This is a genomic window from Paenibacillus sp. FSL R5-0486, from assembly GCF_037975155.1.
Taxonomy (GTDB): Bacteria; Bacillota; Bacilli; order Paenibacillales; family Paenibacillaceae; genus Paenibacillus; species Paenibacillus amylolyticus.
On the sequence record NZ_CP150237.1, the window covers coordinates 5,075,082 to 5,305,767 of the forward strand.

The following is a 230,686-nucleotide window of genomic DNA, read 5'->3' on the forward strand; positions in this document are numbered from 1 at the left end:
GTAGTAAATGCACTTGTATATTCCGGCCAGGCAATACTGGCTCCTAATGTCGTTAATGAAGTTTCTTTTCCATCTACACGGTTCTTACCTTGATCCTGTAACACGGTAGACATCGAAGAGCGAATGCCCATATTCGCCATTGAAACTGAAGGTTGTCCCCTCACAAGAGGAGCCGTCTCTTCCTCAACAAACGCTGTTTCTTGCTGCTCACCATTGCCACGATGCAACAGATAGAGTAAGGCATACAACACAGCATAATATGCGGCAATCCATAACAAGGGCGGTGTTGCCCAGATCAACACAAAACCTGGCAGGCTGTTCATCCACTCCACGCTTATAAATGTCAGTTGATTCAGTTGCATCGCAATCCATGCGAGAGGTTTCGCCAAGGGAACCCATATGAATGACAGTAACATGGCGACCGTCCCCAGAGGTAATACAATGGCACTAATCAAAGAAACCAGCAGAAAGTTGGCCACAAATGAGAGTAATGAGAACTGATTGAAATACAGAATGGTTACTGGGAACGAAATCAACTGAGCGGTCACGGTCACGGATGCCGTTGCAGCCAGAGATTTCGGCCAGCCGCTGAACAGCCGGTTAATCAATGGCATATAGATCATCAAACCTGCGGTCACTAGAAAGGATAACTGGAAGCTCACGCTTAGCAAAAAGTACGGGTCCCACCACATCATCAGCAACGCTGCTGCACTGATCATCTGAAGACCGTCTCTGGCGAGACCACGACGTGCCATATACAACCCAATCATGGACATCATTCCTGCCCGAATCACTGAAGGTGAACCTCCGGATAACAGTACATAAGCTGGCACCAGGATCAGAACAATCGTGAGTGCCGTCTCTCTGGTAAGCCTTAGCCAAGATAGAATGAGAAGCAACGAAGCAACATATACAGCGACATGGGTTCCGGAGATTGCCAGGATATGCGTTAGACCGAGTTGTGAAAACTGACCATAGGTACCTGGATCGATATCAGTAGCCATCCCGATAATAAGACCCTTCATATATCCAGCATGAGGCTCTGGAAATAACTGCTCAACCGCCGAGCCCAACTTATGCCTAGTCCAATCCGTCCACCTTAGTATGTTATATTGTCCAAGTCCCTCAGGAGCAACTGCTGTTACCGAACTGGCTCCTTTCACTTTGAACAACCAGTGGATATGCAGGGTACGCAAGTAACTGCGATAATCAAATCCGCCAAAGTTCCTAGCTTCACCAGGAAGGACAAAAGAACCATTAAGCGTAATCAAATCGCCCCTCTTCCAGCCCGCTGCTATCTGTTGTTCTTCTTCCTCCAACAGTCTGACTTGTACCATCAATTGTTCATCTATGTTGAATGCAGATAATACTGTTGCCAGATCTGTATCTGCTAACGAATCCAATGTTGGCAATATTGAAGACATCTGTATCTTAAAGTCAGCCCGATCTCCATCAATACGTACATCTGACACCAGCTCACCCTGAATTTCAGCTGACCATCCGTCCAACTCATGAGTAGCGATATGCATGGTCTCCGGCAGACTACTATGATTGCGTGCGTCATTCCACTCCCAATGTGCAACACCTCCAATAAAGGCAGCAAGTAAAAATAAAACAGACCATCCACGCACATCCATAAAACGAAGTAAAAGTGGTAAACATGCCAGAGCTCCAATTAACCCCCAGATTAACGCCCAGCCTGTTAACGCACATGCTATCCCGCTCCCGCACAACCAACAAATCGTAAAACTTAATAACGGTCTGCCTTTCATTTCTCCCCCTCCTTCATTTCACCCGTTGAACGCAGAAAAACCCCCGGAAAGCCAATTCAGGCTTTCCGGAGGTTCTCCCTCACATATTCGATCATATTCACATTAATTGCTCACAGTCATCATCGTTTCCCGCGGGGGCTGGTAATTCTCCAGCCTACGGAACGTTATGCCCTTCTGTTCCATCATATTGGTAACCTTGCCGGTATCTTTAGGATAAGAACGATGAAACACGATTTCTGTAATCCCGCTATTCGCCAGCATATTGGCACATGTCCAGCACGGTTCGTCGGTCACATACACGGACGAGCCTTCGCGGTCGATTCGATCTGTGAATAAAAGCAAATTTTGCTCCGCATGAATTGTGCGAATGCATCTTTGCTTTTTCACCATTTCTTCTTGCCCATCGGTCACGACCAACTCATACTCTTCCGATATCATGCAACCTGCTTCAGAACAATCCGGGACGCCGGTGGGTGCACCATTATAGGCTGTTCCCAGCAGTTTCTTTCCCTGAACAAGAACGGCACCCACATGACGACGCGAACAGCGGGAACGGGTGGAAACCATATACGCGATGTCCATAAAATACGTATCCCAGTCCTTGCGTACCTCAGTACTCATGTTGCATTCCTCCCGCTCAACACATTTTTCATTCTAATATTACCGGATCTGCACATACGGCGCCATCTTCTCCAGCATCTTCATCCCAATTCCTTTGACCTTTGTCAGATCACTGACTTTTGCAAAAGGACCATGTGCATTCCGATAGTCCACAATAGCTTGAGCTTTCTTCTCTCCGATTCCGGGAAGCTCTATAAGCTTGGAGACAGGAGCGGTATTCACATCAATCTTGCCATTGTCGCTAGCTTCCTCACGAACTACAGGTGGATTACTGTTCGAGCCCGTCTCGGAGGTAACCGAAGGATTCGATTTCGTACTTTGCGTAACTGGTTCAATCGAATTTGAGGTGTCAGGTGGATTATCATTCGTCTGACTTATAGTTTGAACAACTGATTCACCTTCAACCCCAATGCTCGCAAGCTCTTTAGACTCTTCTGCCTTTGTCTCATTCCCAGTCTGCATCCCACTTGCATCCGCTCCCGAAGATGCTCCTCTATTGCCCTGAACCGAAGTAGCCGACTGTACAACAGGGAGTACCTGCTCTATCGTCGGCTTCTCGGTGCCGAGCTGCAAGGGTTCCCAGCCACTAGGTGGTTGTTCACTTTTGCCCGACCATAATATAAGTATACTTCCAACCACCGCAGCAGCAATAGTCATCCCTTTGTTCCATCTCATTCTTCCACACCTCTCCCTGAATTCAAAATCATTCATTTCGAACACGGGCGGTGCTTCCGAACCGTTGAACTTTCCTGATGAAACAAGTTGTGCATTTTTCATGTCATGTGAAACAGGTCCTCACGCATAGAATAGAGGGAATGAACTGCGCCAGTACCGTAAAGCATGAAAGGAGGCCTGAAACAATGAAGGTTGGATTTATCGGAACCGGCAGCATGGGCAGCCTGCTAATCTATGCCCTGATCCAATCGGGTGCACTTGAGCCCCGGCAGATCGCGGCCAGCAATCGAACCCCGTCCAAAGTACGTCAGTTATCCCTCCGTTACCCCGGTCTGCATGAATCCCAGAGCAATCGGGAAACGGTGATCCGAAGTAATATCATCTTCCTGTGCGTGAAGCCGCTTGAATTCAAACATGTTATTGACGACATCCTGCCTGTCGTGAATCCCAATCATATAATTGTCTCGATCACCAGTCCCGTGCAGCTGCGACATCTGGAATCTTCACTTCCTTGCAAAGTCTCCAAGGTAATTCCCAGTGTCACACACCAAGTCGGGAGTGGAGCATCCCTCTGCATACATGGCGAACGAATGACCAGTGAAGACCGCGCTGTGTTGGAAAGTCTGCTCAGTCATATAGGCAGGCCGTACCAAGTGGATGAAGCCTGTACACGAATCACATCCGACTTCTCCAGCTGCGGACCTGCATTCATATCGTTCTTTTTGGAACAGTGGATCGAAAGTGCAGTGAAGCTGACAGGCATTAAAAGGGCAGATGCCTGCGCTCTGGCTGGCGAAATGCTCCTGGGAACAGGCAAGCTTCTCACCGAAGGAGGATACACCCCGCAAGAGCTTCAGGCTCGTGTCGCTGTACCTGGCGGTATTACCGCTCAGGCACTTGCACTGCTGAAGGTTAGTCTTGACGGCGTTTTCGACAGCCTGATCCACACGACACATGACAAATATGATGAAGATTTGTTAAAGCTGGATGAACTATTCCGAGCCGGTGAGATTAACCGGCAACAATATTAACGAGTTTGCCTGGAACGGCAATGACCTTGCGAATGGTCTTGCCTTCCAGCGCCTGCTTAACAGGTGCCAGCTCCATCGTAAAGTCCTGCATACCCTGTGCATCCAGATCCTTCGCGATCGTAGCACGAGTTACAATTTTACCATTTACCTGAACAACGATTTCTACTTCCGCATCCACTGTCATGGACTCATCATATTCAGGCCAAGCCACGTAAGAGATCCCACCTTCGTGACCCAAACGGCTCCACAGTTCCTCTGCCATATGTGGTGCCAGTGGTGACAACAGCTGCACAAATTTCTCCATCGCTTCACGAGGCAGTGTGTCCGCTTTGTATGCATCGTTGATGAAAATCATCAGCTGGCTGATGGATGTGTTGAAGCGCAGATGTTCCAGATCTTCCGTAACTTTTTTGATCGTTTTGTGAGCAGTCCGTTTGAACTCATCCGTTCCACCGTCCACCGTAATCTTGTCATTGATGGCTCCTGTGTCTTCGTTAATGAAGAGACGCCATACACGTGACAGGAAGCGGTGCATGCCTTCAACCCCGTTTGCATTCCACGGTTTTGTCGCTTCCAATGGTCCCATGAACATCTCGTACAGACGCAATGTATCTGCACCGAATTCATTGACGATTTCATCCGGATTAATGACATTACCACGTGATTTACTCATTTTCTCATTATTGGTACCCAGGATCATACCTTGGTTCACCAGTTTGTGGAAAGGCTCTTTAGTCTCCACAACACCCAGATCATACAGCACTTTGTGCCAGAAACGAGCGTACAGCAAGTGAAGTACAGCGTGCTCTGCTCCGCCAATGTACAGATCAACTGGCAGCCACTGCTGCTGTTTCTCCTTGGAGATCAGTTCCTTGTCATTGCGCGGATCGATAAAGCGCAGGTAATACCAGCAGCTACCCGCCCATTGTGGCATGGTGTTGGTCTCACGACGTGCCTTCATTCCCGTTTCCGGATCTACCGTATTCACCCACTCCGTAACATTCGCCAGTGGTGATTCTCCTGTACCCGAAGGTTTGATCTGGTCGATATCAGGCAGCAGCAGTGGAAGTTGATCCTCCGGTACGGTCTTCATCGTTCCGTCTTCCAAATGCAGAATCGGGATTGGCTCACCCCAGTAACGCTGACGGCTGAACAACCAATCGCGCAGACGATAGGTCACTTTCCCTTGTCCTTTACCGTTCTCTTCCAGCCAAGCAATCATCTTGGCAACCGCTTCTTCATTGTTCAGTCCGTTCAAGAAATCGGAATTCACATGCGCGCCATCACCCGAATATGCCTCTTGTGTAACGTCTCCACCTTGAATAACCTCGATGATATCCAGACCGAACTGCTTCGCAAATTCCCAGTCGCGTGCATCATGACCCGGAACTGCCATAACCGCACCTGTACCGTAACCTGCAAGAACGTAATCAGCAATCCAGATCGGCAGTTTTGCACCATTAACAGGGTTGATTGCATAAGCGCCAGTGAATACACCTGTTTTGTCTTTGGCCAAATCTGTACGTTCCAGATCACTCTTACGAGAAGCCTGCTCCTGATAAGCCTGAATAGCTTCACGTTGGTCATCGGTTGTAATTGCTTCTACCAACTCATGTTCCGGAGCCAGTACTGCAAAGCTCGCACCGAACAATGTGTCCGCACGGGTAGTGAACACCTTGATAACTTCCTCGCGACCCTCAATGGCAAATACAACTTCCGCCCCTGTCGATTTACCGATCCAGTTGCGCTGCATATCCTTGATGCTTTCAGACCAATCTAGCTCTTCCAGGTCTTCCAACAGACGCTCTGCATACTCGGTAATTCTCAGAACCCATTGACGCATCGGTTTGCGTACAACCGGATGTCCTCCGCGTTCACTCTTGCCATCAATAACCTCTTCATTAGCAAGTACCGTTCCAAGGGCTTCACACCAGTTAACTGCAACTTCATCTACATAAGCCAGACCTTTGTTGTACAGCTGAATAAAGATCCATTGCGTCCATTTATAGTATTCAGGGTCCGTTGTGCTGATCTCACGATCCCAGTCATAGGAGAAACCAAGCGATTTGATCTGGCGACGGAAATTGTCAATATTACGGAATGTAATATCTCGTGGATGTTCACCTGTATCCAGTGCATGTTGCTCAGCAGGCAGACCGAAAGCATCCCAACCCATTGGGTGCAATACGTTGTAACCGCGCATACGTTTGTAACGGGAAACGATATCCGTTGCCGTATATCCTTCCGGGTGACCTACGTGCAGACCTGAACCGGATGGATAAGGGAACATATCCAGTGCATAAAATTTCGGTTTAGCAGGGTCCTCACCCGTTTTAAACGTTTTATTTGCATCCCAATATTGCTGCCAACTTTTTTCCATGACTTGTGGCTGATAGCCGTGTTTCGGCTGGTTATTCTCACTCATCTATTGTTCCTCCTTCAGGTTATTCACTTTAGCTTTAATTGCAACAAAAAAACCTCAGCATCCCGTAGCGTTTGCAGCGCTAGGGACGAGAGGTTGAATTCCCGTGGTACCACCCTAGTTAGTGGACGAACGTGCTTCGTCATCCACTCCCTTTGGACCTGTAACGGCGGTTAACCGATGCGGATTTCCATTCCTGAACCCAAGCTTTATACAAGCAGGTTAAACAGAATGGTGTAATCACCGCATTTCTCCAAGGCGAGTTCGCAAATCACTGTCAACCGGCTTGCACCAACCGCCGGCTCTCTGTTATGTACAGGAATTACTACTGATCCTTATCATCGAAATATGTATACAATATCGGGACCATTATATAAAAAAGCAAGCCCAAAGTCAATATTACACGTTATAATGACCCTTTTAAGTCACACGGTTCGTACCGTTCAATAATACTCATTGCTGTTCAGGATAACCGAAAACGCTCAATGCCTTCCTCCAGATTATGAATGGTCCAATTCACATGTTCCTGATTATCATATTGACGATAAGCGCACTCAATGCGCAGCACCAGATCAAAGTACAAGTCATAGAGACTTCTTCTTTTCAGCTCACTTTCAGTCGTAATCGCATACCCATACCCTTTCACAAAACCAGGCGTATAGTTAAAATGACTGAAATAATGCTCCATCAGAGGATCTGCCCACAGTGAACGTTCAAAATCAATAATCGCTGTGATTCGACCCGCGTCCACTAGTACATTGCCATCCCACAGATCCCAACTGATAAGCACAGGTTCTTTGACATCGTCCAGCACATCCGATTTTTCTTCAATCAGGCGTCTCAATTCAGGGTAATCGATCGAAAATGTAATCCCGGCTTCTTCCCCGTCGGTAAGAATGTCATCCATCAGATTCATAAATGCTTCTTTCCATGTGGAATATCGCTGTTTTTGCTCCGAGAAATATCCAAACTTCTCACCCTTGATTTCATTAATTCGACGATTGTACCGACCCAGCTGGTGTTCAATGACTTCCTGCTCTTCCGCAGAATATTGATCCTTGACCTGATTATAGGGCGCTCCAGACATGTACTCCATGATAAAATAACGCGCTGAAGCCATAGTTAACGAATCATCATAAGCCAACACTTGGGGTACGGGAACATCCTGTAGCTCCGTAATGAGGCGTAGTGCCTCAACTTCGGCAATCATGAGATCCTGTTCACAGCGCATCAGATTTGTCGAAGCTGACGGTGCAATTTTGAGTACCACTCGCTGTGCGTCACTCAGTTTAATGAGATATGCATGATTGGCCCAGCCATCCACCATTTCCTTGTAGTCCTGTATACTTGCAGAGAAATGCTGCTCTATTATGGCATTCAACTGTTCTGACGAAAGTCTTGTTTTATATGTACTTTCCATTTTTACACCTCACATTGACAATTGATTTATCTTCTCAGAAAACGCTTTCTATCCAACTATTATCGCCTCCTTTACTTTAACTGGCAATACTTTTTGTCACGTGATTATGTCTTTTCTTGCATTCCTTTATCCTATTTAAGACTATTGCTATTCATTCTCCATAAAAAATCAAACAAAAAACTGCCCTTATGCACCATAAGGACAGTTCTCATTATTCGCTCTTACTTCACAGCCACGTAGAACAAGCGCTGTGCGCTGTCTCCGGCCTCTTTCCATTCAAAATCCGCATATACCTTCACGTCTCTAAAACCTGCCTTGGACAATTCCAGCTTCATCCAGTCCGGATTATATGCACGCTGGACATGAACTTCTTCAAACCGCTGATACATATCCTTATTACCATCATCCACACGCGAAAAAATACTGAGATGATGCTCAATCTCACAGCGATCCTGGTCCAGATCACAAGTCCAAATATAAGATACGGAGCGCTCATCCAGTACAAAAGGCTGCTCCTCATCATAACGAATAAGGGTACTCGGATGATGCACATCAAACAGGAACGTTCCACCAGGCTTCAGCATTTCGTATGTCCGCTGGAAAGTACGAACGACATCTTCTTGTTCAAGCAGGTAATTGACGCAATCACAGAAAGATATCACCGAATCCACAGGTTCCGGAACTCGCCATTCCCGCATATCCTGCTGCACCCAACGGACACTGCCCTCGCGATACAAGCGATGACCCTGAGGCGTAGCCTCCATCTTGCTGCGTGCAACCGACAGCATATCTGATGAGAGGTCAATGCCTGTAACTTCGAAACCGGAGTTCACGAGCGGGATCGTAATGGAGCCCGTTCCACAGCCAAGTTCAGCGACACTTTTGGGCATTCCATGCTTTTCCCATGCTGTTCTTGCAAACCTTATCCAGTCCGGATAAGGCATATCTTCCATTAATTCATCATACACATAGGCAAATTTCCGGTAAGACATGTCAGGCACCGCACTTTCAATTTCATTTTCCAATCCTGTTAACAAAAGAAAAAGCAGGGGCATCCGGTGTTTACCCAGCCTATCCCTGCCTTATCCGAGTTCCATATTACAACTATTTAATCAGGAAGATTACTTGTTTTCACTTTGATCCGCAGGAGCAGATTCGGACAGATACGTCCAGCTTTCCTTTTGGACCACCAGTCCGTCCTTCATCAATTTGCCCAAGGCACGCTTGAAGGCAGACTTACTGATGCCAAAGCGCTGCTTGATGATATCCGGCGGAGTTGCATCCGAGTAAGGCATGCCGCCCATAGGACGCTCTTTCATAAAGGCGAGTAGCTTGTCTGCATCTTCGTTACGTCCAACTTGTTTGAGTTGAGTCATGGCCAGATTCACACGTCCGTCTTCACGTACCAGTGTCACCCGACATTTCACTTTCTCACCAAGACGCAGCATATGACTGCGTTCAGATGAATGAATCATACCAATCGCGCCAAAGCCCAGTACACCACCCTCTACAAGTACAAAAGTACCCATCTGCAGTGGCTTGTATACCGTCGCTTCAACCCACTCGTTTAACCATGAAGTTGGAGCATGGAAAGACAATGGTGAAAGCTCACGTTCCCCGGCCAATTTGGCACGCAGACGTCCCTGCTTATCATGTTCCATGATTACAAAGACTTCATCCCCCACTTGAGGACGCAATTCTTCCAGTTCAGGCAATTCACGAATAGGAAGTAGCAATTGCCGTCCAAGGCCCATTTCCAGGAAACAGCCCAGTCGTGGGTGAACATCAGCCACAACCAGTCGTGCCATTTCGCCAAGCATGAGATAAGGCTTTTTCATCGTTACGGCCAGACGATCTTCTGTATCAAAGAATACAAATACCTCAAGCGTCTCACCAATTTTAATATCCCGTGTTAACTCGGTGTAGTGAAGCAGTACATCTTCCGATCCTGTCGTCAAAAAGAAGCCAAACGGAGACACTTCACGTGAAACCGGCAAAGAGACGACTGTTCCAGCAATCAAACTCATACAGTTTCCACCACTTTGGCATCAGACCATAGTCGTTCAATGTTGTAGTATTCACGCTCGTCGCGGTGGAAGATATGAACAACAACATCGCCCATGTCCATCAATACCCAACGTGCGGAATCCATACCTTCGATACCTTTGATCGTCGCTCCGGCTGCATGAGCCTGTTTGCGAATTTCAGTGGCAATGGCTTGTACCTGTGTATCGGAATTCCCGTGACAAATAACAAAATAATCTGCCACCAGGGAAACATTAATCAGATCCAACGCTACAATGTTGGATGCCTTTTTGTCGTCAGCGGCAGCAACCGCCATATTCATAAGTTCTTTCGATGATACTGTCATGAACCAACCTCCATAATCTATAATTGTGCAATTAAGTCATTCCGCGACAGCATGGTCAAAGGATAAATGACACGCCGTTGCGAAATCAGCAAGCTGATCGTCGAATCGAATCCGGCAATTAAACCTTCCTCCAGACTACGTTCAGCCTGTTCGCGAATGTGATCCACTCCCGGGAAATCTCGTCCCGGTTCAATGTAATCGGCAAGACATACCACTTTGTCCAGCAAGCTCATGCCTACCCGACCCGAGGTATGCCACCGGATGGCATTAATAACTTCGGAATCTTCCACACCGTAATCACGCTTGGCTACAAAAGCACCGACTTCGGAATGCCAGAGCTGCTTGTCATGCTGCAGAAGTTCCTGGTTTAACCCGTTATCACGGATGACCGCTTCCATCTCCGCTACGGGCCAGTACTTCGCCACATCATGCAATATCGCTGCCAGATCTGCTTTCACAGGATCAGCACCGTATTTTTCAGCCAACATCACTGACGATTCCATTACACCCAGTGTATGCTTCCAGCGTTTTTCCGGCATTTGTCCGGATACGGCTTGAATCAGTTCATCACGGCTTAGCGCCATATAAACCGCTCCTTACAATGTATTGGTGCACTTCATCAGGAATCATGAAGCGTACCGAATGACCTTTGGCCAGACGTCTGCGTACGGCTGTCGATGAAATATCGACCAAGGGCATCTCGGCCAGCAGGACCCGATCCTGTAACTCGTCTGGTAAATCATCCAGATGTAACTGGAAGCCCGGCCGACCAACTCCGATAAAGGTTAAGCGTTCTGCAAGCTCTTCAATCTGCTCCCATTTGGGGAGATAGTTCACCATATCCGCCCCGATAATGAAATAAAATTCATGTTCAGGATAGCGACGCCACAGTTCCTTCATCGTATCGATGGTATAAGACACTCCGCCCAATTCCATCTCGATACCCAGCACCTCATATTGCTGCACACCCTTCACAGCCGCTTCCGTCATATCGAGACGTTGCTGTCCCGAAGCTCCGGCTCCGCGTTTGTGAGGTGGAACATGGGAAGGCATGAACCAGATCTCATCCAGTGCATGTGAATCCCTTGCCGCTTCAGCTGCCAGGAGGTGTCCCATGTGGATCGGATCAAACGTACCACCCATGATGCCGATCTTCACCTGCGTCACGCTCCCTTATCTAGGTAGTTCGATTTGTTTGTTATCGCGAGATTCTTTGTACAGGATGATTGTGTTACCGATGAGTTGTACAAGCTCACTTCCCGTTTCACGGGCAACTTCTTCTGCCATCTCTTTTCTGTCCTCGTCATTGTTGTTCAACACTTGCACTTTCATCAATTCGCGCTTCTCAATCGCATCTTCGATGTGACGGAACAGGTGCTCGTTGGTTCCACCTTTACCAATCTGAAATACAGGGGTCAGGTGATGTGCCTGTGACCGCAAAAAGCGCTTTTGTTTACCGTTTAACATGAATACTCCATACTCCTTATGTTGAGCAGGCCCTGATCGACAGCGCAAAAACTGTCCGGACCTGACCATTCAATTATTATTTTCACACTTCAAAACTGTTTAGTACAGCACGTCTCATCGTTTCCACAGGAGCGGGAATGCCGAGCCAATGTTCAAAGGCCACTGCGCCCTGATATACAAACATACCCAGACCACCGTGCACCGTGCATCCTCGTATCCGCGATTCTCGAAGCAGACGGGTCTCCTGCGGATTGTAGATCAGATCACTCACCGCTGCGCCTTCACGGATCAGTGCAGGATCAACCGGTACGTCATCCACATGAGGATGCATTCCAGCAGCCGTTGTGTTAATCACGATATCAGCCGTAGCCAGTACCGTTGCAGCGTCTTCCATGCCACTGCCCGAGATTTCTCCCAAGCCATGGCCCCGTAAATCCGAAGCAAGTGCAATAGCCCTGTCCACTGTACGGTTCAGAATGTGGATGCGTTCAGGCTTCTCCAATGCAAGTGCATATATGACACCTCTCGCTGCTCCACCTGCGCCCAGTACAGCAATACGTTTACCCGCAAGCTCAGGCACAGCCTCTTCCTTCAACGATCGGACATAACCAATACCATCCGTATTGTACCCTGTCAGTGTTCCACCTTCATTAACGATGGTATTCACCGCACCAATCAGGCGAGCACTTTCATCGATCACATCGAGATACTGCATCACCTGCTCTTTGTGCGGGATGGTCACATTAACACCACGATAGCCCAGTGCCACAATTCCGCGAACTGCCGCTTCCAGTTGATCCGGATGAACATGCAGTGGCATATACATTCCATTCACTCCTGCAGCCTGCAGAGCCGCATTGTGCATTGCCGGAGACTTGGAGTGAGCAATAGGATCACCCATAACACCAAGCAACACGGGAAGTGAAGAGTTGAATTTGTTCTGCTCAGACATAGGTCCGCCTCCGATCCATCTGATGTACAGCTTCTGAGATTACTAGATCAAGGATGGGCGGATCTGTACACGAATGCCTTTTGGAGCATGAACAGCAACAAGCGCTCCAATATCGCCATTAACCTTAATCCAGCCCAGACCCGAGATGAATACATCCGATTGACTGCCGCGTTTGATGCGGAATTCATGTCTGGTCCATTCAGCCATCTCTGCTGCATCCTCACGGGTTGGCGGAGACAACAATTCTCCCAGATGGTCGCGGTACAGATCATCTGCACGCTCCAGCTTCGTCCGGTGAATATCAAGCGCAGTGCTGATAAAACAAGTGAACGACTGGCGATCACCTTCCACAAAGTCAAATCGAGCCATGCCGCCAAAGAACAGCGTCTGACCGGAATTCAACTGATACACAGCCGGTTTAAGCGGTTTTTCCGGCATGATGGCAGCGAGATCCTTACGTGAGACAATCTCGCTGAAACGCCATGGATACACAATTCCAGGCGTATCAATGATATATTTTCCATCATCCAATGGAATGTTCACCATATCCAGCGTTGTTCCCGGATAACGGGATGTGGTCAGTTCCTGCTCCAGATCGCTGTAATCACGGATCAGACGGTTAATCAGTGTGGATTTACCCACATTGGTACCGCCAACCACGTACACGTCACGATCTTCGCGATACGTTCCTACAAGCTCAAGCAGTCGGTCGAAGCCCTGGTTTTGCTTTGCACTGCACAAGACTACATCGACGGTACGCAAACCCTGTTCTTTGGCTTGCTTCTGTACCCAGTTGCGAACCTTGTTCCAGTTGGTTACTTTCGGAAGCAAGTCCGTTTTGTTCACAGCAAGCAACACCGGGTTGTTGCCTACAAAACGTTGCAGACCGGAGATAATACTGCCATCAAAGTCAAACAAATCAACGATATGGATGACAAGTGCATCCTTATCCCCGATTTTGCTAAGCAGCGCCAGGAATTCGTCCTGATCCACCGTAACGGATGATGACTCATTGTAGTTTTTGATGCGGAAACAGCGCTGGCATATAACCGGTTCACGATCCAGTGCCTTCTCTGGGATAAACCCTGGTAATTCCGAATTTTCTGTTTGCAGATGCACGCCGCATCCGCTGCACCTTACGGCAAGATTGCCGTTATGCGGTTCTGTCATTTCTTCTTTTCCTCCTCAAGCCATAAGCCTTTCCTGCGTAAACTCGTTAGAGCAATCCGTTCCACGCGTCGATTGAAGCGGGTCATAAAACCTTCGTCCCCAATGGAGATTGGCAGTACCAGAACGGTATATAACCCCATTCGGTTCCCTCCATAAACGTCCGTAAGCATCTGATCGCCTACTACAATCGTGTTTTCAGGAGATAACTCCATCATTTTCATTGCTCTACGAAACGGTACATTCGATGGTTTGCGTGCACTATGCACAAACTGGATATCCAGCGGGGTCGCAAACAGGGATACACGATTCAAATTGTTATTGGACACAATCATCAGCTTGAAACCTGCCTCTTTCACACGTGCAAACCATTCAATCAGTTCGGGCGTAGCGTCAGGGGCTTTGGCTCCAACGAGTGTGTTATCCAGATCAGTTATAATTCCACGGTAGCCTTGAGCGTACAGCTCTTCCAGATTAATGTCAAAAACCGTGTCTACACGCAGCTTGGGCATTAACATTTTAAACAAAGAAGTCACCTCAGTTTCATACGACACACTATATCACAAATCCGTCTTTCCTGAAAATGCATACAGCGCCTGATGGCATAGGAAAAAAGGAAAAACGGGACGGGCAACAACTATGCCCGTTCCGCTTTCAGTTCCTTCCGCAGCTTCAAGGCGGTCTGATAGACGCCCTTCCAGTCGTCGGCAGTTACGGACGCCGGACTGTAACGAGTCTGTTCAAACTTCGTGAGAAGCTCATACAATGTTGCTTCTGCAGCAGGTTTTGCCTGGCTCCAGCGGGCTACCGATTCCCGAAGTGTCTCGTCTCCGCTCCGGGTCAACCCTTTGCGTTTCACATACTGAATCCAACGCTCGGTCTCTGCCACTACCTTCTGTTCAGGGGTGAGCGGTCCACCTGTCCGTAAACGAAGCAGGAAGAATCGCATAGAGAAACGATTACGCCAGAACATATATGCTACCCATAATACAATAATGGCTCCTGCAGCCCAGATAACAAAAGTCGGGATGGCAGACGATGTCTGCTCAGGTGCAGGGGTCTGCTCTTCCTCTTGTACCGGCTCCTCTTCTGGCTCTTCTTCAGGCTCATCTACAGGTTGTACATCAGGCTGTTCCGTCAGCAGCGGCATATCAAAGCCCGGCGTTGCTTCAACAGGAATCCAGCCATACTCACCAAAATAAACCTCTGCCCAGGAGTGTGCATCTGCATTGGTAACGGTGTAGGTCGTCTCAATCTCCGCACCAGGTTGACGTGGGGCCTGCATGTCCGAATTCAGGGACAATTGTCCAGGCGCATAACCTTTAACCCACCTTGCAGGAATGCCCTCCGAGCGCGCCATCATCACCAGCGCAGTGGAGAAGTAGTCACAGTAGCCTTCCATAATATCGAACAGGAAACCTTCCACAAAGTCGCTGCTTACTTTTCGAGATAAATCCGGATTGTTTGTGTATTCAAAATTAGTTTGTAAATAGTTTTGCAGTAATGCCACTTTTTCATACGGAGTATTCGCAGATGCCGTTATCTCGGCTGCCAGATTCGACACCCGGTCAGGGAAACGGGATGGTAACTGCAAGTACATATCATCTGCCGGATTACTGTTATACAGATCTTCAAATGACTTCGTACGAAGCTCATCTTCCACAATCACAGGCGCTTCCGATACGATAGTATACGTCTTGGGATACTGTGGTTGCTGACGGTCTGTCACCACATGCAGTTCAGCCTGTTCAGCATTCCACAACATCCGTTCCGTTCTGTCCTCACCATTAATTGAGCTCACTTCCGAGATCGAATAAGCACCAAAGAGAATCGGATAGACATTATCATTCAGCATCGTTACATTCTGAGTCACTTGTTTGGTATTCACATTACCCGATTCCTGGTTCTCCAGAGGCTGTCCGGCTTGAACATTCTCTGTCGTACCCCGTCCACGGTCATCCCAACCTGTGCCTGTATACTCTGCACGTGTCTCACCGCGCCAGTAACTACGCTCATTGGTCGTGACAGACATGACAGGGGTATAGTCGAAGTTGAATCCTCCACCAAGCTGATTGTCTTCCCTGCTGTATCCCGATTCGGTAGCCGCGGGAATATCAAGGTTTCCGTTACCAGCCTGACTTGTGGAAGTTCCGGTATAGTTACGCCATGCCGTATATGGGTCCGTCAAGGTGGGTGGAATCTCAGGCATATTAACGCTGGCTACAATAATCAAAGAAAAGATAATGGCAATATTGGCCAGGACTTTATAAGGATACCGGATGATTCGTTTCCAACCTTGTGGATACTGTAGCTGATAGTTACGGAAATGCTGACATACGAGCCATCCCATCCCCGCAAACATCACCCACGCGATTTCAATCCAGAGTGGAATCTGAGTGAAAGAATCGAGAATCCCCATCGAAATGATGTTAACACCCAAAAAAACAAGAATGCGACGTGTGGTGGTCACGAGTCGAAGCGCAGCTTCAAGCATCACCCATGCACACAGGGAGAACCAGATGTACGGCGTCATGTGTAATATGAATTGCTCCGCTCGGTCCGTTAAAGAGCCATAAGGGATGTATACCGTATAATCAATTAGCGTTTTATGCAAAATGTAACCAACAACGACCGCCTTGATGATCGCCCGATAGATCGTTTTGAAGGGCAGAATGACCTCCAGTACACTGACCGCTGCAAGTGTCCATAACACCAGAGAAGTTGTCTCCGTGTACCACGATTCCTGCGTAAATGAAATCCACTGCATTCCAATCAGGAAAATCCAGAGCAATGACGCTGCATGATACCAGGATCGTTTGCCTGTAACACTTTCATTTCCTTTTGTACTCATACAGAACCTCCCCCCATCACCGTTGGAAGCTCCTGCAAGTGAGAAACAGTGAATGACCTCGTGCCTCTTCCACGCAACATGGCATTCCACTCGGCACTCCGGCGAGATTCACTGGTATCGATCAGAATATGACATGGCGTCATGCCCCGCGTATCGGCCCAGCGCAACAGTTCCATTATTTTTTCATCCTTCTGGGGAGAAATCACGACAAAGTAAGCTCCCTGAGGCAGTTGACGTGCGATTCTTTCCACGCCGGGTAACAGATGGGTATCCTGACCGTTATATTGAATATCCACCAGATGATGCATCATCTTCTGTCGTTCCATCAGACTTTCACTAGGGGCCATGAAGGATGTCTGGTCTGACAATGTCAACAATCCCATCCCCATTCGTTCCCTGACACCATACTCCAGCAGAGAGGCAGCCGTGGAAACGGCAATTTCAAATGCATCCCCATGTTCATAACTTGATGCCAGCGCATCCAGAACCAGAATGGTTTTGGGCACAGACTCATGTTCAAACTCCTTGGACTTCCAGTTCCCTGTCTTTGCCGTTGCATTCCAGTGAATGCGGGAAAGTCGATCTCCGTATACGTAGTCACGTACACCATTGATCTGAGTGGTCTCTCTCCGTGAGCGGGTTAACGCCGTCTGAGGACCGGATAACCGTGATTTGCGGTCGTAAAGTTGCCAATATGGAATAAATACCGTTCTTGGCAGTACGCGAAACTCACCTTTGGCCTTAAACTTTCCTCGATGTTCAATCAGTCCAAATATGTCCTCGCTGGCACATTCCGTTTCTGAAAAGACATACTTTCCCCGCTCAAGTGGCGGTGTCTGGAATGACAGCTGGCCATTACCTCGCATATTGGGAATCAAACTTTCCTTGAACGACCACGATTCTCCGTTATGCCGATGCAGCATTTCACGCACAACAACATAGGGAAGCGGGAGGAATCCCGGAATCGTCAGACTCAGCTGTACTTGAACCTGGTCACCCGCATGCAGCAATTCTTCGTGGTCTGGACCAGAAGATAACCTACGAACTCCTTGAGCACGTCTTACCCCGCTAAATCCAGCAATGGCAAGGTACACACAGAGCAGGGTCACCATCGACAGCAGCATAAGGGATGTCTTCCCGCCCTGAAACAAAACATAAGCCAGACAGCACATCCACACCATTGCGATGCTCCATACGCGTGGGTGGCGTAACCCTCTATTCACTGTTCTCAAAAGCGGCTTCATGAACTATTGCCCCATGGAGACGGGCACGCGTACTTGCTGGAGTACGGCATTCAAAACGGCCTCGGAACTCATACTGTCCAGTCTCGATTCGGGACGAAGCACAATACGATGAGAGATCACATAAGGGGCCATCGTTTTCACATCATCCGGAAGCACATAATCACGTTCCTGCAAGAAAGCAAAGGCTTTTACGGCCATCATGAACGATATGGCTGCCCGTGGGCTGGCACCCAGCAAAACAGATGGGTGGGAGCGAGTTTGACGAACAACATCAAGCAAATAGTCCATAACCGGATCACCGATAAAGACCTCTTTAATCTCCTGCTGAATTGCCGAGATCTGGTCCATATGAGTCACGGATTCAAGGCGATCTACAGGCTGACCGAGCTGATGCTGTTTCAATAGGATTTTCTCAATTTCCTTATCGGGATAACCTAGACTTATTTTCAACATAAACCGGTCGAGTTGTGCTTCCGGCAACGTATACGTACCTTCAAAATCAATCGGATTCTGAGTTGCACAGAGCATGAATGGATGTGGCAGATCATACGTATCGCCATCAACGGTTACGCTGCGCTCCTCCATCACTTCGAGCAGAGCCGATTGGGTTTTTGTTGTGGCCCGGTTAATCTCATCAGCTAGCAAAATGTTGGTCATCACAGGACCTGGCCGGAAATAAAAACGCTCATCCTTCGGATGGAACACAGATACGCCCGTAATATCACTAGGTAAAATATCAGGATTACATTGAATACGCCGGTACTCACCACGCATGGATTTCGATAATGCCTTGATTAACTGCGTTTTGCCAGTTCCCGGTACGTCTTCAATCAGAACGTGCCCGCCTGCAAGCAAAGCTGTAAGTAAAAGTTGAATTTCAAAGGATTTCCCCATAATGCAGGATTCCAGATTAGAACGAACTGCGGATATGATTTGGATCGACTCTTTGCGCACAGGCATGTGGTCTAACCTCCTAAAAAAGCATACAGATTTCCTTTTATTGTACATGATCCAGAGTCACGAGTACACTCGAAGGAACTCACAATTTGTTTCCAGCCCGTCAGATTCACCGCAGTTCACGCATGAATACGACAAAAAAGGCCCGGATAAAAGTTATCCGAAGCCTCTGTTGAATCGCAATATGTTCAAGGAGATTTCTCATTCTATGTTAGCCTTTTGGTCTAACCACCAATGCCGCGAGAAAAGAAAAGATGATCGCTGACGATATTCCCGCCGCAGTCAGGTCAAAAATCCCTGTAATCACACCCAGCCATCCCTCTTTTTCCAGCTCCGTCAATGCCCCGTGCACCAAGGAATTACCGAAACTTGTGATGGGGATGGTAGCACCCGCACCTGCAAATTTAACCAAGGGGTCATACACGCCAAATGCATCCGCAAGCGCACCCGTCACAACAAGTGTACTCATGGTATGAGCTGGCGTCAGTTTAACCCCATCCATTAGAAGCTGTCCGACAACACAGATCAAACCGCCAACAATAAATGCCCACAAGAACTGCATTACCTTTATCCCTCCATTTCTATGGCTACGGCATGTGCAATACAAGGAATACTTTCACCCTGCTGGTACGAAATTGGAGACAACAGCGCCCCGGTAGCAACAACGAGCACCCGTTTAAGATCACCCTTCTGCATCCGGTTCAAAATATGACCATAGGTGACGGTGGCAGAACATCCGCAGCCACTTCCCCCGGCAACCACATAAGGCTGTTTCTCCCGATCATAGATCATCAGGCCGCAGTCATTAAAAACCGTCTGTTCCATAGGAATGCCTTCTTTTTGCAAAAGCTCTTTCGTAATTGGCAGACCGACGGAAGCCAGATCCCCGGTCACAATGAGATCATAATAGCCGGGTTCCAATCCCGTATCCCTGAAATGAGAGATTATAGTGTCGGCTGCTGCTGGCGCCATGGCTGAACCCATATTAAAGGGATCTTTGATACCCAAATCCATAATGCGTCCAATGGTGGCTTTGGTAACAACGGGACCATCACCCGTACGGGAGACCACACCACACCCTGCTCCTGTGACGGTATATTGCGCATAAGGCGGCTTTTGGGAGCCATACTCCGTCGGATACCGAAATTGTTTCTCCACCGTACAGTTGTGGCTCACCGTTCCTGCAAGAACATAATCGCCAGCTCCGGAGTCAACAATCATGGACGCTAACGCTAACGTTTCCATGGAAGTAGAACAGGCTCCAAAGACACCCAAGTAAGGCACACCCAGTTTTCGCGCTGAAAAGGAACTGCTGATAATCTGGTTCATCAGATCTCCACCCACAAAAAATTGAAGCTCTTCCTTGGTGATATTTGCATTTATCAAAGCCAGTTGGGAGGCCTGTTCGAGCAGTTTACGTTCTCCCTTTTCCCACGTTTTCTCGCCGATCTCGAGGTTGTCGTAGACATAATCGAAATCAGATGACAGTGGGCCCTCGCCTTCTTCTGGTCCTACAACTGCGGATTTACCGATGATCCGCGGACGATTTTCAAACTGCCATGTCTGGCGACCCAATCGTTTCACAGGTGCCCACCTCCAAATCCCAAAAAGGCATAAACGATCCCTACGACAAATGCCGCCACGACACCAAACACAATAACGGAACCAGCAAGTTTAAACATGTTGGCCCCTACACCGAGCACCAGTCCTTCAGCACGATGTTCCAGTGCAGCAGAACACATGGAATTGGCAAATCCGGTAACCGGTACAGCCGTTCCCGCTCCTGCCCATTGAGCCATTTTATCGTAAACGCCGAGACACGTTAGAATAACCGATATGAGGATCATGACCGCCACCGTAGGACTGGAAGCTTCCTTCGATGTCATGTCGAAACCGGCCATAAAAGCCTCTTGAATGGCCTGTCCAATCAAACAGACGGTACCCCCAACCAGAAATGCTTTGAGGCAATTTTTCAGGATTGGACGAGGCGGCTCATGTTTTTTTGCGACTTTTTTGTACTCCTTTTCATCCATGGACAGGGACGATGATTTTTTTTCGCTTCCGGATGTAGATTGAGCTGGCAAGTTACAAGACCTCCTCTATGTGAAAATGGTTCAAAGCTACGGCTGAATGCCAATGTGTGTAATCCTATATTCATTGTTTGTTAATAATCGGAAGGTTATGTATCCGGCGACAGACAGCATATGTTTCCAACAAGATTATGTTGTGAAAGCAAGATGGGAATACGCCGGATCTGAGGACTTTTAGATACGTCTATAAATAAAGAAGAACAATCACGAGCAAGATAAAAAGAACGATAAATAGTACTTTTTCCGTGCCCTCTTCTGGAGGCTTCATTGGATATTTAGCTCCTTCCTGTAGACAGACAAACAAATATTGAACATATGACTTCACAAAATGATGACATCTCCTCCATATATTCATATTCATTGAAGTGGCATCAGGACTGCGACTACAGCGGATAGAGTCATGAAACTTGGACACGGTAAGCGCCCAAAATATGCCTTAAATACGTGACATAAACATGGACAATCACTTGCGCAAGGTTCATACTGTAATGTGACCAGTGGTTAAATAACAAGTCCTCAGCATATTAAAGTGCATGTTCAAAAAGATAAAAGACTTTTTGAATTACATTTAAAGGACAACAGGCGGGTAGCCGTTCTACTGTGACCTGAAATACATACCAACAGAGGAGTTGTTGACACATGAATGAAAAAACGATGGATATGTTCCGTACGTTGACGGAATTTCCTTCCGCATCCGGTTTTGAACGTGAGCTTCGCGGCTGGATGAAAGATAAGCTTTCCGCTTATACCGATGAGTTCGTCCAGGATCGCCTGGGGAGTCTATTTGGTGTATTACGCGGGGAGGAATCCGGTCCTAAAGTTATGGTAGCCGGACACTTTGATGAAGTAGGTTTCATGACTACTGGCATTACCGAAACAGGTATGATCAAGTTCCGTCCACTGGGTGGATGGTGGAGTCAGGCTGTACTGTCTCAACGATTGGAAATCATCACACCTGATCGTCGGATTACCGGAGTTGTAGGTTCTACACCTGCACACTTGCTGGACGAGTCCCAGCGGAATAAACCTGTGGATCTGAATTCCATGTATCTCGATATTGGAGCAGACAACCGTGCGGAAGCAGAATCCTGGGGCATTCATCCAGGGATGCAGATCGTACCGATCTGTGAATTTACGCCTATGGCGAACCCGAAAAAAATTATGGCCAAAGCGTGGGATAATCGTTACGGCGTAGGACTTGCACTTGAACTGGTTGAAGCGCTGCACAAGGAAAAACTTCCTAACACGCTTTACGCTGGTGCAACGGTTCAGGAAGAACTGGGGCTTCGCGGTGCACGTACGGCGGCCAATCTGATTCAGCCTGATATCTTCTTTGCACTTGACTGTAGCGCGGCAAATGATATGACAGGTGACAAACAGTCATTTGGACATATCGGAGAAGGCGCATTGCTTCGTATTTTTGACCCGGGTATGTTCACCCATCGCGGAATGGTTGAATATGTTCAAGATACGGCTTCATCCAATCAGATCAAAATGCAGTATTTCATCTCACCAGGGGGTACAGATGCAGGTCAAGTTCACCTGAGTGGCATTGGTGTACCATCAATAGTTGTTGGTATCTGCGCACGTTATATCCATACCTCATCTTCCATCATTCATACGGATGACTACGATGCAGCCAAAGAACTGATCGTGAAGCTGGTCAAAGGTCTGGATCGGACAACGATGAATACCATAATTAATAACGCGTAACAGTTGACAAGAGACCTCCTAACCATCGGGAGGTCTCTTTTTTATATTCACAACGATATCAGTTAGACACGTAGATTAATAGGCCGAACATTATAGGGAATTACACATAAGATACAATAACGGAAGATGAATTAAACACCAAACAGCGGGGGACCTGTTATGGCAGTGAGAAGGAATGGAAAATCGAATAAAGGTTCCAAAAAAACAAATGCCGCAAACACCCTTCTCAATGGCAACCTTAAAGGAAGAAATCTGGAACTTATCGTTGCAGCATTACTGGTAAGTGGGAAGTTAAGAGTGGATGCGGTCACGTTGTTTCGAGAAGCTACACTGGTCGTTGAACTGGTCGGGCAGTATAAATCGCTACAAAATATTACACCATCGAATCAAGACAAACTGGTGCAATTCCTCGATGAGATCGGTGGTGATATGACGTTGAATGACGTTATACGGGCTTTCCAACAGAGAATCAATTCCTAAACACCAAGAAATGAGGTTGAAGTGATGTCTGACTTTGACGGAAATGGGTTCGCTGAACTACTGATCATTGTCATTCTTGTTGTTTTATTTGTATTTGGTTCTTCCGATATTGACGACCTGACTGATTCTCCTTCTCAATCCTGAATTGGCTAGGTTATTACGATCCACGATCCAATCATTATGAAATGCATTCCTGTAAACGCCAGCCCACAATATGTGGGCTGGCGTTTTTGGATGGCTATAGAAATAGCGGTGAGAATGCAATCCAGGCCAAAATAAGAGTAAGCACAATGCAGACATTCTCTACAACGGCCCCACGCTTGGTCCCTGTACTCATCAGATTCACCCGTATGCGCCACTTGAGCGGTGGTAACGGACGAATACCCCGATTGGTTAGTGAATCGGCCAACAGATGCATCGCATATGCCGTGCCTCCCGCTACCCAGATCTCCGGTCCCTGCTGCTGGGTCGTGCTGTACAACAAGCCCGCCCATATTGCGGTTCCGTACAGGGTATGTGTCAGTCCCCTATGAGTCAGTGTGGTGCAGAGCATTAACAAACTGCCTGCAATCAAGTTCCACGGTGCGAACGCGTGACCATAGAAAACCAGTCCAAGTCCAATCGCAAACATCAACACTTTGCGAAGCGAACGCGAAGGCAGGAATGACACAAGCGCAATGAGGATCGCAAGCAACAGGTTCCATGGTTTGGCATGAACATAGAAGTACACAAATACAGCTGTGGGCAACAGAATCGTCTGTAACAACCTGATCAGACTGTTAGGCAAGGCTCTGGATACCAGCAGCGAATTTGGCTCATCAATGTCAGGCAATAACGAACCAATCAGAGCAACCGTAACTGCCGGCGCAGTCACCGGCATACCGGCCAACTGCAGAACAGAAAGCGACACGCCGGTCCCGATAATAAGGTGAGATCTTCCCATCATGATGCAAAAACGTCCTTTCGAAGAAATCGGGAACAATACGGCCCAGTTTCGATTTTACAACGAAAACAAAATAAGAACAATAGTTCGCATTTCTTATTTGTATGAAAATAAATATAACTTTCTGTGATGGGGCTCACATTATTATATTTATGACTCTTTTATCTTTATTAGTGAATTAAATCACATAAACTGTCGTCAACTACTTGTATAATTTCAAATATAAACCACTAAAATTTTGAGTAATGTACAGCGTCTATTCAAGGAGGCATACACACATGAACGGAAAAAAAGAGAACCTCATTATCATTGGTAACGGTATGGCAGGAATCAGTACCGTTGAGCAAATTTTAAAATTAACTACGCGATTTGATATTACCGTTTTTGGCACAGAGCCCTATCCTAACTACAACCGCATTATGTTGTCTTATGTACTGGAAGGAAGCAAAACTCTGGACGATATCGTACTGAACGACCTTCACTGGTATGAAGATTACGGCATTACGCTGCACACAGGCACAACGGTTACACGAATCGATGCCGAGACGCACGAAGTTGTGACTGAAGATGGAACTCGCGTTCCTTATGACAAAATCATCATTGCGACTGGCTCCAACTCCTTCATTCTCCCTGTACCAGGACATGACAAAGAAGGTGTTGTCGGTTTCCGCGATATCGCCGATTGCAATGTCATGCTGGAAGCTGCTAAACAGTATAAACGAGCGGCCGTTATCGGGGGCGGACTGCTAGGCCTTGAAGCTGCCAAAGGATTGGTACAACTTGGTATGGAAGTTACCGTAGTGCATCTGATGGAAGATCTGATGGAGCGTCAGCTTGATCCACAAGCTTCAGCCATGTTGAAAGCTGAATTGGAACGTCAGGGTATCCGGTTCAAGATGGGTGCGCAGACTTCCGAACTGCTGGGCGGCGAACGCGTTGAAGGGATTCGTTTTGCAGATAATACGGTTCTGAATGTTGATTTTGTGGTCATGGCTGTAGGGATTAAACCTAATACGGTCGTAGCTCGTGAAAGCGGTATGGAAGTGAATCGGGGCATTGTCGTGAATGACTATATGCAGACTTCACTTGAGAATGTGTACTCGGTTGGGGAATGTACAGAGCACCGCGGGGTATGTTACGGCCTCGTTGCCCCATTGTTCGAGCAAGGTATGATTCTGGCGAAACATATCTGCGGTGTGGAGACCGCTCCTTATGAAGGTTCAGTTGTATCCACGAAATTGAAAATTTCGGGTGTGGACGTGTTTTCAACCGGTGAATTCATCGACAGCCCAGAGCACACCGTCATTTCGCACAAAGATGACTGGAAACGGACCTACAAAAAAATTCTGCTTCGTGATAATAAAATGGTCGGCGCTGTTCTCTTCGGTGACATTACGGATTCTGCCGAATTGCAGAAACTGATTAAAAATCAAACCGAAATGACCGAGGAATTGTATGGTTCACTCATGGGTACAGGCTGCGGCGGTCATAAGAAAGCAACCTCTGTTGAAACGATGCCCGAGGACGAGATCGTCTGTGGATGTAACGGGGTAACCAAAGGAGCCATTGTTGATGTCATTACAAACCAGGGCCTTACCACTGTTGATGAAATCAAAGCCTGTACCGGTGCAACACGCTCTTGCGGTGGGTGTAAACCGGTTGTGGAACAGATTCTGCAATATGTACTTGGAGACAGTTTCAGTACTGGAGCCAAACAGGGCATCTGCGGATGTACTTCCATGGGTCGAGATGAAATCGTAGCCGAGATTCGTGAAAAAGGATTACAAACGACCAAAGAGGTCATGAATGTACTGGGTTGGAGTCAACCTGAAGGTTGTTCCAAATGTCGTCCAGCGATCAACTACTACCTTGGCATGATTGCACCAGACACACACGAAGATGAGAAAGAATCCCGTTTTGTTAACGAACGGATGAACGCGAATATTCAAAAAGATGGAACGTATACGGTTGTACCTCGGATGTATGGCGGGGTAACTACACCGGCAGATCTCAAACGCATCGCTGACGTTTCGGTCAAATATGATGTGAAAGCAGTCAAAGTGACTGGCGGTCAGCGCCTCGACTTGATTGGTGTCAAAAAAGAAGATCTGACTAAAGTCTGGGCAGAACTGGATATGCCTTCAGGTTATGCATACGCCAAATCGCTGCGTACAGTCAAAACATGTGTCGGCTCCCAATTCTGCCGATTCGGTACACAGGATTCCATGGCCATGGGTGCTCGCATCGAACGTAAATTCGAACGTCTGGATCTGCCAGCCAAGTTTAAATATGCCGTCAACGGTTGTCCGCGGAACTGTGCAGAGGCATGTACAAAAGATATTGGTATCGTAGGTAACGACGGCGGCTGGGAGATCTTTATCGGTGGTAACGGCGGTATTAAAGCAAGACTTGCTGATTCCCTGTGCAAAGTGAAAACGGATGAAGAGTTGATTGAACTGTGCGGAGCCATCATGCAATATTACCGCGAGACAGGTAACTATCTGGAACGGACTTCCGAGTGGGTGGAACGCATGGGTCTGGAGCATATTCGTTCGGTTGTTGTGGATAACCTTGAGGAACGTAAAGCGTTGATGCAGCGGATTGAATTTGCACTTGAGCATGTTGAAGAACCTTGGCAAAAAGCGATTCGCAATGAAGAAGGCCAAAGTAAAATGTTCCATGGAATTGAAGTATCGGCTCGTCCATAAGTAAGCTCGCAAGATAATACTGCCGGAATGTTAAATATAGATAAGGAGTGGTTTAAGATGACGACAAAACAATCAGGCACCTACTTCCCTGCCGGAGTAGTTGAAGAATTCCTGCCACGAATCGGAAGAGTAGTTGAGATTAAGGACCATCAGCTTGCTGTCTTTCGTGCATCGGATGGTACCATCTTCGCTGCGGATAATCACACCCCCCACCCTAAGGGTGGGCCACTGGCTGAAGGGATCGTGTCCGGGCATTATCTGTACGATCCGCTGTATGATTGGAAAATTGACCTGACTACCGGTCTTGTGCAAGCACCGGACAACGGTCAAGTACAGATGTATCCGGTTAAGGTAGAGAACGGCCAGGTCTGGATTGAAATATAACTCCATTGAAACGTTCAAAGATTGATGCAAAATAATGGTTGGGGGAAACCGTGATGTATACACCAAGTGTTGAGGCAATTATTGAAGCTGCGGTTAAAAAACGGGATCAAATGAACGCAAGCCTGTCACGATATATGGTTGCTGCCTTGATGGCTGGTGCCTATGTAGGGCTTGGCATCGTTCTGATCTTCAGTATTGGTGCTCCGCTCCTTGCGGCACAGTCACCACTGCAAACCATGTTGATGGGCATGTCCTTCGGACTCGCGCTCACGCTGGTTATCTTTGCCGGATCGGAACTGTTTACAGGTAACAATATGTTCTTTACCATGAGTACACTGGCAGGCCGAACCACAGTGAATGAAACGCTGAAGAACTGGGGGCTCGTCTTTGTTGGTAACCTGCTCGGCGCAATTCTATTAAGTCTACTTATAGTCGGTAGCGGCCTGTTCAAAACGGCTACGCCGGAACATCTGTTATTCGTTGTGTCTGCCAAAAAGATGGCGGCACCCATGTCTGAGTTGTTCTTCCGAGGCATTCTCTGTAACTGGCTCGTCTGTCTGGCGATCTGGATGGCAGCTCGCTCCAAAGAAGATATCGCCAAACTTGTTCTGATCTGGTGGTGTCTGTACGCATTTATCGCAAGTGGTTATGAGCACAGTGTTGCCAATATGACTTTGCTGTCTTTATCCTGGTTGCTTCCAAACCACCCGGATACAATTACGATGGCAGGCTGGTTCCATAACATGATTCCGGTAACGCTTGGTAATATTATCGGCGGTGCCCTCTTTGTTGGAATGGCGTACTGGTATACTTCTCCGGTACGAAAAAAAGCATAATTCTTGATTCAACTACACTTATGTAGCCTAGAGCACAACATCTACACACACTGAAGCCACGATGGATGCCGAACTCACGTTCAGTCACACATCGTGGCTTTTTATTGTTTGTCGATAAGCTGCTACTCTCTCGTACGTTTCCCTTTCATCCTCTCGTCCTTCTATAGAGAATTAAAACTTCATTTTACCTTCGTCGCTATCCGCGTTAATCCACAGTTGACATAACTGGCGTATAGTCGATGGATACTCACACTTATACTCAACCAGCAAAGGATGAACGCTTATATGGGGATTCACACATACTTCAGGTCACTGAATGATCTTGAACGTATTATTCGTACACCTGGCAAATTCAAATTCGAAGAACACAGCGTATCCGCTCATTCCTGGAAAGTGGTACAGTACGCCAAAACGCTCGCAGATATTGAGGAGCAACATGGAACCACCATCGATTGGAAGAAGTTATACGAAATTACGAGCAGTCATGATTATGGCGAAATCTTCATCGGTGATATCAAAACACCCGTCAAACATTATTCACTGGAGCTACGTTCGATGCTACAAAAGGTGGAAGAAGGCATGGTTGAACATTTTATTAATGAAAATATTCCTGAAGAGTTCCAGCCCATTTTCCGCAGACAGCTACGTGAGGGCAAAGACCAATCGGTTGAAGGACTGATTCTCGAAGTCGCAGACAAGATGGATCAGGTATATGAAGCCTTTGCTGAGCTCCAACGTGGCAATACGGAGAAAGAATTTATCGTTATGTACCGTTATGCCTTGGTCAAAATCAAAAATATCGACCTCCACTGTGTGCAGTATTTCCTGGAACAGATTCTCCCCGACATGATCGAAGAAGGTATCCGCTCCCCGTTTGATATTCGCAAAATAACCGAAGAAGCTCTGGCCCAGTAATCAGCTCAAGTCAACATGGTGCTCATCATCCATGGACAGGGCTTTTTTTCGTTCCTGAAGTTGCAGTCGGTACTCGCTAGGGTACATGCCCGTTTTGTTTTTGAAGATCCGGCTGAAATAGTGGGAATCACTATACCCTACCGCTCCACCAATGGTCTTGATATCCATATTCTCGTGCGTGACGAGCATGCGTTTTGCTTCATTAATCCGCAGACCTGTCATATATTTCAGCGGAGTCTCACCCGTTACTTTCTTAAAACACTTTCCCAGATAGTCCACACTAAAATGCATCTGTCCCGCCATGTCTTGGAGTGTAATCTCATGCATGTAATTCTGCTTCAAATACAACTTAACGGCCTCTGCGATATCCTCCGGCTTCACCTGCTCATCCAGTACGGCACTGACATGCGCAAGCGAATCCACAGCGCTCCCAAGCTTCAATTCCATCGCATCCAGCAGTGTACGAAGCTGTTCTTCCGATAATGGTTTGAGCAGATAATCCTCCACCTTGTAACTGATTGCCTGCCGTGCATATTCGAATTCATGATAACCACTCAGGATCACAATTTTCACATGCGGATAGGCAAAATACAGATGTTTGGCGAGCTCCAATCCATTCATCACCGGCATCTGTATATCAGTTACAACCAGATCAGGTACGGAATGTTCAATGAGCTGTAACGCTTCCTGACCGTTCCGCGCTTCACCAATCACCTCGAACCGGGTGTCCAGCTCTCTGAATTTGCGCGAGACATTCCGGCGGATCAGGGCTTCATCTTCCACAATAATCGTTCTGTATTTGATTGTCATGGGTTCAGTCATGCTCCTTTCGAATGGAACCACCTATGGTAATCTGGACACCGCCGGAAAGCTTGTTCGTAATCTGCATGTGGGCTGCTGTGCCATACCATAATTTCAATCGGACCCATATATTCTTGAGTCCCATGCCGTTAATTTCGAGATCAGGCATACGCTCCCACTCCTGTGACTGTTCGATGTAATGCATGATCTTGGCAAGTGCTTCGGGTTCCATGCCAGGCCCGTTGTCTTCTACGTGGATCATCCAAGTCTCCTGTACCGCATCCATAGCTCCAGTAATATTCAGTTTCCATGGAGGGGTATCACCCAGTCCATATTTCATGGCATTTTCGAGTAGTGGTTGTACCATCAGCATCGGAACCTGGATAGGCTGCATCTCTTCCGGAATATGAAACTCGTAGTGTAGATCATCCTCAAACCTAATCTTCATACACTCCAGATATCGCTCACAATAATCCAATTCTTGGGACAGGGGAACCCCATTCTTTCTCGGAGTAGAAATATAACGCAGCATAGACGCAATATTGCCGCAGAACGCGACAATCTGCTCATTCATACCTTCTTCCGCCATAATGCTAATATTTGTGATGTTGTTATAGAGAAAATGCGGGTTCATCTGGGATTGCAGCGCCAGTAATCTCGCTTCTGTCTCCTGAGATTTCATCGCCAGCCTGTCCTGAAACGATTGCACAAGCTGTTGATTCAACCGGATAAACGTATCATTCAGCTCATCCATCTCCCGAATAGAACCGGGATGCTCCAGCTTGAACAACTGACCGGAATCCTGACCCGATACCAGATCATTCACACCCGTTTTCTGAATAATGCGCTGCAAACGATGTAGCGGCAAAGTAACCCGTTTGGAGATCAGATACGAGAGAACCAGAATCAGCATGAGAGTAGCAAACGTCGCACCGATAAACATCACAGCCATCCGGTTGAGACTCGCGAAAAGGGACTGTTTGGACTGCATGACAATAACGGTCCATCCCGTCTCCTGTGACGTCATGTACGTCATCATCTGTTTGGACTGACTCAAAGGATCGCTAATCTCCTGCATGGTATCAGGCGGAAATGAAAGATTTTGAATCAAGTCCACATCATCGAAATGGCCTGCTTGAGAAGCATCGGCAGCCGAAGAAAGTGGAAACAACCTTGTATTTTGTTCATCCACTACATAGATCCGAAGATCGTCGTTATTTGTCTGCAATTCATTCAAATGCTGAAACAGGGTTCCGGCATCCTGCAAAATCTCAACGACACCCTGGCTGACATAGTTGCCATCTTTGTACACCCGGGTAAGGGAAATGTAGGATTGATCTGATTTCCCCTCACCTGTTGGCATGGGCAAAGCTCCCCCCTCTAACAGTTGAATCACCCGCCAGCCGCTCCGCTCCCAGGTTTCCTTGTACCACGGTCGCTGAGTCAGGTCTACCGACAGTTGACCGTTGAATGCACCCGCTCCCAGCATCTTGCCATTCACATCATAGATATTGGCCTGTTTGGCTGTATTGGAGCTGCTGATGATCGCGAGAATGACATCAATTAGTGTGGTTGTATCCTTATACAATGCCGGATCACTCGTCATTGTCTGCTCACTGTCTTCTGCTGGTGCCAAGTAGTGACTGAAGTGTTCTTTGACCAGATTGGAGTACACAATATTCATGGAAAAGTTGTTCATTTTCACCACTTCCTGATCCAGGTTACTGACGATTGATACCCCCAGTTGTCTCTGCTGTTCTTCACTTCGCTGACGAATGTCACTTGCGAGAAAAACATACAGAAGCCCCGCCACAATCAGCGAAAAGATAATAAATACCGCAGAGTAATAGGCAAACAGACTTTGCTGAAGCGTTCCAAATCGATATCGCAATCCTCACACACCTCGTCCTATGATGATATCTGTCACACCATTCGAAAATGTCCACCCAACAGAACGCTTTTGTCTATTGAGCACATCCGCTGTTCACAGTAAAGTTATCCACATAAGAATACGCTTACATTAAGCGTTTCGGCAAGTGACAATTTTCTTTATATTCCGGGAGGTTCAATGATGAGAAAACGATTTCTATTTTCGCTTGCAAGTGTGCTCCTGCTCTCCACTCTGCTGCTTGCCGGGTGCAACTCAGGTAAAAGTACGGAAGGTTCGGGTAAGGTGACTCTCACGTTTGGAACAAGTCAATCCGGTATTCCGCGTACAGGCATCATGCAGACGATGGCCAAGGAATATGAGCAGGAGACGGGTGTCAAAATTGACTTCCAGGTCGTACCTGACGCACAGTGGCGTGACCTGATCAAGGTGAAGCTGGCCTCTGGCGAAGCACCTGACATTTTCAATGTCGATGTGGACCCATTGAGCATGCCGGCTAACGTAAGACCGGAGGAAAATGCCATTGACTTGACCAATGAGGAATTCACAGGTCGGATGTCTGAAGAGATTTTGCCAACCGTCAGTCACACTGACAAGGTGTACGGGGTTTCTTTTGCGCCAACAAAAATCTGGTATGTGTACTATAACAAACGTATCTTCCAAGAGCTCGGCATAGAGCCTCCTACATCCTATGCAGAATTCAAGGCGATCAGCCAGAAAATAAAGGATAAAGACATTATTCCATTCTTTCAAGCACCTGCCAGCGGGTGGTATCAGGTTCTGCCTTTGTTCGAAACAGGGCCTAACTATGAGCAAACAACAGCGGGAACCTACGAGAAATTAAACAACAATGAGATGAAAGTCGCAGATATGACGCAACTCAAGACGGTCATTGAACAGTTGAAAGAATTTGCGGATCTCGGTTATTTCGGCAAAGACTTCTTGTCCAATACGGTAGAAGCGGGCATTGAAGCGTTTGGTCAGGAGAAAGCGGCTATGCTGCTGCGGGTTCCAGGGACGGAAAAGGAAGTGTCCGAAGCGTATCCGGAAATGGAAGACAATATGGGATTCTTCGTCATGCCATGGGGAGATAATCAGACGATTGGTGTGAATCCGGGCGGATCGGCTGCGATGTTTGGTAACAAAAACAGTAAACATCCCGAAGAAGTGCTGAAATTCTTCCGCTGGATTACCGAGCATGATCATCTGCAACGTGTGTTCGATGAAGGTGAAGGTAACCTGACGATCTGCTGGCCGGAAATCGAACCGAAGCTGACACAGGACTATATTGATTATGAGAAAAATCATGAAAAAGGTACGGTTATGCAGGCCGCTGTAAAATACATTGATCCACAATGGATGGATATTGGCAAGGACTTATCAGGTATGTTCGCCGGAGCCATGACACCGGATCAGATTCTGCAAAATATTGATAAACGCCGGGCTGAACAAGCCAAAGTGTTGAAGGATGAAGCGTGGCAATAATAGCGCATATTTCAGATAAATATAAACGCTGAACAGCGTTACATGCAGCGGGCGTTTGCCCGCTCATGTATTTTGGCAGGAAGGAAAGGTGTTACGGATTATGAATGCAAACAAAATCTATCCCTGGTATTTCTCATCTGGAGCAATTGTGTTATATCTGCTGTTCATCGTTGCTCCCGCCCTGCTGGGCATCTATTATTCCTTCACTGACTGGAACAGTTATAGTTCGGAGAAGAACTTTATCGGTCTGGAGCATTTCCGTACCATTCTCGCGGGTGATCCGACCTATCTGCTTTTTATCAAAAACACAGTCTTGTTCACCCTCGTTACATCCATCGCCAAGACGGTTCTGGGCTTGTTCCTGGCTCTACTGTTGGTCAGCGGTGTAAAGGCCGCCAATCTGCACCGGATGATCATTTTCTCCCCGCAGGTGCTGTCGTTCCTGATTGTTGGGCTTGTGTTCAAAAGTCTGCTTGACCCCAACAACGGGTTCGTTAACGTAACCCTGCGTTCCATGGGACTGGACGTTCTCGCACAGAATTGGCTGGGCTCCCTGACCTGGGCCATGCCATCCATTATGGCAGTGGATACGTGGAAAGGCATGGGATACATCATGGTGCTGTTCATCGCCGGACTGCTCGCGATTCCACGTGATTATTACGAAGCGGCATCCATTGATGGCGCCGGATTCGGGCAGAAGTTGTTCCGTATCACCATTCCGATGCTGATGCCTACCATTACCATCGCCACGGTACTTAATATTACATACGGGCTGAGAGTATTCGATGCCGTATACGTGTTAACCAATGGTGGCCCCGGTAACGCGACAGATGTCATTAACACGGCGGTCTATTCCTCTTTTGCCAAAGGATATTGGGGACTCGGAAGTGCACTATCCACCATCCTGTTTGTCATCATGGCGATCATCTCCTTTTTCATCATTCGTTTGATGAACCGAAAGGTGGAATACTGACATGCGATTGAGAAAAAGATTGGCTTCGATCGGGTTAAATGCTCTCGCCTGGCTGCTTAGCCTGGTGGTCTTGATTCCTTTTGTCGTCATTGTACTGAATTCATTCAAGTCGGACGCCGAGGCCAAAGTGCTTAAACTGACGCTGCCCGAGAAGTTTATTTTCGAAAATTACAAAATTGTCTATGAACAGGGACATTTGGGCGGTTCCTTTTTCAACAGTCTGCTACATTCTGGGGCTTCTTCTCTGCTACTGGTGTTTGTTGTGGCCTTCTCGGCCTTCACGTTATCCCGCAACCATTCGAGGCTCAGCAAGTTTCTGTACTTCTTCCTGATTCTTGGTATCACCCTACCGCTCAACTACATTCCGCTGATGGAAGTCATGAAGTCGATGGGTATGATTAATTCACATGTCGGCATGATTCTGCTCTATACGGCTATGGGTATTCCAATCTCGCTGTTCATTACATATGCGTTTGTGTCTAACATCCCGAAGGAGCTGGATGAAGCCGCGATCATGGACGGATGTAATGGGATCAAACTGTTTCTGAGAATCATTGTACCTTTGTTAACCTCGGTGCTGGTAACGGTATTTGTTCTTAATTTCCTGAGTGTCTGGAATGAGTTTACTGCCCCACTCTATATGCTGAATACAGTGGAGATGTGGCCGATGACGCTGGCTGTATATAACTTCTTTGGACAATTCAGTGCCCAGTGGAATCTGGTCAGTGCCGATATCGTGCTCACGTCATTGCCTGTGTTGATTGTGTTCCTCATTGGGCAAAAGTATATTGTAGGAGGACTAACTTCAGGGGCGGTTAAAGGGTAAGCTCCACCGACAATCCAAATACACAAACACTCTTGTCTAAGTACATCTTCTGACTCCTCAGCACAAAAAAGCCCTTGTCTGCTCATCGTGTGAATAACTTCTTCGTACAGAAGAAGTATCACACGCTGCTGCGGACAAGGGCTTACGCTGTTGGATTCGAATTAATCGTGCGCCAACCCGCCAACATCGGATGGAGCCGCTATATCTGGGCTCTGCTCCAGAGATTTGATCATTTTCAAACGGGATGTGATTATTGCGATCAGAATAACAAACAGACCCGCGATGATAAACAGAAAGGCAATACCTCTGCCTGGCCCAGTTCCAATAATTTGACCAACAGACGAAGCCAGTGCTCCCCCCTCCATCAGTAACGGATTAAACACATGGTCGGCCAGAAAACCAGCCAAACTGTACGCGATAATAAACCCGAGTTGTGACAGAATACCAATGATTCCCCATACCCTGCCCTGCTTATCGTTGGCGATATTGTTTCGCACCAGTACATCTGCGCTCATATTGACAAACGGCAGTGATGACAGGAACAGAAAACCTGCGAAGATAATAAAATAAATGTTGGTGGATATGCCCAGAAGTGAAAAGGACAAACCGCACAAAATCAGACCCATCACAAGCACACTTGCGTATCTCTTTGTTATTGTAAATATGCCGATGCACAAGCTGCTAATCAGCATGCCGATGGCACTAACAGACTGAAACGTTCCAAGTGTCTTGGCATCCGTGAATGACAGAAGCATCGGACCAATGAGTGTCTCCAGGAATCCCAGATAAAAGGTGACAAGTGAAATAATCACCACCAGCAACAGTACTCCCTTGTTGGTTACAACTTCTCTCCAGCCCTCTTGAATATCGGTGATCCAGTTTTTTCCTTCTCGATCCTCTCGCTCCACCTTCATGCTCTTCCGAATAACCAGCACAGCCAGAATGGCAACCAGGAATGTCAGAATATTAATGACCAGAATGACTTCAATGGTTGTTATACTAAGCAGAATGCCCGCAATGATCGGTGAAAACAGAAACTTCGAGGATTCAGCCAGTTGTACAAGACCGCTTCCTTTCGAGAATTGTTCCTTATCCAGCAGGTCCGTAGCAGAGGCCTTATATGCCGGGCTCTGCAACGCGGAGAACACGGAACTAAAGGCTACTCCCACGTAGATATGCCATAATTGGATATCACCTGTGAGCATAATGGACAGAATGAAAATCAAACCGGCTGCCGACCCCAGGTCGCCGATAATCATCATCGTTCGACGGTCGAATCGGTCTGCCAGTACCCCTCCAATAGGTCGAAGCAGGATATTCGGCAGAAACGTGAATAAGGTAATCAATGCAACACTTGTTGCCGTATTCGTTTTTTCGAAGGCATACACCCCCAGGGAGAAGGCAGTAAGTCCAATCCCAATCATGGAGATGAGCTGACCGAACCATACGACCAGAAACTTTTTAAATGATTTTTGAACGGTATGTTCCATGGATGATACTCCTTTCTCGGCTAACCTTGATTCGGAAAATAGAGACGAGTGACGTAGGCGAAGCTTCCTTGTTCTGCTCCCAGCACACGTTCCATAATATGTGTGAATGCTTCAACCTTTTTTTGGAGTTCTTCCTCCTCCCATTGAAAGATGCCTCGATCCAGCAAAAATTGTGACGATACGAGCAGGAATTCGATGGATTCCTTTGGGTTAGGTGTATGAAATACCCCCTCCTGAATGCCCTGCTCTACCACCTCGGCCAAGATGGGACTTAATCGAATTACCGTCTCAACAAGACTCTTTTGGTGCATCTCCACATTATGAACACTGTGCAATTGCTCGATGAGATCATGTTTTCTGCCGTCAGGCTGATTCTGCGCCATCATGATGCGAAAAATTTTGTCATGGGCATTCAGTTTGGGATCGGACACCACGTGCCTGGCCGATGCCTCCCCGCTCAGAATAAAACGCATGACGATGGCGTTCATGACCTCTTCCTTGGACTGAAAATAATAATAAAATGTACCCTTGGCAATGTTGCACGCCTGAAGGATATCCATGACCGTAGCTTTGGTGTACCCTTTTGTTATGAACAGAATCTCGGCGGCATCCAAAATCTCGTTCCTGCGTTCTTCCGGGTTTTTTATCAGTCTCATATCCTGGCCTCCGATACGTTCGACCGACTGTCGGTCTATTGTAGTCATGGAGTTCTTTTTTTAGAACCCCATTTCAGTCAACCATTGCGCCAAATGGCTTTCCCTTGTTTTCAGATCCTGACGCTCTCTTGCATATTTTCCAATATTTCTGTCTGCAACCAGCTTACCGTCCATCATAAACAGTACACGTTCCGATCTGGCAGCGACTTTCACATCATGGGTCACCAGCAGAATGGTTGTTCCCGTTGCATTAATATCGCCCAGAATGTCCATGATCTCATACGTTGATTTGGAATTCAGCGCCCCCGTTGGTTCATCGCCGAATAAAATATCTGGATTATTGATCAGCGCACGGCAGATGGCAATCCGTTGAAGCTGTCCGCCTGAGGCTTGGGTGATGTTATGCCCAGCCAACTCATCAATCCCCATTTTTTTCATTAATGACATTGCCCGTGTATTAATCGTTTCTCTGCTGCTATTCTTGGCCAGATACGCGGAAAGTACGATATTGTCTAATAGATTCAGATTCTTGAGCAGATGAATATTTTGAAAGATGAATCCCATCTTGGTCAAACGTAGACTTGCCAGATCCCTCTCCTCAAATGCCGATATTTTTTTGCCATTAAAATAGACACTTCCAGCACTAATCTGATCCATACCACTTATGTTGTACAGTAAGGTAGACTTGCCTGAGCCAGATGGCCCCATGATGGAAACAAATTCTCCCTTTTTTAATTGAAGGTTGATATCTTTTAAGATGTTATGTTCTTCATTCTCGCCGATCGCTACGGATTTATTCACGTCTTTAGCCTCAAGTATAGTTGTCATCGTTGATCCTCCCTATTCGACAATCATTTTGGATATGCTTGTTTCCTTGATCGATTGGATGCTAATCCATGCTGTTAGTACAATCGTGCCTGCAAGTAACAATGGACACAAAATATATGCCTGTAACGGGTTAACAACAAAGACAATATTGGAAGCACCAAACGTCGACATAATGGCACTAACCAGCAACGGACCCAACGTATTGGACAATATCGTTCCAGTAACAACCCCTAAGATTAATATGACAAGTGACATCACGACATACTTGAACTTGATTTTAGACAAGGCAAACCCAAGGCTTCTTAGTACAGCAATGTCGTTGTTGTCCTTGGCTACTAACATCTGAAGGAACAGTGCTGTAATTAAAATAGATATGAAGACACCGATGACCAAGGCCAGCATCGTCACCATTTTCAATTGTTGGATGGTTCCGCCTAACGTCTGATCCAGATAACCTTGAAGATCGGTTACTTTGGCTGGCGAGAAAGCCGTCTCATATTCAGCAATTTTGGTAGCCATGTCCCCGCGATTATTCAGATCCAAACTGACCACATACCACAACACACTATCCTTGTTGTAAGGTAATAAGGCCTTCGCCGTTTTCCCACCATTCGTAACGTCCTGGTATATTCCGCTGACCGTCATTATCTGGTCCTTGCCATTAACCAGCAAGGTAAGTTGCTCACCAGTCTTCAGGCGCAGCTCGCTACTGTTGGCATCAGATAACGCAATTTCATTCTCGGTTGTTGGCGCATTACCGCTAACATAAGACAATGGGAAAATACTGAAATCTCCAGTTTCTACACTCAGATTGTCGTAACTTCCTTCCGCATTTTTAATCTTGAACTGGCTTGTTACCAATGGGGAATACGTTTTGATGTCTTTATCATTTTGGATCTGGGTAACCAGATTGTCATAACGCTGCTCTACATCGTCTGTGTGCCTCAAGTCAATGCGAATATCACTTTGTCCAACACCCATATAAGAAATAAAACTTGGCGCCTGCAAAGTGTTCAGGAAGTTGACCGGCACAATCATGATAAATGAACTGACTACAAAGACAAATAACAATAATCGGAACATCTTGATTCGCTGTATCACTTCCTTCAGACCAAGAAAGACAGGTACGGAAGACCAGCGATTGCGGGACAAACTAAGCCGGTTTCGAATGATCTGTGTATCTCCCAGGCTCCCGGTACGGAGAGCATCCACCGCGGAGATGGAACGAAAACGCCGCAGTACTGTTCGACAAAACAGAACAACCATGGCAAATATTATTCCAGCGGCTAATAACGGAATCGCGAAATGCAACAGGGTTGCAGGTGCTTTTCCCATATACAACATGATGTTAGAAACAAATAATCTGTTAACGCCAAGTGATGCAATGTAACCAAGCACGGATGCAAATCCCGCCATAAATACATACTTCATCAGATACAGTCTCTTAATATCCTTCTCTGCAATCCCTATCGCTTTCATGACACTAATCTCACGATAATCCTCTTCGATGGTCGCAAGCATCGTGAATCGGATGCAAAGCATTGCAATCAGAATCAGCACAAGACTGACCAGAATAATAACGGCTGCAATAACTCCGTCGGTCATCGCATTCAGTACCTGGAACAGCCCATAGGTTACGACTGGACCCGCGTTAGGAAGTCCGGCATTTTGGTAAGCCTGGGTAAATTCACTTGTCAGTCCGGGATCCGTCAACCGGAATTCAATGAGGTACTCCATCTCTCCGATGCTCTGCTTCAGTTCCTGCAAATTCCCTGCACTCACAATAAAACGTTTGGAGTGCACAACCGATGGATTCATCTGAGCATCACGGACAAAATCAACGATGGTATAAGAACGCTCAAATTGACCATTATCGATCCGAACCTGGTCGCCCACGCTCAATTTTTTTTGTTGCATGTAATATACCGGAACCGCGATCTCGCCATCGTTCACCTGAATAATCTCACTGTCCAGATTCAACAAATAGTCGAAACCCTGATTCTGTGTAACAAAGTCAATGTCCATAACGCTGTTCTTTTCGGACTCTGCTCCGAGAAACAGATTAGAGCCGTCAATGTTGACCATTTCCACAATCTGATGCTGCTGGACCATAGCATTTTCTTCAGCCCATGTGTTCACTTTGACCTGATCGAGTTCTCCGGCATGCATTTGCACAAAGTGTGGTGTTTTGGATTCAGAAAATAGATATTGGATGGAACTCGTCAGTTCCATAATCATTCGTGACCCCGAAGATACCAGCAAGGCGGCCAGCAGTACAAAAATAAACAACGCAGCCGTAATCCCTTTTTTTCTCGTTATATCGTTTCTCAGCATTCGTAGCAGCATAAACGAACATGGCTCCTCTCATCTACAAGTTGTTCCTATTTATCTGGAGTCATAAAGCTTGTCAGACAATGCGCCACCGTTGAAGGTTGATGCATCATGAACATGTGAGCACCCTCTTTGATGGTTTGAAGCTTCATGGATGTGCCAAAATATCGGCCCCATCTCAACGCTGATTGAAGGGTAACAGTACGATCCCGTTCTCCCCACAGATACAATACCGGCAATGAGAGCGGCTCATATTCAAGCGTTGCTGCAGATTCCAGCATCTTGAAATCCGCCCGGATGACGGGCAGAAAATAATTCAATAATTCTTTTTCATGTATCAGTTCTTGCGGGAGAGCTTCATAGGAAAACAGATGATTAATCAGATTTTCGTCTGACATCCGATCATAATTCTGCATCCCGCATTCGTCAGGCGTGTTGCAGGCAGATAACACAAGCCGTAACGTTTTAGCTACATCTGGACGTTCCTGACATAAGCGTTGCGCAACGAAGTAGGCTGTAATCCCTCCCAGACTATGTCCAAATAACAGACTGCCGGGCTGTATAACATCCAGCAGCTTGCTGGTATACAGTTCTACGAGTTGCTGCATATGCTCCAGGGGTGTTTCGGTGTTCAGACCATGACCCGGGGGCGTAAACGCCCAAATTTCCGTGTCAGGAAGGTACGGCACTAGGGGCTGAAAACTGTTGGAGGTGCCACCGAGATAAGGAAAACAGACCATTTGTCTGTTTCCCTCCCCCTTTTGTAGTTGCTCCAAATAGATCGGTTCCATCACTTATCCACCACCATAACCAGGCTTACTTTCTTTCCAGAACATATGCAGGGAATGTCTGAAGTGAAGTATCCACATTTTTACGCTTGAAGATGACATGTATGACAATAGCCGATATTGCAAAAAAGAAAAATTGCATAATTTGAACTTGCGGATTAAAGTAGTACAAATCAATTTGACTTCCTGTAGCTACAAGCCAGAATGCAAGCAGATAAAACAGAAGTGTACCTTTGGTTGCATTGAAGATATAACTTTGGAACACGATAAATGCCATAAGCTGAACAACGTAGTATATGTAAGTGGTTGAGGTGCCAAAAGAGGAAATCAAGTATCCCGGAAGCACCCATAATCCGAACAACAGGCCGGTAATCAGACCACTTGTTATATTATTTTTTAACTTCCCTTGCAAGAATGGAAGCAAAAATCCGATCCAGCCAAACAGCCCACCAATCAGCCCCGTCTCCTTGATCAGATTCACAATTCCCAACCAGATCATTTCAGGTACACTATATGTCAGCTCAGGGACCGGTATGCCGAATAACAAGGAACCAAAGTGCATTGTTGATGCAAAGATGATGGAAATTCCAATAATGAGCGGTATCCAGAACAGGTCCTGTCTGCGCGGAACCAGCTTCATAAACATTCCTTTTAATGCTTCCTTTCCGCCCATCACATAACATGTAATTAATCCGGCAATGGAAGGTGAATACAGAGCAACGATCGCAAGTGGATGCATCAAGGTTAACTCACCTGTTATGGGTACAATAAAATCCGCAAAGAACATGAACAAACTTGCGATTCCATAACATGTGCCAAAGGAAATTCCCAAAAACAAATACATATATTTGTTGGACGGGCTGGTTGCCGGACTTGTGACTGGACGAATGGATGCCTGATTAGCTGTAATCATAGTGCCGCCTCCTTCTCAGTCAACTTTCTCTCAATAAGATCATGCAAACGGTTAATCGTGCAGAAATTAGCCAAATCCAGATCTTCATTTGCTATCTCAATCTGGAATCTACGCTCTACAAAGTCCACCAAACGCATCGCAAAGAGCGAATTGACGAACCGTTGCTCAAAATAATTGTCATTATCATTAATTTGAGTGTCCTCATGATCCATGGTGAGGTTGTTCCCGATAAACTCCCGAATTTCCTGACGATAATCCACTGCCCTTCCCCCTTGTTATTGATGTTGCCCCTCGGGCACTAAAACCTCAATGTAGTCTGGAAACTCTACAGCCTGCTGTAAATCATGATAAAACAGTACTCTTCCTTCCTGATCTGCAGATTGCTGCTTGAAACCGGCAAAGCGATAGCTGATATTCATCATCCGGTTCCTTCCGGTATCCCTGAAGTCCGCAAGCATCTGTTTGCCCTGCTTCTGAGCTTCACGCATGATATACGTTAGCAGTACACTCCCTGCTCCTCTGGACATCACTCTGCAAGACATCAGAAGCATGTTTAGCCGCCATACTTTCTGCTGCATGTGAATAAGTGCAAGCCCAATTTTGCCATACGTCCCGTATTTGTCTTCGAGTTCACACACCAATAACATATGGTCCTGCGAGGTCATCAGTTGATGCAGCTCCTCGTAACTGTAGGTAATTCCCGTTGCATTTAGTTGATTGGTGCGAACGGTAAGTTCCTCTGCACGTTGAAGATCATCCTCAGTAGCCTCGTAGATGGAAAATTTCATGCCGAGCGTAGCCAGAAATTGTTCTGAAGGTCCTTCATACTGTTCTTCAGCCTGTTTACGGAGCGTATCCGCCTGATACATCTGCCTTCTGCACGCAGAGTCGGCTGTAATGAATCGGGGCATCAGCCTTGGGTCATCAAGCATGGTTTCATATTGATCCGCATGAAGTACCTGGATGTCAGCATGTACACTTTGCACTTCTTCCAGTTCAAAAGGTTGATCATCCACAAACAGAATGGCATCCATGCCGATATTAATGTTCTGCTGAATCCGCTGAACAGAGACGGACTTCGCATCCCAATGGATTTCGGGATACAGAAAATATTCGGCGATGCCCAGTTCGTTTAGTTTCGCCCAAGCTAGCTCTGCATCATTTTTACTGGCAACAGAGTGCAAAATACCTCGCTGGTCCAGTTTTTCAATCACCTCCTTTAAGCCCAGCTTCAGTTGCACATCTGCAGATTCAAGCAAAACCCCATCCCATATGGTGTGGTCCAGATCCCAAACAATACACTTGATATCCTTGAGCTTTTCCATGGTCATGCCACCCTTCATCTTAGTAGGCATAGAATCCTTGACCCGTCTTCCGCCCCCACTGTCCTGCATCAACCATTTTCTGCAACATCGGACAGCATCGGAATTTGGGGTCCTGATAGCTGTCGTACAATACTTTCAATGAAAGCACGACCGTATCCAGACCAATCAGATCCGCCGTCTCCAGCGGCCCCATCTGATAATTGAAGCCCTTCTTCATAATGGCGTCCACCTGCTCGGGTGTAGCGATTCCATCCTGTACAATGTACGCCGCTTCATTCATTAACAAGTGCGAGAGGCGATTAGAGACAAACCCGGGCAGATCCTCTATGACAACTGGACTTTTATCAAGAGTTTCCAAAAACGCTACCATCTCATGTTCCGTACCCTGTGTTGTATGATGTCCTTTGATCACCTCCACCATGGATTTAACGGGAACCGGATTCATCAGATGCACCCCAATGACTCGACCTGGGTCAGGCAAAAATGAAGCGAGCTTTGTCACGGAAATACAGCTTGTATTTAGCGCAAATAAAGCATCCGGACGAACCTTGTGGTATAGTCGTGCGTAAACTTCCTTTTTCAACTCCAGGTTTTCGGTTACATTTTCAATAATGATACTTGCCTCTTCCACCCCTTCATCTTGTGTCTGGAACGAGATTCGTTCCATGATCTGATCCAGGGGCACCTGACCGTACCCTTGCTTCAGAAAGCAAGCTGAACGATATTCACGACGTATAACATCAGGGGCGTGTTCGATGACCGACGCCGAAATATCCTGCAAAATTACACGATAACCAGCCCTCGCGACATCCAGTGCTGTGGCGCATCCCATCACCCCTGCGCCAATGATTGCAATGAGTCGATTATGCATACCTAATCACCTCCTTATTGAGCTACCATCAGATCAGCTCGTCGTAGATCTCTTTCATTTCTGCAAGTGCTGCAGGGACACGCTCACGGAACCAGGCAACATCTTGCATATCAAGCAGGATATTCGGATACATCCGCGAGAGCGTAGATACCAGAACACCGTGCTCAGCAAGCTTGCTATTTAACAAAATATCAAAAGACATCAATTCAAACGTATAATCAGCCGTATCCGTAAGCGGCTCCGTGCAGCAGTGATAAGAAGCACAGCCAGACGGCCCTTGAACAATTAAAGGCAGACCTACCTTCACTGCTTCCTGGCAGAGTATGTCATGCATCATCTCAGCGTGGCGGTTCATGCTGTGCATCGCCTGTCCTCCATTGCGTCCCAACATTTCCAGCGTAGCTTTTACAGCAGCTGTACCTAATGGATAGCCATTAAACGTACCCGCATGAATTACTTTTTTGTCTACAAGCAACTTCATGATATCCGCTCGGCCAACCAGGGCTGACACTGGAACTCCGCCACCCGCGATTGCCTTCCCAAGTGTAGTCAGATCAGGCGTTACACCGAATAACTGTTGGGCACCACCGAGACCCATACGGAATCCTGTTATAATCTCATCAAAAATGAGCACGACCTGGTACTGATCACATAACTGTCTGACTTTTTGCAGATAACCCGGAGCAGGCATGACTCCGCCTCCATTTACACAAACCGGCTCCATGATTACTGCTGCAATGTCGTCTCCATGCTGGCGAAATAGTTCCTCCAGACGGGGTGCGTCATTCCATGGCAAGAGGTAGGATTGAGATTCCATGGCATCCCTTGCCCTTCCCTTTGTTCCTTTCATGTCACCAGGATAGTCTGAAGGTACAGGCAGACCTGTACGTGCAGTCTTGCCACCCATAATATTGTCCGCATTGCCATGATAATGGCCTTCAAAACGTACAAAGCGATTTTTACCTGTCCACGCCCGGGCAAGACGAAGTGCATTCTGGACAATCTCCGTGCCTGATAACCCAAAACGAATCATCTCTGCTGAAGGTACATATTGATGGATCAGTTCCAGAGCCTCTGCATCCAGATCGCAATGACTTACGGAAAGAACACGGTCAATGGTATCCTTCAGACACTCGTTATACTCCTCGTTGCCGTGGCCAACGATGAGGGCACCAAAGCGTGCATATAGATCCAAATACTCGTTGCCGTTCATGTCCGTCACTCTGCTTCGGGAAGCATGCTTGAAATGGAGCGGTGTCTCTTCCCAAGGAAGGTGGAAATTATAGTGCACACCTCCAGGCAGCCATTGTTTCACCCGCTGATTGTACTGCATCATCTCCGTGATCATCCCTTATCGCCTCCCCCATTTGTCTGGTTTACTGCTTCATATCGCTCCAGTAATCTGGACCGATCTTGCGGATCATCCAGCGAATAGGCTGCAGGCAAGGTCTTATTCTCAGCCAGCATATTTCTTACGCTCTGGCCTGGACCGATATCGATCCATACCGTCGCTCCCAGATTTTGAATGCGTGCCAATGCCTGATTCCAACGAATGGGTTGCAAAAGCTGGCTGCTCAGCAGCTTAGGAATGTCCTCGGCTCCGCGAATGAACTCACCATGTACTGTTGAGCAGATGGGAAACACCGGTGCAGAGAAGGAAATCCCTGCAAGCATCTCTTCAAGCTCAGGCTGAATGAACTGCATCAACTCGCTATGATAAGGTGCATCTGCCTTCATTGGCATCATGCGAAAAGGAATGAATTCCCCACCGTAGCCATCCACCTGATCATCCAGCAGTTGAAGACCCTTCGCAGTACCTGCGACGACAAACTGTCCCGGTGAATTATAACCGGAGATCGTCACATACTCGTTCTGACGAATATTCTCGACTAATTCTTCAAGCGCTGCTTGGGTTACATCAACGACAATACCCGCTCTTCCTTTTTGCTCCTGAATGGAGCGATGCATCAACGCACCACGCTGAGCTGTAAAACGAATTCCATCAGCAAATCGCAATGCTCCCGCCGCTACTAAAGCCGAAATCTCCCCCAAACTGTGACCTACTGCATAATCTGGAGTCATTCCAGTCCGCCGAACAAATGAGTCAAATAAAACGTAGCTTGCCGTCAGTACAGCAGGCTGAGCATATTCAGAGACCGTCAATTGATCCAGGGTCCCTTCCATAACCAGTGCCTTCAAATCAAATCCGATCACCTCGCTCGCTTCTGCAAAAATCTGATTCGCCTCCGGCTCACTGCCCAACAACTCGCTGCACATTCCGATATACTGGCTTCCCTGGCCGGGAAATAGCGCACAGAACGTCATACGCTACCGCCACGCTTGTAATAGGCTTTTAATCCGTAATGCGAGATCATCTCCTGCTGCATCTGAGAGGAACCTTCAATAATCTCCAGAATTTTGGCTTCCTTATACAGCCTGGCAACAGGATAATGGTTACTAATTCCGTTCGCACCATGAACCTGTAGCGCATCACTTGCAACTTCAACAGCAACTTTGGACGTAAAATATTTGGCAATCGTTGTCTCCATAGCGGCCTGCGGGTCCTTGGCTTCTCTCAGCTCGGCTGCACGTAAACATAATGCTCGTGCTGCATGGACTTTTGTCACCGCATCTCCAATCATGCCGCGAATCAGCTGAAAATGACTCAGCTTCTGATCAAATTGCTTCCGCTTCCTTGAGTAAGTCACCATGGCATCCAGCGCTTCCTGCGCAATCGCCAGCCCTGCCCAGGCAATGCTATATCTGCCCTGGTCCAGCGCCCCGGTTACGATGTACTCAAAACCTTCATTCAGACGTCCAATAATGTGATTCTTTGGTACACGCACCTCATGGAGATCAATCTCAGCTATACCTGTCTCTCCCGCAACCATGACACCTTCAATAGGTTGGGTCTGTACACCCTCAAACTGGCGTTCGACCCAAAAAGCAGTGCTTCGTCCCTGATTCGAGGCAATAATGATAAATACATCTGCCAGATGTCCAAACGTGATCCACTTCTTTTTTCCATTCAAAACATAACAGTCCGATTCTTCTCTCCACTCGGTCTTTACACTTTTGGCATCCGAACCAACTTCCGGTTCAGTCAGGCCAAAGGCAGCAATCCATTCTCCCTTCACCAACTTGGGCAGCCAGGACGATTTTTGCTCAGGCGTTCCGAAACGTACCAAAGTTTCACTTACAAGTGAAGTATGTACCGTTAACAAGCTGCGAACGGCTGGAAGAGCCTTGCCAAATACTTCAGTCAACAGCCCGTACGCCTTAGGGCCGAGACCCATGCCGCCATATTCAGCCGGGATCGAGGCAGCCAAGTAACCTTTTTCAGCCATGGCACGGATCAATGTTCTGGGAATGGCTTGCTGCTCTTGAATCTGTTGAGCATAAGGACGAATTTCACGGGCAGCAAACAATTCAGCTTCATGAATGATCTCTTGCTCTATATCCGCTTCAATCATTCGGCAACCCCCTCTTGAAGAAGAGATTCATTGAGATAAGCGGCGAATTCGGCAATTGTTTTGTATTCAAACAACGCAACCGGACTGATGTCAACTTGAAGATGCTTACGTGCACGATTAATGATCTTGAGCGCCTGCACAGATGAGACACCAATTTTCAAAAAATTCATCTCTTCATCGATGTCCTCTGGCTCCTGATTCAACGCTACAGCAATCTCGCTTTTGAGAAAAAGCTCAATTTCTTCTTTTGTCATATCATGACCTCCGTTCCCTGATTCACATCTATCCAATGTACATACGGCTCGAATGGGTGTGCTGGCAGATGTACAATCTGGCCAGAGCCATTCGGATGTAACTGTTCCCAATCCAGCGCAGCACCACGTACATAAAGCTGTCCCAGCAATAAAGCAAGCTGATCCTCCATGGTAAGTGTCGGCTCGGCAGACAGGCGGATGAAGCTCTCCTTGCCACTGTATTCAAGCTGCTGCTCTGTCTGATCTGCAGCAATCATAATTACAATGTCGGCGTTTGCCATCTTGCCAGGTGTGTCTTGCAGACTGTCTAACGTCACTCTGTTGTTCACTGGAATGGATTGGCTTGCATGAGCGCTGTGATGTTCCTCGCCATCCAGATGTAAACTGGATACAAGTTCCTCTCCTGCAGCTATTCCTCGAATCTCTTGAATGGAAGGGACCAGACGTACAAGTGTCTCAAGCAAGGTCACCCAGTAGTTCAAGGTTGATACCGTATCTTCATTAGAATCGTCTGGCCTGAGTACCTTACGAGCTTGAGCTTCATCTTCTCCGCGAATCTCATGCCCCCCAACCACAATATTGACACGAGCAGCTCGGTTTCTAGGCTTGAAGCCAAATTCCATTTCTTCGATGTTCCACTCTCCGGTTGAGCTGACAGCTACTGCTGCACGATACCGATAATGTTTTCTATATCTGTTCCGGGTAAAACAAAGATCCTCTAGTGCCAGGTCCGCATGTTTCTTCACATATTGCTCCGTGTTATCAATCAGCTTTTTTAAAGCCTGCTCTGATTTCGCAGAGAACGTTAACAACTGGCCGCGTGCCGGGGCATCTGCACGGACAGGGGCTTTCCATTCTTCCAGCACAATGTGGGCATTCGTACCTCCCAGGCCAAATGAACTGATGCCTGCCTTCCGTGTTTTTCCTTCAGGTACATCCCACGTTTTATGCTCGCTAACGATATGGAACGGCGATTGCTCCAGTCGGAGGGCCGGATTCGGATTATCCATATGCAGACTTGGTGCCAGTTCCCCATGCTGCATACTGAGAAGAACCTTGGCAAGACTGGCTCCACTGGAGGCTGCAAATAAATGACCAATATTGGTTTTGACTGAACCTAATCCAATCGAATTATCGCTTGTATCTCCCTTTTCCCGGAACAGTCGGAGCAAGGCATTCACCTCAATTGGATCTCCAATCCTTGTCCCCGATCCATGTGCTTCAATATAAGAAATCTCGCTGGGGTTTAGGTTGGCGTCGCGATAAGCGGCACGGAGTACCTCATATTGCCCCTGAGGGTTGGGTGCCATAATGCCCAGGGAATATCCGTCGTTATTCACCGCTGTCCCGCGAATCACACCATAAACATGTTTATTGTTGCGAATTGCCTCTGTTAGCGGCTCCAGATATACAACAACAGCACCTTCTCCCAAGACTGAACCATCTGCTTCCCGGTCAAATACCTTCGTATGTTGAGTGGAAGAACAGATTCCAGCATTGCGTGATAGTTGATGAACATGCGGTGTAGCCAAAATGTTCGCTCCACCTACAACTGCCCCAGAGATACGCTTGTCCTGAATGGCCGCCACAGCTTGTGTCAGTGCCACCAGAAAAGAAGAACATGCTGTATCTATGGACAGTGCCGGCCCTGTAAAATTGTACATGTGTGAAATGGAGGCCGCTGCAATATTGGACATATTGCCTACCATAGCGTGAGAATGAACAGCCTTTCCAAGACTCCGGTTCATATAATCAATAACCAGATCGAAGTATGTGCTTGGGTTAATCCCTACATACACACCCACATCACGCTTATCCTCATGGTCCACGAGCATACCCGCATCCTCCAGCGCCTCATGAGCAACTTCCAGCAGCTTGCGATGTTGCGGATCCATAAATGCAGCTTGTTCAGACGGGATTTCAAAGAACTCATGATCAAACGTATCCGGTTGCTTCAGTTCCCCAATCCAGTCATCCCAACCGGGTTGCTTGGAACGTGTTGCACGCTCTAAACTAACCCGGTCAACACTATCTAACCCGTTAACCAGATTGCCCCAGAACTGCTCTTGGGTGTCGGCATCAGGCAGACGCAGAGACAGTCCGGTAATAGCAATAGCACGATGTACATTCAGGTGATTATCTGTTGTTTCAACTTGTTCAAAGTCCTTCGTTTCTGCTGGAAGTTCCTGCAGATATTCCACCATCTCACGTACTGTACTGCAAAAAACAAGTAGTTCTTGTCCTAATTCACGTCCCATATGTGCAGACAGCTTGTCAAGTAATTGATAAGAGAGAATGGAATTGCCTCCAAGTGCGAGAAAAGAAGTATCCATCTCAATCTTTCCTGCGGGCAATTGAAGAATTTCGGCCCAGGCTTTACGTACGGTATATTCCAAAGACGATGCGGAAACCGTCTCGTGTCCTTGCTGTTGTGAGTTTTCGCGAATCAGCTCTTCAATGGCCGCGATGTCCTTGGTAAATACTCCACGCTCATATTCGTTTCTCAGTATGAAGCGCTGGACCTTGCCACTCGTCGTTTTGGGGATAACTTTGATTGGGAGAACATGGGTGATCTCAATACCCAATCCAGCCCTCATACGTTGGATCAGATCCTGTCGCACCTCCAGAAACTGTGGAGCGCCCGATTTGTATTTAACAAATACAAGCAGTTCCTCTACTTGTTTGAGGCTGTTAAAGTGCCCGACTACCGTCAGATTCCCTCTCGGAATGCTGCTATTCTGGTACAAAATTTCTTCAAGATCATGCGCATAATGGTTCTGTCCCCGAATAAACACAATGTCCTTGATTCGTCCGCTTACAACAAGGGAGCCATCAGCCATATAACCCAAGTCTCCAGTGCGAAGCCACCCATCCATATACATTTCACGATTGATCTCTGGAAGACTGTAATATCCGGAGGTTACCGATTCCCCACGGATCTGGATTTCGCCAACAACCCGCTCATCCAGCACTTCACCCTGTTTATCCGCAATCCGGATCTGAATCCCTGTCATGGGATATCCTTCATGGACAAATTCGATCACATCCGAAGTATGGCTATCACTGCTAGGCAGCTGTACTGGCACAGCCAGTCCTTCCTGCACCAGCCGCGAACGCGAAATACGTTCAATTCGCGGCTCTTCCCCCAGTCTGGAGGTACATACACCTACTGTCGCTTCTGCCATGCCATACGCAGGAAACATCATATTGGAACGATAGCCACAAGAGCTGAATTTTTTGACAAATCGCTCGATAACAGACGTTGATATAGGCTCTGCACCATTCAAGGTCATACGTAATGAAGACAGATCAAGCGTTGAGAGCTTGGAATCCGGGATCTTCTGAACCATCCATTCGAAACCAAAATTGGTACAGCAAAACCATTTCCCCTGATGCTCCGTAATCTTGCGCAAGAACAGATAAGGCGACCGTACGAAGGTATAAGGTGACATCACCATGATGTTGGCTCCACTCAGGACGGGTGTCAGATGCTGTCCAAATATCCCCATATCATGCGTATGCGGCAACCAGGTAAACACATTATCTCCTTCTTCAGCTCCAAGAAAAGTCTTGCATGCAATACTGTTGGCGATAATATTGTGATTTGTTAACTGCACACCTTTGGGAATTCCCGTGCTTCCTGATGAGAATTGCAGGAACACAATGTCATCAGGAGAGGTTGGGCATAGATCAGCCATCTGCTGGCCTGCTTGAAGCTGGTTCACGCTAATCAACATAAGACCTTTGAATACCGGACTTTCCGCAAGCTGTTTATACTTGGGCATGTAGGCTTCCTCGACGATAACGACTGGACGCCCGAGTACCTCCCACACTTTCGTGAATTTCTCCAGACCGGCTGAGCCTGGTTCCCAGGCAGCCGGAGGACTAACCGGGGCGACAATAATGCCCCCCAGCATACAAGCCCAAAAGGTACGGTAAAATTCCTGTGACTGGTCAATTTCCAAAATAACAACCTGTCCTTGTTGAATGCCTTGCTCCTGAAGAGACTGCAGGTACTTGCGCGCCTGCATCAGTAATTCAGGATATGATTCAAACTGTTCGTCACCTGAAGAGCTGATATAGGTCATTCCCTTTTCTGGATGAGTATCTGCAATGTAGATTAGCATCTCAGCCACTGTTGAATAATGTTCTGGCACAATCAGCTCGGGTCCTCGCTGTATGGATTTACTGGACATGTTGCACCTCCATTGCCTCATTGTGAACTACCACTCTCACATCGCTACCAAGCTTGTCATCAATCAGCTGTTTCATACGTTTGATGTCCAGACCAGCCTGACAGGCCAGATGTACGTACAGACACTCTTCGTCGTAGCGAATAACCCATTCGAATTGGGCGAGTCCCGAATTCGAATCTTGGTCATCCGACGACTGAGACGACATTGGGATCGCTTCGCTACTGGAGATGAAGCCTTGATAATTAAACAGAATCATCTGACGCGTCTCCTGTTCTGCTTGCCTGTAGGCAGTTCCCAATTGTTCCTGTATGCCATCATATTGTGCCGAGAGGGAAGAATCATGTGTAAGTGCCATAAAGTTAATGCTGTGTTGCTTCGTAAATTCCAGACGTTCCAACAGATCTTCCTGTGTGAATTCACTGTCTACCAGCACTGGAATCAGATCTAGGAATTCTCCCACATAATCATAGTAGGATTCTTCGCCATACTCCCTTCCGTAATGCACCAGGGCTATTGGCAATTGGCTTATGTTCAGATAAGCCGCAATGATGTTGGAAAAAGTTTTAAAGCATGTCCACCAAACATCTGCAGGCTCCTTCCCTGCAAGGGACAACTCGACAGTCATCGCTGAAGGCGACAATGTTTCTGTTTCCTTCAACTTGTTCATGACGATGGCGTTACATCTATTCCATGCCTGAAGCAAAAATTGTTTCTCCATTTCATCTTCTGATACCCCTATGGGGCCTTGAGACAGAAAATTTACATAATCCTCATAATTTCGTACTTGGTACAGAAGATCACTCTCGATCTCTATACCTTGCGGTCTATATAATGCCTTCGACTCAAGTTGCTGCTTGATGATCTGGGCACTCATACCATCAAACGCAAGGTGATCAAAACTCCAAATCAGCTTATGCTCTGTTGCTCCTGTACGCAAAATACACAGACGCCAAGGTAGTTCCTTCAACGTATACGTTTTGTGTAACAGAGACTGAACCAGTTTGTACTCCAACTGCTCAATCGTAGCCGAAGCATAATGACGAATATCAAGATATGGGATAAGCTGTTGCAGCATGTCCGCCGCTAACGATATATCACATGGATGCCAATACAATTGTTCTTCCTCATATATCATGCTGTGCAGCAACTGATGCCGGGATATAACCCCAAGAATCAGGTGTTTTACAGCTTGTTCATTCAATTCGCCTTCCAGCGTTGTTGTAAATCCGCTTGCTCGTGAAGTCGTAGAAGCATGTGCTTGTTGAATTGGAGATAGTGGGAATTGACCCATAGGGGTCATGCCCGCCATAAAAGATGAAACCTGATTGCAGCTGTTTAAGACATGCAGGACCAGGCTGTCCAGTTGTTTCTCATGAAGTGTTATGTCCTGTGGTATGACTATCGGGGACTGAATATGCAGGCTATCTTCGGACCAAACTGACGCCGGAGGATTAATATCTACCAATTTGGCAAGTCCTCTAACTGTCGGATATTGGAATAATTCGTTCACATTGATGGCAATTCCTTCTTTTGCCAAAATTTGAGTGAATGCAATCGCTTTGAGCGAATGCCCCCCATTTTGAAAGAAGTGATCTTCCACACCAATGCCTGGATTACCCAGGATCTGTCGCATGGCGGCAAGAATGACACGCTCTGTTTTTGCCCGAGGTGAACTCACCTCCAGAGACCTTTGCTGCTCTTCAACCAAATGCTCGGACAATGCCCTTCGGTCCACTTTGCCATTGGCATTAATCGGAAGATGATCCATTCGAATAATTCGTGCAGGCACCATGTACTCTGGCAGCTGCTGGTGAAGTTCTCTTCGAATATACTCAGCATCTGCTCCAGTATCGGTTGTATAAAAAGCGGCAATATATAGACTTCCTGATGGTTCTGTAACTGTCATGACAAAGGCATCACGAACTCCCGAAAGACGCTCCATGCAATTGCCTATCTCCGATAACTCAATGCGGAAACCTCTGATTTTGACCTGGAAATCCGAACGTTCAATAAAAATCAGACTGCCATCAGCTAGACGTTTGACGATGTCACCTGTCCGATACATTCGTTCTCCCTTGCGGAAGGGATCATCAAGAAAGTGTTTTCGCGTAAGATCCTCACGGTTAAGATATCCAATACCCACCGCATCCCCACTGATATACAGTTCACCTGGAACGTTCGGTGGCACAGGCTTCAGCTCATCATCCAGAACATACAAGGCTGTGTTAGACAGGGGCTGACCTATGGGCAGTGAGCCAGTATAAGGCTCTGTTTGCTGTAATAAGTGGTAGGAGGCAAAAAAGGTTGCTTCCGTTGGCCCATATCCATTTAACAGCCTGCCCGGCCCCACGCATGCAAGCGCTTTGTTGGCATGACTCACCGATGCAGCTTCACCACCAAACATCACTCTACGCACATTCTTCAAGCAATCAGCATCCCAATCCACCAGCATATTAAACAAGGATGTTGGAATATAAAATACTGAAATCCGTTGCTGTTGGATGACATCCGCCAAACGAGCCATATCCAAAATGGTCTCTTTTGAGATTAATACAAGAGTAGCGCCATTTATTAATGAAGCAAAAATATCGAAAATGGAACCGTCAAACGCATAGTTAGAAATTTGCAGGATACGATCCTCTGGCACAACGGTGACAAAATTGCTATTTTTCATAACTTTGGTCACATTGCGATGACTCATCACAGTCCCTTTTGGGGTTCCTGTTGACCCTGATGTATAAATGATATAAGCCGGGTCAAGAGCGGTCTTGTTCATATGTTCAACAGGCTCCTGGATGTCTCCTGAATCAAATGCTGCCAGTTCATCTGCCGGCACGATACAAGGAACTACAGATTGCCACGTGGAGGCATACGCCGCTTCAGTCAATAACACAGCCGCATCGCAATCTTGCAAAATAAATTCAATTCTCGATGGAGGCGAAGCCGGGTCAATCGGAACATAACTGCAACCCACTTGGAGTGTAGCAAGAATACTGATCATCTGGATCGGTCCGCGGTCCAGAATAAGAGCAATACTGGAGCCTGATTTTACCCCTTGTCCAAGCAACCTGAACGCCAGCCACTGAACACGTTCATACAGATCCGCATAGCTCCATTCACCGTCTTCCCAGACCAATGCTGTCTTCTGTGCATGCACATGAACTTGTTCCTCGAATAATTGGGAAATGGTCGCATCTCGCGGATACTGAGCGGCATTATCGTTGACTCCGTACAGCAGCCATTCCTCTTCCTCCGGTGTAGTGAGCTTAATCTGAGCAATTCGTTCATTATGCCCTGTTGTGATCTGAGACAGGATATACCGGAATTTATCCAGCATCAGTTCCATGGACTCCGCTTTAAACAAATCTGAGCGATAGTCAAGTTCAACCGTGTAACATTGTTTATGCTCGACCAGTGTCCAAGTCAGATCAAATTTGGCATCCACCTTACCTTCGACCCATGGTTCAAGTATCAGTTCCCCGGCTTCAGGATCATCGGTTCCCATGTTAATGTAATTTAACACCACATCAAATAGGGGGTTGCGGCTTAAATCACCGAATAGACCAAGTTGTTCCACCAGTGCTTCATAAGGATAATGCTGATGTTCATAACAGGATAACAGCTTGCCACGCATCTCATTCAAATACGTCTCTGTGGACCATTCTCTGTCCATGCTGGTGCAAATGGCAAGCATGTTCACGAACATCCCCATAACGTTATTGAGTTCTGGCTTCTCACGCCCCGCAACCGCTGTACCTACGACCAAATCGTCTTGACCCGTATACTTCCAGATTAATAGATTCAAAGTTGCCATAAACAACATATAGGGTGTAAGCCCTTGTTGAGTACAGAAATCATTGACCTGTGTGCTTAACGACTCACCAAGTTCAATGGAAAGTCTGTCTCCGCTGTAGGATGACGCGCCATGTCTTGGGAAGTCTGTAAGCAATTCAACCGGTGCAGGCTTGTCCTTGAATTCCTGTATCCAAAACTTGGCGTCTTCAACAGATTGTGCATGTGACGCAGCTTCATCACGCCATTCCGCATAATCCTTATACTGAATGTCAAGAGATTGCAATGTTTCTCCTCTGTACATGCGAGCAAAATCCTGCATCAGGATCGCAATGGAACTCTGATCCGAAATGATATGATGCATGTCGATGAATAAGATGTGTTCCTCTTGAGAAAGGTGAATGAGCTTAACACGAACCAATGGTGCGCTGGTCAGATCAAAAGGCTTGATCCATTCCATGACCTGCTCTAACCCTGCTGTTTCTAATTCCAGCAACTCCACCACGCTTGGAACCTGATCCTCCACAATTTGGAAAATCTCACCGTCAATCATTTCAAATCTGGTACGGAATGCTTCATGTCTCTCTACCAGTGCATCCATTATTACTCTGAATTGCGTAGGGTCAAGTTTTCCCCTTACCCTATAGGAACTGGCGAGATTGTACGCCGTACTCTCACCTTTCATCCACTCATGCACCACATACATTCTTCGCTGTGCAGAAGTGGTCTTGTATTTCTCTTTCTTAGTTACAGGTAAGATTGGGTTCACTGAATCAGAGTCACTTGTAACCTGATGTTCAGCAATCCATTGAACCATGTGTTCAAACACAGAATGATCAAAAACCTCTTCCAGCCCCAAATTTAATCCAAACATTTCTTTAATCCTCGACGCCAAGGAAATCGCTTTTAAAGAATGACCTCCAAGCTCAAAGAAATCATCTTCAAGGCCGACTTCTCCATTACCAAGCAACTCCTGCCACAATTGCGATAATACATGCCTTATCTCATCATCAGTCCGTTGAACCCTGACTTTCCCAGATGGAGATTGGTCTAATGCTGCGATAGAACCCGCTGCAACCTGCGACATACCTGCAAGCTGATACAACGCAACATCATGTTGATGAACAATGGGGTCAAAGGAATACGTCGGCAGGGAGATTTTTTGCCTAGGCCCCGTTCCGTTTAACTGTTCCCAATCCAATTCCATGCCAGAGCACCAGCAAAAAGCAAGTACTTTCATTAAATACACGTCTGCCTCAAGCAGGCTCTGACGATCTCCAGTAAGAGCAATGATGTTTGGCTCTGAAAATGAATCCGGAGCTATTGGTTCTGTATCCTGCTGCTGATTCGAAACGATCCACAGCGTATGCCCAGCAGATTCAGAAAGCGTCTTGCGATTTAGCAGCGTAAACAGGAAATTTGGAGATAACAGTGGTGCAATACTCGACGCATGGTCTGTTACAGTTGCATCTGTCATCCTTCCTGTCAAAGCATCTGACAATGCTCCTTCTTCTAGTGACCAATGCTCCAGATTGTATAAAAGCCCCACGGCATGTACTGGATCAAGTGCATCACTAATAACCAACCCCACCAGTTCGCCAACGCCTTGTCCACAGACAGCATCCGGCTTGATACCAAGCTGCATCACGGTTTTATAAAGAGCATATTGCACAACAAAGCACTGCATGCGCTCAAGCCTTGAATCGATTAACGATCGCCCTATGCCTTGGCGGATGGCATACTGTTCCTTGGACTCAAAGAGGTTCAGTATCTCTTCAAAGTGCTGTTTGAATATCTCTGAGACCTGGCTGCGATACACAGAAGCATATAGTTCCCGAATCTTGCGCGCTTCCCAACTTGCATTTCCGCTGAGATAAAACATGACCTTAGGCTTCCCATTCATCACACTTGCCTGTGTCTCAAACTCTACAGACTGCTCGCTTGGCGGAATATAACCGTCTACAACGATTAGCGCTTTACGATGAACGAATCTGCTTCTTCCCTTCTGTAGCGTCCACGCAGCATTGGGCAACTGCTCCGGCAATGCATGGATTGCCTGTAGAACCGAATCATACGTGCGTTCCAGCGCAGATTCACTTTTGGCCGAGAAGGGCAGCAGAAGCAATGATTCATAATTGGCTTGGCTCTCTTGGACGGGCGGCTGCTCCAGAATGACGTGAGCATTGGTCCCCCCGATCCCAAACGAACTGACACCCGCTCGCAGGATACGCTTCGCGTCTTCTAATGGCTGTGGCTCCCTGTTGATATAGAAGGGACTATGCTCCAGCTCCAACATCGGATTCGTCCGATTCATGTGAATCTGTGGCGGAACCACCCGGTGATAAAGCGTCAGTACGGTTTTAATAAAACCGGCGACACCTGCTGCCGCATCAAGATGCCCAATATTGGCTTTCACAGAACCTAGAGCACAATAATTTCTACGATCTGTTCCCCATGACTGCCTGAGCGCTTCGATTTCAATCGGGTCCCCCAGTTTGGTTCCTGTTCCATGCGCCTCCAGATAGGAGATCTCTTTTGGAGACACTCCCGAACGATGCAGGGCTGATTGAATAACCTTGACCTGCCCGGCCACACTCGGTGCCGTATATCCAATTTTGTCCATGCCATCATTATTAATCGCTGAACCTTTAATGACTGCATAGATATGATCTCCATCTCTCTGCGCGTCGCGGAGTGACTTGAGCACAACCATTCCGCATCCATTACCAGACACAGTACCAGATGCCTGCTCATCAAACGGTCTGCAATGACCATCCTTTGAATAAATCATGCCTTCATGCCAGTGATAACCTTCTTTGAGCGGATAGGAGATAGAGACACCTCCCGCAAGTGCCACATCACACTCTCCCCGAATCAAAGATTCAGCAGCTTGGTGGATAGCGACCAAAGAAGTCGAACATGCGGTCTGGACTGCCATACTCGGCCCTCTCAGATTTAATTTGTGAGATACTCGGGTTGTAATATAGTCCTTTTCATTTAAAGTCATGGCTTCAAAAGCCTGTAACAAATTACCGGAGCGACCGAGAAATTGCACCATCCATGGTAAGCTCAGTCCACTTCCGGCAAACAATCCTATAGATCCCTCATAACTGTAAGGATCACACCCGGCATGCTCAAGCGCCTCCCATGAGCACTGATGCAGCAGCCGGATTTGCGGATCCATCATGTTGGATTCCTGATGCGGATATTCGAAAAATCCGGAGTCAAAATACTCAGTGTCTTGCAGTACACCTTTGGCCCGTACATAATCGGGATGTTTGAAGTCTTCCGGTCGTACACCCGAAGCGGTTAGATCCTCCTCATTCAGACGGGTAATACCGTCCTTACCTGCCATTAGGTTATCCCAGAACTCCTCAATATTTCTTGAGCCGGGAAAATGCCCTGCCATGCCAATAACTGCGATATCCGACGAAGAAGAAATTCTGCTACTGTGTTCTGAAGCAGACGGGATACTCTGTTCCGGTCTGCTCTGCTCCACTTTGCTGTGTTCAACTGTGCTCCTCACATACTCTTTTGGAGCTGTTGTCGGGTCCGGGTTCGTAACAGGATATCCAACCGAAGCGATATGCCCGCTCTCCTCTTGCACCTGTTGTGTAACTGTCGGCAGCATCTGCTCCGCCACCAGATGATTAACCAGTGATGCAATGGAGGAATGCTCAAACAATTGCACCAGCGGAACGCTTTTATCCAGATAGGCATTCAGCCGATTATTGATCAGAATAAGCCCCAGCGAGTTGCCTCCGATGTCAAAAAAGTGATCATGGATATTAACCGTATCCAGATTCAATATTTCCTTCCACGTTGCAATGAGCATCTGCTCCAGGTCAACTTTTGCCCGCTCCATTCCTTGAATCGATGAGCCATAAACCAGAGCCGGGTTATCCCTCTCTCCCGGCTCAAAATCAGCCAGACGAAGGGCATTGCGATTCAGTTTGCCATTAGGCAGCACAGGCAGATTTTCCAGACGAATCAAGCGATAAGGCATCATGTACTGTGGAAGCCGCTGCTTTAACCAGGTCCGAAGCTGTACGTCTTCATCTTCCATAACGGAAGGCCCACTCCCAGGCTTCAGACTGTAGAAAAGGATTAATTGCAATGAATGTGAATCGGCCCCTTCTACCTTAACGACAGCTTCTCTTACACGTTCATAATTCATCGCTGCCTGCTCAATCTCATTCAGTTCAATCCGGTAGCCACGAATCTTCACCTGCTGATCTAACCGTCCCATTAACTCAACATCCCCATCCGACAGTATACGGGCCAGATCGCCAGTTCGGTACAAACGGCCTCCCAAAACATTGGGGTTTGCAATGAATCGGGCATCGGTCTCAGCAGCGTTGTGCAGATAACCGCGGGATAATCCTTTTCCTGCAATGCACAGCTCTCCATAACTTCCAGGTGGCAGTATTTCACCTTCATCATTCAGAATATAAATCTCTGTATTGGTAATGGGCTTGCCAATGGTAATCGCGGCTGTGTCATTCAATTCTTTGGTCGTTGACCAGATCGTAGTTTCCGTTGGTCCATACATGTTAAAGACTCGAGCGGGCGTAAGCCGCTTCAGATCGGTGAGGAGTCCCACAGGGACATTTTCCCCTCCGGTAAGAACACACCGCAGATTGCCCAGCGCCTGAGCGAATTCTGGATTTTCGACAAATGCCTTAATGCGTGAGACCGTGCTAAGAATGTGTGTAACACCATGTTCACGTATTCGACGTGAAGCAAGAGCCGGGTCAAGCTGCTCCTGCTCATTGGCCAGATACAGCGAATATCCGGTGCATAATGGTGTCCACACTTCAAATCCGAAAATATCAAAAGATATGGTCGTTACACTGATGATGCGATCTGTCTCATGCGCAAAAATATGTCGGTGCCTGACGTCCTCAACAAAATTGACCATCGCCTCATGAGTAATCATGACCCCTTTGGGACGCCCCGTCGATCCTGAGGTGAAAATCACACAGGACAGATCCGAAGACAGGAGGCTTACGTCCGGGTTAACGGATGAGCGCACATCCTGGGCAGTTGGATCATACACAAATCGCTCTCCGCTAAAAGTCACTGTGCCTTCTTCATCAGGCGTACACAGCAATACGTTCATTCGGCTGTCTTCAATCATATTCACGATGCGCTGCGGCGGAAAAGCAGGGTCCAGAGGCACATAAGCCGCCCCAGCTTTCAGCACCGCCAATAGCATAATAATCAACGATTCATCTCGTCTGGATAATATGCCTATAGGTTCATCCCGGCGCACACCTTGATCAATCAGCTTCCAAGCCAGCGTATTAGCTTTTTCATTAAGCTCCCTGTAGGTAAAAGAAGCTCCAGATGATACAAGGAGAGCTTTCTTGTCTGGTGTGTGTTCTGCCTGCAGCTCGAACAGCCGATGCAGACCCACCGCAGGAGTGTAATCCAGACGTGGACCAGCAAGACGATGGACTGGGTGCTCATGAGAAATGTTTCTCTCAAACAGTTCGCTCAGAGACAGATTAGGCTGTTGTACAACCTCTTGGCAGAGTCCGATAAACTCCTGCATCATACCTTCAACTGTGTCCCGGCGGAACAGATCCAGCGAGTATTCGATATATCCTTCAATCACCTGCTTCTCCCTGTTTTCTTGACAGGTCATTAACAGATCATAAGTAGACGTACCCGTCTCCACCGGAAAAGAACTAAATTGCAAACCATGAAGTTCAAGTCCATGCAAGTCCATGTTCTGATAATCAAAACAAACATCAAATACCGGATTTCGGTTCAGCTCACGTGTCACGCCCAGTTGTGCCACAAGCTCATTAAACGGATATTCCTGATATGCAAAAGCATCCAGTGTATGTTGTTTGAGTTCGCGTAAAAAATCAGTGTACGTACGATCAAACGTTGGAAAATTCCGCATCGCAATCATATTGACAAACATGCCTACCGTCTCTTTCCACTCCTCTTGCATCCTTCCTGCAACAGGCGTTCCTACCACAATGTCCTGCTGACCTGAGCGGTGTGCAAGAAGAAGATTCCACACACTTAGCATTACCATATACATGGATGCTTCCGATGAGGAAGCCAGCTCATGCAAGTGTTGTGTTAACGAACGATTCAACGTGAAATGAAGACGTCCCCCTTGCATGGATCGCTGTGATGGACGCTCATGGTCAAGTGGAAGCCCCAGCACAGGTAAAGAAGGGCCAAGATGGTCCAGCCAGTACGTTTGATGTGAAATGTATTCCTGTGAAGCGAGACGTTGCTGCTGCCATACCGCGTAATCTTTGTACTGCAATCGGACTGCATGCTCTTTGCCAAAATATAAATCATTGAAGTCACGAGTAATGATTTCGACAGATGTACCATCCGCGATAATATGGTGAATATCAAAGAATAACAGATGCCTGCGCTCGCCTATCTTAATCAGTTCAACCCGCATAAGCGGAGCTCTCCCCAGATCAAAAGGACGAATCAATGTCTCGATCATCGCAGGCAACTCTTGGTCATCTGCCACATGCTGCTCTGCGTAGCCCATACTTAAGCGAACCGAAGGTTGGATGATCTGAACGATCTGACTACCCCGTATCTCAAACGATGTTCTGAGCGCCTCATGATGTTGCATCAACTTCTGCAAAGCAGCCTCAACTCTTATACGGTCCAATTCACCTTCAATAATGGTTGCAGACGGTAGGTTGTATGCCGTATTGCCTGGATCAAGCATCGCTTGTGTGAACATACGCATCTGTGCAGAAGAGATTGGATAAGCATCCATAGTGGGTGCAGATTGAATTATCTGTTGGTCCACTTTTGGTTTCGCCATGACATAGAGATGCTCCGCCAGTTGAATAGGCGTTGAATGATTGAAAACATCAGCTACCTCAGGCTGAATTCCTAAATGAGACCGGATCCATGCAGACAAGCTGACTGCTTTGAGAGAATCTCCTCCAACCGCAAAGAAATTAACCTCTTCATCTAGATCATCGATGCCAAAAATCGTTCGATATGCGTCCAGGACAATCTGTTTCAGTTGGTCTGAACCACCAGTATAAACGGTCCCTTTTACTAGAGTAGGGCCACTTCCCTTACCCTGCTCTGCATGCTGCCTATCATCCCCGGTACCCATTCCTTGCACTGCTGATGAGCCAGAAAGAGAAACACTGACAGGATAGGATTGTTTGTTGAAAACATAAGTAGGCAGAGAGCATTTTCGTCGTACCGTCTGCCCTTTGAGCACCTTCCAGTCCGGTTCAATGCCTTCGCACCATAACTCCGCAAGTCTGCGGTTCACATAGATACTGTCCTGCTCCGTCTCCCTTACGTGACGTAGCATATTCAGTACCGTCTGGGAATCTCTTGATAGACTGTGCTGTCTGGCAAAGGAGCTTAGCGTTCGTCCTGCACCTACTTCAATTAATACAGCCCGCTCATCCTTCAACACTTCAGCCAGGTTTGATTCAAACAACACCGGCTGTAAAATATGACGGGACCAATAGTCAGGTTGTGTGATTTCATCGCCAAGCGCCCATGTTCCACTGGTATTGGACAGTAATGGGATCTGTGGCGTATGAAGTGAATGCTCTGCTAGATAACGTCTAAATTCCTCGGCGGCCTGATTCATCATTGGCGTATGGAATGCATGGGAAGTCTTCACACGAATGCACTTCCAGCCCAGTCCTTCAGCCTTGGCTTCCATCCGTGAAATGGCTTCAGCTGTCCCACCAATCACACTGGAACCTGTAGTATTCACCAGGGCAAGCCACATGTCTTCCTCCAGTTGTGACTTCACCTGCTGCGCATCCGCCATAACGGCAAGCATGACCCCGGGTTGTTGTTGCTGCATCAGACGTCCGCGAAGTCGAACTAACTTGACAGCATCTCCGAGTTCGAACACACCCGCTACCGTTGCGGCAGCCAGTTCACCAATGCTGTGCCCGATCATGCCATCTGGCTTGATGCCCAGATCCAGTAGAGACTTGGCGAGCGCATAACTTGTCATGAACAGTGCGAATTGGCTGTACTCTGTCTGGTTTATTCGCTCAGGCTGCTGATCTCCGTATACAACGGACAGCATATCTTCTCGTTCTTCCGCAGGCAGAAGGTCCAATATTTCCTGAATATAACTTCTGAAGATTGGAGCTAGGCCTGCTTGCTCTGTAGATCTGTATAGTTCTGCACCCATTCCCTGATACTGACTGCCCTGTCCGGGGAACATAAAGTATACGGGAGGACCTTGAGCCGAATGGTATACCCGTGCTTTCCCCAGCTGCTGTATCAGCTTGTCCGGATTATCCTTCCATGTCTTATCCAGAATGAGTGCCTTACGATACGCAAAAACAGATCTACCTGATTGCAAGGTCCACGCTGCGTTTGATACAGATTGATCCGGCTGCTGAGTCAGATGTTCCATAATCCGTTCAGCGGTGCGGTTCAGCGAGTACTCCGTTTTGGCGGAAAAAAGCAATATATTTACGTCATCATCCGGACTGCACTTCTCCATCTCGGGAGCCTCCTCCAATACCATGTGAGCATTCGTGCCCCCCACACCAAATGAATTGATTCCTGCGCGCATGACTCCAACATTGCCCTGTTTCCAGTCCACCCCTTGTGCATTAACTTTAAAAGGCGTATTCAAAAAATCAATTTTGGGATTAGGTTGCTCATAATTCGCTGTTCCAGGGATATAACCTTGTCCAAGACTGAGCGCTACCTTGATTAAACCAACCACACCTGCGGCTGTATCCATATGTCCCACATTGCCTTTGACAGAACCCAGATAGCAAAATTGCTTTTGGTCGGAAGCAAAGGCCCGAGTTAACGAGTTTACTTCAATTGGATCACCAAGCAACGTTCCCGTACCATGTGCTTCGATATAACTCACCGTTTCCGGGTCTACTCCGGCTACCTTATAAGCATCCTGAATGACTTCAGCCTGTCCGCTTACGCTTGGAGCAAGAAAACTGAGTTTCTCTTGTCCGTCATTGTTAATTGCTGAGCCTTTGATGACCCCGTAGATATGATCTTCATCCCGCAGAGCATCGGTTACCCGCTTCAACACCACAATTCCCATACCATTGGAGAAGACGGTTCCACTGGCTGCCGCATCAAATGGACGACAGTGTCCATCTGTGGAGAACATCATGCCATCCTCAAATATGTAACCCCCTTCATTGGGCAACTCCACGGTGATCCCACCAGCCACGGCCACATCACATTCTCCAACGATCAAAGATTGACATGCCAGATGAGGTGTAACCAGTGAAGTAGAACATCCCGTCAGAGCGGTATAGGCCGGCCCTTTTAAGTTCAGCTTATAAGCCATTCGGGTAGCGAGAAAATGATTGGTGCTGAGGGTGAATGCTTCGTATTTACTGCTATAGTTAGCATCGTTAAAAAGCACTTGACGGTACCATTCGAAGTCATCGGACCCGCCAAGGAACACACCCACCTTACCCGCTTCATCCGGTCTGCAGCCTGCATCCTCCAGCGCTTCCCATATTCCCTGATACAGAAGTCTGAATTGGGGAGACATCATTTTGGCTTCACCGGGAGTATAGTCAAAGAACCCTGCATCAAACTCATGGATGCCGTTGGCACGTCCTTTTGCCTTGACATAACGAGGTGAACGCAGCAGTGCTTCCTCCACGCCAAGCTCCCTCAATTCATCATCACTATAAAAGTGAATGCTTTCCCGCCGTTCAACAAGGTTACTCCAGAACTCCCTTATATCCTCAGCACCCGGCACATTCACCGCCATGCCCACAATTGCAATGTCCTCACGCATAATGCCATCTTTTCGTTGAAACAATTGTTCCCTTTCAGTCGGTATCCGAACTCCCTCATCTTTCGGACCCAGTGCGGCAAATTGACGCAATGTCGGGCATTCGAAAAAACGAGGCACAGGGAACTCCACATCGGTATAATGCTTAAGTTTATTGTGAGCCTGAATGACAGAAAATGAATTTCCGCCCAATTCAAAGAAATGGTCATCGCGCCCTACTCTCTCAACACCGAGCACTTCGGCCCACACTTCGGCTATAACCTTCTCAAGCTCAGAAGACGGGGCGGTATAGAACGTACTGGAAGCGTGAGCATGCGTGATATCTGCCATGAGTGCCTTCCGGTCAATCTTCCCACTGCTATTCAATGGAAATTCGGATTTATGTACAAAAACGGATGGTATCATATATGCCGGTAACAAACGAGACAGATGCTCTCTCAATTCGACAGAAGGCAGCTCCTGCTCTGACAGATAGTAGGCATACAGCAAGCCGGACCTACCTTCAAATGATTTCATGACTACCACGGTCTGGATGACACCCGGATAGGATGACAGGGTATTCTCAATTTCGCCTGTCTCCAGTCTGGCTCCTTGAATTTTAACCTGAAAATCAATGCGTCCCAGATATTCGATCGTACCGCTTGGGAGTGAACGTACCAGATCACCTGTGCGGTACATGTACCTGAAATGCTCTGCATCCTGTCCTTCTTGAAAGAAAGGATTAGGGACAAACTTCTCTCGGGTCATCTGTTCCAGATTCAGATATCCACGTGCAAGCCCAACACCGCTAAGACAAAGCTCCCCTGGAATACCTAACGGCTGAAGCTCATCATGATTTCCGACGACATACCATCTGGACTCATTGAGCGGGTAGCCAATCGGTACATTGCCCAAGCCTTCGTAATGACTTAACGGATAATGAGAAACCCATATGGTGCATTCGGTTGGACCATAAACATTTTCAAGACTTGCTCCAATGCCTAACCTGTTAAATTTCTCAATGATGTCTGGCGTGACTGCCTCTCCGCCAACAAACATCCATTTCAACGTTTCCAATGCTGACAGATCGGAGCGAAGCTCCATCGTTTCCAGAAAAAGACGGAATAACGTTGGAACAAAGTTGATGTGCGTAACCTTATGTGATGCCACCGTTGACACAATACGAGCAGGGTCTTTTTCTGCTCCAGGCTCAAGAATGCTTAGTGCGCCTTCACCCATGAACCAGCCGAAAAGTTCCGTGGCAGACACATCAAAGGTATATGCTGTTTTCAGCAAGTAAACATCCTGCGCCTGCATCGGAAAACGACGCTCCAGATCAAGCAGTGTATTGACTACGCTATGATTTTCAACCATGACTCCTTTTGGCTTGCCTGTTGATCCGGACGTGTACATGATATAGGCAAGGCTATGCGGATTCAGCGCCTCTTCGAGATTTGAGACATCCCCCGTATAGGCCTGATCTCCCTCAACGTAGATGTACTGGACATCCAGAGTCTCGTCATCTTTTTCGGGCTGCATAGCCAGCACTATGGATATGTCTGCATCCGATAAAATATAGGCCTTTCTGGACAAAGGATAGGAAGGGTCTACAGGCACAAAAGCACATCCGGCTTTTAATACAGCCAATAGGGCAATGACCATATCCGAGGAACGTGGCATCTGCACGCCAACTGCCGCGTTATCACTTTTTTTAATCGCAACGATCTGCCTAGCCAATTGATTCGCTTTTGCGTTGACCTGCGCATAGGTCTGATGCTGCTTGCCTTCCATTAGAGCTACCCGCTCCGGGAAACGTGCTACTTTATCGTGAAATATATCCATAATATGTTGTGGAGTGTAGGGAAAATAAGAAGTTTGATTGAATCGGTACAGTAAGTTTTCTTTCTCATCTTGTATCAGGAGGCTGAACTCCCTGATTTTTTGCTCAGAATTGGTTACTAGTTGATTCAGCAAATATAGAAATCGTTGGCCCATTCGCTCCATTGAATCTTCACGGAACAAGCTCGGTTTATATTGCAGCTTCAACTGCGCACCTTGCGGTAAACGACTCAACACCACCATTAGATCTCCTGGGAACGTAACCTTATCCTGATCCAGAATACGAGTTCCGAGCATATCTTCCTCATAGGAATCATAAACAAAGGAGATATCAAACAACGATGGTGATCCGGGTTGAGCCTGTAACATACTGTCTCTGACAATGAGGTTATTGGGATATCCGATGTTCCTGTACGTATCCATCCAGGTTGTGGCTACTTGTTGCAGCAGAGGTTTTAGAGTTGATTCGAGGTCAATATGGAATCGCATAGGCAACATATGGACAAAACATCCAATCGTTTCTTCCAAGTCCATACCGGGACGATGAGAATATGGGGAGGCAAAGGTGATATCGTCTGTACCGACATATTTACTCATAAGAATGCCAAAGGCACCCATAAAGAACATAAAAACGGTTACTTCATTATCTTTGGACATCTGTGTAATATCAGCCATTAACGATTCCGAAATATCAAATCGCAGTTCATGACCAATCCCTTCTTGTACAGAACCTGCTGGAAAGTCGTGCTTTAGAGAAAGAGGTTCCACTCCCTTCATTTTGTTCAACCAGTATTCCCGCTCTTTGGAGTACTTGTTTTCGTGCAGTTTCTTGTTCTCTGCCTCAACATAAGAGATGAATCCTTCATCCAGCTTGACATCCACAGGCTGATCTTCAAGAAGACACGTATATGACTGGATAAGTTTGTTTTTCATCAGTTCAAGCGACAAGCCATCACATATTAAATGATGAATACATAAGGTCAGAATATATCGGCTTTTATCCATCTGAACAATCATTATACGGAACAGAGGACCTTTCTCCAGCTCAAAAGGTGTCCCGATGCATTCATCCACCAGTGCTTCTAACTGTTGTTCCTTTGGATTCTCCTGATTCTCGCTACTTAGGTCCCACAAGGCAAGTGAATAATCCATATCTTCATGAACGGATAACACGGGTACATCATTTTGAATCTCAATCCGAGTACGCAGCACCACTTGCTCATACATAAGCAATTCGATGGATTGGCGAAATATCTCCATTTGAAGATGATCAAATTGCATTGAAGCTGAGATGTTATACGAAGTGGGATCATTCACCTGACAATCAAAATAGATTCCCTTTTGTGTTTCGGAAAGTTCAACGGTTTTTTGTACCATCACGACCACACCTCATCGTTTAATTGAGATTCAAGCTGTGTAAGGCAAAAAATCAGTTACAGCTTAGTGCATTACCCAGATTCCACCAGCCAATACGGAGAGAACCGTGATAAACGTTTGATACACCACATCCATAATGAGATTCCCGATACTGTCTCCATCTGCCTTGCGATTTTTAATCATGACATAAGTATGTGACCAAAGACCACTTAATCCGTATATGTACATCGTTACCAATACACCAACCCAAAAGTTCCCTTGGAACCAGATGGCCATAATCCCCATAACTCCAAGCCCTACCTGGGAAAAACCGTATTTAACCTGAAATGGTCCACCAGGCCATCCTAACATTTTGGCTGTCTGATCCGCTCTGGCAATGTTGACAACATAACCAATCACTCCAACCAATCCAAACGTAACCACAAACTGATGAAGCAGCAACACCCTGCTAATCTCGCTCATTTCCCCGGGAAAACCTAACACATATAGGTGTACTCCCCCTGAAATTAGACCTAACAACCATAGAACCAAAAACCACATGCCTGTCCCACTCCCGCCGTTTGTTATTTGGAATCATTTGTAACTAAATGTACAATCTTGTAGTTAAACACATTATATAATCGCTTTTACATTTGTCAATTCATACATAATTTTCTAGTTTGTCGAAGCTTTTGTCATTTTTCTTCTTCTGTACGCAAACAAGAAAACCATATAGTTCCATTTAACTTGAAAATAATAGGAATTTAGCCCTATTATTACATTAAAAGGTTTGAAACCTACTTCTTTTTTAACGCTCCAAAAGAACCACAACTCATTTATTTGACATAGGTGATAGTTCAATTATCATCTGTTTGATCATCTACGATTCCAGAACAACAGCAACTATCCATTAAAATATAATATAAAGGAATTGACATCCAATCGCTTTGTAACTATTATAGTTACAACGGTGGTGATTATCCCATGAGACAAATCAGCAGTCGCTTTTCCATTGCGGTTCATACCCTGTCCCTGATCGCTGTTATGCCCAATGAATGCACCGGAGATGTGATCGCGCAGAGTGTGAATACAAATCCCGTGATTATTCGGCGGATTATGTCCAAGCTGAAACAGGCTGGACTGATTGACGTCAGACCCGGTGTGGGAGGTGCTTCCTTGTTGAAAGATCCAGCCGACATTACCCTTCTTGATGTATATCGAGCGCTTGAGGTCGTGGAGGATGGGGAATTGTTTAACTTTCACAAACATCCGAATCCGAAATGTCCGGTCGGCAACATGATTGAACACACCTTGCGTGCCGAACTCATTGAGGCTCAGACAGCCATGGAACAGCGCTTGAATCGTGTAACCATACAGCAGATGATGGATCAGATTCATGTCTCTGAATAACAAAGCTCATTATGAGCTTTTTTTAACCCTTTCGTTGTAATCACACCTGTTATAACAATTTTGATTACATCCATATGCAAACAAAACACATATCCTAGGAGGAAAAGAAAATGAAAATTTTGGTTACTGGCGCCACAGGTCATTTGGGTTCACTGGTTGTAGAGGCATTGTTGAAAAACAATTCTGCCAAGGATGTGGCAGTAAGTGTACGTAATCCAGAGAAAGCGGAAGCACTCCGCACTCAAGGGGTTGACGTGCGTCATGGTGATTTCGATCAACCGGAGACGTTGGAGAAAGCTTTTGCCGGTGTAGACCGTCTGTTGCTCATCTCAACTGATGGTGACAATGAAACGCGTATTCGCCAACATCAGGCTGCCATTGACGCTGCCAAGAACGCAGGCGTGGGTTTCATCGCTTATACAAGCGTTGTGAATGCAGAGAAAAATACCCTTTCCCTGGCGGAAGTTCACCGCGCTACAGAAAAAGCTATTCGTGAATCCGGCATTCCGTATTCCTTCCTGCGCAATAACTGGTACCTGGAAAATGAAGCAGGCAGTGTGCAAGCAGCTACCCAAGGTGCACCTTGGGTTCATGCCACCAACAACAGCCAAGTAGGCTGGGCTACCCGAAGTGACTACGCCCATGCTGCTGCAGCTGTTCTCGCAGGAGAAGGACATGAGAATACCGTATATGAATTGTCCGGCAAACTACGCACGCAAGCTGAACTGGCTGCCATTGTTGGTGAAGTGCTTGGGCAGGAAATCAACGTGCAAAACGTGGACGATGCCGCTTACGTTGACATCATGAAAGGTGCAGGTCTACCGGACTTTGTCGTATCGATGCTTGTTGATATGCAAAGTGCCATCCGTGAAGGCGCATTGGCTGTAGAGAGTGATACTTTAGAGAAATTGCTTGGCCGTCCGGCTCAGCCACTTAGCGAAGGTATTAAAGCAATTGTAGGCAAGTAAGTTTTGAATATGAGAAAGGGACACACCAACAAATGTTGGATGCGTCCCTTTTTTGGTGTAGCTAACGATCAATACAACGATACACCAGTTGTACGGATGACCGTACACTCACCGTTGATTGCGACTGCTGCGATTTGAGCTTGGTATTTATGCTGTCCACAAGAGTTCATCACTCATTGGTCACTGCTCACTGCTCAAGAATATAACGTGAGGGAATATGATCGGCCAGCCAGATATTTTCGTTTCCATGATAAAAAAGGATTCCGTCTGTGGCCGCTTGAGCAGCATTGATTTTCAAAATGACAGGCTGATCATCCCGTCTTCGTCCCACCTGATTGGCCGTATCGATATCTGCGGACAGATGTACATATTGCCTTTGCCGCGGCTGTAAGCCATGTTCCATAATAGAATTCACTGCGCGTGCCGGGGTTCCATGGTACAGGGTTTCCGGTGGCTCAGCAGATATCTTCGATATCTTAAGGGGCGTCGAATGTCCATACAATGCCCGGATGCGGCCAGAACGGATTTCATGTCTCTTTTTCTCCGAGGTTTGAATCATCTGCTCCAGATCGGCTTGCGTGACTTCCTTCCAGTACGGACTTTCATGTAAAGCCACCAGCAATTGCGAGATCTCCACCCAACCCTCTTCGTCCAGTTCCAGCTCATACTCCCATGGTGCATGTCGCAGAGCGTATGAGAGTTCCTTGCTTAATTTCATCAGATCCAATGCAATCATCTCCCACATCTATTAAAACCGTCTATTTTTGCGATTGAACCGCTGTTAAAATCTCCTGAATGTTACGTTCCAATCCTTCATCGTTTTCCTGGTTGAATTGGCGGTGTCCATCAATCCCACGTTGGATAATCGTGTTCATTACCGGATGAACCTCACGATCGGAAGCCACCCGAATCAGATCGTTGGCAAAATCAACCGCCTGCTGTTCACTGTAATTAAATGGTTTAATCAGCATCCGAATGCTCAAGGCATGGGCCTGCGGCTCCGCCAGCTGATCCCGATGAGTGATGCCATACACCGCGCCAAAACCAAAAGCAGCCATGACCTGACGCTCCAGTTCTGTTGTCTGTTCCAAAGGCGTGCCAATCAGCTCACACATTTTGTCCACCATCTGCTCCAGCTCGTTTGCTGCCGCAGCCAGAATTACGTCATTAATATCGTCAGCGTTGATAAAATCAGTCATATTGGTTTTCTCCATTTCTGCACCGTATTTGATCCATTCTCTCAGACTCTATGAGAACATTGTATCGGAGTTGGGGTGTTCGTTTCAAATTCATCTACGAATAAAGGCGAAGTGAATGCTCCCGAAGCAGTTTTCTTACAGAAAGCTTTTAGGTCTGCTTCTTCAGTGCATGAAGATCTTTATGTATGCGTGGGGCAACTTGGTAAATGTTCATATGCGTCACTGTTAATACCAACGTGATTCATCGTTTGGCGCAGCTCCGATACAAATTCCATAAAATACACTTCAGGACTACGGCTTCCGGCATAATACTGCAAGTCATAATCGTAATTTAACCTCGAAAATACATCATGCAGATCGTCAACCAGTATCTTTTTCATATCCTCTCTCGTAATAGCTGGGTCCATGCTGCACTCGTTGGCCAGGGTCTGCATTGTCTCCTTGAGCGCCTGCTGATCGTATAACGGGTTAGACAACAGATGCTGCAAATCATACAAGTCTTTAAACCTGGGCCTCACTATCGTTTGATGCAGCTTCCATGCAATTTGGATGGAGAGTGGTACAGTGTAAGGAACGACAAAAGCTTCACCAACCATGGGTTGGTAGGATAGAGTAACAGGCTTCTCATCCAAGTCGAGGTTAAAAGATATATCAAGATGCAGTTCATCCTCATACTCATTTTCATTCCTTGGTTCACTATCAATATAAAAGGCAAGCTCCGTGTTCACCGTAGGAAAATCATCCGCCATCGCGTAGTCTATTCTTCTCCAGAAGGCATTCTCCCGAAAGCTTCGGAATATGATACCGTCATTCAGGTCCATCTCCGTTACCCGGATCATCCAGTCTGTAAATACTGCATTGGCCTGATCCTCATTCTCAATTCGACCTGTATACAGAAAGTCGATGTCATCCACATAACGAATATTGGGATTCTCCAAATACTGTCTTGTTAATAAGCTTCCTTTTAATACAAATGGACTATTCACTAGAGAAGCGCGTTTTAATAGAGCTTCTAACACAACAATGAATCTCTCATCCTCATTTAGGAGGTGCATTTTTATGTTTTTTTCTGACACTCGTTCTCCTCCTCCATTCATCGTACTCAACATCCAATTAGATCCATCCACGATCCAGTTCTTCCCGGCTGTCATAGATGCACAGTTCATATTGCTGTTTTAACAGTTCGATCTTGTTCGTATGCAAAATGGTATGGATCTCTCCCACTCTACGATAAAAATGTTCTGCACTCTCATATTCACGGACCGTTACGAATCTCACTTTGCCATCTGCATTAAGTGAGTTCCGTGAGATATGTCCGCCCGAATCCGCGCACAGTTGCTTCAATACGGCCACATCATCCACATATACCTTTCCGTGCCATTCGAAATAAGGCTTGGACTGTGCCAGCATCGGCTGATCAAAATACGTTTCTTCCTTAGCCGGAATTTCCACCTTCGTCCGAACAACTGTGAATCCGTTATCCCGAAACTTCGCCCCAACTTCTTCAATAACATTCTTCACTTCTTCGTAATTCGTGCTATGTAGAATGCCTGTAATCATTGGCTGATTAATATATTCACCTTTGTCCAAGACGATCAACACGGGCTTCACGTTCTCTTGATTACAAATGTTGATAAAGGTCTCTTTCTCGTTCTGCTTCAGATCACGCATGGTTACATGATATTCAAATTCCATCAGGTCACTTCCTTACTGATTTTTGTCATCTCTCATTAGACAGATCTCTCTTCTATCTTCTGTTAATTCTCCACTCACATCGCTCAACTCAAATATTTCCACAGATCTTCTTTCAGTTTTACAATTCACGTTCAAAACGCACACCTAATTTCTCTACAAGATACTGACAACTGGGGCATTCGTTAACATGAACTAGGAGAACTTTATTTACTCAGCAATTCAAAAAATTCTAATATATTGGTCGCGACTTTTTGTGTCACAGGAGAAAACTCCTCTGACTCTTCATGAAACCAAATAACTACAGTAGGCTCTTCTGTTTCTCTAAAATCCAAACAAATAAAATCTCCTGAAAAAAGCGCTGCAATAGGAACTACATTCATTCCCACTAAATCTTCATTATCAGTTAATCTATCACCTATTTGCGTAATAGTAACTTCAATTTCATACCATCCATTAATAGGATCAGACTCACTGTCATCCAATATACATAGAAATTTTTCTATTATGTATTCTTGCTGATTCATACTAAACATATTTGTGATTGGTACAGCTCCGTTATGTTCCTTAATAAAGTGCCTATAAGATTCAGGGAATGAAACTCTCAAGCTTCGCTCAACTGCATCTAATAAATCATCGCCTGGTAATGGAACAACAATCGTATTAACATCCATTCTCATATGCTTCACTTCCCATTCTCATCTTTTAACACATGCCCCACCACATGGACTTTAACCAGGAAGATCAGAATCCCCTAACAACAACTTCCTTTCGTACACACCATTAGTATAAAACTGGATATGATGCTCTTACTACCATTTGGAAACTCAAAATAACTCGATTCCATTTGAGTGTTGTCGTCATCATTTTGGCATAGGAATCTGAAACAGGCTCTCCTGTATAGGGGTGAACTCCCAGCTCAAACAAGCACACCTTTAGGTAACAGATGTAACAACTATAGCCATTTCATCAAACTATAAAAAACTCACTCCTGACTCATTGTTCGAGTAGGAGTAAGCCTTTTAATTTTTCTCATATGATTGCATTATAGGAAGAACCTATTCTTCTAGCATATCAAGAAAACGATTAACATTATCTGCAATCTTTTCTGTAACTGGGTCATACTCATCTGATTCCTCATTATACCATATACAAACAACTGGATCGATTTTACTTTCAGTATAGTCTAGACAAACGAAATCTCCTGCAAATAGAGCTGCAATTGGTACTAATTCAGCACCTGTCATATCTCCATCAGAGAGTATCCTTTCATCCAATTGACTGAAAACAACCTTAATATCATAAATACCTTTATCATGCTCACTTGGCTTGTTCAATAAACAAAGAAAACGATCAACCACATATCTATTCGATTTAAATTCAAAAATCGAGTTATTGGAATAGATCCATTGCTTTCCGATATAAAATCTATAAAATTTTTCGGAAACTCGATTTCAAAATTTTCTTCTACACGCTTAATAAATTGCTAGTTGGAAGCGGATAAATTATACTATTATTTTTTATTTTTAACATATTTCACCTCTCAAATTAATGTCTTGGGGCGTCTGCTCATTGTCCCTTTGTTCTTCCTCCATTATGCTTTGCAATGTTATGAATACCAAAAAGTACAAGTTGCATCAATCCGCTTTCCTCATTATGGTGACAAATTGTTCTTCTGGTTGTACTTTATTTGGTAATCTAGCGTTCAGCCACTTGAATTGTACAACCTCTGTTGCCTTCCAAAGGTCCTTTGGTAATATATCTTCATGCAATACTACACTTCATATCGGAGATTTCAAACCTTTTAATTTCTTCACTTTAACTGTCGGGAAAACCGCTTCGTACTCCTCAATCGCCATGAACAGTGGCTCTAGCTCTGGTGGCAGATTCGCTACATGAACAGGCGCTTTGTTGCTGCCCTCCTGTTGCAATAGGCCAGCTCGTACCATGGCCTCCCCTCCAAAATGGGTGAGAAAGCGAACATAACAAAAAACAGATCCATTATGGTGGTATCTGAACATAATCGACCCGTTCAACTTGATGCTATTAAGTTAAGTAGGGGATAAAATTTAAGCGTTGATGTGCGTACAAACAAAATGAAGAAATCTCTATACAGGTACTACATAGGTTAAGTATGGGATTAGTTAAATGATGGCTTTATTTGGTACTGGGTGGGGGTTACTTCATTAATCGCCGCCATCTATATCAGAAAATGAAAAAGACTACAACACGGCCGGCTAACTCGCATTGTGGCATTATACGATCTTGTTGCTGGGGTTATAAACCAAGTTTACACTAAGTCTTTGACAGCCCCTGTTAAAGTACAATATCTTGAAGACCCACTTCTATTACTTCTTCATTTTCAACACCAATACCCAATCCGTGTTCTTGTTCCCAAGTGCAATCACATAATATCCCTACTCTTCTAATACCATCCTCGAAATCATATCTTATTAGCAAACCTGTAGGCGTAACAAGTCTCCCTAACTCGTCTATTGATGAAATCTTTGGAGCAATTTTTTCAACTTCTTCACTATCACTTTGCATTGCTCGATAATCTTCAAAGTTCTCTAAATAATACTCTAAAATCTTATCTTCGCTTTCCTTTACTATGCTAGGCATATTCGCTTTGAATTGCGAAAAAGCATCCCGTTGGTTCGGAGTAATTTCTTCATTCTCTTCGCCATAAATATTCAAAAGTATTTTTCGTTTTTCTCCAAATATAGTTATCTCTGTCGTCCCTATCCATAAATCTTCATAAACAATTTCTCCAAACAACTCATCTTTTTTCATTTTTAGAGTATCGTCCTTTCTTATTTAACTTCACTTACACCACCAAGGTGTCCAAAATTAGAATTAACACTACTCGGAACCAATTGTATGGTTTTCCCATCATTAAGTTCATACTAAGTATACTTGTTTTTTTGTTCTCCATATTGCCATTTCAGCCTTGCCCTTAAAATTAAATTCCGTATCCAGGCCTCTTTTGCATCGCATCATTTTATCTTTCACATCATACGATATGTAGTCATGAGAAACCCGGACTCCTAGCTGTTCATCCAATTTTTTTGTCATTTTTCATATAATTCTTAATGACTTTATGTATCATATGGTTGATCAAAGTTTTGACTTTTAAAACGCAAGATTAACCCTTTCTAAAAAACCTCAAAACAAATAAGCTCCAGACAAATAACTGGAGCTTATTTGTTTTATCTTTGAACTAAATATACAACTGGATATGACGCTCTTTTTCAGGAATATCTTCATCTTCTAATAAATCCACTTGAGTTAGCGCACCCTCATGCTTAAGTTCAGCGATGAACAATGCATAGAAGTCTCCTGCTGTCGGATAGGAGAATAAACCATATCCTTTTCGAGAAATTAACTTGTTCACTTCCCTTATTTTCTCAGGGAGATATTTGTAGTCAAACTCTCCTAACTCTTCTAGCTGATCTGCAGTTCCCAATTCGATATCATAGGCATACTCATAGTCTAAAATGTAATTGACGATTTCCTGATCCACTTCTCCTTTGTAGTCCAGAAATAAAAACCGTTTGGTCGCTAAGCCATGATTCAGCATACTATAATACGCCAGTGATTCATCCGGATCATTCAAAATCATGTCGATATCCTCTGTATTATCAAATATTAACGGCACCAAATCTTCATCTGCCATGCAATCTTCCTCCTCTCCTACTCAAACAGAACTCCATGGTGGTTCGGGATATACTCAGGATAGTTTTTCCGATAAAAATCATCAATCATTCGTAGAACGGGGTCCCACTCTGGATACGGTTCAGGATCTTGAATATTCATTTTAGCCTCCGGTGAGTTCATCAGGAAATCATCAAAATGACTTGGATTGGGCAGACCTTGTTTTTTTCTCACATGAAGCAAATACAAAATTTCATAAGGATAGAAAGCGTAATCATAATTACCAAATTCAAGCGATTTCCCTAACTCCGATGCAAGCATGGAATGATGTTCGGACATTCTTCCAATTAAACGTGTAATTTCATCCAATTCAGGCGTATTCCATTGTTCCAATACTTCTCTGTAGATTCCAAGTTCTTCTGGAATCAAGCCACATGGCTGTTCCCGATCTGTTAATGCGGATTTCACAGCCAAGTGAACATATTTATTAGTTCCTTCAATTTCTTGCTTGGTATGTTGGAGATATAACTCTAGTAAAAACCAGATATGTTGATTCCAATCATTGGCTTCCATTAAATTATCTCCAAGATATTTGACTATAAAATCAAAAAATATCTGTTCCTCCTTCGCCCATCCAAATAAATTGAAGTGAACTAATGATACGATGCTATTTTGAAAAGAATAATCAATTACTTTCATCTCAGGATAACGATCTTTATAAATGTGCCTGCACATACATTGATAAAAAGTTACTTGCTGTATGTGTTTCAACCCCATAGGATTTACCCCTTCTTTAATTAACACTTCATTTTTCCATACTTCCAACCAATAAGAAGATATTTTGTACATTCTATTCAACAATTTGTGATCTTGATCTACTGCATTACTTTCTACCAAAGAAACAATCTCAAGTTTAGCTTCATCATATTTAGCTTGAACATCATTCAAACCGTCATCAAAGTTTTTGACATAGCGCTTGTATGCCATTTTCATTTTTTTCACATTCATTTATAGTCCCCCTAATTTTCAATTTATTTCCTTACTCCAATCTTTTACTTTGACGACATCTACCCCAAAACCTACGGATGTTTTAGAAATATCCACTTCAACCCTAATATAATCAAATTTCAATCCAGGATAATCGTCAATTAGCTTTTGAAGTTTCTCTTGAAAAACAGAAAAACTTTTATTTTTACGGCTTGACATCACTTCAAAATATTTTGGACCACCGAGTTTTTGCTCTGTTGGATAGTTGAAATTTCCCCACTCGGAAGTCTTAGCCTCAATCATGGTTAATTTAGGAGGCGGACCCTTGGACAAAAAGGCTCCATCTATTCCGTTCCTACCAACTTGAAATTGATCGGAAATATCCTTACCCAGATTGTTGTTTATTGCGATTTTTTTCGCAACTTCCTCGCCAAAGTCACCCTTATCATGATCATAATATTTTTTATTATCGATTTTTCGCTCATACCCTTCTACACCGGATAAATCAAATTTACTACTTATATCATCTGGAGTATCTAGTTGATTGGCCAGCTTACTTCGTTCTCGTTTTAACTTCTTAATTTCTTCTTCACTGGCCCCTACTTTTTCCTTAATTTTAATTTTCTGATCCAGATCGTCAAGTTCTTGTTGGATTTGCTTTTGACTCTTTCCTTTTTTCTTTTTCAGATTGTCATTAGTATTTGGTTCTTTTGTATCATTTGGTTTCTTCGTTTGTTCGCTAGGGCTGCCCTCGTCCTTCTTCGTGGTTGTAGACGGTTTCCAAGTGTTCACTTCATTCGGTGTTTTATTGTTAACTGAATTCGAACTTTCTGGCTTTGTTCTTGCATCTTTGAGTTTCGTACTTGAACCATTTTGTTTAGTCCCTGTACTTGAAGAACTTGGTTTTGAGTTTGCTGGCTTGTTATTTCCAGATGAACCGGTTTTTACAGTCTGCTTCGAAGATTCAGCTGCAGTCTTGGGAGGGTTCCCAGAGTTAGGACTCGTTTCAGTTTCAGCTTCTGTTTTACCACCAGAACTTGCTTGTCCCGTTTTTTTCGACTTATCCCCGCTCCAATCGCTTCCTCCACCAGAAACGATCCTCATTTTCTGACCGTCTGTCCATTTCTTCTTTGCAAATGTCGCTGCTGTTTTTAATCCGTTACCAACAACTTGCATGACCTTTCCTTCAATGTCTGGCGTCCTGACCCTTAGATTACCACCAATCATCGTTCCGTTCTCTATTAAATCGCGATGCATTTCATAATCGTAGATCATCTCTACGAATTTCTCATCGCTAATCGGATTGTAAATCAACTGTGTCAGATATTTCATCTGTTCCAATGTCAGGTCCTGACGCAACCAAAAATCGTAATCTTTTACTTCCTCGACGGTAATATTATGATATATGCCCGCCCTGTCTAATGCCCATGAAATTTCTTGGTAATAGGGCGAAAAGAAGGTTTGATGTTGAACATCGTCTTTCTCCACACTCTTGAAAAATTCCAGCGACACCTGCAGGTCACGTTGGGCTTTTTCATGCGCCCACTTCTCACGGAAGTAACTCGGAATCTGCTCATAAGCAAGGCTAATCTCCTTGTTCTGTTGTTCCAACTTCTTAAAGAAATCGGTCACCGAAGTCGATGTAGTCAACTCTTTGGCGGCCGTCAGCATTTTACCCAACATCGTCCATTTTGCTTCGTTCTCCTGCTGTTGCAGCTCAGCAAAACCATTCGTAAATCGGTCCAGCAAATTCAGAGCCGAAGGCTTGAAGGAGCCTATCTTCGGCACGCTCGCGATGAGACCCGTGGCAACGGCAGCAATGCCTACGCCGATGGCTGTCTGGGCAGCAATCCCCCCTAGAGCTCCCAGGATCGGAATCATAGCAGTGATGGCCAATGCAGCTCCAGCCAACGATCCATCTTTCGGGTTCGTCGTTGATGCCTGCGTCACTCCAGCAGCCTCTGCGGCTGCTGCGGCCTGAGCCGCTTCGTACTCCTCAATCGGCATCAGCGGTGGCTCCGGCTCCGCAGGCAGATCCGCCACATGAACAGGTGCTTTGTTGCTGCACTCCTGTTGCAATAGACCTGCTCGTACGTTGGCCTCCCCGTCCAAAATGAAGCTACCACCCCACCAAGCAACCATTAGTTATTTTCGACACGCAAAAAGCTCTCTAACTCATAAATCAAGTAAGAAAGAGCTTTTGAATGTTAATCAAATGTTTGAATCATTTAATGTTGGGTTCGTTGGATATGGTTGTGCTATACGATTTAATTAGCCTGGTATCAAATTGCAACATCTTGGTATCCTACATCAGCTATTTCTTCATCTAATAAACGCAACCCTAAACCATTCTCTGAATCCCATGTACAACTAAAAAGAACTCCAATGTCACGTTCTTCATTAATGTCTCCATACGGAACAACAATCCCCTCTAAAGTAATCATCTTCATCAGTTGAGTTGTTGTTTCAACTAATGGATAATTCTCATTAAACGCAACATCATAACCCAATTCACTTCTTTTTTGTATGTAATAATCCAAAATAGGTTGTAATAAGTTAAATTGCACTTGTTTCCAATCTTGTATCAATGATTGATATGCCGAATATTGTTTTTCATCAAATCTTCCATCTTCATCTCCATCAATCATCAATGTAATTTCAAGTTCTCCTCCGAATAATTGAAACATAGTCTTCCTAGTCCAACCATAGTTATATTCGAGCCCTCCAAAAACAGGATCATTTTTTATCATTGTGTACTCCCCTCTTTATTGTTTATTAGAAATCCCCCAGGTTCAAACGCTCCTGCATTCATTTCTCCCACACCTCCAAGATGCCCAAAAGTACTATTCATCTTTGTAGGTACTAACTGCATTGCTTTAACATCATTTTAATTCGTGCCATGTTAGTTTATTTCCATCTCGATAAATCTTTATATCTTTAGCAGTAATTTCACCAGACTCCATACCAAATTGGCGTGCTATTTCAGGAGAATTATTAAGTTGTTCAGCTAACCTTTGATCTGATTGAGCAAAATTAAATCTTCTCGCCGCTCCTCCGTATGTGCCCTTTCCACATAACATATACTCAATTTGCACTTATGCTTTAGCTAATGGTGAAAGACCAGGGATCAGACAAATGAAAAAGCCAATTTCGACTTATAACTCAAGTTGAAATTAGCTTTTCTGCATCCGTCATTTTCTAAAGATTAAACTTCATATAAACTATCTAGAAAGCTATCAAAAGAATCAGATATAAGAAACATATTGCTTATCTTTTCAGTAGGTTCTATATCATGAAGGAAAATATATATTTTCCCCGCATACTCTTCGCTAGTTCCCAGACAAATTTGATTTCCTCCAGAATCATCACCTATAGATATAAATTCGTTTGGGATTTCGCCATATAATGAGTCAAACACACTCGATAACTCATCGTAGGATTCATTGATATCTAGCCCATAAAGTGTGTTGAGAGCAGTCTCTCCTTCATCATCTGAAATTTTGAAAACATTTGGCTTTACATTACCACCGTTATACTCAAGCAAAAAATCGCGATATTGAACCGGAAGCACGACATCATATTTTGCTTCAAATTCCTCAATATTTTTTAATTTAATTTTTTCATTTGTGTTATAAATCGTTGCCATGTTTATTCTCCTTTATAATCATTTTTTCCCTTAAATGTAGACTGACCACCTATATGCCTAAAGTCCCTATGGATATCCTTCTGAACAAGAACCATTGTCTTTCCATCTTCATGATGATGCCAAGTGTACCCTGTTGGAGGTTTTTTTAGTTCAGAAACTGGTGGATCAGAATCCTTATTTAGTCCTGCTTCTAAGTTCGCCGTCTTAGAGTCCGCCTGAGGGTTTTTAGTAATAGTAATTTCTATTGTTACTGCTAGTTTAATAGTTGGATGGTAATATGCTGAAAAGTCAGGATACCCATTAGGATAAATAACCGATATTCCACTTTTGTTAATATATGTCCACCTTTATCCTACCATTTTTAGGGACAGGTGAATTCATAGGCTTCGTTTCCATTACTTCTTAAGTCATATCCGACAGTTCTAACTTCTTACCTTTACCCGTCTCCACAGTGCCTTCCGTATTTTCCTTCGGATTGTTTGTATCCTATTCTACCTTTGGTTTCTTCGGTTCGGATGATTTAGACGGTTTCGCATCGACTTGCCGTTTACCTTCGCCTTTTTTTTAGATGGAGATGGCTTCCACGTATTCACTTCATTCGGCGTTTCATTTTTTTCTGGTTTCGTATTCGATTTGGTGCTATTTTTCGGCGTTGTCGGTGCATTAGGTTCATTCATTTTATTTAGAAATCTTTTCTCACAAAAAGACCCATTCCACCTGAATAATACTGATGAAATAGGCCTTATAATTTTAACTTCTAATTTTTGAAATTATTCACGATTATTCCTACGTCTGAGAAACAAATAAACTATCCAAAAGGTCAGTGAAACTTTCTGTGATCAGTCTGATATGTTCTTCCTCTAGAGGAAGTTTCTTTTCAATATAATTGTCATAATCCATATCGAAATGATACACACTCCCTTTATTAGGTCCTTCTACTACAATACAAACTAAATTATTCCTCGGTGTCTCACCTATTGGATAATAAATTCTCGATAAAATATTTGCTTCTGTGTACAGACGATACTTTTGTTCTGAATTATTATTTAAATTATTAGACAAAGGAAAAAACATCAAAATAGAAGACTCTATTTCACCTTCTTTTTGGTCATCATTTGTAGTAAATCTCCTTCTAGTACCAGTTTTTCCACCATTCTTTAACATTAAAAATTTCTTATAATCATCAGGGAAAATCATATTATACTTCTTCTCGACTATCTCAATCTCCTGAAGACTTACAGGAGGATATGAACTTTTAATAATATTTTCATCTATATTCATACTTATCCACCCACCTATTAAGAAAGTCAATAATATTCATCGCTGGCCTCATGTAATGTTTCTAAGAGCTCAGAAAAACTGTTACATACCTCAGTAATGGAGTCCTCACCAAATTCTTCATTGTTAAGAAAAACAACTGAAGGTGAATTTTTACTTTTTCGGTAATCAAAGCAAAGCTGATTGCCAAAAGGATCTGTTCCAAATGGAAATATCTCTTTTGGCATGAAATCACTTATAAATTCATAAACTAAAACAATATTAGGCTCACTTGTAAAGCTTAGTAAATGGTCAAAAACTCCCTCTCCTCCATCATCATAGGAAAATATATTTGGTACAGGATGCCCACCATTATAGTTTTTAACACATTCTCTATAGTCATCAGGAAATTGTATACCATATTTTTTTTCAACCTTATTAATTATATCTTCACTAATATCTCCAACCGTACGTTCCCAAATTATTCCCATTGCTTACTCTCCAATTAGCTTTTATATACCTCCTATAGATGCCCCTTATAGAAAATAATCCATACTTTTAAACATTTATATCGGTCTCCATTTTTTATTTTCATTCCATTGGTCCCATAAAATGATTGATTATATATATATGCTCAATAAATTTAACTTTTTTTAAATTCTCAACTTTCTCTGCTCCACCTAATCCTAAAAGAGGCACATAGCCAAAACATTCATCGTAAGCAGGCTCTCCATATTTTTCAAACGCTTCAAGATAGGGAGACCAGTCAAGAGCTTTATTCAAAAAATATTCATCACTTATGTCCCCAAAAAAGTACTTAAAATTTTTCCCTATAACATTTACTTCATGCTTTCTGAAGTTAAGCGCCATTAAGTATCCATCTTCCCAAATCAATATATCTCCCATTGCTGTTGTAAATAGAGGAATTGCTAATTTTGCTCGACTGTAGGTATCTTGTAATAATTCTAAATACTGATCAGGATTAATAATTTTCAGATATCCATTGGAAAGACTACCCAGTCCATATTCCTTCCATACTTCAATTAGTTCAACAGGAATTCTCGATCTGTATTTCTCGATAATGCTTATAGGTATTTCTTTCTCAAAAACGAAATTCGGAATAGATGGCATACTTCTTTATACCTCCTTTAGCTCTTAAAACATTTCCTGTTTGAATCGTTTAGTGTTCTATCTGCTGGTTGTATTGTACGATCTGTTGTAAATATTTGTGTAACATTAACAGGCCTAAGTATATTGTTTTGTTTATTAAGTTAACAATGCCAAAAAATCTTTAAAAACTTTCCGCCAAAAAATAACTCACTGGATCGAATTCACCAGAATTTGCGTGATCCCAGACACAAACATTAGGAGAATTTCTAGATTCACGAAAATCTAAGCATATAAAGTCACCAGAAAATAGAACAGCTACTGGTAACAAGGAAACTCCTATTAAGTCCTCATCATCAATTAATCTCTCATCAAGTTGAGATTTTGTGGCATCAATATCAAATATTCCAAATCCATTGTCGGTTGGATCTTCAAGAATGCACAAAAATCTAGTAATTAAGTAATTATGACTATTACAACTAAAAGAACATCTTTCTGGAATGCCTCTGTTGTTTATCTTAACAAATTCTTTATAGTCTGAAGGCAATACTACCCTCCAAAAACCTTCTTCTTTTGACAATACCTGATCAGTTGGTAATGGATAGATAATAGATTTTGCTCTCGTTTCCACAATTTTTTTCCTCCCTTATCTCGGTGCATCTGCCCATATTCCGGTTGATCTACCACCATTATGAGTAGTAATGTTGTGTATACCAAAGGGAACTAATTGCATTTTCCCCGGTACTTCTGTGATGCCATGTATAAGGTCCATCGTTAACCGATTTCATTATGTCTTCCGGTAAATTTTATTCAGCCAGTGAAACTGCTCTGTGTCACCTTTTTTCCACAAATCTTTTGGAAGGTAATCTGTGTGCACTAATACACCAGCCCCTCGAAATCAGCAAAGCCGAAACAAATACCTTCTACTTTCTTTCACTTCAATTTTTGGTATAAGCTTTAATTCCGCAGCTTTATTTCTAATCAGTTTTCTTTGTTTACCTGTTAAATCAGCACCTCCCTGTACACTTTTTCGTAATTTATAAAAATCTATTACAAAACAGATCGACACCATTGGCTCTTTGACCAGGATCGATCTGTTTTATTTATGCCTATATCTACTTTGTTTACATTTCTTTTTCCGATCCCACTTATATACTGTCTTATCAGCGTATCCCGGACCTACTCCAAAAAATAATAACTTTTGAACTGATTAGTCTTCTAAAACCACTTTACGATTACTTTATTTTCTCATCCCAATTTTTGTCCAGTTTATCCAGACTATTTTCACTAATATCCATTGGTTCAACCGTGCTCATTTCTACAAAAACAATTCGAGAACGTGCAGCCCTTCCATAGGTTAACTCTCCATTATGGTATCTTATCCTCCCGCCTCTACTAAACAACTTTATAATTGGAGTATAGAGTCCTTGGAATTCAAGTGCTATCGACTCGTTTTCACCAGATAAATATGCCCATTTCAAATAGCTTTTACAAACTGATTTGACTAACCACTCATCCTTAATTTCGTTTAATTCATCACAGTATCCATATATTTCAATTGGCAACTTTATATCACAGATATCTGCTGCACTAAACACTGCAAGTCTCTTGTTAGGTTCTTGATCTATAAAATCATAAAAATGAGAACCTCTCCTTAAAAACTCATATAATAATATTCCATGTGAAGGTTTGTTAGGTTCTTCATTCTCCCAATTAATGTTTCTTATAATGGTTCTGGCATCTTCAAATATCTGATTCAACTAGCTGCCCTCCTAAAATTTAATTATATTAGTTAAATTATAAGATAGTGTCATCCGAATTAAAATATGGGAAATACTTTTGCGGAGGAGGTGCAAGATCATGAGCCCCCTCGTTAGGTGTTTTTCCAATCATACCTTCTATTAGATTTTATGATTCAATTTTACGATATGGTACTCATGATTTATAATTTTGAAGCTTAGTTAATACTTCCTTGATTCGTATAGAAAGATCTGATTGCTCAGCTTCTGTTAATTGTTCATCCACTTCATTCATATCGAATTTCTCGAATTCGCTTTTTATTTTCACAAATTCACGGATAAGTAGTTCTGCAAGTGTTGTTTTAACAACAATTTTCTCACTAAGTGTACTCCTACATTCACGATCGAAACGCTCCATTATTTGCTCAACGAGCCCACTCGTATCTTTCATGTCATTAATGATATTCCCAAAGTAATTTTTAACTTCATTCTCCATTTAATAGCAGTACAATCTTGAATATGGAATATATTCCGCATGTATACTTTCGATTCTATCAAGCACCATATCTCTTCGTTCTAATATGTCCTGGTACTCATCCGGAGTCGTTTCAAGTTGCAACTTGTTTAAATCTAAAGAATTTAATCCCTCAACTATCCTCTGTTTTGATTTTATGAATATACTTGAATGTGTTAAATAAATTCTTCCTTCTGCAATTAATATTACTGATTTCTCCCTTTCGCCTCTTTTTTGTATACCGAAGTATGCCTCAGTGGTACAAGCAAGTGCTTCAGCATTTACTCATTCTCTCGCTTTTATAATCAAAATACCTTTCATAAAAAGCACCAAATAAAGCTTCATAATTTCGTTTCATCTGCTTATCTCCTTTATTAAAACTCAACTAATTTGTCACCATTGTGGATTACTTCAATATCAATATTTGGATAATCTTCGTGGAATTTCTTAATAACTCTGCTCACTACTTGTATAAGTATTAATTTCAGTAAATAATTTTATTTTCCCATGGGCTTGTGAAGGATCATTTAATTTATCCAGTCTAGCAGCTAAATCATTTAGGATCTTATATCTGTATCATTATCTCCAAATCTTACACCTCCTCCTCTATCCGGCGCATGAGTAGCCTCATACTTAGGTTTAGGTAGCTTTATTGAATAATCAGCATAGTCTTTTGCCTTGTTATCACGATTCGATCCACTATGTGCATAAAATTCCTTTTTGTTTATACCTTCGATATTCACTTCTGAATATGCAAAATTCAGTTCATCTACAGTAGTGAGTAAATTTAAGAAACGTAATAAAGCTAAGAAAGAAAAAAAGTCAGTTGCGGTAATATACTTGACTCGTTATCTCCTGCTCCTTAATTGGCCGTGCATGGTGCGCATGGATGTTGGAGGTACAAATCAAAAAAACGGTCAATCATGGTAATATCTGACCATAATTGACCCGTTCGAGGTACGATATCGAGATTAACTAAACATCATTATTATTAAGATCAATTCTCTCCAAATTAGAGTCACTTATATCGGTTTCTAGCCTACTGCTATGAAAATCAATCCAATTTTCAAGAACAAAAGCAGCACTACCACAACTCAAAGCCCTGTCGCTATCGAATCTTAGTTTCCCACCTCTTTCAAAAAACTTAATAATTGGTTCATAAATATTTGCTACTTTTAAGACTTCCGATAAGCCTTTTTCAACAACATATGCTGTTTCTAAATAATTTCTACATATTTTATAGTGTATAGGGTTGTTAATGTCAGGCAAACTTTCATCCACAATCCTATCAATTTCTAGCAGCAAATCATTGTTTTCAATATTTAGGACTCTAACTGGACTTCCTATTGGGCTTTGATTAGAAGTATAAGAACTTGTAAAGACAGCAATTCTTCTCAAGTATTCAGCTAACAGAGCTGAATGTGATTCTTTGGGCTTTTCTCCTGTATTCCAGTCTATTTCATTTATTTTTTTCACCGCACTACTAAAAGACAATCTCATATTCATCACCTTTTTTGATTTTATAAAATCTCGAACTTTCCTCCTTATATCCAGGAAATGTTCCAAATTCAGGTTGTGGTACAGCATTATCATGTGCACCAGGAGGCTTTGATTTCCAGGTTTTCGACTCGAAATCCCAAGAACCTGGATGCCTATAGTATTCTTCCCCAGAATCCATTCGGGCTTTTTCATCTAATTCATGTGCTTTTAACTGTTGAAACCATTTTTTCTGATCAGGAGTCAGTTCTCCATCCAGAACTTTGTGATAAGCATATATTACTTCGGGATCAGGTGTTAATCTAGTTTTATAAAAGTATAAACCTTTCTCATCGTAAGCTGGAAGATCATATTTATTAAGAAACAGATGTGATTTTAAATCAATTGCATCCTGTAACTCCAAACCTGTATTCTTAGCAAAATCCTCTATATCTTTCAATCCTGTACTTCTTATTTCTTCAGCTTTCTTTTCAGCAGCAATTTCAATCTTAAATTTAAATTCTTCCTCGGGAGGATCACCATACCTCTTCGTATCTTTTCCCGTCCCCTCAGCCTCTGATTCACTTTTTTGTCTTTCTTCCTCTTCCCTTTTACTTTTCTCCTCCTCTTTTTTCTTTTTATCATCTTTACCTTTTCCTTTTTTCTTAGATGAATCCTGTTTCCACTGATTATGACTGTTGGGAGTCTGATTATCTTTTTTGTTAGCGCTAGATGAGCTTGTTCCTTCACCTTCACTCGACTTTTTCCCTGTACCTGTATTCGATCCTGTAGTATCCGCTTCTCCGGTTGTTTGGGTCTTCTTACTGGTATTCGGAGTTGGATCCTCTATCTTTCCACCACTTGATGATCCTGTTTCTTCATCATCGCCAGGCTTCTTCCCTGTACCTGAACTTGAACCCGTACTATCCGTTTCACCGCTAGATTTGGACTTCTTACTAGTGCTCGGTGTCTGACCCGTTTTCTTGCCACTGCTTGGTGAGTTTGTGCCTTCACCGTCGCCAGACTTCTTCCCTATACCTGGACTCGATGCAGTAGCATCCGTTTCACCTGACGATGAAGACTTCTTACTGCTGCTCGGGGTCTGATTCGGTTTCTTGCCATTGCTGGAGGAACTTGTTCCTGCCCCGTCACTTGACTTATTCCCAGCGTTCGAGCTTGTTTTCCCTCCAGAACCCACTTCCCCGGCATTCCCCGACTCTTTGGGCTTGTTTTTTCCCAAGTTGCCCCAAGGCTGAAACCGGATGACCTGGCTCTCTTTATAATAATCGCTGAAGGCTTTAACAATCACATCTTTTGACTTTTTCACAAATGTCTTTGTTTTGCTTGTAGCCGGTTTGTCTGTCGTCGTTGTTCCTTTAGAAGCAGCACTCGGAGAACCCGTTGTACCTGGGTGGTCTGAGGGTTCGGGTACACCTGAAGAACCCTTTTTCGTGCTTACTCTGCCCGTAAATCCATTGAACTCCCCGTCCAATCCTTTCATAGTCATCTCGTGTTGCTCGAATTCACCCATCAGGGTAGATAATTCTTCTTCGCTCATGGGAGCCATAATTCGCCGGGCAAGATACTTCTTCTGTTCGACCGTCAGATTCTGTTTCTGCCAGTAATTATAGTCACCCATTTCCTCGGCGGTGATGTCTATTCTTCCGATATCTCGAGCAATGCCGTTATGATAAGGGCCAAAAAAGAGTTCATATTTAATGTCATTCTGCTTCACATCCCCATAATACACGAGTGCTTCCTTCAACTCTTGGTCAACCTGTTGATGCGCCCAATGCTCCCTCGTATTGCCTGGAATCTGATAATACATCTGGCTAACTTCCTTTTCCTGCTGATGCAGTTTCTTCACAAAATCCATAAAGGAAGTAGCCGTGCTTAACTCTCGTGCTGCTGAGACAACTTTACCAAATAATTGGTGCTTATAAGCCTCTTGTTGCTGCATCTTGCCCACGAAATCACCATTCAGATGATTCAGAAGTTGTAGGGCCGAAGGCTTAAAGGATCCTACACTTGGGATGTTCCCGATCAAGCCGATTGCTGCAGCGCCAACGACAACGGCCTGTGCCGCAATGGCTGGTGCACCTCCAAGCATACCCAAAACGGGGATCATGCCCGCCATGGCGACCGCTGCACCAAACAGGGAGACCTCCTTCATGTTAACCACGGAAGGCTGCATAGCAGCTGCTTCGGCTGCATTTGCTGCTTGAGCTGCCTCATATTGTTCAAGCGGAATAAGGGGCGGCTCCGGCGGCAAATCAGCTACCACGACCGGTGCCTTATGGCTGCCTTCCTGTTGGAGCAGTCCAGCACGAACATCAGCTTGTCCATCCAATATAAAGCTGCTTCCTCCGCCAAGAAGCCAAATTGCTTCAGGGGCGGTTGCTTTAATCTGACCTGCTTTAAGTGATAGACTGCCACCCTGAATCGAGATGTTACCTGCACTCTGCATCATTACACCTTGGTCATTCAGTGTGATGATTAATCCAGCTCCAGCCTGTACGGTCATCTCATCCGATGACATACCAATAGATGGTCCGTCAGGATGGCCCCACAGTTTGTGTTGCGTTCCACTGGAAACCGAACGCTTGCTTTCGGGGACTGCATGACGAATATAAGCCTTGGACTCGCGACTTCCGGGAATGTACAGTTTCACCGTGTCACCAAGCTCTGGCATCAAGAGCAGATAGATCGTGGTTTTCGCATATGATGATCTTCTAGCATCATACGATGTGCAGTCATGAGCAACCCGGACTCCATACTGTTTATCCAAATCTTTAGTCATTTTTCTTATTATGTTTCACTGAATTTAATTCTTAAGACTTTATGGATCATATAGTTGATCAGAGTTTTGACTTTTAAAACGCAAGATTAACCCTTTCTAAAAAACCTCAAAACAAATAAGCCCCAGTCAAATAACTGGAGCCTGTCTGACTTATCTCTGAACTAAATATACAACTGGATATGACGCTCTTTTTCAGGAATATCTTCATCTTCTAGTAAATCCACTTCGGTTAGCGCACCCTCATGCTTAAGTTCGGCGATGAACAATGCATAGAAGTCTCCTGCTGTCGGATAGGAGAATAAACCATATCCTTTTCGAGAAATCAGCTTGTTTACCTCCCTAATTTTCTCAGGGAGATATTTGTAGTCAAACTCTCCCAACTCTTCTAGCTGATCTGCAGTTCCCAATTCGATATCATAGGCATACTCATAGTCTAAGATGTAATTGACGATTTCCTGATCCACTTCTCCTTTGTAGTCCAGAAATAAAAACCGTTTGGTCGCTAAGCCATGATTCAGCATACTATAATACGCCAGTGATTCATCCGGATCATTCAAAATTATGTCGATATCCTCTGTATCATCGAAAATTAACGGCACCAAATCTTCATCTGCCATGCAGTCTTCCTCCTCTCCTATTCAAACAGAACTCCATGGTGGTTTGGGATATACTCTGGATAGTTTTTGCGATAGAAGTCATCAATCATTCGTAAAACGGGATCCCATTCTGGATACGGTTCAGGATCTTGAATGTTCATTTTAGCCTCCGGTAAGTTCATCAGGAAATCATCAAAATGACTTGGATTGGGCAGACCTTGTTTTTTTCTCACATGAAGCAAATACAAAATTTCATAAGGATAAAAAGCGTAATCATAATTTCCAAACTCAAGCGATTTTCCTAACTCTGAAGCAAGCGTGGAATGATGTTCGGACATTCTTCCAATTAAATGCGTAATTTCATCCACATCAGGTGTATTCCATTGTTCCAATACTTCTCTGTAGATTCCAAGTTCTTCGGGAATCAAGCCACATGGCTGTTCCCGATTTGTTAATGCGGATTTCACAGCCAAGTGAACATATTCATTAGTTCCCTCAAGTTCTTGCTTGGTATGTTGGAGATATAACTCTAGTAAAAACCAGATATGTTGATTCCAATCATTCGCTTCCATTAAATTATCTCCAAGATATTTGACTATAAAATCAAAAAATATCTTTTCCTCTTTTACCCATCCGTATAAATTGAAGTGTATTAATGCGATGATGCTATACTCGAAAGAATAATCAATCAATTTCAGGCTCGGATAACGCTCTCTATAAATATGACTACCCATGCACTGATAAAATTTTATTTGTTGGTTTTTTTTTAGCGCACTTACATTTCGACCGTTTTTAATCAATACGTCATTTTTCCACACATCTAACCAAAAGGAAGATATATTATCCATATCAATTAATAGAATGTGATCTCTCTCTGTATCATTAATATCGATGATTTCAACAATCTCATTTTTACCTTCTTCGTATTCATTTACGGCATTACTACCAAAAAAGTTTTTGACATACCTTTTGTAGGCCAAATGCATTTTTTTTGAATTAACCATTGTGTTCTCCTTAAGTTTTATTTTATCTCCTTACTCCAATCTTTTACTTTTACAACATCTACTCCAAAACCAACCGAAGTTTTCGAAATATCAACCTCTACTCTGATATACTCAAACTCCAACCCTGGGTTATCTTTTAAAAGTTTCTTGTACTTTGCTTTAAAATCCGCAAAACTTTTATTTTTACGGCTTGACATCACTTCAAAATATTTAGCACCACCCAGTTTTTGCTCTGTTGAATAATTGAAATTTCCCCACTCGGAAGTCTTAGCCTCAATCATGGTTAATTTAGGAGGCGGACCTTTGGACAAAAAGGCTCCATCTATGCCGTTCCTACCAACTTGAAATTGATCGGAAATATCCTTACCCAGATTGTTGTTTATTGCGATTTTTTTCGCAACTTCCTCGCCAAAATCACCCTTATCATGATCATAATATTTTGTATTATCGATTTTTCGCTCATACCCTTCTACACTGGATAAATCAAATTTACTACTTATATCATCTGGAGTATCCAGTTGATTGATTGAATACCTTACTCCGTTGTCTTGACTGATCATCAGCTTATTTAAAAGTTGTGAGAAAACGAAGGTAATAAAAAAGAGGTCAATCATGGTGGTATCTGACCATAATTAACCTGTTTGATGTATAGGAATAGCGTTATTTAAATTATAAAATTAAAGCAATTGATTTGCGTACAACCGAAATGATGAAATCTTTATACGGGTATTACATGGGTTAGTTGTGTTATTGGTCGAATGATGGATGTAATCGGCACTGGGTAGTCCTACCAAAGAAAAATGGCATTTAATTCGCTTCTTCAAACTGCTTCATTTTTTCGATCTTTATTCTGTCATTCTCTTCTTGTGGAATATTATTCAGATATTTACTTTCCCAATATTCTAACCTGTCTGAAGGGCCAAAATTGGATTCTCCCCATTTTGTATAGTCGTATATTATATTTAATTTTCCTTCAGATGTAAGTTTCATGGTTATTGAAAACCAAGGCTCTTGTCCATCTTCTATAAATATATTTTTTAGATCATTGGTAACTTTCAACAACTTTCTCATAGTTTTTTTATATATTTCTGAATTAATATTGTAATTCTTCAAAATATCTCGGCAATAAACATAATCATGTTTATTTATTGGTTTGAAGAAAAAGAAAACACCCCCTTCTCCATTTTCTACCTCGCCATTAAAATAAAAATTTTCCCAATCTTCAGGTATCAATTCATTTATTGTTTCTGCTATCTCTCTATATAAATCATTCATCTGCTGTTCCATTCTACTAACCTCCCGGTTGATTCTGTATTGTAATAGTAACTTCTTTTTTCTTCCCTATTTGGTAAGTTACTTCGAATGAATGTGGTCTCATTGAACTTCCTGAATAGACTGGTTCAATTTTCACAGTAACTTTTTTAGGTGGTACTTCATTCAGAGCATTCGCCCATTCAGTTTCCATTTCATACCATTTTCCGCCACTTCGATTAATTTGGCTATTCTGTGGCACTAAGTTATCGATATCCTTTGGTCCTTTAAACTGTGCCCCTATCAAGTGTCCACCATCGTCATCAGGTAACCTACCTTGCCCTTTTCCTACCGTCCTCTGGGCATATTCACTACGGTCTCCTTTACCAAGTACAAGTGCTCCTTCACATTCAATAATACGCCCTTGACTGTCCGTACGATAATTATAACCATCTGGTGATGTGTATTCTATATTTGGTTTTAAAACTTTTTTTCTATTCTTTCTTGTAAAATGATCTCCATACTTAACTGTTTCATAGACTATTGGTGGCGGTATAACAGCTTGTCCCGTCCCCTCAGCCTCTGATTCACTTTCTTGTCTTTCTTCCTCTTCCCTTTTACGTTTTTCCTCCTCTTTTTTCTTTTTATCATCTTTTCCTTTTTTCTTCGATGAATCTTGTTTCCACTGATTATGACTGTTGGGAATCTGATTATCTTTCTTGTTAGCGCTAGATGAGCTTGTTCCTTCACCCTCGCTCGACTTTTTCCCTGTACCTGTATTTGATCCTGCAGTATCCGGTTCTCCGGATGTTTGGGTCTTCTTACTGGTATTCGGAGTTGGATCCTCTATCTTGCCACTACCTGATGATTCTGTTCCTTCACCATCGCCAGGCTTCTTCCCTGTACCTGGACTCGATGCAGTAGCATCCGTTTCACCCGATGATTTGGACTTCTTACTAGTATTCGGTGTCTGACCCGTTTTCTTGCCACTGCTTGGTGAGTTTGTGCCTTCACCGTCGCCAGACTTCTTCCCTATACCTGGACTCGATGCAGTAGCATCCGTTTCACCTGACGATGAAGACTTCTTACTGCTGCTCGGGGTCTGATTCGGTTTCTTGCCATTGCTGGAGGAACTTGTTCCTGCCCCGTCGCTTGACTTATTCCCAGCGTTCGAGCTTGTTTTCCCTCCAGAACCCACTTCCCCGGCAGTCCCCGACTCTTTGGGCTTGTTTTTTCCCAAGTTGCCCCAAGGCTGAAACCGGATGACCTGGTTCGCTTTATAATAATCGCTGACGGCTTTAACCATCACATCTTTTGACTTTTTCACAAATGTCTTTGTTTTACTTGTAGCCGGTTTGTCTGTCGTCGTTGTTCCTTTAGAAGCAGCACTTGGAGAACCTGTTGTTCCTGGATGGTCTGAGGGTTCGGGTACACCTGAAGAACCCTTTTTCGTGCTTACTCTGCCCGTAAATCCATTGAACTCCCCGTCCAATCCTTTCATAGTCATCTCGTGTTGCTCGAATTCACCCATCAGGGTAGATAATTCTTCTTCGCTCATGGGAGCCATAATTCGCCGGGCAAGATACTTCTTCTGTTCGACCGTCAGATTCTGTTTCTGCCAGTAATTATAGTCACCCATTTCCTCGGCGGTGATGTCTATTCTTCCGATATCTCGAGCAATGCCGTTATGATAAGGGCCAAAAAAGAGTTCATATTTAATGTCATTCTGCTTCACATCCCCATAATACACGAGTGCTTCCTTCAACTCTTGGTCAACCTGTTGATGAGCCCAATGCTCCCTCGTATTGCCTGGAATCTGATAATACATCTGGCTAATTTCCTTTTCCTGCTGATGCAGTTTCTTCACAAAATCCATAAAGGAAGTAGCTGTGCTTAACTCTCGTGCTGCTGAGACAACTTTACCAAATAATTGGTGCTTATAAGCCTCTTCTTGCTGCATCTTGCCCACGAAATCACCATTCAGATGATTCAGAAGTTGTAGGGCCGAAGGCTTAAAGGATCCTGCACTTGGGATGTTCCCGATCAAGCCGATTGCTGCAGCGCCAACGACAACGGCCTGTGCCGCAATGGCTGGTGCACCTCCAAGCATACCCAAAACGGGAATCATGCCCGCCATGGCGACCGCTACACCAAACAGGGAGACCTCCTTCATGTTAACCACGGAAGGCTGCATAGCAGCTGCTTCGGCTGCAGCTGCTGCTTGAGCTGCCTCATATTGTTCAAGCGGAATAAGGGGCGGCTCCGGCTCTGGCGGCAAATCAGCTACCACGACCGGTGCCTTATGGCTGCCTTCCTGTTGAAGCAGTCCAGCACGAACATCAGCTTGTCCATCCAATATAAAGCTGCTTCCTCCGCCAAGAAGCCAAATTGCTTCAGGGGCGGTTGCTTTAATCTGACCTGCTTTAAGTGATAGACTGCCACCCTGAATCGAGATGTTACCTGCACTCTGCATCATTACACCTTGGTCATTCAGTGTGATGACTAATCCAGCTCCAGCCTGTACGGTCACCTCATCCGATGACATACCAATAGATGGTCCGTCAGGATGGCCCCACAGTTTGTGTTGCGTTCCACCGGAAACCGAACGCTTGCTTTCGGGCACTGCATGACGAATATAAGCCTTGGACTCGCGAGTTCCAGGAATGTACAGTTCCACCGTGTCACCAATTTCTGGCATCAGGTAGAGTCCGCTGTGACCTTCGGCGACGTAAGATGTCGATAAAGGATATGGACAGGAAGATTCTGCTTTAATCGGACCATCTTCGATATACAGTTCCATCTGTACACGATCACCAATAATGCGGATTACTTCACCGTATAAGGAGAGGCCAATGAGATCCAGAAGATCGGATCGTGGAACCCGAATATGGTCTTCCAACATCATACGATATGTAGTCATGAGCAACCCGGATTCCAATCGGGATTCCGCTTGAGTTACCGTTAATTCTTTCCCGTCAGGCAGTTCGACTTTATCACCCAAAGCATAGGTTTCATAACACTCCATCGTATAGATGAGCGCCCCCTGTGTACCTTTGGGATCCTGCATCATATACCGATGCTGTTCATCCCCATGCCAATTCAGATGGCCCATTTCTTTCTTGACATGATATGGACGATCCAGAGGCCATTTCCACAACTTGCCCATGGGCAACCCGAAGAACAATTTCGGTGAAGCCGCTGTCACTTCAGGCACCAGTACGGTACCAAACCGGGAAGCCAAACGTCTCAGAAACATCCAGTCGGTTTCTCTATATTGTAAAACAAGTTCTCCCAATTGGGTATTCTCTGTGACATTATCAATTACATCCGAGTAGGTATACGCCTTCATCACGTATTTAACTAATTCGCCATAGGACATCGCCCTGTTCTGGAATGCTCGCTCGGATATTTCAATGTCCATCTGATATGTATTCGATATGGCCTCTAGCTCGAACCTGTATATGCCACCAACCAAATGTACAGTTAATGAAGTCATCACGCCATGAAACAGACGCCTTACAGATTTCCCCATTTGATCTAGCTGTCTTAGTACAATCGGTTCTCCTTCAGCCTGGACATGAAGGATGCCTGGTCCATCTTCCTCCGGTATAACGCCGCTAATATATAACTTCGCATGCTCATTAATCTGTCGGGTAATTCGGATTTCTTCCAGCCATTGCACTTTATACGGCCAATATAAACGGAGTTGTTCGTATCCGATGCGTTCCTGTACCTTTTTCATGGATTCGTTCATCTCAAAAATCCAGCTGCTGTCCGTCATCCTCGATGACGATATCTCCACCATACAGACACTTATGCGTACAGTGACCAAGTAGAGCAGCTTTCCCTTCCACCTTGGCATCTCCTTTGCCATGTAGCCAAGGCATAGTCAATACAGGTACACACGGTGCTTTCTTCACCCCATAGATATCCACCATCATACTGTTGGATACAGCCGGATTCTCCATATTGGAGCAATTTCCAAATGATCCAATATGGACTCCAGGTACATAATCTTCAATCGTCAACTGAGCCTTGCCTTTGATGTAAACGCCATGACTAAATGGGATCTTCAATCGGGTACGCTGTGTACCACAACTGCAATGCAGAATCGCTCCGGCAACCACATAACTCTTGGAATCTCCTGTAGCAGGTTGAAGACTGATCTCACTCTCTTGATTACCTTGTGTCATTTCGCCTCTCTCCTCTCTATATTGTCTGTTCCTGCTCCAGACGGACCAGCTGAATCCCGGAAAAATCCCGACGCAGCAGACTCTCTGCCAAAGCTAGATTAACGATGATGACAGATTCACGAGGTTCCTTTAATTGAAACAAAGGAAGTTCAGCCTTACCTCGATCCAGAACAATCTGTTTCAGACTTCCATCCAGATGACGTTCCGTTTGGGGAGAGAGCACATCCATTACCGTTGGATAAATAGCCCAATAGGTCTCCTGGGACATACGTGCTTTGTCCGTCAACACTGCCGCCCTGCGAATTAAGCCGGGATGGTACAACGTAAATACTTCCAGCATTCGATCCGATACCAGAGGTACAGGGCGCTCCAAATAATCGGTGTAATCTACATTAGGTCTGCTTTTGATTGAAAGGTTAATTGCGGTGTGATTACCACTCCCCTCCTGAAAAGAAGCATTCCACTCTCGACGCTGTACCTCACCAACCGCTTCTGTCTCTACACGATTTGTCCATCTGGTATCCTGCATCAGCCTAAAGTATCGCATGGCGATTCCTCCTTCACCGACTCCTCAAATATCGCATCTTCCAGATCTGCCCCATCCCATAACACGTTGGTTAGGTTTGCTCTACGAAATATAGCTCCACGGAGTCGCGCTCCCCTGAAATCTGCTCCGGTTAAGTTGGCATTCTCGAAGTTGATACCTGAGTACCCAGGACCCTGTATTCGACCATCAGGATGCCCTTCTTCCCCAGAAATGCCCCTGAAGATAGCCCTCTCCAGTGAACATCCATTGAAGTCAGCACCGTATAGTAGACTGTCAGCAAAATTGGTATCTCTCATATCACAGTTATGCCAACGTGTGCCTACCAAGACACAACGTTCAAAATCTGTTGATTTTAATCTGATGTCATTAAACCTGCTATACCGGAAGTCTAGATCACTGCATATCATCTCTTCCATGTCCAGATCGTGATAGTCCGCATACATCCCACCCAAACCATCACCCTCTTCAAGCTCCCTGCCGATGTCTTCCAGGTTCCGTTCTCGTTGGTCAAGTCGATACACACATTCACTGGTATCCAAATACTCCCCTACACGAACCTCAAATTCGGGCTCCACCTGCATATCCGATATCAGTTGGGAATCAAGGAGCTGATGGAAACATTGACGAATAAAATAAATAACATAGCGGTGAACCAAAGTTACCTCTTGAAGTCGTATTCGATCCAGTTCAACCATCGAGATCATCCCCTGATAATCAGGAAGTGTCTTCTTCAAACGATCAAGCATCCGTTCCAAACAATCAAAGGCCCACTGGGCATCATATATTGCCTGTATAGGCTCTCTGTCGAGAAGCCATGACATATCACTGGCTTCGGCAAGATAATGCATCGCTCCCGTAGCGACTTCTGTCCGCAACAAAGAATATTGGATGTAAGCAACATTCCCTTTGGCACCAATCTGTTGACTGTGCCTTACTTTACTAGTTAATTCTTCGAAATAACTTAGGAACTCCGTAGTCAACATTGGGGATTGGCTATTTAATGTATATTGAAGGTCAGCCATCAGCCTGATTCGTTCAGGCTCCACTTGATTCGTATAAAAGTGCAGTAGTGATTCCTTCCGGCTCACTGACTTTCCTCCTTCCAACGTTAATTAGATTTCACTTCTGTCCCGCTCATTTGAGCCTGACCATCCAGCCTTATTTTCCCTCCTCCTCCTTCAAGAAGAAGTTCTGATCCAGCAGATAATGTAATTTTCTTTCCTGCTTTTAGCGAAATGCTCCCTCCTGCTGACATACTTACTTGCTGACTACCTGCAATATGAATACCTTCATTTCCACTAAGTCGAATATAGACCTCTCCTTCTTTGCCGCTAATGATTACAGCGTCTGGAGTAAGACGTATCTCTTTCCCATGAGGAGTGCGAAAAATTTTATGATCTGGATTGTTCAGCTTGTTGGTGGATGTCGACTTGTTATCCAGTCGTGGAGCACCTGTGGCGTAAGCATCTTCTTCATACATCGTTGGGAAATATACAGCTATCGGGTCACCAATTTCGGGCATGACATACCAGCCGGTCTCTCCCTCTGCAATATACGGAGATTGATACAACAGCCACAGTGCATCTTCCGTCCCTTGTTTATCATCACAATCAAGATGCACCTGAACCTGTCCACCATGTACACCGATAACACGCCCCATTAATGAGCTTCCAGCAATCAGCGGATTGTAGTACGTCTTTTGCCGCAATCCTTTGTGAAGACTCAGCACATATTTATGCTTTAGAATACCTCCGGCTAGTTCCGTATAGGCTTCCGTAAGATACAGACTTCTGCCACGGAATGAGATATGGTGTCCCAGTTCCATAACTTGATCTGTCTCCACTTCGTATACAATGAAGTCACTTTCATTCACATTTACAGTCTCGTTCTCTGTGAAGTACATGAACGGAGTCATGTTTTTGTGGACGGTATAACGCGTATTGTCCAGTTCGATCGAGTTACCATGCTCATATACGCCGAAATAAAATTTGGGACTGTCGAATTGAGCCGCAGGCATCAGACTCGTATGAAATCGGGAAGCCAGTCTTCTGAGAAATGCCCAGTCTGTTTCCTGGTATTGCACGGCAACCTTGCCAATCTTGGCTCCCCCGGTCCCCTCATCGATCACGTCCAGTCCCGGATAATCCTGATCCAGCTCCTTTAACAATTCAGGGAGCGTCATCTGGATGTTTTGAAACGTACGGGTTCGCTTCTTGACATCCATCAGGTATGTATGTGAGATTGCTTCAACCTGGAGCGTATATACGCCCCTCACAACCTGTACTTCTACAGATAAAGGAATGCCTTTGAATAGCGGACTTTTGTTCCCTTCCTCGTCCTTTTGCCACACTTCAATCGGGGTATTCTTATCCGTAACATCCACATAACGATCTTTCCATTCCTCGGATACCATGCCTTTGAAAACAAGACGGGTGTGCTCATTCATCTTTTTGCGGATTGTCAATTCTTGCAGATGTACTAGCTCATAAGGTTCAATAATCAGATTTTCATACGTCAGGCTCATGGACTCAGCTCCTCTCTAATTCATTTCGACAATGAGTGTATCCAGAAGTGTACCACCGGGTTCCATCCAATTTCTCTTCTCATCGTCCGTACAGTTAAAACCATAAACAAGGACTTTCTGATCTAAAATGGTGAACACCATATGGTTATAAATTTGATCATTCAATCCCTGAACAACGAACTGGCAGTAACCCGTGGAAAGACCGGCATCCGTCACTCGAACGCCGTGTTTTTTCCATTCTCGTACAGGTTGAGTTGCACGAATCACATCAGCCATCGATTCCGTAAAGGAATTCAGCTCTTCCGGAGCAAGACGATGATCCAATGTCTTGAACGTAAAGTTGATCGTTCCCGAATCATTGGTATAGATCCATTCAGGACGATGGGACGACGGATATTTTAACTGAGCTTCTCTTTCTGTCACCAAACGAAATGTGCGGGGAAGAGACACCGTAACCTTGCCCTCGTATAGCTCCGTTCTTCTCAGATGTATCGTTTCCTGTTCAAGGCGTATCATGGTTATTGGCTCGAATGGTTTTACTTCTCTTGATTCAGGAGAGGCTTCAACATCTCTAGTCTCTGTTCCCTGATGAGGTTCACCGTTCAATGTTTTGCCATATAACATCGGGATGATTTTGCGATCCATATGTTCCATAAACGAATTCCATCCTCCCATTCACTTGAAAATTTCAATCCACAATCATACGATGTGGTCCACCCACCGGCATACCCGAACGTCCCGTTCCCCGACCTGCATTCGCCAGTATGCGATCCAGATATCGATGAATCTGCGCATTATCATATTCTCTGTACTCCAGCCCTAATCGACTAGCAATGTGATGCAAAATGACGCTACGCGCAACCGTTCCTTCATTGAGACACATCATGGCGAAGACCAGATCCTGGGGATCAGAGGTCCCCGTTCGAAGCAACCTCTCGGCATAATCCTTCATGACAACAGGAGATAAGGTGCTTGCCCCCTCGGCTGCATAAGGGACATGAATGACATGCAGGGTGTTGAACTCCGTTGCCAAGTCGGCAAAGGTCTGGTAGTCACGCCGCAGCCGGGCCCCTTCCTTCAGCTTGAATCGAGCCAGCTCCAACTCACTCGATGTGCACGTTGCCTCTTCATCCAAGAGCAGTTCCGAGTGGCTTATCGTCATGTCACTCATGGTCTCCTCCGCGGTAAACCGAAGCTTCAGCACATTGACCCGTCCCGTAGCTTGGTATGCCAGTTCCATAGGCTCTGTCAGCATATAAATCCTTCCTTTATGCAACACCATCCCAGAGGCGACGAACAATCTGTCCGGGAAAACTTCTACCTCTGCACCTGCAAGAATGCCATCTGCATAACCGCGATAGTACAGTTCGATGAAGTCTCTGGGGAAATCACGTAGTCCCTCCAACATGGATGTTTTCAGAATTCTTCCCTTGTTAAAATGCGGATACGAATATGTGAACATGAGCGGTGTTCCCCCTTTCTGCCCGTGGTCCTCACTTCATTCCGTCAAAGAAGTCCAGTTCCGACAAGTCTGTTTCAAACGGAAGCAGCTTCTGCGATCCCAGATACAGCCGTTCATTTCTGCGAGCTACAGGCAACACATGGAAGCCCCAATGACGATCATCCGGAAACACAAAAAACTTCGTCTCTCCATTCACGATGGAATCCGTATCATCCTGCGGAATTTTATCTCCATATCGATCTCGAATGTCTTCGTAGAGCACCTCTTTATAGAATTCCGGGCGGTTCGCATATACGAATTTTTGTCTCAGCTGGCCATCGCTTCCGCTAAGATACAACTCCACTTCTGCCGTCTCGAATGGACGGGAAATGCTACCTGGAATGCCATCACTCCGATCCAGACTGCTGATCAGCATTTTTTCACGTCCATTATGCGTGTAGGCACTTACGGTATACGGAATTACAGCGGCATCATGCGTGATGTCAGCTTGAACGCTTCCTGTTTTGCGGGCACTCAGATAACGAATTGCCCCTCGAAGGCAGGCAAGTTTAAGATCAGGCACACGCCCTTCCGCAGGTTTTTGCCGAAACTCAATGCTTCTGCCTGGAACGAACTCCTTCAGTGCTTCCCGAAATACATCAATGCGGCAGGACTGACCTGTCAACTTGATAATCGAGTACTGGTTCATCCGCCCTTGATGATAGAAATCATCCAAAAACTTGCGAACCACCTCATAGATATCGGCCTTAATCAGCTGGGTAATTTCCTTGATATTGAACACCACATCGGGGAACTCATATTCATCCTTCAACTCCCCATTCCGTTCTACCGAGAGGAACCAACGCTCCATGGTCGTTATTTGCAGATCACTGTCCCCGTCGTCCTCCATCTCCGAGTGGAATCGGTTACGCAATATGCCGGTTTTGCGGAAAAATTGCTGCTTCATCTCTTCTGCGATTTCCCACAGAAAGTAGAAGTTGCCTCTTACCCGCAAATACTCGTCCCGAGAACGATTCTCTCGGCGCGCAAACGCGGTAGGGATGATGTGTTCTGCCTCATCATATCGCTGCTCCAGCTTCTGATAAACGGACTTCACACCCTCTTCGTCCACCTGACGGAACACATCCGCACCAGGTGCCTCAATCAGGCTATCAATATCCGTCACCTGACGGCGTCCGCTATAGTAGTCGGCGAATACAATTTTCATGAATTGCATAATACGATAGGTAATGTTGTGACCTCCGAAGTTCGTATCCCCATTTTCGTAGGTAGTATGAATATCGAGCTTGTACGCCATATGTCCATCCTCGATCGTAAAGGCACAGGAAGATAAATCCGTCGTTCCACCGCCACAATCAATCACGAGCGCATGATACGTCTGCCCTTCCATGAAAGCACCACGTTCCATCCCGTCAGCAAGGGTGTTATAGAGTACAGCCATTCCCTCATCCAGCGCATACGTCTGCTCAATCCGATAATCCGGAAGCATCTCGCCGAACATCTGCAAAAACTGTGTTTTCATCTTCACGGGACTGGTAAAATGCACATGGCGAAACTTGCACTTGAACTGATGCTCTGCCGTTCGGATGATGTAATTCATGTACGCACGCAGCAGATCCATACGAGAAACGATGGCCGCATTGCCATGAACATCGACGATTTCTTCCATTTTGTTGTAATTGTTCACCCATCGCTTCATGCTGCGGAAGACACTCGCCCGGCTACTGTATCCTCCCCGACGCATACTTCGCAGCGCTTCATAGCCGAACTCGTAACGAATGTTCGCTGGATCCGAACACTCCGCCACCCCAATGGCCGTAGGCAAGACCTCGATCCAATCCGTATCTTTGTATGTAGGATCGGGAAAAGAAACGTAGTTGATGGCATCCATACGGACTCGCCCATTCAGCAAATCCTGGCTGCTCGGCGCCTGAATATAACCGTTATGCAAATAGGCGCCTGCCGTCGTATTGGAGGTGCCAAAATCAATTGCAAGCACTGCTTCTGTCGGTTCAAGCTCCCGGATGTCCAGATCTGCCAGTGGGATTTGAGTATATTGAATATGAACCGGTGGAAGCGGTCTGCTGGAATAATAGGTCTGATATAGGTACTCCGAGTCGCGTTTACGGAAAAAGAGAAGACTATACTGTCTGTTTCCAGATCTCTTCCAGGTCGCCCCACTTCCTGCGGTCAAATAAAAGGTTCCCGATACGGAGTCGTCCTTAACCAGGTTGAAGATGCCGCACAGCTCCATGCTTTCATTGACTAAAAGTACGTTGGATTCGGTTAGTCCCCCCGGTGCCGTAACCACATATCGATCCAGCTTGTCCACGTTCAATCCTTCGTACAGAATCAGTCGCGCAGGTACACTAATGCCTCCATCACTGCTCATAGGCGCCGTCATATGACGAGAAATAGCCTTTTGTATCCGCTCGAATCCACCTTCAACAGACTGATTGATCCACAATATATCGTCCGCTCCCAGAAATTTTAAAATAATCCGAATCAGTTCTTCCCGCTCCGTCCGAGGGCCCAATCCCTCGATTAACCGTTCCTTGTAGCAAATGTTCCGTAATTGGAACGTGGTCATGTCCATCAATTCTTCACGCGTATAACGCATGGTTCCTCTGGAACGTTCCCTGCTCGTGGCATCAGGATACAATCGGTATGAATAGCCGTTCATCTATACTTCCTCCTTACAACTGCTGGTGCTGCTTAATATAGGGCAATCCCGTCCTGTATCATCGTATAATCCACATCCAGAATGCCAAAATGATGCCTCCAGTATATTTCCGTGTCGAAACGAACCGGCAGAAAGAGTTCAAGAATCAGTTCCAGCTTCTCCTTCGCTTCCGTACGCTCTACCTGACCAATATACAAAAGCAATTCATCCTTTTCTTCACAATTGGCATATAGGGTTGAACGCGGGAACATTCGAACAAGGGTATCCCTCAGCAGATGAACCGCCTCTCCCGTATCATACAAACGGAGCATATTGCAGGCGATCACTTCCTGCTCCTCCTGTCCGAACAGCTCCAGTCGCCGCCGAACCCGATCCCCGTATACACCCGAATGCATATCCTTCAGAATGAAGCGAATATAATACTCCCTCTTGTTCATCCCCTGCATCAAATCCATATCCGCCAGAAAATGAATAACCAGATCAAAGAGCGCTTCCCGCAACTCCACCTGCTCTTCATTATTGATATCGAAGAGGTCCCGGAAAATATCAAAAAAGCGATAATACGGATTGACTTCAACCGTGCCTTCCACGCCTGAAGCATTCAGGTTTGTCTGGCTAAGTTCCATGTAAGGCGAATATACACGTGCTGGCACAAAGGTTACGTCGCGCAGATCGGTTCCATTACGCTTGGCCCGAATAATCAGATCCCAGATGTAATTCATGCTGTACTCACACCCATTCCCCTTCGCAGCAGTATTCCGGGAAAGCCAGCTGGATTTCGGATACCAGAAAGCTCAGCAGATCATCCAGAAAAATGGCCTGTCCCGGCTGCTTTCCGTGTCTGCTGAACCTTAAAATCATTCGATGTTTATCTGTTTCAACACGGACATGATCGCTAACAAATGCATTAAGTGGATACGTAATGCCCAAAGCGGGTCCTGGCGCCACCACTTGCACATCTTCCAGTTCCAACCCCTCTGCTGCCTGAAAAGCGTGAACCATGCGGGAAATCTCTCCTTTGGATCGTACAGAACGTCCTTCCTGGCGAGCATATTTACCGGCAAACCCTTCCCGCTTGTTATTGGAAAACAGCGGATAGTCCATCCTGCCAATGCGGGTTGCGACGGGACCCGCTATTTTCAGCACCGTCCATGAATCGGATTTTTCCAGTGGTGATACGATGGTGATATCTTCTTCCGATCTTTTGATATACCGAATATGCGATTCGTCTCCATCCACCAGATATCCGTGTTCCGTTCCGGTTTTGCGGAGTGGCAACACATGTTCATAATTGATTCGGTCCGAAGCCGGAACAGGGAATCCACCCGTTTTCATATCCAGCTTCTGAATGTTCCACAGCGGAATCATATTGGTTCTTTTATAAGACTCAAACTCTTCGAGATGGATGGAAAGTTCCTTGACAGCATGTTGTTTGTCCCATGCTTCTCCATCGTCCGAACTGACCAGAACACAATCAATGAATTTGAACACATAGGGTGCATTGATCGATTTCCATAGCAGACTGTTCTTACGAAAGACCCGGTACAATTCTTCAACTTTGGAGATATACGCTGCACTTGATTTCAACCGAACCGTTATGGCATGCCTGCCTCCACTGGTTACTATCTCCCCGCGAAATGTCCGATTACTGTTCAGTAGAGATTGGAGTTCCTGTTGCCCACATTCCATGTAGAACGTGAATAATTTCATCTCTTCCTGACGCGCCAATGCCTCTGAAGCCTCACTCAAATAGACGGACTGTGATTCAGCATCCTCAGGAATGATCGGGTACAGAAATTCATGAATGGGATCCAGATCTTCCCGCGCACATAATGTGACATATACATCATGACGTTCCTCCTGCGGCAACACCTCATCAAAAACCCGTTGCTCAATCTGTTTGTTCAGCGTCTCCTGATACTCCACAAGATTAAGAAAAACGCCTGTCATGAGATCTTTGAGCATGCGGCGTTGTTCGAGATCCTCCATCTTGTTAAGACGGTCACGAATCATGTCTTTCATCATGAATCTCCTCCTTCCGATGATTCCTGTTCGTTCACGTCAGCCTCCGTGGTATCGGTGCTTCCGTCAGCCTTGGAGGCAGAATTGCTGCCAGCATTACTTGTCGTTTTTCCAGGAGAAGTACCTGAGCCGGAAGCATCCGCATTGCCATTTCCAGCCGAGGTGCCATTAGCAGTGGAAGAACCGTTCCCTACTGTATTGCCTGTATTCACACTTCCTGTACTCCCGGTCATATCCGAGGTTATGCCCGAGGTATTTGGTGAGTCTGATCCTGCCGTATCCTGCGTAAGATCAGCCGCCGGTACCGGTGGGTTTAATTTCTCATCCAGTTTGTTTATTTTCCGCTCCATGGCCAGCACGCGTTCCAGCATATCGATCTCTTGATAAATTCCCTGTGCCGAAGCATAGGCATCCATGGCTCCGCTGTAGTCTCCGGCTTCATTGAAGCGGTCACCCTTCTGTTCCAGCGTATCTGCCTGAAGCTGCCGGGATTGTCGCTTGATATCTGCACGTTTGGTCTCGGCCGTCTCCAGTTGCGTAGCAATCTCCTTCAACGCATCTTTGTAAGCTGTCTCCGTAGCGGCCGTTCTGGCCCGTTTATACAAAATGATTGCTCCACTGTAATCTCCGTTCTGGAGTTTCAGATCGCCCTCGGTGATCCAGTCTTGCACTTGCTGGAAAGTGGTCATCTGCTCCAGTCGCTCCTGAATAACTTCCCGGTTGAACATGGTATAGGATTCAGATAATTCCAATGCTTTGGTGTAACTCGCGGTTGCTTTGGTAATGTCGCCTTCTTTCAGGTGAGCTTCCCCATCAACCAGCGTCTGAGCAGCAGCCATCTTCGCGGTCAATAGCTTTTTATGTATCGGGTCCTTGATTTTGATGGAATTATTGCGTGCAAGGCTGTAGTCCGAGACCGCCTTGGTATACTCTTGTTCCTTGACGTACTGGTCTGCGGTCTGTTCATATTGCAGCATATCTACGACCAATTCAGCTTTTTTGGCTGCACTTTTTACAGCGTAGAATATGCCGGCTCCACCAAAAATCAGGAGCATGACCAGCATGATGGCAATCCGCTTAATCCATTTCTTACGGTTCTTGGGCTCTTCATGAAAAATCTTGTTCACATATATGGTTGCCGCACTATAATTCTCGATACGGGCACGTTGCTTGCTAAGCATTACTTCTTCAAGCGTATCCGCCAGTGTCTGCGGGTCATTGGCGCCTTCAACCGCATCGATCATCTCGGCATCCTGAACCCCTTCCCATAATCCAGGGGTGCAGAGCACAAGCACATCGCCATCGGCCAGCTTGATCTTATCCGATACATACGGTCTGATCATGCCAGGTTTGCCCGCGTATTCGTTCAGATTGCCGCGTTCATCATGCTGATCCACACGATCTTCTGCAATCTGGCCTTCGGCTGCCAACTGAGCAGCAACGCTATGATCTTTGCTTTTTAGTGCAAGCCGATTTCCACGAAAATGATACAACCGGCTGTGTCCGGCAGATGCCCACACCATACGTGTATAATCTGTCACAACAATGACGAATCCCGCTTTGAGCCTGACTCGGCGGCTTTCATACTGCAACCATTCATGGGCAATCTTGATATACTCCGTTAGTCTGCGTTTGGACATGGTTGGCTTTTCCAAAAAGGATTCCAGAATGGTCTGCACTGTGATCTGTGCGCTATTCACTTCCGTATCTGTATCCAGGCCATCTGCAATGACATAACAGGCCCAATCTTCCAGCTCAACGCAGCCGTAGAAATCCCGATTTTTCAGGAAAGATCCCGCTTCCGAGACAAAAGCCGTCTTGAATTCACTGTTCTCCTTCCTCATCCGTCTCCCCATTTCCCTTCCCTGTGCGTTGCCTGATCCGTTACCATCCTTGCTCCAAAATGATAATCGTGGCATTATCCTGATGCACGAGCTGTTTTTCTTCAATCAAATCAATGATGGTCTGAGCTGCATCAAATGGCGACATGTCTTTCGCAAGTATAGTTTCCAGTTCCATCTCAGTAAGAGAGTTGTATACCCCGTCACTGCATAACACAATCTTGTCCGCCGGCTGCAGTGCAAACGGCTCGTCCGCGATTTCCATTTGTTTAAAATGGTCGTACCCCAAATAGTTGACCAGCCTTTTGCGCTGCGGATTATCCAACGCCTCCTGCTCCGATATTTCTCCAGACATATACTGTTCTTCCAGTTGGGTTTCCAGTGTATGTTTATGATTGATAGCAAGCAGCTCTCCTTTACGAAATACGGCCAAAATACTGTCTCCTACCGCGCCCCAATATAACTCTCTGCCCTTGATCATGGCCGATACCAACGTTGTTCCACCCGGAACGCCAAGCAAGTTACGAAGAATCGCCTGGTTTGCTGCATGGGAAGAAGCATCCCAAAACTCTTCCGGATCAGGAAACCGCTCCAACTCTTCAAACTCACGGATAAATGTTTCTACCGCAGTGGTACTGGCTACTTTCCCACCAGATAATCCGCTAATTCCATCGGCAAGTACCGCAAGCACACCATAAGGCTCCACGGCACAGGCAAAATAATCATCCTGTTCACTGCGAGCACCAATGGTCTGTCCATTCCCGATCTGAACGCCAACCGGCCTATCGTCACGTTGCCTTACCGGAATCCGGCTTCGGACGAATAACAACAACCAGATCGACAAACAGCCTGCTGCCAGAACCCAATAAGGCGTTAGCTCCTTGTCGTTCCACAAGATCATGAAGGTATTCACTGTTGCTCCCATTCAAAATGCACACCACATAATGGGATGAAAATAAATTTACTGCGTCCCAATTGAATGACGTCGTAGGCAGCCAGTTCCACCGGAGAATAGACCGCTTCGTTGTTATGGTAGGCAAGGCCGGAAGCATCGCCGGGCAGCAAATAGAAATTCCGTTTTTTGGGATCATATACAATCACCGCATGATTGCGCCTTGAAATCGTGTTATCCCCAAGGATTCGAACATGCATCTCTTCCGAACGTCCAATAAAGTTCTTTTCAGCCATAATCCGATAATCCTGGCCCATCTGTGGACCTTCGATACACACCATCCATCCCGTTACCGGTTCAATTCCTGTCGTTTCTCCCAGGTATGGCATCGTTCTGTCATCCTCTGCCGTGCGAGGCGCGCGTGGGATTGCTCCCCCTGCTTCACTATTGCCGGAAGGCGGTGACTCGACGGCCAGATTACAATATGGACAGGTGTTTCCGTGCCGTCTCGTGCTGAACATATGTCCGTTTCCACATCTTGTCAGACTCATTTCTTTTCATTCCCCCGTAAGCTTGTATGATGGTATGCCAACGTTATTTCACCAAAATTCGGGTATTGGCAATATAAATTAAGTCTCCTGCCTCAATCAGGCTGGGTTCTTCGATTTCCAATTTGGATGATCTGCTTTGATTTCCCTTACGTACGCCCACGCCGCTGGCGGAGTCAATATCCTCGATAAACCATTGGCCCGAGGCTTTGTTCAGCACAGCATGTTGCGGACTGATGAGGGAAGCATATGGAGTATCGGACAAATCAATGTCCGCCTCACTGTTCTTCGAACTTTTTCCGATCAATACACTTGTCTCACCCTGAATGTACCATTCCTTCACACTTGTACCGTCATCGTCCAACAGTACGAGTTTCACAACACGTGAAGACAACTTCTTCTTTTCCCTCTTGCTGGCAGGTAAGTATTTAAAAAACAAGTATGCTCCCCCGGAGAGGACCACAATAATTCCAGTTATCCACTGGGCACTCATGTCCCGGTTAATGATGAATATGTAATACAGCACGGCTAACGAAATCATGGCGACGCATGCGTCAACACCTATCGTCATTACCGACCTTCCTCGTTTCACTTCCATAACCTCCGCCTGAACCGGCACGATCCATTACAGGCCACCGGCTTACTTTTTTCGAACTCCGAAATATCGGTCAAACATGGCGGACATATCCATTCCTTTGTTGGGATCGGCTTTGCCACTGTTTGAGCTGTCCTTGCCTTTGGGGCGATAGCCAAAAAATTGTTCAAATTGTTCCTGCATTCGTGATGGATCAGACCATACCTTCTCGGTATTCATAGGTCCATTTTGGGCTTGTCCACTCTTTTCTCGTGCAGTACTGGATGTTGCTCCATTTGCCCCTCCTGGGTTCCCTGTAGATCGAGGTTGTTGATTGTATGCAGCCCTTAACTCGGGATTTCCGAGTGTACTGTAGGCCTCATGGACTTGCTTGAAACGCATTTCTGCCTGCGCATCTCCCCCATTAACATCCGGGTGAAATTTCTTTGCCAATTGACGATAAGCCTTCTTGATCTGCTCCGGAGAAGCTTCACGTTCCACACCAAGCACGGCATAATAATCATTCATGGTATTCGTACCTGCCTCCCTGCCGTATTCGGGCGTAAATAAAGATTAAGGGGCACCAAGGCCCCTTAACTTGACAGAATTATTCTGGGCCAGCCATAACTGACCCGGAACATCAGCTTCTCCCTTTATACAGGGAAGCCGCCTTCAATTTTAGTGAATTCCGTTTTGTCTTTTTTCTGTTTGATGAACAGGCTGAATTCACCTACGCCTTCGGTATCTCCGAAACGTTCTGTGTAATCCACAACGAACGCGTTAGGCATGTAAATTTTGCGTACCACTTGATCCGCCGCAACCACTTCAAGGGTCACTTTACGGTAGCAATCTGCTTTTTCAGCTGGAACGAGTGACCACAGAGCAAGTTTCATCGTGTCATCCGCATTGTCACCGTCTGTTGCTGTAATAATTTTGCCACTGATGCGAAGTGTTGCACCTACATCTGTGGATCTAGCGTTGGAATCATCCGGTGTATCTGTGTCATACACTACTGTGCGGATATTATCCATTCCCAATTCGATTGTTTCTGCGCCTTCTACTTTCAATACAAAACCCATTAATAAAAACCTCCTTAAGATTAGAAAACAATGTGCCCGGCATGCTCTCCATTTGAGGAGAGGTACCGAAATATATGTATAAGGTCAGCCAATAAAGGCCGCCTCTAACACCAAAATCAATGTCTATAATTCGTTGTTTGAAGAATTATAGACATTTCTAAAACTTGTACCCACTCCAGTTTCTTACACCTTCATCGCGCTGGTGCCTTTAGTAATCATGACCTCCAGGTTCTTCACGTTGCCGTTGAATACCAGGTCAATGTGGCACATATTGCTCTTCTCATCGATGATAAAGCTCATGTCGTCACCTTCTTGAATGATCGAATTGATCGACCCTCGGGTTCCCAGCCACCGGCTCTTCTGACTGCTCGGATTGTTGCTGAAGAATTTGACGATATTTTCATGCTTGAAATCACCCGTCTGGAAACGGAGCAAGCGCTCAATGTAAGTACTTACGAGTGTCTTATACAAGGAATCAAAACCATCTTCGGACATCGCCATGCTTCTCGCTTTGTATACCGTGATCCGCTTGATGTCGCTATCCTGGATTTGGGCATTCTCCGATGAGAAAATAAATCCAAAGTTTTTGCGGTTAATCGAATCCTTGATGGTGTTCGTGAATCCGGAAATTTCTTTGGTCATCGTAGTCACTACACGCAGACTGTTATCGCCTGCCTCAATATCAAAACGCACACCTGGATAATCCCGGTTCACGGTTTTGAATGCGCCTCGTAGATACTCGGGGCACTGATATGCAGCCACAATTCCGGCAGATACATAAGACGCACCGACATACACACCTTCAATCCACAGCTTCAGAATGTCTTCTTTCTCCTTGGAAAGCTCCACACCATTCTCCGTCTGGAGCATACGACTGTCGATAACGACACCCGATTTCTCTTTCGGAATGATGGTGAAATTCGGAGCACTTGGAATGGCGAATTCGCTGTAGTCTTTGCGAGTTAATACCGCGCATTTATCAATATATTTATCGATGCCCGCAGTAGCCATGCTGCTGAATGTAGTCTCTTCTCCAGATTCAAAGCTAAAGAATACTTGTACTTTGTAGTCTTTAACGACTTGCAGAAGCATGGACAGGGATTCCATACTGTTTCCGTCTTGTTTAACCACTTTCTCGTTACCACGGAAACGGGCTCGACTGACTTGAACTTGTCCCGTATTCTCCAGTTCAACGGAAGGAACAATTCCGAACCAAATAGTGTCGGTAAAATCATTCTTCGCATTGACTGTGTTGAGATAGGTCTCCAGCCGCGGAATATTACTGCTCTTAACAAGCATATCCAGCTTGGCATTGGCAATCAGCATGGAAGGAAGCATGCCTTTGTTTTTGGTCGCATATTGATCAAAGAACATTTTGACACCCAAAATTTTCTCTACCAGCGGTTTTACGGTTTTTACAAAGTCATCCTTGGCGTTCTTGTAAAATTCCAGGTATGTATTGTAATTCTGTACTTCAACTGCCGTATCAACATCCGTCTGAACTGCAGGCAGTGGGCAGAATGTACGAACGACCAGATCCTGTACATACGGTGAAGGTGCCTCGGAGAGTGAATCATAATCTTCGGCAAACACCTGAGTCAAATCTGTGCTTGTCGACTCATCCAGGAGCATCAACTCGTTGTTATCACTCTTTGGAGCTTCGATAATTTTCAATTCTCCGCTCTCACCAATTGTGAGTTGTCCTACCTGAATCGCTTCGGAAGAAGTTTCTTCTTGAGCACGGCCCAGCAACAAGCGGGTTTTGATATCTTCGATGGCCAGTGGCAGCATTGCCATAACATTGTTATAGTTCCGGCTAGCATCTTCAAACATGACATTAAGTTTATCCCCGATATCCAACTTCTTCGGGTCCCCGTCATCCAGCTTCTCATGCTGGCCGTACATGTAATGAATTTCTTTTCGTACCTGCCGAATGTCATCCATAACCTTTTTCGGTGAAATCATATCCAGCAAATTTTCAAACTTGAAATCTACATTCGTAATCCCCTGACTACGTTTGGTATCGATCAGGGTAAAGAGCATTCTCAGGAAGTCATTGCTATGATCAATTTTGATCTCAGAGATTGCTTCATCCGGAATCCCTTCGGGCTTTTTGAGCGTATACATGACTTTCTGGTTTACCGCATTGAAAAAGGAATACACACTGGGAGAAAACTTGTCCAAAAACTCATCGAAGCTTCGTACAAGCAGGTGTTCATTGATCTCCTTGATCTTGTCATCATTCAGACTGTCGATCCCTTTTACGTCACCGACAATCGTAATCAAATCCATTTTCTCAGGATTGATCTCTTCGAAAAGCATCGTTCGGTTCGTTTGATTAATAATATCCATTCAGGCAACATCCCCCTAATGATGGTTCATTCGGGCGAATGCTTCCCCCCCTCCATCAATTTTTGACACTCCGCACGCTCTATCAGTCTTTGGTCATGATCTAAGAGAATCATCTTCTCAGGCGATCACAAGTCCAATAGAACGAGCTGTCAACATATGACTGGAACTTATGTACCAGATTATGCCGTTTGCTTTGGAGATTTATGGAATTCATCTTAATCATCAGTGATATGTTTTGTCAATATTACCCTATATAGGTCTAAAAGCTCATTTTTGTGACTTCGATATACCTATAGAACTAATTTCCGATTTCCGCTTCACTTCCCATCGAATCATGCCGATGATAAAGAATATCCTATAATCTGGATGATGTTCAATGATTTAAAACTAGTGGAGTTTTCCCCCTAATCAAGAGGAAATCGCCTTAACGTATGCGGTGTTGCAATATTCTTCGCTTATCAAAACTACGCATAACGGGGTTTTGTCGAGTATAAACAAAAGTTTTTCAACAAAAATCAGTTTGACCTCTAAAAACAATTGCAGTGCCCAAAACAGAAAGGAGATTCAAAGCATCGTATGATATTAACAAAATTCAAAAAAACATTTTTTTCTATCTTGGTAATCAGCTTTTTAATTCCAGCATGGGACATGGGGAGCATATACGCTGAATCATCCGTCAAGACCCAGACGTATGAAGGCCTCGATGCCATGTTTGTCCTGGATGTTAGCTACTCCATGAATGAGACCGACAAAGATCGCATTGCCGAAGAAGTTATACATATGTTTATGGATATGAGTAGTGGACCTAAGACCCGATTGGGATTCGTAGCTTATAATGACAAGATCACTTCATCCGTACCACTGATGGAGATTTCATCCTCTGGAGCTCGCAATAATCTTCGTAGCCGTGTGGATGGCTTAAAACGTTCGGGATATACAGATCTCGGACTTGGCTTACGCCGAGGGGCTAGCCTGCTCGAACAATCGCAGACGGACAAACGTAAACCATTTATGATTTTGCTCTCTGACGGAGAAACGGATTTGCGAGGATCGACGAGCAGAACACCTGCTGACTCCTCCAAAGATGTGGACAAAGTTATTGAGATGGCACAACAAGCTGGTTATCCCATCTATACTGTGGGACTAAACCGCGACGGTACCGTTAACCCGGCAGAACTGGAGCGTATCGCCAAAGAAACGGGTGGTTCTTCCTTTATCACCGGAAGTGCGGACGATCTGCCTGAAATCTTCAATCGGATTTTTGCAGATCAGATTCAATCCGTTCTTGTATCTGTAGCGGCTGTAACTGCAACAGGAGCAATGCAGGAAGTAACCGTGGATATTCCTAACTCCAGCATGGCGGATGCCAACATTATCATGCTATCTGATCATGCTGTCTCGGAAGCTCAGCTCTATTATCAATCGAGCAATGTCAGCTTCATACGGTCTGATAAATATGCTCTGATGAAGATCATTCGTCCGGTCAAAGGACAGTTTAAACTGAAATTCAAAGGCCGTAGCGGTGATCTGGTGAAGATTAACCTATTAGGGAACTACAACGTCTCTGCGGTCGCAAATATGGCAACGGAGCAGCCCGTCAAGGGGAAGAGCATCACATTTGAGGCATCACTCTACGATCAGGCTGTGGACCCTAAACCCATTAAGGACTTGGATGTGTACAAGGGACTGGAAGCGGAACTCATTGTAACTCCATCTGATGGAAAAACAGAACGTATCCCTTTGACCAATACAGGTAGCGGATTTACGGGAAAATACACTTTTCCCAAGTCGGATTTGTACACATGGGGACTACGAATCGACGGTCCGGACTTTTATCGGGAAATTACTCCGGTTGAAGTAGACATTACGAATCAAGCACCCGTAGCCACCGGCGAATCCATGGTGTTATCCAAAGATGACAGCAATACAGATGTCGACCTGAACAACTACTTTAAGGATGCCAATAATGATCCATTAACGTATGTCCTTGCAGACGGTGGAAGTGAGCGCAAACTTGGAGATGCCATCATTGAAGGCAACCTGTTGCGATGGTCTTCTCTACACACCGGAAGTTCAACGATCAAGGTGACAGCAACGGATTCTGAGGGAGCAAGTATAACTACAGACATTTCGTTGCAAATTCATTCTTTACGTGAAAAGGTACTGCTATATACAGGATTGGGCCTGCTTCTTGCTGGTGGTATTTTCGCACTGTATTGGTTCGTAATGAAGCCAAAACCCGTATTCCGGGGAAGACTGGAAGGATACTTTCTAGCGACAGCGAACGGCGAGGATATACCAGTGACCAATTGGCCTCTCACTTCATTGGAACGCCGAAAAGTAAGTCTCAGTGAACTGTTTGATCGCATGGACATCGGGGTCAAAGTACTAGAAGCGGGACGAATCTGGCTGGAAGCGGGTAAAAAAGAAACGTTATTGGTACGGCACGATACGAATTGTACGGTTGTCCGAGGCCGAACGCCAGTGAAACGCAGACACACGGAAGCTATGGAGTACAATGAAAAGTTGTATATCACGTTTGAGGATGGTGTTACGGAGATCGAAATTCGTTACAAAGCCATCAAACCAAGTACCAATATCTATGTAGGACAAAAGAGAGATCCACAGTAAACTACGTGTTAACTACGTGGAAATGAAGCACGCTGATGTATGTTCTCTCTGAAAATATAATAGAAACAAGCCAGTTCGCCCCATATGTACGGGTAAGAACTGGCTTGTTTCTATTTTACACCTATTTAACGGTTATGCTTTCATTTAAGCGTATCTACTTTAGCAACATAGGTCATGACTGCTTACGCCGTCTCATGTTGCTTTTTCGGCTCCACTTCATAGACCTGCGTATGTTGATTCTCGGCTAAAGACCATTCCACTGTACCTGGCTTGCGCACTTTCCATACCCAGGCTTGAACTCGCAGCGAGCTTCTGACCCAAGCTAAGGAAGCACAGCGTTTCTCAGAACGAACCGTCAACCCCCAATGAATAACACGAGCGAGCCAAGGATTCACATACTCATTATGTGAGCGAACAGATGGCAATTCATCCTGGAACAACCGCTGTTTCACGTCCATAGGGGGTTGCCCACATGTCCAATAATGGAGCAGAGCTGCCAAACTATAGATGTCCGACATCGGTCCTTGACTAGATTTCTCCGAATAAAACTCCAGCGGAGAATAACCTGCCGATGTAAATATCACCTGTTTCTCTCCGGATTGCATAGGCCAACGGGTAGCTGAGCCAAAGTCCAGAAGTTTGGGTGTACCATCCTCCATAACCATAATGTTGGAAGGTTTCACATCCCGGTGAAGAATGCCTTGCTTATGTATGTAATCCAATGTATCCACCAGTGGAAGCAGCGTCTCCGTTATGAAAGCAGCATCAAGAGCATGATTATGTTCATTCAAATACTCGGTCAATGTGATTCCCGTGCAGTATTCCATAACCAGATACCCCGTACCATTTGCTTCAAAATGATCCATATACGATACAATATGGGGATGATCCAGTTTCGATAATAGTTCACCTTCGAGCAGAAATGCAGCCAGTAACTCCTGATATTGCCCACCGTATCCTCGTGAAGAGCAGAACACCCCTCGCTTGTCTGCCTGCCGTTCAGCCATTCTCTGTGGGAAAAATTCCTTAATGGCTATTTTGGCACCTGTATTACGATCTCGCCCTGCATATACAATAGCCAACTCACTGCTGGCCAATACCTGTCTTACCTGATATGTATCATTTATAATCACATTGCGCTGCAATGTCATTTTACAATTGTCTTTTCTCATAACAGACCTCTTTTCAACCTTGTCGATCGGAAGACTTTCCGCGTAAATGCATCACTTGGTTTAACCAGTCAGCAATTCATCGCCAACTATACATATAAACCAAATGATGCAATTTGAAACACCTTCACGCGAAATATTTAAATATTAATGATATCAAGCCTTCTTCGTTCTACTGCTAATCCCTATCCACACTATTCTATAGAAGAAAAGCATTCTCTTATATAGAGTATCGACAGAAGGATGTAATTACTTTATTAAACTGGAGAAAAACATTTCTCATCCTTCATTAACAGCTTTTATTAATAATTATTCTGTAAAAAACGCCCGATTTCCTCGTTCATCTGAACCAATACGTCCTGTGAAGGAAAATGTCCTGTATCATACTTGATGGCTTCTACATTCGTAATAATCTTTTGAGCTCGCTCAATACACTTATCCGCTGGGAAAAAGACATCCTTCTCCCCTACCAATAACAAGGTTGGTGACGTATAATTCACCAGTTCTTCCCGCTCCGTAAGCTTGGGCAGATCCTGATCTATGCTGACGTATTTAAAAAGTTTGCCGATAATGTTTTTATCCATTTCTTTCATGCAGTTGCACGACATGTTGTCCGTAATTTTTTGCAAAGAAGATGGTGAAGACGTCATACGATACTTGACGAGTGGCAACGTGATATCCTGAGCTGTTTTAATTTTGGAATTGACCGCAAGACCCGCAGGAGCAACCAATACAGCACACGAGATGCGTTCCGGAATATAGGTAGCCAGTCTGAGAATAATGCCTCCTCCAAACGATGGGCCGATAAATGCACTCTTTTCGATATCATAGTGATCCAGCAGATCCGATACCCATAATGCCAAACTATCAAACCGTGTCGAGATACTCGCTTCCTCACTATAACCAGGATGACCAATCGTATCAGGAGCAATAATCCGGTATTCTTTAAATAAAGAAGAGAACCAGGACAACGTCATCGGATTCACACAATTACCGCCTTGGAGAATAAATAGCGGCTTGCCATCTAGAGGACCCGTCAGTAAAACATGTGTCTTTCCAAAACGCGTCTCTACATACTCCCGAGTAAATTCCTCACCCAACTCGTTCAAATAAATCTCATACTCTTCAAGTATGCTGCTCTTGCCTTCTTCACTTCTATAAATGGAACTCATGTCTGCCTCCTGCAATATATACTCAAATACCCCATTCTATTGAATGGACTTGCTAATCAATGGACCAAAAAGATAAAGAGGGCCTGCAGATGACAGGCTCCTCCATATGTTTAACTAATCATATTCAGATGATTATAGAGCGGAAACTGGAAATTGTAAATAACGATTCTAATAGACCAGAAATTAAGGAGGCATCCTTTGGAAAAATCAATTTCATAACTCACTAAAAATGGATTTTTGCAACTAGATATAGACAAATTAAACCGCTTTGATCTATATCTAGCCTTAATTGAAGCAGCGAAAGGTATTATGAAATTAATACGGATAAATACCTACTTCCGGCCGTAATCTGCCTTGATTTCGCCCCACTGCTTGGTCTGCCATTTTAGCACTTTATTGCTGTACGTATTCGTCTGGAGCCACTGCTCCGCACGATCAATCATCAGCCAGATTTCTTCTGTGGAGTTGTCTCTTGGTAACGTTGTGGCTACTTTTTTCTGCTTTAGCCATTTCATGGCATTGACCGAGTCGGTATACACCGTTTTGGTACTGCCTTCTTTTTTCAGATGTGCAAGGGCATGTACAATGGCCAAAAATTCGCCCAGATTGTTCGTGCCTTTGGAGATCGGTCCGACGGAGAAAATAATCTCACCAGTGCGGGTGTCTACCCCTTTGTATTCTACAGGTCCGGGGTTACCACGTGTGCCCACATCAACAGAGATGCTGTCGTAATCCACTTCCTCTGACGTTTCCATGCCAGCACTTCTTCCGCTACCAGCCGACTTTGTCTTCGACGCTCCGCCTGCACTTGAACCCCAGTTCCCTTTCCAGCCAGCACGATACGCTTCTTCTGCGGCTGCTTTGGACTCATAGGATTTATATTTTGCTCCAGTATAATGATCCGTCTGCGCTTTGCAATCTGCCCATGTGTTATACACACCCGGCTTCTTGCCTTCCCAGACAACATAGTATTTCTGTTTTGCCACTGTGACCCGCTCCTTTGTTCACTTCATCAATACCCTATTGTAAACGATCCGGTGGGGGGAATGAAAGCTATGGATTTAGCCATCTGCATAATTCCTCCAACTCCAGAACAGCCTAAGAAACAAAGCGCATACTGGAATAGAAAGGAATATACGTATGGACTGGATATGGAAATCTGTTTTACTTGTACTTATCGGCATGATTCTGCTGCGAATTGCAGGACGCAAGTCGATCTCACAGATGAGTGTCGCCACAACGGTCATCATGATCTCCATCGGAACAACGATTGTACAACCCATCGCAAATCATGAGCTTGGCAAAGCGATTGGATCAGCATCGGTCTTCATTTTGACATTGCTTGTAGTGGAACAACTGCAATTGAAATTTAATATTTTTGAACGGTTAATGAGTGGCAGTTCCAAAATCGTGGTAGAGGACGGAAAGGTCATTATCCCGAATCTGAAACGTATGCGTTATACGATGGATCAGCTTGAGATGCATATGCGACAGCACGGAATTACAAGTGTAGATGATCTGGAGACGGCGACGGTGGAACCCAATGGTCAACTTGGTTATGTCCTGAAACGACATGCTCGTCCTGTAACGATTGGAGATCTGGAAGAGATCCTACGAAGTTATGCGATTACAGGTAGTAGTCCAGCAACGGGAGAACACCCCCAACAAGACAACAGCAGCAAGTCTTCAACGCATAGCGATAATTCCTCAGATATTTTTCAAGAAGTCAGCAAAGGTGCTCATGCTCATCCCGTTGATCCTAAGCTTCAATAGTTAATCCCTACCCCACCTAAAAACAAAAGACCGGCCTTGCGAGCATGCAATAACATCGCTCCAACAGGCACGGTCTATTTTCACTTCAATTGATTATTTCGAAAGATTGCTCCAGGTCATCCAAACGAAGATATAGTCCCAATCAACGTGTACTCAGGTAAGCAATGCCTAAGCCGCCCGTAACTGGATTTGTATAGATTTCACAATCGACATCGAACACCTCACCAATCATCTCGCGAGTCAGAATATCAGCCGGTTTGCCATGAACCACAATCTGGCCCTTTTTCACTACATAGAGATAATCGCAATATGCTGCCGCGAGTTCGAGATCATGCAGCGCTGCCAATATGCCAATCCCGAGTCCACGGACAATATTTAGAATCTGAAGCTGGTATTTGATGTCCAAATGGTTCGTCGGCTCGTCCAGGATCAGGAATTGGGGTTGCTGTGCCAAGACACGCGCCAATACGACACGCTGTTTCTCCCCACCAGACAGAGACACGTAATTGCGGTCTGCATGTCCAGTCAGATGTACTTTTTCCAAAGCCTGCTCTACGATTTCATGATCCCGTTCATTATCCGTCTCCAGCATTTTTTTGTGCGGGGTACGACCCATCATGACCATCTCGCGTACTGTAAAATCAAAACTCAATTCATTAAACTGACCAACAACGCCCATGTGTCTGGAAACAAGCTTGGGACTGGATTTGAGAATATCGGTATTGTCCAGAAAAACCTTACCTTGCTGCGGTTTGATCACTTTATAAATGCTCTTGAGCAGTGTTGACTTGCCACAACCATTGGGTCCGATCAGTCCAACGAACTGTTTGCCGTTCACCTGTAATGAAATATCCTTGATGATGTCCGTGTTCAGCACAGAGATGGATACATTTTCTACGTTCAGCTTCATGTTTAATTTCCTCCAAAACCGTAGCCTTTTTTGACCAGCATATACATAAACATTGGTGCGCCAATCATGGCCGTAATAATACCGATTGGCAACTCCACGCTGGATATGAGGGATCGTGCAATAACATCCGTCCAGATGAGGAAAATGGCTCCAAACAGCACGGATACAGGCATCACTTTACGATGGTCGGAACCCACGAGACCTCTGACAATATGCGGAATAATGAGGCCGACAAAACCAATCATGCCACAGCTCGCCACCATAACACCTGTCACCAAAGCGGTTAACAGCATGTACACCCTGCGGTACACACTCAGATTAATGCCCAGCGTAACAGCTGCTTCATCCCCCAATAACATCGTATTAAGAACTCTGGACTGTAAAAGGAAAAATAGAATCGCCACCAGCACGACGATACCCACGAGTGGAAGCTTGTTCCATCCGGAAGCCGCCAGGCTGCCCATGGTCCAGAACGTCACCGTTTTGATGCCTTCAGCATTGTTGGCAAAATAAATAATAAAGTTCGAAAAAGCGCTACATAACGCGTTAATCACCATTCCGGCAAGCACCAGCTTGACCGACGTCATTTTCCCCCGAATCCCTGCCAAAGTCAGGACCAGTAAGGACGCACCCATCGCACCGGCAAAGGCCCAGAAAGCCACCCCCGTCTGACCAAGCCACCCAATCGCACCGAATCCAATGAGAATTGCAAAGGTTGCTCCAAGTGAAGCGCCTGAGGATATACCTAGTATGTAAGGATCAGCGAGCGGATTCTGCACAGCAGCCTGCATAACAGCACCGCACAAGGCCAAGCCTGCGCCGATAAACATCGCCATCAGCACACGCGGGAAACGAATCTGCCAAATGATATCGGTAAAGGAACCTGCCTCAATGGGTGTTGTCCCCCACTGAAATCCCGTTAATTTGGTTAAAAGAATACGATATGACTCCGCCAGTGGAATTTGTACCTGTCCAATGGAAACTGCAATACCTACGGATATAAGCGTAATCATGATTAAAGCTGCAATCAGTAAAGCAAACCCGGATTTACTATGAATCAGAGACTCTCTTTTCCCCATACGCTGTGTCTGAACCTGAACCGTCTGTGCCATCTCTTCCCCCATCAATTCGCGTAAAATGTAGAACAAATTAAATTTAGCTATTTACAATGTGTTTTCTCGGATTATAATTGAGAATGATTATCTTTGTCAATTTAAAACACATAGAAAAGGGGTTCATCATTTAATGAAATTCACATCCAGAACCATTGGCATCGCTGCTCTAAGTCTCCTGTTACTGCTACTTGCAGCCTGTTCGAACGCTTCAACTTCTTCCCCTGCCGAAGAAACAACTTCACCTACTAACACGACAGAAACTTCAGCTCCTGCTGAGAATACAAATAAAACGACGTACCCGCTCACCATTGAGAATTTCACGATCTCGGGTGAGGGCGGCGAGTGGAAACCCAAAGTGCAAGTATTCGATAAAGCACCTGAACGTGTTGTTGCGAATACCCAATCTGCGGCTGAGATGCTCATCAAATTAGGTCTTACCGATAAAATGGTCGGTGTTGCTGCTCTATATGGTTCCGTTACACCCGATGTGGCTGATGATTTCGCCAAAATTCCGGTATTGTCCAAGGATTATGTAGGTAAAGAGCTGGTTGTAGGCGCAAGCCCGGATCTGGTACTCGGACGGGGCGACCTGTTCGCTGATGCAGACTGGGGCGTGGGTACGGTCGATGGATTGAATGACATGAATATACGTACGTTCCTGCAAACGACGAATCACAAAGGCACACTAGATAGCCTGTATAGTGATATTGCACAACTTGGGCAGATCTTCGATGTTCAAGAAAATGCCGCAACTTTCACGGAAAGTCTGAAGACTCGTGTTGCAGCCATTAAGGCAAGTGTAGCGGATCAGCCTGAGCAACGTTTTGCTTATATCGTACCCGCTACAGAAGACACCATTACGGTAAGCAGCATGCAGAACGATACGTATCAGCTTGATGCACTTGGCCTGTTGAAGCTGAAAAATACGTTTGATGGTGTGCAAGGTGAAGTTAGTGTAGAGCAACTGATCACAGCGAACCCGGACTACCTGCTCTTGTCCGCGTATGCCGGTTCACCGGATATCGATATACTGATTCAAAATCTGTATGCGAACCCTGCCCTGCAAAGTATGAACGCAATCAAAAACAAACAGATCTATGTCACAGATTTCAGCCAGTTCTGGGGTTATGGATACCAAATTCTGGATGGCATTGAGAAAATGGGACAGGAAATGAAAGCAAATCCAATCAAGTAATGACTTGAGCCAATGAGCAGGAGAAGACATTCTCCCTGCTCTTTTTTTATACCGCGCATGCAATAAACGATGGATCAAAGCTTGACATTAGTTTGATAACAAACTATATTACACGTATGAAAACAAGAGACGCTATTTCACTCATATCCAAAATTAAAGAGAAGGTCAACCGCTTTATCCTGGCCGAGATGGCTGAGCAGGGAATCCAGGATCTCGCTACGTCCCATGGGGATATTATCTATGCCCTATACAATAATCACAGGATGACTATGGCTGAAATCGCCAAAAAAATTGGCAAGGATAAATCCACGGTGACTGCACTTGTGGACAAATTGGTGCTGACAGGATACGTCGTTAAGGAGCGTGATGCAACAGATTCACGAGTTGTTCATGTAGCTTTGACTGCCAAAGGCGAACAATTAAAGCCAGTCTTCGAAGAGATATCACAGCGCATGCTGAACGTGTTCTATGCGGACGTTACGGAAGCGGAGAAAAAAGAACTGCTACGAATTTTAATGAAGATCCATAGCAACTTCTAATTTTTTTTGGAGAAATAGTTTGATATCAAACTAATAGTTTAGAGGAGGTTTTTGGTATGACGGACTACACTCAATTTTTACCGGAACATGAGGTAAAGAAGATCGGAGAACATGATTTACACTTGGAGATATTCGCAGGAACCCCGCCTCATGACGAAAAAACAACGACCAAGAAGCCCCCACTACTGTTCGTTCACGGTGCATACACAGGTAGCTGGATGTGGAGCAAATATATCCCCCACTTTGTCCAGCACGGTTGGACCTGTTATGTCATGAACCTGAGAAGTCACTACAAGAGTCGGGTCATGGATATGACAATGATTACGTTTGACGATTATTTAGAGGATATTCGTGAAGTGTTAGCCGAGTTCAACGAGCCTCCCGTCCTCATTGGCTTTAGTATGGGTGGGATTCTCAGTCAAAAGATTGCAGAAACCGTTACTCTGGCAGGCCTGGTTGTGATCGACGCCAGTCTGAGCAAGGAAGTGCATGCGCTAATCCCCTACCCGGAAAGTAATCGTATCACACCTGGAATTATCATGCCTGCACCTGTCCGTGATGAACTAACCAGTATAGATGAGACGGCAGAAGACATTGCTTTTCAGCTTAAATATCTGCAAACGGAATCTGCGAAGGCATTTGCTACCTTTTCAATCCTGCGAGGAGCCGATGGCGTATCCATTAATGGCGACCTGATCCATTGCCCCAGCTTGGTGATCAAGGCTGTCTCCAGTGAAGACGAAGATCAGAGAGGCAAATTAACCGCCAAGCAACTGCATGCTGCATATGCCGGACTGTGGGATACGACCCATACAGGTTTACTGGTAGGCCAACGGTACATGGAACCTGTCGATATCATCCTTGAATGGATGAACAGACAGTTCCCCTTTGAATTAACGGAAAAACTCACAAATTAAAATAAATACCATGTTAAGGCCCCCTTCTCACCTTTAATCCTGTATGCAAAAGTTTGATTTTTTCAGATAAGCTTATATGCATAGTTCTGGATAGGATTAAAATATAAGAAATGAGGTTTTATTCATGACCGCTCACACATCCCTCCCAAACCAAGGGGAGATTCCTTCCATATCTTCAAAACGCCTTCCGTGGGCTGGGCTTCTTGCATTAGCCATGGCGGGATTTATTTGCATCCTCACTGAAAGCCTGCCTGCGGGACTGCTGCCGCAAATTGCAAAAGACTTGGGGATCACAGAAGCCCTCACAGGACAGTTGGTGACTCTTTATGCCATTGGATCACTTGTTGCTGCCATTCCCTTGACTACTGCTACACGCGGATGGAGACGCCGACCTCTACTGTTAGTATGCATTAGTGGTTTTCTTGTCTTTAACACCGTTACCGCCTTATCTTCGGATTACATCCTTACACTTGCTGCTCGTTTCATGGCTGGAGTCTCTGCGGGTGTGTTATGGGGCATGACAGCTGGTTATGCTCGTCGAATGGTCCCGGATTCGTTAAAAGGTAAAGCCATGGCCGTGGCTATGGTCGGCACACCGGTAGCATTAGCCCTGGGTGTTCCAATCGGTAGTTTTCTCAGTTCTTATGTCGGCTGGCGCCTCATCTTCGGGATGGTATCTCTTCTAACCGTAGCTTTAATCGTATGGGTTCTCTGGAAAATGCCGGATTTTGCCGGAGAGCCAGCTGGTGAACGTCTTCCGCTGCATAAGGTGTTTTTAATTCCGGGAGTTAGGCCTATTCTGTTTGTTGTTCTGGCCTGGATGCTTGCCCATAATATCCTTTACACCTATATTTCTCCCTACCTAGCCCAGACCGTATTTGCTAACAGAGTAGACTTGATTTTGCTCATTTTCGGTTTTACTTCCATTGTTGGAATTTGGTTAACCGGAATGCTCATTGACCGATTTTTGAGGAGATTGGTAATCATTAGCTTGGCAGCATTCGCTCTCGCGTCTGTCGTGATGGGAATCGGTACTCATCAACCTATGATTATTATCCTTGGCATCATGATCTGGGGAATTACGTTTGGTGGGGCTGCCACGCTACTACAAACTGCCATTGCTCAAGCCGGAGGCAAAAGTACAGATGTCGCCCAATCGATGCTGGTTACAGCATGGAATCTGGCGATTGGCGGAGGAGGCATCATCGGGGGCATCCTTCTTGAGCTATTTGGAGCAGAATATCTTCCTGGGGCACTGTTTATCTTGCTCATTCCTGCGTTGCTTGTAGCTATGCGGGCTTATAAATATGGATTTACCAGAGTAAATTAACAGGAAGGCATTTTGCATGAGTTACACACAGGAGGAAAGAGGAGTTCACTTGATGTGGACTCCTCTTCTGTTTTTCATTTTAAAGACCAGAATCTTATTCTGCCTGTGCCAACAGATTTGGTCCTTCCACGAGATTTTTATGTGCAATCGGAGAAGACATGGTGATTAAAGTCATGTAAGTACCGTACGGATCACACTTGTTCTGAAACTCCTCGAGTCCCTGAATGGTATCTGTGAGGATTTTCAGCAAGTAATTGTACTCTCCGCTTATCCGATAACATTCCACAACTTCAGGTGACGCACGACAGAAATCCAGGAAAGGATAACAATCCCGCGTACGAAAAAGAACATAGGCTGTGCTCTGCTTGCCCAATTTGGATGGGGAGATTACGGTTCGATATTCCTCGATGATTCCCTTTTCTTCCATTCGTTTGACTCGTTCAGTAACAGCGGGCTGAGATAACCCCACCAATTTGCCTAGTTCGGTCATGGATAATCTCGCCTGATTCTCCAAGTGATACAGAATATGCTGATCTATTTCGTCCATGTGATCCACTCCTTTAAATACATAAGATATATTCAGAAATTACCTTAAGTATATTCGCCAATTCATTATAATGCCTTTAACAAACCATGTAATACAAGATCAATCATTTATATAATAAACACAGTTATCACGAGAAATCAAATACATCAGTTGGTGAGAGGAAGATAAACATGAGAAAAAAAGACATGACGACATTGCATAATTATGTGGATGAAGCCATTGACCGCGCTCTAAGCGAAAAAAGAATCGTAGGAACAGTTGTACAAGTTGCTTTAAGAGGGAAACTGATATACAGCCGGGCTGCTGGTTTCGCGGACAGGGAGCAAAAGCGCAGCATGTCGGAAAACGCTCTGTTTCGACTTGCTTCCGTAACCAAACCTATTGTCTCGACAGCAGCTCTGGCATTAATCTCACAAGGAAAGCTGAGTCTGCATGATCCGGTGACACGCTGGCTTCCTGCATTCCGGCCCAAACTCGCTAGTGGTCAGGACGCTTTAATATCAGTACATCAGTTGATGACGCACACCGCAGGCTTGACATACAGTTTCTTCCAAGAAGATCAGGGAACCTATGAGCTTGCAGGGGTATCGGACGGAATGGATTGGTCTGAAATGAGTCTGGAGGAGAATCTGCAGAGGCTGGCTTCTGCTCCTCTTTTGTATGAGCCAGGCAACATGTGGAGATATTCCATTGCGACAGATGTACTTGGTGCCGTTATCGAAAAGGTAACTGGGATGTCACTACGAGAAGCTGTCAACACGCTGGTTACTCATCCACTCCACATGACCGACACTGACTTTGTTGCGGTGGATTCGGAACGATTAACAGCCGCATATGCTAATGGTTCTGAAGAACCGCGTCTCCTTCATCAGGAGTTGGAGCTGATTCCTTTTATTAAGGGTACTGCTGGCTTCCGACTGTCACCCAATCGTGCCAATCGTACTGCTGCTTACTTATCGGGCGGAGCGGGTATGGTTGGAAGTACCGGAGATTTTCTTACTTTACTTGAAGCATTGCGACAAGGAGGACAGCCTCTTCTTACAGAAGCCGTTGCGGCTGAGATGTCCACCAATCAAATCGGGGATCTCGTGATGCCATATTGGCCAGGCAGAGGGTTTGGCCTTGGTTTTACAGTACTTAAAGATCCTGTCGCAGCCGGTACACCGGAATCCCCGGGTACGTGGCGTATGGGTGGAACTTACGGTCATTCCTGGTTTGTTGATCCAAAAGAAGAACTTAGTGTTGTAGCATTCACCAACACGGCACTTGAAGGGATGTCGGGCCAGTATACCACCGATATCTGTGGTGCAATCTACGCAGGCATTCGTGAAGGCAAAGAGGCTACACGAATATAAATACGAATAACCGCCCAATATCATTGGGCGGCTATTTGGCAACGATGGTAAGGCTACTGTCTGTTATTACTCAAATTTTTCTTTTTAAAAAGGTAGATCCCCGCAACAAGAATAAACCACACTGGCGTGACAAACAGTGCCACACGCGTATCTTCGGCCAATGCCAATACCACCAACACAAATGCCAGAAACGCCAGGATCAAGTAGTTCGAAAACGGATATAGTGGCAGTTTGAAGCGGTTGCGACTCGCCAGTTCCGGCTGAGTACGGCGGTATCTGAGATGACAGATTACCATGATGCCCCATACAAAGATAAAACACACGGTCGACACGCTCGTGATCAGCGTAAATACACCTTCTGGCATGATATAGTTCAGCACAATCGCGATCAAAATAACAATTGTGGAGAAAAACAGCGCGTTGGAAGGAACCTTCCTGTTATTCAGTCGTGCAAATGACTCGGGTGCGTTGTGATCCTTTGCCATGGAAAACACCATACGGCTTGTACTGAATATGGCACTGTTACACGCTGACGCTGCGGACGTCAGTACCACGAAGTTCACAATGCCGGCTGCGGCTGCAATACCCACAGCGGCAAACACTTGTACAAACGGACTTTCAGTAGGCACAATGGCGTTCCACGGATAAATACTCATAATAATCAGCAGTGCGCCAACATAGAAGAGCAGTACCCGGATCGGAATCTGGTTAATGGCTCTCGGAATAACCTTCTCCGGGTTCTCCGTTTCCCCCGCTGTGAGTCCCACCAGTTCCATGCCTACAAAGGCGAACACCACCATCTGGAACGATATGATGAACCCATGCATTCCATTCGGGAACCATCCCCCATGACTCCACAGATTGGTGAAGCTTGCTGGACCCTGATCCGTCGTAAAACCTTTGAAGATCATATATAAACCAACAACAATAAGTGCCAGAATAGCTACGACTTTAATCAGGGCAAACCAGAATTCCATCTCCCCAAACAACTTGACCGTTGCCAAGTTCATGATTAGTAAAATGACCAGCGCAATTAACCCTGGCATCCATTGAGGTACATTTGGAAACCAAAACTGTGTATACAATCCAACTGCCGTAATATCAGCCATGGCAATGGAGATCCAGCAGAACCAATAGGTCCAGCCTGTAATAAATGCCGCCATATTTCCCAGGTAATCACGCACAAAATCGACAAAGGAATGATACTGCAAGTTGCTTAACAGCAGCTCCCCCAATGCACGCATGATCAGGAATAATACAACCCCCGTAATGATGTAGGCCATCAAGATGGACGGCCCTGTCAGTTGGATCGTTTTGCCTGCTCCAAGAAACAGACCTGTACCGATCGCACCTCCGATCGCCATCAACTGCACATGCCTGTTCTTTAATCCCCTTGTTAACGTTTCTTGCTGCATGATCAACCACCACTCTCTTTCTGCAAATGCTCTCTACGATGCAAAATATTATTACTCATCATATAATAATCTGCCCAGAATACATATCCCTCTTTTATATATTTTTTTGCACAGCAAAGAGGCCACCTTTGTAAGAGGTGACCACTTGATACACTCGTATTTCATGCCCTTGGCTTTTATAATCTTAAGTTATTTGTGAGAGAAGGATGAGTATAATCCCGCCGTCCGACAAAATAAGAGCCCGAATCACAAGTACAGTTCCAACGATCATAATCCCAATGCCAGTCATGACCCTGCCTTTTCGGGCGCGACCTTGATCTCTGCATCAAGCTTGGCTTGCAACCACACTGCGGCGGACCAGCTCAGTACACATCGCCTCCCATTGCAGCAGTGCCCTACGATAAACAAAAGATTTGTGAAATTGAACGGTGTTGGTCTCACCGCCTCAAGGTAGGGGATGAAAAAAGCATGTTGGAATGATCTAAATACTGAAAAATGGAGGATATATTTGCTATGCTTGCAAAGAAAAGATAGGCTTCTAATCGATACATTGAAGAAACGAAGAAAGAGGCTATTCTTCTGCGAGTGAGGAAGGTTAGGCATAAAGCCGGATCATAGGGAAGTTTAAAAATGCCAGCCAGATATCTCATGGGGACGCAAAAGCTAAAACGGAGTGTGTGTTTTAAGGGTTACCCGGGACGCTTGGACAAAGAAAAATTTTAGCAGTGCCGAAGAAGAAAATGCCTATCTAAAAGGACAGGTAGAATATCTAAAAAAAGCTCGATCCGAACTAGCACGGGGAGGGAAGCCGGATTTATAAGCCCGGTGCCGGTCCATACGAGAAATATGCACGTGGGCCGCGTAGTAGGACTGTGTAGAATTACTGAAATCTCACTGTAGATTAAGCGAGCTAAGAACACTGCCTGTAGAGAGAAGCGAACAGTGCGCGAGCGGATATGGAAGCAAGCTTCTAAGGATTCCCCGACTTCGTCCGTATCACGATAACAATGAGATTGTGTCTTCGGAACACTTTCCGAACAGAATGACTTGAAACTCGTGAAGGATGCGGCGTGAAAATTGATTCTACAACACTTTTATTGAATCGTTCTTTTACCATTTAAAAACCGAGGAGTACTAATCGGAAAAACCTCAACATATGGAGCAAGCAAGGATCCAAATTATGAATTATATTTCGTTTTATAACGAGGAACGTTTTCAAGACAAACTCAGCGACTTTCCCCGATTAAATTCCGGGAAAAAGTCGCCGTTTATTAGAACACTTTTTTATTCGCTACTTAACAGAGCTATGACCCATTAAAGATTGGACGTTAAACATTCGGACCATACAGAGATATCTTCAACATATCGCTGATACAAAAACACGCTAATCATTTGAATAGCTTATTAAGGTCAAGTAATTTCACAATAGAGAGTTCTTAGAGAAATCATTAAGCAATTGTTCTAGAAGCACTTGTTCATTAAGATACAATTCATTAAAGAGACTTATCAATTTAGGAGGGACTTGCTTATCTTGTGTTAATGCATATTTTATATATAGATTGAGTATATTCTGACTTTTATCCCTAATCTTAATGAATCCCTCCAAGAACACAGGGTTAAGATCATAAAGTTTGTTTTCTTCTATATATTTAATTCTTGATACCATGAGTTTTTTATAATCATATAGCGTGTACAGTGGTCTCACATCGAACTGAGCGCTGTGCTCCAAGTGTGAAGAATAATATTCTGTTAACTTAGGTAAAATGTCTATTCCGTAAGTCCACTCTGAATATGATTTATGACTATAAAAGGATTGATAATTTAAGGATAGATTTTTTGATTCATAATAATCTTTGATTTGTTCTGCAACAAATTTCATATCAAATAGATATGGCAATCCTTGATGATGTTTCGGATGTAATTTTAGCAAGTGCATATAGTTAACATGTTGAGTAACATCATTATCTATATGTTTTTTTCCAAAATCATGAAATGACTTCTCTAGATCTGAATACGAAACGAAGGCAGTTGTATACTTTCTGTTTTCTAAAAAACCAGAAATATTAAATCGTCTCTCATGATCATCAAATCCATATATAAATATGGCATGTGGAAATGAGAACTTTTGATACGCTGGCGAACCTGGAATGTAATATTCATTTACATGAAGCCATATGTAATTGTCTTGTTGGATTTGTTCTTTTAAGAATTCAACTATATTTGGCATGAATTTCAATACCGTCGATCTTAACATCCGTTGAGTATGTGTAAAGCAAGGGTGAAAATGATGTTCAGGGGATTGTGCATAATAGTCTAAAAAACAATCTTCCCCAGATTGCATCAAACACAAATTTAAATAATTACTATAAATCCACGGAAAACAATTCTTATTATTTGATATTATCGAAAAATAATAGGCATGCTGTGGGTAATTAGATACTAATGGATATTGTATAGGAAGCTCTTTTTTATTCACGAATTCACTCCTTTAAAGGATTATTCCCATTTATTTGATCAGAACCAACATTTTAACAAAATTAAAAATAAATATAATCCTCATTCTAACACCAGAGATACACTAGTTCTATATGGTAATATTAGGGTTAATATGATTATGTTAGGCTTCAATGCTTAGCCGGTAACATACACCGATGCTTTTAAATAAAATGGAATATTTAGGATCCAAATGAAATTTTCAAAAAGCGTTTAGATGTCAAATAAATTAGTTCAGAGCGTAACCGTTCTTGTGGAAAACGTTGGCGTGCCTCGTATCATGAAGCAGACGTAGAAGGATATATACAGAACCAATTCAGGTCAACCGTTGAAACGTGAATGGACACTGGAGGAAAAGATGGAACGCTTAGAAGCACCGAAAAAGGAATGATACTGCAAGTTGCTTAACAGCAGCTCCCCCAATGCACGCATGATCAGGAACAACACAACACCCGTAATAATGTAGGCCAGCAAGATGGATGGCCCTGTCAGCTGAATCGTTTTGCCTGCTCCAAGAAACAGACCTGTACCGATCGCACCTCCGATCGCCAACAACTGCACATGTCGGTTCTTTAATCCCCTTGTTAACGTTTCTTGCTGCATGATCAACCACCTCTCTCTTTCTGTACATGCTCTCTACGATGCAAAATATTATTACTCATCATATAAAATAATCTGTCCAGAATACATATCCTCTTTTATATATTTTTTTTGCACAGCAAAGAGGCCACCTTTGTAAGAGGTGACCACTTCATATGCTCCTATTTCATGCCCTTGGCTTTTATTAATCTTAAGTTGCATCCGATCCATACTATCATCAGCCTATGTACATTCCTTTGTTATTCTCATGCCACGTTATGCTGATTATACATATCTATAGAAGTATTTTAAAATAAAAGCCAAGAATAGAGCGGCAACAACTAAAAAGGTAATCGCTAATGAACGTTCGTTTTTCCAAATTCGAATAGCATTAGCAACACTAATCATCAATAACGCAATAAAGTTAATAACACTCGAATACGATTGAAACATGTTATAAACGATCATAATCATCCCAATGATACAGATTAACAAATACCACAGTGGAATCTTTTGAAAAAGTTGCTTCATTATGATGTACTCCTTATATATTAAATTGGTCTGTGTATAAGATATTCTTTATCAGGAATGAAAATTCCTTTATTTAGGTCATAACCCCAAATAATTAATACTATTTAGATCCAATTTAAGTATCTTCACAGTAAAAAGGGCTCCCGATAAAGGCGCCCTCTGGTCTATCCAACAACTACTTTTGCTTATAAAACTCATGATACAACTTCATTAACGCCCGCTTCTCAATCCGTGATACATAAGAACGTGAGATGCCCAGTTCCTTCGCAATTTCGCGTTGAGTTCGTTCCTCCCCGCCGGCTTCCAGACCAAATCGACCAATTACAACTTCCTTCTCCCGATCATCCAGGATGTCTAGATTGCGATAAATTTTGCTTTTTTCAATCTTGAGCTGTACCCGATCTACGACATCATCAGCTTCTGTGCCAAGGATATCGATTAATGTAATTTCATTAACATTAAGTAGCTATCGGTGTTTATAACTTTCCCAAAGATGTTCCTTTCCATTATAAAGCAAAAAGACCCTGCCGCAATAGCAGGGCCTCTCCTCTTAGCTGGCAATCTTTCCACCAGCCTTTTGTGCGTTGTAATCCACTACAGCTTTTTCAATGGCTGCTTCAATCTCATTCTGTGGCACTTTAATCTTCCAACGGGTCAGCTTCTCACTGGTGTATGCATATGCACGATCAAATTTATCTTCCTTATAAGCATCCTTAAATCTTTGTTCAACCAGTGCGAACCCTTCTTCGGCTGCCTTGCGGATCATCTCATTCTTAATCCACGAAAATACTCTCGTTTTAATCATCGCGTACAACACAAGCAGTACACTCACAATCACTGTCACCAGATCCACTGCAATCTTATTAATAAACGCCGTCCAGATGGATTCTAACATTTAAACCGCCTCCTTAGGATAGATATCTACTTTAGTCGGATTCTCTTTGTCCCAGAATGGGCGAGCTCCTACATTCTCAGCAAGCGCACGAGCCGTAACGTACCCAGTACCACCAATGTTCATTGTCTCCACAGCAGTGCCGTTGATGGTCACCTGACCCTTTTTATATCCGATCTTCCCACCCAGGTACTCTCCAATGGGCCGTGATGGCAACCATGTTGTACCACTCACATTGATCCCTTCAAACTTCTGTGCTGGTTCAGCGTGTACAGTGACTTCCATGACGGGATATGACACGGGTACAGGCTTGCCTGGCGCTGGTTGAACCACGAACTTCACACCCATGTAATCACAGATACTCTTCGCTATTGCCAGCGCTACACGGTCCTGGAATGCAGGATCAAATAACAGCTTCTCTTCCTCCGGATTAGATATGAACCCTACCTCTAATAGCACTGAGGGCATTGTGGTTTCTCTGATCACAGCAAAGTTTCCATATTTCACACCGCGATCATATAAACCGGATGCACCGACCATTGCCTTATTGAGTATCTGCGCCGCCGATTTACTGTTGTCCTTCTTATAGAAGGTTTCCGATCCATGCGAAGTACTCAGGAATGAATTTGCGTGAATGGAGACAAAGAAATCTGCCTTCATCCGATTGGCCACTTTTGCCCGATCACTGAGTTCGAGATATACATCTGTTCGTCTGGTGAGTGATACAGTAATGTTCGGGACTGTCTTCAGGATGTCCTCAACCTTCAATGCCATCGTCAGCACAAAATCTTTTTCCCTCTTCTTCGTGGGTCCAGAAGCACCCGGGTCTTTCCCTCCGTGTCCAGGATCAAGAACTACCAGCTTTTCTGCCATCGCGTATCTCCTCCGTCTCGGTAATTTTCTTGCAATGTGGGCATAAGTAATAGTCGCCCAAGATGATGAGTAAATATTGTTTAAGCTCTTTACTGAAGCCTGCGGTTTTTCGTTCAAAGTGATCACACATGGTTCCAACCCCAGTCCTTTCATAATGATTTCTTGGTTTTTCATGATGATCATCTGGTTGTGTACGAACGGCTTGATTTCTGAGTCGTCATGAAACATCCAAGGTATGAATCGCTTCAGACGGGACTTCATCTTCCTTTGTTTGAGAATCAAAAAAACGACCGTTCCCGCTGTCGATAGCGTGAGGCCGTTTTTCACTATTGCATGTGAGATTTCTAAAAGTATGTCGTATAGCATCGTCCACTCTCCGATAGAGCAGTTTATCTCTTACTTCTGGTCCACAGAATATTGATACAAGGTGCAGGGTGTCATCTGATACGACCGACTCCTGATACTCGTCTTCGTCCATTTCAATCATATTATCACCTCAAATAGTAAAAGGACCCGGGATGCCTTCCCAGAGTCCTTTTTAGGGTGTATGCGGTGCTTCCGCAATACTATTATATTTTACCACAAAATCACTTATATGGGACAGTACCTTTCGCTTGATCAACGCCTTGCTGAGCAAGTGTATTAAGCTGTTGTTGCATGGTGCGTAGCTGCTCACGCTTTTGCTTCTTATTTAGTGTGGTGTTAGCTTCTAGTGCCCGCATTTCTTTACGCAAGGCTCCCATGTCCTTATTGATACGGTTGAACTGTTTACGAAGATCGTCATTATACCAAGCCGGGAAGTCGCGCAATTCCTTGTCATAGTTGGCCTGATCCAGTTGATCTTTATAATTGTAGAACTCTTTCGAAATGTCGTTGCTGTAAACCGGATCTGCGGTCATGTTCTGCACAAACGAGTTACCAAGGGACTGTAGAATGTTGTCTCCTTGGTTTGATGGTGACATCGCCGGCAAGCCAACCTGACCAAGAACACCCGTGTACTGACGCATAATATAATCCAGTTCTTTCGGTGATTGGCCCATCATTTCCCCAATATTCTTCGCCAAAGAACTTGTACGTGCATCAGATTGCAATTCAGGCGATAGTCTGGACAGATATCCTGGAACGATTGGCGCACCCGCATAGTTACTATTACCAGCTACCTGCGTCATCGGACCAAAAATTGTATCGCCCAAAAGCCTGTCAGGGAAATTTGCTCCTTTTTTGGTTAATGACTGGAGGCCCGGTGGCATGAAGTTATTCCGTAAGGTTTCTGCAAAGTCGCGAAACGCTGCTGGATCTTCATCCTGTAGCTTACGCATCAGACGCTCAGGGATGTCAGCGAACAGTACGCCCAGTTCTTGTGGCTTCGCGATACGGATGAAGGTTCCATCACCCTTCGGGATCAAAATGAATTGGTCCTTGATCCGGTTACTGAGCTTCTGGTAATTAGGGTCATCATGGTTTACCGCATACGCTACTAACGAAGGAATCGTGATGGCTAAGACTGATTTGATCCCAGCCTGAACTGGATTGTCCTTGTACATCCGGACGAAGCGATCCATACCTTGGATGGCTGCGTTCATGTATGGAAACACCTTATCAAGTTCACGAACCAACGTACCTTTTCGTTTGAAATTGGTGGTCAGATCCTGTGCTTCGTAAAGAGCATTTAATATCTCATCCCGTGAGCCTGTTCCATTATTGGACAACCGTTTGTATTCGGCCAAACGCGGGGCTGTTTCTAGTACATTCTGAAAGTTTTCCAATGCATCCCACGCTCTAGGAATTGCATTCTTGAGCGGAGCCTGAGGGAGTATTCTCCGTTTACTCTGAGCCAGTAGATTACGGTTTGCTGCTACCGCCGAAGAGTGCCCGCCACCCATAGCTGTATACTGTCGGTACAACTCCTTGTTTCTGAATACTTCCATAGAGGCAGTTGCCAGATCCCCAACAAAGCGAATAGGGTTATTCGTAGACTTACTGGTTACGTAAGCCTGAGGTATGTCTCTAAACAAGTTACGGGTGATATTAAAAATTGGATTTGCTCCAGTGGTCAACATTTTCATCTTATTAGTGACCCATCCAATAGCATCAAGAAGCTTCCCTCCGCTCTCTGGGCCTAGAGCTGTAACGGCTTGCAATAAACTCTTATCATTGATTTTTACGTGAACCGGTTCGCCGTTTACCAGCACCCGAACAATGTTATCCTTATCCAGCTTGGTGTTCTGAATGGCCTTATTAAAGTCATCGCTGAATCGTGACAATACTTCTTCCATACCTTCGTTATCAAGCAACTGTTTTGTGATGTCATCAATTTTCCCTGGTTGCTCCACGATCTCAGCAAATGGTCGGAAGTCATCCGGTGACTGCCGAATGTTATTCACGAACTGCTGCATAACCTGATTACGTTTAGCAGACTTAACGTAAGAATCTACGTTCTCAATTGTTGCTTCAATCGGACTAATGATTGGTCTTTGGGACCCGCCTTTTTGATAACCCTTAACTGGATTTTTCCCACTGAATCCTTTTCCCTTAGCCCCACCAATCTGTTTCCCTGTCTTTTCTAGCTCATTGAAGTATCGCTTGTTTGGTACGTAATACGGGTTAATCTCTGACCAGGCTTTAGCTTGATCTGGAGAAATAATACCTGTATCTACAAGCCATTTCTGCACCATATTATTGTTGAATTCATATAGCTTATCTGCAACTTGAGCAAACTCGGGATGATCAGCTTCAAACTTAGCAATCTTCGCCTCACCTACCTCTGGTGTCCAATTCAAATCATCGCGGTATACTTTTTCTCCACGTCCGAAACGTGTCACGGCATGTCGATTAACTAGGTAATCTTCGAAATCGCTATATTTATTCTTGGGTAGTTCTGACAGAATCTCTTTGAGTGACGATCCAACTGTATTACCTCCGCTATCCACTAGATTTTCTGTTACTATTTGGCGAGCTGTCATGTCAGCACCCCGTGACCCTAGGGCCAGTGTATACGGGCTTTCAGATGCCTTGAGGCTACGCCCAAGCACCTTTTCAGTGAGTCGGTCAAACTGTCTCAATGGATTGAGATCATCCACCAATGCCGTATAAGCACGGTTAGCCAGTCCACCCGGACTACCAAGTTCTACACTGTTTCTGGAGCGGATCTGACTCTTTGTATCTGTCAGTGCAGCTGCTGCATAAGGATCTCTGTTCCTCCCCAGTCCAGATGCACCCAGCCCTGGTTGTGCAGCTTCGCCTACTTCTCTGATTGGCCCAGTAATAGACCCTGTTTTATTACGTAATGTTGAATTCAAACCTTTAAACCCTGCACCAAGTCCACGTAAAACAAGATCACCCGCACCACCCAATCCAGCTCCGAGGGCAGTGTCTGTTAAAACGCCTTTGAAATCCTCTCCCCTTGCAAGTGATCCGGTTCCACCCTGGAAAGCGCCAGCTATGGATTCCCTGGCCACTCCCTGCGTCAAGCTTCTTGCTTTATCAGCACTCATAATTTTCCCTGGAGCCTTGGAAAGCTTATCAATTGCTTTCATGCCCAGTTGGGTATTCAACAGGCCATCAGACGTTCTATAGGAACTTGAAAGCATCCCCATGCCTGGCGCACCGATAGTAGATGGATTCGTAAGAGCACCGAACGTACCACCTATAATATCAGCAGTAACGTTAGCAGCACGACTCCCGGTATCACCCGGGGCCATACTTGGTGTTCCAGTAGCTACTTGTCCAGCAGCACCGCCCAAGCGGGTGATGAAATTACCAACGGGATTGTCATAAAATGTTTTGTTCATGAAATTTGCGAATGGAGCCACTGAAGAGGCAAAAGAACTGGTGGCTGCGTCTTTAGCAATCTTCTCTTTGTTGATCTCATACTGTGTTGGTTGATACGGGATAGGATCTACTTTGAGCCCGGATGCACGCTGATATAAATCCACGTCCTGAGGATCGCCTAACAAAGCGCGACCCAATGTGGAATTCATATATCTGTCTGGACCCTGCTGAGTAAGGACAGGTGGCAAAGATGACTTCAGCTTGTTCATGTCTGTCTTATATCCCTTAGCCATCCGATATTGATCGTAGACACTTACCTCTTTGGTGTCAGTGCTCCCTGTACTTGAAGGGAACTTGCTGCTCAGATTTCTTTGCTTCCGATATTCATCATAGAGAGACATGCCCTCACCTCCATCATCTTAGTACCATTTGTTTTTATCCCAGAATTGCAGGGCCTTAACCGGGTCGCCGTAACGGTCTTTAACGTATTTCAATCCTTGTAACGCTTGCTGATTTGGATCATTCCAGTTCACTGAGCTACCGCCGTAATTCTTACGGGTGCTGTCCAGAAACTGAAATAACCCGGCTGCGGTAGATTTAGGATTCTTCGCATTCGAGTTAAAGCTTGATTCTCTCGCAACCAATTCCAATGCCGGCTGTATCCAACTCTCAGGATAGCCCAGTTCTTTTATCGCTTTGGTTACAGCATTACTTGCAGTTGAGAAGTTTTTCGGATTCGCTTTAGCATCTTTTTCAGCTTTGTAGTAGTTGTTATAAGCCCCACCAGTCCCATTCTTGAAGGATGTGGGGCTTACAGGTTTCCCGGGTTACCCATGTATTCCTGAATCATTGCATCGGTGATCCCATATTTCTTAAGCATCTTCTTCGTCTCATCATCCGAAAGATTCTGAGAAAGAATCATGTCTGCCAACTCACTCTTGTATGCTGATTCCAAGTCCTTCTTAGTCTGCTTGTCCGTCTCTTTATCGTAAGTAAACTGATCCTCACGAAGTTTTTGAGCTTGCTCATCAATGGCGTGATTAAGTCCGTATTGGCGTTTATCTTCTTCAAACTTAGCTGTATCAAACGAGTTGCGCCACAACTCTTGCCCTTCATTGAAGTCTTGTTGCCTTGTTTTGAACTGATTTTCCCAAGAGGTTTGTCCTTCATTGAACGTTTGTTCGCGATCACGAAATTTGTTTTCAACACCAGTTTGTTTCTCGTTGAAATTCTGCTGTCTTGTTTGCATGCCTTGATTAAACTCTTGTCCGGTTCGTTGTAAATCTACCTGTTGTCCCGCAAGCGTACGTCCTGGCGTATTCTGTGAAGCTGTACTGTAGTTGATATTAGCGCCATATTGTGTTGGATCAAGTCCTGCCGCTTGCATGCGAGTCCGGATCTGATCTGCCTGTTTGGTCAGTACATTACGCTGATCTTTAGTGATGCCTTTCGTCTCAGCCTGTTGTTTCAGTCCAAGCAGGGAGTTAACCATACTCTGTTGCTCTGGTGTCAAATATGAACCTGTTAAGTCAGCATCTGCACGTCTATTATCGATGCCTCTCTGTTGCTCACCAGTAAGCATATCAAGCGCACTATATTGGTTCTGCAAATTCTGTTGACTACGCTGATCTGTGTACCCTTGCTGACTCATAAGTGGATTCAACAAACTGGCCATATTGTCATACACTTGCTGCTGTTTAGCGCGTTCATTTGCAAGGATCATTGGGATCACTTGTGTTTCAAGGTATTCCGTCTGCTCATTCTGGATTCCCTGTGCTCGTTCTCCAAGCGCTGTTGACCGACCGAATCCTGCCGATCCAAGAGATTCTTGTGCCGACCGTATTCCTTGATTCGCTCTGCGATCCGCCTGAGCCTGGTAAGCTGCGTATTCAGGAGTCCCATATGCGTCAACATTCTGAGTATTCGCACTCTGTCCAAGTTGTTTTAGTAGCGCATCGATTTGGGATGTGTACGCATTCTCTGGCAGTTGTGTGTTGCCCAGAATCTGATTCTGCATATCGCCGATCCTGTAATTCCCCAAAGCGTTGTTAAAGCCTGTCTGATCGTAATAAGTGGTGCCGCCCAAGTTGACTGACGGTGTACCGAAGTATCTGCCGTCTACCGTGGTAGCGCCGTTGTTGTAACCGATACGGCTGTTGTCAATGCCGTAAGAGTTGAGCGCATCACGGGTGCTTGTCATGCCTTGCGGTACATAGCTTGGCGTGCTGGTCGTGCCTGGAGTGGATGTGGTACCTGTAGTGCTGTAACCTGATGTTGATGGTTGAGTCTGTGCCTTGTTGTAGGTGTTCCAGGCGTTGTTGAAGTTGCTCTGCGTGTCGTAGGATACGCCATCGAGAACCTTAGATGGCTTCATGAAGTCCTGACCCTTGACTGTGACGTATCCATTCGCTTTGTTGTATCCGATGTCGTTGTTGCTTACGCCGTTGCTGACCAAGCTCTGCCGGACGTTACTGCCGTATCCAGATGGTGATGCCATTGCGATCCCTCCTTTGGGTAATAGAAAAGGGTACCCGTGTGGGCACCCTTAGGTTAAACATTAATTAAGTTATTAATAGTAGATATGAAGTCCGTTAAAGATAAATCATGAGGAGATAATTTTTCACGAAGCTTGTTTAATCCTTCGGAGTTTTCAACTCCTAAAACTTCAAAAATGTTCTCTTCGTTCATGGTAAAAACCATTTTTTTCATGCTTTCTCCTCACTTTTGGAGGGTGTTACATATACAAAGTGTGTGTTATACTAACGTTGTCTATAGTCAACACGGGTATTTACACGTGTTTCTGACACGGGTATTTACACGTATTGTGCAACACCCCGGATTTTTTGCGTCACCTAATCAACTTGGCGGGAGATAGGTGACAAGTGCTGGAGTCGCTTTTTAGCGGCTCTTTTTATTTTTTTGAGATGCATTTCAACGCAGTTCCTCCTCTCATGTAATATACATGGTAGCACAGGTTTTGATTTATGCGGTAGTACTTTCGTGGCAATCGCTATACCTCCAGTGCCTGACCACAAATCTATCGTATCACAGGTTTCTGTAACCACAAACTTTTCAACCGGAAATTTTAGTTAGCCTCACGATTACGCTGTAAATCACCCAAATATTTGTCGTAAATCGTTTGTGACACCGACAAATTCAGCTTAAATTTATCCGACATACCCATCAAATTGACTGCATCGTCAAGTATATCCTGCCTTTGTACTAGCATTTCCGGCGTCATCTGGTCCTTTTTAATCATTTTTGGGTGACCGTAAACTGAGGACACTGCTTTGTTGGCGATTGTATTGGCTTTTATGAAGTCTACTCTTACTGGAGTTCGAAGTTTTTCCTTTAGAGACTTCATAGCTTCTCTCTGGTGTTCCTTGTCCAACATTCTGAACATCTGGAAAGCTTGCAAACCAGAAGATCTTCTCAACTCGCTGAGTACATCACACACCCAGTCCTCAAACGCCTCTGCTTCAGGTCGTTGTGAACGGAATATTGCCTTGTAGATACCCTGCTCATTAATTAATGTATACTTCTTATTCATAGGCGCCAGATTGGAGCCTGTAAGAAATTTACTTTTAATATTTTTAGTCATGGAATTGGTTTTACTGTAACCAAGTGCATCTGCAATATCTTTTGCCACTGCCCACCATTCGTCTATCTTAACTTCAACAAAACGAATTTCGTAGCCCATCCAATTCTCCAAACGAATTTTCATTTTGAAACCTCCTTGTTATAATTTTAATACTTATGGTAATATTACTTAGACGACATGTTTCAAAAAATCATCAATGGTATCTGCTTGAAGAATGACTTTCAGCCTTCCTGCCATTCCTAAAGATATCTTGCTAGGATTCTTCTCAAGCTTGCTGTAATAAGCTTGAGATATCTCAAGCTGCTCTGCTACCTCCTTCTGAGACATGAATTTCATCATGCGAAGATACATGAGATTGTTATCTGGCTTTCTCATTTGCTCACCTCCTTATAACCATGAGTTAATTATATATTACTCATAGTTAATTGTAAATAGATAGGGGTTATTTTTTATGGGAATTTTTTCTGATCGACTTAAATGGCTAAGAGAAAAAAACATGTATACTCAAAAAGATATGGCTGAAGCATTGGACGTTTCTCAGCCTTATTATGGAAAGTTTGAAAAAGGGACGGGTGAACCGAACCTTGAAACACTTGTTAAGTTGCCGAAAATATTCGGTGAATCTTTGGATTTCATATGCGGCATAACTGCCTTAGATAGCAGAGGGAAAGAGCTAATGAATGAATATTGCGATCTAAGACATCGCACAGAGGATGGAAAAAGGCGTCTCACCTATTCCATCGAATTGCTAGAAAAAACCGATATAGCACTAGACTTAGAAAATAAGCTCGAATTAATCGCAAATCAGAAGTCCCGGATAAATCTTCTTGAAGATAAGTTTCATCGAACTTATAACAAACTAGTTGAGCATATCTCATCTATTCCTGGAATGACTGCTGTTATCAACTATGCCACTACTGAATACTTGGATCTTTCATATGAAGAGTATCGAAAAGAAAAAAGCATTCGTGAAATAATGTAATCTTAATAATGTGAAGGGTGTATCCATTTGTTACACCCTTCTTCGACATGTCCACATATTGGGTTTTTCTCGTTGCATAAATCACACTAACCCAACATATTGTGTTTGTAAAGTGGGCCACAGCGCCCTTTCGCAACTCCGTCATTGCCTTTTCGGATGGGAGTCCGCAAGGGAAAAGGTATGGAAGATTTGAAGATTTCTCCAAAAATAATTACTGCGCGTAATCACGAGTTAGCACAATCTATATTCTTAACTCATACCTGTCTATCTGACAGATGTGAAAGGGTGTAACTACTACTTACACCCTTTTCCCCCATTTCGGGGAAAACCCCACATCTTACTGTAACCCACAAAACCTCCTTTGTAGTATGTCGAAGCGAACTTTTTTGCCTTACTCTATCAATATAATCAAAAGCACTGCAAATCGTTAAGACAAACTCAAAACTTTTTTCCGAATACAAAAAGGACTCCTCAAACTGAGGGGTCCTCTTCTCAATTCCTTATATAGTGTAACAACAACGAGGAATTCATCAAAAAGAATAACTGAAAAAATTAAATTTATTTCAACGCAGCCAGTTGAGCTTCGAGATCAGCGAGTTCTGCTTCAAGCGTGGGTAAAGAAGTTTGGGCTTCTTTCTTCTCTGTATTCATCCGGTCAAGCTCAGATTTATATAATTTGTAACCGGCCTCTTCTGCAGGACTGCCTTTGCCACCCTCATAATTATCAACGAAAATTTTTGCTGATTTATATGGGTTCGTATTCTCAATATTTATTTTAAAGTTTGCGTCATGAATTTTCTTGTTTGTTTCCTTGATAGATGATCGCAATGAATTTAGTTTTTTATTATTTTCTTCTGTTTCTAGTTTCATCATTTCCTCTTCTTGCTTTGCCTTTTCAGATGTATCGATACTTGTTGAGGAATCTCTTGCCTGATCTTCATCGGTAGAAACCAAGTTTACTTCACTAGAATTCACACTTCCCACCTCAATTCCATTGACTGAATTAACTACTGTTCGTACAGGAAGATAAGTAGTATTGTTAATAATCCCACCTTCTCCAATTACCACTCCATCCTTTTTAACCGTAATTACCTTTGCCACTTCACCGCCTAGGAGTTTTGAAGTAGCGGCCTGAATGTCAGGCGCAAAGGAAATCGTTACACCAATTACAGCACCAGCGAACAGAAGTCCCAAATTTTTAATTGAATTTTTCATAAACGCACCTCTTGTTAGATTTTGGCACGATTATATCATTTTTTTTAGAAATCAACTAGTTTGTTCGTGGGTATGAGTTCCTGCGACCCTGTATGTCCAGGTTACGCCATTCACATCCTTGAACTGAGTACCGTCTGGAATTCCATGGTTATGAGCACCTGATGGTTCAGTAGAAATACCAGCGACTGCCTTCTCATCAAGTTCGACTCCCAGGTTGTAGCCATCGCTACTTAGGATATCAGTGAATTTAGGTAAGTTAAGTTTACCGCCAATCACGTTTATTTCCATTCCTCCTGTAGCATCAATAAGTGGTGTTCCGAGAAGCGCGCTTAATCTATATTTGACTACGCCTCCTTGAACAAGCACCAAGGAAGGAGCTCCACTATAATCAGCCTGAATAAGCAAATAGTTATTCGCATCGAGGTAAGTCGCAAACAAATCATTTGTATTACTCATCTCTGCTTTTGGATACCCTGTTTTGTTAGTGGAAATATACGATCCATAAATCTCCACGGATTCTATCAAACCAGCTACAATGTGCCCTAGATTCGCGCTGATGGCGGACAGTTCGTTAACGAGCAATTTGTCTGCTGTAATGGTATTCGCTTGAACCTTGTCACCAGTGATCGTGTTAGCTTGAATCTTATCTCCCGTAATGGTCCCAGCCACAATTACCTCAGCGTTCAAGGATTTGATGTTGAGAGTATCCAGATTCAAGAGTAATTGTCTCAACCTTTGAACCAGGTCGTTTACTTTGTTTGTCACATCTTCGAAATTAGCATATGGCGGTAGACCGCCGAAATCCGGTACTGGCAAGTGACTCAACTCCTTCTCTTAATGCATAACAGGTAGGATACGGCTATAACGTTGTACTTCTTCAACAACTGCCGGCCCAGCCCCACTCAATTTATAAGCGTAATAGTGACACAACGGTACAGTATCCAATGGCACAATCAAGTTTTTATTTTGGGTTACACCGCTTGTAGAGATAGGATTATAATCAATCCGATACCACTCCGTCCCATCATCCCTTGGAGAAACATCCACGTTTAGGGTAGTTCCAGCAGGAAACATGCCAAGAAGATGAAGCTCATATAGCTCCTTCTCCGCCTCTTTCATGCCCTCATCAAATGGCCTGCTTTGCACCATCCACGGTATGGGTTGGCCCGAATCAGTGGTACCGTCGTTCATTTTGTATACCTGACCTGTTGTTCCACCCGCATAATTAACACCATTCAGTGTTGCTCCCCATGTGAGCGTTGGCAGATTTCCCGTATGCGGTAGCCACTGCCTGTATTCGTAGTCATACACTAAGCACAGGTTTGGTTGTACATTCGTACCAGTAGGGATGCACAAGTAGTATCTACGAGTTGTACTAAATGCGAATGAATTCTCTACAGCAGCAGGGTTGATTTGTTTCAAGAAACGCCGGATCATGGAGCCTACGCCACGAGCGGCATCACCAGCGCCGACATAGACATCGTCCATCCCAAGCCACATGAGGTATGGACCAACCTCAGCCAGTGTTTTGGATGATACGCATCCTATATTGTCGGACATCGGTACCAGACGATACGTAATATCTGAGTTGCCTGTATGATAAATAATCGCAAATGAATCACTTTTGAAGACCCATATCGCGCCGTTAAAAGAGTGAAGTCCGGTGATATTTCCACCTGAAGCAGTGTAGTACTGAACGACCCCTGAATTTTCAGGAGTGGTAAAGTCCAATGCATTTTGGAATGCAGAATAATAAACGTAGTCTTCTTCTCCAGCCTTACCAGCCACATAAACCCTGAGGTTATCAGTTGTCATGTATTTTCCTTTGGGCATTTGGCTGATCGCTGTGATCGTGCTTCCGTTCCAGTAATACCCGCCGTTGGTAGGGTTCAGCAAAAGCAAAGCTGGTCCATTAACATCAAAGTTGGCCGCTGCCCATTCTACATTCGCGTACGCACCTGAAATGTTCGTCCAAGTTGTGCCCGAGTTGTTGTATTGCAGTGAGGTTCCTGCTGCTCTTACCAGATATTTATTACCGTAAGAGGTGAGCAAGTTAATTCGACCGCTGCCAGCCGGGCCGTAATTGGTACGCCCACCTCTTACTTGGATTGCTGGGAATGCTTCAAAATCAAATCCGTATCCGTCAATCACCGTGTTTTCGTCAACAAAAAATGGACTGTTCACTGTGTTCAGTCCATTCGAGAAATTGTTGGCATTCCGTTTGTTTTTATTCCGATCTTCTTTCCAAATTGCCACTGTATACACCTCAATATCCGTTGATAATGTATCCGTTACTGTGACTGCGGAACTTCTGTGTGGATGTTGGCACAACCCACTCTGGTTCGTTCGTTACCTCAGTCCACAGCATGTTGTCAATGATCTCGTCACGTGAACCCGTGTAGTTATTGACCATCACGATGTCCTTTCTCGCCTCTGCGATCCTCCGTAGCACGCCATACTTCATGATCTCCATGTACTTGTCTGGTAGAGATAGAACCGACGTTCCAGCTGTAATGGGAGTAGCGTACGCATCAATGAAGAAGTATGCGATGCAATCCGTCATGTCTGTGTTCGGTAGATTGATGTACATCTTGTCAGATCCCAAGAAGGTGTACCACGGTGCAAAGTTAGCGCCAACATCATTCATGTTACGCCGAAAAGGCAAGTCCACAAATGCTGGATCATTGCCTGATGAGTTGAGTTGCATGGTCGCTGCCCTCACCTGTTCGATGTACTTAATTTCAGGTGGACGCAGGTACAGCTTTGACCCAGTTACCAAAGGTACAGGCACCGGGTCACTCTCTATTTTGAACGACTGGAATATATCATTCTGTTCGTCGTTCATCCAGACCAGCTTCTGTGCTTCGGTAAAGGTGTTCCGGTACCGCAGATTAATGTCTGCCAGTAAATCAGATGCGATCATATCACTCACCGCCTGTAATCAAGTTCCCGTATCCCTCAGCAATCAGGTAAGTGTCAATGCCGGGTTTCAAATCTGGCCTGCGCGATAACACATAGTCGTAAGTGTACGCCTTGTCGATGATCCGTTGACCCATATACGCTCCCATTACAGCGCACCTCCCATGACAAGATCATCAATCGCTTGTTGCATGAGCTGTTGGTTCCTCTGTAGATCCTCAATAGCTTGAGTTACATCGGTAGGATCTTTTGGCTTTAGTGACTCGTCAATCTCGAATGTTGTACCATTCCAGCGGTAGTACCCTGCGTTGATGCCAGCAGGTAGGTGGGTGATGTCCAACTCTACCTCTGTATATCCTTCGTGTGGATATGTGATAGCGTCGCGTATGATATTGTCCTGGTCCAGTTGAAAATAAAATTTCATGTGATCTACCTCCATATCAATACTACGTCTTTTGTATCTCCAGCATTTCCATCTGATAGTGCATAGCCTGCGGCGGCTATATTTCGCAAATCAAGCACCGAGTTATTGCTTTTATAAGCCTTATTCCATATTCTGTACGACCTAAAATAAGGCGTTGTGGCATTGCTAAAGAACAGATAATCACTGCTCGGTGAAAAAGAAACACCGTTACCTCTACTTGTAGGCAATACGTCAGGGTTGGATAACTTCGTGAATACATCGCCGTTACGTCTGTAAAGCAGAAAGAAGGGTGTGAGCTGGAAGGCTACAGCCATATACAAATCGTTAGCGCTAAAACTTACACCATAACCTTGGGATGTTGGCATTACATCCGGGTCAGGCAACTTCGTGAATACATCGCCGCTACGCTTATAAATGCGTAAACCTGGAGACAACTGAAAACTTACAGCTAGATAGGTGCCATCTGAACTGAATTTTGCGTCAGACCCTTGAGCAGTTGGCAAAACGTCGGGGTCCGATAGTTTTGTGAAAACATCTCCAGAACGTTTGTAAATTGTAATAAACGGTGTTGTGGCATGAGCAATAACTAAGTAACTATCGTTAAACCCGAATGACATCTTACGCCCGCCGCCAGTTGGTAAAACACTCGGATTGGCCAGTTTTGTGAACGTATCGCCGGAACGTTTATAGATCGTTATATACGGCGAGGTATCATGTCCTACAGCCAGATAAGTTCCATCTGAACTAAATGAAACCCCGTATCCCCTTCCTGCTGGCAAAACACTCGGGTTGGCGAGTTTTGTGAACACATCTCCTGAGCGTTTATAAATTACGATGAAGGGAGACGAGTATGTGGCTATTGCTAAGTAGTTACCATCTGGACTAAAAGCGACATCATAGCATGCATCAGGCGGAAGTGAGGCAGGGTCAGGCAGCTTGGTAAATGAGCCCCCGCTATTTTTGTAAATAGCAACAAAAGGCGAAATATCAAATACTACTGCTAGATACACACCGTCAGGACTTGACGCGGAACCATTCGCATTTGTTGCACTGTACGGGATAGAGTTTGATTCCAAATTTTCGGACACTACAATAGGATCATTCTTCGCAATGTTTACTGCGTAAGGGAGTGTTGTTGATATCTGCCCGTTAATTAAAGTACCTTCTAATGTACCGGTTACTCCAAATATGTTTACACCACTTTTAATGTTACCTGGAACCAGATCCACATCCCCCGCTACTGTTCCTCCCGATGTATATCCAGAAGGGATTGCTTGTGTATCAATACCAGGTATGATTGTGCTCAAGTCTCCATTGTTCACCATAGTGCCGGACGTACCAGCGATTGTTGTGCCTGTCAGTACTTTTGTGGTGTCAAACGTCACGGCACTAACTGTACCACCCCCATTATGGTATCCGATCGGAATGGTTTGGCTGGAGCTTCCCGGAGTGATGTTTATGGCCCCGTTGTTGGGCATGTTCCCCGTTTGTACTCCAGAATCATTCGTGAAGGTTTCACCCGTCAATACATCTCCCGGATCTGCTGTACCCCCTGTTTGTGTACCAGGATCAAGGGAACCGGTTATGCCGAATATATTGACACCTAAACGTATATTACCCGCCTGTAAATTACCACTTCCTGCGACAGAACCGCCCGTGGTGTAACCCGATGGTATGGGTTTGCTCGTGGTTCCTGGAGTTATTGTCCCAAGCGATCCGTTGTTTGGCATCGTACCTGTAATTACTCCAGTAGCTGTTGAAGCCGTCTCGCCTATCAATAACTTATCTTCTGTAGCACTGCCGCTAGCTTGGATCACACTACCTGTAACGCCATAGATGCTTGTTCCGCTTCGAATATTACTTGGTATCAAGTTGATACTACCCGCTACGCTACCGCCTGTTGTGTAGCCTGCTGGGATCGTTTTGGGTGTGGTGTCTGGGATGATGATACCCAGCGATCCGTTGTTTGGCATCGTTCCCGTACTGGAACCTGAACCGCTTGAGTACGTTACTCCAGCCAATACATTAGCGTCAACGGCATTCCCTGTTGCCAACACAGCTGTGCCAGTAACCCCGAATATATCAGTACCAGCCTTGATATTCGATGACACTAAGTCTGCATCCCCTTGGACTACACCGCCTGTGGTATACCCCTCAGGAATTGGAACGTCCGTTGTTCCAGGAACAATCGTGCCTAGGTCGCCGTTGTCTGTCATCGTTCCTGCTTGAATGGCGAGTGATCCTGGCTTAATAAAGGATTGTCCTGCTCGAACATCCGCAGGATCAGCCCCAGAACTTAGCAAGCCAAGCTGTTGACTCACCATTGATGGTACTGTTGTCATGCTTGCACCTCCTAATACAAAACTTTGATGCCTGTTGCAGTTGTTCCCGTGCTGAAGATACGCACCACGCTTAACCGATGGAACACACCGACAGCCAGATCATTGAATAACAACTCGCTACCGTCTGCCATAACCGCAGCTACATCTCCAGTTCCATCCACGTACACTGCCTTGCTGCACGTTGTTCCACTCGGGAACACAATGTTCAACTCGTCATCCGGTACAACCGTGACACCGCCCGTAAGGACGTCATCCACTCTTTGTGCCATTACTCTTCCCCTTCCTCTCTGGTTGTGGCTCAGGGATCAACTCCAGTTGTTCTGGCTGCTCCATAGGCTTCATGCCAAAAATATTAACTCCCTGTCTAATGTTATTGTTCAAGTTCTTAATTTCACGCAACAACTCGTTCTTCCAGCGTTGTTCTGGTGTAACTCCGTCAAAATGATCCATAGTACCTCCTAAAGAAAAAAGAGAGAGGTTATTCCTCTCCCTTCTCCTTCATCAATCCGTTTTCTCGGAGTGCGTTGACCATGACGTTCCATAGCCTAACGCTCTCCTTTTCCTTGTCGGAGCTGTTGGGATTGTTCCGCAGTGTCGGTATGTGCTGCACTTTCTTACCCGATGACTGCGGTCCTCCGACCTCCCATTCAATCTTTTCCATGGGCTAATCCCTCCGTGTAACGACTACGCCCCACGTGCCTGATGCCAGATCCTTTGTTGCTGTGTTGGCGTTGAACATCGATATCTTGATGGCATTGGCTGCTGATGGTGACGCTTGGTAGATCACACCGTCCGTGTCATATGGCGGGTATAGCGTAACGGAATCACCCAAAGCAACGCCCGTGACTGTTATGGCGGTCGAAACAGCGAATACTCCTGTCGCCAGTGATGGCGGATTGAACGTAATCGTGGTTGAAGCAACGGTACTCGGAAAAGAAACCGAGCCGTCGCCTGTTGAGAATCCGTCCGCATAGACGATCCCATTCCCTTCGTTACCGTTTGTACCTCGAAAGTCTGGCATACTATCCCTCCTTATTGGCCTGTGGAACCGACGATACCGCGCACATCCTCGATAGCTGTGGAGTGACGGAAGTATCCATCCCAGATCCAAGCCATGTTGTCTGTCATTTGACTGCGGCGACGGAACTCCACCGGAATTCTCCAGTAATGTTGCATTTGGTGACGAGCGGCTTGCAGGAACCACGCTGTTTTGCTTTCGGTGTACAGCAAGTCAATGATCTGCAGATCAGGGATCGTGTTCACATCATTGTTCGCTGTGCCAGATTGCAGGACGGATTGCACGATAGCCGCCGCTTGGAACTGCAACGCTTGGTTGACGATCAGCTTTTTCGGACGTTGGGAGATTTGCTTACCGGACTCATCCTTTTGTTCGCGGAACAAGATGATACCCTCTTTGAGAGTGGAGTCGCTCAATGCGCCATCAATCTTGTTGGACCAGATACCACCTTGTGCACCACGATAAGCATGCGCATCAGAGATCAGCGGCGTGCCATCGTATGTGTTCTCAGTGAATGCGTTGTCCAGCACCTTCGCGCACTCAGCTTCAACCGTATCACGGGCACCATGCCCAGCGTCACGAGTCATGTTCTCGACTTCGTTGAACTTAAAGTCGTCGTTCGCTTCACGAGACATTTCAACTTGGATCGACCACGGCTCATGCTCCGTTACGATCAGGTCAGCCAGCTTGAAGGATGTCTTCTCTGGGTTTGCAAGCTCAGCCTTTGGCTTCCAGCGTCCTGTACCCGCGTAACGTTGAACAACCTCTGCGTACTGGTTGGATGTCTTGTCATTCAGGTACTTAGACCATTGTTCTGGCTCTTCGTCATAAGCTTCGAAGAATACCTTGTCAATTTTCTTTAGAAATACGTCTCTGAACTGTTGTGTTTGAATAGGTCCTGGCATGTTAGTTCACTCCTTATACGAGGTATTGAGCCGCTGCTGCTACCACGACATCAACCGTTTTATTTGTGTTATCGAAATCTACCACTTGTAAGAAACCGCCTGTAGTATCGTCCGGGTTAAGCGTGACCGCATCACTCAGGCCGTACAACGCACCATACAAGTCAGCGCGTGTAAATGTCTTCTTCGTACCAGCATCCGTGAAGTTCATGCGGATCACGGAGTTTTTCGCCAACACAGCCGGCAATGGCTTGCCTGTTGTAGCGGTTGCCCCGTTTTGATATCCTCCATTTGCCAGTCCCACAATTTCCGCTGTCGTAGCTGCTACTGCATTCTGAGCCAGTCCAGCCGCCACCACGACGAAGTTGCCTGCGATAATGTTCTGTGATGCGTCTACATCGAAGTACTCAATGTCCGGGTTGTTATTACCTGCACCCAAGCGGCGCACGATATATGGTGTAATAGCCATGAATAATTCCTCCTATTTTCGTTTCTTCTTCTCGCGATAATCGTTGATATTGTTCGAATCAAACACCAATAACTCTCGGTACTCAGCCTCACTGATGCCCATACGCTTCGCATCTGCCAAGACACTCGCAGGGATTGCCTTCTCAGTGCTTGCGGCAGTAGCGTTGTCCTTCGCTACCACACGACTCCGGCGCTGTACGGATGAGCGTTGTTCGGCTTCGCGCTTCATTTGCTTAGCTCGACGCTCACCACCCAAAGCCCAGTAAGCCTCGGACACGCTCAGACTACCGTTTGACTTGTTGACCTTGTCTGCAATTTCATTCTTCATTGTTGCAATCCCGGCAAAGTCAGGGTTGTCACGCAGTTCGTTGATCTGGCTTTCCAAACGCAGTTGTGCAATCTCCTTTTGAAGATCGTTCTGCTGTTGTTGCTGGCGTTGGCGTTCCATCTGGTCGTTGATGTACCACTGGGTTTGTTCCTCGTCCCAGCCGTTGTTGTAAGCCAGTTGTTGTGCTTGCCCTTGTACTTCGTTCTGGATGCGCTGATTCTCCAAGTGACGTTCAATCTGATCAGGATCGCCGCCAAGCTTCTCAATGACGCTCTTGTGCTTGGAGTACTTCTGCTCCAATTGATTGGTCAGTTCCTCTTCAAGCTTGCGTCTCTCGCGCTCCATACGCTTCTCAAAGGCTGTTTTCTCCTTAGGGGATAGTTCAGGCTCGGGATCGTCATAAACGTCTGGTTCAGGCGTGTGATCGTCCTCATAGTCCTGTTCTTCGCCATCAGGTGTATCATCATCAAAGTCCGGTTCATCCACTTGATCAGGGATGTCGTTCTGTTCTGGCACATCGGCGTCATGTACCTCTGCGGATTCCTCCGCAAAATCGCCCGAATTGTTACGGTAATCGTCAAGTGTTGGCATATCGTTTCCTCCTTTTGCTGGACGGCATCAACCAGCTATCGCCCGATCCCGATCTGTTCTCGGTAAGTCACCACCGAATGTGGGTATATAAAAGGCCGCCCCACGACTGGGAACGGCCTGTAGATTTATTTACTTCCTTTTCCTTGCTTACCAGTCTCTTTGTACGTCTGACGCATGCCTTTACCAGACGATGTGTCATACATCTTACCAACTGACTTGGCACTGCCCGGGCCACAAATCTCCGGCTTCTTCTGGTTAACGTTCATCTCACCCTTAGCCATCACTTCCACCACCCTTCCTTGAGGTACTGTCGTGTCGTCATCGCTGGAGCACCACGGTATCCGCAGTTGTTGCAAGCCATACCGTAGACATCATGGAATCCAGGACGTTCACACTTCGGGCACATCGGCTGTGATGCAATCCGTTGGTGTGCTTCATCCCCTGCACGCGTCTGGCGTGCTACAAAGTCACGAAACATTGGATCGCCTTCCAAGAAGTGCATCCATGCCTTCTGTTCACTCGCTGACATTTCTCTAGCCACCCATACCACCTCCTTGCATTGGAATCACATTAGGCGGCATAGGCTGTCCTTGCGGAGCTTGTTGCGCTTGCGCCTGTTGCATTAACTGCATGAGTAACTCAGGCGGTATGCCTTGCGGTAATCCTTGAGGTGGTCCCTGTGGCATTGGTTGTCCTTGTGGCGGTCCTGGCATCATTCCTTGCGGCATTGGTGCTCCTTGCGGTGGCATCATACCCTCCGGTGCCATTCCAGGTGGTAACTGACCGCCCATACCTGGCATCTGCTGTTGTTCCTGCGTCATTTCCTCTTCATCACGTAGCGGCAATCCCACCTCTTCACGCAGATACTCGCGAATCTCACGCCAGAAGATAACCGGCTTGCCTTCGATGTTCATTCGTGCTAGATCCGTGATCATGTCGAACACAAACGCCTTGTCGCTCGGCATACCGTCACCAATGGTGATAGACAAATCAAACTCAGCCACACGAGTCATCGGCTTGCCGGACTCATCCTCCAGCACCTTGTGCTCTGGTTCGTTCGGCATATTTGCATCTGCCATCTCATTCGGTATCAAGCGGTCAACCTCGCGCAGTTTACGTGGGTCGTAGAACTTGTAGTCCGGCATCTGCCCCTCGATCCGAACCCACATTTCCTCGTCCCACTGCTCAATCATCTCGTCATACAGGAGCTGTAGCACCTGACGGAAGCCTTCTTTCAGCATCTCTTTCTTGTGCACGGTTCCCTTCTGTCCGGCTTGTTGCAATGCCGCAATGGCTCGGAACGCAGTAACGCCCGAAGGCTGTTGCCCACGGGTTACGTCTGGTCGTCCACTTATGACATCTGCCTCTTGGAATGCCTTCTCCCGCCGATTGATAACATCCGGTGACACTGGTCTGCCCTCGACAACACGGAATGAGTTAACGTCTCGCATAGGAATTCTCAACCCTGCGGTTGATGTCCACTTGCGTGGATCAAACCCACGCCCAGCACCAATTCCGAATGCAATCTGCGGGTTACCCATCAGCCTTGCGTTGATACGGATCTGATCGTCCAAGTCGTTGATGATGTCCTGCGTTGGTATGAGTAACTCTACATCGCCCTGACCCCACAAAATACCGCGTTGAGGGTAGCATGGGATCACCACGAATGGGTACATGTCCCGGCGTTGTAGCTTGCCATCCTCTTCTCGTGTGTCCTGCAATATGATTTGTTGCGATACACTCAGGCAGTACAGCTCACCTTCATCATCCCGTGTGTAGAACTCCAGTAGTAGAGCCCGTTGGGATGTGGTGTAATCCGATTCGTCGGAGTTGTCACCTTCATATATCTTGGGATCATATAGTACGTTCACCTGACGTTGCAGATACTTACCACGCTTCGGAAACACACGTCTGAACCAGCTCAGTGGCTTCCAGGTGGCGTGGATGATGAATTCTGCATCCTGTAGGTTGGTGTACGCTGTAATCTTGGGATCTGGGAAGAAGTTAGCCGGATCCACTACATCATACGTTGGAAGTCCTCGTCCACCCAGTGCATCCTCATCGAAGTACACTTTGTATACGCTTGTACCCAGTTCCAGACGGTCATGCTCGGCACGCTCAAGCTTCTGTTTAAACTTGTTATGATCCAATATGAAGTCCATCATGTGCTGTGTCTGGATGGCGTACAGTTCGTCTGACAGCTCCACACCCTTAGCACTGACCGCTTGCGGCTTATCTACCAAGTCAGCAATCTGGCTGTCCACGATAGGCTTGATGATGTTGGTGTTACTGTTGGGATCATCTGCTGTCTCCTGTACACCCTGTCTACTGTGAACATAGTCATCAAACCTGCGCCAGTTCTCGTGTAGCTGCATGTTCTGTTTGGCTAACCACGCACCGTTGAACAATTGCTGTATCCGCATGGCTTCTGTTGTCTCAGTGTCCGTTTGATCCACCTTGGATGTGGTGTCTTGGTTACGCTGGTCCATAGTATCAACGACCTCGTTCACCTTCTGTTGCGGCATTCATCTCACCCCCTTGCGTTAAGTTGGCTCGGATCCCAGCTACCTGGATTCACGGGCCGCGCCTTGTCGTGTTGCTCCTGCTTGTACTGTGTCTCTAACTGCATATACTCCAGTGTCAGTGTTTCAATGTGATCCTGCATGGCCTTCTTGTCATCCTTGAGCGCTTCGTTATCACGCTTGGTGTATCCTATCTGCCTGCCGTATACAAAGGCGGCATAGGCGACACTGGCAGTCAACGCGATGCAAATGAAGCTAATTAGCACAACCATGTATCAGCTACCTCCTAACCTTGTTTCCGCATTTACAAAGCACTGTTTCGTTCGATGTGTCGTATGTTACAAACGCACCAATAGGCGTCTCTTCTGACACTTTAAAATCCTCATGCGCCCATGCATACTCATTGATGAACTCATGAACGTTCTCGTCAGTCAGTTCGACCGTTGTCCCGCATCCGTTACAAGTTATTGTGAATGTCATCACCACATCCTCCTAAACCATGCGGCATCGTCGTTGTCATCCTTACCTGGACGCCGCGCTTCGTCTTCTATTTCACTTATGTGCTGTACACTACCATCCGACTTGATCACGAATGAGTTGTCACTGTCTGGCTTTGTCGCCTTGTTGCCGAACACATCGGCTAACTCTGTGATGTACGGGTCCATAACGAGCAAAATAATAGCCGATGACGTGACGGTATCATCGTTGCCACTTGCGGCATTGGTGTCTCCGTCTTCACCGACTACATATTTAATGAGCTCTTTTATCATGCGTTCGGACTTACATCCGATTTGTTTCTCTCTGATCAATCTGGCCAAGTTGTCAATCATGAGCGGCTTGGTACGTGGAGAAGTCCACCATCCCAACTCTTGTTTTTCTTGGTCCGTGATCTTGTCATGCGTGGTTCGCTTGTACAGGTTCGTATATATGTGTTTAATCGTGTTAATCGTTGTCAGACCGTGGTTATTCTCTTCAATCGCCACGAGTGCTTCGTTGTAATAGTCTCCAAGGTTGCTGAGTACCGGAGATCCCAATGCGTCTGGGTCTACATGCCCATGCCACATCGCCACAAGGTTCTTGTCTGCATCCCACACGGTTGCACAACTGTAGTCACCGTCTGCCTTACCCTTCGCCACGTCCACACCGATGAAGTACTGCTTGTTCGGTTGCGGTTGCTTCCACACCTCAAGGTTACCGCTCTCATCCTTCACGAACACAACCTTGTCACCATACCGCTCTATGCGCCCCATCGTACCGGGTACACAGTGCTTGAGGTACTCCATCAGTACGTTGACGTCAAAGCGCGGTCGTCCGGACGCCAAGAATGCTTCATCTGCCGTACACGGGTACTCCTGATCCAGCTTATCCTTCAAGTCCTTGTATTTGCCGTAGTACCAGTAGAGTTGTTCCCACCGTAGTCCCTCGATCTCAAGCAGTCGTTTCAGCTTCTGCATGAACTCTGTCTCACCAGCAGCCACATCACGCTTGAACTGTTGCTCACGCTCTTTGTCCTCGAACTTGAGCACATACTCGGGTGTTAACCACCATTGGTAGAACTTCGGGTCCCAGTTGTTCGCGCCTTTCTCTGCATCGTCCCACAGGTCTTTGAACTCGTTCAGTCCATTAGCTGTGGTCTCCAGTATCTGTATGCTGTCCTTGGTGAGTGCTTCACCCAGACCCGTCATGATACTGTCGATGCTGTCCCAGAACGCTGACTCTGAACCATGAAAAAAGTTGATCGTCTTAGAACGACCAACCTCTTTATTGCCAGCGGTGTTGACACGCCAGCGGCTATTTAACTTGTCGAAGTGGAACTCCCGTCTGTTGTTGTACTTGATGGACGGTTGTAATGGCTCAGGTAACTGGTTATAGATGTACTTGGCTTTGTCCTCGAATATCGTGTTTGTGTTGTCACCACTGTCTGCCAGGGTGAACCCGGAGAAGTTCTTTCCGATGATCGCATTAGCCAACTGGTAAGCGGTGATGAACGACGTGAAACCCTGTTGCCTACCTTTCAGCACCAGAAACTTGAGGTGTGACCGTGTGCCGGCTGCATATCCATCCTTAGCCACGTTGATATCATCAAGGAAACTCTGCTGCACCTCGTTGAGAAAGAACGGCACGGTGCGCTTGTCCTTGTCTACGATGACAAAGGAAATCTCGATGAGGTACTCAGGGTATCGTTGGATCTCCTTTCTCATCGTAGCATTATCGGGATCAACGATATAGTCAACGGATGCCGCCACGAACTGATTGTCTCGCTCAATGTCACGACTATCTGCCCACAACTCTTTGCGTCTGGCTATGATATCTTTGCATGTCATCTGCTTTGCTCTCGGTACGGATATGCTCATGAGAAGAATTCCTCCAGTTTCTTGCTTACCTTCAGGTCAATCTCTGTCCGATCCTTGAACATGCCATAATGTTTCGCCACGCTATCAAGCGCACCTTTGGCTACTGCCGGGTCTTCCGCAAGGTTGTTGACGATGATCTCCTTGTACTGATCCAGCACCCATTGGACACTCATACCTGATTCTTCCTGCATTTTGTCCGTTCTTTGTCCGATTTCGGACATTACGTCAACATTTGTCAACAAACGGCTTGCTGCACGTCTTGCGGCCTCCTCGGTACAATTGTACCCGGCACGCAGATAAGCGGCTGTTCCGTTCATGTCCTTCATGTACTCGTTAACGAAATTCATTTGCTTTTCTGACAATGCCATGGGTATCACCTTCCTCTCTACTCGGTTCGTTCATACTTTGGTATTGACCACCCATACATCACAGTCGGTCGATCCTCAGGCTTTCGATTCTTCCAGTACTCTTCCTGCATCTGCATGATGCCCCGTGTCATCTCATTCCAGGCTGTAATGTTTCTACCACCAGATTGAATGCCGCTCCCACCCGCTGAAGTAATGACAGGTTTAATAGTGTCTCCGGGTAGCAACGGGTTACTTGCGGCACTTGGGCTACGGTACTGCCCTCCCACTGGGCCAAGTGTCTGCGTACCATTCACCAACCTGTTATACTCAGCTATCTCCTGTGGTGTACCCTCTACTGTTCCGTCTTTATGGAGTTTCATATGTGTTATCCCTCCTCTTAATGACCCAACCCGATACGGCCCCCGCTGTCGCTGGGTGATTCGGTCGGACTCGATGGCCTTCGGCAAAAACAAAAAGAGCAACGGCGCTTGACCGTCACTCTCTGTACTTCAACGCTCAGGGACTTACGCAACAATCACGTTTACCTGTACACGGGCTGTGCACTCCACTTCGGGGAAGACCCAATATACGAGAGCGTGACCACACTTGCGTTACGCAAATCACTGAACGTTGAAGTTATTGTTGATGTGGGCAAGGATTTGCACCTTGCAAGAAAAGCTACTCGTCTGCCTGGTTACTACGGCGTCGCGGAGTCGGCTATTTCACCGTGATTATCCGCTCGTGGAATCGAACCACTAAGCCCCTCTATCTGCCATTAGCGTCTACCTCTTCCGCCACCACATCTTAGTTTTGGCATGCAAGGAAGGAACGTTGTAAACGACGACTGCGCATACAGCTATCGGCGCTTATCATCCGTTCCCTATGTTAGTATCATAACAAATTCCATGTTGCATATGTGTGCGAATTATGTTGCATGAATGATGCACAGATGATGCATTTATGCTGGTTGGTTGAACATAAAATCAATATTGCTGATCTCACGATCTTTATAACTCAAGGGTGCTAGTGCAACAGACAATCGGCGTATAGCTTCCGTGTGCCAGCGTCCTACAGTTGTCCGGTCCCGGTGGATGGCCTTGGCGATCTCGACCAGATCCATTGTGTTGCGCTCCAGATACTTCCGCATAATGACCATCCGTTGATCATCGCTCAATACCTCATTGACTGCTCCATCGATCAGATTAACGATTCGGCTGTATCTCGACTTATCCCATCCGTCCAGATTGCCGTAGGCTCGTTCGTCGTATATACTTGACCATCGGTTTGCTTCCACCTCAATCAAATTCTGCACAGCGAACTTGTAAGATCTATAATCCTTCAGCAGTTCCGTCAACTGATTGTTGTCCATGTTCTCCCTCCTCATACCTTTGTTTGAATTCCCAATCTCTATATTTACACCAGCCTGTTAACTCCGATCTTACAAGCCAATCCCCACGGTACAAATGAATGTGGTCATCGAATATGCTAGATGCTCCTCGTATGATCACATGTACCTCTTCTTGCTTTGCCCTAATGTGTCTGCGGTACTCCACGTGTTCAGCGCCCGTAAACGCCTTTACTGCGGCAACAGTAGCCGGAGAGTAATCCTTGATTTGGATCGCTCTCACGGTTTCTGCTTTGCGGTGGTATATCATGTACCCTTGCTCTCTATCAAGTCCTGCACGACTAATTGATTCGCCATATGCGTGTACTCCAGAAATGTTTTCTTTTGTTTAGTTAATTCGTTGAACAGGAATGCCTCTGCTTGGATCATGGATGTGAAAAGCTCTGTTGCGTCGGTAGTGCTTAGATCATACGTGAAGCACTCGTCTTCTGGGTCAAACAGTTTTGTCATGTGGTCATGAATTACAGCAATCATTGCCTCGTTCATTACGCCACCTCCGATTGCGGCAACTCCAGTGCACTCACGCGTCTTTTGAGTTCCTCAAATTCTGCTCGCGTTGGAGGCCCCTCTGTCTCCGGATCAGCACTTCCTGCCACGTCTCCTTGAGCCAGCTCGTGTCCTGTGCTTTCTTGCGTGGCTTCGTCCCCTTCTGGAAACTGCCAAGTGGGAGGCTTTAGTTCTCCGCCCTCTTCCAGGTCGTTAGTCCGTGCCAGATCCTCATCAACACGTTGGGGTTCTTCGCTGATTCGAAATTGCGGCGCCTCTTCGGCGCTCACCTCCCGATACTTCCCTTTTTCGAGGTAGTTGAAGGTGATCACTTCGTCTGATGCGGCAAGTTTTGCTCTATATGTGGAACGCTTGTCATCTGCCCACTCAACGTCATAGATGGCTGGTTTGGATTCTTCCTCACGTTTCTTCTGCTCTTTCCATGCTGCCATAGCGTCACCAACGTCGATAACTTTGGTCGCTTGTACCGCACCCACTGCAATTTGTTGGCGCAGATCGTCGATGTGACTTTCTTTCTGTCTTACCTCAGCCTTAACTTCTTCCAGTTGCGCAACAGCTGCATCACGTTTGCTTTCCGCATCCAGCAATTCAGAACGGACATCACGCAGTTCTGTTACCAACTTGGCGTTTGCTTCACCTGCTTCATCCGCTTTCGCCTGTGCCACATCTTTGGCGGCTGTTTCTGCTGCAAGTCGCTCCTGTAAATCTTTGATCTGAACCATCCAGTGCTCGTCCCGCTGTAACAATGTGTTCTGCACCACGATACGAACAACTTGATATGACGATTCTGCTGACTCCGGTGTGTCGTTTTTAAACATGTCACGCATGGTCACGCCGTCCAGATCCATATTGTCCATGATGTAGGCGACCTCTTGTTGAGACTCTTCCACGTTTTGTTGCTCCAAGTATGCAATTTCTTCCTCGATATCTACGATCTTACCAGCATCTGCCATAGTCCCACGTTGTTTTTCAATGCTCAACTCATACCGTAATTGTTCAATACGTTCTTGCTTTTCCACCTACATACACCCCGTTTTCCGATAGTAATAATGATATATCTTATTATAGCACATTTTGTGGTTATAAAGTACTTTTTTCGCCGTTTTACACAATATTTTGTGGTTTATCTGCAACATGTCACATTTGACTTTTCCAATCATGCGATTTCGGATCTCGATTCCCGTTTGCCTACTTTCCAGCCATCGAGTTTAAACCACCCTGTTGGCTCATAGAGACGTTTTTGTGTTGATCCTAGTATTTGTCTGTCCAACTCTATCAAACGCCCTCTACACGCCCCAGATTCGTCCAGAAGCACCCATCCGTCTCCCACATGCACATACCGTCCGATCATGCTGCCACGACCTCCCTCAGTTTGATGACGATCCTTGGCTTGTCCGAATAATGTTTGTGTGTGACCAGCGAAACGACTTGGTTGTCATCGTTCCAGGCAATCTTGTTTAGAGCATCGAAAACACCTTTTACGCAATTATCAAGGTCGGGCTTTACTACAGGCATCGTCTGACCGACTCTAGCGGCCTCCTGACGCTTTTTCGACCAACTCGCAGGAATTGGGTAGTAAAAGTGTATCTCGGCTTGTACAGGCCGTCTGAGCGGTTCTGAGCAATACTTCCTTGCGTGTGTGCCGATGAACTTCTTGTAGCTGAGATAACGTTGAGCCGTTTCACTTGTCCACTTCCCGTTACGCGTCATGCGGACCGCACCCATGGGAGCGATGTCCACGGTAAACTCAATCAAGCTGCACCACCTCCTCTCCGTTTTACAATCAGCTCATGGTTAACCCGTGTCTTGGGTACGCCGACTTCCTTAGCGATGTCTGACCTCAGCCAGCCATAATCGTAGAGCTCGATAATCATGTCTGACTGTTCTGGCGAAAGTGGGATATCCAAACTCGCCATTAATTTATCTGCCTCTGGCTCCTTCCTCGTCTTCACATAACCTTTGTATTGCTCTCCCTGTTGCCTGCCAATTGGTTTCTTCGTCTGCTTCTGCTCCTTGATCTGTCCTCCGGATGCCCAATATTTCTTCTTCATGCTGCTTCCTCCTCGATATCTTCGTCTGCAAAGGCCTCTCGGCCCCTGCGCATAAATTCTTCCCAGTCTTGGTCCATCAGGTCGTAGTCGTCGATTGGTTTTTTCACCTGATCATCTCCCTACTGTAATCTATAATTCATTTCCAATCCGCCTGTGATAATCACCATGTAGTCCTTGCACATCTCGTGAATCCGGCCACCCAACGCCTCGTCGATGTCACACAGGTCTGCAATGTCTCTCTCTGAGCTGATCAGTGTCGGCTTCTGTTCCAGATATCTGTGGTTGATGACCTCGATCATCTTCTCCACTTCCCAATCACTGGGCATCTTGATTCCGGTAACCTTGTCCTTCTTCCCGCCCTTGAACAAGTCGTCGATGAACAGTACCTCGACCTGTTTTAGTTGCTGGAGCCGCGTCCCCACCGTGTCCATGTTGTCTTTTAGCTCCGAAAATCCTTCGATGTAAGGAAAATATAGAACTCCAACACCCTTTTTTAACAGGTTGTTACTCACTCCCATGAGTACATGTGTCTTCCCTGCACCGGATTTACCAAGCAGCGCCATGCTGTTCTGTGGTGTGTCTTTAATCGCCGCGTATGACGACACGTATTCGACTGCAGCCTGATGGGATTCTTTCACAAGTTCAGGAAGGCCATCCGTGATAAAGTTGGTCAGCGTCTTCTGCCGGAACTTCTCTGTGATATGGCTCGACTTCATCAGCCGTTCGATCGCCCGGTCTTTGGTACAAGGGCAGTCCTCCCACTTGTCCATGTAGTCAAATGGTTTATCACTGAGCGGTACCCGTTTGATCCACCCCAGCTCGTCCTTGCAATGTTTGCACCGGTATTGTTTATGTTCCGCTGCGTCTGCTGCGTTGGTTGAGGAAAGCGAATTTGCTCTCCGGCGGATTTCCTCCAGATTGAATTCCTTGAGTGCTGACTTTATGCTCTGCATGTTTGGCCCTCCTGTCCTTTGCTTGTTGTCTGCTGCTTATTCCTGATGCAATCCATCTATCGCTAATCGATTCCAAGTACCTCATATTGACGCTGCCGTTATTCGCTGACTCAAATGCCTCTTGAAGCAACTCTGTACAAAAGGACTCGTCATAACCGTTTGCTCTCAACTTACTGAAATAATCTAGCAGGTTGGAGGGCATTACGAATTTGTTGGTCAGTCTTAGCCAGACATCCTGAAGTGGTTCAGTAGTAGTTGTAGTAGATATATTTATTAAGTTCTTTACATTCTTGTTTGTGTTCACTGGTTGTTCATCCGTTGTTCGCTGGTTGTTCATTTGCTGTTCATTTTGTTGTTCACTCGATTGGTAATCAGCCCATGAAAGTATTGATATCAAGCGTTTATTGTTGCTACTTCGTTGTTCAATCTGTTGTTCGGTTTCGAACTTTTTTAGAATGCGTTGCACTTTACTTTCGTGAACACTAAATTTCTCTCCGATCGTCTTTCTTCCGGTGATTAATTGGCCTGGTTGGAGCATGATCTTCTCCCCGGCAAACACAGCTGGATATTCTTTGTGCGTTGCGTTCGTCAGGAGATATATCCAAACGGCCAAGTGGTCAGCGTCTTTGCAAACGATCGGGTTATCCATTGTTTTCCGGTGGAGTTTGATCCATCCGTCCATAAGGCCACCACCTAAGCTCCTTTTTGTATATCCAAGTAATCCTCTATCTCCGCTATCTTGATCCGTGCCCAACGTATTTGCTCCTTGTGCCACTCCATTGCGCCACGGTCATCAAACTTCTTTGCATGCTCATATTGGATTGCAGCTTCTTCCGCTGACGCTTCCCACAACGCTAATTCTATTGTCTTCAGATCGTTGTTATATGACATCCTTTGTATCCTCCTTGGGCATAGACTCCCTACCCTGACCTCCGTAATCTTCCCAAGCTGTCTGGATCACTGCCTGCAATACTTGTCTGCACAGTGAGCTGTCCAAGCTATTGGCCCACTCTCTAACCTCTCTAGATGTGAAGCTGCCGTCACTCCTGATGAATGCCCATGCCTCGCCAATCGCTTTGATGAATTGTCTGTCACGTTCGTTCATGCTTCATCCCTACCCTCTAGTAAGTGTGGGTGTTCCGCTATCTCTCTCATGCTTCTTCCTCCCCAGGTAGGCTTTCCCAGTGTTCTAAAGTTTCTTGCAGGCATTCGGTTACGAATTTATTTGCTCGCGCTGTCGCTCTCTTAGGCATGCCATGTAGAGTTCCGCTACCGATTTTGAATGATTTTGAAAATGTTTTATCTCCTACATATTCGGTGATAGTGATCTCAACACACTTCGTATCTTCCCAAGGTGGGTTAATGATGCCGTAGCGTGTGACAGCATTCGAATTATCTATCGAGCTATCGTCTCTGATCACCCACGCGTCCCAAATGCTGGAGTAATCCGCTACATCTACGTCTATTCCATCTGATACAAAGTATCTTCCCGGCTCTGGCGGATTCTCTTTGTTAAACGGTATCCACTCTATCATTCTGTATCCGCTCCTTCCCCACCAGCCAAAAGCCATAATTCGTGTTCCGCTTCGGCCAGTTCTCTATTCGACTCATCCATGATTTCCAATGCCTTGGCAACTACTATCCGCATGACACTATGGTCGATTTGCTCACCTTTTGCATAACGCTCCATAGTGTCTCTGATTGCTTTGATTTCACGTTCATCCATGCTTATCCGCTCCTTCCTCAACCAATTCGAAGCTATCCTCAAACAATTTCAATGTCCCTAGAGAGTTCAGATACCCCACGCATACTTCCCGTCCTTCACTGTCCATTGCATAATATTCTTCTGATTCCTCATGCAGTTCCGCTACCAATTCCTCACCGTCATTGACTGCACATATCAATCGACCGTTGTTGTAGTTGAACTCCTCAAATGAGTCGATACACCTCACCTTAATCTGTTTCATGTTGTTCCGCTCCTTCCTTGGGAGCCAACCCCTCCAAAATTTCTTCAGTCTCTTCCACTTCGCGCTGTAAGTCGCTGATTATCTCAAGTGCATGAGCAGCCGCTATACGCATAACTTCATGCTCAATATTTTCGCCGTTCGCATATCGTTGCAACAGGTCCATTGTTGATTTCTTTGTACGTGGATGCATGTTATACCTCCGATTATTGGTTTTCTTTATGTTTATGACGTAGAGGTTGTATATCCTCCTATTTGGGGAGACCAGAAACCCTTATCCGGCCTCCACTTCGTTAAGTTTATTCAGCCGATTGGTCGCCTTCGGCCAATTCCTCGACGTCCTCTTGCTCTCCAACATCCATTACAAGCGTCATAACACCGTTCTTAACAACCTTTGCAAGTACAATGCCCGTAACTTTTATAGTCTTGATTCCTTCTGCCTGACAGCGAGTATGTTCGATCATTCCTTCACCAACAAAATCCCAATTCTCGTCCTCCCAGACAAGCTCTCCGCAACGCTGGCACGATCCGAACATAACGCCACGAGCCATCGTCTATCCCTCCTATGAATGTTATAAGTCCAGTACAGCCAATAACGCGGCTTTGCAACGGTCAGCCGGGCTGGCGTGCACCATGTCAAAAGTTGAGCATTCACCTTTGTTCGCGAGTATCACTTCTTTTAACCGCTTAGCATACCGCCCTCTTATTCCGGTTTCCGCAAACCACTCTCCTACTCCCCAAGCTATGTTGATGTGCAAGGAAGGTTTGAAAACTAAAATCTCATACCGTAAACACTTATCCGAATCAACCCAATACGCTCCGCCCCATGGATCGCCCTTGTGCCAGCCCATAACATGCTGTGCAACCAGTGCATCCAGTTCCTGTCCAGGTTCCATCGCCAACACTTGCTCCCGGGTCAACGCTGTTTGTGTCATCTATATATCCTCCCTAACGAAGCATTCTTCTCGATACAGGACTTCGTTTATCCAGACCCATCCCGGTTTGTATCTATATCCTTCGTATGACTTGCCCAACTGCAACTCTTCATAGTTGGCATGCCATTTTGAATATTTGAACATTGGCATATCCTCCTTAGTAGGGAGAGGCCCAAGCCTCAACCCTCGATTTTGTGTGCTTCTAACGCCGTTGATTCTCCGTCCAGGTACATTCCGATGTTGAAATAAATGTTCCGTTTCACCTCAAGGACAACCTCATTTAGTCTTGTTATCTCAACCATGTTGTAATGACCAATGAAGTGTGGTTCAGCTTCTTTAATCTTCCTCTTCCGGACAGCCGCTCGATGTTCGTCACTGCGTTCATTCCACTTGACCACAACAATGTCGCCTTTCTTCAACTCGTCAAACTGTTCTTGTTGTTCAAGCTTCACCAGTTGAACCATGGTTCCCCTCTCCTTCCTGACCCACCTGTAAACCTTTCAACGTCATATAAGCAGCCTCAGCCCTCTGGCGTGGTGTTGCTCTAAGCATCGCCTCTGCTGTGTCATAAGTTAGTCCCTCATGGTAACTGTGTCCTGTGGCGTACGTCAGGTGAGCCTGGTATCCAATCTGATCAGCTTCAAGTGCTTTGTCTTCCAATTCCTTGACGTGATTGTATTCCGAGCATGGGATGAACCAATCAGAACTCCCATCTTCCCTTTTAATCACAAAGTTATGTGGTGGAGCTTCTTGCTCGAAATACTCGAATCCCAGCAAATCAGCCAATTGCGATGTTAAATATTGATCCGTCATTTTTTTAGCTCTCATGACTGTTCTTCCTCCCTCATCTTCGATTCGTTCTTCAGTTCCTGATGATCAGACCATGTATTGCCCACTAGCGTATCCACATGGCGTGTGATCCGCTCTTTCAGTTCATCCATCACCTGATACGGGAAAGGTACCTCTTCCTTCCTGAGCTTGCCTCTACCCGTGTCATTCGGTCTGCTTCCGTCATAGTCCTGAACGATTTTGTAGCCATGTCTACGGGTTTCTCTGGTGTATAAACGATATCCGCGAAGTATGAGCTTGTCGCCTGTGTACCAGAACGACCACTTGGCAAGCTTCAAAATGTCTTTGTCAGTGCGTTCAATTGTGTATTCCATGTATATCCCTCCTTGGTTAGAGGCCGTAGCCTCACACCGCAATTTCTTTCTGTTTAAACTCTTCCGCCAGAGCCGCGCAGAAACGTGGCATAAGCTCGTTAACGAAAGCTCTACATGAGGCCGGGTAACCTAATGCGTGATTTTCGCCTGCATCACTTATGGATGTCTGGTCAAACCACCGAACAAATCCAGCTTCGTTTTCTAACCAATCACATTCTTGTAGCAAATCCCATTCTTTCCGCGCTTCTTCACGGGTTAACGATTGATCACCCCTGAGATAAATGATGTCTTGTTTAGCCCTACGCAGTGTTTCGTCCGGATCATAACGTCGAAGATCATAGAACAGTCTTGCCATTAGGGTTCCAGGTACGCCTTTTGCGAGATACTTACGAATATCTTCACCTTCGCGTACTTCAAACTTGTGAGCTGCATTCCCGTAATCCGTCACCGCTGAAAACATGCCTGTTGAATCAAGAATGAATATTCCCCATCCTTCTCCGTCCACGGATGGAATGTAATAGCGCCAGAATTTAACGTCTTGGTTTGTCATGTGTGTTATCTCTACTTTGGTGGGCCTAGCCCCTGATATACTCCCTTACTTGCTTGCCCAAAAACTCTGTATACGCTGGAGGTATTGCCTCAGCCAGCTCGTCGCGGGACATCCAATCAATGCCGCCCATCGCAAAGCCCCAGTACAGTTTTATCTGCTTTGCGTTAAGCCCTCGTACCCCTCCGCTTCCGCAGATGGAGATACTACCGTCCTCACCAATTCCGTTGCCAGCTGCTGGTGTTTTCATCTTTTCTCGCGGTACATCCGGTTCAACCAGCGGAATATTGCTCTCGAACCACCGTTCACGCTGAGTGTAGAGTTTTGCGAACTGCGATCCGAACAGCTTTACGGGATCGATCAACGGCGCACCAGCCACATTTTCGATGATGTAGGGCTTGCCTGTTTCTTGGAGTAGCCTCCTGGTATCCGGGATCAGGTCCAAGTGGTCGCCATATTTGCCGCCGTTGCGTGCTACAGATAAACTCTTAGCTTTGCTATGCGCCTGACATGGAGGCGATGCCGTTAGGACATCAAATTGAGCGATGAACGCTTTGTCCTTGAGGATTTCGAGTGCGTCCGCCTGGATAAATTCGTATGGGTAGTTTGGTTGCGGCTTGATGTCTACTCCGACCACCTCAAATCCCGCTTTAGCGTACCCAGCCGAACAGCCGCCAGCTTTACAAAATAGGTCTAATAGTTTTGGTTTCATATGATTGCTCCTCTAAATTTGGTGTGGTGATTCCCTTCCTCTGTTAACTACATTGCGTCTACAAAACAGCCGCAACCGCCTATATCAAATAAGTCAATTTGTCCATCGTTGTCCACTTCGTCTCTCAGATCCCGAATTGGCAATGGTTTGGAGTCCCGTTTCATGAATGCGTATTGCTTGATTTGCATGTATTTCTGCACCGCACTGCCTGCCGGATGGATATATGTTTTCGGACGCTTGGCCCGGTCATAAAAGTAATCTCTATATGCATCGTCCAGTTCTTGCAGCATCTGTTCCCGGACATCATCTGGTATGCGTTCATCCTCTGGAACCTTGTCATCCATGATGTACCGATAGGCTGATACACATATTTTCAAGTGATGCTCTTGTTCCATGATCTGCTGGAACACATCTGGCATCTGCGTTTTCAGGAGCTTGTAATGGCCCTGTCCAGCCTTCACGCACCTTCCGTTACAGTTGTTATGGCTAAACCCGTAGTCGTACAATACAGGCTGTTTAATGTCGTATTCCTTCAGTACTTCGTCTTTCCAAATGTTATGGTCGATCAATGGCATCTCCACCTGGAACGGCTGCCAGTTCTTTCGTATAGCACCCTCTCGATGCATCTCATCGAACCCAATCCCAAAATACAGTACAGCGTCCGTGGTGAAATCCTCGTCCCGTAGATACTCCTGGTTCCTCCAACTCTCTGCCGCAGGCTTGATGCCTTTTTTCAAAAAGTCTTTGGATACTTTCATTTTTAAGATTTTGCTACAATCGCCTATCATGCTGTTAAATACCAGCTTCTTCTCAAACATGAGCTGCATCGGGTTTAAGCCGGATGAGTGGACCAGGAGCGGCAATTGGAGTTTGTCAGATGCTTCATCGTTGAACCGGTATAGATCCGGGTTCTCCCAAAGCGTATCCGTGAAGTACAATACAATGTTGTCGTCTGGATGATTCTTTTTCACCCAGTCTGCCGCCGCAAAGCTGGCCTTCCCACCACTGAAGAAGATGATCCGATTTCTCATGTGTGTCTTGTCTCCCTTCCTCTGTTATCCCCGGTGGGGTGGTGTATCCTCCCTTAGATGGTTTATTGGTGGGTTAAACTAACTTCTTCTCATCTAAAATTCCTAAGTCATAAGCGGTCTTAGCTGTTTTATGGTCAACCAGCACGCCGTTAATTGTGTTTGCATAAGGTGAGATTTTCTTTTTGTTTGGGTCATACCATCCCTTTTCAAGCTCTACTTCTGAAAACGGGTGACCTTCTCTCAGAACAGGAAATCCATCCTTGTATTCCGGTTTAATAACTGTTCCATACTCATCACGCTCGCCTACGTACCAATTTCTAAGTTCGGGCCCAATCTCGCTTGCTCCACAGCTTTCGCAATGATAGGGACCACACTGTGTCATTCCAACTCCTACATCCACAAAATCCGCATGGCAATCATCACCACAGTATGGGCATGGCTCTGGATCGTCGTAACTTCCATAATTACTTCTCATCTTCTATTCCTCCCTGTGGGTTATGCGTTGTATTGGTGACTTCTCAGGCATGCCAAGCTTCATGCAGTGAACATGGTCCTGTAAGATGGGCATCCATGTTTTCTTGCTACTGTGTACCAGCCGATGCATATCCGCGCTCAGCAGGATGCAGTTGTCTACCTCGTATTTTCCGCCTTGCGATCCGTACACGATTCGGTGTAACTCAAGCCTAACTCCTGATACTCCACTTATAGCGCACCAGTTGCCTCCGTCGCGCTCGATTACTGCTTGCCGTACCTTTTCCTTCGTCATGTACTCAGGATCGTCCAGAGCGCGATTACGGCGTTTCTTAGGCGCTTTCTCCTTGCGGTTGTGGTGTGCGAGCAGATTCTTCCGCCAGGGCATGATGTTCTTTTCCTTCTTGCGTGCCAGTGACATGGTCTACCTCCTCCGTGGTAATGTGTGGATCAGACATCCGATTGCTATCCCCATTGAAGTGCCTAACATCAGCATCACTATTCCAAAAGCAAGTTGATTCATGAGTGTGTATCTCCTCTCCGAATGGTCCGTCTGTTACTGGGATGATTGGGCTGCCGTCGTCGTAGAATAGGGTGTCTTGGTATCTCATGCGGCTTTATGCTTGTCCAGGTGCTGTGCCAGCTTGGTCACGTCTGCTGCCTGAACCTCCGCGAATTTGGTGATCGTGTAGCCAAGGAATGTGTTAATGGCATCGAAGCTGTTCCAACCAGTTGCTTTGTGCTTGGCATACAGCATTCGAGTCTGGCCCTCGCTGGCAAGTGTCCCACCGCCTGTATTCGCGTTAGATTGCGTATTATTGTTGTTAGATGTATTCATAGTATTGTTGTTGGCTTTACTTGCGGGTGCGGACCCCTCTTTTTGTTTGGCGTCAGGATCATCTTCATCTGTCGGCAATCCCAGGCATTTTAAAAGGAAGTAGCGCTCACTGTATGTCAGTCCGGAACCGTACGCCTTGGATATCTCATCTTGTTGCCCGTAGTAAGCCCATGAGATTGTCTCTCTTTCGTCTGGCTTATCTCCATTGATCCAGGTGTATGTCATTTCGCCTTTCACGACGAAGTCCAGCATCTCCTTACCCTTCGCTGTTTTGTACTCATGTGTGTGGTGTTCGCCCACTTTCGTTGAAGGAATCAGCAACAGGTTCAACTCATTCATCTTGTCCTTGATCTTGGAAAGCACTTGGTTGCCGGACACATATGTGTAGCTGAAACTTGCTTTGTCCTTAGTAAATCCCTCCGCAACCATCCGAACTTGAACAATCTTCTGATAAAGGTTAAGCGTCTGTTGCTCGCTCATCTACCTCCACCTCCTCCAGATCCAACAGTTCCCATTCGCCACGCAATGTGCGTATAACGAAATTCTGTGGTATGTCCGGGCAATGCCGTGTTGTCAACCAATGCTCCATATCCTCTCTACGGGACAGGCGCAAGGCTTGCATAAAGTCATCTGTCGGTTGCGCTACTCTGTCCAAGAAGTAACCTTTCTTATGCTGTGGGATGTATCTGTATTGTGTGGGCATTCCATTCTTCCTTTCGTTGTGGTATATTGGTTGTAATTCAATTTGCAAATCGTCTTTCTAAGGCTGCCGATGCTACGGCGGCCTTTTCTCGTCTAAGGGCAATGGCGCTGTTCATCTGGTACACCCGTTTTAACGTCTCCGTCAGCGTCCCTCTCTGGCTTGCGATCTGCTCCAGCTGTTCGAAGTGTTTTCGATCTGTTGGCGGAACTTTCATCCTTCCTCACCTCCACTAAGTTGATTGGCCTTCCCCACCCGAAGTATTCAATAACATCCTCGGTTCGTTTGAACACCATCTCTTCTCGCTTCTTGTAATGCTTCAATATGTCATCCACGCTTTTAAAAGTTTCTTCATTACTCACGCTGTCTTTCGTTCCTCCTCAATTGCCTGTTGCAACTCATGATGTAGGCGTTCCTGTTCTTCTCTATCTGCAATCTCTGCTTCGTACTCGCTTAACGGTTTGGCGTAGATCGGATCGTGACCCCTCCGGCGCAACTGGCGGAACAGATCGTTGTAGTCGAAGGCGCTCCAACTGAGCACCCGGCCTGCATCGGTAACCACTCGGTACACCGTCAAAGGTGTTTCGCTACTTCTCATTCCCTCAACTTGCATCGTCGTATCCTCCAATCCTCCGTACTGTGATAAACACGCTGTTGTCTACCGCTTCAAGCATGCATCCTTTGCAATGCGGTTGCCGATCCTTTCCCTCGTACACTTCGTACTCAGCTGGACTACCGCATCCGCAGTTAGCTGCTGGGCTGATGAACGGGATCATGTTGTCTTTCTTCTTACCGACCAGTTTTAAGTTAGGCATTTCGGTCACTCCTTTTCGAATTAAGTGAAATTGTGTACAATATATAGGGTTTGTAACGTCATACATATCAGCATCTTGTGTTTTACTGCTTGTCCGTCATAGGAGGGCTACACCGCCTCCCCTTTAGCTACCAGACTCTCGACAATCGACCAACAAGCTAATGCAATTTCACGATCCACCTGTTCGCGTTCTTCGTCCGTCTTACATATGTTTTCTGTGTTGATCTTTACTCGGGACTTGCCGATCATGTACTCCGCTTCGATCATCGAATCACCTCGATTGATCTTATGCGCTAAGTTGGATGGGACAACTTTCATGAGGTGAAGCCTCCTTTATTCGTTAGATGAAGCTGGAGGTTCGGTTTTGCATCCGCAACTGATCCTTGTACCGCTGAATGAACCGGCTTCTTTCAAAATATCTAGAAGAAGCTCCTCATCCAGTTGAAACTCATTCCCGCATTGGAAGCAACGGATGTAAATTTCGTCGCCGTAGATTTCAATCTCATGTTGCTTGCCGTCTAATTCCTTTTTGATGTAGATCATATTAGTTCGCCTCTTCTTTCTTTTTTGGATACCAACCGTGGATGAAGTCGATAGCTAATTCAAAGTCTGAACGCTTAATCTTGTCGTATTTCGGTACTGAGAAATGTGATTTCAAGGCACGGTATATGGATTGGAAGTGAGCTTCATATCCTTTTTTCATCAAGAATCCTACTCGCGCATTTACAGACTCCTGAATGTCAGCCTTTTGGTTCTCAGTCAGCCAGATTTCGTTATCTACCACCAGTTGTAAGCGGCGATTATCTTTTTGTACTTGGTTGAGTTCTTGACGAAGATCTTTCATGTTCAAGACTGCCAGTTCCAAGATGCCTTCAATTGTAGTAGGCACTGTAGTTGGAACATTCATGTTTTGAAGACGTTCTATTTTATCGAAGTAATCATCCACCAAGGATTCGTAAGCTTCCCATGCTCTATCAGTGTTAAGAGACTTTGCATGAAGGAATGCTCCCTTTTTGGTCCAGAGGTAGAGAATTTGAGACTTCTTTGAACTCAAGTCAATTTGACTTTGGTTAATAAATTCTCTTCTCTCGTCACCAGTTAATACGAAGAAATGTTTATTCTCTGTGTATCTTGATTTATTTCGATTAAAGTTTCGGTTGAGCATATTCGTTTCTACTCCAAAGTAAGTAGCTAGCTGAGCACTTGTTAGTACTCTCTGATCATTTTTTTCAATTGCTTTTAATTGGTTCATGTTTATTCGCTCCTTTTAAGCTGTTTTTTTAGGTTTTTGACTCGTTTCGCGTCCAACATCTGCAAAAAAAAGGTTCATATCAAATCCTAATGTCGCTGAAATTAACTTTGCTGCCCGTCCACTCGCATCTTTGCGTCCTTGTTCAATCTCGGCGTAATAACTGCGGGAGATACCAGACTGCTTGGCCGCGTCATTTTGCGTTAATCCTTTAGCCTTACGCATTTGTACTAGCCAGTGGCGCATGTGTTTCACCTCCTTGACGCGTTTTGCGTCGTTGCTATGTTTTGATTATATGACGCACTTTGCGTCATGTCAACAGTCTTTTTAAAATTACTGACGAGTTTTGAGTCAGGATGTATTGTGATTCATTTCGCGTCGTTATAATACTGATAGAAGTGAGGTGGAGTAGTTGCTTAGTGAAAGACTGTTGGAGTTAAGAAAAGAAAGAAGATTAACGCAACAAGAAATCTCTAAATATTTGAAAATGGCTAGAACAACTTACTCTGGTTATGAGAATGGATCTCGGGAACCAGATAACGAAACATTAAATAAGATTGCAGATTTTCTAGAAGTTTCAGTGGATTATTTATTAGGAAGAACAGATCAGAAAAAACAGGTTCTATCGGAGCCGTCAAGAGCATTGATCGACTCGCTGAACCTGACTGATGAGGAAATTATGAAGAACATCCGATTTGAAGTGGATGGCATCGAGCTTGAAGAAGATGATGTCAAGCGATTCATTGGACTTGTAAGACTTGAAAGATCTATGAGGAAGAAACAATCAGAATAAGATACGCTCTTATGTAAACAGGTTTTACTTCTTTGGCGTCCATCTCAGATATCTTTTTTACTATGAGATCCGGGCTTACGCCGACTTCTAACAGCGTCTCTCTTGTCACATCAAAAACGATCCTTTTATCCATGTTTACCATCTCCCGTTCTCGTAGTTGCCTTTTGGTAATACCTATTCTAAGGGAACGTATGTTCTGTTACAAGATAAAAAAATATATTAAGGTGGCAGTGCGATGGAACCTATCCCCGTCCGCTGTCGTATTCCCGAACATCTTGAGAGGATTGGAAAGAAGCAGCAATGGCTTGCAGACAAGGTAGGAATGAGTAAGTCGCGTATGTCGGAAATTGTGAACCTTCGAAGCACCAATATCTCGATAAAACGAGCTGTACTCATTGCCTATTATCTTGAATGCAAAGTTGATGATCTGTGGAAATGGGAAGTACGGTAGCAGAGTGGCATTTCCGCTGCTCTGGGTAAAAAGTTCCGAATTAACGTAACTTTTAGTATGCACCTCCATCAACTCAAGTTAAATATAGCACGAATTGTTGAATATTGGCGATAAAATATACTAGGGAAATCCAAGGAAATAATTGACAATACATAATGACATACATTCATAATCCAACTTTGGATTTTGATCACAACCCAGATTTGGGTTTTGACCTCTGAGAACTCAAATCTGAGGTTTCATCCAACCAATCCAAAGTTGGATCGGTTATTAGCGGGCGGAATATCCCGCTGGTTGTCAACGCCCCCAAGGTTGGGGACAGTTCACTCAATCCAAAGTTGGATTCAGTAAGCACAGGCACCCTTCGGGGTGCTTTTTTTCTGCATATCCCCTACAATACAGACATAGAAGATATTAATTCACGCACGGAGGTTAGACATGGAGAGAGTCGCTATCTACTTACGTAAATCCAGGCAGGACATGGAAGCTGAAGCCCGTGGCGAGGGAGAAACATTAGCTAAGCACAAACAGGCATTACTTCGTACAGCGAAGTCGATGAACCTGAACATTATAAAGATTCGTGAAGAAATTGTATCCGGTGAAAGCTTGCTTCATCGGCCACAAATGAATGAGTTATTGAAAGAAGTGTCGCTGGGAGATTATGATGCTGTACTGGTTATGGACGTTGACCGGTTGGGCCGTGGTAACATGCAGGAGCAAGGATTGATCTTGGAGACGTTCAGGGAGTCCGACACTAAGATTATCACACCCCGTAAGACATATGACCTTAACGATGAGTTTGACGAGGAATACAGCGAATTTGAAGCGTTCATGGCCCGTAAAGAGTTGAAGATCATCACCCGCCGTTTACAAGGTGGTAGGTTGAGATCCGTGGAGGAAGGTAATTACATTGGGACCCGTCCACCATATGGTTGGGAGATCGAGAAAGATGGGAAATCGCGTTACCTGGTACCCCACCCTACTCAGTTTAAAGTTATGGTGATGATGTATGAGTTATATGCTCACGAAGATCCTGAAGAACGCATGGGATCTAACAAGATCGCTTCTCGCTTAAATGAACTTGGTTTTCGAACATACACGGATAAACCATGGAAAGCTGAGCTAGTGCTGAACATTATAAAAAGTCCTATAAATATCGGGTATTTATCTTGGGGTAAAAAGAAATACAAAAAAACTCCAACCGGTCGCACAGTCGCAACACAAGCTGAGGGCACATATACCAAGGTACTTGGTAAGCATCGTAAATACGTCACGCCTGAGTTAGAAGCACTATACAATCGGGCTATGGAGTTCCTTGGAGAGAAGTATCATGTCCCTTATCAGCTGGAAAATGGGATCAGTAACCCACTGGCCGGACTGATTAAGTGTGGTAAATGTGGATACGCCATTGTATTACGACCATACACGGGTCAGCCCAGTCACCTGATGTGTCCGAATAAGGAATGTCCGTGCAAGAGCGTGCAAGCGACGTATGTATTCGATGCCGTAATTGGAGGCTTGCAAGAATGGCTGGAGGATTACAAGATTCAGTGGGATAAACATAAGCCTTCCAAACGAACGTCAAACGCCCTGGAGTTGAAAGAAATGCAGGTTAAAGCATTTCAGAAAGAAGCGGAGGATCTGGAACTCCAAAAAGGCAGGCTTCATGATTTCTTGGAACGTGGTATTTATGATGAGGAAACATTTTTGGAACGTTCTGCAGCATTGGCTGATCGGATATCAGCAACCCAGAAATCCATTGTTAAAGCAGAGGAAGAAGTGGCCAAGGAAATGAAGCAGAAGGATGCGGAACTAAACATCATCCCGATGGTGAAGAACGTCATCAAGCTGTACAAGAAGACAGACGATCCAGCAAAACAGAATGCGCTGCTCAAAAGTGTAATCAACAAAGTGGTCTATTCGAAAGAGAAACACGAGTTTAAGGATAGCTTCAGTATAGAGCTTGATGTGAAAGTAAAATGACCCAACACAGATAGCCATTGAAGGTTAATTCATTGCCTTCTTTGTCCGTACCAATGGGGTCGTGCAGGGATACGTCTTTGCGTGTTTTCTTCAGGGAACGGAGATGCATTAAAATTTCGTTTTCAATACACCTCGCCGCAAATGTGGCAAGCTTCGTACCTTTGCCTTGTTGAAAACTTTCGATGGCTTTGATCAGACCAATGGTTCCGATGGAAATCAGGTCTTCCTGATCTTCACCCGTATTGTCGAACTTCTTGACGATATGCGCGACGAGGCGCAGATTGTGTTCAATGAGCAGATTGCGAGAGTGAGCATTGCCTTCAGCCATAAGGCGCAAATGTTTGGCTTCATCACCCTCAGCCAGTGGCTGGGGGAACGCATTATTTTTGACATACGAGACGAGTAACGTTAACTCTTTAATGAATAGAGCAATTGCGGTAAACAATCCGGGCACAGATGACACCTCCTGCAGTTTTACAACGATCTGGCCTGAGCACATATGGGAACAGGGTCGATCTATTGTATGTAGGCAGTGGCCCAGAAGTGCACGTACACTTGAAAAAGGGGATGATCTTGCGAAGATTTCACAGACTCACAGAAACTATGGAGCCCACCCGCTGAAGCAGGAGAAATTCTTTTTCCACACTTTCGATAAAATACTTCTTTTCACCAAATAGGACAACATCATTCTGGGCTAATGAAACATCGCTTTTGAAATAAATCACATTGTCCGTTTCCCGGAATGCACCTTTGTAATAGAACATCCTATTTCTCTCCTTCATGTATCTACCTATGTAATTAACTACCCGCTCCATGTGGATCTGCTTCCTTCATGCTAACATATTCTCTCTCATTCATCATGTCATATTCGCACACTAACCAACATAAAGCCCCAGCCCTGTGCAGAACAGAACTGAGGCTACATATCGATATGAATTCCTGTTTCTCCTGTCGATTGCTTCAAGAAGCTAATTCAAATTAAATTATTTGAAGATTCGTTGTGAGAACTGATACAGGCCGCTGTTCCAGACAGATGGTTCGTGTCCACCTACATCCAGATAAAAGGTATGCGGAATATTCATGCTGCTCAAGCCGTTTTTGAAGTTCTGGCTGACCCATAACAGACCGTCGCTTGATCCACAGGAGATCCACAACAATTTGAGTTGGCTGGCTACTTGTCCCGGGTTGGAAACCAGCTGTGATACAGATTGCGTATTCGGTGCAGCCGAGAAGGCCCCTACCCAAGCGAAGGTATTCAGATTTTTCAATCCGAAGTTAAGCGACTGCCCACCACCCATGGACAGACCGGCCAACGCACGGCTATTCTTGTCTTTGTATACCGGATAATTGGCCTCGATATGAGGAATCAGATCCTTGAGCAGGTCTTGCTCAAACCGTTCAAACGCAGCCACTTTGTCCGGAGCAAAAATGTCACCGACTGGACGGTCGTCCTTCATGGCACGGCCATTCGGCATGACAACGATCATCTGGGACAGCTTGCCCTCCGAATACAGGTTGTCCAAAATGTTCTTGGGTTTCATTGCATTGACCCACTCATGCTCATCCCCGCCGATGCCGTGCAGGAGATACAAGACGTTATACTTTTTATTCGGAGAATATCCTGGCGGTGTATACACGGTGGCTTTCCGTGTATTGCCTACCGTTGTGGAGTAATAGGATATCAGATTGGTATTTCCGTGCGGAATATTGTTTCGATAGCCATCATAACCCGGTGGTGCAGGCACAACCGGAGTGTTAGCCAGCGCATTTTGCCCGGTATTATCCATGGTGCCGGTCGCTCCCTGATCTACAACCGCCTGGATGGGGGTTGGAGCTGCAGTTTCCTGCATATCGGCTGCAGACGCGATCGTTGGTACAAGGAGTGCTGCTGTGATGGAGAGACTCAGAATTTTGGACAGACGTTTTTTCATTAATATCAATCTCCTTTGGAATATGATTTTAAACCGTGTACGAACCTCATAACAGGTCTTTCAGATACACACAAACCCCAATTGAAAGCCCTTACATTTAAAAACGAAGTTCCTCCTTTCCACGCATGAATACGGACCGCTATCCTTCACCTTTCCCAATAAGGAAGTAAACATCAGCGATCCATAATTTACAATCAATTCCAATTACATCTTTATTATATCACCTCACAAGGCCTGTACATCATCAAAAAACTTAAATAACTATATCTTATAGTTTAAAAAGTATACTTCTCCACCCCACCAAACCGTCTATTCGCTCCCCTACTCTGGATCTCATCATGATATAAAAAAGCCTCAACTCTCCGTGTTCAACGGAAGAATTGAGGCGAAACGATTCCATATTCAGCTTACCGACGCTGCCTCTGCAACCTGGGCAACCTCTGGCCCATGATGTTTACGCTCCATGAACAGACTGAAGAGCAGTCCTAGCAAACCTAATCCGGCAATAACTGCGGCATACAAAGGCACTGAGATAAGTCCCGTATGTGTAATTGCATACCCACCCATATAGGCACCAGCGGCATTTCCCAGGTTAAATGCCGAATGACTTGAGGTTGTCGCCAGCAGCGGCGCTTCGCGGGTCATATTCATAATCCGAATCTGAAGTCCCGGCATAATACCAAACGCGGCTACACCCCAGAAGAATATGGTGATTACCGCGAGATAAGGATTCTCTAGTGTAATCGTAAGTGTAGCTAACAGAATAGCTAAGATCCCAAAGTTGACGATTAACGAAGGCATCAGCTTCCAGTCTGCCAGACGGCCGCCAACCAAATTGCCCAAGGTTACACCGAAGCCAAACAACACCAGAATCCAGGTCACACTTTGCTCTGCAAAGCCGCTAATATCCACAAGCATCGGCGTAATATAGGTGAAGACTGTAAACAAACTTCCGCACCCCAACGCCCCAATAAGCAGAACCAGCAACACTTGTGGACGTACCAGATTTCGAAATTGCTGACCGAGGTTTGCAGGCGGTCCTTGCGCAATAACCGGAATAAAACGAATAATCCCCATTAATGAGATAATGCCCAGAATTGTAATCGCTCCGAAAGATGACCGCCATCCGAGCTGTTGCCCAATAAACGTACCAAACGGAACGCCAATGATGTTGGCAATCGTTAGCCCCGCGAGAACAACTGATACCGCTCCTGCCCTTCTCTCGGGCGCAACAAGCCGCGTCGCCATGATTGAACCTACACCGAGGAACGTGCCATGGGCAAATGCCGTTAATATCCGTGCTGAGATTAACAACCCATAGGTGGGAGCAATAACGGACAATGCGTTCCCGATAATGAAAATGCACATCAGCAGTACCAGCAGTTTTTTCTGCGGAATCTTGTGTGTAAATACGGTCAATATCGGCGCACCTACCGCTACACCAAGCGCATATCCCGTAATGAGTTGTCCCGCCTGCGGAATACTTACATTCAGATCTGTTGCCACATTGGGCAGCAGGCCCATAATAATAAATTCAGTCATACCAATCGCAAAAGCCCCTATCGTCAGGCATAACAGGGATAATGGAAACGCCCCTCGTTTACCTGACTGCGAAGCCTGTGGTTCTGTTGTGTGTCCTGTGGTGCTCATAGATGTTCTCTTCTCCTGTCTCTAATCAACGATTTTCTGTCGCCTTCAACCACAAGGCATCTGTTAGTTGTTCGAACGTTTCACGCATAGCCAGCTTGTCCCGCCAGTGTGCCGGAATACCACTCAATCCATAATAAGCACCTGCGATCTGCCCATACACCGCACCTGTAGTGTCCGCATCATCACCCAGATTAACAGCTAACAACGCGCCTTCTTCAAAGCTTGACGACTTATGAAACGCCCATAGTGCTGCTTCAAGTGAACGAACCACATAACCACTTCCCTTAATTTCCGGCGGTTCTTTGCTCTGATAGGAACCCATCACAACCTCTTCAATTGCAGGCGAAAAAGTAGGTTCTTCCCTCCACTGTCTGCATGTCTCCGGCATCAGCATGACGCTCTTGTCCGCTCCGCGCAGACCGGCAACAATTATGGCGGCTAGCACTTCACATGCTTCCACGCTTTCTGTTGCAGCATGTGTTGTCCGGGAGCTCAGCCCGGCATAACGAACCGCCTCGTTTGGTCGATTAGCATAAGCCATCGCGACAGGTGCAAGCCTCATGATAGAGCCATTGCCCGCCGTCATCGGGTCAGTTGATCCGCTGTAGGCTTCTCCAGTTATCTCAAACCTCTCCAAGGCACTTCGTGTGGCCCCGCCGATATCGAAGCAATCGCCTGTGCTGCTCATATACCCGACCTTGTACCAATTGGTGTATCTGCGCATCTGATCCGCAGGATCAAAGTCTGCTTTACGTACCAAACTTTCTGCCAGACACAGAGCCATGGATGTATCATCTGTCCACTGCCCTGCCTCCAGCCCAAATACACCTCCACCCACGATATCCGTTACGGGTTCAAATGTGCCCGGGCTGCTGAATTCCACGGTAGTTCCCAACGCATCACCCGCTGCAAGCCCGATGAAGCAGCCATTGAAACAGTCCTTTTGCAACATGCTTGTCTTCCTCCCTTACTCCATATACTTTCAGAATCTTTCTTCCATTCTCCCACAGGGCCTGATCTGGCGTAAAGCTAATAAAATCCAATAAATTCAGCTCCATTTCTTCTATTATAAAAGTGTCGAAAGCTGTTGAACGGCAAGACTATCCAATTTTCATAAAAAAAGTTTTATTTTTTTGAGCTGTAAAAACAGTTTATTCAGTACACCGCTTACATGCAAAAGGGTTAACGGTTTGCAACGTTCATCATTTTCCGAAAACAAATCATACATGTGAAAATTTTCAATGTAAACAATCATGACGCGCTTGACCCTTCGGTTTGTCCTATGTTACGGTTTTATTAGCTTCAAACGCATATTTTTTCCCAAATTAATATTCATTTTCGGTTTATTGCGTCAACTAATATCCCGCAGGTTAATGAATACAGGGAATGAATTTGCAGAAAATTTTCATTTTTCGTTTTATCCCCAAACTAATTCTGAAACAGGAGGAACAAATTTATGATTAAGGCACTGGTGTTTGATTTCGACGGAACGATTATTGATACAGAGACAGCATGGTATATTGCTTTTCGTGATGCTTACAAGGAACACGGCGTAGATTTAACCCTGGAGATGTATTCACAATGCATCGGTACCAGTCTGAAAACATTTAATCCGTATGAGTACCTCATCACAGATTTGAATCTTCCGATTGATCGGGAAGAGTTCAGGGAATCCGTTCAGTTGCAGCACGCTGCATTGATGAACAAAGAAAAGGTGCGCCCTGGTATTCAGGAATATCTTGAACAAGCACGTGAAGCCGGACTGAAACTGGCTGTAGCATCCAGCTCCAAACGGGAGTGGGTTGAACAACATCTGGAACAACTGAAACTAAAAGATTATTTTGAAGTCATTCGTACGGCAGATGATGTTGCAAATGTGAAGCCTGACCCGGAACTCTACACTCAAGCGCTTGAAGCCCTTGGAGTAACTGCAGACGAAGCCGTAGCGATTGAGGATTCACCTAACGGCGCGCGTGCAGCTGCTGCGGCTGGTATGCACTGCGTAGTCATCTCGAATACCATCACAGGAACACTGGAATTCGATATGCCTCACCAACGGTTATCTTGCTTGACCGACCTTACATTTAATGATTTGATTTCGAAGCCACTCGTCACTACCGTCTAAGGTCTGCACGAATTTCTCGATTTAATCCTTAAAGGGGGAGTTCACACATGAAAGCTGTACATTTTGGTGCGGGCAATATAGGCCGCGGTTTTATCGGTCATATGTTGTCCGCTTCCGACTACGAAGTCTGCTTTGTCGCACGTAACCCGAAGAAAATCTCCATGCTTCAAGAGAGACAGGAATATCCGATTACACTTGCCAATAGAGATCAGGACACTACGATTGTCAACAACGTGACGGCTATCAATGTGAGTGAGCAGAATCTGGTTGCTGAAGAGATCGCTTCAGCCGATGTGATCACAACCGCGGTGGGGGTATCTGCACTCGGAGATATCGCCGAACCGATCGCCAAAGGCATTCAACTTCGCATGAAAAACAATAATCAGGCTCCACTGCATATTATCGCTTGCGAAAATGCCATCGGTGGTAGCACCAGGCTGAAGAAACGCATTTATCCATTTTTGGATGAACAAACTCGCAAAAAAGCCGAACGTTATGTTTCTTTCCCCAATGCAGCTGTGGACCGGATTGTTCCGGCTCAAAACCACAAAGACCCGCTACAGGTCACTGTTGAACCTTTTTACGAATGGGTCGTTCATCGTCCAGCACTTCTGGATGGATTTAAGAAAATAGATGGCGTACACTATGTGGATTCGCTTGAACCTTATATCGAGCGTAAAATGTTTACGGTCAATACAGGCCATTGTGTCGCCGCATACTTCGGCTATCTCGAAGGATTCAAGACGATCCGACAGGTGATGAGTAATTCCACCCTGCGGGCCAAAGTGCGCCATGTTATGGAAGAGACCGGTCAGATGCTTATCCAGAAGCACGGATTCAACGCTCAGAAGCATAACAAATATATCGATACCATACTGGAACGCTTCGCCAATCCCAACCTGACGGATCAGGTCACCCGGGTCGGACGTTCCCCCCTTCGCAAGCTTTCGCCTCATGATCGGCTTGTTCGCCCAGCGATGCAGGCCAGTGAATTCGGAATTGAAATTCCTCATTTAACTTCTGCTATGGCGGCCGCAATGCTGTTTAATGACAAACGCGACGAGGAAGCCATGAAGCTACAACACATGATTCGCGAAGATGGCGTCTCCGCCTTCATCCGTGAACGCATGGGAATTCCCGACGAACATCCCGTTCATCAGAATGTAATCGCCCGTTATCAGGAACTCAGAGGGCGCAAGGAATCGACCATACTAACCTGAGTAACGGATCAGGGCATGGGTTCGATCCTGCAAACTGAATAGAAGCACGGCCAAGAAGCCGGGAGGAACCTATGCAGCTGCATCGCTCCTTCCGGCTATTTGTCTATGCACGGCGTGGCACGGCACGGTACATCCTATCTATATTGTAGTAACGTTAATAAAACAGCGTATCTCCTCTCAAGGAAACACGCTGTTTAGGGAATCTTTTTAATTTAATTTTCTACTCATTCATAATGGAATTGAGGGATGCATAGGCCATGGGCAGGAAACCTTCCGAAGGTTCACCAATAGGTGCTTGGATGTGGAAAATGAAACCATTGCCGTCCAGTTCTTTCACGATAAAATACTCTGTTTTCTTATCATTCTGGGACATCATGTATAATTTTGCATCCTTCATCGGGCCGTTGCTGAGTTGTTCAGCCGTTAATTGCTTCACTTCTCCGGTCTCGGACAACTCTTCCTTGGCATCCATCTTCAGCGCATCCAGATTGTAATTCGCCGGCAGCTTCTCAATCTCTACCTCATAATCCGGATCAATCTTCATTGTTAATTCATGGTCTTCGGCGTCAAAGGCCATCGGTTCAAACACATAAAGTGAATAACCTTTCGCTTGTGCCAGTGTTACTGGGCGTTTCTCGGTCATTCCTTCTACCGTCACTTCCAGCTCTGATGTCTTCGGACGATCGGACGTTACTGTACCGCCTGCATTGGAACCGTTATTGTCATCACTCGATTCAATCTTTGCAATCTCTGTAAGTACCAACTGTTTCGTTGTTGCATCAATCGTTTTCTCTACATATTTGAAACGAACGGAATCTTCGTCATCGATATCATCCAGAGACTTCTGCAGATCTTCGCTCACCTGGAATGACATCGGCTTCTCATTCACTCGAATCTCAACGGTATGCGGATCAGCCCATCCAGTCAGAATACCTTCTGCTTCTATTGCAGCACTTTCATTTGGTTGTTGCTCCGGTGCTGGTGACTGTTCTTCCGTATTATTCACTGTTGGCTGTGCAGCAGGATTACTGTTCCCACAAGCCACAAGCGAGAATCCCATAAGTAAAACCAGGAGTGATGCACTGACTTTCATTGTATTTCCTTTTCGCATATGAACACCTCCGTTAGCTTATACGCAATGATGCTTGTCCATGTTGCTTCTCATCCATTGGCTTGGCTGTATACTAGTACTTACACGGGAGACAGGCAGCTCAATCATGCAAAATATCTGAATCGTTGCTCAGATCCTCTACTCAGCTGGCCTGATCCATCTGAACCAGTTTGGCATTGGCTCCGTTAAATGCTTTGGTCTGGAGGTTAAATTGCTTTCGGAATTCAGCAAGCTTCGCATATTCGCTATTCCGTACACGAATGGCTCGCTTAATCTTAACCAGATTAGGTTCTGCACTTTCTCTCATCAGATCATACAACTGTTCATCGGCACTCAAACTCAGCTGATACGAGGCAACAAAATTTTCCAATGCACGTGCTCTTGCTTCATATTGATCCAGCACCTTTTCAGCCTGTGCCAACGTTTCTTCTTTTTCAAATGATAGTTCTTTCAATGAACCGCGCAGGGCCACCGTCTTCTCGTTGGTCTGTTCCATGGCCTCTTCCGCCTGTTTCAACAACGTTCTTCGTTCACGGATATGATCTACTGCCTGATCCAGCAGTGCTTCGAGGTCACTGTTTTTGTTCTTTCCTTTGTCTAAAATAGACTTGTATAACTTCATATCTTCCTGCTCATGACTGGTCAGCGTCTTCAAACTCTGATCGATCTCCTGACCGCTGAGCACCAATTGGTTTATCTGATTTGCCGCAGGCTCCTGCGGATCTCCACAACCACTTACCAGCAGAATTAGCAATACACTAACTGCCGCAAGCGCCACTTTTTTACTCGTTAGCACCCAAGCCCTTCCTCTCTTGCATCATCATCTTGTTGTTATATTACAAGCGGGTATCTCCGCTAAAATTGGCTACCCAGTGTGCATCCGGATCGTATACTTCGAACTCGTAACCCCGATCTTCGAGTAACTTCAGAATGCGTGGTAAAGCCTGAACCGTCTGCTCCCGCTCATGCATCAGAATCACTTCCTTATCCCGATGTACACTTTTGCTCACCCGGGCCACAATCTTGTCCGGCTGACCGGGAAGATTCCAATCGAGTGAATCTGTCGTCCAGTCCCACATTTTGAATCCGGCCGCCGCAATGTCACCTCTGAACTTTTCACCGATCTGTGGACTGCTGCCATAAGGTGCACGAATAAGATGAGGTGTAAAACCAATCAGGTCCTGCACCATCTTCTGCTCTTTCTTGAACTCTTTCACAAAGTTTGCCGAGTTGCCGCTCTTATACAGCTTTTTATAGTTATGCGTCATGCTGTGAAGTCCAGGATAACTGCCTTCCTTCAACAGCCGTTTCACTGCTTCCGGATGCTGATTCAACTGACGTCCGATCATAAAAAAGGTAGCCTTTGCCTCATGCTGCTTCAATATATCCAGCAGTTGTTCCGTATATTCAGTTGGCCCATCATCAAACGTTATGTATGCCAATTTGCGAACCTGGCCCTGAAACCGTGCCGGCTCCTCCTTCGCATCCGGAGTAACTTGTATCATGCCGAGCTTGGCCGGCTGTTCGATTACAGTGATCGGAGGCGGCGCCACAACGCTTTTGATCCAATGCGTCATGCCAAAGAATACATATGTAATACCGGTAACGAACAGTACCAAGAGCATTAGAGCTATGATTACCCTTCCATACCGGATTTTTCTTCGTTTATGTGTTTTCGTGCGACTTGTGCTAGGCGGAATACTGCCACGCTCTCCCGCTCTCTCTTGTTGAACTCTCACTGTCATGCCACTTCCTTACTTTCATTTTTTCCCGATTATTGGTATATTATCTCGTTTCATGTCTCTATATAGAAGATTAATAGAAAAATGGATCGGGAGAATGACAGAATAGTTACAAGCCCGGTTACAATCTACTTATCTCTTCGTTCTCTTTATCTTTCCTGCGGTTGTCTTCTCCTGTATAATGAAGTGATTTACGCTATCAGACTTCAAGAAGGAGCTACACCCATGACAAGCTTGAACCGTGCCGGCAGATCCATCTATCTGTTATTCTTTGTCGGCATTATCGCCATTTCTTTCTCTTCGATCTTTGTACGCTGGTCTACCGCAGATGTTGCGGTCATTGCCATGTACCGTCTATTTCTGACCAATCTGCTAATGCTGCCTTTTGTCTGGAAATACAGACATGAGATGATGCGTCTGAGCTTACGGCAGTGGGGCTTGCTGCTTGCATCCGGTGTGATGCTGGCCCTTCATTTCCTGCTCTGGATGGGTTCGCTACGGCTCACCAGTGTTGCCAGTTCCACAGTTATTCTCGCGCTGGAGCCTATACTGATTCTTGCCGGTTCGGTATGGCTGTTCAAAGCCAAAATTAACCGCATGATGATCATCGGCATGGGCATCGCCCTGCTTGGATCAATCGTCATTGGCGCAGGAGATTTCCAGTTGGCAGGTACTGCCCTGCAAGGTGATGTCCTGTCTTTACTTGGCACAATCGCAGTCGCCGTTCATATGCTGCTGGGTCAATTTTTGCGAGCGGGACTTAGTGCATTTTCGTATAACTTCTGGGTTTTCTTCGTAGCTGCTTGCACGCTGGCGGTATATAATCTGATCATGGGCCATCCGTTCGGAGGTTACGCTGCGTCAGAGTGGGGAATCTTCCTGCTGCTCGCCATTGTGCCAACGATCTTTGGACATTATCTCTTCAACTGGCTGCTTCAATATATGAATGCCACAACGGTATCCATGGGCGTACTTGGGGAACCCGTATTCTCTTCATTGCTAGCCTGGATGCTGCTCGGCGAATCCCTCAGTGCTTTACAAATGTCCGCCGGGGTGGTCATTATATTCGGGGTATGGATCTTCATTCGATATGGCAAAACCAAACCTCAGATTGCTTCAGCAGAAGCCTCTGTTGCGGGAAAAGGGCCTATTGAACCTACAACGGTATAACGTATTTTTTCGTAAATCATAGTAATAAACGACTCTACCACTCTCATAAGGCGGTGTATTTTGATGAAAAATATTGTATCCATGCGCTGGCTGCTCGCCAGAATGTATGAACCGGATGTAGTTATTGCAGATTGCCGATTCTTGCTCGGTCAGCCAGAGGCTGGAAGACAATCCTATGAAGCTGGACATATCCCAGGGGCTGTCTATCTCGATTTGGAAAAAGACCTGTCTTCTCCTGTATCTGCGCACGGAGGACGTCATCCGCTTCCTGATCCAGCTGTGCTCGCAAGTCGTCTCTCCAAAGCTGGCATCGGCTCCAATAGTCGTATTGTTGCTTATGACGATCAAGGCGGGATGAATGCATCTCGGCTATGGTGGCTGCTTCGCTATATCGGTCATGAACAAGTGTATATCATGGACGAAGGTTTCTCCGCTTGGAAAAACGCCAAATTCCCAGTGACTACGGATGTGCCGGTTCAGATCCCGGCTTCCTTTGAGGTGAATGTGCAACCAGCCATGCTGGCAAGTGTTGAAGATGTTCAGCAGGCTTCGGCAAGTGGCAGTGCCGTGCTAATTGACTCCCGTGATGCTCGCCGTTATGCGGGTCTGGAGGAACCGATTGATGCCAAGGCCGGACATATTCCGGGTGCGGTGAATTATTTTTGGAAAGATGTGTTGGATTGGGATGGACGTTGGACAGATACTGGGGTGTTAGAAGAGCGTTTCAGTAAACTGGACAAGGATGGTGCGATTATCGTGTATTGCGGTTCTGGCGTCTCGGCCTGCCCTAACGTGATTGCGCTGGAAGAAGCGGGATATACGAATGTGAAATTGTATTCCGGAAGTTGGAGCGATTGGATTAGCTATGAGGGGAATCCGGTGGCTACGGGGGAAGAAGTTTAGGATTCTGATACATTGTGGATGATTGGAATAGCTAAGCGGAAATGCCGCCTGGGTCTAAGGACTCATGGCGGCATTTTATCGTGATTTTCATGTTCCCATTTAATATGAGCGGCGGTTTTGGTAGGAATTGAAGAGTGAGAATCAGCTGCCGACTTTGAGAAACGTTTATAAAAGATTGCTTTGAGAGTGTCATGGGTCTGATCTGTTTCTGCAGAGACCATCAGCATTACCATAAACGAATAGTAGAATTTTTCGCGTACGATATTGAGGCGATATTACTTGTTACGACTAGGTCCCTCGTCGAGCACCAATCTGAGAAAGAGACCGTCCAAACTTTTCCTTCTTGGTATTATCCCCTTATTCTCTTATAATGAATAATTTAGTAACCAATATACAATTTTAAGGAGATGGAGTATGAAAGAGAGTGAGGTACGCTTTACCACAAAGTTTCTGATCGTAGTAGCTATGATTTTATGTAGTGGGTTGCTACCGATTACAGGTGGAAGAGCAGAAGCAGCACAAGAGCGTTACAAATCGGAATTCGAATTTGAATTCAAATATGAGGAAGAAGCATCCAGAGTTATACCTCAGGTTCGTGTAACGAAGTTTTATTTTGATGACGGTCGTGTGGAGACTGAACTTTATGAATTTCCAAAGCAGGCAAGGGCTGTATCGAAAGATGCGCAATCCTTAGAGAGTGCACGCAAAAAAGATGATCCAGCGCTGAAGCAAACATTTTATCCAGGCTGCGGTTGGGGCTTTGGCACACATGTGATGAATACAGAGAAAGGGCCGCTAGCTTTTACGATTTATTGTGATTCAACGACAGACAAACAACCAGATGCAAAAGGTAAAAAGAAGTCCGTAAGCAATCATGTTATCTATAAATATGATCTCGAACGCAATCTTCTAAGCGTGTTGAATCAAGTACAAACATTCGGGGAAAGCCGGCCTCCGTTCCGAATCTATTATGACTTTGGAGGCTATACCTTGCAGGAAGGTAACGGAGAAATAAACTATGAAGAACGAAATATCCGAGTCTATTCACTGCTCAGTAACAAATTGCTGGCGCGTATTGCTGAATATCCACAGGTAATTGACAAAACCTTAAGATACTCCGAGTACACAAAAATATCCAATGATCCAAAAGTTATCGCTAAAATTGGAAATTATGTAACACATAGGAATAATAATTACATAGGAGAAACAATCATTTTGAATTCAGACGGAACCCGAACCAAAAGCAAGATTCCCGCCGCACTACCAAACCATATTTTTTATGAAGATAAAATTGGTTCAATAACTTATGTATCCTATAAAAATCCAAAAAGCGAAAATCGCATGGTAGGTTATCGAACTTCTGCAAGTGCAGCAATCAAGCCACTATCTCGCACAGATGCTTCAAGTTCGATGTGGTTCACTGAGTACAAGCATTACGTTCTGATTCGTCAGCAAACAGCCAAAGAAAAAACAATAAGAATCGTCGATACAAAAACGGCAAAAGTTGTATCCGAAATTCCGGATATCGGCGGTGGAATATATAAGGAAGTTGGCGATTCAATTGTTTTATTCCAAGTCGAAAAGAAAGATTACTACCTGCACTTGCCAACAGGAATTATTACCCGTAATATGGAGAATTCTCAATTGGTACAAGCCGATACAGGTGGATACACGGGCGACCAATCGAAACTGATCTCCATGCAAGCTCCACCACAAATGCTCGTAAACGGCAAACCGATGCGTTATGTCGGCCAAGGCCCCTTCCTGACGAAGGACAACCGCTGGTACGTAGAAGTGAATGATTTTGCAAAGGCAGCGGATGCTACAGTGTCCAAAACTTCCAGTGGGTGGACGATCAATCGTGGTAATTATAAAATGACCGTCTCCAAAACCGATAAAACGGTATTAACCTGGGCTGGGCAGACCTTCGTACCATTGGAGACACTGAACGAAAAATTGGGCATGGCTGGGGGGTTCTTGAATTCCCTTTTAGGTAAGGGCTACGAATACAAAGTGCTCCATGTTTTTTCCAAGGATCTGAAAGAAGCAGATATTATCGCTCGCCCTGATCTGTACGAGGCCATCGAAAATGATTCAGGGAATTATTATTCAATGGAAAATGGTAAACCTGCCGCAAGGCCGTTGTCGGAAGCCAACAGGTATTATTATGATGGGACTAATCTCATCTTCAAAGATGGCTTACTCGTAAATGTAGCTTCTATATACAATGCGGGTGGCCGTACGTTGCGAAATATTCTGTTCGATATCAATAAACTGAAGCATGTCATTGCCGTCTATGGAACGCCGAATGCAACCATGACCGGAGGACAAATGGTACGCTGGTACGAGGTGGATGGTAACGTGCTGGTATTCGAAGGTAACTCTAATTTGAAGGGTGCTTATTATATTTCACGATAAACACGAGGTGATATTCTGTGCTCCAAGCCCGTTTCCAAATAAGGACTCGGGCTTTTTTATTAGGCTTAAAGGAATGCCGAGTCCCCGCTCTCCATAACCCAATCACATAAATCAGTATAACTAACCTCTTATCGCACTCATAGCGGAACAAATTATGGGAGCCATCGAGGAAGAAAGAACGGTTGAAAGGCGAGTTGCCCGTGCAGTTTGAAATCCCTTCGGCCATGATCCGAACGTGAAGTTGTATTCCGGAAGCTGGAGTGACTGGATCAGTTATGAGGAAAATCCGGTGGCTATAGGCGATGAGGAAGCGCACAAAGACGTATAGCAGTGTATCGATGTTGAATACATCGCTAGGTGGCTTATCTGCCCCGGCGATGTATTTTTCTATGTTCGGAGTCAACATCGAGTCAACAATACAACCCTTTAAGTATTTAAAAGCACACAGAAGTAGACATCAAGTGGTAGCTTTTTTTGATTCATGATAACGGAAAAAACCGTGATGGATATCTGTCCACCACGGTTGAATAATGAAATCTATTATTGCTTTTTACTTAACGATACATTAGCTGTTAACGTCTTGTCGATCGTCGTCCAGTTGACATAAGCACCTAGTATTTCATTAATAACAGAAACCGGAACTACGGTTTCGCCATTTAAAAGCTTTGGTACGTTACTATTGAACACTAGTTTATCGTTAATTGAATACACATCTGAACCAATTTGCGCACTTATATTTTTCGCACCTAATTTGATTTGCGTTGTACGCGTCTTATTATCCCACACTACTGTACCGCCCAATAGCTCCGAAATTGTTCGAATCGGTACGTAGAACTCATTGTTATGGACAACCGGTTTGATTAACGTACCACCTACGTTCATTGCAACGTCAACATGTTCAAGGAAATCGGTTTTTCGAATGAGTCCATGAACCCCTTTAGTTCGGTCTACGACCTGAGATACTTCATAATCCGTTGCGGCCGATAGGTACGCATATGCTACACTTCTATCCATATCAAGCTTATCGGATAAGAATTGAATCGATTCACGTACTGATTCTTTCATTGCTTCATCCAAATCAGGGTCCAGTCCAATTGGAATCCAATAATCTTCTGTTTCAGCAAAGGGTTGCGTAAATTCTCCACTGTGTGGTAGTGATGGATCACCTTTCTTTAACACCGTTAAACGAACTGTCCCCCTTAAGGAAGCTTCCAATGCAGTTAACGCTACTTCCCCATCTCCTTGAGCAAAGTGTGGATCTCCAGTATAGAATAACCCGCCTTTAACTTGAATCGGATAATAAATAGTTGCACCAACACCCAACTCATTAATATCCATATTCCCTCCTGTTTCAATAGGTGGGATAGAACTTACAACTTCACTGGTATTTGGTGCAACCCCCATAACACCTAGAAACGGGTTAATTGGGAAACGTACATTTTTTCCAGCTTTTGTTGGTAATACTCCATACCAATTGCCGTTGATTTCTTCAATAGGCGTAAATATAGATACATTATTATATAATTCCGGTTTTGTTGCGCTAGCTCCCTCTTGTGGGCCTGTATTTTCTGGAAATTCGTTAGGAAGGGCACCTTTACCATGGCGGTTAGAAATGACACCATATGGAACTCGAGTCTGCAACGAAAGGACTTCTACTTTAAGAACATCTCCTGGCTCCGCTCCCTCAACCGCTACTGGCCCAGTGATAATATGAGGTCCGTCTTTTACATAATCATGCTTAATCGCAGAAGCCGCAATTGCCTTCGCATCATCCAACACTCCATCGGGTGAGATACCGAATTTGCCGAAGTACTCCACTGGATTTCTCCCTTGATCTTCTATCAATCCCTCATGCGATACCGTATCAAATGTTACAGCACTTCCTGATGGCACAGTAAGAATCGGAGAGCTGTCTCGATTGGGCAGTGATCCCCAGCGAATGTTCTCAATCGCAGACGTTACATAATAATCACCTTCTACCTTATCAAGGGTTGTTGGTTGCAGCGGCATACTGAAGCCCACTGAAGGTAGAGCAAATGTAAACATACTTATAATCCCTACTGAAACCCCAAATTTCCTAATCGTTCGGTTAATAAACATTACGCTCCCCCTCTATACTATGTAATATTTTCTAACACAAATAAACACTAACATATAAATACATTTAAAACAATATTTTTTTGTTAACAAACATAACACCATAGAGATAAATATCAAGAATAAACTTATAAACACAAATGATACGTCAATATACTTGTCATATGAAAGACATGTAAAACTAAAATACTTCTAGTAACTTGAGGATTCTCCTTCAGAGATTTGAACAAACGAAATTAAGTTACATGGAAATTATGTATATCTTTAATGTATCCGATACCGCCGCTGGAATACTACTGCACTCCGGTTCAGGCATAATCACCTGTCTGCACGTGATTGCGCTGGAAGAAGCGGGATGCTCAAACGTGAAGTTGTATTCCGGAAGCTGTATTGACTGAATTAGTTATGAGGAAAATCCGGTGGCTACCGGGGAAGAGTAGGTACGGAGCACCGGTCTACAGTATCTCAAAGACAAATACACCGCCATGCAGGCTGATGCCTGGGGCGGTGTATTTTCTAGTGCCTGAGCGTCACTCGGGAATATGGGCGAGATAGAGGCATGTTTCATGGGAAGACTGATCCAACCAAATCCTTTCTCGCTCAATGAAACAGGATCTGCAAAAGAAAATGAGGAGAAGCATTCATGAGTCCATGTATCAAGATAATCACCCATATTTTACGATAGCGGGCCCATAAATAACCAAGAAACAGACCTGTAACCCCATGATTTGCAATTACTGTTGCCACATCAATATCCCAATGACCATTTCCTTGAATGGCGACATGCCAAATGGACCATAGTATTGAAACTAGTAGTATGGCGGGCCATCTTCCAAGCAACGTCTCCAATCGGGTTTGCAGCCATACCCGATAAAAAACTTCCTCCAATACGCTATTGATCATAAAACCAATCAACACCAAGAGAAGTAATTCTGTCATATCGGTTGCTACGATTTCTCCTTCTGGTTGTGCAATTGGAGAATAGAACTTTAGATAACCCCAGACCAAAATAACGATTAGTGGTACGATGACGTGTCCGCGAGAGCGAGGCTTTGCCGATATAATGTCTTGATGCCCGCCAGCCATTTTGCGATAAATCAGAAATAAAATCAACGGAGTGAACATTAATGTCGTTAACTTGAACGCCAAATAATATAGCTGGAAATGTAATCCTTGCTGGTCTATCGTTATCAGAGAAACCGTAAATAAAACGCCTGACAGCAATAATACAATCGATTGAACGACCAAGTGCTGTTTCTCCATTTGTTGGAAAATTGAGGAATCATGACTTTGATAAGGAATCATATGGATTAGAAAAATACCAAGGAATGCCGGTAACATACTATGCCATATTGGAATCACTTCCTCATGATCAGCCGTGTACCTTATATTCAAATTTCCGGTCCACACTAACCACAATACAGCAGCAAATATAATGATCATACATAATAAGCCGATTGCCTTTCCCCATGCTGGAAGCATTACTTTGAATTGCTGATTCATTCCAATTGCACTCCTTTGAGTGGCATGTTGCGTTTGCCCCATTCTTTTTTAATTCAGTTGAGTTAAATAAATTCTAGCACATCCCTCCTTCATCGTCTATTTATTTCAGTTGAGTTAAATAATATGATATTCTGTGTGTATGCCAAAAATCGTGGACCATGAGAAGATGAAGAATATTATCGCTGAAGCTACTTGGAAAATCATTAGTGAGAAAGGCATTCATCATGCAACGTCAAGAACGATTGCGAAGGAGGCCGGATTATCACAAGGCGCTTTAAGACATTACTTTTCAAAACAAGAGAGTCTATTAGCGTTTACAATGGAGTTAGTTAAGGAAAAGGTACTTACTCGAATAAAAAATCTGAATGCAAGAGAACTGGCGCCTCAAGAAAGAATTGTTGAATACTTGCTCGAACTAGTCCCGACGGATGAACAAACATTATTGGAAATGGAGGTTTGGTTTGCATTTGTAAGCTATGGAAAAACGCAAAAAGGGTTCGACGCCAATTATGAGGACCTGCAAAACGCAATCAAGAACTGCATCATGTACTTGAAAAATGAAGGTCTTCTGCGTACAACCGATGAAGAGAAGGAACAAGAAAAACTGTATGCCTTTATGAATGGGATGGCTCTCAATTTGTATCTAGAGCCGGATAAGATAAATAGAACACGAAGCAAAGAAATGATACAAGACTATATCAATTGGATTATACGTTAAAGGAAAACTTGATGCATAGATCAGGGAGCTAAGTCAGCTGACCCGCGCCAAGCAAAATACACAAGAAAGTCCGGTGGCTACTGGGGAAAAATAAAGACTAAGAGCCCACGTTTTGCGTGGGCTTCTTTGTGCTTCCATTATATCCATGTAGCATTTTAGATGCTTACATTTCCGACCTCTGTAACGTTCAGATTCAGCCTATGTTTTCGGCATACTTCGTAAAAATCTTTTGAAACAATGGGTTTGAAGATATTTATATAATCCAGCATAAAAAATTCATGCTCGCCAATTCGCTCTTCATGAAGGCAGATTTGAGATACAACTTTGACGATCTTACGTGGAGGCTGTTGTACAGATGCAGCAATGACCGCTTTGCGCCCATATTCCGAACGTTCATAATCAAAAACATCCAAACGATCGAGCTGATGTGCAGTCCAATAGGTTTTTTCAACCACACGACCGTCGTGGTAACACACCGTTGTCGGAATAAACTGTGTATTTGTTTTCGTTTCCTCCAACAGCGTTTTAAAACGATCTGATACGTGTCTCGTTCCTGTGATCGTCTCAAAATAATCTACGTTCAGGTTGCGTACCGTAGACAGTAGCTCAACCTCTGCTGTTGTCCCCTCGGGCAACGGATTGTCTATCGCCAAATAATTCATATCTAATTGGGGAGTGAAGGTTGTTCCGCCACTAATAAACCCTCTACGTGGATATTGAGATTCCAGAAAATAATAGTTCAAAGAATGATGTCCCCTTCCGAATGAAGTGCATTTTAATCAATTATACGGGTCAAATAGCGATAAATAAAACACCATGACAAGTTAGATTCATCTTTTGTTGGTGTACTTTTTCATTTTTATAGACTACATAGAGGCCCACATCGAACGATGCGGACCTTCGTTAGGGTTATATTGTTTTAATGAATCTAGCACACGCTATTTGCTCTCATTAGCACAAGTTTAAATTCTAACGAATCCCAGAGACGTTATTTCGTCAGTTCGGTCCATTTTTAAGGTGTTGACACCGTTTTATGACGGAATAGCGTTACTGAGGTTTGTTAAACCTTGTAGTCTTTCATAATCCACCATTTAAGATGTGCTAGATTCGTTAACGCATGGAACGAGGGGGGAATCGATAGGAGTGAAGTCCCTCCTTCCTTTGCATAGTTATATGGCGAATATCCATTATTTTAATAGATGCCTTGTTCCATAATAAAAGATGTTCATTGAAATGTAAGATGGCTTCCCAGCTCCTTAAAATCTTTGGTCATATATTAGTCAATAGAGAGTCAACTTGCATGCAAAATAGGGGCCGGATCACCCACTAACGTGAGTACCCGACCCCTTTCTTTAATATACATATGAATATACAGACCTTAATCAACACTTTAACAGATCAAAAAGAAACAGTCTATATTTTTGGGAAAATATTCTATATATTTAGGTTGCTGGCCGGCAAAATACAGTTGAAACGGAGCTTAAGTCGATGATGTCCAACAACCATCTTACTCGTGAAGAATTACAGGATTATGTGCAACATGTATTTGGTGCCAGTTACCTCATAACGCAGAGCGCAAGAATACATGGAGGCGCACAAAAAGTCATTTACAAAATTGACTGCACGAATGGTTTCACTTGTATGCTGTACGTTTGGGATATTTCCAGCAACTATTTTCAGGAAGAGATCTTGAATGAACCCACTTTCCACAGTTCCTATGGCAGCGAACTTTTCTCTTTGAATACTCGCTTTCTCGCTCAACATGGAATTCGAACACCCATCTTGTATGATCTAAATAACGATAGAGACCGGCACTCTTATGATTTTGCTCTTGTTGAGTATGTGGATGGACAGAAAGCCGAAGCGTATTTCCAGCATAAAAATGACAAAGATCGGGATGAGTTGTTTCAACGGATCAGGGATATGTTGTCTAATATGCATAACATCCAAAGAAACGTTTATGGAAACGCCAACGATAACAGTAAAAAAGCTGGGCCTTGCTACCAAGTTCAACGGTTGGATGCCGAAACAGCCTTATCCTATGCATCCAAACACATGACAGATATAAGGAAAAATGACGAAAGGTTGCTTGAGAAACTTTGCGAATTGGAAGCAGCAATTCAACCCAGAGATCTCTATAGTTTCATTCATGGAGAGTTAGGTCCAGATCATATATGGATAGATCATGCTATGCAACCATGCCTTATTGATATTGAGGGCGCAGGATTCTTCGATCTCGAACATGAGCATAGCTTTCTGGAGTTTCGATTTGGAGACTTTTATCATTACTTAAAAAATAACGATCTCGACCCGGAGCGGATGACATTTTATCGATTTTGCCATCATTTGTCCTTGATATCAGGAGGACTGAAACTGCTTCACAGACAATTCCCCGATCAGCAATTCGCTAAAGGGCTTGCAGAGTATCATGCCAGATGTGCAGTTCAAATGCTTTCATGAATATGGATATAAGCCTGGAAGGAGATTTGAGCATGGAGTTTATTCACGAAGATGAAAAACTTGCAGTGAGCGTTATTCAAGCCATTCACACTGGAGATATTCCAACGTTAGAGCAACTGCTGGCAGAGAATCCGGGATTGGCAAAGATAAGAATATTGGAAAGAAAGCCTGACAACGTAGATGCAGACTCTAGTATCTCTCGAACGCTGCTGCACGTGGTGACGGATTGGCCGGGGCACTTCCCTAATGGAGCGGATGCCGTGCGAGTATTGACCAAGTTTGGTGCGGAAGTGAACGCTCCTTTTGTTGGTCCAAACATCGAGACACCTTTACATTGGGCTGCAAGCTCCAATGATGTTCAAGTACTTGATGCCCTTCTTGATGCTGGCGCAGACATTGAAACGCCTGGCGCGGTGATCGCCGGTGGCACGCCGCTGGACGATGCTATTGCTTTTGCACAATGGGATGCAGCACGGCGCTTGGTTGAGCGCGGCGCGATCTTTGCCCTTTGGCATGCGGCAGCCCTTGGAGATATTCACGCCATACAAGAACATTTTAAAGGAGCCAAACTCCCGGGACGTTATCCTTGGGGAACAAGCACCTCCCCTTCTCCTCCCAATGCAGTAACCGTTGCCTTCTGGTGTGCTTGCCATGGAGGACAAAGAGAAGCAGCCGAGTACCTTCTTGACCAAGGCGCAGAACTGAACTGGATAGCCAGCTGGGATGGAATGACTCCACTAGACACAGCAAAACGCAATTTATCAACTGAACTGATCCCGTGGCTTGAAAGTCAAGGTGCCAAATCCGCTAGCGAGATTCACAGGTAGATGAAGCTAGCAAGGAATTGCCAATCGCCAGTGGCTGCGAATACAGTTATGAGGAGAATCCGGTGGCTACTGGGGAAGTGTAGAAGACTCCAACAAATATACACAACGAAAAGGACATCGCCACTTGAGCGATGTCCTTTTCGTTGTGTGGTGAATCTAAAACCGTGAGAGGCGGCAAGGGTCTAATTCATTTCTTGATTTGCCATCAATAATTTCACTTGCAGCCAGATTCGCAATCAGCGGCGCCAGCGTAATTGCAGAATGCATTAGCGTCAGATAAAGTCCATTCATGTGATCATGGAAGCCCACAATCGGATAACCGTCTTCAGGCATGGGTCTCCATCCAACCTTTATGCTTTCCAGTTCCAGTTGATTTCCGTGCTTGAGACTGCGACGCAATGTGTCGTAAGCTCGCTTACCGACCGCCTGTGGTCCATTTGCCTCCGACTCGTCGATATAATCTTCCGCAGCCAGTAGCGTATAATCTGTCAGTTGACGCGCTTCAAATTGCGCATTGGAGATTAATGTGTGTATCAGTTTATTAGCAGTTTTCATCCGAATCAGAATCGAAGGTGACGAAGTTACCGGCACGTGACAACCTAACGGGTTACAAAGTTCGGGTGTACCTGTTCCTGCAGCCAATACCACAACATCCGACTCCACAAAACCCTTGGATGTATGAACACCAACCAGATGGGAACCCTCTTGCTTCAGCTGTGTAACGTTGGTGTCGAACTGAATCTTTGCGCCGTACTCTTGCGCTTTGCTCAACAACAGCTCCGTTACCGCTATAGGGTCCACCGCACCTTCTTCGCTGACAAACATGGCTTCATCCGGATATTCCTTCAGATTGGGCTCCAATGCCTCAAGCTGCTCCCGGTTTAATTTTTGAAAGTGTTGCTCCCTTAGAGGCGGAGTGTCCCAAGTTAGCGCGCCATGCCAATGAATTTTCAGTTCGGACAACTCTTGCTGAAGTGTGTGATATTCTTCCACAGCTGCATCGTACAAATGCCAGTATTCAGGAGCCACTCTATGCGTCGTATGTATCCAGGCAAATGATTTTTCTGTGACTTCACGCGCCGCGGCTGAGTGCCGCTCAATAACAGTTACATCTTGATTTCGTTTGGCTAGATGATAGGCCATACACGCCCCAACAATCCCTGCACCAATAATCACAATTTTTTGTTTATTCAAAACTAACTCTCCCTTGTCACCCTATCACCCCAAGGAATCGATTTTCCGAGGTTCGGATGGGTGTGCTCCTTTTTCGTCTTCTTCGCTGTACAGCTTCTCCATATGCTGCATATGGCCGGCTCCCCAGTCGCTCATTGTCTGGAGCACAGGTTTCATGAGCTGTCCGTACTCCGTAATCGAGTATTCGACCTTAGGCGGAATTTGAGCATATACTTCGCGATGCACAATATCGTGATACTCCAGTTCTTTTAACTGCTGGGTCAGCATTTTTTTAGAAATATCTGGAATGGCTTTTTGTAATTCGCTGAACCGCATTGTACCGTTGCTCAGCAGTCGTAGAAGAATCAATGATTTCCATTTACCCGTAAGGATATCCAAGGCCGTTCCGAATTTACAATATACCGTCATTCTTATTCCTCACTTTCTGACCATACCCGGGTATACTTTTGGTTACCTGGTTAGGTTTAAGTGCCTACTTCCAGATTGGGCCTTCTCACTTTAGTATAGAGGCAGATATTAAAATCGAGCAAGTGAGGGGATAAGAAAAGATGAATTTAACGTTATGGATCGTACAAATCATATTGGCGCTAGGTTTCATATATTCAGGATGGATGAAAACCATTCGTATCGAGTCGTCAAAAAAGACCTGGGCCTGGGTCAATGATGTGCCAAAAAGTCTAGTTATTTTGATCGGAATCACGGAGCTACTCGGAGCGCTGGGCCTTGTTTTGCCTTGGGTGCTGAACATCACTCCGGTGCTTACACCCATCGCCGCAATCGCTTTGGCTGTTGTCACACTGCTTGGAATGCTGTTTCATATTCGGCGTAAAGAGTACCGGGAGCTCGGCGTAAATATCTTCTTTATAGTTCTGGCATTGATCATAGCCTTTGGAAGACTATAAAGGAAACGGGGAACGTTCTGGAAAGTGACAAAAAGCCACTAATATTATTATATAATAACCTCACCACATAAAAGGCTGGCTTCAACAGCTCATGGAAGGAAGACAACTCTCTATTGAAAGCAACCTTGAATGTACAAGAACACATACTCATCTGGAATTGTGCATCGCTCAAAATCATGGATGTACGACATATTGTCATACAGGCCGACGAGTGCGTACGTCCTTACCTGTTCCCTGCCAGCGCCTTTCTGTACGTAACGAATGGCAATGCAACCGTGATTTTGGACGGAAATGAGCATGCTACAAAACCATTTTATATGCTTCATGGGGGCAAAAACACCCGTCTGGACATCATCTCAACGGACGAATCCTTTCATTATTACCTGATTTTCTATAAAGCCTCCTTACCGCTACCTGGCAAGCAGCATACTCTTCAACAACCGGATCAACCATTGCCATTCCACCTCCAGTACGGTTTTATTCCCTATCATCCTGCCATACTCTACGAAATCACTGAGCGAATGCTGGGCGAATGGAATAGACCGGGACGCTTGGAGCGACTCCATACCAAAACACTATTCTATCAATTTGTATATGAATTGCTAAGACAAATGGATCAACAACAGGTCAGCATTGTTAGGCCTAACCTTGCTTCTCAGCTTATTCGCTATATGCAGGAGCACTACGCCCAGCCGCTGACGCGGGAAACCCTTGCTCGTACATTCCATTACAGTGTCCCTTATCTGTCCAAGTACTTCCGTCGTGAAACTGGCGCAAGTCTAATCGATTACTTAATCGGTATTCGGATGAACAAAGCAGCAACGCAGCTGCAAAAGACCCAGTTATCTCTGCAAGAAGTCGCCGCAAGCGTTGGATATGCTGATGTATCCTATTTTATAAGAATGTTCAAAAAACATACGGGAGTCACACCAAAGCAATTCAAGGATGAGTCCGGACAAGTGACAAAAGGTTCTTATCGTCCTATCCTTAGGCTTCGATCATCCATTGCTCCGCGTAAACTCCGTCGTTATATTGATATCAGAGATGATAATCATTATCAACATAGCGAAAAAGGAGATTTACGGATGTATAGAAGCAAACTACCTGTAGGAATTACCCTACTGTTGTGCCTAACTCTATTGGTTAGCGCATGTTCCAGGCCAGCAAACACGAATGGAAGCACTGGCAGTACGCAAAGTCCAATTGTAGGTGCAGAGAGTAATATCAGTAACACCACAAACGGAAGCTCGGAGATGGTAACCTATTCTGCGGTTAACGGTGAAGTACAAATCCCCAAAAAACCTCAAAGGGTAGTAATGGTTGCAGGAGCCTTTACCGGTCATTTGCTAGCTCTTGGCCTTAAGCCTGTTGGAACTGGTGATGAGTCCTTTAACAGTTATACAGAAGGAAAGCTCGATGACGTTGTCAACATCGGTAACGATGTACCCTACGAGAAAATCATGGAGTTGCAGCCGGATTTAATTGTCGTTTGGAATGACCCTGAAACGATCGAAAAGCTGTCCAAAATTGCGCCGACCGTCGCTGTTGAATATGGAATACCTCTACGGGAGCAATTGATGGATTTTGGCAAGATGACTGGTAGAGAAGAGCAAGCGAAGGCCTGGATCGCAGAGTGGGATGCTAAGATCGCTGAATATAAACCACTCGTGGAGCAAGCGGTAGGTGATCGCACGGTTTCGATTTTTGATACGGGAAGTGCCAAAGAATTTTATGCCTACGGGAGCTTTGGTAGAGGTGGAGATATTATTTATGGAGAGTTTGGCCTGAAGGCACCGCCGATCATTCAGAAGGAAGCCATCGATAGCGGCAAAGGTTGGGCCAAGTTATCACTTGAATTGTTACCACAATATGCAGGAGATTATATCTTTGTAAGTGGATGGACAGGTGATGAGAGTGGGGATTCCGTTTTTGAAGGTCCTATCTGGGATAACCTCCCTGCTGTCCAGAATAATCACGTTTATCGCGAGGAAAGCCGTGGCTTCGTGTTTAGTGACCCAATTTCGTTGGAAGCCCAACTTAAATTTGTCGTAGACAGCCTAACCAAAACAGAGTGAAATTGAGTAGGCCACGGTATGTACGAGGCGAGGAGCAATCCTCGTCTTTTTATGTTTTTGTATAGTCCTTATCTTTCATTTGAAGAGAGTTTGAAAACAAAAGCACACACATAAACAGGGACCTCTCACCATGTTGGCAAGAGTCCCTGTCTTTAAACTTGTTATATAGCCCATTTTCCGTTAAGTGATGGTAAGGCCGCCACTTGCATATCCCGCTACCGTTGTAGCCACATCAATTCCGGCTGTTACTGATGCTGAGAACACCATAAGCAGGCGGTCACCGGCAGATACCGGAATACTCAGTCCTGTAGTCACCCCGCTGGATATTGTGCCCAGTGCCAAAATGCCGGTCAGTGGAGGAGCTAAGGTTACCAATGCACCTGGTACAGCTGTAAAGGAGTTATTAGGTGTAGTGGATCGGAATAATTGTGCAGTTAAGGTTACTGTAGATCCAACCAAACTTAGTCCGGCTGTTGTGCTGAAATAAGCGGCCAGTGAAGTAATCGTTCCTGCACGCGATGCTGAGAAAGCAAAGTTAAGCAACGTGCCTGCAGCGCCTGTGAGATCAATAATTCCTCCGTTAACACTTACTCCGGTAGAACTGTTACCAAAACCAACTAAACTGGAAGTATTCAAAAGTCCACCCAAAACTGTAGTCAACACAACAGGAAGTCCTGATGCATAAGGAATAATTGTTCCAGAACCACTCGCACCCGTAGCCCCGGTTGTACCGGTTGTACCTGTTGCTCCGGTTACTCCCGTTGTACCTGATGCGCCTGTTGCTCCCGTTACTCCGGTCGTACCTGCTGTGCCTGTTGCTCCTGTTGTACCTGCTGTGCCTGTCGCTCCGGTTACACCCGTTGTACCTGCTGTGCCTGTCGCTCCCGTTACTCCCGTTGTACCTGCTGTGCCTGTCGCTCCCGTTACTCCGGTTGTACCTGCTGTGCCTGTCGCTCCTGTTACTCCGGTTGTACCTGATGCGCCTGTAGCTCCTGTTACACCCGTTGTACCTGCTGTGCCTGTCGCTCCTGTTACTCCGGTTGTACCTGCTGTGCCTGTCGCTCCCGTTACTCCGGTTGTACCTGCTGTGCCTGTCGCTCCTGTTACACCTGTTGTACCTGCCGTGCCTGTTGCTCCGGTTACTCCCGTTGTACCTGCTGTGCCTGTTGCTCCGGTTACTCCCGTTGTACCTGCTGTGCCTGTTGCTCCGGTTACTCCCGTTGTACCTGCTGTGCCTTGTGCTCCTGTTGCACCTGTCACTCCAGCTGTCCCTGGTGTGCCTGTCGCCCCCGTAGCCCCAGTTGCGCCTGTAGCTCCGTTGATGCTTGGGGTTTCACCCAGCAATTCGGAAGAAACCAAACGATGGGCTGTTACCAATGCGCCTGTGTTGCTCTTACCCCATACGGATACTTGAACAGGATCATTAACCGTCGCTGTTGTTGTAAAAGTAAACTCGAAGGCATCCAGATTGGCAAAATAGTTGTTGGTTACTATTTGATTAGGTGCGATGTCAAAAGACTCACTGACATACAGAACCCTCATTCCACCACTCATGTAATACCCTTGTATTTGTATGGTTGAGGTACTCACATCACTACGGTTATCAATTTTAACTGTAACTGTCTGAGTCGGCCTTACACCGCTAACAGCATTATTTTCTATTGGCCCTGTTGATAAAAAGCTCATCGCTACATCTCCTCTTTTGGGGATTTCTGATCTCCTAGATGTCATTAACTGTATTTTCGTGCTCCACCACCCGGTGTGCATCTACCAATTGCCCAGTGGCTTGTTTGCCCCACAATGAAATCCCTACTTCCTCCACACCTTCCACGTCTGTTCCAAAAACAAACTCAAAAGCAGCTAAATCTGCAAAATAAGTTCTGGTCACTGCTTCATTAGGAGCAATACTGATTACTTCACTCACATACAGCGTTCTTGTTGTGCTTAGCACATACCCCTGAATGGATACTGTTACAGAGTCCACCTCAGCCCGACTTACCAATCTAATCGTTACCTGTTGGGTCGGTCTAACCCCGGAAACCGGATTGTTTTCAATCGGCCCAGTCGACAAAATAGCCATTTTTCCCATCCCACCTTTATGAACCTCTGACTCTAGCAGTATTTGGCATAAGCTCACTCGATAGTAATATTCAAACACTCAATCAACGGTGTGGACAAAACACAGGGGGCAACCCACCATTATCACTTAATAACCTTTTACGCACAGGCCTTTGGCTATACAAAAACTGGGATATGTACAACAAAGAGAAGAAATTATGCAATGTCAAAGTTGGTCAGCAAGTAAGAGTAGATTTTGTTATATAACCAGGATCGATTCCAGAAAAAAGCGAAAATAACCGTTCCTCTGGTAGATTCCAGGGAAACGGTCACAGCTCAAGACGTCTTTTTCTCGTATCTAATTGTTGGCCGGGTAAAGCTATGCTTGAAAGTGTAGTTTTATAGAATATGAGATCGTATTTTACCATCAAGCCCAATGTTAAACACATAGAATAATCATTTTCTTCATCCTCTACTAAAAAATAGAAAAAGATTGTATTATCTTAAAATTGTGATATGATATCGTCAAGTTAATAAACATTTAAATGAAAATATGAAAGATAATTACATTTAAATGTGGCCAAACCTCTTTCTTCGCCAAATTTCAGTGTTCTAGCCCATTTTATTGAAAGCGATTACAAAAAGAAACCTGACAGATTATAGTTTTTCTAATCGCACCCACAGATGCAGGCTTACTTCGGGTTATAGCCACTCCCCTTGCTGCCGTGACCACGTACCCGGTGCACAGGTTGTCTGGCTTAAACCATACATGACAACATGAAGACTTATCCTAACAGCCAACCTAACCATTATTTCAAGAAGGGGGTGACATGAGGAAAATCTTTTCGTTTTTTCGGCATTTCATCATCTCAGCTATCCTGAATTTTAGCTCACCAACTAATCAAATCTCATGGAGGCGAAACGTATGATTCGTAAACCGCTAGTTTTGTTGTTGTCGTGTCTGTTAATCTTTGTCACCCTGCCCATGGAATCAAGCCATGCAGCCAATGCAGCCGTTGCCAAACTTCCTGGAAACTCTAATCCCCTCATCGATCATAAACTGGGAGCCGATCCTTATGTGCTCGTCCATAACAATCGGGTCTACGTCTACATGACAGGTGATGCATATCTGTACAACAGTGACGGCTCTGTCCGAGAGAACCAGTACAGCACGATCGGGAAAATTAACGTCATCTCCTCAGCTGACATGGTGAACTGGACAGACCATGGTTCCATCCCGGTAGCGGGTGCGAATAATGCCAATAATGGACAAGGAATCGCCAAATGGGCTACCCAGTCCTGGGCTCCTGCCATGGCGAAGAAAACCATTGCTGGCAAAGAAAAGTTTTTCCTGTACTTTGCCAACTCGGGTGGAGGTATTGGCGTACTCACGGCTGATTCCCCCATTGGACCGTGGTCCGATCCAATTGGTCGTGCCCTCCTGACTCACGGTACACCGGGTATGTCCGGCGTAACCTGGCTCTTTGATCCGGCTGTACTTGTCGATGATGATGGCTCTGCTTACTTGTATGCTGGAGGCGGCATCCCGAACGATACCAATGCTGCTTCCATTGCCAATCCCAAAACAGCTCGGGTCATTCGTCTCGGTGCCGACATGACCAGTGTGGTGGGCAGTGCTGTGACTATTGATTCTCCTTATATGTTCGAAGATTCTGGCATCCACAAGTATAACGGCAAATATTATTACTCCTACTGCATCAACTTCGCGGGAACACACCCCACTGCATATCCAAAAGGTGAGATCGGATACATGGTCAGCGACAGCCCGATGGGGCCTTTCACGTATAAAGGACACTTTCTGAAAAATCCCGGCACGTTCTTCGGTGTAGGCGGCAATAACCACCATGCCGTGTTCCAATTCAACAACGAATGGTATGTGGCGTACCATGCGCAAACGGTAAGCAAGGCATTCCTCGGTGATGGTAAAGGGTACCGTTCCACACATATCAACAAACTGACACATAATGCGGATGGAACAATCCAGGAAGTTCAGGGGAATATGACAGGTGTACCTCAGACCACTAACCTCAACCCGTATGTCCGCGTGGAAGCCGAAACCATTGGCTGGCAAGCAGGAATTAACACTGAACCGAGTCAAGCGAGCGGTGGACCTGTAGCCAATCAGAATGTCACTAATATTCATAACGGGGATTGGATCGCGGTCGGCAATGTTGATTTTGGCTCAGCTGGAGCCTCCAAGTTCAAGGCCAATGTCGCTTCTACCGGAAATGGCAACATCGAGGTTCGACTGGACAGTCCGACAGGCCCACTAGTTGGAACACTTAACGTAAGTTCAACTGGCGGTTCGCAAACTTGGCGCGAGATGGAGACCAATGTTACCAATGCTACAGGGGTACATCGTTTGTATCTGGTGTTTACAGGCTCGGGCAATGGAAATCTGTTCAAACTGGACTACTGGCAGTTCACATCCGGTTCGGGCGGCAACCCTAACCCAAATCCTAATCCCAATCCAAACGTTACGCGTTACGAAGCCGAGAATATGACGCTTGGCGGCCAATACGCTGGCGTAATCAGTTCCCCTTTTAATGGAGTCGCTCTTTACGGGAACAATGATTATGTAGCATACAATCAATATTTTGCATTCCCAACCCACCAATTCTCTGTTCGCGGCGCTTCCAACAACAATAATACAGCTCGTGTTGATCTGGTCATTGGGGGTGTAACCGCTGGTTCTTTCTACTTCACGGGAACGGAGCCGACCGTTCAAACCCTCACCGGCATCACTCATGCTACAGGCAATCAGGAAATCAAGCTGGTCGTAACAACGGATAATGGCACTTGGGATGCTTACATTGATTATCTGGAGTACTCGCTTTAATTCCTAGGACATGATCAATTGGGAGGATAGAATATGTGGAAAAAAATCAGTGCTCTTCTACTCGCTCTTCCTTTGCTTATAACATCATTCCCTTTGACAAGTCCGGTAGCTTCAGCCGCAACGTTCAGCAATCCGGTTATTTACGCGGATGTTCCTGACAGTGACGTCATTCGGGTAGGCAATGCATTTTATATGACAAGCACAACGATGCATATGAATCCGGGAGTCCCGGTCATGAAGTCTTACGACCTGGTCAACTGGAGCATCGTAAACTATGTATACGATACGCTTGGAAACGGGGATATACAGAATCTGAACAATGGACAAAACGAGTATGGGCGTGGTTCCTGGGCGAGCAGTTTGCGGTACAACAACGGTATATATTATGTGGCCTTTGGATCGCTTTCCACGGGCAAGACGTATATCTACCAAACCAGCAATATTGAAACAGGACCATGGACACCTTACACATTGAACAGTTATTACCATGACCCCTCCCTTTTGTTTGACGGGAATCGAACCTTTCTTGTTCATGGCAGTGATAACATCAGTATCGTTGAGCTGACACCTGATGTCAAAGCCGTTAAATCCGGCGGGCTCAATCAGGTCCTGATTCCAAACGCAAGCAGTGTTGCCGGCTCCAACATGATTGTAAAGGCAGAAGGAGCACACATTCAGAAGATCAATGGTATGTACTATGTATTCCTGATTGCCTGGCCTTCGGGTGATGGTCGCATTCAGCTTGCCTATCGTGCAAACACATTGACAGGTCCATACACAGGTAAAGTTGTACTCAGAGACTCGGGAATCGCCCAAGGAGGCATCGTGGATACCGCATCCGGCGCTTGGTACGGCTTGCTGTTTCGTGATAGCGGAGCCATTGGGCGCATCCCCTATCTTGTTCCAGTGACGTGGTCGGATAACTGGCCTGTGTTTGGGGTGAACGGCAAGGTTCCCCTTAACATGAATATGCCCGTTGAAGGTCAGCCTGCTGCCAAAATCTACGGGTCCGATGAGTTCAACGCAACCACATCAGGCACACCCTCAGTAACGCAACTGTTAGTGAACGGCGGCTTTGAGGAAAGTAGCATTCAGCCCTGGACCAGCAACAATACGGCGAACATCACCGTAACAAATGCCGAAGCGTTCAGCGGTACAAAAAGCTTGCTCGTCAGCGGCAGACAGCAGACAGCAGGCGGAGCCAAACAGATGGTTACAGGGAAGCTAGTACCGGGAGGAACATACTCTTTTTCGGCAAAGATCAAATACACTACTGGTCCTGCAACCAAAACGTTCAATCTTAGCATCCAGAACGGTGCAAGTTATACCGGAATTACCATTATGGGCAGTGCGACGTTAACCCGTGGACAGTGGGGTACCATTCAAGGTACGTATACCGTTCCGTCGAATGCAGACCTGTCCCAAAGCTTTATTTTTGTGGAAACACCGTATAACTCGAATCCGGACCCGACCAATGATTTGATGGCGTTTTATGTAGATGACGTCTCCCTGACGAGCAATTCATCTTCTGGTACATCCAGTCTCGGTACTTTCTGGCAGTGGAATCATAACCCTGATGCTGCCAACTGGTCCCTGCTCCAGCGGCCCGGTTTCATGCGGTTAACCGCAGGCAAAATCAGCAAAAACCTGTTAGAAGCCCGCAACACCCTGACACAACGAACCTTTGGTCCAAAAAGCACGGGGATGACCGCTTTGGATACAGCCGGCATGAAGGATGGTGATTATGCTGGACTTGCTGCTTTTCAGGCCAAATATGGTTTTGTCGGCGTAAAAATGACGGGCAGCACCAAATCCATCGTTATGGCTAATGCCAGTTCCGGCACCATGACTGAAGTAGCAACTGTGCCATTAAACCAGAACAGAATCTATTTACGCGTCATCTGTGATTTTACGAACCAAACCGACAAAGCCTACTTTGCTTATAGCCTGAATGGCAGCAACTGGACAACCATTGGCAATACACTTCAAATGTCTTACACCCTGCCACACTTTATGGGATACCGGTTTGCACTATTCAATTATGCAACGAAGTCTACCGGAGGATATGCAGATTTCGATTATTTCCGCGTAGAATAAATGTAGTTTTATTCGGTTATTAATGTTTCGTTTATTGATCAGGACCTGGACTTCACCATGTGTGGAGTCAGGTCCTTTTCAGTACATTTTCTATGAAGAGCTTCACCTTTTAACTTCAAAAATCCCGGAACTGCTTTATATAACGCATGTATTCTTCAGCACTTCGGTTAATCTCTTCATCCGTAGCCTGGAACGAGGCACCATAGACTGCATAATGCGGCAGCGCCTGAACCCCTACATGATTCATGCTTGCTACGAAAGGTGCAACAAGTTCCTCTACGCTGTAACCGATGGAACCATCTTTCGCATAATTCTCCTGCTTATCCCCTATGGACATGGCCAGACCCATCCGCTTTCCCTTCAATCGATTACCTTTCGATCCGTACGCCCATCCATGGGTAAACACGTCATCAAACCATTTCTTTAGCAGCGGTGGGTAACTGTACCAATATAACGGGAACTGCAACATCATATGATCATGCGTCTCCAGCAACTCTTGTTCTCGGCAAACATCAATCTTCCAATCGGGATAGGCCGAATATAATTCGTGAAGAACAATATCATCTGTATGCTGCAACAACTCCTCCTTCCAGCGACGATTGACTCTTGAACTTTCGATATCGGGATGTGCCAGAATAACAAGTGTTTTCATCATAAGTTCCTTTCTTCCCATCCCGGGTGTTGGTTTCTTTAATTGAACATGGACCATTATCAGTCACATCCAGTCAAAAGAAAATACACACAATGAAGTAAGATGGTTACCTCAAAGTGTGTATGGACTTCAGTGTCAGAACCGTGAGAAAATAAATAGTTACACCCTATATAACACGTAAAACTTAAACTGAGGTGAATCAGGATGAAACAATACAATCTGGGCATTGAAGCGACGCTCGAAATTATAGGTGGCAAGTGGAAGGCGCTGATCATCTGTCTATTGATGTCCGGAGTAAAGAGAACGGGCGAATTAGGGCGTAGCATCCCGGGCATTTCGCAAAAAGTACTGATTCAACAATTGCGCGAGCTGGAGCGGGACGGCCTTGTCACCAGATATGTCTACCAACAGATGCCTCCCAAAGTAGAATATGGACTTACAGAATATGGCGTTACCGCCAACACCATCGTGGATGTCATGTGTGCTTGGGGGAGGGACAATATTGCTCTCAGGCAACAACGGGGGGAAGATATCGTATTGTTGGAGAACAACGATTCCGTATCTTGATTTCACAGTTGCACATTCCCCATACATTATGTAGGACATATGTCTCTTTTTCCACGAAAACGATTAAAAAACCTTTATATTCCAGACAAAATGATCGATATACAAAATGGGGCACCTGAATATCCCGTGTTGAGCATTGGATTCACATCTCACAAAAGCAACATGGGAAACAAAATGATACATACGGTAGCGAGTAGAGAATAAGAGAAGCTCTGTCTGGTGAGATGGCAAGGGCTAACAAAGGAGTAGTCATATGAAGGTACGAACGAGTCAAAGAGGAAAAACACACAACATCTACATGAACTTGCTGTTATCTGTTCTGTTGTTGATTAGCAGCATCCCGCTGTGGCCGGTCTCAAAAGTGAACGCCGCAGATGAGGAACATCATCTGTTATCCCTGAACCGGCCTGTGTACAGTTCGTCATCTCTGGGCGGCAATACGGCAGATCTTGTGGTTGACGGCAACAAAAACAGCCGCTGGGAAAGCATATGGCAGCAAGATCCGCAGTGGATCTATGTTGACTTAGGCACGGTGGCCTCCATCTCGGGCATCTCCATCCAGTGGGAAAATGCGTATGCTTCCGCCTTTGATCTGGAAGTATCCAACGACGAGGTCAACTGGCAGTCTGTTTACTCGACAACAAAGGGGCAAGGCGGCCTGACAGAAATTGAGGTCACAGCGGAGGCACGATATGTGCGCTTGTTCAGTCATCAAAGAGCACAGCCAGCCTATGGCGTCTCTGTATACGAATTCAATGTATATGGGACGGGCGGAGCAAATCCACCTCCCAAACCATTAGCAATGAACCTTGCACTAGGACAACCGGTTACAGCGTCTTCGGAAGAAATTGATGAGCCCAGCCGTTCAGCCGAGGATAAAGCCAAAATGGAAAAAGGGAATTACGAAGCACGGAATGTAACGGATGGCCGTCCGGATACACGCTGGTCTTCCATCTACAAGGATCAGGAATGGATTGTTGTAGACCTTGGACTAATCCGGGAAATCGGGAACGTATCCCTACAATGGGAAAACGCTTTTGGACGTGCATACGATATTCAAGTATCAAATGATGCAGACCAGTGGACTACATTATACCGGGAACTGCACAGCGACGGTGGACGGGATGAGATTCCGGTATACGCCGAAGCACGGTATGTGAAATTAGCCGGACTTGGCAGAGGAACAACCAACGGATACTCCCTGTACGCATTCGACGTCTACGAGTATATCGAAGGCGATGCCAAACCTGTGCATACAATTCCGAATATCCCTGAACCGTCCTCGGTAAAGGTGGGTTCCGGCAGTTACGCTGTAAATGACATCACCATGCTGCAGCCGAAAAACCCGAAAAATCGCACGGCTGACATCACAGCGCCCCTCCCTTCCAATGACTGGTGGCAGTCTATTCTTGTATCCGATCTGGGGGATGGCAACAGTCTGGTCACACTTCCGCTTAAAAGTAGATATACCAAACAAGGACTTCAACTTCTGAATCCCGGAGCTGGTTACGTTTCGGCTGATGGCGGTTCTATGGACGCTGACGGTGAACCGGATCTGATCATGAGCACCAGCAATATGAACCCGGCGGAGGTAAATACCAAGGTGGCGGGATATGGGGATTATTCCGCAACGATCATCATGAGCGATGATGACACAGCCAAAATGAATACCACGTTTGTGAAAGGTTCCCCTTTCCTGTACAACACCTTCGATAACCCGGATACCATTATTGTTCGTTCTCCCAACATCACACGTCTCTTCGATGATCAGAACCGTGAAATTGTTCTGAATGATGGAGAATCGCTGACGGCCGATCATATCGGTGTTGAAGTAACCAATCAGGACAGAGCGCCCACGCCTCAGACCTTTACAAGAAACTACGGGATCTTTGCACCTGAAGGAACCGTATTTATGAAACTTGGCAATACGCTCAAAATCAAGCTGGGCCAGAGCGAAGACTATCTGTCCCTGGCTACCCTGCCGTCCGCGGCAGAACTGTCTTATTATTACCGGCATGCCTACGCCTTTGTAACCGATACAACAGTGGACTACAATTATAATGAGAGCAATTCACTGGTAACGACTACCTTCAACTCGGTAACCCGGACGAAGCGGGCAGGCTTTTCATCCGAGACAGTGATGGCCTTGTTGCCGCACCAATGGAAACTAGCGACTACTCCGGTAACGGAGCTTGCTTACCCTTCCATTCGCGGCATGATGAAAGTAAGTGAAGGCAATACGTTTACGACACAGGATCGATTCTATGGCATTATTCCGCAATTTGTGGAGCCAGATGATCCAACCTACTCGCGTGCACAATTAATCAGCTATCTGGATCAGCTTGACGCGGATACGGCAGGCAATCTGATGAGCGAGGATCCTTACTGGCAAGGGAAAAAGCTTCATCCGCTTGCGCTGGGTGTGCTCATCAGCGACCAGATAGGAGATACGGTACGACGAGACAACTATCTGTCCCTGCTTCGAACCATTTTGACAGATTGGTATACCTATTCGCCGGACGAACCTTTGCACTCGTATTATTTTTATTATTCGGATGAATGGGGAACCATCTTCCCTTACGGTAGCGGATTCGGTGTTAATACCGGATTGACAGATCATCATTTCACCTACGGTTATTACGTTTTTGCATCGGCTGTACTGGCCACATATGACAAAACATTCTTGCAAGATTACGGTGACATGGTTGAGCTTCTGATTCGGGACTATGCTAATCCTTCACGGACAGATGATCAGTTTCCATGGCTTCGCAATTTTGATCCGTACGCTGGTCACTCCTGGGCAGGTGGTTACGCCGATAATCGCAGTGGGAATAACCAGGAGGCCGCAGGAGAAGCGCTCTTTAGTTGGGTCGGCCAATATATGTGGGGTGAGGTGACAGGCAACAAAGCCTATCGCGACACCGGGATCTGGGGCTTCATGACCGAAGAGAAAGCTGCCGAGCAATACTGGTTTAACTATGACGGGGATAACTGGCTGGAGGATTACCAACACGCTACGGTAGGTCATGTGTACGGCAGCGCCTACCTGTATGGAACGTACTTCTCTAATGAGGCGGAGCATATTTACGGTATTCACTGGCTACCGCCAGCGGAATGGATGACCTATTATGGACGTGATCCGCAGAATACTAAGGCTCTCTACAATGGTCTCATTAAGGACCTGGGTGGTCAGCAGGAGCGCACATGGCAGCATATTATCTGGCCATTCCAGTCCATTGGAGACCCGCAAAGTGCTCTAGCCAAATGGAATACGAGTGAGATGCAGCAAAATGAAGTCTTTAACGCGTACTGGTTCATGCACAGCATGGCTTCTACGGGAACACGCACGATGGATATATGGGCAGATGATCCGGCAGCAACCGTGTATGAAAAAGACGGCGTCTATACAGCGCAAATCTGGAATCCGTCCGACACTGTCAAAACAGTTCATTTCTACAATGCCCATGGCGCTTTGGGTTCGGCTACCGTGTATGCCAAAGCGCAAGTAAAGGTTAACCCGCTGGAACATTCCGTCGTTAAACAGCCGGATGCCTCTCAGGGTGTAGTCTATCTCGATCGGAGCCAATGGACCATTACGGCATCCTCCAGTTCGGAGCCGGTAGAGCGCATGGTGGACGGTGATCTGACTACACGCTGGTCATCCGGACAGATTCAGAAACCTGGCGATTGGTTGCATATCGATCTGGGTGGCGAACAGTTTATGGATACGGTATTCATGAACTCCGGCAACAACGGCGGTGATTATGCTCACGGGTACGAAATCTACGTATCCAAAGATAACGAGAACTGGAGCGAGCCTATTGCAGAGGGAGCAGGAACATCTCCAAGTCTGTCCGTTGATTTGGGCATGCAAACCGCCCGTTATGTCAAAATTGTATTGACTTCCTCTGCAGACAGCTGGTGGTCGATCTCTGAACTCAAGCTTGCCCGATTTGGCAAACTTGAAGCAACACCAGAGCTCCCACAGCCCGTACCGCCTCCAGATCGCTCTTCATGGATCGTAACCGCCTCCTCTACTCAAGGAGCAGATGTTACAGCCAATATGCTGGACGGAAGTTCAGATACACTATGGACAAACGGTAGGAAGCAAACCAAAGGACAATGGATTACCATTGACCTCGGCCAAAAGAGTTTTTTCGATGCCATAGAATTGGACCCGGGCCATGCGAAAGAAGACTATCCGAGACAGTATCGGATTTATGTCTCGGATGACGGTGAACACTGGGGCACATCCATTGCGGGCGGCGAAGGCACGCCTGGACGCATGTCCATCACCTTCCCTGAACAGCAGGCACGTTATGTGAAAATGGTACAGATCGGGGATTCCGATCAATGGTGGTCGATCTCCGAGTTGTTTGTTCATCATAATGGAACGGGCAAACAAAAGAGGCTGCTGCCAGATGGCTGGTCCGTGACAGCTTCCTCCGGAGACGATGCAGCGGCTATACTCGACGGCTCGGACCAAACACGCTGGACCTCCGGTCAGACTCAAACAGGCGGCGAATGGATTCAGCTTGATCTGGGAGCCTCGCAGCCAGTGAATCGGATTGTGCTGGACAGCGCGCACAGCCGGGAAGACTTTGCTCGCGGTTATGAAATATATACTTCTCTGGATGGAGAGCATTGGGGAAAAGCCTTGGCTTCGGGTGAAGGATCAGATGCGCTACTTTCTATCGCTTTTACACCGCATGAGGCACGTTATATTAAGGTCGTACAGACGGGTACCGATTCTCATTGGTGGTCCGTGGCTGAATTAGAGGTCTATACCGCTGATCAGACACCTTGGATATCCGGGGAACAGGATCATCTGCTACCTGCTGAACTGGATCGAACATCATGGACAGCGACTGCCTCCACCTCTGAAGATGTTGCGGCGATGCTCGACGACGATCTGAATTCACGCTGGACCTCTTCATCTGGTCAACATGCCAGTCAATGGGTCCAGATTGATCTGGGAAGCAAGCAGAGCTTCAGCCGCTTGACAATGGACTCAGGCAGCAGCAACGATTATGCTCGCAGCTTCCAGCTTTTCACTTCTGATGATGGCGAACGTTGGGAAGGGGTTACGGAAGCACTGGGAACAGGACCTGTCATCTCACATACGTTCTCCAGACAAACGGCGCGATACATCAAAATTGCCTTGACCGCGGACACTCCCGAGTGGTGGTGGTCCATCGCCGAGTTAAAACTTTACCATTAATGTTATCATGATCTCTCCAACCATCTCTCTCCCGTCCTTGCGGGGCAGGGGTGGTTTTTCTTGATAAGGATGAAGCATACCTCATGTAAACTTCATGTTCCATATATCACCTTTATAGTAAGATATAGATTAATGTAAATATTATTAATTTCTAATCGATAAGGAGGGCTTTATTTGAAAAATATAATTGTCTTTGGTGCAAGCAAGGGATTGGGCGATGCATTTGTCAGAGGTGTGCCACAATCCGGTGATAAGGTCTGGGTGGTCTCCCGCAGCAAGCCGGAAAGTCTGTCCGTGGAGGATGGCGTCGAGCGAATATGGATTCAGGCTGATCTTTCCGAGCTTCAGGCCGCAGAGCAAGTTGCCAGCCAACTTCAAGGCCAGACGTTGGATGTGCTTATTTATAACGTGGGGATCTGGGAAAAAGAAGGATTTGAAGAGCACTACACGTTTGATAAGGATGAACCCGCAGATATCAGTCAGCTGATCCATGTGAATGTGACTTCTACAATTGTATGTATACAGGCTTTACTGCCTCAGCTTCGCCAGTCTGAAGCAGGCAAGATCATCCTGATTGGTTCAACAGCCGGTTTGAGCAATGCAGGCAGCAGCCAGGTTTCTTTTGTCGCCTCCAAATTTGCCATACGGGGTATTACGGAAGCTCTAAGAGAACATACGAGAAATGACCGCATCGCGGTGACATGCATCAACCCGGGAGAACTGGCGGCAGAAATTCCGTATGAAGACGGGATGGAACGTGCACTGGCCGAGTATGATGGGACCCGCATTCCCCTGCAGGATATGGTCGCCATCGTTCGATGTATCATCAGCTTGTCCAAAGCGGCCTGCGTAAAAGAGATCAACATGCCTGCATTAACGGATACGAACACCTAGATAGCAATGACATCTACACGCCTCAATCGGTCCGTTCACCGGAGTGCGCTCTGTATACACATGCTGGACAGAAGCCCGTTTACATTAATACATGCGATAAGTGCGCAATACCTATAGAATTCAGACGTTCATGCTCAGGGATATTTTCATATAACAAATGGGATTTTCCGGCCTTGTCCAGGTGATCACGCATAGCTGCAATTCGTCCTTTGTTAACATCAATAAAACGAAAATCGATTTGGCGCAAATGCTCCAGCCCGGTCAGTCCAGCAAACGAATCCGCCTTGAGCGCCGTATTAATCTCTTTCAGTTCAATAGACTCCAAAGCACGGGCTGTCCATAGATGTGTCGTATCCCGCAACGATTTCATATAGTCCAGTTCGAGCTGTCTGAGAGAGGTCAGATGGGAAAAGTCGCATAACTGCTCCAGCTTGGGCAAGGACAGATGCAGATATTCCAGCCCGCGCATCTGTTCGAGTCCCTGAATACTCGTCAGTTTGCGAACAGAGCTGAGCTTCAACATCGAGATGGTCGACTGTGTCAATACATCCAGTCCGCCTTTTAACTCGCAGTGATCCAGGGACAGATACTGAAGCATGGGCAATTCCGCTAACACATCAACACTTTCGACCGTGCAGTTCAGAATGAGCGTATGCAGTTGAAGACATGCCGCAATGGAAGCAAATCCGTTGAATTTGCCACGCAGTTCAAGAAAGGTCAATCGTTTGTAGTGTTTAATAAAATCGAGCACGGTTGCCTTTGCAGGTGAATTCAATCTTAAGAACTGCAGTTGCTCCATCGCACCCAGTATCGTCAAATCCTGAGCCTGCGAAAGATCAAGCTGCAAGGCAGACACATGTTTCAACTGTGCCAGTCGCCCCAAAAATCCGGATGAATATACCCCTTTAGGGTCCATATGTGATATGTGTAGAATCAGATCCGGCCGGGCAAAGAATACTTTGGCATCGAGCTCGGCAAGGTCCTCGTATGTATCCGCGTCAACGCGAAAATGAACCGTTGCTCTGCGACGCAACAGATGCACCGCCTGGTGCATCTTTTCGGCATTCCATGGAACCCCCTGTATTGAAGCATGCCATAACTCACTCACAAATAATCCCCCTTTTCCCATCCATAGTTCCAATTCATTCCATTATAAACAAGATCGCCTGGATGAACCACTACCGATCCCGTTTTTTCATTCCTTTCCTCTTTTTTCATCCCTCCCCTTTCACCCTGCTCATACTCATGCCTTTCCTTTCCGTCGCTTTCAGGATTATTCGACAGAAATCTACATAAAACTATAGATTAAGCCGACATATAACTTAGGCGTTTTGAGCTTTTTATTAATCATCTGGGGAGATGGAATATGTCGAACATGTTGAACAAGTGGGGGAAAACGGGAGCACGGACATCTAGTATGGCAAATACGTTGTCCATTGTGCTGCTGATCATTATCGTAGTTGTCTTTGCCGTGCTGGGAACATTTATGTTTGCAAGCACACGAAACATTCTGGTGAAACAGCAGGAATCCATGCTCCAGACCAAGACACAAGCCATTGTTAGTGAATTTGATGCACTATTCAAGGAAAAGGGCGCACTGGTCAAGCAAATGTCCACCAACACATTATTTCAGCAATACATAGAAACAACAGCATCTGCTGCGGATGCGAAAAGTTCAACCTACGCTGCGGAAACACAGGCGACACTCGCCGCTATCGTTAAGGCAGAGCCTTCGTTTGCCGATGCCTGGGTCGCGGGCCTGGATGGAAAAGGCTTTTGGATTCAAAATGATGGTGTCGTATCTGCACCGGACTTTGATATCCAGTCACGTCCATACTACAAGCCGGTTACTGACGCAGACGGACTTTATTTCTCCGATCCGTACATTGATATTGCAGCAGGCGATGTACTCATGGGTATCTTCTATCCGATCAAAGACAAAAACAACACCACGATCGGCTTTGCCGCAGCGGATATTGCATTCAAGGATATCCCGGCGATTATGGAGAGTTATTCCCTTGGAAGCACAGGTTATTCCATGTTGCTATCCAAGAGCGGGGAAATTCTGTACCATCCAGATCAAGAGAAGGTACTGAAGGAGAACATCCTGAACAGTACGGGCGACATGGGGGACATCGGCAAGAAAATGCTTGCGGGTGAAAACGGCGTACAACTTATGAACGACAATGGGGAACGTCGATATATCGGCTACGCTACCAGCAAAGATACGGGATGGTCCGTTGGTCTGACCATATCCGAAGAAGAAGTTCTTGCGGAATTAAAAACATTCACGTGGATTACGCTTGGCGGTTTTGCTGCAGCCACCCTTCTGCTTGTGATTATCTGTTACATTACCCTTCGCCGTCTGTTACGCTCCATACCACAGCTGCTGGCCAAGATTAAACAGATTGAACAAGGTGACCTGACTGTCAAACTGGATATCAAATCTAATAATGAAATTGGCCAGATCGCCACAGGCTTGAATTCCATGGTGCAGAAAATTCAGGGCATGCTGCAAATGGTCGGCAGCTCGGCGCAAATCCTGAACCAGTCGTCGAATGATCTGCAGGCCATCTCCTCACGAACGGCTGTGACCATGAATGACACATCAACAGCCATCAACGAGATTGCCAATGCAACGAATTATCAGTCCATCGAAACGGAAAATATCTTACGCAAAACAGGCTCATTATCCAGCCAAATTGATGAAATTGCTACCGATGCGCAGGCTATGGGAACGGTCGTGCAGACATCTGCTGATCAAAGCAGCCAAGGACTTGCGGTCGTGGAACAATTATCGAAATGGTCCGACGAAAACCACCAGTCCACCCAAGCAATGTCCTCTATTATCCAGGAGATTGACCTGAGTCGGAATGAAATATCCAGTTTTGTGGATACAGTCAAACAGATTGCCTCTCAAACGAACCTACTCGCCCTGAATGCCTCTATTGAGGCTGCACGTGCTGGCGAACATGGAAGAGGATTTGCCGTCGTTGCCGAAGAGGTCCGCAAACTTGCAGAACAGACGGCTCAGGCAACAGAGGAAATCAACAAAAAGGTGAATGTTATTGAAGAGAAAACAACCCTGTCGGTTGAACATACCATGCGCGGTATGAAGATTGCGGAGGAGAATGCCAAATCCGTAGAAGATACCAAACATGTTTTCTTCAGTATTAACAAAGACTTGAAAGATCTGCAGCAACGTATGATGCAGATTACCACTAATACCGCCAATGTACACAAACACAAAGATGAGATATTCCAGGCATTGGAGATAATCTCCTCCACCACAGAGGAGAACTCGGCATCGACGGAAGAAGTAAGCGCCAGCACGCAGGATCAGCTGGATAGTATCGAACAGGTAGCGGATCTGTCGAAACAGTTGAACCAGCTATCTGGCAAACTGCAAGACGAACTAAGTCAGTTTAAAGTAAAGTCATGATCCGCAAGCTTTCCCCTGCTCTTCTCTTTTAGTCGCTGTCCATTTATTATTAATGAATATGCGTACGAAGAGGATTGGAGGCTGAATCATCATCATGAACTTTGCCAAACGAATGGATCATTTCAACGAAGGAATTTTCACCCGGTTGCTGGAGATCAAACGCCGCAGACTGGAGAACGGTCAGCCCGTTATTGATCTCAGTGTGGGTACGCCTAATATCCCACCTGCGCAGCATATTATAACTGCACTATGCGAGGCCGCTGCTGATCCGGCTAATTATATATATGCTGTGAATGATCAGAGTGAGTTGCTGCAAGCTACAAGCGATTGGTACAAGCAACGCTATCAGGTCGAGTTAGACCCGGCAACACAGATCTGTTCCTTGCTCGGTTCACAGGAAGGGCTGGCACATATATCCCTCTCCATTGTCGATGAAGGTGATCTGGTGTTAGTCCCTGACCCCTGCTATCCAGTCTTTGCGGATGGACCGTTACTGGCAGGTGCAGAACTGTATTATATGCCGCAAAAAGAAGAAAACGGGTATGTTATTCAGCTTCAGGATATACCGGAAGATATCGCTCATCGAGCAAAATTCATGCTGGTCTCCTATCCTAACAATCCGACAACTGCAATGGCACCGGATCAGTTCTATCTTGACCTGATTGCCTTTGCCAAGAAGTATGATATTATCGTGCTTCACGATAATGCGTACAGCGAGCTCGTGTTTGACGGAAAGTCATGTGGAAGCTTCCTCGCATTCCCTGGCGCCATGGACGTCGGTGTGGAATTCAATTCCCTGTCAAAAACGTACGGACTGGCAGGAGCTCGAATCGGCTTCTGTGTGGGCAATGCAACCATGGTCTCCATGCTGAAAAAGCTAAAATCCAATATGGATTACGGGATGTTCCTACCGGTCCAAAAAGCAGCAATTGCCGCCATTACCGGTGATCAATCCGAGGTTGAACGGGTCAGAGCAATCTATGAACAGCGAAGAGACATCCTCTGTGATGGATTCAGCAATCTCGGTTGGCCCATCGCTAAACCTGAAGCAACGATGTTCGTCTGGAGCCGGATTCCGGCGCACTACGACAGCTCGGAGCAATTTGCCATGGATCTGGTTACACATGCAGGAGTCATCGCAACCCCAGGCAGTGCCTTTGGTCCTTCAGGCGAAGGTTACGTTCGATTCGCGCTTGTTCAGGATAATGAAATATTGCAACAAGCGGTACAATCAGTTGATGACAGCGGGATTCTGAAATCCAGCTAACGGGAGCACAATTCGAATGTGCTCAAGCCAAAATCCCCTCAAGGTCCACAGGGAGTAAGAGTTTCACGTTTGATAAACGTGGTCTCTACTTCTTGTAGACGTGAGGGGATTTTGTCATTTGGTGCGGGAGTAGACATTCATCGGGTGAGGTTATCTGTGGGTACCACACGTCAGGTCCAATGATCCAATATCTATGCAACCGGGTTAAACAGGAACATAAGATCATGGCTGGAGGGCATACCGTGACAGCAAAAAGCCTGCTCGGGGAGCAGGCTTCAGGTTTGAACTTTTTATACAGACTTGCGCCAGTTGGAACGATACATCAGATACAGGAAGTACGGTGTTCCGATGATCGCAATGAGTATGCCTGATGGAATCTCTGTCGGTGCCATGACGGTTCTGCCGATTGTATCGGCGAGCACCAGCATGACTGCACCCGCTAATGCGGATAGGAACATGGATCGTCTTAACTTATTCCCCGTCAGTAGCCGTACCATATGTGGTGCAATCAGGCCGATAAAACCAACGGTTCCTACACAAGCAACCGCACCTGCTGCAAGTAATACACCAACTGTCATGGCCAATAATCGTGTACGACGTACTCCGAGACCAAGCCCGGATGCACTATTGTCGTCAAATACCAGCAGTTCGAATCTGCGTGCCAACCACCAAGCCACCGGTACCAGAATAACTAAAAATAATCCGATAACCCTCACCTGTTCCCAGGTACGAGCATAGGTGCTTCCTGTCAGCCAGATATATCCGCTGCTACCGTATACCGCACCACGGACAATCAGAATCTGAATACCTGCTCCAGCAATCGCAGACATCGCGATCCCCAGCAACACAACCGCCGAAGGGTTCAGTCCTTTCTTCCAGGCGAGGGAGAACACCACCACTGCAGCAATGGCTGCACCGATGATTGCCGCAATTGGCAGCAAGTATATCGGAAGACCCGGCCATAAAATGATGACCATCATCGCTCCAAGCCCTGCACCTGAGGACACACCAACAATTGAAGCATCTGCCAGCGGGTTACGTACCGCCATCTGAATGAGCACACCACTGATTGCCAGTGCAGCTCCTGCACCTGCGGCAACAAGAGTACGCGGAATCCGAAGCTGAATCAGCGCGGAGAACAATCCATCCGATTGGAACAGACTTGGTAACCAATCGGCCAGAGGAATTCGCATACCGCCAAACATCGTACTGAGCAAGATAAGCACGACCGTTATGACTGAGAATAATACAGCCATCGGGCCAAATGCAAAACGACGCGCAGCTCCTCCTGTGCTCATTGAAGTAGACATGCCTGATCCGTTCGCAGCCTTCATCCGTGTAAGAACAAGCCAGATGAGCCACGGTGCACCAATGATCGCCATAACAGCACCCGTTGGTAGTTCCATGCTGGAGTTATGCACCATCTTGGCGAGGACATCTGCTCCAACCAGGAGCGCTGCGCCCCATATGAACACACCGGGTAAAAGTAATCGATTAGAACGTACACCACTCAATCGAACCAGATGTGGTGCGACCAGTCCCACGAAGCCGATCGGCCCAATTACACTGACAATCACAGCGGCCAGCAATACAGCAAGAATTAACCCTACTGCACGAGCCAATGTAACCTTTTGTCCCAAGGAAGAAGCCGTTGATTCATCCAACTCCAGCATATCCCACTGTCTGGACAGGATTAACGCGAGAAGGGTAATACCAACCACCCAAGGCAAAGCATAAAACACACCACTCCAGTCATTCTGGACAAGTGTTCCGGAGCCCCAAAGGAACAACCCTTGTGTCTCCATGGAGAAAAAAATATGTAATGCACTTGTAAATGAACCAAGCACCATTGATACAATCATACCGGACAACGCAAGTCGAACCGGGCTTGATGTTCGTCCGCCGCCCATGAAATAAGCCGCAAATGCTGCCAGCAAACCACCTAGTGCTGCGAAAAGAAAAGGCGACTGACTTAATAGACCTGGAAAAGCGATAGCTCCCAGCACCACCACAAAGTATGCTCCTGCATTAATGCCCAGCGTATCTGAAGCAGCCAATGGATTACGAGTAATCGTTTGCAGCAAAGCGCCCGCAACAGCCAGTGCGCCACCCGCAAGGATACCAATCACTGTACGCGGCATGCGCAAGTCCCAGACCATATTGTGCTCTAATGAATCCTGTCTGCCTGTAAGAGCGTCCCAAACGACATGCAAAGGAATGGAAGCTTCTCCATAACACAGACTTACAAAAAAAAGCACGATGAGAGCGGTTAGACCGCCCCCATATATGCTAATTGTGCGCCAATTCATAGCTGGCTTAGATCCTTGAACCGAACTCATTTGGTAATCGCCTCGACTACCCCATCAACCAATACTTTGGAGGAGATCGGTCCACCAAATGTCCATGTTGTGCTATCGAGTTGATATGTGCGTTTTTCCTTCACAAAGTTCAGTCCGTTCCATACCGAGTTATCTTTCATAGCTGTGCCAAAGACGTCATCGTCTGGTTGTGTAATATAAATGAAGTTACTGTCCTTCACATCGGTTAAGGATTCAATGCCTACTGTAGAGAAGCCATAGTTTTCAACTTTGTCAGGCTGCCAGTCGTTAACCAGTCCGATTTTGTCCAAGGTACCAATCACAACCGAGTTATCGGTAAACATACGCAGGCTGACTGCATTTTGATATGTGAACGCTTGTGTCAGTGCAAAGTTGAAGTTTTCTTTCCCCGCAGCAGCCAGTTTTTCTTTGGCTTCTACATAGTGTTGATCGAGATCACTCAGAACTTGTTTTGCTTTGTCTTCTTTTCCGAGAGCCGTTGCAATGTTATTAAAGATCTCTGTCATCTTGTCATAATCATAGCCGTCACCATCATACGGATCATATTCAATCGTTGGAGCAATAGCGTTAAGCTGATCGTAGACCGCTGTGTTATTATCTGCATTAGCAATGATGAGATCTGGCTTCAATGCAGCAATAGCTTCCAGATTTGGTTCACTGCGTGTTCCGATATCCGTTACACTGTCATCCAGTGCTGCTTCGGATGTTACCCACACTTTATAGTTAGCGTTATCTGCGTTACCTACTGGTTGAACACCCAGGGCAACAACATCTTCCGTATATGTCCATTCAAGCGTAACGACACGTTCTGCTGGCTTGTCCAGCTTAAGCTCTCCACGTTTATGCTTCACGGTAACAGGACCTGCTGTCTCTTCAGCCGGAGCACTACCCGAGTCACTACCTTGACTTGTATCTGTTGTAGTCGTGGTTTTACCACAACCCGCCAAAACCAGCACAAAGGCCAGCATAATCAACAGTCCATTCAACCCTTTTTTCATATCTCTTTTCTCCCCTGTTAATATGTATTTATATGATAACAATTATCATTATCACTATTGGATTATGCCGTAGGAATGGATTTTTGTCAATGGAAAGTACCTTATTCCCATTCTTTTATCAAATAAAAAAGGAAAGGGATAGCTCAATGGCCATCCTTCCCTTCTACTGTTTGCATTAACTCAACTGCATCGTAGTGATGCATGTATTATCATTTTCGTATGTAGACAATTGCGTTTCTGCAACCTTTCCATCTCCAACAATACGAATCAGATAGGTTCTGTCTCTAGGCACCCAAAAATCCATAAATCCGTTTGCACCAGACTTAATTACTTCATCTTTCATAAAAGTGTTGCCTTGAGAATCGTGAATGGTAACGCTAAATTCCTTATTGCTCATTTCCCCCTGACAACCGGTCAAGCTATGAATTGCACAGGGATGGGTCTGGTCCACATAGGGTGCAATGGAAAGGAAAAATTCGTTCTCAGGCAAATCATATGTAATGGTTTTTTCATCTTGATCGGTGACGATTAACTGTTTGGCATTAATGGAGGCAGATTCCGGTGTCTCTTTTCCTGTGCTGATATCTTCCACCAATTTTCGGATGTTGGGCGCATTGGCTGTGCCCGCCTCATCCTTGCCCGTATTGTTTGCAAACAGATAGGTTCCGATTACAATTACAACTGCAACACTTGCAATGATCCACATTTGTTTCTTCATTTGGAGTCCATCTCCTCGTCCGTTTTCATTAAGTATAATAGAGAATAAACTATGATGGACTTAAACATCGATAAATTCACCAGATATTCACATATATGGTTGGTTCATTTCGGGATATGCATATATGTATGATATCTGGTCGATAAGTCTTACAGTTCATTGCGTGAGCGACAATTAATATGCCATAATCCGGTCTGCCATTTCCTCGGCTTGAAGTACTGCAGACAACGGGTCGGAGAGAAAATATCTATTCCAGTCAAGGCTAATAATCCGGCAATGATCTGTCTCGATGGACTTCTGCCATGGTTTGCCTGAAGCTTGATCAAGTCCGTGTCTTGGACCATTATCCAACACCAACAGGTAGTCCTCCAGGTACCCACCTACCGCACTCCGCGCAATATCCAGGTATTCCAGGCCCGGCTCCAATAGTTCCTGGCGAACCTTGCCTGCTGGCCTCAAGTTCAGTAACCCGTAGGCTGCCTTACCTCCACGAGTTCCCGTATTTCCCACAAGGGTAATATGTTCTCCCCAGTTCGGATCAATGACGGTAAATGTCTTCTCTGCGGAGACCTTGCCCGGGATCGTTTGCTGCAAAGAATGTACTCTCCGACCGTATTCCTTAATCCATGTTTCGGCTTCTGTCTGGCGATTCAGAATACGTCCCATCTCTCGAATCCCCTCTGCTACAGAGCCGTAACCACTCCCTCCATAGACCACCGTAGGCGCAATCCGGGCATAGGAAGCGTAGGTAGCAGGATTCCAGGTGATAATCAAATCGGGCTCCAGTTCAAGCACTTTTTCGAGCGAGATAAAATTATGATTGCCGATATCCTGTACTTGATCATAGATATAAGGCTCCAGCATTTGGTTACTTTCAATGAGTGAATGCGGCGCTCCGAGAGGCGTCACTCCCAATGCCAGCACTTCTCCCAAATTCCAGTCCACGACAACACGGCTAGGCTTGGTCGGTATCGTAATCTCGCCCATGCTTGTGGCAAGTTTTAGAGTTCTGGCTCTTGGTACCGCGGGCGCTGGGGGTTTCCTCACTTGGACTCCTTGTAGTTCTATAATCTTCTGTTTTGGCTGGTTTTTGTCAGCTTCAACTATGGGTACCGTTCGTTCGCTCCATCCCGAATAATGACTTTCCAGAGCGGCATGTGGTTGGGATGTTTGCAGGGCTACATCTGGAGCACCGCACTCTCGACGCTTTCTGTAAAACTCAGGAGATACACCATAATGTTTCTTGAAATAACGACTTAGCGTGTAGCCGTTCTCATAGCCTACTCTCTCCGCGATTTCTTGTAAGGTCCCATTCGTGCTCACCAGTAGTTTTAATGCCTGTTCCATCCGAATCTGTGACAGCACACGGCTGGGACTCGTATTTAATTGAAGCTGAAACAATTGGTTCAGATACCTTGGACTACAATTCAGCATTTCAGCTACCTGTTCTATCTTGAGTGGTTCCCCGTAGTGACGTTTCATATAATGCACCGCCTGATCTACCCGATTCAGCTTAGCATCGTTAAACCTCTGCTCCTGCATTTGTTTCAGCATCTCGGCGAGCCATTGGTAGAACAGCGCCTTGGTTTGAATCCGGCCTGCTGACTGTAGTTCATTCCATTGTCTGTATATCAACTGCATGATTTCAATTAATGGCAATGGACACGCTGGTTCAAAACCAAAACTTACTTGCAAAGACTCCGACCCAGTATATGTTTGGGATCTTTCAGTATTTGGCTTCTCTGACTCTGGTGACGAATAAGACACCATATGTATTTCCATCGGCCTCTTAGCCAGACAATCCAGGCTCGTTCCTTTGGAGGCGTGCAGAATATATGTCCCTTTAATGTGATGCATCGCCTGACCAAGCCAGATCTTCCCCTTGCCATTCGTAATTAGTAAAAAAGCATTCGAGGGAAGCGTCCACGTATTAGGATCTTCACTGATGTTAACGGTCATGATCCGAATATCCAGTAATCGGACTGTTATATGCTCCCATAATGCCCCGTATTCTTCTATGTTCATCGTCATGGACCTTTCTTTGTGTTTCCTCGTTACCACATCCAAAGCTTCGCCTCATCATATATGATAATCATTCTCAGTTCAACCTGTCGATTGAGTTCTGAAATGGTTATGCTTCCGCTTCCGAATCGGTTATTGTGCAATCGTCAGATTGACTCTAGAGTTATATTAAATGAAAATCATTATCAATTAGAAAGAGGGTTCGTCATGTTGTCTAAGAAAGCTTGGTATCGTATCGCCCTGCCTGCTTTGCTGATCATGGCCATTTTCATTAGTGGTTGTAACCAGAAAGAGACGGTGAAACCTGGGGCAACAGAAACAGGAAACACCACACCACAGACAAGAACAATCTCCACGATGATGGGAGACGTTACAGTCCCCCTCAACCCAGAGCGAGTAGTTGTTGATTGGAATATAGGACATGTTCTGGCTGTCGGCGTAACACCCGTTGGTGTGCCGAGCAGCCTGCTGGATTATGGAATGTTCCTGCGTGACAAACTTGTGGATAGCGCCGATTTGGGTAACCATAGTGAGGTTTCACTTGAGAAAATGGTAGAGCTGGAACCGGATCTGATTATCACATGGGACCAGGAGAAATTTCAGACCTATTCCAAAATCGCTCCGACTGTCGTATTCGTACCCGATCAGTATGATTCCATGGAAGCAGAAGTGACAGCCATGGGCGAGATTCTGAACCGCGAAGCAGAAGCTATAACTTGGAACGAATCATTTAAACAACGGATCGCAACAGCTCAGGCCAAAATTAAAGGTGTCATTCCGGACGGTGCCACCTTCACCGTTGCCGATTTTAACTTTTTGAAGAACCCAGCCATTATCGGCAAC

Annotated in this window: 219 protein-coding genes, 5 pseudogenes and 1 other annotated feature (2 of these 225 only partly in view); of the genes and pseudogenes, 41 read left to right on the forward strand and 183 right to left on the reverse strand. The window is 45.5% G+C overall.

Annotation, left to right across the window (positions count from 1 at the left end):
• The 3 genes from MKY01_RS22470 to MKY01_RS22480 all read right to left on the reverse strand — a co-directional run.
• On the reverse strand, positions 1-1,772 hold the 5' portion of the coding sequence (locus MKY01_RS22470) for a ComEC/Rec2 family competence protein (RefSeq protein WP_339283565.1). It extends 916 nt beyond the left edge of the window; only the first 1,772 of its 2,688 coding nucleotides appear in the window; its start codon is at positions 1,770-1,772; its stop codon lies beyond the left edge, outside the window.
• A gap of 102 nt (positions 1,773-1,874) precedes the next feature.
• Positions 1,875-2,393, reverse strand: coding sequence for a cytidine/deoxycytidylate deaminase family protein (locus tag MKY01_RS22475; RefSeq protein ID WP_017687196.1), 519 nt, complete (start codon positions 2,391-2,393; stop codon positions 1,875-1,877).
• Positions 2,394-2,432: 39 nt separating this feature from the next.
• The gene (locus MKY01_RS22480) at positions 2,433-3,068 is read right to left on the reverse strand and encodes a helix-hairpin-helix domain-containing protein (protein WP_282320684.1); all 636 of its coding nucleotides are present in this window, start codon (positions 3,066-3,068) and stop codon (positions 2,433-2,435) included.
• Positions 3,069-3,253: 185 nt separating this feature from the next.
• On the opposite strand from MKY01_RS22480, the gene comER reads away from it, so the two are divergent.
• Entirely contained in the window at positions 3,254-4,099 is an 846-nt protein-coding gene (comER, locus tag MKY01_RS22485; protein ID WP_036615122.1) for a late competence protein ComER, read from the forward strand.
• Here the strand turns inward: comER and leuS are convergent.
• The 17 genes from leuS to spoVAC form a co-directional block, all read right to left on the reverse strand.
• A complete protein-coding gene (gene leuS, locus MKY01_RS22490) occupies positions 4,080-6,524 on the reverse strand; it encodes a leucine--tRNA ligase (protein ID WP_036668549.1) in 2,445 nt (814 codons plus the stop codon). The two genes, comER and leuS, sit on opposite strands and share 20 nt — an antisense overlap.
• A 78-nt stretch (positions 6,525-6,602) precedes the next feature.
• Positions 6,603-6,872: a binding site (T-box leader), on the reverse strand.
• A gap of 112 nt (positions 6,873-6,984) precedes the next feature.
• Positions 6,985-7,941, reverse strand: a complete 957-nt coding sequence (locus tag MKY01_RS22495) for an aminoglycoside phosphotransferase family protein (protein ID WP_339283567.1) — start codon at positions 7,939-7,941, stop codon at positions 6,985-6,987.
• A 221-nt stretch (positions 7,942-8,162) separates the two neighbouring features.
• Positions 8,163-8,933 (reverse strand): class I SAM-dependent methyltransferase, encoded by a 771-nt coding sequence (locus MKY01_RS22500; protein WP_339287232.1) that lies wholly within the window; start codon positions 8,931-8,933, stop codon positions 8,163-8,165.
• Positions 8,934-9,062: 129 nt separating this feature from the next.
• Positions 9,063-9,968, reverse strand: coding sequence for a S1-like domain-containing RNA-binding protein (locus MKY01_RS22505; RefSeq protein ID WP_036668546.1), 906 nt, complete (start codon positions 9,966-9,968; stop codon positions 9,063-9,065).
• Complete coding sequence (rsfS, locus tag MKY01_RS22510) at positions 9,965-10,312, reverse strand: ribosome silencing factor (protein WP_036615136.1); 348 nt, start codon at positions 10,310-10,312, stop codon at positions 9,965-9,967. The genes MKY01_RS22505 and rsfS overlap by 4 nt, the downstream gene beginning before the upstream one ends.
• 17 nt (positions 10,313-10,329) lie before the next feature.
• Positions 10,330-10,896, reverse strand: a complete 567-nt coding sequence (gene yqeK / locus MKY01_RS22515) for a bis(5'-nucleosyl)-tetraphosphatase (symmetrical) YqeK (RefSeq protein ID WP_282320681.1) — start codon at positions 10,894-10,896, stop codon at positions 10,330-10,332.
• The gene (locus MKY01_RS22520; RefSeq protein ID WP_315370659.1) at positions 10,880-11,470 is read right to left on the reverse strand and encodes a nicotinate-nucleotide adenylyltransferase; all 591 of its coding nucleotides are present in this window, start codon (positions 11,468-11,470) and stop codon (positions 10,880-10,882) included. Before MKY01_RS22520 ends, yqeK begins: the two co-directional genes overlap by 17 nt.
• Positions 11,471-11,485: 15 nt before the next feature.
• On the reverse strand, positions 11,486-11,779 hold the full coding sequence (gene yhbY / locus MKY01_RS22525) for a ribosome assembly RNA-binding protein YhbY (protein ID WP_017687186.1): 294 nt from the start codon (positions 11,777-11,779) through the stop codon (positions 11,486-11,488).
• Between the two features lie 82 nt (positions 11,780-11,861).
• Positions 11,862-12,731, reverse strand: a complete 870-nt coding sequence (aroE, locus tag MKY01_RS22530) for a shikimate dehydrogenase (protein ID WP_339283569.1) — start codon at positions 12,729-12,731, stop codon at positions 11,862-11,864.
• A gap of 42 nt (positions 12,732-12,773) precedes the next feature.
• The gene (gene yqeH, locus MKY01_RS22535; RefSeq protein ID WP_017687184.1) at positions 12,774-13,901 is read right to left on the reverse strand and encodes a ribosome biogenesis GTPase YqeH; all 1,128 of its coding nucleotides are present in this window, start codon (positions 13,899-13,901) and stop codon (positions 12,774-12,776) included.
• Positions 13,898-14,425, reverse strand: coding sequence for a YqeG family HAD IIIA-type phosphatase (locus tag MKY01_RS22540; RefSeq protein WP_036615148.1), 528 nt, complete (start codon positions 14,423-14,425; stop codon positions 13,898-13,900). Before MKY01_RS22540 ends, yqeH begins: the two co-directional genes overlap by 4 nt.
• A gap of 110 nt (positions 14,426-14,535) precedes the next feature.
• On the reverse strand, positions 14,536-16,749 hold the full coding sequence (locus tag MKY01_RS22545) for a transglutaminase domain-containing protein (RefSeq protein WP_338706618.1): 2,214 nt from the start codon (positions 16,747-16,749) through the stop codon (positions 14,536-14,538).
• On the reverse strand, positions 16,746-17,930 hold the full coding sequence (locus tag MKY01_RS22550; RefSeq protein WP_339287234.1) for a DUF58 domain-containing protein: 1,185 nt from the start codon (positions 17,928-17,930) through the stop codon (positions 16,746-16,748). The genes MKY01_RS22545 and MKY01_RS22550 overlap by 4 nt, the downstream gene beginning before the upstream one ends.
• A 66-nt stretch (positions 17,931-17,996) precedes the next feature.
• Complete coding sequence (locus tag MKY01_RS22555) at positions 17,997-18,953, reverse strand: MoxR family ATPase (protein ID WP_036615157.1); 957 nt, start codon at positions 18,951-18,953, stop codon at positions 17,997-17,999.
• Positions 18,954-19,161: 208 nt separating this feature from the next.
• The gene (spoVAE, locus tag MKY01_RS22560; RefSeq protein WP_047843814.1) at positions 19,162-19,512 is read right to left on the reverse strand and encodes a stage V sporulation protein AE; all 351 of its coding nucleotides are present in this window, start codon (positions 19,510-19,512) and stop codon (positions 19,162-19,164) included.
• 5 nt (positions 19,513-19,517) lie between these two features.
• Positions 19,518-20,534, reverse strand: coding sequence for a stage V sporulation protein AD (gene spoVAD, locus MKY01_RS22565; RefSeq protein ID WP_253502090.1), 1,017 nt, complete (start codon positions 20,532-20,534; stop codon positions 19,518-19,520).
• Positions 20,531-20,983: a stage V sporulation protein AC gene (gene spoVAC / locus MKY01_RS22570; protein ID WP_047844446.1), complete on the reverse strand. Its 453-nt coding sequence runs from the start codon at positions 20,981-20,983 to the stop codon at positions 20,531-20,533. Before spoVAC ends, spoVAD begins: the two co-directional genes overlap by 4 nt.
• A 696-nt stretch (positions 20,984-21,679) precedes the next feature.
• Here spoVAC and MKY01_RS22575 point away from each other — a divergent pair.
• A complete protein-coding gene (locus tag MKY01_RS22575) occupies positions 21,680-22,753 on the forward strand; it encodes a M42 family metallopeptidase (RefSeq protein ID WP_036615166.1) in 1,074 nt (357 codons plus the stop codon).
• Between the two features lie 159 nt (positions 22,754-22,912).
• Positions 22,913-23,233 carry a hypothetical protein gene (locus tag MKY01_RS22580; protein ID WP_036615167.1) on the forward strand — a complete coding sequence of 107 codons (321 nt, stop codon included), beginning with the start codon at positions 22,913-22,915 and terminating at the stop codon, positions 23,231-23,233.
• Between the two features lie 238 nt (positions 23,234-23,471).
• Here MKY01_RS22580 and MKY01_RS22585 read toward each other — a convergent pair whose 3' ends face one another.
• On the reverse strand, positions 23,472-24,179 hold the full coding sequence (locus tag MKY01_RS22585; protein WP_036615169.1) for a metal-dependent hydrolase: 708 nt from the start codon (positions 24,177-24,179) through the stop codon (positions 23,472-23,474).
• A 275-nt stretch (positions 24,180-24,454) separates the two neighbouring features.
• Here MKY01_RS22585 and nirB point away from each other — a divergent pair, with 275 nt between their 5' ends.
• The 4 genes from nirB (at position 24,455) to MKY01_RS22605 (ending at position 29,019) form a co-directional block, all read left to right on the forward strand.
• Entirely contained in the window at positions 24,455-26,884 is a 2,430-nt protein-coding gene (gene nirB, locus MKY01_RS22590) for a nitrite reductase large subunit NirB (RefSeq protein WP_339283571.1), read from the forward strand.
• Positions 26,885-26,941: 57 nt separating this feature from the next.
• Positions 26,942-27,268, forward strand: a complete 327-nt coding sequence (gene nirD / locus MKY01_RS22595; protein ID WP_036615174.1) for a nitrite reductase small subunit NirD — start codon at positions 26,942-26,944, stop codon at positions 27,266-27,268.
• A gap of 53 nt (positions 27,269-27,321) precedes the next feature.
• A complete protein-coding gene (locus tag MKY01_RS22600; RefSeq protein WP_282320674.1) occupies positions 27,322-28,104 on the forward strand; it encodes a formate/nitrite transporter family protein in 783 nt (260 codons plus the stop codon).
• A 285-nt stretch (positions 28,105-28,389) separates the two neighbouring features.
• Positions 28,390-29,019: a YfbR-like 5'-deoxynucleotidase gene (locus MKY01_RS22605; protein WP_074095934.1), complete on the forward strand. Its 630-nt coding sequence runs from the start codon at positions 28,390-28,392 to the stop codon at positions 29,017-29,019.
• Here the strand turns inward: MKY01_RS22605 and MKY01_RS22610 are convergent, their stop codons facing one another.
• Positions 29,020-29,829, reverse strand: a complete 810-nt coding sequence (locus MKY01_RS22610; protein ID WP_036668535.1) for a response regulator — start codon at positions 29,827-29,829, stop codon at positions 29,020-29,022.
• A 4-nt stretch (positions 29,830-29,833) separates the two neighbouring features.
• On the reverse strand, positions 29,834-31,711 hold the full coding sequence (locus MKY01_RS22615) for a histidine kinase (RefSeq protein ID WP_339283574.1): 1,878 nt from the start codon (positions 31,709-31,711) through the stop codon (positions 29,834-29,836).
• Positions 31,712-31,888: 177 nt separating this feature from the next.
• Here MKY01_RS22615 and MKY01_RS22620 point away from each other — a divergent pair, with 177 nt between their 5' ends.
• The 3 genes from MKY01_RS22620 (at position 31,889) to MKY01_RS22630 (ending at position 34,992) form a co-directional block, all read left to right on the forward strand.
• The gene (locus tag MKY01_RS22620) at positions 31,889-33,193 is read left to right on the forward strand and encodes an ABC transporter substrate-binding protein (protein ID WP_339283575.1); all 1,305 of its coding nucleotides are present in this window, start codon (positions 31,889-31,891) and stop codon (positions 33,191-33,193) included.
• Positions 33,194-33,293: 100 nt separating this feature from the next.
• Positions 33,294-34,166: a sugar ABC transporter permease gene (locus MKY01_RS22625; RefSeq protein WP_017687164.1), complete on the forward strand. Its 873-nt coding sequence runs from the start codon at positions 33,294-33,296 to the stop codon at positions 34,164-34,166.
• Position 34,167: 1 nt separating this feature from the next.
• Positions 34,168-34,992, forward strand: a complete 825-nt coding sequence (locus MKY01_RS22630) for a carbohydrate ABC transporter permease (RefSeq protein ID WP_036668529.1) — start codon at positions 34,168-34,170, stop codon at positions 34,990-34,992.
• Between the two features lie 161 nt (positions 34,993-35,153).
• On the opposite strand, the gene MKY01_RS22635 is transcribed toward MKY01_RS22630, so the two are convergent.
• The 16 genes from MKY01_RS22635 to MKY01_RS22710 form a co-directional block, all read right to left on the reverse strand.
• Positions 35,154-36,482 carry an MFS transporter gene (locus MKY01_RS22635; RefSeq protein ID WP_074095940.1) on the reverse strand — a complete coding sequence of 443 codons (1,329 nt, stop codon included), beginning with the start codon at positions 36,480-36,482 and terminating at the stop codon, positions 35,154-35,156.
• 20 nt (positions 36,483-36,502) lie between these two features.
• A complete protein-coding gene (locus MKY01_RS22640; protein WP_036615194.1) occupies positions 36,503-37,138 on the reverse strand; it encodes a TetR/AcrR family transcriptional regulator in 636 nt (211 codons plus the stop codon).
• A gap of 60 nt (positions 37,139-37,198) precedes the next feature.
• A complete protein-coding gene (locus tag MKY01_RS22645; RefSeq protein WP_047843824.1) occupies positions 37,199-37,966 on the reverse strand; it encodes an ABC transporter ATP-binding protein in 768 nt (255 codons plus the stop codon).
• A gap of 12 nt (positions 37,967-37,978) precedes the next feature.
• Positions 37,979-40,312, reverse strand: a complete 2,334-nt coding sequence (locus MKY01_RS22650; RefSeq protein WP_339283577.1) for an FtsX-like permease family protein — start codon at positions 40,310-40,312, stop codon at positions 37,979-37,981.
• 35 nt (positions 40,313-40,347) lie between these two features.
• Positions 40,348-41,088: an alpha/beta fold hydrolase gene (locus MKY01_RS22655; protein WP_339283579.1), complete on the reverse strand. Its 741-nt coding sequence runs from the start codon at positions 41,086-41,088 to the stop codon at positions 40,348-40,350.
• Between the two features lie 25 nt (positions 41,089-41,113).
• Entirely contained in the window at positions 41,114-41,998 is an 885-nt protein-coding gene (locus MKY01_RS22660) for a hypothetical protein (protein ID WP_017687157.1), read from the reverse strand.
• Positions 41,995-42,258: an acyl carrier protein gene (locus MKY01_RS22665; protein ID WP_017687156.1), complete on the reverse strand. Its 264-nt coding sequence runs from the start codon at positions 42,256-42,258 to the stop codon at positions 41,995-41,997. The genes MKY01_RS22660 and MKY01_RS22665 overlap by 4 nt, the downstream gene beginning before the upstream one ends.
• A 15-nt stretch (positions 42,259-42,273) precedes the next feature.
• Positions 42,274-43,323, reverse strand: a complete 1,050-nt coding sequence (locus tag MKY01_RS22670) for an HAD-IIIC family phosphatase (protein ID WP_282322135.1) — start codon at positions 43,321-43,323, stop codon at positions 42,274-42,276.
• 19 nt (positions 43,324-43,342) lie between these two features.
• Positions 43,343-44,194: a 3-hydroxyacyl-CoA dehydrogenase family protein gene (locus MKY01_RS22675; RefSeq protein ID WP_339283581.1), complete on the reverse strand. Its 852-nt coding sequence runs from the start codon at positions 44,192-44,194 to the stop codon at positions 43,343-43,345.
• Positions 44,195-44,222: 28 nt separating this feature from the next.
• Positions 44,223-45,542 (reverse strand): aminotransferase class III-fold pyridoxal phosphate-dependent enzyme, encoded by a 1,320-nt coding sequence (locus MKY01_RS22680; RefSeq protein ID WP_047843828.1) that lies wholly within the window; start codon positions 45,540-45,542, stop codon positions 44,223-44,225.
• On the reverse strand, positions 45,539-46,519 hold the full coding sequence (locus MKY01_RS22685; protein ID WP_339283584.1) for an ACP S-malonyltransferase: 981 nt from the start codon (positions 46,517-46,519) through the stop codon (positions 45,539-45,541). Before MKY01_RS22685 ends, MKY01_RS22680 begins: the two co-directional genes overlap by 4 nt.
• Positions 46,516-47,667 (reverse strand): acyl-CoA dehydrogenase family protein, encoded by a 1,152-nt coding sequence (locus MKY01_RS22690; RefSeq protein ID WP_339283586.1) that lies wholly within the window; start codon positions 47,665-47,667, stop codon positions 46,516-46,518. The genes MKY01_RS22685 and MKY01_RS22690 overlap by 4 nt, the downstream gene beginning before the upstream one ends.
• Complete coding sequence (locus MKY01_RS22695; RefSeq protein WP_339283588.1) at positions 47,664-47,921, reverse strand: acyl carrier protein; 258 nt, start codon at positions 47,919-47,921, stop codon at positions 47,664-47,666. Before MKY01_RS22695 ends, MKY01_RS22690 begins: the two co-directional genes overlap by 4 nt.
• Entirely contained in the window at positions 47,918-52,117 is a 4,200-nt protein-coding gene (locus tag MKY01_RS22700; RefSeq protein WP_339283590.1) for a beta-ketoacyl synthase N-terminal-like domain-containing protein, read from the reverse strand. The genes MKY01_RS22695 and MKY01_RS22700 overlap by 4 nt, the downstream gene beginning before the upstream one ends.
• The gene (locus tag MKY01_RS22705; RefSeq protein ID WP_339287236.1) at positions 52,107-68,879 is read right to left on the reverse strand and encodes an amino acid adenylation domain-containing protein; all 16,773 of its coding nucleotides are present in this window, start codon (positions 68,877-68,879) and stop codon (positions 52,107-52,109) included. Before MKY01_RS22705 ends, MKY01_RS22700 begins: the two co-directional genes overlap by 11 nt.
• A gap of 63 nt (positions 68,880-68,942) precedes the next feature.
• Positions 68,943-69,419: a DUF6790 family protein gene (locus tag MKY01_RS22710; RefSeq protein ID WP_026080959.1), complete on the reverse strand. Its 477-nt coding sequence runs from the start codon at positions 69,417-69,419 to the stop codon at positions 68,943-68,945.
• A 423-nt stretch (positions 69,420-69,842) separates the two neighbouring features.
• Between MKY01_RS22710 and MKY01_RS22715 the strand changes: the two genes are divergently transcribed.
• Together MKY01_RS22715 and MKY01_RS22720 are read left to right on the forward strand one after the other, a co-directional pair.
• Entirely contained in the window at positions 69,843-70,268 is a 426-nt protein-coding gene (locus MKY01_RS22715) for an Rrf2 family transcriptional regulator (RefSeq protein ID WP_036668516.1), read from the forward strand.
• 110 nt (positions 70,269-70,378) lie between these two features.
• Positions 70,379-71,236, forward strand: a complete 858-nt coding sequence (locus MKY01_RS22720; protein WP_339283592.1) for an SDR family oxidoreductase — start codon at positions 70,379-70,381, stop codon at positions 71,234-71,236.
• 187 nt (positions 71,237-71,423) lie between these two features.
• Here the strand turns inward: MKY01_RS22720 and MKY01_RS22725 are convergent, their stop codons facing one another.
• From MKY01_RS22725 to MKY01_RS22955, 47 genes and pseudogenes are all read right to left on the reverse strand, one after another.
• Positions 71,424-71,963 (reverse strand): RNA 2'-phosphotransferase, encoded by a 540-nt coding sequence (locus MKY01_RS22725; protein ID WP_339283594.1) that lies wholly within the window; start codon positions 71,961-71,963, stop codon positions 71,424-71,426.
• 31 nt (positions 71,964-71,994) lie between these two features.
• Positions 71,995-72,435 (reverse strand): Imm48 family immunity protein, encoded by a 441-nt coding sequence (gene imm48 / locus MKY01_RS22730; protein WP_339283596.1) that lies wholly within the window; start codon positions 72,433-72,435, stop codon positions 71,995-71,997.
• Positions 72,436-72,614: 179 nt separating this feature from the next.
• Complete coding sequence (locus tag MKY01_RS22735) at positions 72,615-73,511, reverse strand: nucleotidyl transferase AbiEii/AbiGii toxin family protein (protein ID WP_313771467.1); 897 nt, start codon at positions 73,509-73,511, stop codon at positions 72,615-72,617.
• A gap of 37 nt (positions 73,512-73,548) precedes the next feature.
• Positions 73,549-74,130, reverse strand: coding sequence for a hypothetical protein (locus MKY01_RS22740; RefSeq protein ID WP_339283598.1), 582 nt, complete (start codon positions 74,128-74,130; stop codon positions 73,549-73,551).
• Between the two features lie 203 nt (positions 74,131-74,333).
• On the reverse strand, positions 74,334-74,807 hold the full coding sequence (locus tag MKY01_RS22745; protein ID WP_339283599.1) for an SMI1/KNR4 family protein: 474 nt from the start codon (positions 74,805-74,807) through the stop codon (positions 74,334-74,336).
• Positions 74,808-75,185: 378 nt separating this feature from the next.
• On the reverse strand, positions 75,186-75,488 hold the full coding sequence (locus MKY01_RS22750; RefSeq protein ID WP_339283601.1) for an SMI1/KNR4 family protein: 303 nt from the start codon (positions 75,486-75,488) through the stop codon (positions 75,186-75,188).
• 208 nt (positions 75,489-75,696) lie between these two features.
• Positions 75,697-75,765 (reverse strand): HNH endonuclease, encoded by a 69-nt coding sequence (locus MKY01_RS22755; RefSeq protein ID WP_339287238.1) that lies wholly within the window; start codon positions 75,763-75,765, stop codon positions 75,697-75,699.
• A gap of 143 nt (positions 75,766-75,908) precedes the next feature.
• Positions 75,909-76,076 carry a hypothetical protein gene (locus MKY01_RS22760; protein ID WP_165789964.1) on the reverse strand — a complete coding sequence of 56 codons (168 nt, stop codon included), beginning with the start codon at positions 76,074-76,076 and terminating at the stop codon, positions 75,909-75,911.
• A 367-nt stretch (positions 76,077-76,443) separates the two neighbouring features.
• Entirely contained in the window at positions 76,444-76,920 is a 477-nt protein-coding gene (locus MKY01_RS22765; RefSeq protein ID WP_253502128.1) for a hypothetical protein, read from the reverse strand.
• 20 nt (positions 76,921-76,940) lie between these two features.
• Positions 76,941-77,051: pseudogene (locus tag MKY01_RS22770) on the reverse strand (HNH endonuclease); the annotation flags it as partial.
• 296 nt (positions 77,052-77,347) lie between these two features.
• Positions 77,348-77,803 carry a hypothetical protein gene (locus MKY01_RS22775; protein WP_100528555.1) on the reverse strand — a complete coding sequence of 152 codons (456 nt, stop codon included), beginning with the start codon at positions 77,801-77,803 and terminating at the stop codon, positions 77,348-77,350.
• Between the two features lie 17 nt (positions 77,804-77,820).
• Complete coding sequence (locus MKY01_RS22780) at positions 77,821-78,789, reverse strand: hypothetical protein (protein ID WP_253502134.1); 969 nt, start codon at positions 78,787-78,789, stop codon at positions 77,821-77,823.
• Positions 78,790-78,807: 18 nt separating this feature from the next.
• The gene (locus MKY01_RS22785) at positions 78,808-80,880 is read right to left on the reverse strand and encodes a hypothetical protein (protein ID WP_339283606.1); all 2,073 of its coding nucleotides are present in this window, start codon (positions 80,878-80,880) and stop codon (positions 78,808-78,810) included.
• A 170-nt stretch (positions 80,881-81,050) separates the two neighbouring features.
• Positions 81,051-81,518, reverse strand: coding sequence for a DUF2004 domain-containing protein (locus tag MKY01_RS22790; RefSeq protein ID WP_253502141.1), 468 nt, complete (start codon positions 81,516-81,518; stop codon positions 81,051-81,053).
• Positions 81,515-81,896, reverse strand: a pseudogene (locus tag MKY01_RS22795) (HNH endonuclease); the annotation flags it as partial. The gene MKY01_RS22790 and the pseudogene MKY01_RS22795, both read right to left, overlap by 4 nt.
• 77 nt (positions 81,897-81,973) lie before the next feature.
• Complete coding sequence (locus MKY01_RS22800; RefSeq protein ID WP_339283608.1) at positions 81,974-82,414, reverse strand: SMI1/KNR4 family protein; 441 nt, start codon at positions 82,412-82,414, stop codon at positions 81,974-81,976.
• 2 nt (positions 82,415-82,416) lie between these two features.
• Positions 82,417-82,749 (reverse strand): HNH endonuclease, encoded by a 333-nt coding sequence (locus tag MKY01_RS22805; protein ID WP_339287240.1) that lies wholly within the window; start codon positions 82,747-82,749, stop codon positions 82,417-82,419.
• A gap of 451 nt (positions 82,750-83,200) precedes the next feature.
• Entirely contained in the window at positions 83,201-83,695 is a 495-nt protein-coding gene (locus MKY01_RS22810; protein WP_221821899.1) for an SMI1/KNR4 family protein, read from the reverse strand.
• A gap of 26 nt (positions 83,696-83,721) precedes the next feature.
• The gene (locus MKY01_RS22815; protein ID WP_253502147.1) at positions 83,722-84,162 is read right to left on the reverse strand and encodes an SMI1/KNR4 family protein; all 441 of its coding nucleotides are present in this window, start codon (positions 84,160-84,162) and stop codon (positions 83,722-83,724) included.
• 100 nt (positions 84,163-84,262) lie between these two features.
• The gene (locus MKY01_RS22820; RefSeq protein ID WP_253502149.1) at positions 84,263-84,802 is read right to left on the reverse strand and encodes a T6SS immunity protein Tdi1 domain-containing protein; all 540 of its coding nucleotides are present in this window, start codon (positions 84,800-84,802) and stop codon (positions 84,263-84,265) included.
• Between the two features lie 160 nt (positions 84,803-84,962).
• Positions 84,963-85,409, reverse strand: coding sequence for an SMI1/KNR4 family protein (locus MKY01_RS22825; protein WP_253502166.1), 447 nt, complete (start codon positions 85,407-85,409; stop codon positions 84,963-84,965).
• Between the two features lie 15 nt (positions 85,410-85,424).
• Positions 85,425-85,550 (reverse strand): HNH endonuclease, encoded by a 126-nt coding sequence (locus tag MKY01_RS22830; RefSeq protein WP_339283613.1) that lies wholly within the window; start codon positions 85,548-85,550, stop codon positions 85,425-85,427.
• Between the two features lie 463 nt (positions 85,551-86,013).
• On the reverse strand, positions 86,014-86,538 hold the full coding sequence (locus MKY01_RS22835) for a hypothetical protein (protein ID WP_253502169.1): 525 nt from the start codon (positions 86,536-86,538) through the stop codon (positions 86,014-86,016).
• A gap of 175 nt (positions 86,539-86,713) precedes the next feature.
• Positions 86,714-86,968 carry an Imm3 family immunity protein gene (locus MKY01_RS22840; protein ID WP_339283616.1) on the reverse strand — a complete coding sequence of 85 codons (255 nt, stop codon included), beginning with the start codon at positions 86,966-86,968 and terminating at the stop codon, positions 86,714-86,716.
• Positions 86,969-88,006: 1,038 nt separating this feature from the next.
• The gene (locus MKY01_RS22845) at positions 88,007-88,531 is read right to left on the reverse strand and encodes a hypothetical protein (protein ID WP_339283618.1); all 525 of its coding nucleotides are present in this window, start codon (positions 88,529-88,531) and stop codon (positions 88,007-88,009) included.
• Entirely contained in the window at positions 88,515-91,307 is a 2,793-nt protein-coding gene (locus tag MKY01_RS22850; protein ID WP_339283620.1) for a hypothetical protein, read from the reverse strand. Before MKY01_RS22850 ends, MKY01_RS22845 begins: the two co-directional genes overlap by 17 nt.
• Before the next feature lie 161 nt (positions 91,308-91,468).
• Positions 91,469-91,924 (reverse strand): hypothetical protein, encoded by a 456-nt coding sequence (locus MKY01_RS22855; RefSeq protein ID WP_221821884.1) that lies wholly within the window; start codon positions 91,922-91,924, stop codon positions 91,469-91,471.
• Between the two features lie 17 nt (positions 91,925-91,941).
• Entirely contained in the window at positions 91,942-92,907 is a 966-nt protein-coding gene (locus tag MKY01_RS22860; protein WP_253502177.1) for a hypothetical protein, read from the reverse strand.
• 17 nt (positions 92,908-92,924) lie between these two features.
• Positions 92,925-93,521, reverse strand: coding sequence for a hypothetical protein (locus MKY01_RS22865; RefSeq protein ID WP_221821881.1), 597 nt, complete (start codon positions 93,519-93,521; stop codon positions 92,925-92,927).
• Between the two features lie 193 nt (positions 93,522-93,714).
• The gene (locus MKY01_RS22870; RefSeq protein ID WP_154897029.1) at positions 93,715-94,194 is read right to left on the reverse strand and encodes an immunity protein YezG family protein; all 480 of its coding nucleotides are present in this window, start codon (positions 94,192-94,194) and stop codon (positions 93,715-93,717) included.
• Between the two features lie 4 nt (positions 94,195-94,198).
• Positions 94,199-97,939 carry a DNA/RNA non-specific endonuclease gene (locus tag MKY01_RS22875; protein WP_339283621.1) on the reverse strand — a complete coding sequence of 1,247 codons (3,741 nt, stop codon included), beginning with the start codon at positions 97,937-97,939 and terminating at the stop codon, positions 94,199-94,201.
• The gene (locus MKY01_RS22880; protein ID WP_221824334.1) at positions 97,914-98,351 is read right to left on the reverse strand and encodes a DUF4280 domain-containing protein; all 438 of its coding nucleotides are present in this window, start codon (positions 98,349-98,351) and stop codon (positions 97,914-97,916) included. The genes MKY01_RS22875 and MKY01_RS22880 overlap by 26 nt, the downstream gene beginning before the upstream one ends.
• A 16-nt stretch (positions 98,352-98,367) precedes the next feature.
• On the reverse strand, positions 98,368-98,898 hold the full coding sequence (locus MKY01_RS22885) for a hypothetical protein (RefSeq protein WP_221824336.1): 531 nt from the start codon (positions 98,896-98,898) through the stop codon (positions 98,368-98,370).
• Positions 98,880-99,986, reverse strand: coding sequence for a pentapeptide repeat-containing protein (locus MKY01_RS22890; RefSeq protein ID WP_221824338.1), 1,107 nt, complete (start codon positions 99,984-99,986; stop codon positions 98,880-98,882). The genes MKY01_RS22885 and MKY01_RS22890 overlap by 19 nt, the downstream gene beginning before the upstream one ends.
• Positions 99,987-100,006: 20 nt before the next feature.
• Positions 100,007-101,422: a hypothetical protein gene (locus MKY01_RS22895; protein ID WP_253502183.1), complete on the reverse strand. Its 1,416-nt coding sequence runs from the start codon at positions 101,420-101,422 to the stop codon at positions 100,007-100,009.
• A 15-nt stretch (positions 101,423-101,437) separates the two neighbouring features.
• Positions 101,438-102,076, reverse strand: a complete 639-nt coding sequence (locus MKY01_RS22900; RefSeq protein ID WP_253502185.1) for a hypothetical protein — start codon at positions 102,074-102,076, stop codon at positions 101,438-101,440.
• 34 nt (positions 102,077-102,110) lie between these two features.
• Positions 102,111-102,884 (reverse strand): DNA and RNA helicase, encoded by a 774-nt coding sequence (locus MKY01_RS22905; protein WP_127545053.1) that lies wholly within the window; start codon positions 102,882-102,884, stop codon positions 102,111-102,113.
• Between the two features lie 31 nt (positions 102,885-102,915).
• Complete coding sequence (locus tag MKY01_RS22910) at positions 102,916-105,567, reverse strand: molecular chaperone (protein ID WP_127545050.1); 2,652 nt, start codon at positions 105,565-105,567, stop codon at positions 102,916-102,918.
• Positions 105,568-105,599: 32 nt separating this feature from the next.
• Positions 105,600-106,289 (reverse strand): iron-dependent peroxidase, encoded by a 690-nt coding sequence (locus MKY01_RS22915; protein ID WP_127545047.1) that lies wholly within the window; start codon positions 106,287-106,289, stop codon positions 105,600-105,602.
• A 7-nt stretch (positions 106,290-106,296) separates the two neighbouring features.
• Positions 106,297-107,589, reverse strand: a complete 1,293-nt coding sequence (locus tag MKY01_RS22920; RefSeq protein WP_339287242.1) for a normocyte-binding protein — start codon at positions 107,587-107,589, stop codon at positions 106,297-106,299.
• Entirely contained in the window at positions 107,589-109,433 is a 1,845-nt protein-coding gene (locus MKY01_RS22925) for a SpoIIE family protein phosphatase (protein WP_164783143.1), read from the reverse strand. The genes MKY01_RS22920 and MKY01_RS22925 overlap by 1 nt, the downstream gene beginning before the upstream one ends.
• Positions 109,434-109,473: 40 nt before the next feature.
• On the reverse strand, positions 109,474-110,355 hold the full coding sequence (locus MKY01_RS22930; protein ID WP_228469530.1) for a protein phosphatase 2C domain-containing protein: 882 nt from the start codon (positions 110,353-110,355) through the stop codon (positions 109,474-109,476).
• The gene (locus tag MKY01_RS22935) at positions 110,340-110,873 is read right to left on the reverse strand and encodes an FHA domain-containing protein (protein WP_091013796.1); all 534 of its coding nucleotides are present in this window, start codon (positions 110,871-110,873) and stop codon (positions 110,340-110,342) included. Before MKY01_RS22935 ends, MKY01_RS22930 begins: the two co-directional genes overlap by 16 nt.
• 43 nt (positions 110,874-110,916) lie before the next feature.
• Positions 110,917-111,441: an FHA domain-containing protein gene (locus MKY01_RS22940; RefSeq protein WP_336762132.1), complete on the reverse strand. Its 525-nt coding sequence runs from the start codon at positions 111,439-111,441 to the stop codon at positions 110,917-110,919.
• 69 nt (positions 111,442-111,510) lie between these two features.
• A complete protein-coding gene (locus tag MKY01_RS22945) occupies positions 111,511-111,972 on the reverse strand; it encodes a J domain-containing protein (protein ID WP_100528544.1) in 462 nt (153 codons plus the stop codon).
• Positions 111,973-112,097: 125 nt separating this feature from the next.
• Positions 112,098-112,523 carry a hypothetical protein gene (locus MKY01_RS22950; protein WP_056695746.1) on the reverse strand — a complete coding sequence of 142 codons (426 nt, stop codon included), beginning with the start codon at positions 112,521-112,523 and terminating at the stop codon, positions 112,098-112,100.
• Between the two features lie 183 nt (positions 112,524-112,706).
• A complete protein-coding gene (locus tag MKY01_RS22955; protein WP_091013787.1) occupies positions 112,707-114,875 on the reverse strand; it encodes a transcriptional regulator in 2,169 nt (722 codons plus the stop codon).
• Between the two features lie 576 nt (positions 114,876-115,451).
• Between MKY01_RS22955 and MKY01_RS22960 the strand changes: the two genes are divergently transcribed.
• A complete protein-coding gene (locus MKY01_RS22960) occupies positions 115,452-117,506 on the forward strand; it encodes a vWA domain-containing protein (protein ID WP_100528543.1) in 2,055 nt (684 codons plus the stop codon).
• Positions 117,507-117,688: 182 nt separating this feature from the next.
• Here MKY01_RS22960 and MKY01_RS22965 read toward each other — a convergent pair whose 3' ends face one another.
• The 3 genes from MKY01_RS22965 to MKY01_RS22975 all read right to left on the reverse strand — a co-directional run bounded on the left by MKY01_RS22965 (position 117,689) and on the right by MKY01_RS22975 (position 120,833).
• Complete coding sequence (locus tag MKY01_RS22965) at positions 117,689-118,678, reverse strand: serine/threonine-protein kinase (RefSeq protein ID WP_339283630.1); 990 nt, start codon at positions 118,676-118,678, stop codon at positions 117,689-117,691.
• A gap of 299 nt (positions 118,679-118,977) precedes the next feature.
• A complete protein-coding gene (locus MKY01_RS22970; RefSeq protein ID WP_036615225.1) occupies positions 118,978-119,847 on the reverse strand; it encodes an alpha/beta hydrolase in 870 nt (289 codons plus the stop codon).
• A 332-nt stretch (positions 119,848-120,179) separates the two neighbouring features.
• Positions 120,180-120,833 carry a ribonuclease H family protein gene (locus MKY01_RS22975; RefSeq protein ID WP_127545028.1) on the reverse strand — a complete coding sequence of 218 codons (654 nt, stop codon included), beginning with the start codon at positions 120,831-120,833 and terminating at the stop codon, positions 120,180-120,182.
• 154 nt (positions 120,834-120,987) lie between these two features.
• On the opposite strand from MKY01_RS22975, the gene MKY01_RS22980 reads away from it, so the two are divergent.
• Complete coding sequence (locus MKY01_RS22980) at positions 120,988-121,620, forward strand: DUF421 domain-containing protein (protein ID WP_282320634.1); 633 nt, start codon at positions 120,988-120,990, stop codon at positions 121,618-121,620.
• Positions 121,621-121,762: 142 nt separating this feature from the next.
• Here the strand turns inward: MKY01_RS22980 and MKY01_RS22985 are convergent, their stop codons facing one another.
• Both MKY01_RS22985 and MKY01_RS22990 read right to left on the reverse strand, forming a co-directional pair.
• The gene (locus tag MKY01_RS22985; RefSeq protein ID WP_127545022.1) at positions 121,763-122,530 is read right to left on the reverse strand and encodes an ABC transporter ATP-binding protein; all 768 of its coding nucleotides are present in this window, start codon (positions 122,528-122,530) and stop codon (positions 121,763-121,765) included.
• Between the two features lie 2 nt (positions 122,531-122,532).
• A complete protein-coding gene (locus tag MKY01_RS22990; protein WP_339287244.1) occupies positions 122,533-123,609 on the reverse strand; it encodes an iron ABC transporter permease in 1,077 nt (358 codons plus the stop codon).
• A 166-nt stretch (positions 123,610-123,775) separates the two neighbouring features.
• On the opposite strand from MKY01_RS22990, the gene MKY01_RS22995 reads away from it, so the two are divergent.
• From MKY01_RS22995 to MKY01_RS23010, 4 genes are all read left to right on the forward strand, one after another.
• Positions 123,776-124,840 carry an ABC transporter substrate-binding protein gene (locus MKY01_RS22995; RefSeq protein WP_339283634.1) on the forward strand — a complete coding sequence of 355 codons (1,065 nt, stop codon included), beginning with the start codon at positions 123,776-123,778 and terminating at the stop codon, positions 124,838-124,840.
• Positions 124,841-124,932: 92 nt separating this feature from the next.
• Positions 124,933-125,379 (forward strand): MarR family transcriptional regulator, encoded by a 447-nt coding sequence (locus MKY01_RS23000; RefSeq protein ID WP_339283636.1) that lies wholly within the window; start codon positions 124,933-124,935, stop codon positions 125,377-125,379.
• Between the two features lie 56 nt (positions 125,380-125,435).
• Complete coding sequence (locus tag MKY01_RS23005) at positions 125,436-126,296, forward strand: alpha/beta fold hydrolase (RefSeq protein WP_339283638.1); 861 nt, start codon at positions 125,436-125,438, stop codon at positions 126,294-126,296.
• Between the two features lie 124 nt (positions 126,297-126,420).
• Complete coding sequence (locus MKY01_RS23010) at positions 126,421-127,626, forward strand: MFS transporter (protein WP_282320629.1); 1,206 nt, start codon at positions 126,421-126,423, stop codon at positions 127,624-127,626.
• 94 nt (positions 127,627-127,720) lie between these two features.
• Here the strand turns inward: MKY01_RS23010 and MKY01_RS23015 are convergent, their stop codons facing one another.
• Positions 127,721-128,173 (reverse strand): Lrp/AsnC family transcriptional regulator, encoded by a 453-nt coding sequence (locus MKY01_RS23015; RefSeq protein WP_017687134.1) that lies wholly within the window; start codon positions 128,171-128,173, stop codon positions 127,721-127,723.
• Between the two features lie 170 nt (positions 128,174-128,343).
• Here MKY01_RS23015 and MKY01_RS23020 point away from each other — a divergent pair, with 170 nt between their 5' ends.
• Positions 128,344-129,528, forward strand: a complete 1,185-nt coding sequence (locus MKY01_RS23020; protein ID WP_339283639.1) for a serine hydrolase domain-containing protein — start codon at positions 128,344-128,346, stop codon at positions 129,526-129,528.
• 53 nt (positions 129,529-129,581) lie between these two features.
• On the opposite strand, the gene MKY01_RS23025 is transcribed toward MKY01_RS23020, so the two are convergent.
• The 14 genes and pseudogenes from MKY01_RS23025 to MKY01_RS23090 all read right to left on the reverse strand — a co-directional run bounded on the left by MKY01_RS23025 (position 129,582) and on the right by MKY01_RS23090 (position 144,058).
• Positions 129,582-130,943, reverse strand: coding sequence for an amino acid permease (locus MKY01_RS23025; RefSeq protein ID WP_282320627.1), 1,362 nt, complete (start codon positions 130,941-130,943; stop codon positions 129,582-129,584).
• 1,420 nt (positions 130,944-132,363) lie between these two features.
• Entirely contained in the window at positions 132,364-133,419 is a 1,056-nt protein-coding gene (locus tag MKY01_RS23030; protein WP_282320626.1) for a hypothetical protein, read from the reverse strand.
• 398 nt (positions 133,420-133,817) lie between these two features.
• Positions 133,818-134,039, reverse strand: a pseudogene (locus MKY01_RS23035) (amino acid permease); the annotation flags it as partial.
• Between the two features lie 51 nt (positions 134,040-134,090).
• On the reverse strand, positions 134,091-134,246 hold the full coding sequence (locus MKY01_RS23040; protein WP_339283641.1) for a hypothetical protein: 156 nt from the start codon (positions 134,244-134,246) through the stop codon (positions 134,091-134,093).
• Between the two features lie 475 nt (positions 134,247-134,721).
• Positions 134,722-135,000 (reverse strand): annotated as a pseudogene (locus MKY01_RS23045) (sigma-70 family RNA polymerase sigma factor); the annotation flags it as partial.
• A gap of 96 nt (positions 135,001-135,096) precedes the next feature.
• Positions 135,097-135,441 carry a phage holin, LLH family gene (locus tag MKY01_RS23050; protein WP_339283643.1) on the reverse strand — a complete coding sequence of 115 codons (345 nt, stop codon included), beginning with the start codon at positions 135,439-135,441 and terminating at the stop codon, positions 135,097-135,099.
• Positions 135,442-136,311, reverse strand: coding sequence for an N-acetylmuramoyl-L-alanine amidase (locus MKY01_RS23055; RefSeq protein ID WP_339283644.1), 870 nt, complete (start codon positions 136,309-136,311; stop codon positions 135,442-135,444). It abuts the gene before it with no gap.
• 217 nt (positions 136,312-136,528) lie between these two features.
• Positions 136,529-136,798, reverse strand: a complete 270-nt coding sequence (locus tag MKY01_RS23060) for a hypothetical protein (protein ID WP_339283645.1) — start codon at positions 136,796-136,798, stop codon at positions 136,529-136,531.
• A 100-nt stretch (positions 136,799-136,898) separates the two neighbouring features.
• On the reverse strand, positions 136,899-140,483 hold the full coding sequence (locus tag MKY01_RS23065) for an LPD38 domain-containing protein (protein WP_339283646.1): 3,585 nt from the start codon (positions 140,481-140,483) through the stop codon (positions 136,899-136,901).
• 18 nt (positions 140,484-140,501) lie between these two features.
• Positions 140,502-140,732, reverse strand: a complete 231-nt coding sequence (locus MKY01_RS23070; protein ID WP_339283648.1) for a transglycosylase SLT domain-containing protein — start codon at positions 140,730-140,732, stop codon at positions 140,502-140,504.
• A 161-nt stretch (positions 140,733-140,893) separates the two neighbouring features.
• Positions 140,894-142,579 (reverse strand): hypothetical protein, encoded by a 1,686-nt coding sequence (locus MKY01_RS23075; RefSeq protein WP_339283650.1) that lies wholly within the window; start codon positions 142,577-142,579, stop codon positions 140,894-140,896.
• A 53-nt stretch (positions 142,580-142,632) separates the two neighbouring features.
• Positions 142,633-142,791: a hypothetical protein gene (locus tag MKY01_RS23080; protein ID WP_339283652.1), complete on the reverse strand. Its 159-nt coding sequence runs from the start codon at positions 142,789-142,791 to the stop codon at positions 142,633-142,635.
• A gap of 376 nt (positions 142,792-143,167) precedes the next feature.
• Complete coding sequence (locus MKY01_RS23085; RefSeq protein WP_339283654.1) at positions 143,168-143,806, reverse strand: BRO family protein; 639 nt, start codon at positions 143,804-143,806, stop codon at positions 143,168-143,170.
• 45 nt (positions 143,807-143,851) lie between these two features.
• Entirely contained in the window at positions 143,852-144,058 is a 207-nt protein-coding gene (locus tag MKY01_RS23090; RefSeq protein WP_339283656.1) for a helix-turn-helix transcriptional regulator, read from the reverse strand.
• A 76-nt stretch (positions 144,059-144,134) separates the two neighbouring features.
• Here MKY01_RS23090 and MKY01_RS23095 point away from each other — a divergent pair, with 76 nt between their 5' ends.
• Complete coding sequence (locus tag MKY01_RS23095) at positions 144,135-144,665, forward strand: helix-turn-helix domain-containing protein (protein ID WP_339283658.1); 531 nt, start codon at positions 144,135-144,137, stop codon at positions 144,663-144,665.
• Between the two features lie 558 nt (positions 144,666-145,223).
• Here MKY01_RS23095 and MKY01_RS23100 read toward each other — a convergent pair.
• The 56 genes from MKY01_RS23100 to MKY01_RS23375 all read right to left on the reverse strand — a co-directional run bounded on the left by MKY01_RS23100 (position 145,224) and on the right by MKY01_RS23375 (position 175,681).
• Positions 145,224-145,880, reverse strand: a complete 657-nt coding sequence (locus MKY01_RS23100) for a hypothetical protein (RefSeq protein ID WP_339283660.1) — start codon at positions 145,878-145,880, stop codon at positions 145,224-145,226.
• A gap of 51 nt (positions 145,881-145,931) precedes the next feature.
• Positions 145,932-146,696, reverse strand: a complete 765-nt coding sequence (locus MKY01_RS23105) for a hypothetical protein (RefSeq protein ID WP_339283662.1) — start codon at positions 146,694-146,696, stop codon at positions 145,932-145,934.
• A gap of 18 nt (positions 146,697-146,714) precedes the next feature.
• Positions 146,715-148,136 carry a hypothetical protein gene (locus MKY01_RS23110; RefSeq protein WP_339283664.1) on the reverse strand — a complete coding sequence of 474 codons (1,422 nt, stop codon included), beginning with the start codon at positions 148,134-148,136 and terminating at the stop codon, positions 146,715-146,717.
• A gap of 10 nt (positions 148,137-148,146) precedes the next feature.
• Entirely contained in the window at positions 148,147-148,803 is a 657-nt protein-coding gene (locus MKY01_RS23115) for a hypothetical protein (RefSeq protein ID WP_339283666.1), read from the reverse strand.
• Position 148,804: 1 nt separating this feature from the next.
• Complete coding sequence (locus tag MKY01_RS23120) at positions 148,805-148,948, reverse strand: hypothetical protein (RefSeq protein WP_339283667.1); 144 nt, start codon at positions 148,946-148,948, stop codon at positions 148,805-148,807.
• Positions 148,948-149,223: a hypothetical protein gene (locus MKY01_RS23125; RefSeq protein ID WP_339283669.1), complete on the reverse strand. Its 276-nt coding sequence runs from the start codon at positions 149,221-149,223 to the stop codon at positions 148,948-148,950. Before MKY01_RS23125 ends, MKY01_RS23120 begins: the two co-directional genes overlap by 1 nt.
• Before the next feature lie 5 nt (positions 149,224-149,228).
• Positions 149,229-151,565, reverse strand: coding sequence for a hypothetical protein (locus MKY01_RS23130; RefSeq protein ID WP_339283670.1), 2,337 nt, complete (start codon positions 151,563-151,565; stop codon positions 149,229-149,231).
• 11 nt (positions 151,566-151,576) lie between these two features.
• Positions 151,577-151,834 carry a hypothetical protein gene (locus tag MKY01_RS23135; protein ID WP_339283671.1) on the reverse strand — a complete coding sequence of 86 codons (258 nt, stop codon included), beginning with the start codon at positions 151,832-151,834 and terminating at the stop codon, positions 151,577-151,579.
• On the reverse strand, positions 151,815-152,015 hold the full coding sequence (locus MKY01_RS23140; RefSeq protein WP_339283672.1) for a hypothetical protein: 201 nt from the start codon (positions 152,013-152,015) through the stop codon (positions 151,815-151,817). Before MKY01_RS23140 ends, MKY01_RS23135 begins: the two co-directional genes overlap by 20 nt.
• 28 nt (positions 152,016-152,043) lie before the next feature.
• Positions 152,044-152,226 (reverse strand): hypothetical protein, encoded by a 183-nt coding sequence (locus MKY01_RS23145; RefSeq protein ID WP_150366494.1) that lies wholly within the window; start codon positions 152,224-152,226, stop codon positions 152,044-152,046.
• A gap of 3 nt (positions 152,227-152,229) precedes the next feature.
• Positions 152,230-152,586 carry a hypothetical protein gene (locus MKY01_RS23150; protein WP_339283675.1) on the reverse strand — a complete coding sequence of 119 codons (357 nt, stop codon included), beginning with the start codon at positions 152,584-152,586 and terminating at the stop codon, positions 152,230-152,232.
• An 11-nt stretch (positions 152,587-152,597) separates the two neighbouring features.
• On the reverse strand, positions 152,598-153,488 hold the full coding sequence (locus tag MKY01_RS23155; RefSeq protein ID WP_339283677.1) for a Mu-like prophage major head subunit gpT family protein: 891 nt from the start codon (positions 153,486-153,488) through the stop codon (positions 152,598-152,600).
• A gap of 13 nt (positions 153,489-153,501) precedes the next feature.
• Positions 153,502-153,954, reverse strand: coding sequence for a hypothetical protein (locus MKY01_RS23160; RefSeq protein ID WP_339283679.1), 453 nt, complete (start codon positions 153,952-153,954; stop codon positions 153,502-153,504).
• Between the two features lie 12 nt (positions 153,955-153,966).
• A complete protein-coding gene (locus MKY01_RS23165; RefSeq protein ID WP_339283681.1) occupies positions 153,967-154,872 on the reverse strand; it encodes a hypothetical protein in 906 nt (301 codons plus the stop codon).
• A 125-nt stretch (positions 154,873-154,997) separates the two neighbouring features.
• The gene (locus tag MKY01_RS23170) at positions 154,998-155,153 is read right to left on the reverse strand and encodes a hypothetical protein (RefSeq protein ID WP_339283682.1); all 156 of its coding nucleotides are present in this window, start codon (positions 155,151-155,153) and stop codon (positions 154,998-155,000) included.
• Complete coding sequence (locus MKY01_RS23175) at positions 155,153-155,413, reverse strand: hypothetical protein (protein WP_339283684.1); 261 nt, start codon at positions 155,411-155,413, stop codon at positions 155,153-155,155. Before MKY01_RS23175 ends, MKY01_RS23170 begins: the two co-directional genes overlap by 1 nt.
• Positions 155,406-157,397 carry a hypothetical protein gene (locus tag MKY01_RS23180; protein ID WP_339283685.1) on the reverse strand — a complete coding sequence of 664 codons (1,992 nt, stop codon included), beginning with the start codon at positions 157,395-157,397 and terminating at the stop codon, positions 155,406-155,408. The genes MKY01_RS23175 and MKY01_RS23180 overlap by 8 nt, the downstream gene beginning before the upstream one ends.
• A gap of 5 nt (positions 157,398-157,402) precedes the next feature.
• On the reverse strand, positions 157,403-157,666 hold the full coding sequence (locus MKY01_RS23185; RefSeq protein ID WP_339283687.1) for a hypothetical protein: 264 nt from the start codon (positions 157,664-157,666) through the stop codon (positions 157,403-157,405).
• A gap of 207 nt (positions 157,667-157,873) precedes the next feature.
• A complete protein-coding gene (locus MKY01_RS23190; RefSeq protein ID WP_339283689.1) occupies positions 157,874-159,748 on the reverse strand; it encodes a hypothetical protein in 1,875 nt (624 codons plus the stop codon).
• Positions 159,745-160,116: a terminase small subunit gene (locus MKY01_RS23195; protein ID WP_339283690.1), complete on the reverse strand. Its 372-nt coding sequence runs from the start codon at positions 160,114-160,116 to the stop codon at positions 159,745-159,747. Before MKY01_RS23195 ends, MKY01_RS23190 begins: the two co-directional genes overlap by 4 nt.
• Before the next feature lie 17 nt (positions 160,117-160,133).
• Positions 160,134-160,475, reverse strand: a complete 342-nt coding sequence (locus MKY01_RS23200) for a hypothetical protein (RefSeq protein WP_339283692.1) — start codon at positions 160,473-160,475, stop codon at positions 160,134-160,136.
• Positions 160,476-161,053: 578 nt separating this feature from the next.
• On the reverse strand, positions 161,054-161,464 hold the full coding sequence (locus MKY01_RS23205) for a hypothetical protein (protein WP_339283693.1): 411 nt from the start codon (positions 161,462-161,464) through the stop codon (positions 161,054-161,056).
• Positions 161,424-161,750 carry a hypothetical protein gene (locus MKY01_RS23210; protein WP_339283695.1) on the reverse strand — a complete coding sequence of 109 codons (327 nt, stop codon included), beginning with the start codon at positions 161,748-161,750 and terminating at the stop codon, positions 161,424-161,426. Before MKY01_RS23210 ends, MKY01_RS23205 begins: the two co-directional genes overlap by 41 nt.
• Positions 161,747-161,986, reverse strand: a complete 240-nt coding sequence (locus MKY01_RS23215) for a hypothetical protein (RefSeq protein WP_339283696.1) — start codon at positions 161,984-161,986, stop codon at positions 161,747-161,749. The genes MKY01_RS23210 and MKY01_RS23215 overlap by 4 nt, the downstream gene beginning before the upstream one ends.
• Positions 161,986-163,026 (reverse strand): hypothetical protein, encoded by a 1,041-nt coding sequence (locus tag MKY01_RS23220; protein WP_339283698.1) that lies wholly within the window; start codon positions 163,024-163,026, stop codon positions 161,986-161,988. The genes MKY01_RS23215 and MKY01_RS23220 overlap by 1 nt, the downstream gene beginning before the upstream one ends.
• A gap of 137 nt (positions 163,027-163,163) precedes the next feature.
• A complete protein-coding gene (locus MKY01_RS23225) occupies positions 163,164-163,358 on the reverse strand; it encodes a hypothetical protein (RefSeq protein ID WP_339283699.1) in 195 nt (64 codons plus the stop codon).
• Entirely contained in the window at positions 163,355-163,762 is a 408-nt protein-coding gene (locus tag MKY01_RS23230; protein WP_339283700.1) for a RusA family crossover junction endodeoxyribonuclease, read from the reverse strand. The genes MKY01_RS23225 and MKY01_RS23230 overlap by 4 nt, the downstream gene beginning before the upstream one ends.
• A complete protein-coding gene (locus tag MKY01_RS23235) occupies positions 163,759-164,058 on the reverse strand; it encodes a hypothetical protein (protein ID WP_339283702.1) in 300 nt (99 codons plus the stop codon). The genes MKY01_RS23230 and MKY01_RS23235 overlap by 4 nt, the downstream gene beginning before the upstream one ends.
• 119 nt (positions 164,059-164,177) lie before the next feature.
• Positions 164,178-165,011: an ATP-binding protein gene (locus MKY01_RS23240; protein WP_339283704.1), complete on the reverse strand. Its 834-nt coding sequence runs from the start codon at positions 165,009-165,011 to the stop codon at positions 164,178-164,180.
• Complete coding sequence (locus MKY01_RS23245) at positions 164,908-165,693, reverse strand: DnaD domain protein (RefSeq protein ID WP_339283706.1); 786 nt, start codon at positions 165,691-165,693, stop codon at positions 164,908-164,910. The genes MKY01_RS23240 and MKY01_RS23245 overlap by 104 nt, the downstream gene beginning before the upstream one ends.
• A gap of 11 nt (positions 165,694-165,704) precedes the next feature.
• Positions 165,705-165,902, reverse strand: coding sequence for a hypothetical protein (locus MKY01_RS23250; RefSeq protein ID WP_339283708.1), 198 nt, complete (start codon positions 165,900-165,902; stop codon positions 165,705-165,707).
• Positions 165,892-166,116: a hypothetical protein gene (locus tag MKY01_RS23255; RefSeq protein ID WP_339283710.1), complete on the reverse strand. Its 225-nt coding sequence runs from the start codon at positions 166,114-166,116 to the stop codon at positions 165,892-165,894. Before MKY01_RS23255 ends, MKY01_RS23250 begins: the two co-directional genes overlap by 11 nt.
• Before the next feature lie 46 nt (positions 166,117-166,162).
• Complete coding sequence (locus MKY01_RS23260) at positions 166,163-166,546, reverse strand: hypothetical protein (protein WP_339283711.1); 384 nt, start codon at positions 166,544-166,546, stop codon at positions 166,163-166,165.
• Positions 166,543-166,737: a hypothetical protein gene (locus MKY01_RS23265; protein ID WP_339188405.1), complete on the reverse strand. Its 195-nt coding sequence runs from the start codon at positions 166,735-166,737 to the stop codon at positions 166,543-166,545. Before MKY01_RS23265 ends, MKY01_RS23260 begins: the two co-directional genes overlap by 4 nt.
• A complete protein-coding gene (locus MKY01_RS23270; RefSeq protein WP_339283712.1) occupies positions 166,730-166,978 on the reverse strand; it encodes a hypothetical protein in 249 nt (82 codons plus the stop codon). Before MKY01_RS23270 ends, MKY01_RS23265 begins: the two co-directional genes overlap by 8 nt.
• Positions 166,965-167,168, reverse strand: coding sequence for a hypothetical protein (locus MKY01_RS23275; RefSeq protein WP_339283713.1), 204 nt, complete (start codon positions 167,166-167,168; stop codon positions 166,965-166,967). The genes MKY01_RS23270 and MKY01_RS23275 overlap by 14 nt, the downstream gene beginning before the upstream one ends.
• A 106-nt stretch (positions 167,169-167,274) precedes the next feature.
• On the reverse strand, positions 167,275-167,526 hold the full coding sequence (locus MKY01_RS23280; RefSeq protein ID WP_339283714.1) for a hypothetical protein: 252 nt from the start codon (positions 167,524-167,526) through the stop codon (positions 167,275-167,277).
• Between the two features lie 21 nt (positions 167,527-167,547).
• On the reverse strand, positions 167,548-167,910 hold the full coding sequence (locus MKY01_RS23285; protein ID WP_339283715.1) for a hypothetical protein: 363 nt from the start codon (positions 167,908-167,910) through the stop codon (positions 167,548-167,550).
• Positions 167,911-168,054, reverse strand: coding sequence for a hypothetical protein (locus MKY01_RS23290; RefSeq protein ID WP_339283717.1), 144 nt, complete (start codon positions 168,052-168,054; stop codon positions 167,911-167,913).
• Positions 168,055-168,089: 35 nt separating this feature from the next.
• Complete coding sequence (locus MKY01_RS23295) at positions 168,090-168,374, reverse strand: hypothetical protein (protein WP_339283718.1); 285 nt, start codon at positions 168,372-168,374, stop codon at positions 168,090-168,092.
• Positions 168,352-168,738: a hypothetical protein gene (locus MKY01_RS23300; RefSeq protein WP_339283719.1), complete on the reverse strand. Its 387-nt coding sequence runs from the start codon at positions 168,736-168,738 to the stop codon at positions 168,352-168,354. The genes MKY01_RS23295 and MKY01_RS23300 overlap by 23 nt, the downstream gene beginning before the upstream one ends.
• Positions 168,735-169,073: a hypothetical protein gene (locus tag MKY01_RS23305; protein ID WP_339283720.1), complete on the reverse strand. Its 339-nt coding sequence runs from the start codon at positions 169,071-169,073 to the stop codon at positions 168,735-168,737. Before MKY01_RS23305 ends, MKY01_RS23300 begins: the two co-directional genes overlap by 4 nt.
• Before the next feature lie 31 nt (positions 169,074-169,104).
• Positions 169,105-169,623 carry a hypothetical protein gene (locus MKY01_RS23310; protein WP_339283722.1) on the reverse strand — a complete coding sequence of 173 codons (519 nt, stop codon included), beginning with the start codon at positions 169,621-169,623 and terminating at the stop codon, positions 169,105-169,107.
• A gap of 25 nt (positions 169,624-169,648) precedes the next feature.
• Positions 169,649-170,332, reverse strand: coding sequence for a DNA cytosine methyltransferase (locus MKY01_RS23315; protein ID WP_339283723.1), 684 nt, complete (start codon positions 170,330-170,332; stop codon positions 169,649-169,651).
• 47 nt (positions 170,333-170,379) lie between these two features.
• Entirely contained in the window at positions 170,380-171,363 is a 984-nt protein-coding gene (locus MKY01_RS23320; RefSeq protein ID WP_339283725.1) for a phosphoadenosine phosphosulfate reductase family protein, read from the reverse strand.
• Between the two features lie 73 nt (positions 171,364-171,436).
• A complete protein-coding gene (locus MKY01_RS23325; protein ID WP_339283727.1) occupies positions 171,437-171,838 on the reverse strand; it encodes a hypothetical protein in 402 nt (133 codons plus the stop codon).
• A gap of 3 nt (positions 171,839-171,841) precedes the next feature.
• Positions 171,842-172,255: a hypothetical protein gene (locus MKY01_RS23330; protein WP_339283729.1), complete on the reverse strand. Its 414-nt coding sequence runs from the start codon at positions 172,253-172,255 to the stop codon at positions 171,842-171,844.
• A 186-nt stretch (positions 172,256-172,441) separates the two neighbouring features.
• On the reverse strand, positions 172,442-173,152 hold the full coding sequence (locus MKY01_RS23335) for an ERF family protein (RefSeq protein WP_339283730.1): 711 nt from the start codon (positions 173,150-173,152) through the stop codon (positions 172,442-172,444).
• Entirely contained in the window at positions 173,130-173,375 is a 246-nt protein-coding gene (locus MKY01_RS23340; RefSeq protein ID WP_339283732.1) for a hypothetical protein, read from the reverse strand. The genes MKY01_RS23335 and MKY01_RS23340 overlap by 23 nt, the downstream gene beginning before the upstream one ends.
• A gap of 37 nt (positions 173,376-173,412) precedes the next feature.
• Positions 173,413-173,589, reverse strand: coding sequence for a hypothetical protein (locus MKY01_RS23345; protein ID WP_339197778.1), 177 nt, complete (start codon positions 173,587-173,589; stop codon positions 173,413-173,415).
• A 141-nt stretch (positions 173,590-173,730) separates the two neighbouring features.
• Positions 173,731-173,985, reverse strand: a complete 255-nt coding sequence (locus MKY01_RS23350) for a hypothetical protein (protein WP_339283734.1) — start codon at positions 173,983-173,985, stop codon at positions 173,731-173,733.
• Complete coding sequence (locus MKY01_RS23355; RefSeq protein WP_339283736.1) at positions 173,975-174,187, reverse strand: hypothetical protein; 213 nt, start codon at positions 174,185-174,187, stop codon at positions 173,975-173,977. The genes MKY01_RS23350 and MKY01_RS23355 overlap by 11 nt, the downstream gene beginning before the upstream one ends.
• A gap of 107 nt (positions 174,188-174,294) precedes the next feature.
• Complete coding sequence (locus MKY01_RS23360; protein WP_339283737.1) at positions 174,295-174,504, reverse strand: hypothetical protein; 210 nt, start codon at positions 174,502-174,504, stop codon at positions 174,295-174,297.
• A gap of 15 nt (positions 174,505-174,519) precedes the next feature.
• Positions 174,520-174,729: a hypothetical protein gene (locus MKY01_RS23365; RefSeq protein WP_339283739.1), complete on the reverse strand. Its 210-nt coding sequence runs from the start codon at positions 174,727-174,729 to the stop codon at positions 174,520-174,522.
• Position 174,730: 1 nt separating this feature from the next.
• Positions 174,731-175,438, reverse strand: coding sequence for an ORF6N domain-containing protein (locus MKY01_RS23370; protein ID WP_339283741.1), 708 nt, complete (start codon positions 175,436-175,438; stop codon positions 174,731-174,733).
• 15 nt (positions 175,439-175,453) lie between these two features.
• Entirely contained in the window at positions 175,454-175,681 is a 228-nt protein-coding gene (locus tag MKY01_RS23375) for a helix-turn-helix transcriptional regulator (RefSeq protein ID WP_211081011.1), read from the reverse strand.
• 166 nt (positions 175,682-175,847) lie between these two features.
• On the opposite strand from MKY01_RS23375, the gene MKY01_RS23380 reads away from it, so the two are divergent.
• The 3 genes from MKY01_RS23380 to MKY01_RS23390 all read left to right on the forward strand — a co-directional run bounded on the left by MKY01_RS23380 (position 175,848) and on the right by MKY01_RS23390 (position 178,662).
• Positions 175,848-176,228 carry a helix-turn-helix transcriptional regulator gene (locus MKY01_RS23380; RefSeq protein WP_339283743.1) on the forward strand — a complete coding sequence of 127 codons (381 nt, stop codon included), beginning with the start codon at positions 175,848-175,850 and terminating at the stop codon, positions 176,226-176,228.
• Between the two features lie 235 nt (positions 176,229-176,463).
• Positions 176,464-176,679: a helix-turn-helix transcriptional regulator gene (locus MKY01_RS23385; protein WP_339283745.1), complete on the forward strand. Its 216-nt coding sequence runs from the start codon at positions 176,464-176,466 to the stop codon at positions 176,677-176,679.
• 438 nt (positions 176,680-177,117) lie between these two features.
• On the forward strand, positions 177,118-178,662 hold the full coding sequence (locus MKY01_RS23390; protein WP_339283747.1) for a recombinase family protein: 1,545 nt from the start codon (positions 177,118-177,120) through the stop codon (positions 178,660-178,662).
• Between the two features lie 22 nt (positions 178,663-178,684).
• On the opposite strand, the pseudogene MKY01_RS23395 reads toward MKY01_RS23390, so the two are convergent.
• From MKY01_RS23395 to MKY01_RS23415, 5 genes and pseudogenes are all read right to left on the reverse strand, one after another.
• Positions 178,685-179,116 (reverse strand): annotated as a pseudogene (locus MKY01_RS23395) (sigma-70 family RNA polymerase sigma factor); the annotation flags it as partial.
• Positions 179,117-179,246: 130 nt separating this feature from the next.
• Positions 179,247-179,426, reverse strand: coding sequence for a hypothetical protein (locus tag MKY01_RS23400; protein ID WP_036615241.1), 180 nt, complete (start codon positions 179,424-179,426; stop codon positions 179,247-179,249).
• 219 nt (positions 179,427-179,645) lie between these two features.
• Complete coding sequence (locus tag MKY01_RS23405; RefSeq protein ID WP_282320625.1) at positions 179,646-180,593, reverse strand: alpha/beta hydrolase-fold protein; 948 nt, start codon at positions 180,591-180,593, stop codon at positions 179,646-179,648.
• 402 nt (positions 180,594-180,995) lie between these two features.
• A complete protein-coding gene (locus MKY01_RS23410) occupies positions 180,996-182,243 on the reverse strand; it encodes an MFS transporter (RefSeq protein WP_282320624.1) in 1,248 nt (415 codons plus the stop codon).
• A 25-nt stretch (positions 182,244-182,268) separates the two neighbouring features.
• On the reverse strand, positions 182,269-183,195 hold the full coding sequence (locus MKY01_RS23415; protein WP_282320623.1) for an ADP-ribosylglycohydrolase family protein: 927 nt from the start codon (positions 183,193-183,195) through the stop codon (positions 182,269-182,271).
• Positions 183,196-183,699: 504 nt separating this feature from the next.
• Between MKY01_RS23415 and MKY01_RS23420 the strand changes: the two genes are divergently transcribed.
• Positions 183,700-184,368 carry an HAD family hydrolase gene (locus MKY01_RS23420; RefSeq protein ID WP_036615249.1) on the forward strand — a complete coding sequence of 223 codons (669 nt, stop codon included), beginning with the start codon at positions 183,700-183,702 and terminating at the stop codon, positions 184,366-184,368.
• A 47-nt stretch (positions 184,369-184,415) separates the two neighbouring features.
• The gene (locus MKY01_RS23425; RefSeq protein WP_282320621.1) at positions 184,416-185,588 is read left to right on the forward strand and encodes a mannitol-1-phosphate 5-dehydrogenase; all 1,173 of its coding nucleotides are present in this window, start codon (positions 184,416-184,418) and stop codon (positions 185,586-185,588) included.
• A 220-nt stretch (positions 185,589-185,808) separates the two neighbouring features.
• Here MKY01_RS23425 and MKY01_RS23430 read toward each other — a convergent pair whose 3' ends face one another.
• The 3 genes from MKY01_RS23430 to MKY01_RS23440 all read right to left on the reverse strand — a co-directional run bounded on the left by MKY01_RS23430 (position 185,809) and on the right by MKY01_RS23440 (position 188,438).
• A complete protein-coding gene (locus MKY01_RS23430) occupies positions 185,809-186,699 on the reverse strand; it encodes a hypothetical protein (protein WP_282320620.1) in 891 nt (296 codons plus the stop codon).
• 142 nt (positions 186,700-186,841) lie between these two features.
• On the reverse strand, positions 186,842-187,495 hold the full coding sequence (locus MKY01_RS23435; protein WP_282320619.1) for a YkyA family protein: 654 nt from the start codon (positions 187,493-187,495) through the stop codon (positions 186,842-186,844).
• 40 nt (positions 187,496-187,535) lie between these two features.
• A complete protein-coding gene (locus MKY01_RS23440) occupies positions 187,536-188,438 on the reverse strand; it encodes a polysaccharide deacetylase family protein (RefSeq protein WP_235431597.1) in 903 nt (300 codons plus the stop codon).
• 228 nt (positions 188,439-188,666) lie between these two features.
• On the opposite strand from MKY01_RS23440, the gene MKY01_RS23445 reads away from it, so the two are divergent.
• The 3 genes from MKY01_RS23445 (at position 188,667) to MKY01_RS23455 (ending at position 192,932) form a co-directional block, all read left to right on the forward strand.
• Complete coding sequence (locus tag MKY01_RS23445; RefSeq protein WP_036668496.1) at positions 188,667-189,611, forward strand: DMT family transporter; 945 nt, start codon at positions 188,667-188,669, stop codon at positions 189,609-189,611.
• Between the two features lie 63 nt (positions 189,612-189,674).
• The gene (locus MKY01_RS23450; protein ID WP_339283751.1) at positions 189,675-190,514 is read left to right on the forward strand and encodes a sulfurtransferase; all 840 of its coding nucleotides are present in this window, start codon (positions 189,675-189,677) and stop codon (positions 190,512-190,514) included.
• A 414-nt stretch (positions 190,515-190,928) separates the two neighbouring features.
• Positions 190,929-192,932, forward strand: coding sequence for a hypothetical protein (locus MKY01_RS23455; RefSeq protein WP_339283753.1), 2,004 nt, complete (start codon positions 190,929-190,931; stop codon positions 192,930-192,932).
• Between the two features lie 540 nt (positions 192,933-193,472).
• On the opposite strand, the gene MKY01_RS23460 is transcribed toward MKY01_RS23455, so the two are convergent.
• Entirely contained in the window at positions 193,473-195,032 is a 1,560-nt protein-coding gene (locus MKY01_RS23460) for an acetamidase/formamidase family protein (RefSeq protein ID WP_339283755.1), read from the reverse strand.
• A gap of 597 nt (positions 195,033-195,629) precedes the next feature.
• Positions 195,630-196,532, reverse strand: coding sequence for a type II CAAX endopeptidase family protein (locus MKY01_RS23465; protein ID WP_255319699.1), 903 nt, complete (start codon positions 196,530-196,532; stop codon positions 195,630-195,632).
• A gap of 139 nt (positions 196,533-196,671) precedes the next feature.
• Between MKY01_RS23465 and MKY01_RS23470 the strand changes: the two genes are divergently transcribed.
• Positions 196,672-197,250: a TetR/AcrR family transcriptional regulator gene (locus MKY01_RS23470; RefSeq protein ID WP_127544902.1), complete on the forward strand. Its 579-nt coding sequence runs from the start codon at positions 196,672-196,674 to the stop codon at positions 197,248-197,250.
• Positions 197,251-197,405: 155 nt separating this feature from the next.
• Here the strand turns inward: MKY01_RS23470 and MKY01_RS23475 are convergent, their stop codons facing one another.
• Positions 197,406-197,993 carry a DUF1629 domain-containing protein gene (locus MKY01_RS23475; protein WP_339283758.1) on the reverse strand — a complete coding sequence of 196 codons (588 nt, stop codon included), beginning with the start codon at positions 197,991-197,993 and terminating at the stop codon, positions 197,406-197,408.
• Positions 197,994-198,738: 745 nt separating this feature from the next.
• On the opposite strand from MKY01_RS23475, the gene MKY01_RS23480 reads away from it, so the two are divergent.
• Both MKY01_RS23480 and MKY01_RS23485 read left to right on the forward strand, forming a co-directional pair.
• Positions 198,739-199,710 carry a phosphotransferase gene (locus tag MKY01_RS23480; protein ID WP_339283760.1) on the forward strand — a complete coding sequence of 324 codons (972 nt, stop codon included), beginning with the start codon at positions 198,739-198,741 and terminating at the stop codon, positions 199,708-199,710.
• A gap of 65 nt (positions 199,711-199,775) precedes the next feature.
• Positions 199,776-200,537, forward strand: coding sequence for an ankyrin repeat domain-containing protein (locus MKY01_RS23485; RefSeq protein WP_339283762.1), 762 nt, complete (start codon positions 199,776-199,778; stop codon positions 200,535-200,537).
• A 156-nt stretch (positions 200,538-200,693) separates the two neighbouring features.
• Here MKY01_RS23485 and MKY01_RS23490 read toward each other — a convergent pair whose 3' ends face one another.
• Both MKY01_RS23490 and MKY01_RS23495 read right to left on the reverse strand, forming a co-directional pair.
• Positions 200,694-201,731: an FAD-dependent oxidoreductase gene (locus MKY01_RS23490; protein ID WP_339283764.1), complete on the reverse strand. Its 1,038-nt coding sequence runs from the start codon at positions 201,729-201,731 to the stop codon at positions 200,694-200,696.
• A 24-nt stretch (positions 201,732-201,755) separates the two neighbouring features.
• Positions 201,756-202,139 carry a helix-turn-helix domain-containing protein gene (locus MKY01_RS23495; protein ID WP_076254337.1) on the reverse strand — a complete coding sequence of 128 codons (384 nt, stop codon included), beginning with the start codon at positions 202,137-202,139 and terminating at the stop codon, positions 201,756-201,758.
• Between the two features lie 140 nt (positions 202,140-202,279).
• Between MKY01_RS23495 and MKY01_RS23500 the strand changes: the two genes are divergently transcribed.
• Positions 202,280-202,633, forward strand: coding sequence for a DoxX family protein (locus MKY01_RS23500; RefSeq protein ID WP_339283767.1), 354 nt, complete (start codon positions 202,280-202,282; stop codon positions 202,631-202,633).
• A gap of 113 nt (positions 202,634-202,746) precedes the next feature.
• Positions 202,747-204,708, forward strand: a complete 1,962-nt coding sequence (locus tag MKY01_RS23505; RefSeq protein WP_339283769.1) for an AraC family transcriptional regulator — start codon at positions 202,747-202,749, stop codon at positions 204,706-204,708.
• 180 nt (positions 204,709-204,888) lie between these two features.
• Here MKY01_RS23505 and MKY01_RS23510 read toward each other — a convergent pair whose 3' ends face one another.
• Both MKY01_RS23510 and MKY01_RS23515 read right to left on the reverse strand, forming a co-directional pair.
• Entirely contained in the window at positions 204,889-206,394 is a 1,506-nt protein-coding gene (locus MKY01_RS23510) for an exosporium glycoprotein BclB-related protein (RefSeq protein WP_339283771.1), read from the reverse strand.
• Positions 206,395-206,428: 34 nt separating this feature from the next.
• Positions 206,429-206,788 (reverse strand): hypothetical protein, encoded by a 360-nt coding sequence (locus MKY01_RS23515; RefSeq protein ID WP_339283773.1) that lies wholly within the window; start codon positions 206,786-206,788, stop codon positions 206,429-206,431.
• A 903-nt stretch (positions 206,789-207,691) separates the two neighbouring features.
• Between MKY01_RS23515 and MKY01_RS23520 the strand changes: the two genes are divergently transcribed.
• Together MKY01_RS23520 and MKY01_RS23525 are read left to right on the forward strand one after the other, a co-directional pair.
• Entirely contained in the window at positions 207,692-209,626 is a 1,935-nt protein-coding gene (locus MKY01_RS23520) for a carbohydrate-binding protein (protein WP_339283775.1), read from the forward strand.
• Between the two features lie 33 nt (positions 209,627-209,659).
• Positions 209,660-211,723, forward strand: a complete 2,064-nt coding sequence (locus MKY01_RS23525; protein ID WP_339283777.1) for a family 43 glycosylhydrolase — start codon at positions 209,660-209,662, stop codon at positions 211,721-211,723.
• A 115-nt stretch (positions 211,724-211,838) separates the two neighbouring features.
• Here MKY01_RS23525 and MKY01_RS23530 read toward each other — a convergent pair whose 3' ends face one another.
• Positions 211,839-212,375 (reverse strand): NAD(P)H-dependent oxidoreductase, encoded by a 537-nt coding sequence (locus MKY01_RS23530; RefSeq protein ID WP_036617635.1) that lies wholly within the window; start codon positions 212,373-212,375, stop codon positions 211,839-211,841.
• A gap of 204 nt (positions 212,376-212,579) precedes the next feature.
• Here MKY01_RS23530 and MKY01_RS23535 point away from each other — a divergent pair, with 204 nt between their 5' ends.
• The 3 genes from MKY01_RS23535 to MKY01_RS23545 all read left to right on the forward strand — a co-directional run bounded on the left by MKY01_RS23535 (position 212,580) and on the right by MKY01_RS23545 (position 219,057).
• A complete protein-coding gene (locus MKY01_RS23535; RefSeq protein WP_339283779.1) occupies positions 212,580-212,942 on the forward strand; it encodes a helix-turn-helix domain-containing protein in 363 nt (120 codons plus the stop codon).
• Positions 212,943-213,195: 253 nt separating this feature from the next.
• Complete coding sequence (locus tag MKY01_RS23540) at positions 213,196-218,163, forward strand: discoidin domain-containing protein (protein ID WP_339283780.1); 4,968 nt, start codon at positions 213,196-213,198, stop codon at positions 218,161-218,163.
• Positions 218,164-218,337: 174 nt separating this feature from the next.
• Positions 218,338-219,057, forward strand: a complete 720-nt coding sequence (locus MKY01_RS23545; RefSeq protein ID WP_282320602.1) for an SDR family NAD(P)-dependent oxidoreductase — start codon at positions 218,338-218,340, stop codon at positions 219,055-219,057.
• Between the two features lie 79 nt (positions 219,058-219,136).
• On the opposite strand, the gene MKY01_RS23550 is transcribed toward MKY01_RS23545, so the two are convergent.
• Complete coding sequence (locus tag MKY01_RS23550) at positions 219,137-220,165, reverse strand: hypothetical protein (RefSeq protein ID WP_282320601.1); 1,029 nt, start codon at positions 220,163-220,165, stop codon at positions 219,137-219,139.
• A gap of 258 nt (positions 220,166-220,423) precedes the next feature.
• Between MKY01_RS23550 and MKY01_RS23555 the strand changes: the two genes are divergently transcribed.
• A complete protein-coding gene (locus MKY01_RS23555) occupies positions 220,424-222,499 on the forward strand; it encodes a methyl-accepting chemotaxis protein (protein WP_282320600.1) in 2,076 nt (691 codons plus the stop codon).
• A gap of 94 nt (positions 222,500-222,593) precedes the next feature.
• Complete coding sequence (locus tag MKY01_RS23560; RefSeq protein ID WP_036617475.1) at positions 222,594-223,766, forward strand: aminotransferase class I/II-fold pyridoxal phosphate-dependent enzyme; 1,173 nt, start codon at positions 222,594-222,596, stop codon at positions 223,764-223,766.
• 290 nt (positions 223,767-224,056) lie between these two features.
• Here MKY01_RS23560 and MKY01_RS23565 read toward each other — a convergent pair whose 3' ends face one another.
• The 4 genes from MKY01_RS23565 to MKY01_RS23580 all read right to left on the reverse strand — a co-directional run bounded on the left by MKY01_RS23565 (position 224,057) and on the right by MKY01_RS23580 (position 229,846).
• The gene (locus tag MKY01_RS23565) at positions 224,057-226,105 is read right to left on the reverse strand and encodes an iron ABC transporter permease (RefSeq protein ID WP_036617472.1); all 2,049 of its coding nucleotides are present in this window, start codon (positions 226,103-226,105) and stop codon (positions 224,057-224,059) included.
• Positions 226,102-227,103, reverse strand: coding sequence for an iron-siderophore ABC transporter substrate-binding protein (locus MKY01_RS23570; protein ID WP_127550133.1), 1,002 nt, complete (start codon positions 227,101-227,103; stop codon positions 226,102-226,104). Before MKY01_RS23570 ends, MKY01_RS23565 begins: the two co-directional genes overlap by 4 nt.
• A gap of 175 nt (positions 227,104-227,278) precedes the next feature.
• Positions 227,279-227,821, reverse strand: coding sequence for a CueP family metal-binding protein (locus MKY01_RS23575; RefSeq protein ID WP_036668628.1), 543 nt, complete (start codon positions 227,819-227,821; stop codon positions 227,279-227,281).
• 174 nt (positions 227,822-227,995) lie between these two features.
• Positions 227,996-229,846: an AraC family transcriptional regulator gene (locus tag MKY01_RS23580; protein ID WP_339283786.1), complete on the reverse strand. Its 1,851-nt coding sequence runs from the start codon at positions 229,844-229,846 to the stop codon at positions 227,996-227,998.
• Positions 229,847-230,050: 204 nt separating this feature from the next.
• Here MKY01_RS23580 and MKY01_RS23585 point away from each other — a divergent pair, with 204 nt between their 5' ends.
• Positions 230,051-230,686, forward strand: partial view of an ABC transporter substrate-binding protein gene (locus tag MKY01_RS23585; RefSeq protein ID WP_164783361.1) — the 5' portion only. Its footprint extends 339 nt past the window's final position; only the first 636 of its 975 coding nucleotides appear in the window; its start codon is at positions 230,051-230,053; its stop codon lies off the right edge, out of view.

What these genes read in the sequence shown, in the direction of transcription:
- MKY01_RS22920 (WP_339287242.1), bottom strand. Translation starts at nt 107,589, where the DNA reads ATGAAAGACATGATTCGTGACCGTCTTAACAAGATGGAGGATCTCGAA.
- MKY01_RS23310 (WP_339283722.1), bottom strand. Translation starts at nt 169,623, where the DNA reads ATGACAAACCAAGACGTTAAATTCTGGCGCTATTACATTCCATCCGTG.
- MKY01_RS23340 (WP_339283732.1), bottom strand. Translation starts at nt 173,375, where the DNA reads ATGCCCACACAATACAGATACATCCCACAGCATAAGAAAGGTTACTTC.
- MKY01_RS23375 (WP_211081011.1), bottom strand. Translation starts at nt 175,681, where the DNA reads ATGCGCCACTGGCTAGTACAAATGCGTAAGGCTAAAGGATTAACGCAA.
- MKY01_RS23145 (WP_150366494.1), bottom strand. Translation starts at nt 152,226, where the DNA reads ATGGAAAAGATTGAATGGGAGGTCGGAGGACCGCAGTCATCGGGTAAG.
- MKY01_RS23455 (WP_339283753.1), top strand. Translation starts at nt 190,929, where the DNA reads ATGAAAGAGAGTGAGGTACGCTTTACCACAAAGTTTCTGATCGTAGTA.
- MKY01_RS23120 (WP_339283667.1), bottom strand. Translation starts at nt 148,948, where the DNA reads ATGGGAGCGTATATGGGTCAACGGATCATCGACAAGGCGTACACTTAC.
- MKY01_RS22915 (WP_127545047.1), bottom strand. Translation starts at nt 106,289, where the DNA reads ATGAATTACATCTGGGATCTGATTATTCGGGCCAAGCGTAATGGAACC.
- MKY01_RS22955 (WP_091013787.1), bottom strand. Translation starts at nt 114,875, where the DNA reads ATGGATATTATTAATCAAACGAACCGAACGATGCTTTTCGAAGAGATC.
- MKY01_RS23315 (WP_339283723.1), bottom strand. Translation starts at nt 170,332, where the DNA reads ATGAAACCAAAACTATTAGACCTATTTTGTAAAGCTGGCGGCTGTTCG.
- MKY01_RS22855 (WP_221821884.1), bottom strand. Translation starts at nt 91,924, where the DNA reads ATGGCAGATGAAGATTTGGTGCCGTTAATTTTCGATGATACAGAGGAT.
- MKY01_RS23425 (WP_282320621.1), top strand. Translation starts at nt 184,416, where the DNA reads ATGAAAGCTGTACATTTTGGTGCGGGCAATATAGGCCGCGGTTTTATC.
- MKY01_RS22720 (WP_339283592.1), top strand. Translation starts at nt 70,379, where the DNA reads ATGAAAATTTTGGTTACTGGCGCCACAGGTCATTTGGGTTCACTGGTT.
- MKY01_RS23575 (WP_036668628.1), bottom strand. Translation starts at nt 227,821, where the DNA reads ATGAAGAAACAAATGTGGATCATTGCAAGTGTTGCAGTTGTAATTGTA.
- MKY01_RS23355 (WP_339283736.1), bottom strand. Translation starts at nt 174,187, where the DNA reads ATGCCTAACTTAAAACTGGTCGGTAAGAAGAAAGACAACATGATCCCG.
- MKY01_RS23495 (WP_076254337.1), bottom strand. Translation starts at nt 202,139, where the DNA reads ATGACGGTATATTGTAAATTCGGAACGGCCTTGGATATCCTTACGGGT.
- MKY01_RS22985 (WP_127545022.1), bottom strand. Translation starts at nt 122,530, where the DNA reads ATGAAGCTGAACGTAGAAAATGTATCCATCTCTGTGCTGAACACGGAC.
- MKY01_RS23285 (WP_339283715.1), bottom strand. Translation starts at nt 167,910, where the DNA reads ATGACACAAACAGCGTTGACCCGGGAGCAAGTGTTGGCGATGGAACCT.
- MKY01_RS23115 (WP_339283666.1), bottom strand. Translation starts at nt 148,803, where the DNA reads ATGATCGCATCTGATTTACTGGCAGACATTAATCTGCGGTACCGGAAC.
- MKY01_RS22705 (WP_339287236.1), bottom strand. Translation starts at nt 68,879, where the DNA reads ATGGTACAAAAAACCGTTGAACTTTCCGAAACACAAAAGGGAATCTAT.
- MKY01_RS22670 (WP_282322135.1), bottom strand. Translation starts at nt 43,323, where the DNA reads ATGGAAAAGCTCAAGGATATCAAGTGTATTGTTTGGGATCTGGACCAC.
- comER (WP_036615122.1), top strand. Translation starts at nt 3,254, where the DNA reads ATGAAGGTTGGATTTATCGGAACCGGCAGCATGGGCAGCCTGCTAATC.
- MKY01_RS23300 (WP_339283719.1), bottom strand. Translation starts at nt 168,738, where the DNA reads ATGAGAGCTAAAAAAATGACGGATCAATATTTAACATCGCAATTGGCT.
- MKY01_RS23335 (WP_339283730.1), bottom strand. Translation starts at nt 173,152, where the DNA reads ATGAGCGAGCAACAGACGCTTAACCTTTATCAGAAGATTGTTCAAGTT.
- MKY01_RS22655 (WP_339283579.1), bottom strand. Translation starts at nt 41,088, where the DNA reads ATGGAACCGATCTATTTGGAGCAACTACAAAAGGGGGAGGGAAACAGA.
- MKY01_RS22870 (WP_154897029.1), bottom strand. Translation starts at nt 94,194, where the DNA reads ATGGAACAGCAGATGAATGATTTATATAGAGAGATAGCAGAAACAATA.
- spoVAE (WP_047843814.1), bottom strand. Translation starts at nt 19,512, where the DNA reads ATGCAGTTCTTGTGGGCATTTATTGTTGGCGGTTTGATCTGTGTTGTC.
- MKY01_RS23370 (WP_339283741.1), bottom strand. Translation starts at nt 175,438, where the DNA reads ATGAACCAATTAAAAGCAATTGAAAAAAATGATCAGAGAGTACTAACA.
- MKY01_RS22790 (WP_253502141.1), bottom strand. Translation starts at nt 81,518, where the DNA reads ATGATAAAAAATGATCCTGTTTTTGGAGGGCTCGAATATAACTATGGT.
- MKY01_RS23405 (WP_282320625.1), bottom strand. Translation starts at nt 180,593, where the DNA reads ATGAAAAAACGTCTGTCCAAAATTCTGAGTCTCTCCATCACAGCAGCA.
- MKY01_RS22550 (WP_339287234.1), bottom strand. Translation starts at nt 17,930, where the DNA reads ATGGTGTGGATGTGCTGTCTGGCTTATGTTTTGTTTCAGGGCGGGAAG.
- MKY01_RS23270 (WP_339283712.1), bottom strand. Translation starts at nt 166,978, where the DNA reads ATGAAACAGATTAAGGTGAGGTGTATCGACTCATTTGAGGAGTTCAAC.
- MKY01_RS22850 (WP_339283620.1), bottom strand. Translation starts at nt 91,307, where the DNA reads ATGACTAAAGATTTGGATAAACAGTATGGAGTCCGGGTTGCTCATGAC.
- MKY01_RS22830 (WP_339283613.1), bottom strand. Translation starts at nt 85,550, where the DNA reads ATGGACCTTATACATGGCATCACAGAAGTACCGGGGAAAATGCAATTA.
- MKY01_RS23225 (WP_339283699.1), bottom strand. Translation starts at nt 163,358, where the DNA reads ATGATCGGACGGTATGTGCATGTGGGAGACGGATGGGTGCTTCTGGAC.
- MKY01_RS22945 (WP_100528544.1), bottom strand. Translation starts at nt 111,972, where the DNA reads ATGAATGATTATTATGCCGTGCTTGGTGTGGAACGTGAAGCTTCTCCG.
- MKY01_RS22800 (WP_339283608.1), bottom strand. Translation starts at nt 82,414, where the DNA reads ATGGCAACGATTTATAACACAAATGAAAAAATTAAATTAAAAAATATT.
- MKY01_RS23090 (WP_339283656.1), bottom strand. Translation starts at nt 144,058, where the DNA reads ATGAGAAAGCCAGATAACAATCTCATGTATCTTCGCATGATGAAATTC.
- MKY01_RS22625 (WP_017687164.1), top strand. Translation starts at nt 33,294, where the DNA reads ATGAATGCAAACAAAATCTATCCCTGGTATTTCTCATCTGGAGCAATT.
- MKY01_RS23390 (WP_339283747.1), top strand. Translation starts at nt 177,118, where the DNA reads ATGGAGAGAGTCGCTATCTACTTACGTAAATCCAGGCAGGACATGGAA.
- MKY01_RS22875 (WP_339283621.1), bottom strand. Translation starts at nt 97,939, where the DNA reads ATGACGGACAGCAGCTGGATTTTTGAGATGAACGAATCCATGAAAAAG.
- MKY01_RS23020 (WP_339283639.1), top strand. Translation starts at nt 128,344, where the DNA reads ATGAGAAAAAAAGACATGACGACATTGCATAATTATGTGGATGAAGCC.
- MKY01_RS22815 (WP_253502147.1), bottom strand. Translation starts at nt 84,162, where the DNA reads ATGGGAATAATTTGGGAACGTACGGTTGGAGATATTAGTGAAGATATA.
- MKY01_RS23450 (WP_339283751.1), top strand. Translation starts at nt 189,675, where the DNA reads ATGAAAAATATTGTATCCATGCGCTGGCTGCTCGCCAGAATGTATGAA.
- MKY01_RS22820 (WP_253502149.1), bottom strand. Translation starts at nt 84,802, where the DNA reads ATGCCATCTATTCCGAATTTCGTTTTTGAGAAAGAAATACCTATAAGC.
- MKY01_RS23510 (WP_339283771.1), bottom strand. Translation starts at nt 206,394, where the DNA reads ATGAGCTTTTTATCAACAGGGCCAATAGAAAATAATGCTGTTAGCGGT.
- MKY01_RS22505 (WP_036668546.1), bottom strand. Translation starts at nt 9,968, where the DNA reads ATGAGTTTGATTGCTGGAACAGTCGTCTCTTTGCCGGTTTCACGTGAA.
- MKY01_RS23140 (WP_339283672.1), bottom strand. Translation starts at nt 152,015, where the DNA reads ATGGATCATTTTGACGGAGTTACACCAGAACAACGCTGGAAGAACGAG.
- MKY01_RS23095 (WP_339283658.1), top strand. Translation starts at nt 144,135, where the DNA reads ATGGGAATTTTTTCTGATCGACTTAAATGGCTAAGAGAAAAAAACATG.
- MKY01_RS23210 (WP_339283695.1), bottom strand. Translation starts at nt 161,750, where the DNA reads ATGATATACCACCGCAAAGCAGAAACCGTGAGAGCGATCCAAATCAAG.
- MKY01_RS22500 (WP_339287232.1), bottom strand. Translation starts at nt 8,933, where the DNA reads ATGTCTTACCGGAAATTTGCCTATGTGTATGATGAATTAATGGAAGAT.
- MKY01_RS22555 (WP_036615157.1), bottom strand. Translation starts at nt 18,953, where the DNA reads ATGCCTGTGCGCAAAGAGTCGATCCAAATCATATCCGCAGTTCGTTCT.
- MKY01_RS22895 (WP_253502183.1), bottom strand. Translation starts at nt 101,422, where the DNA reads ATGAGCCTGACGTATGAAAATCTGATTATTGAACCTTATGAGCTAGTA.
- MKY01_RS23280 (WP_339283714.1), bottom strand. Translation starts at nt 167,526, where the DNA reads ATGGCTCGTGGCGTTATGTTCGGATCGTGCCAGCGTTGCGGAGAGCTT.
- MKY01_RS22635 (WP_074095940.1), bottom strand. Translation starts at nt 36,482, where the DNA reads ATGGAACATACCGTTCAAAAATCATTTAAAAAGTTTCTGGTCGTATGG.
- MKY01_RS23365 (WP_339283739.1), bottom strand. Translation starts at nt 174,729, where the DNA reads ATGATCTACATCAAAAAGGAATTAGACGGCAAGCAACATGAGATTGAA.
- MKY01_RS22940 (WP_336762132.1), bottom strand. Translation starts at nt 111,441, where the DNA reads ATGACGATAGGTGTTGACGCATGCGTCGCCATGATTTCGTTAGCCGTG.
- MKY01_RS23170 (WP_339283682.1), bottom strand. Translation starts at nt 155,153, where the DNA reads ATGGCTAAGGGTGAGATGAACGTTAACCAGAAGAAGCCGGAGATTTGT.
- MKY01_RS22610 (WP_036668535.1), bottom strand. Translation starts at nt 29,829, where the DNA reads ATGACAATCAAATACAGAACGATTATTGTGGAAGATGAAGCCCTGATC.
- MKY01_RS23570 (WP_127550133.1), bottom strand. Translation starts at nt 227,103, where the DNA reads ATGAAAAAAGGGTTGAATGGACTGTTGATTATGCTGGCCTTTGTGCTG.
- MKY01_RS23385 (WP_339283745.1), top strand. Translation starts at nt 176,464, where the DNA reads ATGGAACCTATCCCCGTCCGCTGTCGTATTCCCGAACATCTTGAGAGG.
- MKY01_RS23250 (WP_339283708.1), bottom strand. Translation starts at nt 165,902, where the DNA reads ATGTCATATAACAACGATCTGAAGACAATAGAATTAGCGTTGTGGGAA.
- MKY01_RS23055 (WP_339283644.1), bottom strand. Translation starts at nt 136,311, where the DNA reads ATGGCAGAAAAGCTGGTAGTTCTTGATCCTGGACACGGAGGGAAAGAC.
- MKY01_RS23325 (WP_339283727.1), bottom strand. Translation starts at nt 171,838, where the DNA reads ATGAGAAGTAATTATGGAAGTTACGACGATCCAGAGCCATGCCCATAC.
- MKY01_RS23305 (WP_339283720.1), bottom strand. Translation starts at nt 169,073, where the DNA reads ATGGAATACACAATTGAACGCACTGACAAAGACATTTTGAAGCTTGCC.
- MKY01_RS23465 (WP_255319699.1), bottom strand. Translation starts at nt 196,532, where the DNA reads ATGAATCAGCAATTCAAAGTAATGCTTCCAGCATGGGGAAAGGCAATC.
- MKY01_RS22775 (WP_100528555.1), bottom strand. Translation starts at nt 77,803, where the DNA reads ATGGCAGATGAAGATTTGGTGCCGTTAATATTTGATAATACAGAGGAT.
- MKY01_RS23015 (WP_017687134.1), bottom strand. Translation starts at nt 128,173, where the DNA reads ATGGACGAAATAGATCAGCATATTCTGTATCACTTGGAGAATCAGGCG.
- MKY01_RS23470 (WP_127544902.1), top strand. Translation starts at nt 196,672, where the DNA reads ATGCCAAAAATCGTGGACCATGAGAAGATGAAGAATATTATCGCTGAA.
- MKY01_RS22545 (WP_338706618.1), bottom strand. Translation starts at nt 16,749, where the DNA reads ATGAGTACAAAAGGAAATGAAAGTGTTACAGGCAAACGATCCTGGTAT.
- MKY01_RS23245 (WP_339283706.1), bottom strand. Translation starts at nt 165,693, where the DNA reads ATGGACGGATGGATCAAACTCCACCGGAAAACAATGGATAACCCGATC.
- MKY01_RS22745 (WP_339283599.1), bottom strand. Translation starts at nt 74,807, where the DNA reads ATGAGAATGGATGTTAATACGATTGTTGTTCCATTACCAGGCGATGAT.
- MKY01_RS23445 (WP_036668496.1), top strand. Translation starts at nt 188,667, where the DNA reads ATGACAAGCTTGAACCGTGCCGGCAGATCCATCTATCTGTTATTCTTT.
- yqeH (WP_017687184.1), bottom strand. Translation starts at nt 13,901, where the DNA reads ATGACAGAACCGCATAACGGCAATCTTGCCGTAAGGTGCAGCGGATGC.
- MKY01_RS23400 (WP_036615241.1), bottom strand. Translation starts at nt 179,426, where the DNA reads ATGTTCTATTACAAAGGTGCATTCCGGGAAACGGACAATGTGATTTAT.
- MKY01_RS23235 (WP_339283702.1), bottom strand. Translation starts at nt 164,058, where the DNA reads ATGAAGAAGAAATATTGGGCATCCGGAGGACAGATCAAGGAGCAGAAG.
- MKY01_RS22575 (WP_036615166.1), top strand. Translation starts at nt 21,680, where the DNA reads ATGAATGAAAAAACGATGGATATGTTCCGTACGTTGACGGAATTTCCT.
- MKY01_RS22960 (WP_100528543.1), top strand. Translation starts at nt 115,452, where the DNA reads ATGATATTAACAAAATTCAAAAAAACATTTTTTTCTATCTTGGTAATC.
- MKY01_RS23555 (WP_282320600.1), top strand. Translation starts at nt 220,424, where the DNA reads ATGTCGAACATGTTGAACAAGTGGGGGAAAACGGGAGCACGGACATCT.
- nirB (WP_339283571.1), top strand. Translation starts at nt 24,455, where the DNA reads ATGAACGGAAAAAAAGAGAACCTCATTATCATTGGTAACGGTATGGCA.
- MKY01_RS23205 (WP_339283693.1), bottom strand. Translation starts at nt 161,464, where the DNA reads ATGGACAACAATCAGTTGACGGAACTGCTGAAGGATTATAGATCTTAC.
- MKY01_RS23010 (WP_282320629.1), top strand. Translation starts at nt 126,421, where the DNA reads ATGACCGCTCACACATCCCTCCCAAACCAAGGGGAGATTCCTTCCATA.
- MKY01_RS22810 (WP_221821899.1), bottom strand. Translation starts at nt 83,695, where the DNA reads ATGAATATAGATGAAAATATTATTAAAAGTTCATATCCTCCTGTAAGT.
- MKY01_RS23500 (WP_339283767.1), top strand. Translation starts at nt 202,280, where the DNA reads ATGAATTTAACGTTATGGATCGTACAAATCATATTGGCGCTAGGTTTC.
- MKY01_RS23265 (WP_339188405.1), bottom strand. Translation starts at nt 166,737, where the DNA reads ATGGATGAACGTGAAATCAAAGCAATCAGAGACACTATGGAGCGTTAT.
- MKY01_RS22980 (WP_282320634.1), top strand. Translation starts at nt 120,988, where the DNA reads ATGGACTGGATATGGAAATCTGTTTTACTTGTACTTATCGGCATGATT.
- MKY01_RS23065 (WP_339283646.1), bottom strand. Translation starts at nt 140,483, where the DNA reads ATGTCTCTCTATGATGAATATCGGAAGCAAAGAAATCTGAGCAGCAAG.
- MKY01_RS22760 (WP_165789964.1), bottom strand. Translation starts at nt 76,076, where the DNA reads ATGGTACGAGCTGGCCTATTGCAACAGGAGGGCAGCAACAAAGCGCCT.
- MKY01_RS22700 (WP_339283590.1), bottom strand. Translation starts at nt 52,117, where the DNA reads ATGTCCAGTAAATCCATACAGCGAGGACCCGAGCTGATTGTGCCAGAA.
- MKY01_RS22475 (WP_017687196.1), bottom strand. Translation starts at nt 2,393, where the DNA reads ATGAGTACTGAGGTACGCAAGGACTGGGATACGTATTTTATGGACATC.
- MKY01_RS22715 (WP_036668516.1), top strand. Translation starts at nt 69,843, where the DNA reads ATGAGACAAATCAGCAGTCGCTTTTCCATTGCGGTTCATACCCTGTCC.
- MKY01_RS22480 (WP_282320684.1), bottom strand. Translation starts at nt 3,068, where the DNA reads ATGAGATGGAACAAAGGGATGACTATTGCTGCTGCGGTGGTTGGAAGT.
- MKY01_RS23060 (WP_339283645.1), bottom strand. Translation starts at nt 136,798, where the DNA reads ATGATTGAAATGGACGAAGACGAGTATCAGGAGTCGGTCGTATCAGAT.
- MKY01_RS22780 (WP_253502134.1), bottom strand. Translation starts at nt 78,789, where the DNA reads ATGAATGTGAAAAAAATGAAAATGGCATACAAGCGCTATGTCAAAAAC.
- MKY01_RS23085 (WP_339283654.1), bottom strand. Translation starts at nt 143,806, where the DNA reads ATGAAAATTCGTTTGGAGAATTGGATGGGCTACGAAATTCGTTTTGTT.
- MKY01_RS22990 (WP_339287244.1), bottom strand. Translation starts at nt 123,609, where the DNA reads ATGGGGAAAAGAGAGTCTCTGATTCATAGTAAATCCGGGTTTGCTTTA.
- MKY01_RS22765 (WP_253502128.1), bottom strand. Translation starts at nt 76,920, where the DNA reads ATGAAAAAAGATGAGTTGTTTGGAGAAATTGTTTATGAAGATTTATGG.
- MKY01_RS22885 (WP_221824336.1), bottom strand. Translation starts at nt 98,898, where the DNA reads ATGCGATACTTTAGGCTGATGCAGGATACCAGATGGACAAATCGTGTA.
- MKY01_RS22740 (WP_339283598.1), bottom strand. Translation starts at nt 74,130, where the DNA reads ATGGAATTTGAATATCATGTAACCATGCGTGATCTGAAGCAGAACGAG.
- MKY01_RS23320 (WP_339283725.1), bottom strand. Translation starts at nt 171,363, where the DNA reads ATGAGAAATCGGATCATCTTCTTCAGTGGTGGGAAGGCCAGCTTTGCG.
- MKY01_RS23155 (WP_339283677.1), bottom strand. Translation starts at nt 153,488, where the DNA reads ATGCCAGGACCTATTCAAACACAACAGTTCAGAGACGTATTTCTAAAG.
- MKY01_RS23520 (WP_339283775.1), top strand. Translation starts at nt 207,692, where the DNA reads ATGATTCGTAAACCGCTAGTTTTGTTGTTGTCGTGTCTGTTAATCTTT.
- MKY01_RS23050 (WP_339283643.1), bottom strand. Translation starts at nt 135,441, where the DNA reads ATGTTAGAATCCATCTGGACGGCGTTTATTAATAAGATTGCAGTGGAT.
- MKY01_RS22925 (WP_164783143.1), bottom strand. Translation starts at nt 109,433, where the DNA reads ATGAGGAAGGAGAACAGTGAATTCAAGACGGCTTTTGTCTCGGAAGCG.
- MKY01_RS22900 (WP_253502185.1), bottom strand. Translation starts at nt 102,076, where the DNA reads ATGGAACATATGGATCGCAAAATCATCCCGATGTTATATGGCAAAACA.
- MKY01_RS23005 (WP_339283638.1), top strand. Translation starts at nt 125,436, where the DNA reads ATGACGGACTACACTCAATTTTTACCGGAACATGAGGTAAAGAAGATC.
- MKY01_RS23100 (WP_339283660.1), bottom strand. Translation starts at nt 145,880, where the DNA reads ATGAAAAATTCAATTAAAAATTTGGGACTTCTGTTCGCTGGTGCTGTA.
- MKY01_RS22495 (WP_339283567.1), bottom strand. Translation starts at nt 7,941, where the DNA reads ATGGAAAGTACATATAAAACAAGACTTTCGTCAGAACAGTTGAATGCC.
- MKY01_RS22710 (WP_026080959.1), bottom strand. Translation starts at nt 69,419, where the DNA reads ATGTGGTTTTTGGTTCTATGGTTGTTAGGTCTAATTTCAGGGGGAGTA.
- MKY01_RS23535 (WP_339283779.1), top strand. Translation starts at nt 212,580, where the DNA reads ATGAAACAATACAATCTGGGCATTGAAGCGACGCTCGAAATTATAGGT.
- MKY01_RS22580 (WP_036615167.1), top strand. Translation starts at nt 22,913, where the DNA reads ATGGCAGTGAGAAGGAATGGAAAATCGAATAAAGGTTCCAAAAAAACA.
- MKY01_RS23185 (WP_339283687.1), bottom strand. Translation starts at nt 157,666, where the DNA reads ATGGTTGTGCTAATTAGCTTCATTTGCATCGCGTTGACTGCCAGTGTC.
- MKY01_RS22950 (WP_056695746.1), bottom strand. Translation starts at nt 112,523, where the DNA reads ATGGGTTTTGTATTGAAAGTAGAAGGCGCAGAAACAATCGAATTGGGA.
- MKY01_RS22965 (WP_339283630.1), bottom strand. Translation starts at nt 118,678, where the DNA reads ATGAGAAAAGACAATTGTAAAATGACATTGCAGCGCAATGTGATTATA.
- imm48 (WP_339283596.1), bottom strand. Translation starts at nt 72,435, where the DNA reads ATGACTGATTTTATCAACGCTGACGATATTAATGACGTAATTCTGGCT.
- MKY01_RS23135 (WP_339283671.1), bottom strand. Translation starts at nt 151,834, where the DNA reads ATGGCACAAAGAGTGGATGACGTCCTTACGGGCGGTGTCACGGTTGTA.
- MKY01_RS22650 (WP_339283577.1), bottom strand. Translation starts at nt 40,312, where the DNA reads ATGCTGCTACGAATGCTGAGAAACGATATAACGAGAAAAAAAGGGATT.
- MKY01_RS22620 (WP_339283575.1), top strand. Translation starts at nt 31,889, where the DNA reads ATGATGAGAAAACGATTTCTATTTTCGCTTGCAAGTGTGCTCCTGCTC.
- MKY01_RS23290 (WP_339283717.1), bottom strand. Translation starts at nt 168,054, where the DNA reads ATGTTCAAATATTCAAAATGGCATGCCAACTATGAAGAGTTGCAGTTG.
- MKY01_RS23410 (WP_282320624.1), bottom strand. Translation starts at nt 182,243, where the DNA reads ATGAGCACCACAGGACACACAACAGAACCACAGGCTTCGCAGTCAGGT.
- MKY01_RS23430 (WP_282320620.1), bottom strand. Translation starts at nt 186,699, where the DNA reads ATGCGAAAAGGAAATACAATGAAAGTCAGTGCATCACTCCTGGTTTTA.
- MKY01_RS22970 (WP_036615225.1), bottom strand. Translation starts at nt 119,847, where the DNA reads ATGAGTTCCATTTATAGAAGTGAAGAAGGCAAGAGCAGCATACTTGAA.
- MKY01_RS23525 (WP_339283777.1), top strand. Translation starts at nt 209,660, where the DNA reads ATGTGGAAAAAAATCAGTGCTCTTCTACTCGCTCTTCCTTTGCTTATA.
- MKY01_RS22860 (WP_253502177.1), bottom strand. Translation starts at nt 92,907, where the DNA reads ATGGTTAATTCAAAAAAAATGCATTTGGCCTACAAAAGGTATGTCAAA.
- MKY01_RS23460 (WP_339283755.1), bottom strand. Translation starts at nt 195,032, where the DNA reads ATGTTTATTAACCGAACGATTAGGAAATTTGGGGTTTCAGTAGGGATT.
- MKY01_RS22600 (WP_282320674.1), top strand. Translation starts at nt 27,322, where the DNA reads ATGTATACACCAAGTGTTGAGGCAATTATTGAAGCTGCGGTTAAAAAA.
- MKY01_RS23190 (WP_339283689.1), bottom strand. Translation starts at nt 159,748, where the DNA reads ATGAGCATATCCGTACCGAGAGCAAAGCAGATGACATGCAAAGATATC.
- MKY01_RS23330 (WP_339283729.1), bottom strand. Translation starts at nt 172,255, where the DNA reads ATGTCACTGGCACGCAAGAAGGAAAAGAACATCATGCCCTGGCGGAAG.
- MKY01_RS23540 (WP_339283780.1), top strand. Translation starts at nt 213,196, where the DNA reads ATGAAGGTACGAACGAGTCAAAGAGGAAAAACACACAACATCTACATG.
- MKY01_RS23515 (WP_339283773.1), bottom strand. Translation starts at nt 206,788, where the DNA reads ATGGCTATTTTGTCGACTGGGCCGATTGAAAACAATCCGGTTTCCGGG.
- MKY01_RS23215 (WP_339283696.1), bottom strand. Translation starts at nt 161,986, where the DNA reads ATGAACGAGGCAATGATTGCTGTAATTCATGACCACATGACAAAACTG.
- MKY01_RS23025 (WP_282320627.1), bottom strand. Translation starts at nt 130,943, where the DNA reads ATGCAGCAAGAAACGTTAACAAGGGGATTAAAGAACAGGCATGTGCAG.
- MKY01_RS23295 (WP_339283718.1), bottom strand. Translation starts at nt 168,374, where the DNA reads ATGGTTCAACTGGTGAAGCTTGAACAACAAGAACAGTTTGACGAGTTG.
- MKY01_RS22640 (WP_036615194.1), bottom strand. Translation starts at nt 37,138, where the DNA reads ATGAGACTGATAAAAAACCCGGAAGAACGCAGGAACGAGATTTTGGAT.
- MKY01_RS22930 (WP_228469530.1), bottom strand. Translation starts at nt 110,355, where the DNA reads ATGGGAGCAACAGTGAATACCTTCATGATCTTGTGGAACGACAAGGAG.
- MKY01_RS23420 (WP_036615249.1), top strand. Translation starts at nt 183,700, where the DNA reads ATGATTAAGGCACTGGTGTTTGATTTCGACGGAACGATTATTGATACA.
- MKY01_RS22695 (WP_339283588.1), bottom strand. Translation starts at nt 47,921, where the DNA reads ATGACAAAAGAAGAAATTGAGCTTTTTCTCAAAAGCGAGATTGCTGTA.
- MKY01_RS23075 (WP_339283650.1), bottom strand. Translation starts at nt 142,579, where the DNA reads ATGGCATCACCATCTGGATACGGCAGTAACGTCCGGCAGAGCTTGGTC.
- MKY01_RS22905 (WP_127545053.1), bottom strand. Translation starts at nt 102,884, where the DNA reads ATGTTCACATATTCGTATCCGCATTTTAACAAGGGAAGAATTCTGAAA.
- MKY01_RS22660 (WP_017687157.1), bottom strand. Translation starts at nt 41,998, where the DNA reads ATGATTACAGCTAATCAGGCATCCATTCGTCCAGTCACAAGTCCGGCA.
- MKY01_RS22630 (WP_036668529.1), top strand. Translation starts at nt 34,168, where the DNA reads ATGCGATTGAGAAAAAGATTGGCTTCGATCGGGTTAAATGCTCTCGCC.
- MKY01_RS22685 (WP_339283584.1), bottom strand. Translation starts at nt 46,519, where the DNA reads ATGACGTTCTGTGCGCTATTTCCCGGCCAGGGAAGCCAGTATATCGGA.
- MKY01_RS23580 (WP_339283786.1), bottom strand. Translation starts at nt 229,846, where the DNA reads ATGAACATAGAAGAATACGGGGCATTATGGGAGCATATAACAGTCCGA.
- MKY01_RS23480 (WP_339283760.1), top strand. Translation starts at nt 198,739, where the DNA reads ATGATGTCCAACAACCATCTTACTCGTGAAGAATTACAGGATTATGTG.
- yhbY (WP_017687186.1), bottom strand. Translation starts at nt 11,779, where the DNA reads ATGTTAAACGGTAAACAAAAGCGCTTTTTGCGGTCACAGGCACATCAC.
- MKY01_RS22605 (WP_074095934.1), top strand. Translation starts at nt 28,390, where the DNA reads ATGGGGATTCACACATACTTCAGGTCACTGAATGATCTTGAACGTATT.
- MKY01_RS23565 (WP_036617472.1), bottom strand. Translation starts at nt 226,105, where the DNA reads ATGAGTTCGGTTCAAGGATCTAAGCCAGCTATGAATTGGCGCACAATT.
- MKY01_RS23125 (WP_339283669.1), bottom strand. Translation starts at nt 149,223, where the DNA reads ATGAAATTTTATTTTCAACTGGACCAGGACAATATCATACGCGACGCT.
- MKY01_RS22910 (WP_127545050.1), bottom strand. Translation starts at nt 105,567, where the DNA reads ATGAACGGCTATTCATACCGATTGTATCCTGATGCCACGAGCAGGGAA.
- MKY01_RS22675 (WP_339283581.1), bottom strand. Translation starts at nt 44,194, where the DNA reads ATGCATAATCGACTCATTGCAATCATTGGCGCAGGGGTGATGGGATGC.
- spoVAC (WP_047844446.1), bottom strand. Translation starts at nt 20,983, where the DNA reads ATGGATGAAAAGGAGTACAAAAAAGTCGCAAAAAAACATGAGCCGCCT.
- MKY01_RS22845 (WP_339283618.1), bottom strand. Translation starts at nt 88,531, where the DNA reads ATGAGATTGTCTTTTAGTAGTGCGGTGAAAAAAATAAATGAAATAGAC.
- MKY01_RS22690 (WP_339283586.1), bottom strand. Translation starts at nt 47,667, where the DNA reads ATGATTGAAGCGGATATAGAGCAAGAGATCATTCATGAAGCTGAATTG.
- MKY01_RS22995 (WP_339283634.1), top strand. Translation starts at nt 123,776, where the DNA reads ATGAAATTCACATCCAGAACCATTGGCATCGCTGCTCTAAGTCTCCTG.
- MKY01_RS22645 (WP_047843824.1), bottom strand. Translation starts at nt 37,966, where the DNA reads ATGACAACTATACTTGAGGCTAAAGACGTGAATAAATCCGTAGCGATC.
- MKY01_RS23160 (WP_339283679.1), bottom strand. Translation starts at nt 153,954, where the DNA reads ATGGCTATTACACCATATATCGTGCGCCGCTTGGGTGCAGGTAATAAC.
- MKY01_RS22880 (WP_221824334.1), bottom strand. Translation starts at nt 98,351, where the DNA reads ATGACACAAGGTAATCAAGAGAGTGAGATCAGTCTTCAACCTGCTACA.
- MKY01_RS23165 (WP_339283681.1), bottom strand. Translation starts at nt 154,872, where the DNA reads ATGCCAACACTTGACGATTACCGTAACAATTCGGGCGATTTTGCGGAG.
- MKY01_RS22680 (WP_047843828.1), bottom strand. Translation starts at nt 45,542, where the DNA reads ATGATCACGGAGATGATGCAGTACAATCAGCGGGTGAAACAATGGCTG.
- MKY01_RS23130 (WP_339283670.1), bottom strand. Translation starts at nt 151,565, where the DNA reads ATGACAACAGTACCATCAATGGTGAGTCAACAGCTTGGCTTGCTAAGT.
- leuS (WP_036668549.1), bottom strand. Translation starts at nt 6,524, where the DNA reads ATGAGTGAGAATAACCAGCCGAAACACGGCTATCAGCCACAAGTCATG.
- MKY01_RS22865 (WP_221821881.1), bottom strand. Translation starts at nt 93,521, where the DNA reads ATGATTGACCTCTTTTTTATTACCTTCGTTTTCTCACAACTTTTAAAT.
- MKY01_RS23530 (WP_036617635.1), bottom strand. Translation starts at nt 212,375, where the DNA reads ATGAAAACACTTGTTATTCTGGCACATCCCGATATCGAAAGTTCAAGA.
- MKY01_RS22935 (WP_091013796.1), bottom strand. Translation starts at nt 110,873, where the DNA reads ATGAGTCTGACAAGATGTGGAAACGGACATATGTTCAGCACGAGACGG.
- MKY01_RS22585 (WP_036615169.1), bottom strand. Translation starts at nt 24,179, where the DNA reads ATGATGGGAAGATCTCACCTTATTATCGGGACCGGCGTGTCGCTTTCT.
- MKY01_RS23360 (WP_339283737.1), bottom strand. Translation starts at nt 174,504, where the DNA reads ATGAAAGTTGTCCCATCCAACTTAGCGCATAAGATCAATCGAGGTGAT.
- MKY01_RS23200 (WP_339283692.1), bottom strand. Translation starts at nt 160,475, where the DNA reads ATGAAACTCCATAAAGACGGAACAGTAGAGGGTACACCACAGGAGATA.
- MKY01_RS23255 (WP_339283710.1), bottom strand. Translation starts at nt 166,116, where the DNA reads ATGAACGAACGTGACAGACAATTCATCAAAGCGATTGGCGAGGCATGG.
- MKY01_RS23195 (WP_339283690.1), bottom strand. Translation starts at nt 160,116, where the DNA reads ATGGCATTGTCAGAAAAGCAAATGAATTTCGTTAACGAGTACATGAAG.
- MKY01_RS23350 (WP_339283734.1), bottom strand. Translation starts at nt 173,985, where the DNA reads ATGCAAGTTGAGGGAATGAGAAGTAGCGAAACACCTTTGACGGTGTAC.
- aroE (WP_339283569.1), bottom strand. Translation starts at nt 12,731, where the DNA reads ATGTCTGAGCAGAACAAATTCAACTCTTCACTTCCCGTGTTGCTTGGT.
- MKY01_RS23180 (WP_339283685.1), bottom strand. Translation starts at nt 157,397, where the DNA reads ATGCCGCAACAGAAGGTGAACGAGGTCGTTGATACTATGGACCAGCGT.
- MKY01_RS23040 (WP_339283641.1), bottom strand. Translation starts at nt 134,246, where the DNA reads ATGGATCGGATGCAACTTAAGATTAATAAAAGCCAAGGGCATGAAATA.
- nirD (WP_036615174.1), top strand. Translation starts at nt 26,942, where the DNA reads ATGACGACAAAACAATCAGGCACCTACTTCCCTGCCGGAGTAGTTGAA.
- MKY01_RS23240 (WP_339283704.1), bottom strand. Translation starts at nt 165,011, where the DNA reads ATGCAGAGCATAAAGTCAGCACTCAAGGAATTCAATCTGGAGGAAATC.
- MKY01_RS23415 (WP_282320623.1), bottom strand. Translation starts at nt 183,195, where the DNA reads ATGTTGCAAAAGGACTGTTTCAATGGCTGCTTCATCGGGCTTGCAGCG.
- rsfS (WP_036615136.1), bottom strand. Translation starts at nt 10,312, where the DNA reads ATGACAGTATCATCGAAAGAACTTATGAATATGGCGGTTGCTGCCGCT.
- MKY01_RS22840 (WP_339283616.1), bottom strand. Translation starts at nt 86,968, where the DNA reads ATGAAAGATACGAGTGGGCTCGTTGAGCAAATAATGGAGCGTTTCGAT.
- MKY01_RS23150 (WP_339283675.1), bottom strand. Translation starts at nt 152,586, where the DNA reads ATGCCAGACTTTCGAGGTACAAACGGTAACGAAGGGAATGGGATCGTC.
- MKY01_RS23560 (WP_036617475.1), top strand. Translation starts at nt 222,594, where the DNA reads ATGAACTTTGCCAAACGAATGGATCATTTCAACGAAGGAATTTTCACC.
- MKY01_RS23260 (WP_339283711.1), bottom strand. Translation starts at nt 166,546, where the DNA reads ATGATAGAGTGGATACCGTTTAACAAAGAGAATCCGCCAGAGCCGGGA.
- yqeK (WP_282320681.1), bottom strand. Translation starts at nt 10,896, where the DNA reads ATGGCGCTAAGCCGTGATGAACTGATTCAAGCCGTATCCGGACAAATG.
- MKY01_RS23080 (WP_339283652.1), bottom strand. Translation starts at nt 142,791, where the DNA reads ATGAAAAAAATGGTTTTTACCATGAACGAAGAGAACATTTTTGAAGTT.
- MKY01_RS23345 (WP_339197778.1), bottom strand. Translation starts at nt 173,589, where the DNA reads ATGAAAGTTCCGCCAACAGATCGAAAACACTTCGAACAGCTGGAGCAG.
- MKY01_RS23275 (WP_339283713.1), bottom strand. Translation starts at nt 167,168, where the DNA reads ATGCATCCACGTACAAAGAAATCAACAATGGACCTGTTGCAACGATAT.